Below are 225329 nucleotides of genomic sequence, written 5' to 3'. Positions count from 1 at the left end.
TCGGGTGCGAGACTACCGGCTCCGGCGACATCCCCGGCGTTTTTCAGACCGCGGATCGTCGCCAGTGTCCGGACGCGCGGTGCTCTGCGGCACCGGCCGACAGCAGCTCACCGAGAAATGCCGCGGCTGCGGGTGAGGGTGCGCGTTCACTGGGGGTGATAAGCGCCAGCTCACGGGGGATCGCCGGATCGGTCGTCACCCCGACGATGTGCTCTGATCTGGCCACCAGCGCGGGCGGCAGGAAGGCGATGCCCATGCCGGCGGCGACCAGATCGACCAGATCTCCCGGCGTGTTGGTCTCGGCACAGATGGTCCGCTGGAATCCGAGGTCGGCACAGATGCCGTCAATGTGAAGGCGGGTTCGCAGATCCGCCCGGCGCTCGACGAATTCCCGGTCCTGCAGATCGGTCAGGGCGACGGCCTCATTGCGGGCGAGCGGGTCATCGCGGCGCACCGCCAGCACGAGGAACTCGGTACCGAGTGACAGTTCCGTCACCCGGTTCGGGTCATAGGGGCGGCTGACGAAGGCCAGGTCCAGCCCGCCGTCGGCGGTCGCGTTCACCAAGGCGTCGATGGCGTCCTGCCGCAAGGTGATCTCGATGCGTGGGAAGCTTCGGTGATATCGGGCCAGCAGTGCGGGCAGGTCGATGGTTCCCAGCCCCTGGATCACCCCCACCGTCAACGTTCCGGACAACAGGCCCCGGACGGCATCCACGGCGGCCCGTGCGCGTTCCGCGGCGGCCAGGGCATTCTGCGCGTCCGGCAGCAGTGCGTGGCCGGCGGCGGTGAGGTCGACGCGACGATTGTTGCGGACCAGCAGCGCGGTGCCGAGTTCCTGTTCCAGACCGCTGATCGAGGCGGACAAGGTGGACTGCACCACGTGGACTTTCGCCGCCGCCCGGGTGAAGTGCAGCTCTTCGGCCACGGCGACGAAATGTTTCAGCTGGCGAAGTTCCATAGCGATCAGTGTGCAGCCCGACTGTGATCGGTCAAACCGAAAATTCCGATCCGGCAATAGGATTACTTTGATTCGGCTGAGACTAAACCGAGCGAAAAGCTGACCTTATCCATAAGGTAACTGCCCCAAGGACTTACATCGTCGCCATTACGTGGGTCGATCGATGACGGCGATTCTCTACATTGAAATTAACTGTTGAAATATCCGTTGGCAGGGGTGGTGGCCGCAGCATCGACCCGTTAGCGTCTGACGAGGATGCCGAGGGGGGTTGAATCAGTTTCCTGGGTGTCCGGACATACGTTGCCGCCCAACGCTATTGATGCGTGCATCGGCATCGCGACGCGCGATGCCCGGGCGGAGGGCGGATTGGCGATGTTCATCTATGCCCGGGCGAGTTCAAAGGTGAGCTCATCCCCGGGGACATCGAAGAACGGAAGGAACGCACCGAAATGAATCGACGGATCATATTTTCGGTCGGTGGTGTCACCGCAGGTCTACTCTCGACCACATTCGTGTCCACCGGACTTGCTTTCGCCGACAATGGTGTCGGCACGGCTGGGGAGGTCGGCGGCACCGCCCTGACAAACGGTCTGGGAAGCGGCCCGGACACAAATGCCCTGCTCGGCGAGAGCGGCGCACTCGGCCCGGTCGTGAGCGCCCCCAGCCCGATGCCACTCGGCGACATCGGCACCATCACACCTGACACCAGCACGACACCGGACACCAGCACCACGAATTCGTCGCCGCTCGGCGATACGGGCGGTATCACGCCGACCGACAGCACGCCCGGTGACACGACGCCGGCCGGCAGTGAGGGCTTCACCATCGGCCAGGACACCTTCACCCCGGTGCAGGCCGACGGATCGGAGGGCTTCACCCCGCTCAGTCCGCTGTTCAGCGCACCGCCGTTGTTCCAGGTCGGCGAGGGCGATCAGTCATTCGACGTCACCAGCGGCACCGGATCCGGCGCCACCGACCTCGGCAATGTCACCGCCAGCGAAGACGTCACGAATCTCTTTGGCGGCATCCACAACACGGAGTTCACCATCACCGACGTCGATCCGGCCTCCGGAGCGACGGACTCCGATCTGCCTGCGGTGGGAACGGTGTACGACGTGATGAACTTCGGGAACGGGTTCGAGAACATCTACACCGCCATCCCGGGGGCGGATGGTGCGGCAAGCACCATCACCGACACCCTGTCGACACCGTTCGGCGACTTCAACATTCCGACCGATTTCGACGCGGCCGCGCTGCTCGATCCCGGTGACGCGTTCAGCGGCCTGTCCACGCTGGGCGCAGATGCTGCGGGCGGCGCAGCCGACGCCGCCGCCGGAACCGCAGCCGACGCCGCCGGGACCGCCGCTGACGCCGCCTCCGGCAGCGCCGCGGACATCGCCGGCAGTATCGACCCTTCGGACTTCCTCGGCATTTGAGGCTCTTCAAACACCTGGCCGTCGTCGACGGCAGGTCCGACATCCCAGGTCTCCAGCCCAGGGGGCCTGGGATGTTTGGGCTACAAACGAACCGGGAAACCCGGTCACCGCACGAATCATGGGAATTCTTCGGGGGGCCATGAAGCAGGCAAAACCATGAAGGCACAGCATAGCTTTGGGCTGAATCTGTCCTGGCTGCGTGTGACAACGGTATTCCTCATCGATATCGCGATCTTGCGGATCGCCGGCCATTGGCCCGATCAGCTCGGGACGGCGGCCCGCGCCTGGTGGCCGGGTGTCGGGGTCGCGGCGGTGGTGACGATGGCCGCCTTGATCACCCACCGGAGGGTCCCGCTGACGGCGATATTGCTGGCCCGGCTACTGGATCGTTTCGCCAATCCGGCGTCGTTTCTCAACGAGGGCTGTACGCCCGGGTTCGACCACCGCCGGCGCTACAGCCGCGATGTCGTCGGCCTGCGCGAATACCAGGGCCAGTTGGTCACGGTGATCGCAGTGGAGCCATCGCTGCCGGAGTCGTCCGGTCGCCATAGACGCGGCCACCGGCCGCCGACCGCAATACCGGTCGGAGTTGTTGCCGCCGCCCTGCGGCAGTTCGATGTGCGGCTCGACGGTATCGACATCGTCTCCGTGCTCACGCGTGACGTTGCGGCCGACGGCGATGGCTCCCCCGGCGATGATGAGCGGGCACCGGCTGTGCCCGCTGACTCCGGCCCGCGAGACACCTGGCTGATCCTGCGGATGGACCCGATGCGCAACGCCGAGGCGGTGGCCGTGCGCGACTCCGTGGCAGCAACGCTGGCGGTAGCCACCGAGCGGCTCGCGCATGCCCTGCAGGAGCGACATGTCGTCGCTCGCGTACTGGCGGCCGAAGAGTTCGCCGACGTCGATGCCGCGATACTGGCCGGCCTGTCGCCCAGTCGGATCCGACGGCGGCGGCGCCGGTTGAAGCAGAAACAACCCAAGGGCCCCAAACAGTTCGCGGCCACGTTCTGGATGTCGCCCCGGGACATCTCCACGGAGAATCTGGAACGGCTATGGCTGCCCGCGGCCGACACCACAGCGGTCACCGTCCGGCTGAGCGCACCGAACAACCACACCGAGGTTTCGGTGTTGGTGCGCTACCACAGCGCCGACCGACTGCGCAGAAAGATGTCGGCCGGACTGAACCGCCTCAACGGTCGGCAGTTGACCGCGTTGCGTACCAGCCTGCCCACAGCCATGCGCCGGGCGCTGGCGGTACCCGGGCGGCAGATGGACGAGCAAGAGTCGCTGCAGGTGCCACTCGGCCCTACCGCGCCGCAACCGCTGGCACGGGTCAGGGTACCGGCGTAACCGGAAAGGCCTTGACTACTTGGCCTTTTCGAGGATCTCCACCAGGCGCCAGCGCTTCGTCGCCGACAGCGGACGGGTCTCCATCAGTGACACGCGGTCGCCGATGCCGGCCGTGTTGTTCTCGTCGTGCGCCTTGACCTTCTTGGTGGTCCGGATGATCTTGCCGTAGAGCGGGTGTTTCACCCGGTCCTCCAGCTCGACGACGATGGTCTTCTCCATCTTGTCGCTGACCACGTAGCCGATCTGGGTCTTGCGGCGGCCCCGCGGCTTCTCCGTGCGCGGAGTGTGCTTGGGGCCCTTCTCGGGGGCCTCGGCCTTTGCAGCCTTTGCCATTACGATGCCTCGCCTTCAGAACCATCGGGACCGGACGCCAGGCCCAGTTCCCGTTCGCGCAACACGGTGTAGATGCGCGCGATCTGGTGGCGCACCGTGCGGAGCCTACGGTTGTTGCTGAGCTGCCCGGTCGCCATCTGGAAACGCAGGTTGAAAAGCTCTTCTTTGGACTCGCGCAGCCGCTCGACGAGCTCGTCGGCGTTAAGCTCGCGCAGTTCGCCAGCGGAAACTCCCACTGCCATCAGAACTGCTCCTCTCGGGTGACGATGCGCGCCTTGATCGGCAGCTTGTGGATCGCCCGGGTCAGTGCGGCGCGGGCGATGGCCTCGTTGGGGTAGCTGAGTTCGAACAGCACCCGACCCGGCTTGACGTTGGCGACCCACCACTCCGGCGATCCCTTACCCGAACCCATGCGGGTCTCGGCGGGCTTCTTGGTCAGCGGACGGTCCGGGAAGATGTTGATCCACACCTTGCCGCCACGCTTGATGTGCCGGTTGATGGCGATACGCGCCGACTCGATCTGCCGGTTGGTGACGTAGGCGTGCTCCAGTGCCTGGATGCCGTAGTCACCGAACGTCACCGCGGTGCCGCCGCTGGCGATACCGCGCTGTTTCGGATGGTGCTGTTTGCGGTGCTTGACCTTACGGGGAATCAACATGATTCAGCTCTCCGTGCTCGGCGTTGCTTGCGGCTCCGCGGTCACCGTGCTTCCCTGGCCCTCCGGGCCTGGCTCGGCAGCAGCGGTGTTCTCGGTGCTCTCGGCGGCCCGCCCGGCGTCGGTGCTGGTCGCGGTGGTACCCGAGGCACCGCTGCGGCGCGGGCGAGTGCCCGTCGGCCGCTCCCGGCGGGGACGGTCGGCAGACGGTGCGGCGGCAGCGAGCTCGCGCTTGCCACCGACGATGTCGCCCTTGTAGATCCAGACCTTCACGCCGATCCGGCCGAAGGTGGTCTTGGCCTCGTAGAGCCCGTAGTCGATGTCGGCGCGCAGCGTGTGCAGCGGCACCCGACCCTCACGGTAGAACTCCGAGCGGCTCATCTCGGCGCCGCCGAGACGGCCCGAGCACTGCACCCGGATGCCCTTGACGTTGGGCTGGCGCATCGCCGATTGGATCGCCTTGCGCATCGCCCGGCGGAACGCCACGCGGTTGCTCAGCTGCTCGGCGACGCCCTGGGCCACCAGCTGCGCCTGCGACTCGGGGTTCTTGACCTCGAGGATGTTCAGCTGCACCTGCTTACCGGTCAGCTTCTCCAGGTCGGTACGGATCCGGTCGGCCTCGGTGCCGCGGCGGCCGATGACGATGCCCGGCCGGGCGGTGTGGATGTCCACGCGGACCCGGTCACGGGTGCGCTCGATCTCGACATCGGCGATGCCGGCGCGCTCCAGCCCGGTCGACAGCAGCCGGCGGATCGCCACGTCTTCCTTGACGTAGTCCGCGTACTGCTTGTCGGCGTACCACCGCGACTTCCAGTCGGTGGTGATCCCGAGCCGGAAGCCGTGCGGGTTGATCTTCTGGCCCATTACTCCGAGCCCTCCTTCGCGTCGGACGTCTCAGGCGCCTTCTTGGCTTCAGCCTTTGGTTCGGCCGCCTTCTTGGCGGGCGCCTTCTTCGCCGCCGCTTTCTCGGTTGCCTTGGCCTCCGTGGCCTTCTTGGCCTCCGTGGCCTTCTTGGCCGGAGCCTTCTTGGCGGTGGCCTTCGTGGCCGGCGCCTTCGTGGCGGCGGCCTTGCTGGCCTGCGCACGACGCGCCCGGGCGGCGCCGGCGGACTGCGCCGAACCGCCGCCGGTCACCGGCCGGCTCTCCACCACCACAGTGATGTGGCTGGTGCGCCGGCGGATCCGGTAGGCGCGCCCCTGAGCGCGCGGCTTGATCCGCTTGGCGGTCGGGCCCTCGTCGGCGTAGACGGTCGCCACCACCAGGGTGGACGGGTCCAAGCCGTCGTTGTTCTCGGCATTGGCCGCCGCGCTGGCGATGACCTTGGCCACCGGCAGGCTGGCCTGCTGCGGCGCCCAGCGCAAGATGTCCAGCGCTTCGGCCACGGACTTGCCGCGCACCAGGTCAATTACCCGGCGCGCCTTGCTGGCCGACACCCGCACGAAGCGGGCCTTGGCGACAGCAGACGGAAATTCAGTCGTTACGCTCACCGGCGCTTAGCCTTCCGGTCGTCCTTGATGTGTCCCTTGAAGGTGCGCGTCGGGGCGAATTCGCCGAGCTTGTGCCCGACCATCGACTCGGTGACGAATACCGGGACATGCTTGCGGCCGTCGTGAACGGCGAACGTGTGCCCGATGAAGTCCGGGATGATCGTCGACCGACGCGACCAGGTCTTGATGACCTGCTTGGTGTTCTTCTCGTTCTGAACGTCGACCTTCTTGAGCAGATGGTCGTCGACGAACGGACCCTTCTTGAGGCTGCGTGGCATCGCTTTCCCTCCGCTTCCTAGCGCTTCTTGCCGGTGCGCCGGCGTCGGACGATGAGCTTGTCGCTGGGCTTGTTCGGCCGGCGGGTGCGACCCTCCGGCTTACCCCACGGGCTGACCGGGTGCCGGCCACCGGAGGTCTTGCCCTCACCACCACCGTGCGGGTGGTCCACCGGGTTCATCACCACACCACGGACGGACGGGCGCTTGCCCTTCCACCGCATCCGGCCGGCCTTACCCCAGTTGATGTTGGCCTGTTCGGCGTTACCGACCTCGCCGACGGTGGCGCGGCAGCGCACGTCGACCCGGCGGATCTCACCGGAGGGCATCCGCAGCGAGGCGTAGCTGCCCTCCTTACCCAGCAGCTGGATGCTGGACCCGGCCGAGCGGGCCATCTTGGCGCCGCCGCCCGGCCGCAGCTCGACGGCGTGCACCAGGGTGCCCGCCGGGATGTTGCGCAGCGGCAGGTTGTTACCCGGCTTGATGTCGGCGTTGGCGCCCGACTCCACCACGTCGCCCTGCGAGAGGCCCTGCGGGGCGATGATGTAGCGCTTCTCGCCGTCCAGGTAGTGCAGCAGCGCGATCCGTGCGGTGCGGTTCGGGTCGTACTCGATGTGTGCGACCTTGGCGTTGACGCCGTCCTTGTCGTGGCGACGGAAGTCGATCACCCGGTAGGCGCGCTTGTGGCCACCACCCTTGTGCCGGGTGGTGATCCGGCCGTGGGCGTTACGCCCGCCGCGGCCGTGCAGCGGCCGAACCAGCGACTTCTCCGGGTGAGAGCGGGTGAGCTCGGCGAAATCGGAGACGCTGGCACCGCGACGACCGGGGGTCGTCGGCTTGTACTTGCGGATTCCCATGTCAGTTAGGTCTCTCTCTCACTCCGGTCAGGCCGGTGCGGCGAACAGGTCGATCGGCTTGCTGCCGGGCGCCAGGGTCACGATGGCGCGCTTGGTGTCCTTGCGCTTGCCGTAGCCGGCCCGGGAACGCTTGCGCTTACCCGGCCGGTTCGCGGTATTCACCGATGCGACCTTGACGGCGAAGATCTTCTCGATCGCGATCTTGATCTGCGTCTTGTTCGAATCGGGGTGCACCACGAACGTGTACACGTTGTCCTCGATCAGCCCGTAGGACTTCTCGGAGATGACCGGCGCGAGGATGATGTCGCGGGGGTCGGTGACGGTCGCCATCAGGCCGAAACCTCCTCGGTTTTGGCGGTCTGCGTCTCGATGTAGGCGTTCAGCGCCTCGACACTGAAAACCACGTCGTCGGCACGCAGCACATCGTGGGTGTTGAGCTGGTCCGGCGAGAGGATGTGCACACCCGGCAGGTTGCGCACGCTCTTGGCGCCCGTCTCATCGGTCCGGCCGATGACCAGCAGCACCTGCTTGCGGTCGGTGATCGAACCCAGGAAGGCCTTGGCGCTCTTGGTCGACGGGGTCTGCCCGCTCACCACCTCGGTGATCGCGTGGATCCGGCCGTTGCGCGCCCGGTCCGACAGCGCACCGCGCAGCGCTGCGGCGATCATCTTCTTCGGGGTGCGCTGGCTGTAGTCACGCGGCTTCGGGCCGTGCACCACGCCACCACCGGTGAACTGCGGCGCCCGGGTCGAGCCCTGACGAGCGCGGCCGGTTCCCTTCTGCCGGTAGGGCTTACGGCCACCGCCTCTGACCTCACCGCGGGTCTTGGTCGAGTGCGTACCCTGCCGGGCTGCGGCCAACTGAGCGATGACCACCTGGTGCATCAGCGCGATGTTGGCGGGAGCGTCGAACAGCTCGGCGGGCAGCTCGACCGAGCCGCTCTTCTTGCCGTCCGGTGTCTTGACGTCAATCTTCAGTGCCGTTTGCTCTTTGGCGGCCATTACTTCTCACCCTTTTTGATCGCGCTGCGGACCAGAACCAGCCCACCGTTGCGTCCCGGAATGGCGCCCTTGATCAACAGCACGCCGTTCTCGGCGTCCACCTTGTGCACCACCAGGTTCTGGGTGGTGACGCGGTCGTTGCCCATCCGGCCCGACATCCGGGTGCCCTTGAACACCCGGCCCGGGGTCGAGCAACCGCCGATCGAACCCGGCCGGCGGTGCACTGCCTGGGCACCGTGACCGGCGCCCTGACCGCGGAAGCCGTGCCGCTTCATGGTGCCGGCGAAGCCCTTCCCCTTGGAGGTGCCGGTCACGTCGACGTAGGCACCGTCGGCGAAGATCTCGGCGGTCAGCTCCTGGCCGACCTCATAGGCCGCCGCGGCCTCCTCGTCGGCCAGGCGCAGCTCGGCCAGGTGCCGGCGCGGGTTGACCCCGGCCGCCGCGTACTGACCGGTCAGTGGCTTGTTGACCTTGCGCGGGCTGATCTCGCCGTAAGCGAGCTGCACGGCGCTGTAGCCGTCGCGCTCGGGGGTGCGGATGCGGGTCACCACGTTGGGCCCGGCCTTGACGACCGTGACCGGCACGACCTTGTTGTTCTCGTCGAACACCTGCGTCATGCCCAGTTTGGTACCCAAAAGACCTTTACGTGCCATGGTTTCTCGTGGCTCCTACTGGATGTTGACGTCGACGCTGGCCGGCAGATCGATGCGCATCAGGGCGTCAACGGTCTTCGGCGTGGGATCGAGAATGTCGATCAGCCTCTTGTGGGTGCGCATCTCGAAGTGCTCCCGCGAGTCCTTGTACTTGTGCGGGGACCGGATGACGCAATACACGTTCTTCTCGGTCGGCAGCGGCACCGGGCCCACCACGGACGCACCGGTGCGAGTGACGGTCTCGACGATTTTGCGCGCCGAGGCGTCAATAGCCTCATGGTCGTAGGCCTTGAGCCTGATGCGGATCTTTTGTCCCGCCACGCTTCTGCTACCTCACTCTGCAAGGGGGTCCGGTCTCCGGCCCCGCTGGTCTACTCCGTGCCCCCGCGCACTTTCGTCCGTTCGGCCCTCCGGGCCGGCATGGACATTGCGCTGGGCGCTGCCGCCGCTGTTTACCTGTCCTGGTCCACCGGTCCCCGCGGTCGGGCGTGTCGCCCGCACACGGCCTCGTTCACGGTGAAAAAACTCCGTGCTGCGAGAGTGGGACCGGACGCGCCCGGGTGGGCGCTGGTCGTATGCCCGGCCAGGGGCAAACCCGGCTCAGGCGAACCTGAACAGTATGCCCCAGATCGGGTCATCGGCCAAATCCCCGGTCGTATCGCTGCCGGCGCCCCGAACCGGTCGCCACGGAGCCGGTCGGCCGGTAATCTTACTTGTCAGTAAGATAGCTCGGCATGACCGGATCTACCAGTACATATCGGGCATGGCGACGTCTCGCGGGCATCCCCGGCGGCACCCGGCTGTTCTCGGCCGCGGCAATGGCGCGGGTCCCCTACTTCGCGTCGGTACTGCCGCACGTGGTCCGGATGGAGCCCGGGCTGGCCGAGGTGCTGGTGCCCAAGTGGCCGTTCGTCTACAACCATCTGCACACGGTGCACGCGATCGCCTCCTGCAACGCAGCCGAGGTCGCGATGGGGATGTTGATGGAGGCCACCGTGCCGTCCAGCCACCGCTGGATCCCCAAGGCGATGAACGTCGCCTACCTGACCAAGGCGACGACGTCGCTGCGGGCCACCGCCCGACTGGACCCGCCGGACTTCAGCTCGATCACCGAAGGCTCCGAGGTAGTCGTGCCGGTCAGCGTCACCGATCGCGACGGCGTCGAGGTGGTGCACGCCGACATCACCACCTGGGTGACGCCGGTGTGACCGTCGGCAGAGGTTCTTCCCCGCCGAACGTGCATCCACCGCGAGTTTTCACGCCGATTTTCGCACTGAGGACACGCTCGGCGAGGGGCACTACCTGATGCTCGCCCAGAAGTCGCACTGGTGCTCGGCGGCGTAGTCGGTGAACAACCGGCTGCCGTCCGGCCGCAGCGACATCCACCGGCGGTCGGCGCCGGTCACGATCTGGGGCCAGTCCGGCTGGCCGACACCGATCGGTGCGCCGGTGACCACGAAACCGGTCCAATACTCGATCATCTGGTCGGACAGCCGGCGCTGCGCAGGGTCCAAGGGTGGAGCGCCGCCGATGTCGAACAGGTAGCGCATCTCCAGCGAGTGCGTGGCGCCGATCGGAAACGGCACATTGTCGTAGAGCTCGGGCGCCGGGGCATGCGGGTCGGCGAACTCGTAGCCGTACACCGGCGCGCCGGCGGCCAGTCCGCGGGCCATCCGGTCGGTCTGGCAGGCGAAGATGTCGTCGGTCGCCGCGGCCGCGTACGCCAGCGAGGTGCTGCCGCCGAACCGGGCCGGCGGATAGTGGTCGGCCACCGCGGCGCCTTCATCGGAGCCGAAGGTGTCCTTCAGCTCGTCGAGGTACTCCGCGGCGGCGATCTCGCGGCCCACGCGCAGATAGCGCAGCGCGACGAACATGGTGAACTCGTCGCGGTTGACGCCCAGCAGCACCGGCACCCGAGCCGCGCGGCCGTCTCGGCCGTCGCGAAACACCCGCACCGGGTCCTCGGGCAGCAGCGGGGTGCCGACCGCCGGGCCGCTGAGCTGGTCGGTGCCGAACCGGGCGTACCACAGCGGTTTGGTCAGCCGGTCGGCCGGCAGCCCGCGCAGACAGGACGCGACCTCCGGGTCCTCCGGCGCGGCCGCCTTGCTCCGGTCGGCACATCCCAAGGATTGGGTGTAGTCCCGGCTGATCCGCTGGGCCTCGGGGGCCTCGACCTGCGCCTGACACGGTCCGCTCTGGATGATCGCGGCCCGGAACAGGCCGGCCGACTCCGGTGCGGCAAGGTGATCGCAGACCGACATGCCACCGGCCGATTCGCCGGCGATGGTCACCTTGGCCGGGTCGCCGCCGAACGCGCCGATGTTGTCGCGAACCCAGCGCAGCGCCGCCTGCTGATCGGCCAACCCGTAGTTGCCGACCTCGCCCAGTGCGGGATCGGCCAGGAACCCCAGGGCGCCCAACCGGTAGTTGATGGTGACGACGACGATGCGGCCCCGCACCGACAGCCGCTGCGCGTCGTAGATGTCCCCGGCGCCCCGCATGAAACTGCCGCCATGGATCCAGACCATGACCGGCAGCGGCTCGCCGGCCGAACCGGTCGGCGTCCACACGTTGAGCGACAGGCAGTCCTCGCTGGTCGGGTCCACCTCCGCCGTGTCCGGCTGAATGCACCACGGGCCGCGTTTCACCGCCTCGCGCACGCCCTGCCACGCCGGCATGGGCGCCGGTGGCTGCCAACGCAGCGGCCCGACCGGCGCCGCCGCGTACGGGATCCCCTGGAACAGGCGGTGATCCGGCCCGACCGTCCCGCGTAGCAGCCCGGCGGCGGTCCGCACCACGTCGGCGTTGAGCGCTACCGCTCGGGGCCCGATGCCCGGTTGCGACGAGGCGCCGTCGGAGCGGGCGCACCCGCCGGCCAATGCCGCGAGCAGCGCCAGCACGACGGCACCCGCCCGCAGGCCGCGGCGGCTATCAGATCCGGTCGACATGACCGATGAGCCTAATCCGGCGGTGAGCGAGGCTCGACGCAGGAGAGCCGAAGCTGGACCGCCGAATTAAACCCGCCGGATCCCCGTAAAGCGCCACCATGGCGGCGAATATCGCCGACACTGGACCAAAGCTGACACGTGTCAAGAAAATGGGCTAAGGAGCCGCCGTGAGTGCACCGATAATCGACAATGCCGCCCGGGTGTTCGCCGACCCGACCGCCTACGCCGACGAGCCGCGGCTGCACGCGGCCCTGACCCACCTGCGGGCGCACGCGCCGGTGTCGTTGGTGGACAAGCCGCCCTACCGGCCGTTCTGGGCGATCACCCGGCATGCCGACATCATGGACATCGAACGCGACAACGTGCTGTGGATCAACGAGCCGCGGCCGGTGCTGGCCACCGCCGAGGCCGATGATCTGGGGCGCTCCCTGCTGGAGTCCGGAATGGGACTGCGCACGCTCATCCACATGGACGACCCGCTTCACCACAAGATGCGCAGCATCGTCTCGGACTGGTTTCGGCCCAAGGCGATGCGGGCGATGAAGGCGCGCATCGACGAACTCGCCAAACGCTACGTCGACGAGATGCTGCGGATCGGCCCCGAGTGCGACTTCGTCCAGGATATCGCGCTGAATTACCCGCTGTACGTGATCATGTCGCTGTTGGGCCTGCCGGAATCGGATTTCCCGCGGATGCTGCGGTTGACCCAGGAACTGTTCGGCGGCGACGACGACGAATACCGGCGCGGCATCACCCCCGAGGAACAGCTGCCGGTGCTGCTGGACTTCTTCTCCTACTTCAACGCCCTGACCGCAGACCGACGGGCCCACCCCACCGAAGATCTCGGGTCGACCATCGCCAACGCCCGCATCGACGGAGAGCCGCTCTCCGACCTCGACACCGCCTCCTACTACGTCATCATCGCCACCGCCGGCCACGACACCACCAGCGCGGCGATCGGCGGTGGGTTGCGGGCACTCATCGAACACCCCGAACAGCGGGAGCGCTTGCGGGCCGACCCCGGCCTGATGCCCACCGCGGTCGAGGAGATCATCCGGTGGGTGACTCCGGTCAAGGAGTTCATGCGCACCGCCACCGCCGACACCGAGGTGCGTGGTGTGCCGATCGCCAAGGGCGAATCGGTCTACCTGTCCTACGTATCGGCCAACCACGATGAGGAAGTGTTCGACGACCCATTCACCTTCGACGTCGGCCGTGACCCGAACAAGCATCTCTCGTTCGGCTACGGCGTGCACTTCTGTGTGGCGTCCGCGCTGGCCCGGATGGAGATCGACAGCTTCTTCCGTGAACTCATTCCCCGGCTGGACGCCATCGAGATGACCGCTGAGCCGCAGCTGATTTCGACGACGTTCGTCGGCGGGGTCAAGCACCTGCCGGTGCGCTACCGGCTGCGCTCCTGAGCGCGCACGAACTCCGCCGCCCGATGCGCCAGCATCGCGATCGTCGCGTGCGGTCCCCGGCTGGGAATCCGGGGTAGCACCGCTCCGTCGATCACCCACAGGCCCTCGATGCCGCGCACTCGGCACTGTTCGTCGACCACCGCGACTTCGTCGGCGTCCGAGCCCATCGGTGCACTGCCACACAAGTGTTGGGACGTCGACCAACGCGGCGCCGCGGCGTCGGCTCGTAAGCCCAGCATCTCGGCAACCAGGGCGACTCCCCTGCGCAGCACCGCCAGATCGTCGGGTTCGGTGTCGTAACGGTGCTCGATCCGCGGCGAGACCCGCGGATCGCCCGAGACCAGCGTCAACCGGCCGCGGGCCAGCGGCGCCATCAGCGCCACTCCGATCTCAGGTGGTCCGGCCGGCCCGCCACCGTCGACCATCGTGGCGAAACCAGCGGAATAGGGCCGGATTTCCAGATCACCGTCGCACAGCACGGCCTCGAGGACAGGGCGGTCCGGTGTGCCCGGCCAGTCGGCCGCGACCAGCCACTCCGGGTGGTCAGCGCAGTGTCTCCCGACCGGGAGCTCCGCCAGCACCCCGATGCCCGCCTGCCGCAACATCGCCTCCGGGCCGACCCCGGACAGCATCAGCAGATGCGCCGACTCGATCGCCCCGGCACACAACACGATTCGGTCCGCTGTCAGCCGAACCGGCCCGGACGGTCCGATTGCGTGCACCGCACGGGCACGGTCGCGTCCGATCTCAACCCGGAGGGCTGACGTCTCGGTGAGCACAGTCAGATTCGGCCGCTGAAGCGCAGGCACCAGATACGCCGCGCCCGGCCCGGCGCGCACGCCGTCGACGATGTTGAGCGGGACCGCACCCACACCGGGCAGCGACGTCATCGTCGCGTCGTTCAGGTCGGAAATCCATCCAAATCCGCATCGCTGTACCGCATCGATGAAATATTTTGTGCCATCACACATTTCATGGGTACGTTGAACCGGTATGGGTCCACTGTCGCCGTGCTGGTCACCGCGGAAGTCAAGGTCGGTCTCGATAGATCTGAAGGACTCCAGTACGTCGGGCCACGACCAGCCCGCCGGCCAGGCGTTGAAGTCGGCCGGTAGCCCCCGGCAGAAATAACCGCCGTTGACGGCTCCGGAACCACCGATGGTCGCGCCGCGCACGATCGTCGTCAACTGGCCGACCCGACCGATCAGCGCCGCCTCGTAGCGCCGCACCAGTCGGCTTGCGGGGCCGATCGGCAGTCGCCTGCCGTTCGCCGTCTGCATCGCCAGAGCCGGATCGGCCAGCCCGAACCCAGCTTCCAACACCGTCACCATGCAGGCGGGATCGGTCGACAGCCGTTCTGCCACAATCGCTCCCGCGCTGCCCGCCCCTACTACCAGGACATCGCTGTGCACCACCGAACCCGTCAAAGCGACCTAGCTGCGGATCTGCGGTTTGAGTGCGGCAAGGTTGCGCTCCCGCACCACGCCGCCCCACAGACCGGCCCCGTAGGCCAGGTCGTCGACCCGCTTGAGCAGCAGGTAAGCCGGCAACCCGAGGGGACGCGCGTCGTCGCCGTCGCTGCGCGCGTGCCGCAGCCAGTCCACTACTCCGTCGCTGATCGCCGCCAACAACACCGCCCGGCGGCAGCGCTGCGACACGCACGCGGCCAGCAGTGCGATCGGCCAGTAGTGCCGGCACAGCGCCGAGGCGATCTGCAGGCCGGCGGACGCCAGACCACGCAGGGTCACCGCCAGCACGTCGGCGGGTGCGGTATCCGGCCCCCGCATGGACCTGGCCACCCGATGGCCGGTCAGCGCCGTGATCGCCAGCGATACCAGGTAGCCCAGCGCCGAGCCGAGCGCCATCAGCGCCCAGCCCACCAGCGCCCATCCGGAGATCACCATCGGTGCGGCCTTGTCCGGGTGGCGGGCCGACAACGGTGCAGCTGATCCGCCGTAAAAGACTTTGCGCGCAACCCAATCCCGCAGTGCAACCCGGTGATCGTGGGCAACCAGCGCGATCGGCTCATAACGTAACCGTTTGCCTGCGTCGACCAGCCGCCAGCACAGGTCGACGTCCTCACCAGAGCGCAGCGCCTCGTCGAAGCCGCCCAGTTCACGCAGCACCGAACTGCGGCAGATGATCGCCGCACTCGGGACGTAGGCGACCTTGCCGTAGGGGACCACGGGTGCTTCGCAAACACCGAGGTCCAGTGATGATCGGATGGCTTCGTACCGCGCGACCAGGTGGTCACTGTCGACCATCCCGACGATGCGAGGTGCGACCAGGGCAACGGTGGGATCGCAGAAGTGACCCAGCAGCGCCTCGAGCCAGCCACGGCGCGGCACCACGTCGGAGTCCAGGAAGGCGACGAACTCCGTCGTACAGGCGGCCAGCCCGGTGTTGCGCGCTGCCGCCGGCCCCCGGCTCTCCGGGTGGCGCAGCACCTCGACCTCGCAGCAGCGGACCTCGGTCAGATGCTCCGGGCCGACCGGCACCTGCGACCCGTCGTCCACCACGACGACACGCAGGCCGCGCAGCGACGCGATCAGCCGATTGAGTCCGACAACGTTGTCCCGCACCGGGATAACCACAGTTACATCCCTATGTGACGGTCCGCCCGCCGGGCGTGGGTGGGCAACTGTGGCATCCAGCAGGGTGCGGGCCAGTTGTGCGCTGACGGCGTCGCGCACTTCCAGGCGACCGTCGGACAGCATCCCCTGGGCCGCAGGCGCCAGCCGCAGCAACCGGGTGGGTGAACCCCCCAACAGCGTCGAGCCACTGCCCAGCACCCGAACCTTTCGGTCGACCTGTACGGCGAAACCGTCAGGCAGGCGGGGCGGGGTCATCGCAGCATTCCGTCCGGCCCGGGAGCCCAGGCTTCGATCGCCGCGACGCTGGTGTCGACCATCTCGGCGAAGAGGCGGCTCCCCTCGTCGGCGGTGGCGGTGGTCGGATCGCCGAGCACTCCGACCGCGCTCACCGCAGCGACACCGCCACTGCGCAGCGCGGGGAGCAGTTGAGCCAACGGGGCGCTGTTACCCGGATGCGCCTGGTCGAACCTCACCTCGTCGGGCGAAAGATACAGCAACAGTGAAGTTTCGGCGTGCCCGGCATGGGCGTCGGCATCCGCGGCGGCACAGGGCAACCAGGCGACGTCGCGCGCCTCGAAGCGAAGCAGGCCTACCGCCTCGGCCAGAGCCTGGACGTTGCCACCGTGGCCGTTGACGAAGACCACCCGCTGCGCCCAGCAGCAGGCCGACCGGCCGTACTCCACCAGCAGCCGGCTCAACGCCTCGGTGCCGATCGAGATGGTTCCGGCGAAGCTCTGATGCTCCCCGCTGGCGCCGTAGGCCACCGCCGGCGCCACCGGCCAACCGTGCCCGACGGAGCCCGCCGAGGACCCTGCCAACCGCTCCGACACCGCCCGGGCCAGCGCCTGCGCGATCCGGGTGTCGGTGTCCAGGGGCAGGTGCGGACCGTGCTGCTCTGTCGCCCCGACCGGTACCAGCACCGTCACCGGCTGCCCCGGCAGCTGGCTCGACGTCGAGCTACCGAGGTCGCCGCGAACCGCCATCGGACGATGGTAAGCGAATTCACCTGCCGTACACCAGTTGTTGGCGATCACGGCAAAGAAATTTCTTACCGCCCATACCGGGGGGCGAGCCCGGATTTGCCACGCCCGTCCCGTCCGCCACGGCAGCACCAGTGGCTGACCCTGAGTTCGCAGGTGGGCGGCCTGGCCGGGCTAGCGGCCCCCGTCGGACGGCACGCCGAGCGGCCGGGTGAAACCGGCCGGAATCAACACGTCGTCTGCCGACAGATCGTGCACCGAGGCCCGCCCGAGGCCCATCAGAGCCGAGTCGATACCGCCGCGCAGGATGTCGAGGACGTTTTCCACCCCCGGCTGCCCGGCCGCGGCCAGCCCCCACAGGTAGGCGCGGCCGATCATCACCGCCCGGGCGCCCAGCGCCAGCGCCTTGACGACGTCGCTGCCCCGCCGGATGCCGCCGTCGAGCAGCACCTCCACCTGGTCGCCCACCGCTTCGGCGACGGCCGGCAGTGCCCGGATCGCGGCCGGCGTGCCGTCCAGATTATTGCCGCCGTGGTTCGACACGGAGATCGCCGAAACTCCGGCATCCACAGCCTTTTTCGCGTCATCGACGCGCATCACGCCCTTGAGCATGAACGGCCCGCCCCAAAGCTCCCGCAGCCAGGCGATGTCCGCCCAGGTCGGCGGCGGGGTACCCATCCACTCACCGTAGGCCTGGAAGAACGGCGGCCCCGGTTCACCGCGCCGGCCCTGATTGGGCACCCGCAGGCTCGGCGGGCGCATGGTCTTGGCCCACTGCAGGAACCACCGCGGCCGGGTCAGGGCCTCCGGCATCATCTTGACCATGGTCTTGAGGTCCATCCGCTCCGGGATCTTCGGGCTGCCCCAGTCCCGGCCGTGCGAGAAGGACCAGTCGGTGGTGGCGATCAGGCCGACCGCACCGGCGGCCCGCGCGCGCTCGACCCGTTCGGCGATCGCGTCCCGGCCCCCCAGCCAGTAGATCTGGAAGAAGGTCTTGGGATTGGCCGCGATGACCTCTTCCATCGGTTTGCTGGCGAACGAAGACAGCCCCATCGCGGTGCCGCGCGCGGCGGCAGCCCGCGCGACGGCCACCTCGCCGTCGGGGTGGACGGCCTGCACGCCCGTCGGCGAGATCATCACCGGAAATGGAAGATCCTGGCCCATAACGGTTGTCGACAGATCACGTTTCTCCAGCGCACCGACGACGTGGGGGGCGAAGCCCAGCTCACTGAAGGCCTCGACGTTGTCGGAGACGGTGAGGCCCTTCTCGCTGGCCGAGATCAGGGACGAGTATGCGGATTTCGGGAGACGTTTGCGCGCCCTTTCCTGGGCGATGGCGACGGTCTCGAACCAGATGTCACGGGCCATGAGTCAGATCGGACTTTCATCGCAGAGCCGCTTGGGGGCCTTCGCCGGGCCCGCCGGGGCGAGCACCGTCAGAGACCGCGGCGCGCTGCTGCGCTTTCCACGCGAGTGGTCGCTGCTCGGGCGGGGCTTCTGTCGCTCGCCGGCCAGCGCCTGCTCACCGAAGCCGCGGACGCATTCCGGGTCGGGCCCGTCCATCGGCAGACCGGTGAAGAACTTGGCGGCCATGCAGCCGCCCCGGCAGGTGTCATACAGCGGACAGCTGGCACAGGCACCGCCCGCCTTGGGGCTGCGCAGCTCGTTGAAAAGCTCGGAATGCCTCCAGACCTGAGCGAATCCGCCATCGGCCAACACATTTCCGGCCAGGAACTCGTCGTGGATGGCGAACGGGCAGGCATAGACGTCGCCGACCGGGTCGATCAGGCAGACCACCCGACCGGCACCGCACATGTTCAGTCCGGCCAGCGCACCGGATTCACCCAGCGGCGCCAGGTGGAAGAACGAGTCTCCGGTCAGCACGCCCTCGCCCTTGGCGACCAGCCAGTCGTACAGCTGGCGCTGTTGGTCGGCGGTCGGGTGCAGGTCATCCCAGACGTCCACACCCCGGCCGGACGGACGCAGTCGGGTGATGCGCAGCGTGGCGCCGTATCGCGCCGCCAGCGCGGCGAAGTCGTCGAGCTGGTCGATGTTGTGACGGGTTGCCACGACCGAGATCTTGGTGTCGGCGAATCCGGCCGCCGACAGGTTCTCCAATGCGCGGATCGCCATGTCGAAGGAGCCCTTGCCGCGAATCGGGTCGTTGACCTCGGCGGTGGCGCCGTCCAAGGAGATCTGGACGTCGACATAGTCGCTGGCCGCCAGCTTGGCCGCCACCTCCGGCGTGATCCGCAGGCCGTTGGTGGAGAATTTCACCCCGACGTGGTGGGCGGTGGCATAGTCCACCAGTTCCCAGAAGTCTTCTCGCACAGTGGGTTCCCCACCACCGATGTTGACGTAGAACACTTGCATGCGTTCCAGCTCGTCGATGATGTCCTTGCACGCCCTCGTGGACAGCTCCCGCGGGTCACGCCGGCCCGACGCGGACAGGCAGTGCACACAGGCCAGGTTGCAGGCGTAGGTGAGCTCCCAGGTCAGGCAGATCGGCGCATCCAGGCCGTGCTCGAAATGCTCGACCAGGCTCGGGGCTGCGGCGGGTGCGGTCACGGTGTCTCCTCGGGGTACGCGGCGATCAGGATGTCGGACGCCGCCAGGACGCCCAGGGCACGCAGGTAGGCCGGTTCGGCGGCGGCGTCGATCCCCGCGGCGCGACAAGCCGACCGGGCGTCGGGGTGCTCGGCCAGCGAGTTGACCAGCGTGACCATGGTGAGGTTCTTCAGGAACGACAGCTTGCGCGTCCCGAAGTGATACAGCAGCGCGCCGAAAGTCTCGGGCCGCACCGACACCTGTGGATGCAGGCGCCAGCCCAGATCCGGGTTGAAGGTGTCGGTGACGCGCGCCGCCCCGGCGGCGGCGGACACGGTCAGTAGACCCCGCACATACCGTCGATGGATACTTCCTCGACCAGGTTCTCAACGACGAGATCGGTCTGGGTGCTGGCTTCGGTCTGCTGCTGGGCGTCCATGGTTCCGGTATTTCCTCGCGGTTCGGTCGACAGCGCACTGTCGGATCGGTCACAATCCCGGTCAGGATATGGCATCGAGTGTCAGAACGGAAGATGGGTCGGGAGAAAAGTGGGTGGCACCGGATCGCAGGCGCAGACCAGGGTCGGCCGTCGCCGCTCGACCACCCGGGAGCACATCACCGCCGTGGCGATCGACCTGTTCGCCACCCGGGGGTTCGGTGAGGTCAGTGTCGACGACGTCGCCCATGCCGCCGGAATCGCCCGTCGCACGCTGTTTCGGTACTACGCCTCGAAGAACGCCATCCCCTGGGGTGACTTCGATGCACATCTGCGGCAGCTGCGCGAGCTGCTGGACGGTATCGATCCCGACGCCCCGCTCGGCGACGCGCTACGCGCGGCTCTGTTGACGTTCAACACCTTCGACGACGGTGAGACCGCTCGGCATCGGCGGCGAATGCGGGTGATCCTGCAAACCGACGAACTGCAGGCCTACTCGATGACGATGTACGCGGGGTGGCGCAGCGTGATCGCCGAATTCGTGGCACGCCGCGACGGGGTGGCCCCGACCGACCTGCGGCCGCAGACGGTGGCGTGGATGATGCTGGGCGTCGCACTGAGCGCCTACGAACACTGGCTGCGCGACACGTCCCTGGCACTGCCACAGGCTCTCGGCGACGCATTCGACGCCATCCGCGGCGGCCTGGACTGACGCCGCCCCACCCCGCCGAGCGTGAACATTCGCGACTCGAGCGTGAGCCAACGTCACTCTCGGCGGTCGGCGAGGTCGCGATAGGCGGTGACCACCGGCTCCAACTCGTCGGGCGTGGCGCCGTGCATGATCACTGCGTCGGCCCCGTAGCCGAACTCCGCCCGGACACGCTCCGCGCACTGCCGCGCCGTACCGGTGGCCGCCGGTTCCAGCCAGTCGTCGGGGATCAGGGTGGCAATATGCTCGATCTGATCAGCGCTGGCCTTGTGGTCGATGCCGCCGGCGATAGAAGTCACCACCGGATCCTCCCGGAAGCGTTGCAGTACAGCGGGATCCCAGTTGTTGGTACGCACCATCAGATCGCCGTAGCCCTGCAGGTAGGTCGCGAGCCTCGCGACCGTCTTCTTCAGCCGCAACTCCTCTGGCAGGTGATCGCCGACGGTGGCAAAACACGACCACACCCGCACGCTGGCCGGATCGCGACCGACCCGTTCCGCGGCATTCTTGACTGTCTTCACGCTGCGCTGCAACGTTTCCGGAGTGAAGTAGGTGTGCAGGATGACGTCATCGAACAGCGCGCCGCCCAGCTCGAGCGTTTTCGGTCCGAACGCCACCAGCGCCAGCCGGATGTCCTCGTCGAAGTCCGGATCCAGAAACAGCACCTGATATCGACCGATCGGCCCGTCGTGATTGAAGATCACCTCGCCCTGCCAAAGCCGCCGCATCACCTGCGCGAAGTCGGCCATCTGCGCAGTGGTGACACTGGGGATGCCGAACGCGGCATACATGGCCGCCACGCCGCGGCCGATGCCCAGGGTGAACCGGCCGCCGGATAGCCGGTGCATGGTGGTCGCCCACGACGCCGTGATCAGCGGATGACGGGTGTTGTGATTGGTGGCGGCGGTGGCGATCTGCATCCTGTCGGTGACCGCGCAAGCCGCCCCAACCAGCGATGACGCCTCCTTGACGTTCCAGCGCTCGGAGATGAACGCGGTACCGAAGCCGAGCTGCTCGCCACGGCGGGCCTCGTCCATCAGCGCGGCCGGCCCTTCGCCACCGGCGCCGGCCAGAAGGTAGTAGCCCAGTTCGTCGAGTACGCGGTCGGTCATGCCCAAACCCCTTGCTTGTATCCGCAGTTCCACACCTCGGTGATCTTCCCGTCGACCACGCGGAACACCTCCATACTGCTGACGGTCATTTCAGTCCCGTCGCTCAGGGTCATCGGTGATTGGTAGACGATGGCGACGTGTTCGCCGTCGTCGCCGGCGACGACGAGGTTCAGCTCGAAACGCAGCGTGTCGAACAGCTTCCAGTGATCCACCACCCGCGCAACAGCCTGGTCATGTGTCAGCGTGTGCGCTTCGCCCACCTCGTGTCGCACCACGACGTCACCGATCAATTCGTCGGCGAGCGCGAAATCGCGCTCGTTCCACACCACCAGGTTGTACAGCTCCACCACCTCACGGGCACCGCGGACCCTGCCGCTCACGCAAACACCCCGATCGCATCGACGTCGTCGATGGTCGCCACCGCCCGGTCGGTCAGCGTCAGGCACAGGTCGCGGGAGCGCTGCGGCATCGTGTCCCAGCCGATCAGGGCGAGGACGGGAAACAACAGCAGATACGCCACCGCCATCCGGTAGTGCCGCCACGCCTCGTCGAAGCCGTAGTCGGTGACGCCCTGCGCGGCGAGCTCGACCAGGTAGTCGCGCACCAGCTCCTCGTCGTGGCCGCGGCGAGCCTGCACCGGCAGCCCCTGGCTGACCAGATATCCGATGTCGGCGACGCCGCACCCCAGCGAAGCGAACTGGTAGTCGACGACCTTCAGCGCGTCGCCGTCGAAGAACATGTTGTCAGCACGGATATCGCCGTGCAGCAGCATCCGGCGTTCTGTCAACGCCGCCAATGCCTGCGGGGCGAACTCGGTGAACCGCTCGGTGTATCGAGCGACCGCAGCGGGCACCGGAGCCGCGGACTTGTCGCGGTAGACCTGCCATCCGATTCCGAAGGCCGCAACCAGCAGCTCACGAACAACCGGCGTGTCAAGACTGGGAAAGACCGCAAGCGCATCGGAGTCGGCGGCGGTGACCGACCAGGCATGCAAACCGGCCAACTGCTGGATCGCCACGCGGGCTTGTCGCATCGAGAGCCCGGCGAGATGGTCGGCATTGACCCAGTCCGCCAGGTCCTCCATCACCAGCACGAAATCCACGCCGTCGATCAGGGCGGCGTAGACCCGGGGCGTCGGCAGCGGCGCCCTGCCCGCCACCGATTGGTAGAACGACAGTTCACGTTGGTAGCCGCCCAGCATCTCCATGGCCCCTCTGGCCTCGGACTGGGCGGGCAGCTTGACGATCAAACTCGGTGGCAGCCCCTGGCTTCCGGTGATCCGCAGCCGATACAGCAACGCCGAGAACCCGGTGTCCTCGGCGATCCGCTCAGCCGAGACCCCGGTGACTGCAGCGGTGTCGGCGATGGTGCCGCAGGAACACAGCGCCGTGGTCAGCCATTGCGGTGTCACAGCGTCGATGCCGGAGGGAATCGCCAACGCGGTCATCGGCCAGCTCCGATCTGCGACAGAAACGGTTCGGTCTCCGCCTGCACCCGCCGCGAGAAGATATGTCCGGCGTGGCCGCCGTCGTGCCAGAACAACCGGCCGCCCCACCGGTCATGCAGCGCCACCGCGGGTTCGGGATAGGCCATCTGGTCGTGGCGCGCGGCCACGATCAGCCGGCGATCGGCAGCCGGTCTCGGATTGGTGGCCAACAGATCGACCACCGACATCAATGCCGCGGCCGTCTCCGAGCGCAACGCGTCGGCGACGGAGAGCCCCGCCGGCCCCCATCGCCACAGATGGTGCGCGATCATCGAGTTGAGCCCGGCGATCGGGGTGTAGACCGCAACGGCGTCGACGCCGGACTCCAGGTGCGACACCAGCCCGGCGACCGGGCTGCCCAACGACACACCCGCCACCGTCACGGCGGTAGCCTGCGGCGTCGCCCAGCGCACCACCGCACGGACTTCGGAGATCGCGCGCATCATCCCGGCGACATTGGCCAGCGGATCATGTCCGGGGTAGGCGGGCCAGGCGCGGCGACGCACGCCGTGGCCGGGCTGGACCGGCAGCGCGATGTTGAAACCCAGCCGGTGCAGCCGCTGCACGCGCGCTACCAGCAGATCCGACCAGTTGCCCTGACCGGCTCCGTGCACCCAGACCAGCCAGGGGCGCGGGCCGCCGCGGTGGCGGCACACCACGACTGCCGCGGTCGCCGGGCCGGCGAACTCCGCCAGCGACGGCGGCAGCCCGGGGTCGTGCCGGAACCTCAGCTGCTCGACGGTCAGCCCTGCCACCCGGCGCCGACGAATCGTCGCCACCCGCAGTGGATCCGGCGCGGTGTGCGCCCCGTCGATACCCAGCCCGGACAGCTCGTCGGCGGCCGCCAGACACTCGGACAACGGGCGAGCCAGCACCGGGGCCGGAGCAAGCAGCGTCATGCCGGTCAGCGTCAGCTCGTCGAACAGCACCTCCGCCAGTTGACGCATCCCGCGGGGCGAGGCCGCCGTCCAGTCCGCTGAGGTCTGCAGTGCTCGGACCGATCGGGGCAGCACCCCACCCAGTCCCCGGATGATCTGCGGTACCCGTTGCGTCGACCCCATCGTCGTCACCCGAGTTTGAAACCGCTGTAACCGGCGGCGGCGATTTCGTCGCAGTGGCGGCGGTACTCCGGAATCCCTCCGGTGTATCCCATATACATCCGCTTCTTGCCGGGGACGTTTCCGCCGTTGTACCAGGAATTGCAGCTCGGGTGAACCAGCACGGTCGGCGCGACCAACGAGGTGGTGTGGTCGATCCACTCGGTCTGAGCGGCCGGTAACGCCTCGATGGTGCGGTACCCGTTGGCCCGCAGGTAGGCGATGCAGTCACCGATCCACTCCACGTGCTGCTCCAGAGCGGCGACGAAATTGGTTGCCGCGCTGGGACTGCCGGGGCCCTGGACGGTGAACAGGTTCGGGAATCCGGCGACCTGCAGTCCCAGATAAGACACCGGCCCCTCGTTTGCCCAGACGTCACGGAGCAACACCCCGTCACGGCCACGGATATCGATGCGACTCAGCGCACCGGTCATGGCGTCGAAACCGGTGGCGTAGATGATCACGTCGAGGTCGTAGTGGTCCCGCTCGGTCCGTATCCCGGTCGGCGTCACGGTGTCGACCGGCTCGGCACGCAGGTCCACCAGAGTCACGTTGTCACGGTTGAACGTCTCGTAGTAGCCCTGATCGATGATCGGGCGCTTACAGGCGAACGGGTGGCTCGGCACCAGCGCGGCCGCCGTGGCCGGGTCGCGCACGATGCGGGCGATCGCTTCGCCGTACAGTTGTGCGGCCATCCGGTTGGCGTCGATGTCGAAGAACACGTCGCCCCAGTTCAACGCGCCCATCACCCCGTGCTCCTCGATCGCGCGGAGCTGCTCGTCGCGCGAGGCCGACTTCACCGGCGGGCGCCCCAGCATGTCCAGCAGCACCGAGAAGGCCGACAGTCGCGCCGCACCGACCGGATGCTCTCGCTGCGCGGCGCGGATCTGGGCGTAGTCGGCCTTGAGTGCATCCAATTCGCCGGGACCGAACGGACGGACCTTCCAGGGCAGGGTGTAGGCCGGCGAACGCTGAAAGACATAGAGCTGATCGACTTCTCGGGCAATAACCGGGATCAGCTGGACCCCGGTGGATCCGGTGCCCACGACACCCACCCGCTTGCCGGCCAGGTCGACCCCACCGGCCGGCCAACGGCTGGTGTAGAGCGAGGTGCCACCGAAGTCGCCCATCCCGGCGATGTCGGGCTCCAGCGGCACCGACAGGATCCCGGATGCGGCGACCACGAATGGCGCGGTGAAACGCTCCCCCGCCTCGGTGGTGACCGTCCACTCCGCGGCGTCGTCGTCGAAGCTCATCGCAACGACCTTGGTGTGGAACGCGATATCGCGACGCAGGTCGAGCCGATCGGCGACAAAGTTGAGGTATGCCTCGATCTCCGGCTGGGCCGGCATGGTTTCGGTCCAGACCCACTCCTGCTGGAGGTCCTCGGAAAAGCTGTAGGAGTATTCGATGCTCTCGATGTCGCAGCGCGCACCGGGATACCGGTTGACCAGCCAGGTCCCGCCGACCGCGTGGGCCATCTCCAATACCAGGGTGCGCACACCCAGTTCGCGCAGCCTGTGCAGGGCGTAGAGCCCGGAGAACCCGGCACCGATAACCAGCGCGTCGTAGCGCTTTTCGGCACCGCTCGGGGACGACCCGGCGGCCGCAACGGACTCGGCCATGTTGTGGCAGCCTCCATGCTTTCGGGTTCCTCTACTGAGAGGTTTACGGTACGGTATTCAGTTATGCGCGCGCTGGAGAATCCGGAATGAAGGTCCCGTTCACCTGGAAAGTCACCGGCTGGTTCATGATCGGCTGGTCACCCGAGTTCGAGGTCGGCAAGACCCGCGCGCTGCACTATTTCGGTGAGGATCTGGTCGCCTACCGGGGCGAGTCCGGGGAGCTGCACGTGATGGAGGCGCACTGCAAGCATCTCGGCGCCCACCTCGGCCACGGCGGCAAGGTCGTCGAAGACCGGGTGGAATGCCCGTTCCACGGCTGGCAGTGGGGACCCGACGGCTGCAACAAGTTCATCCCGTACCAGCCGGACCGGCCCAACAAGGCGTTGCGCCTTCGCGTTTATCCGGTGATGGAGCAGTACGGCTGCGCGTTTGTCTGGCATCATCCCGACGGAGCTGAGCCCGGGTGGGAGATGCCGGACATCTTCGGCAAGTTCCCGCAGTTCACCACCGGGCCCGAGGGTTACTACCGGGCGTATCCGGAGTTCTCCCGCCGACTGGCCGACGAGCCGGTTCATCCGCAGATCGTCGCCGAGAACGCCGCCGACAGCGCGCATTTCCAGTACGTGCACCACGCCACGGTGACACCGAGGCTGCTGGACTGGCAGATGACCGACCGGGAGTGGCACTTCGTCGCCGGCTTCCCCGATGTGAACAGCGACGACCCCGATCAGATGGCGCTGCGTTTCCACTCCCATCTGTTCGGCCTCGGCGGAGCGATCAGCATCTTCGAAGGCGTGCAGCAACATCGGCTGATCTTCACCTGCACCCCGGTCGACGAGGGCTGCTCGGACCTGTTCTATTCGATCTGGTGGCCACGGATTCCCGGCGATGACTCCGAGGCCCCGCCGGAGGACATCCGCGCTCGCGTCGAGCAGCAGTTCCTGTCCACCGTCGAGGACGACCTGGGTATCTGGCGTTACCAGCGCTACGTCGAGCATCCGGCGTTGTCCAAGGTCGACGCGAAACCCTTTATGACGCTGCGGAAATGGGCGACGCAGTTCTACGATGTGGCGCCGGAGTCCGCGGCGGCAGCCTTGCCGTGACGGCCGCCCTGGCGGAGCTGGTGGCGCCCGGCCACACCGCGCTGGTGACTCAGGAGCTGCAGGGCGCAGTCGTCGGGCCCGATGCCGGACTGCCGGTACTCGCCGAGGAGGCCCGCCGCGAAGCGTGTCCGAACATCGCACGGCTGCTGCCGGTGGCCAGAGCAGCCGGAGTGCAGGTGGTGCACTGCCTGGTGCACCGACGGCCGGACGGACGGGGATCCAACCACAACGCGCGGCTGTTCGCCGCGGGGCGTGACGCCGTCAGCATCGATCCGGGTAGCCCCGGCGCCAGCCTGCTGCCCGAATTCGGGCCGGAGCCATCGGATCTGGTTCTGAGCCGTTGCCACGGCGTGGGGCCGATGGGCGGGACCGATCTGGATGCGGTGCTGCGCAACTTGGGGATTTCGACCATCGTGGTGGTCGGCGTCTCGCTGAACGTGGCCATTCCGAATCTGGTGATGGACGCGGTTAACGCCGCCTACCGGGTGGTGCTGCCCCGCGATGCGGTGGCCGGTGTGCCGGCCGAGTACGGGGCTGCGATGATCAAGAACACCCTGTCCCTGCTGGCGACAATCACCACCACCGAGGAGCTGATGCGCACGTGGCGCCGTTGACCCAATTCACCGTTCCGGAGGTCATCGAGGCGGTGGCCGCGGCGATTCCCGACCGCGACCTGGTGGTCCAAGGCGATCGGCGCTTCAGCTACGCCCAGATCGTCGAGCGGTCCAACCGGTTGGCGGCGTACCTGCATGCGCAAGGGCTGGGCTGCCACACGCCGCGGTCAGACCTGCTCGGACACCAGACCGGCCAGGACCTGTTGGGGATCTACGCCTACAACGGCAACGAGTTCATTGAGACCCTGCTGGGCAGTTTCCGGGCGCGGGTCGCGCCGTTCAACGTCAACTACCGTTACGTGCGCAACGAACTGGCCTACCTGTTGGCCGATTCCGGCGCCACCGCGTTGGTGTATCACGCCAGGTTCGCTCCCACGCTCGCCGAGGTGCTGCCCGAGCTGCCGCAACTGAAGGTGCTGATCCAGATCGCCGACGACTCCGGCAACGCCCTGCTCGACGGCGCCGTGGACTATGAGACCGTCCTGGCGGACAGCTCGCCGCAACCGCCGCGGGTGCAGCCGGACCCCGATGACCTCTACGTGCTCTACACCGGTGGCACCACAGGGATGCCCAAGGGCGTGCTGTGGCGACAGCACGACATCTTCATGGGCTCGTTCGGTGGCCGCAACCTGATGACCGGCGACGAGGTCGGCTCCATCGACGACATCGTGGGGCCGGTCGCCGAGAATCCCGGCGTCAAGCTGATGATCCTGCCGCCGCTGATCCACGGCGCCGCGCAGTGGGCGGTGATGACCGCGATCAACACCGGCCAAACCCTGGTCTTCCCTTCGGTCGTCGACCATTTCGACGCCGACGACGTGGTGCGCACCATCGAGCGGGAAAAGGTGCTGTCGGTCACCGTGGTCGGTGACGCGATGGCGCGACCGCTGATCGCGGCTATCCAGCGGGGCGGGGCCGACGTGTCGTCGCTGATGGTGGTGGCCAACGGCGGCGCGCTGTTGACCCCGTACGTCAAGCAGCAGATCGTCGAGGCGCTGCCCGGGGCGATGGTCATCGACGGGGTCGGCTCGTCGGAGACCGGCGCCCAGATGCGCCACATGTCGACGTCGGGCGCGGTCTCGACCGGGACCTTCGGCGCCGGGCCGGACACTTGCGTGGTGGCCGAGGATCTCGGTTCGGTGCTGGCACCCGGCCACGACGGTCTGGGCTGGCTGGGTCAGCGCGGCTACGTCCCGTTGGGTTACAAGGGCGACGCGGCCAAGACCGCGGCGACGTTCCCGGTGATCGACGGGGTGCGCTACGCCGTTCCCGGTGACCGGGCCCGTCATCTGGGCGACGGCTCGGTCGAGTTGCTCGGCCGGGATTCGGTGACGATCAACTCCGGCGGGGAGAAGATCTTCGCCGAGGAGGTCGAGACGGCGATCGCCTCGCACCCGGCCGTGGTCGACGTGGTGGTCGCCGGCCGGCCCAGCGAACGCTGGGGGCAGGAGGTAGTGGCCGTGGTCGCTCTGGCCGACCAGGCGTCCGCCACCTCGGCCGAGATCATCGAGCACGCCGGCGGATCGCTGGCCCGCTACAAGCTGCCCAAGGCGATCGTCTTCCGGCCGCAGATCGTGCGCAGCCCGGCCGGCAAGGCCGACTACCGGTGGGCCCGCGAGCAGGCCGAACAGGGCTAGCCGCGCTTGAGTCGCCGGTGCGTTCGGTTGCGCGCCCTGCGCAGCATCGCATCGGCGTAGAACCGCATCCCGGGTGTGAACGGCGGCGCCGCGGACCCGGTCAGGCTGAACGGCAGGTCTGAGCCGACCACCGTTCGGTAGTGACTGAAGGCGTCGAAGCCGGCCTTGCCGTGATAGGCGCCCATCCCGCTGCGCCCCACACCGCCGAACGGGGCAGCCGACGGGATCATCTGCGCGGCGAAGTCGTTGCGGGCCACACCACCGCTTCGGGTGCGCCGCACGAAATCCCGGAAGCTGCCGTCGTCGGGGCCGTACCAGTAGGCGACCAGCGGCGCGGGACGCGCGTTGATCTGATCGATCGCGTCATCGACGGTCCGGTATCCCTGCACCATCAACACCGGCCCGAAGATCTCCTCCTCGGCGATCCGCATCGTGTCGTCGACGTCGCGAACGATGGTCGGGGCGATCTTGCGGGAGGCGCGATCCGGCAGCGACTCCCCTTCCGGTGCAATGGTTTCCACCCTGGCTCCGCGTTCGCGGGCGTCGTCGATCAGGGCCAGCACCCGGTCGAAATTGGCATCGTTAACCGACGAGCAATAGTCACCGTTGGCCACGACGGTCGGGAACATCTCCTGCAGCGTCTGCCGGGCGACCTCGACGAACGAGTCGATGTCGCGCTCGGGCACCAGCACATAATCCGGGCATACGCAGACCTGACCGCCGTTGACCATCCGGGCCGACGCGATCCGTTTCGCCGATCGCCCGATATCGGCGTTCGGGGCGACCACGACCGGGTTCTTGCCACCCAGCTCCAGTGTCACCGGGACCAGGTTCTCGGCCGCCGCGCGTTGCACCAGCGCACCCACCGCAGGCGACCCGGTGAAGAACAGGTGGTCGAACGGCAGCCCCGCGAACGCGGCCGCCACGTCGGCGCCGCCGGTGACGACGGCGAGTTCCTCGGCATCGAAGTATCCCGGCGTCAGGCCTTTCATCAACTCGGCGGTGCGCGAGGTGATTTCGGACATCTTGATCATCACCCGGTTGCCCGCGGCGAACGCCGCCGCCGCCGGCAGTACCACCAGTTGCAGCGGGAAGTTCCACGGGCCGATGATCCCGACCACGCCCAGCGGGCTGGGCTGCACTTCGGCCCGCAGCCCGCCCAGCCGTGCGGCCCGCATCAGCTTTCCGGCCCGCATCCACTGCTTGACATGCGATCTGGTGTGCTCGATCACCGGCATCATGCCGACCAGCTCGGTGGAGAGCGACGCCGCCCGCGACCGGGTCCCGAAATCTGCGGCCATCGCGTCGACGAAGGCGTCGGTGTTGTCCAGCACCAGGGCCAGCAACCGGTCGATGCGGCCATGCCGGACGTCCACATCGGGCGGCCCGTCGGCGACGAACGATTGCCGCTGCGTTGCCAGCAGGTTCTGCAGGTCGGCGATCTCGCCGGCCGCCGGCTCGGTCACGACAGATCCAGCGGCCCGGTTTCGGCCACGGTACGCAGCTGCCCCAGCTCGACACCGCGGTCCGCGGCGGCCTCGATGCACGCGGCCACGTCTTTGCGCATAAAGGGCGCAACGATTTTGCCGAAGTCCTCGACTCCCCCGGCCGACTGCACGTACCCGGCCGCCCGGCTGCCGCCGCTGCAGTGCTCCAGCGCTGCGAACAGGCTGGCTTCGGGCACCCCGAGGTTCTTCGCCAATTCGACGGCAGCCGCGACGAGTTGCGCGTTGGACGCGAACAGCACGTTGTTGATCAGTTTGAGGTTCAAGGCGGTGCCCAACTCCCCGGTGGTGATCACCGGGTCGGCGTAGGCGGCCAGCACCGGCTGGGCGCAGGCCACCGCGTCGCCCGGGCCGCCGAGCAGGACCGTCAGCTTCCCCGCGGCGATGTCGTGGGCGCCGCCGCTGACCGGTGCGTCCACCAGCACCGGCCCGGCGGGGAACTGCTCGAGCAGTCCGGTCAGAGTGCTCACCGTGCCGGTGGTGTGCGACACCACCACGGTGCCGGGCTTGACGTTGGCCAGCAGCCCGTCGGGACCGGTGGCGACCTCGAGCAGCTGGGCGTCGGAGAACAGGCAGCTGATCACGAGGTCGGATTCGCGGCCGACCGCGGCGACCGATTCCACCGGCACCGCACCGGCGGCCGCCAGGCGCTCGCGCACCTCGGGCCGGCGTGCATACACCTGCACGCGGTGGCCGGCATCGAGCAGACGCAGCACCATCGGCTCGCCCATCTTGCCTGCGCCGATGAACCCGATGGTGTCGGTCATGCTCGGCTCCTCCTGCGTCGTGCGCCGCCCCTGCCGGGAGTTCAGCGGGTGGTCCGGAGGGCCAACCGTAGCATTGTCGGGAGCCCCCGAGTTCGTTACAGTCGAGCTTACTGTCGACATTTCGGGTTCACCAGAAAGCTGGCGAGGATGAGCAACGCTCAGCGCAGGGTGGTGGTCGTCGGCGCCGGATCGGGGATCGGCGCGGCGACGGCCGCGCACTTTCACCAGCGCGGCGATTTCGTGCTCGCCGTCGACGTGCGCCCACAGCAGACCCCGGCGTCGCAGCACGTCTGCTGCGACTTACGCGACGCCGGTGCCATCGCCGAGTTCACCGGCGGGATCGGCGACGACTGGGATCTGCTGGCCCACGTCGCCGGGGTACCCGGAACCGCACCGGCCGCCGACGTGTTGACCATCAATTACTTGGGCATGCGCCTGATGACCGAGGGCATGCTGCCGCGACTGCGCCCCGGCGGCGCGGTGGTCGCGGTGGCCTCGACGGCCGCGCTGGGCTGGGAGCAGCGCATCGAGACGCTCAACGGGCTGCTCGACGCGACCGATGCCGAGTCGGTGCTGCGCTGGCAGGCCGGCCAGGACCCGGCGTTCCCGGTGTACACCTCCTCCAAGCAGGCGATGATCCTGTACGCCAAGCGATTGGCCGCGACCGCGCACGCCAAGTACGGGGTGCGGATCAACACCGTCAGCCCGGGCCCGGTCGAGACCCCGATCCTGGCCGACTTCGAGCAGTCGATGGGCAAGGAAGTGCTCGACACCGTGCGTAACACCGTCGGCCGGCACGGCGTCGTCGACGACATCGTGCCGCTGATCGACTTCCTCGGTTCGCCGCAGGCCGGCTGGATAACCGGTCAGGACATCGCCGTCGACGGCGGCTTCATCACCTCGATCACCGCCGGCACCCCGATCACCGTCTGAGCCGAGAGGACGACATGACCCTGAGTTCACCTGCCAGCCCGCCCACTTCGCCGCGCCCCTACCACCGGCTCGACATCTCGGATCCAGCCTTCTGGGGCAATGACTTTCGCTCCCGCGACGAGAGCTTCGCGACGTTGCGCGGCGAACCGGGGCTGAGCTGGCACCGGCCGATACCGGCCGTATTCCCCCACGAAGAGACCGGCTACTGGGCGGCTACCCGCCACGCCGACGTCAAGTTCGTCAGCCAGCACGAGGAGCTGTTCTGTTCCAGCGAAGGCGTCAGCGTCGATCCGATGCCGGCCGAGATCCAGCGCAACATGACCTTCTTCCTGGCGATGGACCCCCCGGAGCACACCCGCTACCGCAAGCTGATCAGCTCGGGCTTCACCCCGCGCCAGGTCCGGCGCATCGAGGAGCAGATCAAGACCAACGCCCGCAGCATCGTCGACGACCTGCTCGAGCAGCTGCACACCGGCAACCAGATCGACTTCGTCGCAAGCTGTTCGGGCCAGCTGCCGATGCGCACCATCTCCGACATGATCGGCATCGATCCCGCCGACCAGCAGAAGGTGGCCTACGCCGCCGAATGTCTGTTCAGCGGCAGCGACGACGAGTACGCCTCGCTGGAGGAGCGGGCCGTGCATGTCATGACGCAGCTGGGTGTGCTGGCCGGTTCCGGCGTCGAGTTGGCGCAGCGCCGTCGCGCCGAACCGCACGATGATCTGATGACCGAACTGGTCAACGCCGAGGTCGACGGCCACCGGCTCAGCGACGAAGAGCTCGGCTCCTTCATGGTGCTGCTGGGATCGGCCGGCAACGACACCACCAAACAGACCACCACGCACGCGTTCAAGGCGCTGATTGATCACCCCGAACAGCGCGCCTGGCTGTTGGCCGACTTCGACAACCGGATCGGTGGGGCGGTCGAGGAATTCGTGCGCTGGTCGACACCGGTGCTCGCGTTCGCCCGCCACGCCGTGGTGGACACCGAAGTCGCCGGGACCGAGATCAAGGCCGGCGAGAAGATCGCACTGTTTTACTGCTCGGCCAACCGCGATGAGACGGTGTTCGACCGGCCGCACGAGTTCGACATCACCCGTGACCCCAACCCGCACCTGGGGTTCGGCGGGGGCGGCGCGCACTACTGTCTGGGCACCCACGTCGCCCGGATGCAGTTGCGCCACTTGTTCTACGAGCTGCTGACCCGGCTGCCCGAGGTCACGCTCGGCGAGCCGCAGTACCTGCAGAGCACCTTCGTGCACGGCATCAAGCGGATGCCGATCAGCCTGGCCTGAGATGGCGCAGTGCAGGTGTAATCATTTACTGTAATGTTTACAGTATTCTACTCAGCCAGACGGGAGGCCAGTCGTGGAGAGCCAGGTTGACGGCGCCGCCACCACACTCGACAAGCCGGCCGGCTTCATCCGGGACCCGTACCCGTACTTCGAGGTCAAGCGCCGCGAGGCGGGCATCTTCCCCGGAACGGTCATGGACTACTCCAAGACCCCGGACTCCCTGCGACCGAAGACGTCGTTCGCCGCTGTCTCTTTTGAAGCAGTCAACCAGGTGTTCCGCGAGGCGGATTCCTTCAACTCGCGCATCTACGACATGACGATCGGGCTGTTCCTGGGGCCCACCATCCTGGCGATGGAGGGTGAGCCGCACCGCAAACACCGCAACCTGGTGTCCTCGGCCTTCAAGCGGAAATCGTTGGTGCACTGGGAACCGGACGTGGTGCGGCCCGTCTGTAACGCCCTGATCGATGAGTTCATCGACGCCGGAACCGCGGATCTGGTGGCCGGGTTCACCTTCGAGTTCCCCACCCGCGTCATCTCCAAGTTGCTGGGCCTTCCCGAAGAGGACCTACCGTGGTTTCGGCAGCGAGCGATCGAGCTGATCAGCTACACCGTCAATTACGAGCGTGCGTTCAGCGCGTCCGCGGCGTTGAAGGACTACTTTCTCGACCAGATGGACAGACGCAAATCGCACCCGACCGCAGATATCATCGGCGATCTGGTCACTGCCGAGATCGACGGCGAGAAGTTGAGCGACGAGGCGATCTACTCGTTCCTGCGGCTGCTGCTGCCGGCCGGGCTGGAGACCACCTATCGGGCCACCAGCAACCTGCTCTATCTGCTGCTGACCCATCCCGACCAGTTCGCCGCCGTACGGGCCGACCACGACCTGATCGGCCCCGCCATCGAGGAGGGGCTGCGCTACGAAACCCCGCTGACCACCGTGCAGCGCACCGCGATCCGCGACACCGAGGTCGCCGGTGTGCCGATTCCGGCCGGCGCCGTCGTCGATGTGTGCATCGGGTCGGCCAACCGGGACGAGACCCGGTGGGAGCGTTCGGAGCAGTTCGACATCTCCCGCAAATGGATTCCGCACATCACGTTCGCCGCCGGCGAGCACACCTGCATGGGCCTGCATCTGGCCCGCATGGAGATGCGCGTTGCGATGGAGCGCCTGCTGGGCCGGCTCGGCGACATCACTCTGGTGACCGACGACAACACGCACATCTACGGCCAACCGTTCCGCTCGCCGCGGTCGCTGCCGGTGATGTTCACCAGCAAGTGAGCTGCGGACGGTAAGACGTTTGACCGCCTCATAGCGACAATTTGCGCCGAACCTCGCCCGCGGCAGGAATTGTCGCTACAAGCCGGGCACAAACGCCTATGGTCGAAACTCGCCAGACGCCCGAACCGGAGCCCGACGCGGGGTACACGGCGCGGCGGGGGACTCAGGCCCCCCGCGGTTTGCGGTAGCCGATGGTCTTGGTCTCCAGGTACTGCGAGAACCCCTCGACCCCGCACTGCCTACCCCAGCCGCTGCTCTTGTAGCCGCCGAACGGCGCGTCGGCGCCGTAGTACATGCCACCGTTGACGCCGATGGCCCCGGTCCGCACCCGGCGGGCCACGGCCATGGCCCGCTCGCGTGACGCCGACACCACCGCGCCGGCCAGGCCGTAGGCGCTGTCGTTAGCGATCCGCACCGCCTCGTCGTCATCACCGAACGGCAGGATCACCAGCACCGGGCCGAACACCTCCTGTTGGGCAATGGCCGCGCTGTTGTCGACGCCGACGATCACCGTCGGCTGCACGTAGTACCCACCCGCCAGCTCGCCCGGCAGATCCGTGACTTCCCCACCACCGGTGGTGATCTCAGCGCCGTCGCGGCGGGCTTGTGCAATCGCATCGAGCACCCGCTGCTGCTGCGCGGCGCTGATCAGCGGACCCACCAGGGTCTGCGGCAGCACGGGGTCACCGACCGTTACCCCCGCGAACGCCGCGGTGACCGCGGCGACCACCCCGTCGTAGAGCGAGGTGTGCACCAGCATCCGGGTGGTGGCCGCGCAGGCCTGCCCGGCATGCACGCACACTCCGACCGCACCCGGGATCACCTTGGCCGGGTCGGCGTCGTCGAGCACGATCAGCGCCGACTTCCCGCCCAGTTCAAGGAAAGTGCGCTTCATGGTGTCGGCGCTCTGGCGTGCCAGCAGCTTGCCCACGGCGGTGGATCCGGTGAAGGAGATCATGTCGACGCGGGGATCGGTGCCGAGCAAACCGGCCACCTCGTTGGATCCCGTGGGCACCACGTTGAGCACGCCGGCGGGGATGTCGGTGTGCTCGGCGACCAGCCGGCCGAGCCGGGTGGCGTTCCACGGCGTGTTCGGGTCGGGCTTGAGCACGACGGTGTTGCCGGCCGCCAATGCCGGCCCCAGCTTGTTGAGGATCACCTCGATCGGGAAGTTGGACGGGGTGATGGCCGCCACCACTCCGACCGGCTCCTTGACCACCGTGCGCATATTGCGCTCACCGAACAGCCCGCCGCCCTGCAACGGCCGCTCCCACTCGAACTCATCGATCAGCCGTGCCGGGTACCGCAGCGCGTCGGCCAGCGGCCAATCCAGCTGTGCCAGTTGGGTCGTCATCACTGGACAGCCCACTTCGGCGATCAGCTCGGTGCGCAACTCCTGCTGTTCGCCCTCCAGTGCGGACTGCAACTGCTGGAGGCATCGCTTGCGCAGTTCCCGGTTGGTCGCCCAGTCGGTGTCGTCGAACGCTCGCCGGGCGGCGCCGACGGCCCGTTCCATGTCGGCGGCATCGGCGGCCGCGGTGGCGCCCAGCACCCGCCCGGTCGCCGGCGCGATGTTGTCGAACTGCGCACCCGATGCCGCGTCGACCAGTTTGCCGTCGATCAGCATCCGCGGCTCGGCGGCCGCCGCGGCCCGTTCGCCGATCTCGACACTGGTGGCCGTAACGTCGCCGGCGTCTTTCGGATGCCCAACCGTAACCATTACAGTAGAATACTCCAATTGGTCGGATGTCAGGAGCGTGCCGAGTTGACCAAGGTCATGGACGGCTTCCGAGTACTGGAGGTCGCGCAGTTCACGTTCGTCCCGGCAGCCGGGGCGATCCTGGCCGACTGGGGCGCCGACGTCATCAAGGTCGAGCACCCGGTGCGCGGCGACACCCAGCGCGGATTCATCCGGATGGGCGGTTTCGAACTCGACCCCGACCGGCATCCGCTGATCGAGCATCCCAACCGCGGCAAGCGCAGCGTCGGCATCGATGTCTCGACCCCCGACGGGCAGCAGGTGCTCTACGAACTCGCCGCGACCGCGGACGTCTTCCTGACCAACTACCTTCCGCGGGCACGGCAGAAGAACCGGTTCGACGTCGAGCACATTCGTGCCGCGAACCCGAACATCATCTACGCGCGCGGCAGCGCGTACGGCGACAAGGGCCCGGAGCGCGACATCGGCGGTTTCGACGGCACCGCGTTCTGGACCCGCAGCGGCGTGGGCCACGCGCTGAGCCCAGAAGAACTGGGAGCGCCGCTGTCCCAGGGGATTCCCGCGTTCGGCGACTCGGTCGGCGGCATGAACATCGCCGGCGGTATAGCCGCGGCGCTGCTGCATCGGGAACGCACCGGGGAGGCGCTCGAGGTCGATGTATCGCTGCTGTCCACCGCGTGGTGGGCGGCCGGCGCCAGCGTGACGCAGGGGATGGAGACCGGCGAGGCCATGCGCTCGCTGATGCCGCAATCCGGTGGTTCCCCGGCGAATCCGTTCCTGGGCAACTACACCACCTCTGATGGCGGCACCATCAACCTGTGCATCGTTAGCCCAACCGGGTACATCCGGGACACCTTCGAGCACCTCGGTATTCCCGAGGCCGCCGACGACCCCCGTTTCTCCGACGTGCTGCCGTTGATGGAGAACGCCGATGCGGCCAGTGAGTTGATCGTCGCCGCGATCGGCGCCAAGCCGTTCGAATACTGGCGTCAGCACCTCAAGACCATGAAGGGTCAGTGGGCGCCGTTCCAGAGCCTGGTCGATCTCGGCTCCGACGAGCAGGCCATCGCCAACGACATGATCGTGGAGGTCGAGGCCGGCGATGGCGGGCCGGCGTTCAAGGTGGTCCGAGGTCCGGTGCAGTTCAACCACGAGCCGCTGGAAACCACCCGCGCTCCGCAGGCGTCCGAGCACACCGAGACGGTGTTGATGGAACTCGGAATCGACTGGGACCGCATCGAAAAGCTGAAGGAGTCCGGCGCTATCGCCTAGCCTGCCGCAGATTTCTCTCTGCTCGGATCGAAGTTGAAGTTCGCGATGGCAGTCGATACACCGTTGCCGATCGGGCCGGACGTGTCGAACAGCGCGGCGCTGCCAGTCGCCACGCCCGCGTCGCTGTAGTGGGTCAGCGACGCCAGCCCGATATAGGGGCCGACCGGCAGCCTGCTCAGTGTCAGGGTGTAGTCGGCGTTGATGAACGCCAGTCCCTTGGTGCTGAAGTTCGTCAGCGAGGCGGTGACGTCGACGGCCATCGCGGCCCGCACGAACGGCGTGAGTTCTTCGCCGTCGACCAGATCACGGATCTCGCGCAGCCACGCGTAGCGCGGACCGGCGTGCTGCCACGGGAAACGGCCACCGTCGTCGCTGCCGTAGGTCTGGATGAACATCGGCACGGATTCGTCGAAACTCGCAGGCTCCACCGGCGCCGAGGGCATCGTGACATCGGTGGTGTAGAACTCACCGTCGGGCTGGGTGCCACGCCGCAGATACAGTGCCGATGCGCGGGCCACCAGTTCGCCGTCCTGCGTCATCGCGGCGTCTATCGCGCGCATCCGCGACCCGGCGCGGACCACCGACGCGGTGACTCGCAGCGGCTCGGTGGCCACCCGGCGCAGGATCTCGACGGTGAGTCGCGCGGGCTGCAGGTCGTTTTCGGGCACGTGTTGCTCGACGGCGCGGGCCAACAGGCCACCGACCACCTGTCCCCCCAGTGTCGGCCCCCACCCGCCGTGGGCGATGGGATTGGGCACCAGGTCGTTGTCGCGGCGAACCGTGAACGGGATCATGTCTTGCTGCGCTCCAGGTAGAACTTGGCGGCGCGCCGGATCGCGTCCTCGGTCGGTTCCGGATGCCAGCCCAGTTCGCGGGTGGCCTTGCTGTGGTCGGCCGGCGACGTCAACGCCATGAGCCGGGCACCCGTTGCGGTGAACGCGAAGTCTCGGCGCAACAGCGCCCCCAGCGCCCCGACGAGATGCCCGGCGATATGCAACACCGCCATCGGTACGCCGAAGCGGGGCGGCGTTGCCCCGACCTCGTGAGCGGCGATGGTGAGCATCTCGCGCTGACTCATGTACCGCTCGGAGATGATGTAGCGCTGGCCGATCCGCCCCCGTTCGGCGGCCAGGATCATGCCTCGGGCGGCATCGTCGATGCCCACCACCTCCGATCCCACACCACGCGCGTAGGCCGGCATCCTCCCCTGCGCCGCCAGCTGGACGAGCATGCCCTGGCGCGGCTGCCAGTCCGGCGGACCGTACGGATTCGACACGTTCGTGACGACTGCCGGCACGCCGCGGTCGGCCGTGTAGGACAGCACCAGCCGCTCCGCCTCACGACGGGAGGCGATGTAGGCCCCACCTTGGTCGGCCCAGTTGAACGGCGTTTCCTCGTCCACGGTTTCGCCGTTGCGCCCCACCGCGATAGTGCCGATGGTGCTCAGGAAGACGAACTTGTCGAGGTCGGCATCCGCGGCCACCTCCAAGACATTGCGCAGCCCCTCGACGTTGGTGCGAAACAGCGGTGCGGGATCACGGAGTTCCGCGCGGGTGTCGACGACGCAGTAGTACACCACGTCACGGTCTGCCATGGCCGCGGCGACGGCCGCGGTGTCGAAGATGTCGCCGTAGCACCGCTGCACGTCAAGTCCGTCGATGCCCTTGGTGGAACTCGAACGGCGCAACAGCACGCGCACGTCGTCGCCGCGGGCGACCAACTGCCGGGTGACACAGGCGCCGACGTTGCCGCTGGCGCCCATGACGAGGCCCCGGCGTCGCCCGGCCGATTCGTTGTTCGCTGTCATCGCCTCAAACCCCGCTGTTCAACCTGCGCTAGCGTACATTACTGTAAGCATTACAGTTAATAGACCCGTTGCGCGGAGGTTCCATGCAGAAGGCGCTAGCTCCCGATATCTCGACCTGGCCGGCGGATAGTCCGCAGCTGGTCGGCAGTCGCTGCGCGGACTGCGAGGCCACGGTGTTTCCAGCGCAGCCGCGCTGCCCGAGCTGCAGCGGTGACCAGATGGCACAGCAGCTGCTCCCGCGCACCGGAACCCTGGTGGCCTGGACCACCCAGGGTTTCCCGCCCGGCCCACCGTATCTGGGCCCGACGGGGAAGGACTTCGTCCCGTTCGGAGTGGGCCTGGTGCAGCTCGGCGATGCCGTGCGGGTGGAAGGCCGGCTCACCGAGAACGACCCTGAGAAGCTGGAGTTCGGTATGCCGGTGGAGCTGACCATGGTGCCGTTCGCCACTGACGCCGACGGCACCGAGATCATCACGTTCGCGTTCCGGCCGATGGAGCAGGGCGCATGAACGATGTCGCCATCATCGGGGTGGGATTGCACCCGTTCGGCCGCTTCGAGGGCAAGTCTGCGATGCAGATGGGGGTGGATGCCATCTTCGCCGCGGTCGCCGACGCCGGCGTGGACTGGAAAGACATCGGCGCCGCGACCGGCGGCAGCTGGACGGTGGCCAACCCGGATGCGATCGTCGGCATGGTCGGGCTGTCGGGCATCCCGTTCACCAATGTGTTCAACGCCTGCGCGACGGCGGCCAGCGCCGCCAAGGTCTGCGCGGACGGTATCCGGCTGGGCGACTACGACATCGGTATCGCCGTCGGCCTCGACAAGCATCCCCGCGGGGCGTTCACCGAGGATCCAGCGCTGGTCGGGATGCCTCGCTGGTACGCCGAGAACGGCCAGTACCTGACCACCCAGTTCTTCGGCATGAAGGCCAACCGGTATCTGCACGATCACGGTATCTCCCAACAGACATTGGCCAAGGTCGCCGCCAAGAACTTCCGCAACGGGGCGCTGAACCCGAATGCGTTTCGGCGCAAGCCGATCTCCGAGGAGGAGATCCTGGGCTCGACGATGCTGAACTACCCGCTGACGCAGTACATGTTCTGCGCACCCGATGAGGGGGCGGCAGCGGTGGTGATGTGCCGCGCGGACATCGCGCACCGCTACACCGACAAGCCGGTGTACCTGCGCGCGGTGGAAGTCCGTACTCGCCGCTACGGCGCCTACGAGGTCAACACCACCTTCGCGCCGGTCACCGAGGACGTGGCGCCCACCGTCTACGCCGCTCGCGCCGCGTTCGAGAAGGCCGGCGTGGCACCGCAAGACGTCGACGTCATCCAGCTGCAGGACACCGACGCCGGCGCGGAGATCATCCACATGGCCGAGTGCGGCTTCTGCGCCGACGGCGACCAGGAGAAGCTGCTCGCCGAGGGCGCGACCGAGATCTCCGGGTCGCTTCCGGTCAACACCGACGGCGGGCTGATCGCCAACGGCGAGCCGATCGGCGCCTCGGGCCTGCGTCAGCTGCACGAGCTGGTGCGCCAACTGCGCGGCGAGGCCGGTGACCGCCAGGTGCCGGGCGAGCCCAAAGTGGGGTTCGCCCAGCTCTACGGGGCGCCGGGCACCGCTGCGGCCACCATCCTGACCCGCTAGTGACCGGGAGGCACCTATGAGCGGCAGCCAGTTCCGCGACGCACCGATCTTCGATGCCGACCAGCACATGTACGAAACCCCCGAGGCGCTGACCAAGTACCTGCCGGAGAAATACTCCCGCGCAGTTCAATTCGCGCAGATCGGCCGCCAGACCCGGATCATCATCAACAACCGCGTCAGCGACTTCATCCCCAACCCGACGTTCGAGCGGGTCGCCGCCCCCGGCGCCCACGAGAAGTTCTTCGCCGGCGAGAACACCGAGGGACTGACCCTGCGCGAGATGCAGGGACCCGCCATCGCGGCGCCGGCAGCCACCCGCAACCCCGCCGACCGGGTCGCCGAACTCGACCGCCAGGGTGTGGTGGAGGCGCTCAACTATCCGACGCTGGCCAGTCTGGTGGAGCACTCCAGCGCTGATGACCCGGAGCTCACGCCGGCCATCATTCACGCGCTGAATCAGTGGATGGCCGAGCACTGGACCTACAACTACGACGGCCGGGTCTTCTCCACGCCGATCATCAACCTCTCCGAGGTCGACGGCGCCCAGCGCGAACTGGAGTACATCCTCGATCACGGCGCCGCTGTGGCGCTCATCAAACCCGGGCCGGTCAACGGCGTCCACGGCTGGCGCTCGCCGGCGCTGCCGGAGTTCGACCCGTTCTGGCGGGATGTGGAAGCGGCCGGCCTGCCGATAGTCCTGCACGCCAGCTTCCCGCCGCTCGACGATTACGTCGGCAAGTGGGAGCCGCCCTATACCCAGAATTTCATGGCGCAAAGCGCATTCCGCTGGATGGTGCTGGGCCATCGGGAGATCGCCGACATGATCACCGCGCTGATCTGTCACGGCACCCTGACCCGCTTCCCCAGGTTACGTATCGCCAGCGTCGAGAACGGCAGCTCCTGGATCGCCCCGTTGTTCCACGACTTCGGCGATCTGTACAAGAAGATGCCGCAGAACTTCCCCGAGCACCCGCACGAGGTGTTCCGGCGCAACATCTGGGTCAGCCCGTTCTGGGAGGGCGCCGTCTCCGATGTCGTGGATACCGTCGGCTGGGACAAGGTGCTGTTCGGATCCGACTATCCACACCCCGAAGGCCTGGCCGAGCCGAAAGGCTTCTGGAAGTATGCCGAGGGCATGGAGGTGCGGCGCACCTATGACTTCATGGGTGACAACGCCCGGCGATTCATGGGCCTGCCGATCGCCAACCCGGACCCGGCGGCCACCAAGCCGCCAGCGCTGGCCGGTGCCTGACCGTCCTTGACTCTGCAGTCAGGGCTGCGGCACAACGTGGTTCAGCAACCCTGACCGCAAAATCAACGCAACGTCACTTCGGCGCGAAGCGCTGGCCGCCGTCCAGGCGGATGCACTGGCCGTTGAGCATCGGGTTCTCCACGATCGCCGCTGCCAGCTTGGCGTACTCCTCCGGGCGGCCGAGCCGTTTGGGGAACGCCGCGTCCTTGGTCAGCACCGCGGCGAACTCGTCCGGGATCCCCTGGGTCAGGCCGGTGGCGAACAGGCTGGGAGCGATCGCCAGCACCCGGATGCCCACGCCCCCGAGATCGCGGGCCATCGTCAGGCACATCCCCGCGATGGCGGCCTTGGATGCGGTGTAGGCGATTTGGCCGATCTGGCCCTCGAACGCCGCGATCGAGGACGTATTGATGATCACGCCGCGCTCGTCGTCCTCCGGCTCATTGGTGCTCATGTGCCAGGCGGCGAGTCGACTGACGTTAAAAGTGCCGACTACGTTGAGATCCTGGGTGCTGCGGAACGTCTCCAGATCGTGCGGCCCGTCTCGTTTGATCGTGCGTTCACCGATACCGCCGCCCGCGGTGGTGCCGCCGGCGGTGGTGACGACGATGTGCACGCCGCCCAGAGCCTTGACCGCCTCGTTCAGCACCTGCTCGATCCCGGCGAAATCGGTGACGTCGGCGTCGAAGAAGTGGCCGTCGATCGATTCGGCGACCTCCTTGCCCTTGGACTGCGGCCGGTCCAGGATCGCCACCTTGGCCCCGCGGTTGGCCAGCAGCTCTGCTGTCGCTTTGCCGAAGCCCGATGCTCCGCCGACGATGATCGCGCCTTTGCCTTCGATCTCCACGAACGTTCCCCTTTTCGGATACGACAACCCGGGACCCGGCCCGGCGCCTATACTATAGGCCTTCCCGTAATGCATTCGGGACACCGGCTCAGCGCATCACCCGCCCGGCGACTGGGCCCAGCACCGCGCGGATGCGCGGCGAGAGGTAGACGGCGAACAACCCGTTGAACACGTCCTCGCGCAGCCGGGTCAGCGTCGAGGTCTTGATCCGCCACTGACCGTCGGTCTTCTCGTAGGTCTCGGTGTAGTGACCGTAACCACGCAGGTTCACGCCGGGTCCGAACCGCACCACGTCTTCCAGTGCCCATACCCCGCCGGCGGTGGTCGGCGAGGTCAACTCGATGTCGGGTGCATGAACCTGGTGGACAGTGGGTTGATCTCGCAGACTTTTGCGGGTGAAGGCGACGAATTCGTCGGCGCCGCTGATGAGTTTGCCGCCGGCGCGGGAGGTGTCGCTGACGAAGTCGTCGGTGAACAGGGCACGCCAGGCGGCCCAGTCCTTGGTGTCGAGGTAGCGGCAGTAGCGGGACTTCAGGCGTTTGATCGCCTCGATCTCGGTGGCCGCGTCGTCAGTCATGGTTCGCCACCGGTTCGTAGCGCAACATCGTGACGTCATGCTCCGGGTAATCGCAGAACACCGGCCGCACCCGCATACCGACGACCAGGTCCGCGGGATCGACGTTGACCAGCTCGGTGGAGAACCGTGGCCCTTCATCCCACTCGACGATCGCGAGCAATTGCGGCACGGCGTCGGCGAAGTGGATGCCGACCGGCCGGCGGGCAACCGTAAAGGAGTACAGCGTGCCCATCCCGGAGATCTCGCGCCATTCCAGGTCGTCGGCCAGGGTGCGCGGCGCCCGGACCCGCGGGTAGAACACATAGCTGTCAGTCGACGGCGAGTACTGGATGACGATGCGGTGCTGCGCCAGCGCGTCCCAGAACGGTGCGGTGGTGGGTGTCTTCACCGGCATCGGGCGTTCGAAGGTGGTCATCGGTGCTCAGTCTCCTTCCAGGATAAGAGCGGTCTGTTCGCTCAGAATGCCGCCGTTGCCCGAGACGAAGGCCCGGTTGCAGTCGGCCACCTGGGCGGCACCGGCCCGGCCCATGACCTGGCGCGTGGCGTCACAGACATGGTGCATGCCACCGGCCAGGCCGGCCTGCCCGAATCCGAGTTGGCCGCCGGCGGTGTTGAGCGGGAAATCGCCGCGGAAGGTCAAGTCGTGGTCGGTGATGAACTGCATCCCTTTGCCCTTCTCGCAGAAGCCGGCGTCCTCCAGCGACAGCAGCACGGTGATGGTGTAGCAGTCGTAGATGGAGACCATGTCCATGTCCGCGCGGGTCAGGTCAGTCATCGCAAAGGCGGTGTCGGCGGCCTCGGCGATCGGAGTGGCCAGCAGGTCCGCGGCGTAGGTCGGGGTCTTGAACGGCACATGCTCACCGAAGCCTTTGACCCACACCGGACGGTTTCGGGCTCGCCGGGCGACCTCGGCGTTCGCGATCACCACGGCGGCACCGCCGACGCAGGGCATCACGATCTCCAGCATGTGCAGGGGATCGGCGATGATCGGGCTGGCCAGCACGTCCTCGACGGTCAGCGGCGTGTCACGCCAGATGGCGCCGTCGGTGTGGTTGGCGTTGATTCGCTGGTCGACGACGAGCTTGGCCATGGCCCGCTCGTCGTAGCCGTATGTCGCACCGTAGCGGGTCGCCACCTGTCCGTAGGGGCCGTTCTGGCCGAGGTTTCCGTAGGGGATCTCAAATTCGGCCTGCGGCGACCCGTATTGGTTGCTCGACGAACCGAAGAACATCGCGTCGACCAAGGGCTTGGGTTTTTTCTCCGACATCGGGGTGATGTAGCGGGCCGGCAACGCGCACAGCACCACATCACAGATGCCGAGTTCGATTGCGGCCGCCGCACGCCACACCATGGCGGCCGCACTGGCACCGCCCAGGTCCACGATCTCGGCGAAGCGGGCCGACACGCCCAGGTATTCGGCGATGGTCGAGGGGACGAAGATCTCCGACTCGCCCAGGTGCGAGGTGACGATGCCGTTGACGAGTTCACCTGATAGCCCTGCGTCGGCGAGCGCATCCGCGCTCAGCTCGGCCCATTGTTCGAGCGTGAACGGGGCCGGGCCGGCTTTGTTCATCCGCTCGGGCGGCAGCTCGACGTACCCGACGATCGCGGCCTCTCCTCGTAATCCCATGTGTTGTCCTCTATCTGAGTGCGGTCACTTGCGGGGCAGGCCGAGGATCATCTGGGCGATGACGTTCAGCTGGATCTCGTTGGTGCCGCCGCCGATCAGCTCGGCCGGCGACAGCAGGTACGGTTCGACGACGGCCGGGTCGGAGTCGGTTGTCATCGCCAGCCGCCCGGCAATGGCCAAAGTGGCCCGGAAGGTGCTGCGCAGCAGGACGTTCATCGCCACTTTGGCGATGCTTGATGCCGCCCCCAGGCCCTGCCCGTCCAGCAGTCTGATGGTCTCGCGTACGCCGAGCGCCTTGATGGCATTGGTGTAGGCGTCGAGCTCGCCCAGCGCCCGAGCCGCGTCGTCGCGCTGCTCGCCCGGGGCGGCTGCCAGCCGCCGCAATGCGACAGCCCGGTCGAAGTGGACGTATCCGCTGATGGCGGAGCGTTCTTCGGCCATGGTGGCAAGTGCCAGCTGCCAGCCCCCGGTGGGCTCGCCGAGCAGCATGTCGTCGGGGACGAAGACGTCGGTGAGGAAGACCTCGTTGAACTCGGAGTCACCGGTGGCCTGCACGATCGGCTGGATCTCGATACCCTCCGAGCGCATGTCCACGATGAAGTAGCCGATGCCGCGGTGTTTGGCCGCGTCGGGATCAGTTCGGGCCAGCAGTGCGCCGTAGTCGGCGCGCTGCGCACACGACGTCCAGATCTTGTGTCCGTTGACGCGCCAGCCGCCGTCGACCTTGACCGCCCGGGTGGTCAGGGACGCCAGGTCCGAACCGGCCCCGGGTTCGCTGAAGAGCTGGCACCAAGCCAGATCGCCGCGCTGCGTAGGCGGAATCAGCCGCTGGCGCAAGGCATCCGGCGCTGCCCGCAGGAGCGACGGTAGGATCCATTCGGCGATGCCCAGCGACGGCCGCACCAGCGCAGGGCGGTTGGCGAATTCCTCGACGATGATGAGCTGCTGCAACGGGGTGGCGTCGATACCCCACGGCGCCGGCCAGTGCGGCGCGATGAGTCCGGCTTCGGCGATCAGGGTTCGCTGCGGACCTGTCTCGAAGTGCGGGTAGTCGCCTTGCCGTCCGGGTCCGTCGTTGCGCAGGAAACTCGCAGCATCGAGCGTCGCGGCGATCTCCGCCCGGAACTCGGCTTCGGCGCCGCCGAGATCGACAGTGAAATCCCGCTGCTGCGTGGTGGTGAGCTCACCGAGGCGCCGTGCCCAACCGGTGACAGTGCCGATCGATGCGGCGATGCTGGTGGCCCGGCGCCAGTACAGGTGCAGGTCGTGTTCCCAGGTGAAGCCGATGGCGCCGAACATCGTCAGCGTGTCCAGGACGGCATCCGGGCACGGCGCGATGGCAATCAACGCGGCAGCCGCGGCCGCCATCTCGTGCTGGTCGGGTTCGTCGGAGGCCGCGCGAACGGCGTCCCAGGCGGCAGCACTGGCCAGTTCGCTGTTCACCAGCAGCATGGCCGCTTGGTGTTGCAGCGCCTGGAAAGTCCCGATCAGCTTGCCGAACTGTTCGCGGGTGCGCAGATGTTGGGTAGCCGCCTCGACACACCAACCGGCGATACCTGCAGATACCGCCGCGGCGAGCCCGACGGTGAGCCATTCGGCACGGCCGGGGTCGATACCGGTCATGGCGTCTGCCGCCGCCGCGGGGTAGCCGGTAAACGTGATCGTTCCCACGTCGGTGAGCAGATCGGTGCCCGCGGCCGGCCGGACCGCCACTTCCGGCCGGGACATGTCCACGGGCAGCCAGATCGCCGCACCGTCGGTGAGCTCGGCGCAGACCAGCGCGAGCCGCGCCGAGCAGACAGCCGAGATCAGTTCGGCGGCACCGTCGATGAGCCATCCATCGCCGGTCGGATGTGCGGTGAGCTTCGCGTGTTGCGGCAGGACCACGGTCGCCGGCGCACCCGATGACAAGGCGCCCAGAAACGCCTCGCGGGCGGGTGTCGCATCGGCGAGCAGCCCGACCGCTCCCGCGGTGACCGTCGCCAGCAGCGGCCCCGGCAGGGACGCTTTTCCGGCGGCCTCCAGGACACCGGCGGCGTCCAGCAGGCCTCCGCCCTGTCCGCCGCACGACTCGGGCAGGTGGACGGCGTGAAACCCGTTGGTCACCAGCTCCGGCCACCAGCCGGGCAGTTCGCCGGCCGCCAGCGAGTCGAAAGCCTTACGGGTGTCGGCGGTCGGCGCGTGCCGGGCGGCGAAGCGCCGCAGTGATTCACCGAGTTCCCGCTGCTCGACGGTGAGTGCCACGCTCACGAGCCCTCCTGATTCTTGGTGCGCCGCCTGCTGCGGAAGAAGCCGGCGGCTTCGGCCAATGCATCGGTGGTGGGCCTAGGGGTCCAGCCCAGTTCCCGGACAGCCTTGTCGTGATTCATCGGCGACATGATGTGCATCAGTCGTATCGACAGCGGGGTGAGTGCGGTGTCGCGCCGCCGCAGCCGGGCCGCGAACTGGGCGAAGTGTCCCAGTGCCGACATCACCGCGAACGGCACCCCCAGCCTCGGGGGCTCGACATCGACCGCGGCGCACGCCGCCCGGTAGATGTCACGAGCACTCATGAACCGTTCGGAGACGATGTAGCGTTGGCCCGGCCTACCGCGTTGCCCGGCCAAAATCAGGGCGCGCGCCGCATCATCGACGCCGACGACCTCGGCTTGCGCGCCGGAGATGTAGAAGGGCAGCTTCCCGCGGACGGCAGCGGCGACCAGCCCGCCGTGCGGGGTGGGCTGCCAATCGCCGGAGCCGTAGGTGTTGGCGACACACATCGCCACCGCCGGCAGGCCCTTCTCCCGGTGGTAATCCAGCACCAGGTTCTCCGCCTGCACCCGGCTGCGGATGTAGTCCCCGCCGCTGTCGAGCCAGTTGTGCGCGGTGCGCTCATCGGCCAGACCGTGATCGACCCGCCCGATGGTTCCGATCGAACTGGTGAACACGAACCGGTCCAGTTCCGCACCGGCCGCAACATCGAGGACATGGCGCAGGCCCTCGACGTTGGTGCGGTACAACGGTTCCGATTCGCGCAACCAGGCGCGGGTATCGACCACGCAGTAGTAGACGACATCGCATCCGCTCATCGCCGAGCGCACGGCGTCCTGGTCGAAGATGTCGCCGCGCCGGATCTCGACATCGAGGCCGTCGATCGCGCGTGTCGAGCTGGTGGCGCGGATCAGGACCCGAACGTCTTCGCCGGCGCCGACGAGTTGTCGGGTGACGTGGGAGCCGAGAAACCCGCTTGCCCCGATCACCAACTTCTTTCTCACCATGTGTCTCGCTGCTGGCCGATGATGTGGCCGCCGCAGATGGCGCAGGACAGCGTCGGCAGCAGCCGGTGCCCTTCGCCGGGCACGGGGTCGGTGGTCTCGCGGACAGTCAGTTCGCCCTCGTTGAGCACCACAGCGCGCATCGTCATTCTCCTGTGTCGACGGTTAACTCGGTTGCGCAGCCGCAATATCGAAGCTGGTGAGCATGCGCGTCAAGGTGAAACGACGGCGCGCGATCCGCCAGCCCTCGCTCGTCGACACCAAATCGTCGCGGTATTGGCCGACCGCATCCACCCACTGCTTGGGGTCGGCGGCGAGCGCCTGCACGGTGTGCACATAGGTCACGGCGGTGGCGTGGTGGTCGTCGACGAGGTCGATGACCATGTTGTGCAGCATGTGCTTGGTGTCGCTCGTCGGCTCGTGTGTCACCGCCATGAACTCGGTGAGGGACGTCGCGTCGGACCACCGGCCGATCTCGCCGTAGTCGGCGTCGACGTCGTCGGTGAAGCAGGTCCGAAACAGCTCCCAATCCTTGGTGTCGATCGCGGTCGCATACTGCAGCAGGACATCGGTGATGTCGGCTTTCGCAGCGGCGTCCTCGGTCATGGCCCTACCCCTTCAATGGTTGGATCGGCCTTTGCGGCCCACAGTGATTCGATGCGTGCCGCGGTCTCCCGCACAGCGGCACCGAGGTCACTGACCTCGGATGGCGTCATGGTCGCGAACGGGGACGCCCCCACCGACATGGTGACCGTGCCATCCGCGTCGTGGATCGGTGCGGCCACGTTGGCGACCCGGTGCTCAGTGCTGTCGAGCTCACCGGGCAGGTAGTCCACCACCGTCAGGTCGGCGAAGGCGCTGGCCAGCCGGGCGGTGATCTCGTCGGGCTCGCCCTCGGCGGCCAGCGCCTGCAGCGCCGAATAGACCCGGACATATTCGCGGCTCATCCGCTCGATCGCGTACCCGCGGCTGCGCACTTCGTCGAGCACCGCGCTCAGCCGCCGGCGCAGGCGCGGTGAGGGGGCGCCCAATCCTCCTAGCCACTCCCGTCTGACCTGCTCGCCGGCCTCGGCGACGAACTCCCGGCAGAACGGGGCCACTATCGGCATCCGAAACCCGACACTGACCAGCGGTGCCGCGAGTGATTCGCCGACGGTGTCGGTCACCACCACCGTCGGCCCCTGCCGGGCGCCCAGCACGACCTGCATGCCGACGGTGTCGGAGAGCCGCTGCAGTTCCGGGCGAAACGCCGCCTTGTTGACCGGCCGGGTCAGCGCGGCCAGCGCGGGCCCCCATGAGTAACCGCCGGAGTGCCGGTCACGCACGATCCACTGCCGAGCCGCCAACGTGGTGACGATCGCGTGGCAGGTCCCGTGACTGATATGGAGAATCCGGGCGATCTCCGACAGCGAGAAGCTGCGTTCGGGGTCAGAGGCCAACAGTTCCAGAATCCTGATCACCCGCTCGGTCGGCGGCGACGACACCGCCCGGCCGGCCTCGCCGATATTCGCGGTCATATCAGGTGTTTTCGGCGGCTACACGCGCGCGCTCGCGCACCGAGGCGACCACTCCACCGTCGTTGAGGATATCGGTGCCGGTGAGGTAACCCGCCTTGGCGCTGGCGCAGAACGCCAGCAGTTCCGCCATCTCTTCGGGCTTGCCCCAGCGCGGGACCGCAGCGTCGGCGACCAGCGCACCCGCTCCGGCCTGCTCCTCCAGCCGGCCCATCTCGGTGTCGATCGAGCCCGGCGAGACGGAGACGATGCGTAGTCCGCGGCCATTGAACCGTTCCGCCTGCGAACTGCTGTACCAGCGCACGAACGCCTTGCTCACGGCATAGGCGATACCCGAGCGCACCTCCGCCGGCATCGGCTCGCAGACCGCCGCCATATCGGCCAGGAAGGAGTCGGCGTCGCGCAGCGCCACCGGGAATTCGCCGACCGGGACCAGTTCCTCCGGCAACAGATGCGCGGCCATCGACGCCACGTTGACGATCGCAGCCCCTTCGGGCGCAACACCGTAGAACGCCTCATTGACGTTCAGCGTGCCGATCGCGTTGGTCCGCATGACGTAATCGGCCTCACCCATGCTCGGGCTGACCCCGGCGGCGTGGATCACCGAGGCGATCGGCCCGACGGCGGCTGCGGTGTCGAAGAGCCGTGCGACGGCGTCGGGGTCGGTGACGTCACCGTTGATGACCGTGACATCAAGGTATTTCAGCGCGGCGGCCGCGGCGTCCAGCCGGTCCTGCCGGACATCGCAGAGCACCACCGCATGATCGCGTCCGACGACCTTCGCGGTGGCCACTCCCATGCCTCCTGCACCGCCGGTGATCACCGATACCTTCGGCATGACTCCCTCACTTCCCCATGGCGGCGCTGATCGCCTGGGCCATGAACGCGACCGACTCGTTGCGGCCCATCGAAGCGAATAACTGCGCCGCGCCGGTGATCTCGTCGCCGACGTACACTGTGGGCCCGTTGCTGAGGTTGTTCAGTGCCGTGGCCACCGCTCGCTCGACGGGCGCGGCGCCGGGCGGCACCTGTTCTGTCGACCCGATCTGGCCGCGTTCGTGCTCGAGCCGCCGCAGCGCCGGGGTATCGGTCTTGCCCAGGATCAGGCCGATCACGTCGACGCCGGTGTCACGCAACTCGCACCAGAGTGCCTCGGCGAACACCATGTCAAAGGCTTTGGACGCACCGTAGGCCACCATGTTGGGGCCGCCGACGAAGCCGGCACCCGAGCCCAGGATCACGATGGCGCCCGCCCCGCGCTGAACCATGGCCGGGGCAAGGGCATGGCAGAGCTGCATCGGCACGACGCAGTTGCGCTGCACCATCGCCTCGGCCGCCGTAATCGAGTTGTCGAGAAAGGGTTTGAAGTCGGGGTCGGCGCCGGCGCAATACACCAGGAACCCGATGTCCAAGTCGCTCGCCGTGTCGATCACGGTGTTCGCCGCGCCGGGTTCGGTGAGATCGACCGCCACGGTTCGGGTTTGGACGCCATGACGTTGCGCGATCCCGGTAGCGACCTCGGCGAGCAGCTGCCGGCGGCGCGCCACGAGCAACACGTTGAGCCCACCTTGGGCCAGCGCCTCGGCGAAGGCCGCGCCGACGCCGTCAGAGGCGCCGACGATCAGCGCCCATGGCCCGTACTTGCCGACATCGACCGTCACATTTTCGAACGATACGTCGAATAGTCGACGCAAGCAAGATCAGCAGCCCGCAGCGAACCGGTGGGCCCGGCAGACTTCGGCCAGGCGCTCATTCCGCCTATGCCTTGGCCAGCTGCTTCTGGGCATACCGGCGCGCCCACTCGGCACGCGGCCGGATCGAGACGTCGACATCGGTGGCCTTCGCGCGCAGCGCACCCACCGTCGCCTGCTCGCGCGGGGTGTGGGCGAACGGATCCCAGCTGAAGAACCGCGCGGAGTTCTGCCAGGTGATTTTGTTGATGTCGGAGTCGTCGGCGCCGGCGGCCTCCAACTCGGCGAGCACCTGTTCGGGGGCGTCCGGCCAGAAGCAGTCCGAGTGTGGGTAGTCGCACTCCCAGGCGATGATGTCGATACCGATCTCGTGGCGCAGCTTCAGCGAGGTCTTGTCGGTGACGTAGCAGGCCAGCGAGTGCTCACGGAACACCTCCGAGGGCAGCTTGTCGCCGAAGTCGCGTCGCAGCCACTTCTGGTTGGTGTAGTGCCGGTCGCTGCGGTCGAGGTAGAACGGGATCCAGCCGATGCCGCCCTCAGAGAACGCGAACTTCAGATTCGGATAGTTGCGCATCGCCGGGCCCCACAGCAGGTCCTGGGCGCACATCGCCGAGATCTGGGTGGCCAGGATGATCATGTTGTCGATCGGGGCGTTGGGGGCCATGCTGATTGCCCCGAAGCCGGTGCCGATGTGCAGGCACATCACCACGTCTTCCTCCGACAGCGTGCGGAACACCGGCCCCCAGTAATCCTCGTCGTGATAGCTGGGCAGGCCCTCCAGGTGCGGCAGTTCGGGCATGGTGACCGCCCGGCAGCCCTTGGCCGCCACCCGGCGGATCTCCGCGCACATCGCTTCGGGATTCCAGGTCGGCAGGATCGCGATCGGGATGAACCGGCCCGGCGCCGAGCCCGCCCACTCGTCGATGTGCCAGTCGTTGTAGGCCGACACCATCACCAGCGTGACGTTCTCCCGGGTCATGTTGAGGTGGCGCGCGGAGAACCCGGTGAAGGTCGGGAAGCACATCGAGGCGAGGATGCCGTTGCGGTTCATGTCGCGGACGCGCTCGTGCACGTCGTAGACGCCGGGGCGCATCTCGGCGAACCCGGCGGGGTCTCGGCCCCACTCCTCGGCCGGCCACGACACCACCGCGTTGAGCCCGCTGACCCCTTGCGGGCGGCCCTGGTACATCCACTGGTCGACGCCCTTGTCGTCGGTGACGACGATGGGTGCCTCGTCCTTGTATTTGGCGGGCACGTGGCGCAGGAACATGTCCGGCGGCTCCACCACGTGATCGTCGATGCTGACCAGGATCAAGTCGTCGATGTTCATGCCTCTACTAGTACCCTGGAAAACCGTGACCGTCTCCGCGCGTTCGGCCATAGACTTTGCAGAACCGGCCAACATCGATCTGCGTCGGGGCGGCCGTGCCCGGGCCGGCAGCTACCTCTACGAAGGCCGGCATCTGATCACCGGGTGGCACTCCCACGACATGCACCAGATCGAGTACGCCGTCGGCGGCGTGGTGGAAGTCGAAACCGCCGCGGCGCACTACCTGCTGCCCCCGCAGCAGGCGGCCTGGATTCCGGCCGGGCTGGAGCATCAGGCCGTCATGCGCCCGGAGGTGCGCACCGTGGCGGTGATGTTCGACCCGGAACTGGTGGCGCATGCCGGTGATCGCGCCCGCATTCTGACCGTCTCGCCGCTGATCCGGGAGATGATGCTGCATTCGCTGCGCTGGCCGATCGAGCGACCCGATGGCGACACGGTCTCCGACGACTTCTTCCGCACGCTGGGTCATCTGGTCTCCGCAGCACTCGACCACGAGGCCCCGCTGAGCCTACCGGTCTCCGATCACCCGATCGTGGGCCCGGCGATGGTCTACACCAAGGCGCGTCTCGCCTCGGCGACCGCGGCCGAGGTGAGCCGCGCTGTCGCGGTCTCCGAGCGCACGCTGCGCCGGCAATTCGAAGCGGTGACCGGGATGTCGTGGCGGACGTATCTGCTGCACGCCCGGATGCTGCAGGCGATGGCGCTGTTGGCGGCGCCCGATCAGGGGGTGCAGCAGACGGCTACGGCCGTCGGATTCGACAGCCTGTCCGCGTTCACTCGGGCGTTCACCAGGTTCGCCGGCGAAGCGCCGTCGCGCTACCACCGCCGGATCACGGCGGTTTAGCGAGGCTCGACGCAGGAGAGCCGAAGCTGGGACCGCCGCATGGGCACGGCGGTTTAGCGAGGCTCGACGCAGGAGAGCCGAAGCTAGAAGCGCCGCATCCCGCAACCAAACTGATCCACATCTAGCCCAAAGGATGAGCGTATGACGGACTGGCGTGCCGAAGGTCTTCGAGTTTTCCGGGAGATGCTGCCGGGGGTGCTGCCCGACGGCGACGTCGACTTCCACCACGGATTCGCGCCGGAACTGATGGATATCGGCGTCGAAGGTGTCTTCGGCCGGCTGTGGTCACGTGAAGGGCTCGCCCGCCGAGACCGCAGCCTGCTCACACTGGGCATGCTGATAGCGCTGGCCGCCGAGGAGGAGCTCGAGTCGCACTTCCGGATCGCCGAGCGCAACGGACTGAGCCGTGACGAATTGGCCGAAGTGTGCTGCCACGCCACCGGTTACGTCGGCTTCCCAGCTGCCAACGCAGCGAAGAAGGCGGCCGTACGGGCCTTCGCCTGGCCGGCCGACAACGGCGACACCGCCGTCACTTGACCAGTGGCGGCGAATAATTCGGCTTGCCCAGCCCGAGCACGTACTGGGCGATCATGTTGCGGAACACCTCCAGGGTGCCGCCGTAGATGCCGACCAGCGGAGCGAACCGGTAGACGTAGTCCGACGCACCGTCGTCGATGGCGCCGTCGGTGCCGATCGGCAGCGCCGATGCGCTACCCAGCAGGTCCATCAGATCCGGTGACACGTCGCGCATCGTCTGCGCGAGCGCGACCCGGCCGAAGATCGACGGGGCCGACAGTGACGCCTCCACCCGGGCGGCTGCCTTACCCAGCCGATACGCCACTGAACGATCCTCGATACTGCCGGTACTCCCGACTACGGCACCCGCCTTGTCGACGGCCTCGGCCATGAAATTGGCCTGATGCATCATGATCGAAACGTCTGCCAGCCCATCCACAGCCGCGTCCACCGCGCCGTGCTCGACGTTGAGCGGCTCGCGCAGCACCGTCCAGCCGCCGTTGACCTCCCCCAGCCGGTATTTGTCGTCGACGCGGACATCGCTGTAGTAGACGATGTTGGTGCGGTCACCGTCGACGGTGCGCAGTCCCTGGATCTCGATGCCCGGAGAGTTCAGCGGCACCAGGAACATGGTGAGGCTCTTGTGCTTTCGTGCCGCCGGGTCGGTGTTGGTGATCAAGAAGACGTACTGGCAGTTGTGCGCGCCGGTGGTGAACATCTTGGATCCGTTGATCACCCAGCTGTCGCCATCCCGCACCGCGCGGGTCTTGCAGGTCGCGATATCCGAGCCGCCTTCGGGTTCGGTGTAGCCCAAGCAGAGCCGGATATGTCCGCTGAAGACACCCGGAAGAACCTCCTCGCACAGTTCCGGCGTGCCGAACGACACCACCGAGCGCGCCACCATGGCCGTGGTCCCCCAGGTGACCCACGGCACGTGGGCGCGCCGCTTCTCCAGCTCCCAGATGCGCCGGCGAACCCGAGAGAAACCGCCGTCGGCCTCGGTCTTCCATTCCTTTTCCAGGTACCCCGCGGCGCCCAGCGCCAGGTGCACACCCTCGTCGAAGTTGTCCCCGGTCTCGCGGTCCCGGCGTTTGACGTCCTCGGTCACGTGGGTGGCCAGGAAGGCGCGCACCTCATCCAGGAATTCCTGGTCGTCGTCGGTCAGTACGGGTCGTGAGAAGTCCATGATGTTCGGTGTCCTTAGATGGCTGCGCGGTAAGCGGTTTCACGGGCGGCGACGATCTCGGCGATCCGGCAGGCACTGGCGCCGGGGTCGCCGCCGGCCAGCGGCCAGCCCCGGGCTCGCACCAGATACGCCGTGGCCGCCGCCTCCGTTGAGACCCCCAGGCCACCTTGAATGTGCACCGCCATGGTGGCGGCCTTGGCGGCTTCCTCGGCCATGAACACGAACGCCGAGGCGGCCAGCTCCGGGCGCTCATCGGGCTCGTTGTCCAGAAACCAGCCGGCGCGGTAGGCCAGATTGCGACCGCTGGCAACGGTGATGGCCATGTTGGCCAGCGGGTGTGAGATCGCCTGCAGGGTCCCGATCGGAACCCCGAGCGTGTAGCGGGTCTTGGCGAACTCCGCGGCGATCGTCATGGTCTGCTCCACCATCCCGACCAGCGCGGCGGCGGTCAGCAGCCGCCATTCATCCAGCGCCCGCTGGTATTCCGCGACGGCGTCGGCACCTTCGGCCAGCACGGTCCGGGCGTCGGCGGTGTCGGGGTCGATCCAGGCCATCGGCAGCCGGCCGATGTTGTCGACGGTCGCCGGCCGGGTATCGAAGACCAGGCGGGCGATCTGGTCACCGTCGCGGACGATGATATCGTCGGCGATCGAACCGGTGGGAAGCAGCCGCGGGCCCACAGCGCTGTCCTGATGCGGGTCGAACGCGACCAAGCGTGTCCCGGTGACGATGTCGCCGTTCGACAGTGCGCCGAGCCGTTCCAGTAGCCGTGCGGCGCAGACATGGTCGATCCAGGGCACCGGCGCCAGCGCCCGGCCGATCTCCTCGGCGACCAGGGTGAGGTCTACCAGGGTGGCGCCGTCGCCGCCGGCCGACTCCGGCAGCGCCATCGTGGTGGCGCCCATCGCGCACAGCCGCTCCCACAGATTCTTGTCGAAGCCGGATTCCTCGGCGGCACGTACGGTTTCGATATCGCAATGGGTGGTGAAGAACTGCCTGTAGGCGGCCTGCAGCGCCTGGTGATCCTCGGTCAGGCTGTAGTCCAGCCTGCGCAACTCGAAACGGTCCATATCAGCTCTCCTGTTCGGGGACACGCGGGTCGGTGAAGAAGAAGTCGTTGGCGTTGCGGTACAGGTACTTGTCCATCACCTCGTCAGGCAGGTCCAGCGCGCACGCTTCGGGCACCACGCGGTTCATCCGCAGCACCGGCCAGTCGGAGGCGAAGATGATCTTGTCGGCGCCGCGGGTGCGCATGTAGTGCAGCAGCGCCCCCGGCAACCGCTTCGGCGACCATGCCGACGTCATCAGTCGCAGGTTGCGGTATTTGATCAGCATGCGGATGGCAACGTCCCACCAGGGGTCGGCGCCGTGGATCATGCACAGCCGCAATTCCGGGAAGCGCACGCAGACCCGATCCAGGTGAATCGGATGCTGCACTTCGCCGGGGATCGGCGGGCCGGGAATACCGGTGTTGACGCATAGCGGCAGATCCAGTTCTGCGCACTTGGCGTACAGCGGATAGTAGACAGCGTCACTGGGCGGGTATTGGCCATCGCCCCAGAAGCTGGGCCCCACCACGGCGTAGGCGACCGGCAGATCCTTGACCACGGCACTGAGTTCGCGCAGCGACGGTACCGGCCGCAACAGGTTCGCCCCGCCCATCGCCAGGGCGAAACGATCCGGCCTGTCCGCCACGAACTTTCGCGCGGTCACCGATGGCTTGGTGAGGTTGTCCATCAAGATGGCCTTGGCCACACCGTTGGCGTCCATCTCGTCGAGCAGCGCCGACATGTCGACCGGATCGAACATCGACGCCGGCCCCTTGAAGTACTCGTCGCGCGTCTTGCGCATCCAGGCCGGCTGTTCGCTTTCGCCGAAGTGCACATTGACGAGGCAGTCGATTGCTCTCATGTTGGCTCTCTCATGACGGGGTGGACGCCTTCTGATTCACCCGGCGTTTCGCCCACCGGTAGTCGGCCTTGCCGTTACCCAGTCGGCGCACCTGCGCGACGACGATGAACTCCTTGGGCACCTTGAATCCGGCCAGAACCGACCTGCACCGTGCGGCCAGCAGGTCATCGCTGATATCGGCGTCCGGCTGCAGTGCCACCAGCGCAACGAGTTCTTCGCCCCACCGGTCGCTGGGACGTCCCACCACCAGCGCGTCCGCGACCCCGGGGTGGGCGCGTAGCACTTCTTCGACCTCCTCGACGAAGACCTTCTCCCCGCCGGTGTTGACCACCAGTGCATCGCGGCCGAGGAAACGCAGGGTTCCGTCTTTCTCGATCGATGCCCGGTCTCCGGAGATCACCACCCGTTGACCGTCGAGCTCACAGAACGTGCGTCGGGTCGCGTCGGGGTCGTCGAAGTAGCCGAGCGGGATCCGGCCGGTCCGCACCACCCAGCCGATTTCGGGATCACCGGGCTGCAGGAACCGGGTACGGTCCTGCGAAACCACCGATCCCCCGGTCCGCAGCTCGAAGGTGTCGCGCCGAGCGTCGCGCTGACTGCGCCCGAATCCCATGTTCCCGGTCTCCGAGGACCCGTACCCATTGATCAGGATGATCTGCGGAAGGTATTCCAACAGTGCCGCCTGGTATTTCGGATTCGTTGCCGCGCCACCGGTTCCGATCGAGTGCAGCGACGACAGGTCGTGGTTCGAGCGTCCCAGTTCGGCGACAAGTGGTGCGGCGTAGGCGTCGCCGACCATGGTCATCAAGCCGACCTTCTCACGCTCGATGGTTTCCAATACCGCACGGGGGTCGAACTTGGTGCGGGTGTCGTTGAGGATCACCGTCTGCCCGCTCAAAATCGCCGAGAACGCCGTCCACAGGCCCGCGGCGTGCATCAGCGGTGACAGCGCGAACCACGGCGGGCCGGCGTACTGCACTTTCTGGTGGATTTCCGCGGCCGACGCATGGTCGTCGCCGACCATCGACGAGACGTAGATGTCGCTTTGGCGCCACAGCACACCTTTCGGGCGGCCGGTGGTCCCCCCGGTACAGATCATCAACACGTCGTCCGGGGACGGAACAAGCTGCTGATCAGTATCGCCCTGCGCCAGCGCATCATCGAGCGATGTCGCGTCCAGGATCGGCGCGTCGGCAGCACCGTCGTCGATCCGGATCAGCAGGTCGGCCCCGCAATCCCGCAGCGTGTCGGCGAATTTCGGCTCCAGGCTCGCGTGGAAGATGACCGCACGGGGCCGCACGTAGTCCAGCAGCTCGCCCGCTTCGACCGGGGTGTAGTAGTGATTGACGTTGACCGGAACGGTCCGCGCCTTGAGGCAGCCGACCACCATGTCTGGGTACAGGTCGTTCTGCATGAGCAGGGCGACTCGGTCCTGGCCACACTCCCAGTTCGCCAGCTCTGCACGCTCTCGCCGGACGCCCAGCCCGCGGCCGGCCAGAAAATTGGCCAGCCGGCGGGTGCGATCGGCACTCTGTGCAAACGTGCTACGCCGGGTGCCGCATACCGTCATCTCACGATCGGGCACGACCTCGGCGATCGCATCGACGACGCCGCCGATCGTCCATTCGCCCACCGTCAGACCGAAGCGGCCAGGTGGGCGGCGGCGCCTGGTGCAACACGGTTCGGATCACCCAGCAGCGTCAATGCGTTGTCCCGCATTACCATCCGGGTATCTTCCGCGCTGAACTCAGGGAACTGCGGGATGTCGGCGGTGAAGGTGGTCGGGTCGGCCAAGCCCTCACCGTGCGGCCAGTCCGAACCGAACAGGATCTTGTCGACTCCGATGGTGTCGGCTAGCAACTTCACGTCGTCCTCGTAGTAGGGGGCAATCCAGACGTTGTTGCACAGCTGCTCGATCGGATCTTCCTTGTAGTGGTAGGACGCATTGTTGGCCGACTTCTTCAACCGCTTGATCAACCGGTAAACGAAATACGAGCCGTTCTCGATGCTGGCCACCTTGAGCTTGGGGTGACGAGTGAAGACCTGGTGCACGATCATCGAGGCGATGGTGTCGTGGATCGCGCGATCATCCATGATCACCATGTCCAGCGGGTCGCGCTTGCCGAATCCCTTGAACACACCGCTGCCGCCCCACAACCCGGGGATCGCCATGTAGCCGGAGTCGGACAGGTGGAAGACGACTACGACGCCCGCCTCGGCAAGGCGCGCCCACACCGGGTCGTGCACCGGGTCACCGAGGGACCGGGGCCGGACCTCGCCGGGGACCGGCGCCGGACGCACACACACCAGCTTGGCGCCACGACTGATCACGAATTCGACTTCCTCGACGGCCTTCTCGGGGTCGGCCAGCGAGATGATCGGTGCCGATACCACGCGGCCGTCGGGACGGTCGAAGCCCCAGTCCTCGTCGAGCCAAAGGTTGAACGCGTGCACCGACGCCATGGTGGCGGGGATATCGTGCTTGAGTCCCTCTTCCACACCACAGGCGAACGTCGGCAGCATGAACACCGTCTCCAGCCGCTGCCGGTCGAGCACCTGCACGCGGGCGTCGCGGTTCTGGTATTCGGGATGCTCGGAGAGCCGATCGAGCTTCATCAACGACGCCGGATCCACGCCTTCGGGGATCTCGCCGCGGAACAGCACATCCAGGCAGCCGGGTTCGATGATCGGATCGAAGCTCGGATTCGGGATGAAGTGGTTGACGACCCCGCCGAACACTGCCAGGGTGCGATTGCCGTCCTGCACCATCTGGACACCGCGACTGCGGAATTCCTTGGGCAGGTGCCGAGTGAAGGCGTCCAGCGGCTCGTAGTAGTGGTTGTCGACGTCGACGGCCAAGTACGGGAGCCGTTGCGGTGTGGCAGTCATGTGCTCAACCTTTCTCCGTGAGAGGAGGGAAGTTTGGCGGGCGTTTTTCGAAGAAACTCGTGATCCCCTCGATGAGGTCGGGCCGCTGCAGCGACTCGTACATCAGCGTCTCGGCGCGCGCGCTCACCGCCGCGACGTCGTCGAGCGCGTCGCGGTAGGCCTGCGCCTTGATCACCGCCAGCGACGCCGGCGAACAGTTGGCGGCGATGTCGGTGGCGTAGGCCATGGCGCGCTCCACCAGGTGTTCCGGCGGGACGACGTGGTTGACCAGGCCGAGTTCGCGGGCCTCCTCGGCGAGGAAGGTCCGGCCACTGAGCAGCAGATCCATCGCCGCCCCCCAGCCGGCCAGTCGAGGCAGGATCCAGGTGATCCCGTGTTCGGCGATCAGGCCGCGGCGGGTGAACGCGGTGGCGAACTTGGCTCCGGCAGCGGCGAATCGGACATCGCACATCAGGGCGTGGGTGAGCCCGATACCGACGCAGGCGCCGTTGATCGCCGCGATAACGGGCTTCCGGAGTTCGGTCAGAAAATAGGCCGGACGGTCCCCGACCAGCTGGGCGACATCGGTCTCCGACCTGTCGCCCTCCGCTTCGAGGCTGGAGGTGGGACCCAGGCTCGCGCCGGCACAGAACCCGCGGCCGGTGCCGGTCAACACGATCGCCCGCACGTCGGGGTCCGCCTCGGCGCGGTCGATCGCCGCGTACAGGCCCGCTGCGGTGTCTGTGCCCCAGGAGTTGAGCCGCTGCGGCCGGTTGAAGGTGAGCACCGCGACACCGTCTCGCGCCTCGTAGAGAACCGCGGCGCCGGCGTCAACGAGCGTGCCGTCGTCGGCAGCGGCCATCGATCCCGCACCTCCGCACCTTGGGAATCCTTCGGAATGATTCTTACTGTATACCTTTCGGTAGCGCATTCCGCAACCCACGCCGATCCCGACGAGGACTGGCATGTCAGCAGGTCAGAGCTGGATTCTGGCGCTTCGATCAGAGAAAATCCGAGCCCCCGTCGACGTTGACGTTGGCGCCGGTCATGTAGGAGTTGCGGCGCGAGGCCAAAAAGGCCGCCACCGCGCCCACTTCGTCCGGCAGGCCGGCCCGCGGCAGGTGCGCCGGATGACCGAAATGCTCGGTGATGGCGTCCATCAGCCGGTAGGGGTCATCACCGTCCACCCCGATCGAGCGGGCCCAGCCGGTCAGCGCCTCGGAGGCGACGCTGCCCGGGGAGACCACGTTGACCAGGATCTCATCGGGGGCCAGCAGCAGCGACAGGTTCTTCGAGACACTGTTGACCATCGCCTTGGCCGCGGTGTAGGCGGCCAGCACGGTGCTCTGGCGCTGCGTGGAATGCGCCGAGAAATTCACGATCCGGGCCCATTCGGCGTTGCGCAGCAACGGCAATGCCGCCCGCACGGTGTGCACCATCCCCATCACGCCCTGGTCGATCGCCCGGCGCCACTGCTCGTCGGTGAGCTCGTCGAAGCTGCCCTGCACGTCTGGTCCGGCGGTGTTGATCAGGATGTTGAGTTCGTTGCCCCAACGCTCACTCAGCTCGGCGAAGACCTGCTCAATGCGCTGCTCGTCGCCGACGTCGGCGACCAATCCGAGCGCGTCCGGGCTGCCGCGCCGGGTCAGATCGTCGGTCGCGCGCTCGAGGTCGGCGGCCGTGCGTGCCACGATTGCGACCCGCGCGCCGTCGTCGGCCAGGCAGCGCGCGGTGGCCAAACCCATCCCGCGGCTACCGCCGACGACGACTGCCCGCGCGTCGCGCAAGCCCAGATCCACAGTTACGCGCCGGGGTCACGCACCGGTCCAGTTGGGGGCGCGCTTCTCGGCGAACGCGATGGCGCCTTCTTTGGCGTCCTTGGAGGCGAACACCGGCGCGATCAGCTCGCCCTGCTTGGCCCACATCTCGTCGGAGGACCAGTCCACGGAGCGAACCATGATGTCCTTGGTCACGGCCACCGCCAGCGGCCCATTGGCCGTGATCCGCTCGGCCAGCTCGATCGCCCCGGCCAGTGCTTGACCCGGTTCGGTCAGCACGTTGACGAAGCCCCATGTCTCACCCTGTTCCGCGGTGAAACTCTCACCGGTCAGCGCCAATTCGAGTGCCTTCTGATAGGGGATCCGGTGCGGCAGCCGCAACAGACCACCGCCGGCCGCAGCCAGGCCTCGTTTGACCTCGGGAATACCGAACTTGGCGCCCTTGGCGGCCACCACCAGGTCGGTGGCCAGCACCAGCTCGGTGCCGCCGGCGACCGCGTGACCCTCGACCGCGGAGATGATCGGCTTGCGCGGCGGGCGCTCGGTGAAGCCGAGTCCGCGCCCCGGGACGTATGCCAGCTCTCCGGCGGCAAATGCCTTGAGATCCATTCCCGCGCAAAAGTTTCCACCCGCTCCGGTCAGCACCGCCACCGACAGTTCCGGGGTGTCATCGAGCTCGTCGCAGGCGGCGGCCAAACCTTCGGCAACCGCCTTGTTGGCCGCGTTGCGGGCCTCCGGACGGTTGATCGTGATGATGAGGGTTCGTCCACGACGTTCGGTGAGCACTTCTTCTGACACGGGCAACCCTTCAGGCGTGGTGACAAGTTATACCAAAATGCTTACCATATGCTTTACGGTAAGAGAAGCTCAATCCCGGTGACTACGACGGGCACAGGTAGGTTTGACGGCGACAACCGGCCGTGCGACCAGAACTGGAGGTACCCGCAGTGGCAAAGCAGCCTGTCGCCGAGAAGCGTCAGCGGCGCGAACGCGGATCCATCAATCCCGATGACATCATCGACGGCGCGTTCGAACTCGCTGAACGGATCGGGGTCGACAATCTGAGCATGCCGTTGCTCGGCAAACACCTCGGTGTCGGAGTCACCAGCATCTACTGGTATTTCCGCAAGAAGGATGACCTTCTCAACGCGATGACCACCCGAGCCCTGCGCCAGTACGTATTCGCCACCCCCTACGTCGAGGCCAAGGACTGGCGCCAGACGTTGCACAACCACGCCCAGACCATGCGTACGACGTTCCTGGGCAACCCTATTCTGTGCGATCTCATTCTGATTCGGGCCGCGCTGAGTCCCCGTGCCGCGCAGCTGGGGGTCCAGGAGGTGGAGCGGGCGATCGCCAGCCTGGTGGAAGCGGGGCTGTCGCCGCAGGACGCCTTCGACACCTACTCGACGATCTCGGTTCATATCCGTGGATCGGTGGTGCTGCGTCGCCTCTACGAGAAGAACCGGGCGTCGGACGCCGAGGGCCCCTCGGACTTCGAGGAGGCGCTCGTCATCGATCCGGAGGTGACCCCGCTGCTGGCACAGATCACCCAGCAGGGCCATCGCATCGGTGCGGCCGATGACGCCAACTTCGAGTACGGGCTCAACTGCATCCTCGACCACGCGGAACGGCTGATCGAGAAGAACAGCAAGCCGGCGCGGCGCAGTAGCACCTCGCCGACCCCGAGCAAAGCCGCCAGGGCCCGCTAGGCATGATGGCGGCGTCCCGCCGCGCCCGGCTCCGCCGCGCTCGCGAACGCCGCTAGACCTCGATCACCACGGCGCCGCCCTGGCCGCCGCCGGCACACATCGCCGCCACGCCGATACCGCCGCCGCGCCGCCGCAACTCATAGGCCAGGGTGGTCACCATCCGTGCCCCGGATGCGGCGATCGGGTGTCCGAGGCTGCAACCGCTGCCGGAGAAGTTCACCAGTTCCTCGTCGAGGCCGTACTCGCGGCACGCCGCGATCGGGACCGAGGCGAACGCCTCGTTGATCTCCCACAGCGCGACGTCCTCAGGCCGCAGCCCGGCCCGCTGCAGCACCTTGCCGATCACCTTGACCCCGCCGAGACCGGTGTCACGGGGGGCGACGCCGACAGAGGCCCAGGCCCTGACCGTCGCCATCACGTTGAGGCCCTGGGCTTGCGCGAAGTCGGAGTCGACGAGCGCAACTGCGGCGGCGGCGTCATTGGTGCCACTGCTGTTGCCGGCGGTGATCGAGAATCCCTCGATCTCGGGGTGCAGTACCTTGAGGCCCGCCAGCTTCTCCGCCGTGGTGTCGCGGCGCGGAAACTCGTCAACGCTGAACTCGGTCACGGTGCCGTCGGGTAGTTGGACCTTCAGCGGGACGATCTCGTCGACGAACTTGCCGGCGTCGATCGCGGCGATGGCACGCTGATGCGACCTGGCCGCCCACGCGTCCATCTCCTCGCGGGTGATGCCGACGGCCTGGGCGGTGTTCCAGCCCACGGTGATCGACATATCGCGGGTCGGTGCATCCACGGTCTCCGGGTGGGTCGGCGGGATCCACGGCTCGGCGAACTGGAGCTCCGGGCCGGGGATGCGCATCTTCATCACCGGCAGCATCGACAGCGTCTGCACACCGCCGGCGATCAGCACCCGCTCCATCCCGGAACCGATCTGCGCGGCGGCGTTGCCGATCGCGGTCAGGCTGCCGGCGCAGTGCCGGTTGACCGCCTGGCCGGGCACCGACTCCATTCCGCAGGCGGCGGCCGCGAAGCGCGCCATGTCGCCACCGCCGTAGTGGGATTCGGCGAAGATCATGTCGTCGATATCCGCGGGCGCGATGCCGGCCCGACGAATCACTTCTGGCACCACCGTGGTGATCAGCGTCTCCGCGGAGGTGTTGACCAGGGTTCCCTTGAACGAGCGTCCGATGGCCGTGCGGACGGCACCGACGATGACAGGTGTAGGCATTTTTCCGACCTTACATTATTCGTTGTTTTTGTAAAGATACCGGTTGGTCGCGGACGTGCTCCGCGCTCACGGCTCCGGCACGTGGAAATGTTCATCGCGCAGCCGGAACGCCTCCTTGGTGCCGTGTTGCGCGCGGGTTTTGACGAAGTTGAACTCCCCCGGTGAGAACTGCAGGTTGGTGCCGTAAGCGTGGAACAGATAGCTGGCCACCTCTTCGCCCTGATAGGCCTGACTCTGCTCGACGAGCCGGAACGCCTCCTTAGCGATGACCACCCCGTCGGCGGGCATCTTGGCGGCCTTGGCCGCCCAGTACCGCGCCCGTGCCGTCACTGCCGCCGGATCGCATGTCTCGGTGAACACACCCAGGTGTTCGACAGCTGCGGCTTCGATGATGTCACCGGTCAACAACAGTCGCCGCGCCAACACCGGCCCGAGGCGATGGAAGAACATGTGCAGACTGCCTAAGGCGGGGCCCAGGAATCGGGTCGCCGGCATACCGATCTTGGTGTTGCGGGCGATCACCGAGATGTCGGTCATCAGCGCCATCTCGAAGCCGCCTCCGAGCGCATAGCCGCTGATCTCGCCCACGGTGACCTTCGGAAAACCCATCAGGTTGTGGTAGAAGCCGAACGACTTGCGGTCCACGGTGAGCCGGCGGCGCTGACTCGGCCGGCCCTTGGCCGCCGGACCGGCGGGATCGCCACGCTCGCCGTACCAGCCATAGGCGTTGTTCATGTCGGCGCCGGTGCTGAACACTCCCTCGGCGCCCCGCAGCAGCACCACCACCACGTCATCGTCCTCGGCCACCCGGTCCAAACAGCGGGCGATCGCGTCCCGCATCGCGGCATCGTAGGAATTGCGCTGGCCGGGATTGTTCAAAGTTATGGTGGCGATCCGTCCGTCGGGATCGACGTCGAAGAGCACCCGACCGTCGGTGGCATCGCTCATCGTTTGGACTCCTCACTTGGGCTGTCTGCGGCCGAATCTGTTGGCGCTCACCTGCTCCGGTGGCATCGCGGCGGTGGTGACCTCGCCGATGCACAGCACCTCGCCGCCATGGAGAAGTCGGGCGGTGGAAGCGATCCCCCGCTCGAACTCGGTTCGCGCGATATCGAAGTCCAACTCGGTGAGAATGGGCGTCGGGCGGCGGTAGGTGACCAACAGCGAGCGGGTACGGCCGGCCAAGCCCGCCGCGCAGCTTTGATGCTGGATCACGCAATCGAAGAACACCCCGAGGAAACCGCCGTGCACCAGCCCCGGGGGCCCTTCGTACACCAGCGGGAAAGTGACTCGCCCGGAAGCTGTTTCGGCATCCAGGTGATCGAACCGGTATTCCGGAAAACAGGGGTTGAACGCCCCGACGTCGAACGCATGATTGAGGTAGACCCGACCGCCGCTATCCGGTTCGAGGCGCGGCGTCGGTTCAGCAGGGGCGACGGCAGCCAACTGCCGCTCCCAGTCGGCGAACCGTTCCAGCATGTCGTCCACCACCGGGTGCGGGTGCTCCAGCGCGAGCAGCATGCCCGCCACGCGCCGGATGGCGCCGGCCGCCGCAACGGTCTGCTCCAGAGGCGACTCCCCGAAGCGGTCGCCGCCGGCAGAAACCGCCGAGATGCCTGAACCGTCCGCCATGGGCCCTTCCCCGTCGCATACCCGTCGAATCGCGCAATCGTATCGCCTACTGTAGACATCACGATATAGCGTTGAAGGGTGGACACCACAGTGGCCGACTCGCCCGATTCCGGGTCTGGCTCCGCCGACCCCCCAGTTGATGGCTGGGTGACGGCGTCGCGCGACGGTGCGCTGCTCCGGCTCACCCTGGTTCGCCCGGATCGCCGCAACTCGCTCAGCCCACCGATGACCGAGGCCCTGATCAGCGCCCTGACCGCTGCGGCCAGCGACAACGCCCTGCGGGCCATCCAAATCCAAGGCTTCGGCGACGACTTCTGCGCGGGCTCGGACTGGGTCGCCACCAACTCCAGCGACCAGAGGCCCCGTACCGGTGATCTGGTTCGCCGCATCCCGCACGCCGCGCATCGGGTGATCGAACTGCTGCACACCATCCAGCTCCCGGTGGTGAGCAGCGTGCGGGGTTGGGCGGTCGGATTGGGTTGCAATCTGGCGCTGGCTGCCGATTTCACCGTCGCCGCGACCGACGCCGTGTTCTGGGAGCCGTTCCTGGCACGCGGATTCAGCCCCGACTCGGGAGCCAGCTGGTTGCTGCCGCGCTTGGTCGGACTGGCCCGGGCCAAACGCATGTTGCTGCTCGGCGAGAAGGTCAGCGGGGCTTCGGCCCAGGACTGGGGGCTGATACATCAGGCAGTGGAACCGGCGGAGGTGGACGCCGCCACCGAGGAGCTGCTGGAACGCTTGGTCAGCGGGCCCACCATCGCGATCGGCCTGACCAAGCAGGGCCTGCATTATGCGCAGCACTCCACGCTGCCGCAAGCCATGACCCAGGAGCTGTTCAATCTCGAACTCAGCTGCCGCACCGCGGATTTCAAAGAAGGACTGGCCGCATTCACCCAACGGCGCCCGCCGGGCTTCACCGGCCGCTGAGAGGAAGGGAACCGGCTATGCCGACGTTCGACACCATCACCTACGAGCTCGACGGGCACACCGCGACGATCACGCTGAACCGCCCCGAGGCGCTCAACGCCCTGAGCCCGCACATGATCACCGAGTTGCGGGCCGCCTACGCCGAGGCCGAGAACGACGACCGGGTGTGGCTGCTCATCGTGACCGGAGCCGGTCGGGCATTCTGCACCGGCGCCGACGTGAAGGCGATCCCCGGTGACGGCAAGGTGATCAACGAGCGGCCGTACCTCTCCACCTACGAGCAGTGGGAGGCCCCGCAGGAAGGCACCCCGCCGTTCCGGACGATGGCCAAGCCGGTCCTGGCCGCGATCAACGGAATATGTTGCGGCGCAGGCCTGGACTGGGTGACCACCGCCGACATCGTCATCGCTTCGGACCGTGCCACCTTCTTCGACCCACACGTCTCGATCGGGCTGGTCGCCGGCCGCGAGGTGGTGCGATTGGCCCGGGTGCTGCCCCGCTCGATCGCGCTGCGAATGGCGATGATGGGCCGCCACGAACGGATGGACGCCCAGCGGGCCTATGACCTCGGAATGATCAGCGAGGTGGTCGACCACGACCGCCTGCTGACGCGGGCACACGAGATCGCCGGCATCCTCAACTCCAATGCGCCACTGGCGGTGCGCGGAACCCGGCTGGCGATCCTCAAGGGACTCGACCTGCCGCTGCACGAGGGCGAGATGCTCGCCGAAGCGTTCCGGGAACGCAACCTGCACACCGAGGACTCCCTGGAGGGCCCCAAAGCGTTCGTCGAGAAGCGGACACCGGAGTGGCAGTGCCGATGAAACCGATGAAGCCGATGACTTTCGAAACCATCCTCCTCGACGTCGACCGCACCGATCGGGTCGCCACCATCACGTTGAACCGGCCGGATCAACTCAACGCCTTCAACCGCACCATGTGCGAGGAGATGACCGCCGCGTGGCGCATCGTCAAACTCGATACGGCCGTCAACGCGGTGGTGCTACGAGCCGCCGGCGACCGGGCCTTCAGCGCCGGACTCGACATCAAGGCCTCCTACGGCCAGCCCGAAAACGTCTGGAATCACGAGGATCCCGGCGAGTCGCTGAGCCCCAAGTGGCAGAAGATGTTCAAACCGGTGGTCTGCGCGGTGCAGGGCATCTGCACCGCGGGCGCGTTCTACTTCGTCAACGAGTCCGACGTGGTGATCTGCTCACAGAACGCGACCTTCTTCGACTCCCACGTCTCGGCCGGAATGGTCTGCGCCCTGGAGCCGATCGGGCTGATGCGCCGCATCGGGCTGGGCGAGTCGCTGCGGATGGCGCTGATGGGAAACGACGAGCGGGTCAGCGCCGACACCGCGCTGCGGATCGGGCTGGTATCGGAAATCGTGGCGCCCGAAGCGCTCTGGGACCGCGCGCATGAGATCGCGGCCGCCATCGCGGCCAAACCGCCGTCCGCGACCCAGGGCACGGTGAAGGCGATCTGGGAATCTCTGGACAAGCCCTACCGCGCTGCCCTGGACCAGGGCCTGATCTACACCCGGCTGGGCAACCCGCTCGGCAAGGCCGAGCTCGACGCGCAGTCGCCCCGCCCCGCGCCCACCCCCCGGATCCGCTGATGGCCCATCCGCTCAGCGAACGTATCGCCGCGGTGCTCGATCTGCAGCCGGAAGCGCCCGCGTTCGAATACGCCGGCCAGTGGTTCACCTGGTCCCAGGTCGCCGTCACGGCCCGGCGTATCGCGGAGTTGACCCGCGGCGCACAGGTCGGGATCCTGCTGCGCAACCGTCCCCCGCAGCTGGCCGCGCTCCTCGGTGTGCTGCTGGCCGGGGGCTGCGTGGTCGTGATCAATCCGTCCCGCGGGGACGACCGCACCCGCGCGGACATCGATGCACTCGGGCTGCCGCTGATCGTCGGCGAACCCGACGATCTCGCCGCACTGGTCACGCCGACACCGCGCACCACCACGGTGGCCCTGGCCGGCCTGGACGCCGCACCCCCGGTGGCCCCTGCGACCCCACCGGGCCTGGGAGCCGACTCGGATGCCGCCCGCCCCGGCGTGGCGGTACGGATGCTGACCAGCGGAACAACCGGTCCTGCCAAACGCGTCGACCTGAGCTACGACATGCTGGCCCACAGTGTGCTCGGCCCCGACCCCGGCCAGGCGCCGGCACCGACCGAACTGCGGCGCGGTGTCGCGATCGTCAACTCACCGCTCGTGCACATCGGCGGGGTCTTTCGGATCCTGCAATGTGTCGCCGAGGCGCGATCCTTCGTGCTCCTGGAACGCTTCGCGCTGGACCGGTGGGCCGATGCGGTCCGCAGGTATCGGCCGGGCGCGGTGTCGCTGGTGCCCGCGGCGCTGCGGATGGTGCTGCACTCGGCGCTGACCCGCGAGGACCTGTCCAGCATCCGCGCGGTCACCTCGGGTACCGCACCGCTGTCGGCCGACGACGCCGACGCGTTCACCGCGAAGTTCGGCATCCCCGTGCTCACCTCTTATGCGGCAACGGAGTTCGGGGGCGGGGTGGCAGGTTGGACGCTCGCCGACTATCAGCGGTTCTGGCAAGACAAGCGCGGCAGCGTCGGCCGGGCCAGCCTCGGCGCGGAACTGCGGGTGATCGGCGACGACGGCGCTCCATTGGGACCCGATGAGCCCGGACTGCTCGAGGTCAAGCCCGGTCAGCTCGGGCCCGACACGGACTGGATGCGCACCACCGACCTGGCGCGCATCGACGCCGACGGCTTCCTGTGGATCCTGGGCCGGGCGGATCAGGCCATCATCCGCGGCGGATTCAAAGTGATACCCGACGACGTCCGTGCCGCCCTGGAGGCCCATCCGGCGGTCCGTGGCGCCGCCGTCGTGGGACTCCCCGATGACCGCCTCGGTCAGACACCCGTCGCCGCGGTCGAACTGCGCACCGGCGCCGCCGCCGACGCCGAGACACTCGTGCATTTCTTGAGCACCCGGCTGGCACGCTATGAGATTCCCACCGACATCGCGATCGTCGACGCGCTGCCGCGCACCCCGTCGGGCAAAGCCGATCTCACCGCAGTGCGGGAGCTCATCGGGGCGCGGGACCGGCATGGCCGCTGACACCCTGCCCGAAAATCTGCGCACCCAGGCCCGTTCGCGCAGCACTCATCCGCTGCTGATCTGCGACGCCGAACGGATCAGCTACGCCGATGCCGAGCACCGCTCTGCGGCCTTGGCCGGCCGGCTCATTGAGCTCGGGGCCGCCAAGGGCACCCACGTCGGGCTGTTGTACCCCAACGGCACCGACTTCGTGGTGGGCATGCTTGCCGCGGCCCGCATCGGAGCGGTGGTGGTTCCGTTTCCAACCCTCGCCCCCGCACCGGAGCTGCGCAGCCAGCTGTCCCACAGCGATGTGCGCATCCTGCTGGCCGCCGAATCCTACCGGTCGCACGACTATCGGCGACGACTCGCCGAAGCGCTTCCCGACGTCGATATCACCGGTGACGAAACGCTTTTCAGCATGCATGCACCGCAACTGCGCCAGGTCATGTTCGACGCGTCTGCGCCGCGCCAGGTGCCGGCCACACTGGAAGCGCTCGAAGCCGACGTCGACGGCAGCGATCCGCTGGCCATCGTCTACACCTCCGGATCGACCGGCGCCCCCAAAGGCGTCATCCACACCCATGCCGGTCTGCTCGGTCATCAGCGCAATCTCAACAAGATCCGCCGGCTGACCGGCGACGACATCATGTTCTGCAACGCCCCGTTCTTCTGGATCGGTGGCTTCGCGTTCGCGCTGCTGGCCACGATGCTGACCGGATCGACACTGCTCTGCTCCAACGCCACCGACCCCGGCGCCACCCTGGATCTGTTGGAAGCCGAGAAACCCACCCTGGCCAACGGCTACCTCAGCAGCATCGGCGACCTGACAGGCCACCCCAGCCTGGGTGGACGCGACCTGTCTACGCTGCGCCGTGGCAACCTGTATCCGCTGCTAGCCCCCGCCGCCCGGCCCGCCGACCCGCAGTTGCGGCACGGCATGTTCGGATTGACCGAGACCGGTGGCCCGGTCCTGCTCAGCGAGGACGACACCGACCAGCCCGAGCACCGCCGTGGCAGCTACGGCAGACCGGCACCCGGGTTCGAATGCCGCATCGTCGACGGTGAGCTGGTGGTGCGCGGACGCTACCTGATGCAGCGCTACCACAAGCGCAGCCGGGAGGAGTGCTTCGACGCCGACGGCTGGTTTCGCACCGGCGACCTGTTCCGCACCGATGCCGAGGGCTTCCACTTCTACCTGGGCCGGCGCGACGCGGTCATCAAGACCGCCGGCGCCACCGTGTCACCGGCCGAGGTGGAACGCGCCATCGCCAAGCTGACCGGAGGCATCACCGCCTACGTGATCGGTATCCCCGACACCGTCCGCGGGCAATCGGTGGCCGCCGTCCTGGTTCAGCCCGGCCCCTGCGACGCCGAACAGCTGCGCCAACGGCTGAAAGAGGAACTGTCGACGTACAAGATCCCGCGCCGATTCACCACCATCGCGCCCGCCGACATTCCGCTGCTGCCCAGCGGCAAAGTGGATCTGCGCGCGCTCGCCAAGGCTTTCGATGCCTGACACCGAAACCATCGACGCGCTGATCCGTTCCCGCGCCGCAGCTTTCGACGACAAGCCAGCGGTGATCGATCCACTCACCCGGATCAGCTATACCCAACTGGACGCCGCATCGCAGCAGCTCGCAGTGGCTTTCGTGCGAGCAGGCGTCGGCAAGGGCAGCCGGGTCGGGCTCATCATGCCCAACGGCGTCGACTGGGTGCGGACGGCGATCGCGCTGACCCGCGTCGGCGCCGTGCTGGTTCCCCTGAGTACCCTGCTCACCCCATCGGAGCTGGCCGCCCAGCTGCGCGTCGCCGCGGTGCAGTTCCTGGTCAGCGTCGAGGAGTTCCGTGGCCGCCGTTACCTCGACGGCCTACGCGCCGGTGGCGTGGAGTTCCCGGCGCTGCAACAGGTCTGGACCCCGGACGAGTTGGCGTCCATCACTCCCACCGCTGGGCCGGCGCGGATCGTCGATGCGCTGGCGGCGGCGGTAACGCCCAGCGATTCCTTGGTGATCATGTTCACCTCCGGCAGCAGCGGACCGCCCAAGGGTGTGCTGCATTCACATGGCAGCGCACTGGGCGCCGTGCAGGCCGGACAGGCCGCCCGCTGCATCGACGCCGACACCCGGCTGTATCTGCCGATGCCGTTCTTCTGGATCGGCGGCTTCGGCGGCGGCGTGCTTTCGGCATTACTGGCCGGCGCGACCCTGGTCACCGAGCCGATCCCGCACCCGGAGACCACCTGTCGACTCCTGGAATCCGAACAGGTCACGTTGTTTCGCGGCTGGCCGGACCAAGCCGAGGCGCTGGCCCGCCGCCGCGGCGAGTCCGACCTGTCGTCGTTACGCCCCGGCAGCCTGGAGGCGCTGCTCGCCCCGGAGTTGCGTTCCGAACCCGGTGCGCGGGCCAACCTGTTCGGGATGACGGAGTCGTTCGGGCCCTACTGCGGCTATCCCGCCGACACCGACATGCCACGCTCGGCGTGGGGAAGCTGTGGAAAACCTTTCGATGGCACCGAGGTTCGGATCGTCGACGTCGACACCGGTGTCCCGGTACCGACCGGGACGGTGGGGATGATCCACCTGCGCGGACCGCACATGCTGCGCGGAATCTGCCGTCGCAGTCGCGAAGAGACCTTCACCGCCGACGGCTTCTACCCCACCGGTGATCTCGGTCGCCTCGATGACGACGGGTTCCTGTTCTACCAAGGAAGATCCGACGACATGTTCAAGGTCAGCGGCGCCACCGTGTACCCGAGTGAAGTCGAGAAGGCGCTGCGGGCCATCGACGGTGTTGAGGCCGTCTTCGTGACCAACGTGCCGGCAGCAGGCCGGGACCGGGTGGGAGCCGCGGTGGCCTGCGAAGCATTGACCATCGAGCAGTTGCGCGACAAGGCCCGCACACTGCTCAGCCCGTTCAAGGTCCCGACGGTCTGGCTGCTGATCGCCGGTACCGGCACCGTTCCGCGCGGGCCGACCGGCAAAATCGACGGCCGGCGGTTACGCGAGATGCTTGCAGCCGAAGGAGAATCCGGCCTCGAATAGAGGTGATTTTCCCAGGCGGCCGGCCTAATGCCGGTCGGTCGGCTCCACCACGCCGCGCTCGACGAGGTGCTCGATCATCGGCACCGCCCCGGCGGCCAGATGCTCGGCCATCGCGGTGCGGGCCAGATCTTCGTCGCGCTTGGCCAGCGCCGCCAGCACGGCGCGGTGGTGCCGGGTCGATTCGGCCGGCCAGCCCGACACGGTGGGAAACACCGATTCCGGTGCGTACCGGGTGATCTGGTACATCAGCTGGGCGAGCTTGGGCGAATCGGCGGCGACATTGATGGCGCGGTGGAACTCGTGGTTGAGCCGCACCGCCAGTTCTTCGTCATCGGCGGTGTAGGCCGCTTCGAGTTGGTGCTGGATCTCGTCGAGTTCGCGCAACTGGTCGTCGGTGATGTTGGCCGCCGCCCGCGCGGCGAGCTCGCCGCCGATGTGCGCCTGGACGTCGGAGACGTCGGTGATATCGCGCCGCGTCACCGGGAGCACGACGAATCCGCGATGCGGCTGCTGGTCGAGCAGCCCCTCGGCGCGCAGCCCGAACAGCGCCTCGCGCACCGGGGTCACGCTGACGCCCAGCTCGGCGGCCAGCTGGTCCAGCCGCACGTACTGCCCAGCCGCATAGTCCCCGTTGAAGATTCGCTTGCGCACAAAGCGGGCCACGTCCTCGGAGAGCTGTGACCGCACCGGGAAGTCGGGGGCGCCCACGTCTCAGATCCGGTAGTCGGCGAGCAGTCGCTTGCTGATGATCTGTTTCTGGATCTCGCTGGTGCCCTCGCCGATCAGCAGGAACGGTGCATCGCGCATCAGCCGTTCGATCTCGTACTCCTTGGAGTAGCCGTAGCCGCCGTGGATCCGGAAACTCTGCTGGGTGACCTCCGAGCAGAACTCGCTGGCCAGGTATTTGGCCATCCCGGCGGCCACGTCGTTGCGCTCGCCGGAGTCCTTGAGCCGGGCGGCATTGACCATCATCAGGTGCGCCGCTTCGACTTTGGTCGCCATCTCGGCGAGCTCGAAGGCGATCGCCTGATGCTCGGCGATAGGTTTGCCGAAGGTCTCGCGCTGCTGGGCGTAGCGCACCGCGAGCTCGAACGCCCGGATGCCCACCCCACAGGCCCGCGCCGACACATTGACCCGGCCCACCTCGATACCGTCCATCATCTGGAAGAAACCCTGGCCGGGCACCCCGCCCAGCACGTCGTCGGCGGCGGCGGCGTACCCGTCGAAGATCAGCTCGGTGGTGTCGATGCCCTTGTAGCCGAGCTTGTCGAGCTTGCCCGGAATCGTCAGGCCGGGAACCACTTCGCCGAAGCCGACGGGCTTTTCCACCAGGAAGGCGGTCAGGTTGCGATGCGGTTTGTCGGCGCCCTCGTCGGTACGCACCAGTACGGCGATCAACGTGGAACTACCACCGTTGGTCAGCCACATCTTCTGTCCGTCGATGACGTATCCGCCGTCGGCCTGGCGGGTGGCGCGAGTACGGATCGCGGCGACGTCGGAGCCCAGTTCGGGCTCGGACATCGAGAACGCGCCGCGGGTCTCACCGGTGGCCATCCGCGGCAGGAAACGCTGTTTCTGCTCGTCGGTGCCGTGCTGACGCAACATGTAGGCGACGATGAAATGGGTGTTCAGCACCCCGGAGACGCTCATCCAGCCGCGGGCCAACTCCTCGACGCACAGCGCGTAGGTGAGCAGGGATTCCCCGAGCCCGCCGTATTCCTCTGGGATCATCAGCCCGAACAGGCCCATCTCCCGCATCGAGTCCACGATGGTCTGCGGATAAGTGTCGGTCCGCTCCAGCTCGCCGGCCGCCGGAATGACTTCCTTGTCCACGAATCGACGCACGGTGTCGAGGATCTCGGTCTGGAACTCGGTGAGCCCCAAGGTTTGTGCGAGTTTGGTCACGGCTCGACCCTTTCGAAGACGGCGGCGAGCCCTTGGCCGCCGCCGATGCACATGGTCTCCAGTCCATAGCGGGCGCCGCGCCGGTTGAGCTCGCGGGCCAGCGTGGCCAGCATCCGCCCACCGGTCGCGCCGACCGGATGCCCCAGCGAGATTCCCGAACCATGCACGTTGGTTCGTTCCCGGTCGGCGGCGCCGAACTCCCAGGCGGCCATCACCGCGAGTGCCTGCGCGGCGAACGCCTCGTTGAGCTCGATGAGGTCGATGTCGGCCAGTCGCAGCCCGGCCTTGCCCAGTGCGACATCAGTGGCGGGTACCGGCCCGATCCCCATGAAGTTGGGCGCGACTCCCGCGACTCCCCACGACACCAGTCGCACCAATGGGGTCAGACCCAGCTGCTCGGCCTTCTCGCGGGTGGTCACCACGCACATCGACGCCGCGTCGTTCTGGCCGCTGGAGTTGCCCGCGGTGACGGTGGCGTCCGGATCGGTTTTGCCCAGCACCGGTTTCAGCTTGGCCAGCGACTCCACCGAGGTGTCGGCCCGGGGATGCTCGTCGGTGTCGATGAACTCCTCGCCGGCACGGGAGCTCACGGTGACGCCGATGATCTCCTCGGCCAGCACCCCGGACTGCTGGGCGGCCACCGCGCGCCGGTGCGAGGTCACCGCCAGCTCATCCTGCTCGGTGCGGGAGATGCCGTACTCCCGGCGCAGGTTCTCGGCGGTCTCCAGCATGCCGCCGGGCACCGGGTAGTGCCGGCCGCCGGCGGAGGTCCGACCGCGCGCCAGGCCGTCGTGTATCCGGACCCCGCCGCGGGCCCCGCCCCAGCGCATGTCGGTGGAGTAGAACGCCACGTTGCTCATGCTCTCCGCGCCGCCGGCGATCACCACGTCGCAATCGCCGCTGCTCACCTGTAGGCAGGCCTGCAGTACCGCCTGCAGCCCGGAGCCGCAGCGGCGGTCGACCTGCATGCCCGGAACCGTCACGGGCAGACCGGAATCCAGCGCGACCACGCGTCCGATGGCCGGTGCCTCACTATTGGGATAGCAGTGGCCGAGCACCACGTCGTCGATCACGTCGGCGGGCAGACCGGTGCGGTCCAGCAGGCCTTTGAGAGCGGCGACGCCGAGCTCGACGGCGGTCAACGACTTGAACATCCCGCCATAGCGGCCGATCGGGGTACGGACTGGCTCGCAGATCACCGCCTCCCGGACGCTCACAGATGCCTGCCGCCAGTTACTTCGAGCACGGTGCCGGTCATGTAGGACGACATCCCGGAGGCCAGGAACAGCGCGACATTGGCCACCTCATCGGGCTCCCCGGCCCGGCCCAGTGGCACCTCGGCCACCTTGGAGTCCCAGATGCGCTGCGGCATCGCCTCGGTCATCGCCGAGCGGATCAGCCCGGGCTGGATTGCGTTCACCCGCACCCCCAGGTACGCCAGCTCCTTGCTGGCCGCCTTGGTCATCCCGACGATGCCGGCCTTGGCCGCCGAGTAATTCGTCTGCCCGACCATGCCGACCTTGCCGGAGATCGAGGACATGTTGACGATCGCGCCGCGCTTCTGCTCCCGCATGATCGCGGCGGCCGCGCGCAGTCCGTTCCAGGTGCCCTTGAGGTGTACCGAGATCACCTGGTCGAACTGCTCCTCGGTCATCTTGCGCATGGTGGCGTCGCGGGTGATGCCGGCGTTGTTCACCATGACGTCCAGGCCGCCGAACATCTCCACCGCGGCGGCGACCAACGCTTCGACCTCGGCGGAACTGGTGACATCACAGCGCACCGCTCGCGCTACCTCGGATCCGCCCAGCTGCGCGGCGGCCTCCTCGGTGGCCGCCAGGTTCACGTCGCCGAGCACCACCCGGGCACCTTCGGCGATGAATCGCTCCGCGATCGCGTAGCCCAGCCCCTGGGCGCCGCCGGTGACGACCGCTGTTTGACCGGTCAGCAAGGACACTCGATCACCCGCCTTCTGTGAGATGTTTACGTCATCATATTTCATATATGATCGTCGTCGGTAACGGGCCGTTCAAGTGTCGAACGTGAGGAGAAGCGGCGTCGATGAGTGAAGTCAGCGACGAGGATTTCGCCGAGATTTTGGCCCAGACCCGCTATTTCGTTCGCAGCTCGGTGGTTCCGCGCGAAGCCGAGATCCTCGCCGAGGACCGCGTTCCCGACGATCTGCGCGAACAGGCCAAGGCGATGGGCCTGTTCGGCTACGCCATCCCGCAGGAGTGGGGCGGGCTGGGCCTGGACCTCGCCCAGGACGTCGAGTTGGCCATGGAGTTGGGCTACACATCGCTGGCGGTGCGCTCGATGTTCGGCACCAACAACGGCATCGCCGGTCAGGTGCTGGTCGGGTTCGGCACGCAGGAACAGAAGAGCCGCTGGCTGGCCCCCATCGCCACCGGTGACGTCGTGGCCTCCTTCGCGCTCACCGAACCGGGTGCGGGTTCCAACCCGGCCGGGCTGCTGACCAAGGCGGTCCGCGACGGTTCGGATTGGCTGATCACCGGCCAGAAGCGGTTCATCACCAACGCGCCCACGGCCGAGCTGTTCATCGTCTTCGCCCGCACCCGCCCGGCCGACGAGCAGGGCGCAGGCATCGCGGTCTTTCTGGTGCCCGCCGAGGCCGACGGGGTCGAGGTGGGCGTCAAGGACGCCAAGATGGGCCAGGAAGGGGCGTGGACGTCCGATGTGAGCTTCACCGGCGTACGCGTCTCCGATGCGGCGCTGGTCGGCGGGAGCGAAGATCTCGGCTATCGGGCGGCATTGACGTCGCTGGCCCGAGGCCGGGTGCACATCGCCGCGCTGGCGGTCGGCGCGGCCCAGCGCGCGCTCGACGAGTCGGTCGGCTATGCGGCCACCGCCACTCAGGGCGGCACCCCGATCGGCAACTTTCAACTGGTGCAGGCGATGCTGGCCGACCAGCAGACCGGCGTTTTGGCCGGCCGCGCCATGGTTCGTGACGCCGCGCGCAAGTGGGTCACCGACGAAGACCGGCGAATCGCGCCGTCGGCGGCGAAGCTGTTCTGCACCGAGATGGCCGGCAAGGTCGCCGATCTCGCGGTACAGGTCCACGGCGGCACCGGTTACATGCGGGGGGTACCGGTCGAACGCATTTACCGCGATGTCCGGCTGCTGCGCCTATATGAGGGCACCAGCGAGATCCAACGGCTGATCATCGGCTCGGGTCTGGTCAAAGCGGCGCAACGCCAATCGTGAATCACCGACGGAGGGAACAGCAATGACGGGACGACTAACCGACAAGGTGGCTTTCATCACGGGCGCGGCGCGCGGGCAGGGCCGCGCGCATGCGGTGCGGATGGCTACCGAGGGCGCCGACATCATCGCGATCGATGTAGCCGGCAAACTCCCGGACTGCGTGCCGTATGACTCGGCGAGCCCGGAGGAGCTCGCCGAGACGGTGCAGCTGGTGAAAGCCACCGGTCGGCGCATCGTGTCCTCGGTTGTCGACACCCGCGACTACGACGGATTGCGTGAAGCCGCCGACGCCGGCGTGGCCGCATTGGGGCGGCTGGACATCATCGTCGCCAACGCCGGTATCACCGCGCCCCAGGTCTGGGATGCCATCACCCCGGAGTCATTTCGCGATGTGATGGACGTCAACGTGACCGGCACCTGGAATACGGTGATGGCCGGCGCGCAGCACATTATCGACGGCGGCCGGGGCGGGTCGATCATCCTGATCAGCTCGGCAGCCGGAATCAAGATGCAGCCGTTCATGATCCACTACACGGCCAGCAAGCACGCGGTCACCGGGATGGCCCGCGGGTTCGCCGCCGAACTGGGTAAGCATTCGATTCGGGTGAACAGCCTGCACCCCGGTGCGGTCAACACGCCGATGGGCACCGGCGAGATGATGGCGGCGTTGCACCGGGCCAACGAGACCAACCCCGGCCTGATGAACATGGTGACGCCGTTCCTGCCCGACTACATTGCCGAGCCGGAAGATATCGCAGACGCTGTCTGCTGGCTGGCCAGCGATGAATCACGCATGGTCACCGCATCACGAATCCCGGTCGATCTGGGGTCCACCCAGTACTGAGGTGGGGAATGGACCGGTTCTGCGCGGCACTGTCCGCGGGTCTGCACAGCTACGGCGCAGCACCGTGCCTCGAATTCGAGCAAAAATGGTTTTCCGGCAACGACATCACCGGCTACATCGCCTCGGTCGAGGGCCAGCTGTCCCGGGCCGGGATAGCGCCGGACGAACCGGTCGGCGTCGTGGTGCGCAATCGGGTCCCGCACGCCGCGGTCATTCTGGGGTTCATCGCCGCCGGGCGTCCGGTCGCGATGATCTACTCCTACCAATCGCCGGAGTCCATTGCCCGCGATATCGGCGCACTGCGGCTACCGGCAATCCTGGCCGACCAGCAGGACTGGACCGGACAGGTGCGCGACGCCGTCACGCACGTCGGATCGGCCGGGATGGCGTTGATTCCCGAGCCGCTCGCTGTCGAAACCATCGCCGTGCGAAGGCAAGTCGGCGTAGCGGCGCCCGACGGTAGGCTCGCACCCGGACTGCACATCTTGACCAGCGGCACCACCGGGGCGCCCAAACGGGTGCCGGTATCGACGTCGGCACTGCAGCACACGGTGCTGACCATGACCGTGGGGCAGCGTTCTTCCCCCGACGATCCTCCCGAACTGGCGTATTGGCCGTTCGGCAGCATCGGCATCTGCCAGCTGCTGGCCGGGCCCTACGCCGGCAGGCGGGTGGTGCTGCTGGAGAAGTTCACCGTCGACGAGTGGGTGCGAGCGGTCAAGACCTACCGGATCAGACGGACCGGCGTTCAGCCGGCGATACTGCGGATGCTGCTCGACGCCGGCGTCGCCAAAGCAGATCTGGCCTCGCTGGAGTACCTGCCCGGCGGGTCCGGCCCGCTGGCCCCGCGGTTGCGCGAGGAATTCGAGAGCCGCTACGGCATACCGCTGCTCTGGGCGTACGGCGCCACGGAATTCGCCGGCTCGGTCTGCGCCTGGACACCGGAGCTGTATCAGCGCTATGGCCGGACAAAGCCGGACAGTTCAGGCAAGCCACTGCCGGGGGTGCAGGTACGCGTCGTCGACGCGGCTACCGGCGCCGCGCTGCCGACGGACGAGCAGGGGCTTTTGGAAGCCCGCGTACAGGTGATCGGACCGGAGTGGATCCGCACCACCGATCTCGCGTCGGTGGATGCCGACGGTTTCGTCACGATTCACGGGCGCGCGGATGGCGCGATCAACCGCGGCGGTTTCAAGATCCTGCCGGAAACGGTGCGCGCGGTGTTGGTGTCACATCCGGCGGTGCGCGACGCGTGTGTGATCGGCATCCCTGATGCCAGGCTGGGCCAGGTTCCAGCGGCCGCAGTCGAACTGCGGCACGGTGGCGCCACCGCCTCGAGCGAGGAGCTGATGACGCTGGTCCGCGACGCATTGCCCAGCCATCATGTGCCGGTGGCGATCGTCGTCGTCGAACAACTGCCGCGCAATGCCGCGCTCAAGGTGCGACCCGCCGATGTCGCCGCGCTGTTCGAGGGGCGACGGTCATGATTGCAACCCGAGCCTGAGCGGCAGCGCGGGCAGCGCGCACGTCGCCGACGGCCAGGTGATCTCAGGTACGAAACCCGGCGCGATCCCGAAATCGGGAATGCGGGCCAACCATTCCGAGACCACGAGCTTGAGCTCCATCCGAGCGAGGTGTGAGCCCAGGCAGCGGTGTGGTCCGCCGCCGAATCCCCAGTGTTTGTGCACCTTTCCGTCGAGGACGAGCTCACCCCCGGAAAACTCGTCGCTGCCGTCTCGATTGATCGCACCGAGGCAGAGGCGGACCTGGGCGCCCGCGGGAATCTCAATACCGGCGACAGTGACCGGGCAGGTGGTCGCTCGCCCGACGACGGGTGCCGCAGGTTCGAGGCGGATCATCTCTTCGACGAAGACCGCGACACCGTCAGGGTCGGCGCGCAATTCCGCGCGCAACCCGGGCCGGCGGGCCAGTTCCAGCATCGTCATGCCGATCATGGCGGTGACGGTGTCCAACCCGGCCAGCACGAACACCAGGGACAGCCCGGTGGCCTCGTCGTCGTCGAGCGGGTCTGCGCCGTGCAACACTTCCGAGAGAATGCCGGGACGCGGTTCCTTACGTTGTCGGGCAACCGCTTCGGTGAGGTAGCCGAACAGCTCCACTGTCGGGGTCAGATCCACGCTGGCGGGGTCGTCGGTCAGACTCAACGCGATGATCGCGTTCTTCCAGGCGACCAGGCGGTCCCGATCCTCCAGGGGCAGACCGAACAGCGTGAGGAACACCTGCGAGGGGTAGGGGGTGGCCAATTCGGCCATCACCTCACACCGATCGTGCTCGGCGATCCCGGCGATGAGCTCGGCGGCCTGCGACTGCAGCGAGGGCAGCAGGGCCATCAGGGTCTGGGGGCTGAAGTAGCGATGCAACAGCTGCCGGTACCGGGTGTGGTCGGGCGGGTCGAACCCCAACGGCACCAGCGGAACCGGGCTGATCATGTCGCCGTAGGGGATCCTCGAGGAGAAGACCTCCCAGTCACGCAGCGCGGCAAGCACATCATCGCGACGGGTGAGGTAGTAGGCGCCCTCGCCGTACACCACCGGCCCGAGATCGCGCAGCGCCGCCCACCCTTCACCACGATCGCGGGCCATCGGCAGGTCGGTGTAAGCGAAGTGCGGCACCGCCGGTGCCACGTGCACGTCAGTCATGACCGCTCAACCGCCCTGCTGTTGTGCGGCTTGCTGTCTGGCCAGCCGGGCCTCGTACCGCTCGACCAGCTCCCGGAAGCCGAGCCGGTCATATTGCGGAACAGGCTGAATCCCCCAGATGTCCTTGGCGGTGTCCTTGCCCTCGGCGCCCTCCGGCGGCCCGAGCGGCGGGTAGGGGTACTTGCACTCGAGGGTGTCGTCGGAGTAGCGCACCTTGAGCAGCTCGCTGCAGATCTGGGTGAGACTCAGCGTCGGGTAACCGTAGTAGATCGCCATGAACGGCAAGGTGAAAGCGCCTTCGATGACCAGTGCGACCAGGCACACCAAGGTGGCGCGCTTGATCCAGGTGTGCATCCGCGCGTAGTAAGGCGTGGTGCCCGGCGGGAGGTCTTCGGCGGCAGTGGTTTCCATTGTTGTGCTCCTTCAGTCGGTGAAGATTTCGCGGTTCACCGTGTGCAGGTACGGGATGGCGAGGAAGGGGGTGATGTAGAAGATGTCGTAGAGCCACCAGCCGATGACCGGAAAGATCACCCCGGCGAACCGCACGTCGGCGAACATCGTCATGTTGAACACGTACAACACCCAGATCAACACACCCATCCAGCAGGTGACGATCATCCATTGGTGGCCCCAGCGCTTCATCTGCAGAAAGCCGATCGCGGCGGCGCAGCGCATCGCGAACACCGTGAGGATCATGCCGAAGACCATGGATTTCTCCCCGGGCCCGGCGGCACCGCCGACCCAGAGTTCGTTGTAGTGCCAGAAATAGCCGGCGTCGAACATGTGGCCCCAGCCGATCATCAGCACCCGGTTGATCAGAGTGTGGTTGGCAAGCAGGTCCAGCGACCAGCCCAGGCTGTTGAGCATGCCGTCGATCAGCACCAGATAACCGATCAGGGTGACGATCATGGGCCGCACCGACAGGCCCGCCCGCTGGGCCTCGCGCTGCAACCACACCCCGCGCATGAAGATCGGGAAACCGATCAAACCGGGTACCCACATACCCATCAGCGCAGCCCCGACGATCATCCATTTGTCGGCCTGCCACTGGGCGAGGCGGGACTGCTCCTGGTGGTCTTCCAGTCCGACCGGTGGCCCGGTGACGGTCACAGGTACCACCAGCCCCGTTCGAACGACATGTACAGCTGGATCAGGAACATCGTGAGCAGGTAGCCGTAGATGACGATCTGGAAGACGATCAGGGCCCTCTTGCGTTTCTGCTCTCGCTGGTCGGCCATTTCGGATGTCCTTTCTAGAGTTTGTCGGCGTCGAGCAGAACTGCGGCCGCGATCTCACGCAGCCCTTCACTGATGGCGCCGTCGGTGCTCAGCGGCGCAAGGACGCACGCTTCGGCCGCTTCCAGTTCGCCGGCACCGGCCGCGATGAGCTGTGCCGCGGTGACCAGCACCCGGGTCGACGGCGGCTCGAAGTGGAACGCCTCGTCGGCGGTGCGGATGGCGATGGCGCACTGCACGAGTCGCTGCGCGGCGGCGAGTTCGATGCCCGTCTCCGCGACGACGGCCTGCGCCTCCCGCTCGGGGGGAAGATAGGTCATCGGCAAGGTGGCGAAGCGCTGCCGGAATGACGGTTTGAGTTCTTTCAACGAACTCCGGTACGCCGGGTTGTAGGAGCACACGAGCATGAAATCGTCTGGCGCCGGGACCACTTCGTCGGCCCGGTCCAGGTACAGCGTGCGCCGATGATCGGTGAGCGAGTGCAGAATCGCCAGTGAGTCATGACGCGCCTCCACCACCTCGTCGAGGTAGCAGATGGCACCGGTTTTGACCGCCCTGGTCAGTGGTCCGTCGGTCCAGGTGACGTCACCGCCGGTCACCATGAAACGTCCGACGAGATCCGCGCTGGTCAGGTCGTCGTGGCAGCTGATGGTGATGACGGGTCGCCCCAGCAGTGATCCCATATGTTCGACGAACCGGGTCTTACCGCAGCCGGTCGGGCCGGTCAGCATCACCGGGATCTTCCGAGTGAAGGCCTGCTCGAAGAGTCGGACCTCGTTTCCGTTCGAGTAATATAAGTCGCTGCTCATGTGGCTCCTCCCCTACGTACTGATCAGTTCGCGGTGCACGCGTGCCAGTACGCGCGGCAGTTCTTCGACCCGGCTGATCCGTTGTGAGCGTTGGGGTCCGAAGACCTCCGGCAACGGGTCGACGCGTGTCGGGCCGACGCCCACGTAGTAGACCGACACACCGGCCTCGTTGGCCTCCGCCACCGCGTGTGCGGCGTCCGACCAGGCGTACCTGCCCTCGTAGCCTTCGTCGGAGATCATCCCGTCGCCGATGATGATGAGTAGTCGGCGCTCTGAGGGCTGGTCGAGCAGTCGGCTGGTCAGATGCCGGATCGGGGCGCCGAGGCGGGTGTAACCACCGGCGGACAACCCCATGCCGCTCGGCGCGACGAAGCGGGCTTCCGGAAAGTCCTTCAGGCAACGGACTTCCACCCGATGCCGGGTGTTGCCGGTGAACACGAAGATCCCGTGCCGTTCACGCGCGTGGGTCATTGCGCGCGACAATGCATCGGCGCAGGCCAGCTCGAGGCGGAACACCCGTCCCCCGTGTACCCCCAGTGAGGAGCTGCCGTCGAGCAGCAGCGCGGTGCTGACATCGCGGTTACTGGGCAACAGGTCGCGGAACAGTCGAGGCTCGCCGGCCTCCCCGGTGCGCAGGTCGACGTAATGGCGGACGTACTGGTCGATGTCGAGATCCGCCCCGTCTTCGAGCCGGTTGACCATCGCGCGATGGGTGTCCTCCTGGAACCACTTGCGCAGATCGGCAGAGGTCGTGGTGGCGGCACCGACTCGTCGGTCACGCGCCAACTCCACAACGGCCACGTGGTCGGGCATCAGGCGTTCGGTCCAGGAGTTCCACTCCGGGTACGGGATTCCCGGACGGTGCTCCGGGGTGACATCGGTGTCGTTGTCCTGCGGTCGGCTCGGGGGCGGCAGGTTCGGATTGCGCACGCCACCGTCACCGCCGACGGGCACCGAGTAGGGGCGCGGCATCCGCTTTTGCGTCGTGGTCCAGGGCATCCTGCCGAACTGCCGCCGCAGCCTGTCGGTCAGCCCGGTGGGCGCTGTGTAGATCGCCGGCAGGCGGCCCAGCAGCGGGTCGAGCTCCATCCGATCCGACCCCCGGGCCATCTCGATGGCCCGACCGATCATGTCCCGCGCCTCGAGCTGCGGGTCTGCCGGTGCGAGTTCGGGTAGCAGACGGTCGAACTCGGGCATCAGGCCCGGCCACCGCGCCGCGACCCAGCCCAGGGCGACGCCGGCTTCCACGACGGTCAGCGCCCGCAGTTCACGCGCCGACAGTTCGTTGATCCGGTACTGGCCCAGCCGGTCCTTCGACGACGCGCATTGCAGGGCGATCCCGCAGGTCAACGATCGCCGGGTCCAGCCGGTCCGCAATACCGGGTAGGGCACGTGCACGTGACTGCGCGATGCGCTGAGTCCGAATCCGCGGTGGTCGCCGGTGACCAGCCGCACGCCGGCGCGGTTCTCCTCGCTCAGGGCGACCGCGGTGACCGAGCAACTGCGTTCCAACGCCATGGCGGCCGTCTGGTCGAGGTCAGTCATGAACCGTCGCCCCGGGGCAGCCGTGCGCCGGGCTCAGAAGGTGCCGATGTTGGAGAACATCCAGTACCAGAACCAGATGACCAGACCGGTACCGCCCCAAGCAGCGACGTAACGCAGAATCTCCCAGACGTAGTCCATGGCCGGACCTCCTTGTTGACGGGTTCAGGCCGCGCGCCGCGGCGGAGGACAGCTTGTTGCGCATGACGTTTCGTTCACCACCGCGAAGCCTCCCGGAGACCGCGGCGACCCGCGTCTGGGGTCGGCGGGTGTCGCTCCGGACCTGGCGCACCTGTGGCTTCATGGTGCACTGTTTCTAACTCATTGACTGACTTCAGTCAATAGAACGGACGCTTGCAGCAGGTTGATCCGGGCCCGGACGCCGCGGCGCGGGGCGTGTTCAGTCGGTGAAGATTTCGCGGTTCACCGTGTGCAGGTACGGGATGGCGAGGAAGGGGGTGATGTAGAAGATGTCGTAGAGCCACCAGCCCACGACCGGGAAGATCACCCCGGCGAACCGCACGTCGGCGAACATCGTCATGTTGAACACGTACAACACCCAGATCAACACACCCATCCAGCAGGTGACGACCATCCACTGGTGGCCCCAGCGCTTCATCTGCAGGAACCCGATCCCGGCCGCGATCCGCATGGTGAACACGGTGAGAATCATGCCCGCTTCCATGGCCTTTTCGCCTGGGCCGGCAGCGCCGCCAACCCAGAGTTCGTTGAAATGCCAGAAGTATCCGGCGTCGAACATGTGGCCCCAGCCGCTGAGCAGCACACGCGCCAGCAACGTGTGACTACCGATCAGGTCGAGGGCCCACCCCACGGTGTTGATCGCCGCGTCGACGATGACCAGGTATCCCAGCAGGGTCACCAACATCGGCCGCACCGACATTCCGTTCTGCTGCGCCTGCCGGAGCAGCCACACACCCCGGAGGAACAACGGCAGGCCGAAAATGCCCAGCGCCGCAGTGCCAATCAGGATGCTTCCGCTGATCAGCCATCTGTCCGCCTGCCGCTGGGCCAGGCGCGACGCTTCCATATGCTCGTCAACCGACAGTGCACCAGACACGCTTACTGACTTTAGTCATTCAATGCCGCCGGCGACAAGGATTGATCAGGCGATCACAGCCATGCTGTGCATGGTGCGTTTCACCAAATCTTCGAGCAACTCGTGACGCATCAGATCGTTGGTGGTGATCGCCAGGGCGTAGAGGCCGAGCAAGAAGAACACCGCACTGTTGAACGGCCGGACCTCCGGATCCACCTCCCCCGCCGACTGGGCCTGCTCGATGCGCTTGCCCAACAGCAGGACCAGTGAGTGATCACTAACGTCCTCGGCGGCCGGGCGGGTCTGGGAGAAGTGCAACGCCAGGAAATCTTTGAACAACAGCTCACCGAGGCGGCGTTCCAGCCCCAACACCAGTCGCACCGCCTCGGTCAAGGCGGATTCCAGGTCATGCCCCTTGTCCAGGAACCGGCCGAACTGCTTTGCCATCCGGTCCTCTTCACGCATTTCGAGTTCTAGCAGCACATGCTCCTTGGTGGGGAAGTGGAAGAAGAACGTGCCGTGCGCGACGCCGGCGGCGGCCACGATGGCGCCGACGTCGGCCTGCGCCATCCCGGTCCGCTTGAACTCGGCCGTCGCCGCACCCAGCAGGCGCTCGCGCGTCTGCAGGCGCTTGGCTTCACGCGCCGTCATCTTGTCTGACTTGTCCGCCACGGCCAAGACAGTATCGCCTCGACGCCGGTACCCGCGCTGGATGACTCAGGTCATCGTCGCGCAGATTGCTGCAAGGTCGCGGCGATCAGCGCCCGAATGTTGCTCTTGCAGCGTCCGCACACCGTGCCCGCACCGGTGCGCTCACCGACCTGCCTGGTGGTCGATGCGCCGTCCTTGACGGCGTCGATCACCTGTTGGCTGGTCACCCCGGCACACAGGCAGACGTACATGACGCCTCATGCCCCGGACTCGGTCCCCAGCCGTGCTTTGTCCACCTTGCCGGTGGCGTTCAGTGGCAGGCTGTCCACGAACGACACGGACCGCGGGACCTTGAAGCCGGCCATCCGGTCCCGGCTCCACGCGATCAGTTCCGATTCCGACGTCTGCGCTCCAGCGGCATCTTTCACCACGAACGCCTTGCCGACCTGGCCGAGCCGCTTGTCGGGCACGCCGATGACAGCGACCTGCGCGACGGCCGGATGCTCCAGCAGAAAGCCCTCGATCTCGGCGGGATAGGCGTTGAAACCGCCGACGATGAACATGTCCTTCTTGCGTCCGACGATCCGCAGGCGACCGGCGGAGTCCATCGTCCCGACGTCCCCGGTGTGCAGCCAGCCCTGCGCGTCGATCGCCTCTGCGGTCGCCTGCGGGTCGTCGAGGTAGCCGGCCATCACGTTGTAGCCTCGCACCAGAACCTCGCCGGCTTCAGCGTTGCCGGCGATGCGTACTTCAATGTCCGCACACGCCAGTCCGGCCGTGGTCGCGATGTCCTCGAATGAGTCACCGCGGCGCGACGCCGTCACCGTACCGGCCTCGGTGAGGCCGTAGCCGGTCATGATGGACCGGAACGGCAATTCGCTGCGGATCCGCCGGACCAGATCCACCGGGATATCCGCGGCGCCGGTGACCGCGGCGCGCAACGATGACAGGTCGCGACCCGAGCACGCGTCCAGCAGTGACTGATACAGCGTCGGAGGCCCCGGAAGCATGGTGATGCGTTCGTTTTCAATGAGTTCCAGCACGACATCGACGTCGAATACCCGGACCGGGAACATGGTTGCTCCCCGGATGCACGCGGCGATACAGCCCGCCTTGTAGCCGAAGGTATGAAAGAAGGGATTAACCATCAGATAGCGGTCACCCTCGCGCAGATCGGCCAGGTCGCACCATTCGGCGTAGAGCCGCAGATTCTGTCGGTGGCTCATCATCACGCCCTTGGGTCGGCCGGTCGTGCCCGAGGTGAAGATGATGTCGGCGATGTCATCACCGTCGACCGGACGCTCTACCGGTGAACCGGCACTCAGGAAGTCCGATTTGAGGTCGATCACCGGAATGCCGGGTGGTGCGGTGAAATCCAATCCCAGGAAACCTTTTTCGGCCAGCACCAGCCTGGCTCCGCTGCGCCGGATGACGTCGCCTGCCTCCCCCGCCTTGAATCGGGTGTTGACCGGGACCAGCACTCCACCGGCGGTCAGCAGCCCGAACGCGGCAATGATCCACTCCGCGGAGTTGGGAGCCCAGATCGCCGCCCGATCACCCTTTTCGATGCCAGCGGCGGCGAAGGCGCCCGCGGCGCAGCGGACCCGGTCAGCCAGCTGAGCAAAGGTGAGTCGTAGCGGGCCGTCGGCGATCGCTTCGGCATCTCCGAAGCGATCGCCGACGCTCAAGACCATCTCGGGAATGGTCTGCCAGCGAGGCACCTCTAAGCGGTGACGAGGCGACTGAGGTTGCCGCCCATGATCTTCGCCTGATCCTCGACGGAAAGATGCGACAGCGCCGTCACGTAGTGCGTCGGCTCGCCCAGCCCCTCCGGGTGCGGCCAGTCCGAGCCGTAGAGCACCTGGTCCACCCCGATCAGCTTGATCAGGTCGTCGATGCCGTCCTCATAGAACGGGCTGACGTAGATCCGTTTCTTGATCTCTTCCATCGGATTGGCCGGGAAGGCCTCGGGGGCCTTCTTGTACACCTCGGCCATCGATTCCAGCAGCGGGGCCATCCACTTCGAGCCCGCCTCGATGATGCCCACCTTGAGCTTCGGGTGGCGGAACAGCGCGCCGTGGATCACCCAGGAGGCCACTGCATCCTGGATCGGGCGCCACTCGTTGAGGATCGCCATGGCATTGGTCTGGAACGGCAGCATCTCCTGGCTGGTGCCGTCCCACTCCGAGGTGTAGCGGGAGTAGCCGCTGTCCGACGAGTGCATTGCGACGAACACGTCGTGCTCGACGCAGCGGGCCCAGAACGGGTCGAATTCGGGCAGGGCGAAGGAGCGCGGGCCGCGGAAGCCCGGCACCGGTGCCGGGCGGATCAGGATGGCGCGGGCGCCGCGCGCGACGACCCAGTCCAACTCCTCGATGGCTTTCTCGACGATCGGCAGGGTGATCACCGGCGTGGTGAAGATGCGGTTCTTGTAGTTGAAGCCCCACACCTCGTCGAGCCACTGGTTGAGCGCGTGGATGATGACGTGGATCGCCACCGGATCGTCGCGCAACCGCTCCTCGATCAGACTGGCCAACGTCGGGATCATCAGCGCCCGGTCGATGCCCAGTTCATCCATCAGGGCCAGGCGCGGCGCGGGTTCGAAGAACGCCGGAATCGACTTCATCGGCTCGCCGAAGAGTTCACGCCTGGTCTTGCCCTCGGGATTGCCGAACTTGAAGTACTCCTCCCAGGCGCCCGGCTTGGCCACCACCGAGAACGTGGGGTTCGGGATGTACTCACTGATCTGACCGCGGATGGCGATCTTGGTGCGCCCCTTGATCTCCACGTACTGGACGATGTCCTTGTACTCCTTGGGCAGGTACTTGGTCAGCGCCTCCGGCGGTTCATAGAGGTGGTTGTCGGCGTCGAACAACGGGAATGGGATCTCGACGCGATGTGACAGTTGACCCATGGAATGCTCCTTTTCGGCTCGAGAGAATCATATTCTCACAACGCGCTCGGTGCAACCTCGTCCGCGAGGTTCTGCCGCACCACGTACTTCTGCACCTTGCCGCTGGCGGTGCGCGGGAAGTCGTCGACTCCGTGGAGTTCCTCCGGCCACTTCTGTGGCGCCAATCCCATACCATCGAAATGCGCCCGCAGCTCCGGCATCGTCGGCAACGCGCATCCGGGCTTGACGCGGACGACCGCCGCCGCCCGCTCCCCCATCCGGGCGTCGGGCACCGCGACCACCACCGCCTCGGCGACCGCAGGCATCGCCAACAAGACCTCTTCGACCTCGACGGCACTGATGTTCTCGCCGCCGCGGATGATCACGTCGGCCTTACGGTCGGTGATGGTCAGATAGCCGTCGGCGTCGAGCACGCCGACGTCGCCGGTGTGATACCAGCCGTCGGCATCGAAGGCCGCCTCGGTCAAGGCCTCGTCGGTATAGCCGAGGCACAGATCGGGGCCACGACTGAGAATCTCCCCGTCGGGAGCCAACCGGATCTCCACACCGGGCCGCACGTCGCCGTCGGTGAACAGTCGCTTGTCCTCCGGGGCGCTCGGCCGCGAACCGGTGATCGAGGGGTGTTCGGTGCTGCCGTAGGACCGGAACACGAAGATGCCCAGATCCGCCAGCCGGCGGGTGACCGCCGCGGGCACCGTCGATCCACCCAGCCCGACGTGGCGGATATGACACAGGTGATCGGCGGTGAAATCCGGGTGATCGAGCAAACTAGTGACGAAATACGGCGGCCCGCCGCCGATCGACACCCCCTCGTCGGCCATCAAGGCCAGCACCTGCGCAGGATCCCAGGTATCGGCGAGGTCGATCGGCGCGCCCTCGAGCACCGGGATCAGAAACGCCGAAACCATCCCGATGAAGTGCCCGACCGGCGTCGCGGTCAGCTGCCGACCGCGGTCCTTGGGGTAGTTGTCGAGCAGCTGACGCGTCTCGAAGCAGAGCGTCTGGTGACTGTGGATGACGCCCTTGGGATTTCGGGTGGTCCCAGAGGTGAACGCGATCAGCGCCGGCGCACCGGGGTCGGTGTCGAGCGTGCCCGCCATCGGCTCGGCGGCCAGTAGGTCTTCGAAGCGCTGTCCGGCAGAGCTTCCGCCGCTGCCGTCCACCACACTCCCGCCGCTCCCGCCCACCACACTCCCGCCGCTCCCGCCCACCACACTCCCGCCGCTCCCGCCCACCACCCCGATGATCGGGACATCGGCGACAAGTCCGGGCGCGAACGTCATCCGCCCGAACTTCTCGGCGGTGATGAACACCCGCGGTTTGCTGGCCGCCAGGATGTAGCCCAGTTCCTTGGGCCCGTAGAAATGCACGATCGGCACCACCACCGCCCCCAGGAATGCCGCGGCCCAGAAGGTCGCCGCGGCCTCCATCCAGTTGGGCAGTTGGAACGCCACCACATCTCCGGGGCCGACGCCCCGGGCAGACAGTCCGGCCGCCAGCCGGCGCGCGGTTTGCTCCACGTCGCCGAAGGTGCCACGCCACGGGCGAACCGCGGAGTGCACCTCGAACCGGCCGTCGGGTGTCTCGGAGAGGCACGCCGTGAGTAGGTCACCGAGGGTCTCTCGGGTCCACCACCCGTTGGCCTCGTAGTGCCGCGCCAGGTCGTCCGGAATCTTTCGCATGACGCCCGCGATGCTATTCTCCTAAACCGAGAATGCCAATATCTTCATTGGAGAGTCATGGTTGATGTCGAGCTGGATGAAGGATTGGCGGTCATCACCATCGATCGTCCGCAAGCGCGCAACGCGATCGCCCCGGAGACGATGGATCAGCTCGATCGTGCGCTCGACGCGGTAGCCGCGGCACGGGCCGTGGTCATCACCGGCGCCGGCGACCGCGCCTTCGTCTCCGGCGGAGATCTCAAGCAACTCGCCGCAATCCGCACCGAACCGGACGCCGCCGCCATGGCCTGGCGGATGCGCACGCTGTGCGATCGGATCGCGGCTTTCCCGGCGCCGGTGATCGCCGCGCTGAACGGCCATGCGCTCGGGGGCGGCGCCGAGGTGGCGGTTGCCGCCGATATCCGGATCGCCGCCGCCGACGTCAAGATCGCCTTCAATCAGGTGTCGCTGGCGATCATGCCGGCCTGGGGCGGCGCCGAGCGCCTGGCCGCACTGGTTGGAAACAGTCAGGCGCTGTTGCTGGCCGGCACCGGCACCATGCTGGACGCCCCGGCGGCCGAACGGATCGGTCTGGTGAACAGGGTGGTGCCCCGGGAGTCGTTCGAGGCCGAATGGCGCGGCCTGGCACGGTCGCTGGCCAATCCGTCAGCGGGCGAGATCAAGCGGGTGCTGGCCGGCGCGACGGCCGACGAGGCGGTTGCGGCGTTCGCCCGGCTCTGGGTCGCCGATGAGCATTGGGCGGCCGCCGATCGCCTGCAGCAAGGCCGGGCGCAACGTTAATGCGCCGCGCGCCCCGACGACACTGTGGCGGCGCCGGCGGCCGGGTCTCCCGGTTCGCCCTCGAGTCGGCGCAGCCATCGCTCGACGAACTCGACGGTCTCGGCGTGGCCCAGTCTCATACCCAGCGCCTCCTGTTCGATGATCAGCATCCGCGACGCACTGGTCATCAACACCATCAACACCGTCGCCGAAAACTCCTCGTCGTCGATCCCATAGCGCGTCAGCAGCCCGGCCACCGTCTCGATCTGTTCGGCGCGAAGCCGTTCCGCGTAGCTGGCGATCTCGGCTCGCAGTCCCTCACGTTCGTTGGCCAGGGCAATGAACTGCATGGTCAACGCAGTCCCCGCCGTGTCGTTATTGAATCGCCACAGCGCCCACAGCGGCTGCGGCGACTCCAGCACCGCGGCCTGCTCTTGCAAACCCTGATCACCACGTCGGCGAAACACCGCCAGGAACAGGTCGTCCATGGTCCGGAAGTAATAGTGCACGAGTTGATGTTTGAGGCCCGCCTGCTCGGCGACCCGGCGCGAACTGACCGCACCGGCGCCGGCGGTCACCAGAAGCTGTTCCGCGGCGTCGAGCAGCAGCGTCCGGTTCTTCGCGTCAGGCGCCCCAATTCTGCGCTGTCCCTTACCCGATTCGGGCATACCGGCCACTCCGCATCGTCGTCATCCACCTTTACACGTCCGGCGGCCAGCGTAATGCCGCGCCAACCCTTGACCCCCGGTCCCACCCATGCTAAGCAGGTGCACAGCACTTGTCAGGCAATTCTTTAGAGAGGCCTCCCTTGACTGACTTCGACACGATCGACTTCTTCACCGATCAGTCCCTGATACCCGATCCGCACCCGTACTTCGATTACCTGCGGAACAAGAGCCCGGTGACGCGGCTCAATGCCTATGACGTGGTGGCCGTGACGGGACACGAAGAGGCGAACGAGGTCTACCGGGACTCCGAGACCTACTCGAACCTGGTCGCGGTGGGCGGGCCATTCCCGCCCCTGCCGTTCACCCCCGAAGGTGATGACATCGGCGAGCAGATCGAGGCGCACCGCCACCTGATGCCGATGAGCGAGCACATGGTGACCATGGACCCGCCGATGCACACCAAAGCCCGGTCGCTGCTGAACCGGCTGCTGACACCGAAACGGCTCAAGGAGAACCAGGACTTCATGTGGCGCCTGGCCGACCGGCAACTCGACTATTTCATCGACGGCGGCACGTGCGAATTCCTCTCCGAGTACGCCAGGCCGTTCGCGTTGCTGGTGATCGCCGACCTGCTCGGCGTGCCCGAAGAGGACCGGCCGACGTTCCAGGAGGTCCTCGGCGCGCCGCAACCGGGTGCCCGGATCGGCGCGCTCGATCACGAGGAATTGGCGCACGACCCGCTGGCCTGGCTGGACGACAAGTTCAGCCGGTACCTGAGCGACCGGCGGGAAAATCCGCGTGGCGACGTGCTGACCGATCTGGCCACCGCCACCTATGAGGACGGTTCGATCCCCGAGATCGCCGACGTGGTCAAAAGTGCCACGTTCCTGTTCGCGGCTGGACAGGAGACCACCACCAAACTGCTCAGCGCGGCGCTGCGGTTCCTGGCCGAGGACCCCGGCCTGGTCGCACAACTGCGTGAGGACCGCAGCAAGATCCCGAACTTCCTCGAGGAGACGCTGCGGATGGAGAGCCCCGTCAAATCCGACCCCCGGCTGGTGCGCAAGACCACCACATTGGGCGGGGTCGAACTGAAAGCCGGCACCGTCGTGGTGATGTTCCCCGGGGCGATCAACCGCGATCCCCGCAAGTTCGAGAATCCGCACGAATTCCGGATCGACCGGCCCAATGTGCGCGAGCACCTGGCGTTCGCCCGCGGCAGCCACACCTGCCCGGGTTCGCCACTGGCGCGCTCGGAGAGCCGAATCTCGCTGGAACGCCTCTTGGACCGGATGACCGACATCCGGCTGGATGAGTCGCAGCACGGCCCGGCTGGTGACCGTCGGTTCAGTTTCGAGCCGACCTTCATCCTGCGGGGCTTGACCGAGCTGCACCTGCAGTTCACACCGGTGGCGGCGCCCGTCCCCGCCGGGCTCTGACGCACTGCGCTGACCCAAGGGACCGACAGCCATGACGGTGACCACCGCCAACACCAGTGAAGTGGACTACGACCCGTACAACATCGAACTCAACCGCGATCCGTACCCGACGTTCCGTCGGCTCCGCGAAGAGAAGCCGCTGTATTACAACGAAGAACAGGACTTCTATGCGCTGAGCCGGTTCGACGATGTGCACGCCGCGTTCTCCGACTACCAGACGTTCAGTTCGGGCAAGGGCGCCGTTCTGGAGATCGTCAAGTCGGGCATGGAGATTCCGCGGGGAATCCTGGTGTTCGAGGATCCGCCGGTCCACGACATCCACCGCAATCTGCTGACCGGGATGTTCACCCCACGCCGGATGAGCGCCCTGGAATCGCAGATCCGGGAGTACTGTGCGCGCTGTTTGGACCCACTGGTGGGCACCGGTCGGTTCGACTTCGTCAACGACCTCGGTGCGGAGATGCCGATGCGCGTGATCGGGATGCTGCTGGGCATTCCCGAAGAGCAGCAGCAAACCGTCACCGATCACGGCGACGCCCCCATCCGCACCGCGCCGGGCGAGAAGATGACCGACAACCCCGACGGTCCGTTCGCCACCGGCGACGTGTTCGCCGACATGATCGACTGGCGCGCCAAGAACCCCTCGGACGACTTGATCACCGAGCTGATGAACGCCGAGTTCGAGGACGAAACCGGCACCCGACGCCGATTGACCGGCGAGCAATTGCACCTGATTCTGATGGTGCTGGCCACCGCCGGCAGTGAGACCACCACCCGGCTGATCAGCTGGACCGGCAAGGTGCTGGCCGAGCACCCCGACCAGCGGGCCGAACTCGCGGCGAAGCCGGCACTGATTCCGCGGGCGGTCGAGGAGCTGCTCAGGTTCGAACCGCCGGCACTGCATGCGGCCCGCTACGTCACCCGTGATGTGGAGTACTACGGCCAGACCGTGCCCGAAGGATCCGCGATGCTGCTGATGATCGGTGCGGCCAACCGGGATCACCGCCGGTTCCCGCCCGACGGAGACGTCTTCGACATCCACCGGGACCGCCGCCCGCACCTGAGCTTCGGTTACGGCACCCACTTCTGCGTCGGCAACGCGCTGGCCCGCTTGGAGACGCGGATCGCCATCGAGGAGATCCTCAAGCGCTTCCCCGAGTGGGAGGTCGACCTGACCCACGCCCAGCTCTCGCCGACGTCGACGGTGCGGGGCTGGGCCTCCATGCCGACGATCATTCCCTGAACCCCGTAGTTTTCCAGAATTTTTCCGCGACAACAGAATTGAGGTTTCCAATGACTGGACGTGTTGAAGGCAAGGTCGCATTCATCACCGGTGCGGCACACGGGCAGGGCCGCAGCCACGCGGTGCGGTTGGCCCAGGAGGGCGCTGACATCATCGCGATCGACGCCTGTAAGCCGGTCGTCAAGGATTCGCCCATCCCGCCGGCCACGCCGGAGGAGCTGGCCGAGACCGCCGACCTGGTCAAGTCGCTGAACCGCCGAATCTTCACCGCAGAGGTCGATGTGCGCGACTATGACGCCCTCAAGGCCGCGGTGGACGCCGGCGTGGAGGAGTTGGGCGGCCTGGACATCATCGTTGCCAACGCCGGCATCGGCAACGGCGGCGACACCCTGGACCAGTGCAGCGAACACGACTGGCAGGAAATGATCGACGTCAACCTGTCGGGCGTGTGGAAGACGGTCAAAGCCGGTGTTCCGCACCTCATTGCCGGCGGCAAGGGCGGCTCGATCGTCCTGACGAGCTCCGTCGGCGGGCTGAAGGCCTACCCGCACTGCGGCAACTACGTCGCCGCCAAACACGGAGTGGTGGGCATCATGCGCTCCTTCGCCGTCGAGTTGGGGCAACACAACATTCGCGTCAACAGCGTGCACCCCACCCATGTCAGCACCGGCATGATCATGAACGAGGGCACCTGGAAGATGTTCCGGCCGGACCTGGAGAACCCGGGCCCCGACGACATGGCGCCGATCTGCCAGCTCTTCCACACCCTGCCGATTCCGTGGGTGGACGCGGTGGACATCAGCAACGCGGTGCTGTTCCTCACCTCAGAGGAGGCCCGCTACATCACCGGCGTCACCTTGCCGATCGACGCGGGAAGCTGCCTGAAATAGCCGCGGACGCAACTCCGGACAGCTGGGAGGCGATCTCACCGGAGTGGATGACCGCTGCCATCAGCGGTCATCACCCCGGTGCGGTGGTGGATGCGGTCTCGGTGGCGAACCGCGACGACGGCACCAACCGTCGAGCACGCTTGGCGCTGCGTTACGCGGCGGGCGATGGACCGGCTACGGTCTTTGTCAAGGCGATCGATCCCGAACACGCCGACCTGGTCGAGCTGACCAGCGGCCTGTACCACGAGCCGCGACTATTTCTCGCGCAAGTTGCGTTGCCCCTTGACCATCCGAGGGTCTATCACGCTGTGATCGATGAGGAGCGCCGGGACTTTCTGCTGCTGATGGAGGACGTGGTGGCCCGCGGGGCCGACCCGCGCGACGCGACCCGGCCACTCAGCGTCGACGAGGCGGCGCGCGGAGTGCGCGGACTGGCCCGGTTGCACGGCGCTTTTTGGGGAGAGCGCATCACCGACAACCCCGCGCTGAGTTGGGTGGAACCGTTCGTGCCGTTCGTCGGCTTGGAGCTGGCGCCGCTGGACATCGCATACCAGCGACTGGGCCACTCCGTTTCCGCGAAGATCACCGCGATGAGCGGTGCGGAACTCTTCGGTGACATCTGGGCCCGCTACATCCGCGGCCTGACCCGGGGCTCACAGACCCTGCTGCACGGCGATCCGCACATCGGCAACACCTACCTGCTTCCCGATGGCGACGTCGGCTTCCTGGACTGGCAGATGGTGCGGCGCGGCAATTTCTCGCTGGACCTGGGCTATTTCCTGCAGGGTGCGCTGAGCATCGACGACCGGCGCGCCAGCGAGCGGGCATTGCTGGAGGAATACCGTGACGCCCTTGGCCTTCCGGCAGCAGAGTTGCCCTCGGCAGAGGAAATCTGGTTGCACTATCGCGCCTCGGCGGCGCACGGCCTGGCGATCTGGATTGCCACGCTGTCCGGCGGCGACAACTGGCAGCGCCCGGACATCAGCCTGGCCTTGGCGCAGCGCTACGGCGCGGCGTTCACCGATCTGGATACCCGCGGGGCGCTGGACGCCCTTACCAGGTGACGGGGAGTTCGTAGACGCCGTAGGCGAGCCGGTCGTTCTTGAACGGGATCTCGTCGATGCCCACCGCCAGTTTCAGCGTGGGTATCCGCCGGAACAGCGTGCGGAAGGCGATCACCATCTCGGCGCGGGCAAGCTGCTGCCCGACGCATTGGTGCGGGCCGAATCCGAACGCCATGTGCTGGCGCGCCGGGCGGGCCAGGTCCAGCACCTCGGGCTCGGGGAACACAGTCGGATCCCAGTTGGCCGGCGCCAGGTCGATGATGATGCCGTCGCCGGCCCGGATGGTCTGGCCGGCGATCTCGATGTCCTCGAGGGCCACCCGGCGCTGGCCGGTGTGGATGATCGACAGGTAGCGCAGCAGTTCCTCGACCGAGTTGGCGATCGCGGCGTCGTCGTCGCCGCGGAACACTGCGGTCTTCTCGGCGATCTTGTCGGGCTCACACAGCAGGGCCACGATGCCCAAGCCGATCATATTGGCGGTGGTCTCATGCCCGGCGATGAGCATCCCGGTGCCCAGCTGGGTGGCCTCACGTACCGACAGCTCACCGTTTTTCACCCGCTTGCCCAGATCGGAGACCATGTCATCGGCCGGCTCGGCCATCCGGGTCTCCAGCAACCGGACCAGGTACTTGGAGAGTTCGGTGGCACCCGCGGCGAGGTCGTCGGAGGTGGCGTTGCGGTCCACGCCCATGGTGGCGTGCTGCTGGAAGAACTCGTGGTCGGAGTAGGGCACGCCGAGCAGCTCGCTGATGACCAGTGAGGGAATAGGCAGCGCGAATCCCTCGATCAGGTCGGCCGGTTGCGGTCCGGCCAGGATCGCGTCGAGGTGTTCGTCGGTGATCCGTTGCGCCACCGGAGTCATCGCGTCGACCCGCTTCATCGTCAACGACGGAGACAGGATTCGCCGGTACCGGATGTGGTCGGCGCCGTCGGTGGTGAAGACCGACTTGGGCCGGTGATTCACGCTGGCACGCATCATCTCGTTCCAGTGCGGAAAGCCGGGCTGATGGTCGTCGACGCTGACCCGGGGATCGGAGAACAGCGCGCGCACGGTCTCGTAGCCGGTGATCAACCACGGCGTGCTGCCGTCCCAGATCCGCACCCGGCTCAGCGGCCGCTGTTCGGCCAGCGCCATGGTTTCCGGCGGCGGCGCGAAGGGGCACCGGCCATCCCGGCTCATCGGGTACTGCGGGGTTGTGGTGGCCGCAAGTGTGGTTGCGTGGGTCACGCTCACTCCTCGACGATCTGAATGGCTCCGGACGGACAGACTCGGACGGCTTGCCGAACGGCGTCGGCCAGCTCTTGCGGGGGGTTGTCGTCGAGCACGACGACGACGCCGTCCTCGTCGCGCTGATCGAACACACGCGGTACCAGACCGACGCACTGGCCCGACGAGGCACAGATGTTCTGGTCGGCGGTCACCCTCATGCCGGACCTTCGCGAAAGGGGGTGACCGGCGCAAGCCACAACCCCACGATTGCGTCGATGAGACCGGAGCCGGCCTCGGCCCAACTGATCGAGGTGGAAGCGCCTGAGGCGAGGGCACGTTCGTGGTCGGCGCAGGTGTGCATCAGCAGATTGCGCGCCATCACGTTGCGAGCCCGACGGACTCGGACCGGCAGGTCCGGCAGGCAACGGTTGATCCCGTCGATGACCTGCACCAGGGACGGTGAACTCAGCGCGTCCTTGACAATGATGTCGTGGTAGGCCGGGTCGGCCATCACTTGGGCGGCAAAGCGCGCGTACCAGGTCGGATTCCCCAGCACAGCAAGGTGTTCGGTGAGCGGGCGGGCCAGACACGACACCCAGTCACGCAATTCGGCGGAGTCCGCGGCACGGGCGACCATCTCCTCGCGCAACCGCTCGACCGGAATCCGGTGCCGGCGTTCGATCTCGCGGACCAGGTCGGTCTTGGTGCCGAAGTGGTAACCGACGGCAGCGTTGTTGCCCTGGCCGGCAGCCTCACTGACCTGGCGGTTGGAGACCGCGAACACCCCGTGCTCGGCGAACAGCCGTTCCGCAGCAGTCAGGATCGACTCCCGCGTGCCGTTGGCCCGTTCTGCCCGCACAGCCCTGTCAGCGGTGGTCACAGCGTCAGTCAACCCCGCCTCAACAATTAAGTCAAGCGCTTGATTTAACGATTTCGGTCGCTGCGGCTAAAGATCGCCTTGCCGGCCACCGTGCCGCCGTCGACCGGCAACACGACGCCGGTCACGTAGCGGGATCGTTCACCCACGAGGTACAGCGCGGCCTCGGCGACATCGGCCGCGGTTCCTTCCCGCTTCAACGGCCGATTGGCGCGCATAGTCTCGCGGATCGTCGTTTCGTAGCGCTGGAGGGCATCCGGGTCCAGGTTCGCCGCGGCCGAGGACGCCACGAACGGCGTCGGGACATTGCCGGGCGCGATGGCGTTGACCCTGATGTCGTAGTGGGCCAATTCGATTGCGGCGGACTTGGTGAACTGGATGACCGCAGCCTTCGACGCGCGGTATGTCATCACCCCGCCACCGGCTTGGATGCCGCCGATCGACGTCAGGTTGAGAATCGACCCACCGCCGGTCTTGGACATCTGGCGGGCGGCGTCTCGGGTGCCGGCCATCACGCCGAGCACATTGACCGCCATGATGCGCTGAAAATCGGCCAGGTCGTCGTCGAAGAACCGGTTGTGCATGGTGCCCGAGACGCCGGCGTTGTTGACCATGATGTCCAGTCCGCCGAACTTCTCGACGGCCAGTTCCACCAGCGCGCCCACCTGGGCCGGGTCGGCGACGTCGGCGACCCGGAAGATGGCCTCGGCGCCGAGCTCACCGGCGAGCGCCTCGCCTCGTTCGGAATCCAGATCGGCGATGAGAACGCGGGCGCCTTCGGCGAGAAAGCGTTCGGCGATCCCCCGCCCGATTCCCGAGGCTGCGCCGGTGACGATCGCCGTCTTGCCCGCCAGCTCGTTGACCATCGACCACCCTTCGCCAGGAACACTCGCAGCGGTTCGACTCAACCCGCTGCGCCCCGATCAGTCAAGCGACTGATTTAATCCAGCGGGAAGGGCGATTCGACGGCGGTCAGGGCGTGAACCGGATGTGCAGTCTGGTCAGCCCGCGCAGGATGAAGGTCGGCAGGTACCGGTACCTACGCCGCCCGGGCGGACCGTGAACATCCTCGTCGATCCAGATCTGCGAGGTGCGGTCGAAGAGCCGCTGAAGGCTGACGACCGCCTCGGTGCGGGCCAGCGGGGCGCCGGGGCAGCTGTGCGGGCCGCGGCCGAAGGCCACGTGATTGCGTGCGTTGCCGCGCTCGGCGTCGAAGACGTCCGGGTGGTCGAACTTGTCCGGGTCCCGGTTCATCGCCGCATTGACCAGCATCACGATCGTGCCTGCCGGGATATCCACGCCGCCCACGGTGACCGGCACCCTGGCCATCCGGAAATCGCCGCGCACCGGGCTCTCATAGCGCAGACATTCCTCGATGAACCGCGGCAGCAGATCGCGGTTATCCCGCAGTCGCCGTTGCAGCGCCTGGTCTTCGGCGATGATCATGACCGCTGTCGACAACAGCCGCACGGTGGTCTCCTGGCCGGCGGCGAACAGGTTGGCCGCCACCCGGACAGCGTCGATCACCTCCGGCGTGCTGCCGTCGGGAAAGGTCGCCGAGGCCACACCGGTCAAGACATCACCGCGCGGGTTGGACCGCCGGTCAGAGATGTACTCGGTGAACTTGCCGTAAAGGTACTCCAGCGGCGTGTGGGTCATCGCATCACCGGAACTGCTCCCGATGGTCCCGGTGGCGCCCTTGAGCAGTGCCGCGCGAAATTCGTCGTGATCGGATTCGGGAACACCGAGCAGATCCGCGATCACCAGCATCGCAAACGGGTTGGCGAAATCACTGATGAATTCGCACGATCCGTCGGTCAACACCTCGTCGTACTGCTGGTCGGCCAACCGCCAGATGAATTCCTGACTCTCCTTGAGTCGTTTGGGCGTGATCATCCGGGCGAGCAACTCCCGGTGCGCGGTGTGCTTCGGGGGGTCGAAGGTGGGTAGCTGGTCGCTGAACGGCAATTCGTCGCGATACTTCTCGATCAGCGGCGAGACGTCGTCTCCCCCCTCCAGCCGAACCGGGAAACCCGGGAACGGACCGGTCACCGACACGCACGCCGAGAACCGTTCGGTGTCGTTGTAGATCACCACGCCTTCGTCGTAGCCGGTCACCATCACTACGCCGTGGTGCGGTTCCCGGCGCAGCGGGCATTCGTCTCGCAGCTGTGCGAGGTAGGCGTACGGGTCATGCAGCACCGCGTTGTCGGTGAAAAAGTCGACCGCGTCGATGTCGGCTCGGCCGGTGATGGTCACTCGGATATCTCCACTGCCTGGTAGCTGTCCAGCATCTCCATGTTCGGCAGTGCCATCTGAAGATAGAGGTCGATGTGGGAAATCTTTCCGTCATCGGCGAACTCGTAGACCGACAGCGAGTTCACCACCGACGTGAAGTCACCGACCTCGCTGCGCTCCTCGAGTTCGAGGAACACCACACCGTCGACCTCGCTGACCCGCTTGAACGACGCCTCCCACTGCGACGACGGCGCCCAGTTCGCCAGAAACCCCAGATACTCAGGCCAATTCATGACCTCCTTGAAATTGCCGACACGCTCGAACTTGCGGGTGTCGACCAGTGCCGCCAGCGGGGCCCAGTCGTCGGCGGTGAAGCCGGGCCGCTTGGCGGCGTCGGCCAGCCGTTTGACCGTCTGGGTGTACAACAGCACGGTGTGCGCCCGCCCGCTATAGCCGTCGATGACCTCGTCAATGTCGTTCATTGCAACTCTTTTCTCGCGGGCGGTGTTCGCGGTCAGAGGGAGACTCCGGCCTTCTCCAGGCAGCGGTGCAGCGCGTCCACATACTCGGTGGTGCCGTGGAACGGGCCGCTGACTCCGATCGCGACCTCCAGGAACGGGCTGTACTCGTCGTTGACGTGGGTCTCCCAGCGCGACACCTCGCCCTTGTCGTTGGTCTCGACGAAGCTGTAGGAGTAGAAGCCCATGGTCTTGCCATCTTTGGTAGTGCCCTGCCACCGGGTCTTCATCACGAATCCATTGTCGGCGGGCCAGTAGTTGAAGCTGGCCGGTTTCCAGTCGGGAAAAGTCAGCGAGTACGCCTTGGCCTCCATCGTGGCGGCCTGCGCGGTGTCGGCGGGAAACTCCTTGAGCAAGAAGACCTGATCGCCGGTGAAGTACGGCGAGACGTACACACCGTCATCGGCGAAGGTCCACGCCTCGTAGGTCTCACCGCCCTGAACCCCTTGGCGCAGATAGGCGTTGCGGTACGCCTCGGCCATCCGGCGGTGGTGCTCGATACGTTCCCGGATATCCATGCTGTTCACCCTTCGCTTCGGTGGTTTGAGTTCCCGGACATGGCCGCGATGCAGTTGTCGACGACCGAGTGGAAGTGCGCGATCACCACTTCCTCCTTGACCAGTGCCATGTAGCTGAGCATGCTGTTGCGCAACCCGGCCTGCTGGCGCGGCATCTGGTCGTAGTCCTGTTGCAGGGCCTCGAAGTACTTGTAGCTTCCGGGCTCGTCGACCACGATGGGTTCTGCGACGAACGACGCTTTGTACTCCTCGGGCAGGTACATGTAGCTGGCCACGTGCCAGACGCAGCGATGGGGATCGCCGTCCGGGTCCGGCAGCGCCATGATGATGTGGGCTTCGCCGGCGCGAATGGTCATGAAGAAGTTGGGGAACAACACCCAGCCATGGCTGTCGCTCATCTGGGCGTCGGTCAGTCCGCTGACGTCGAGCCCCATGCCGGTCAACGTGTCGCGGGTCGCCTGCTGCAGCAGGGTCCGGGCGGTGACCCCCTCGGGGAAGCTCAGTGCACCCTCCGGCGATTCGTACTGCGCCACCAGCTCTTTGAACCGGGGCAGCACGGCGGCCGTCGAGGGGAAGGTGTCGGGCAGCGCCATGGTTCCTTCGACCTGCTCCGCCGGGGTGGCACCCACAACGTCGAATGGGGCGACGGCGACACTGTGCCGGTCGAAGAACCGATACCGGGTGGTTGCCGGGTCGATGTTGATGACCCGCAGGAGTTGCGGGTGGATGCCGTTGATGTGGTAACCCTCCTGAAAGGCGTCCATGACGACCTTCCAGTTGCAGTCGATGCGCTCGGTCACGTCCATCACGGTGACCATCTCGTCGAGGTGGTACGGGGCGAGCATCGTGGCGATCTCGTCACCGATGAACTCCGACAGCGGCGCGGCATCCGGGTCCGGGTTGAGGAAGATGAACCCGGCGAAGGTGTCCACCGGGACTTCGATCAGGCCGTGGGTGTCCTTGTCGATCGGTCCGGCCAGATCTTCGCGCAGCATGCCGGTGAGCTTGCCCTGCAGGTCGTAGGACCACAGGTGGTAGTTGCACAAGAAGTTGCGCTTGGTGTTGCCGCGCGCCTCCGGGCAGAGCAGGTTGCCGCGATGACGGCAGGCATTGACAAAGCCGCGGATCTTGTCGTCCTTGCCGCGCACCACGATGAACGACTGGTCGAGGATCCGGTACTGCTTCCAATCGCCGGTCTTGGCCAGTTCGTCGTCCCGCCCGGCCACCTGCCAGGTCTTCATCCAGACCGATTCACGTTCCACTGCAGCGAATTCCGCGCTGGTGTAGCGCTCGGTCGGGATCTGCATCCGGTACCGGTCGGGGCCGATGTCGTCGAGGGACGTGGCGTTGTCGACCCAAGTCCCTGGGAGCGTTGTCTGCACGGCGTGCCTCCTCATTTGTGACTGGCATCACGACTATACATCGCTGTATATTCAATACAAGAGTGTTTATCGTGGCCTGGCTCACATAGCTGATTCGCGAGAGGTGGCGCATGGTGCGGTCCCGGATGGAGGTCTGGGCAGACGATCCCGCAGGCGCGGTGCTGTGGGCGGGCGGGCTGATCTGCGACCTCGCCATGGCCGGGTGGGACGTCGTCGTGCGGCTGCCGGTCCCGTCGGACGGCCGGTCCCTCGAGATCCTCGGGGCAAGCGTCTGTGGACACGAGGAGCAGTACGTACCACACGAGTCGGCCGGCCCACTGGTGACGTTGAGTGACGCTTCTCCCGACCCGGATCGCGAACGCGAGGCCCTGTCGTACCTGTGCGGACCGGTCGGATCGGACAGGCTGTCATTCGCCGACAACGGCTTTCGGCATCGGCTCAGTGTCGGAGCACGGGCGTTCAAGGCCCATGCACTGAGGGCTTCCGGCCTGCCGGGAGAAGTGGCCACCACCGAGCTGTTCTGGCCGGCGATGCCCCTACCGTTCTCCGTGGAAGGATCGAGCGATGGCCGAACGCTGGACGATGCAACGACGCCTCGAACACACCCGAAACCTGCTGTTAGACGCCGCTGAGGAGGTTTTCGCGCGCCGCGGGTTCGACGGCGCCGCGCTGGAGGACATCGCGGACGTCGCCGGCTACACCCGGGGCGCCATCTACTCGCACTTCGGCAGCAAGGCCGAGTTGTTCCTCGCGGTGATCGAACGGCAGCGCCAGCAGTTTCTCGATGGGTTCGCCGACGTCATCGCCACCTTCCACCGGCTCGACGAACTCGACATCGACGAACTCGCCGAACGCTGGCGCCAGCTCATCACCAAAGAGGGACCCGACCGTTCGGTGCTGGGCTACGAATTCACCCTGTTCCTGCTGCGCAATCCCGATGCCCGCGAACGCGTCACGGCCCAGCGCGAGGAGACCGCACACGCCCTCGCCGACTACATCACCAAAGGCGCCGCGCGGCTCGGCGGCGAACTGGCCATGCCCGCGCTGGAATTGGCCCGCGTCATTCTGGCGGCCAATGACGGCGTCACCTTGAACAGTCTGCTCGACAATCAGGCCGTGTTCCGACCCTTCCTGCGCATGGTGGTCGCCAACATCGTTGCCCCGCGGGGTGACTGAGCACCGCTATTATCAGGGGACGTTCGGTTTGATCTCCTCAGCCACCCACTGCGCATAGTCGAGGTACTCCTCGACTCCGCGCACGGACGGCAGCGGCACGGCACTGACGGTCACGCCCTGCTCGCCGAGCCAGCTCAGCCGGTCGATGATCTCCTGGCCGCTCATCCCCGAGCGGGCGTTCGGGTCGCCGCGGGCGACGTGGCCCTCCCCGACTCGGGTGGTTGCCATGCCGTGCACCACATCGAAGGCGCGCCCGTCGTACTCCGGCTGGGATTTGATGAAGTCCACCCGTTCGGCGATCTGCTCCGGCGGGGTCAGGAAACTCCACCACCCCGAGGCGAACTTCGCGGCCCGGCGTAACGCCGCATCCGCGTCGCCGCCGATCCAGATCGGAGGATGGGGCTTGCGTACCGGCTTGGGCTCGAACGCCACGTCGCTGAACGAGACGTAGCGGCCGTCGAACCGCGGCGACTCGCTGGTCCACAGTTCGATAATCGCCGCCAGGTATTCGTCGGCGATCCGTCCGCGCTCGGTGAAAGGCACGCCGAGCAGTTCGAACTCGCGCTGCAGCCAACCCACGCCAAAGGTGACCATCATGCGGCCGCCACTGAGCCAGTCTGCGGTGGCGAGCGCCTTGGCGAGCACGATCGGCTGGTGCAGCGGCAGCACGGTGACGCAGGAATTGAGCATGATCCGCTCGGTCGCCCCGGCGAGGTAGGCCTGCGCGGCCGTCGACTGAAAGTAGTGCGGGCCGGAGAGTTCGACATGCTCGGCCGGGATGACGATGTGCTCCGGGACGGCGATCATGTCGTAGCCCAACTCATCAGCGCGCTTGGCCATCCGGGTCTGGTCGGCTCCGGTGACAGTGGCCTCCCACGGCTGCATCATCGCTTTCAACCGCAGCATGTGGGGCAGGCTGAACACCAGCTTCATCCGCGCGACTCTACAACAGTAGAGTTGGCTACGGACTAGACTCACCGGAACCATGCGACGAAAGCCCAATCCAGACCAGCGCCGGCGCGAGCTCTGCGACACCGCCATCCGACTGCTCGCCGACGAAGGCGTGAAAGGGGTCAGCCATCTCAAAGTGGACCGGAAGGCTGATGTCCCGGATGGGACCACCTCGTTCTACTTCCGCACCCGATCGGCGCTGCTGCAGGCCGTTGCGATCAGGATCTCCGAGCTGGATCTCAAGGACCTGACCGCGGCGGCCCGAACCCAGTCATCGCCCGCCGCGGCCACCGCGGACCAACCATCCGCGCTGGCCACCCTGGTGATGCGGTCTGCGCGCGGGGCCAGACTGGTACGCACCAAGGCGCGCTACGAACTGGCGCTGCAGGCCGTCCGAGACCCTCTGCTCGACGAGGCATTTCGCAGCTACCGCGATCAGTTCCACGCCCTGATCCGCGACGTGGTAATGCAGTTGCGACCCGCGGAGGACGACCCGGACCAAGCACTGGCGGACCGACAGGCCTACGTCGTGATGATGTTCATCAGCGGCGTGATGCAGGCCTCCGCGAGCGGGGACCGCAGGATCCGGAGCGCCGAGGAACTCGACGCGCTCATTTCGGGCATCGTCGCCGGAGTCGGATCTTCCGCCGCTCTACGGAAATAGAGTAGCGTTACCGCGCAACGAAAGGATCTGCGATGACTGCGGTACAAGGTGATTCGGGCGTGCTGGCCGGCGAGACCCGGATGCTGGTGGACGGCGAGTTGGTGCAGACCAGCAGCGGGGCGACGTTCGACGTCGTGCACCCCGCCAGTGAACAGGTGGTCGGAACCGCCGCCGACGGCACGGCCGACGACATGGAACGTGCGGTCGGAGCGGCCCGGCGGGCGTTCGACGAAGGCGAGTGGGCCCATGATCTGGATTTCCGCCTCCACTGCCTGATGCAGCTGCAGGCCGCGCTGGAGTCCGACAAGGAACGGCTGCGACGCATCCTGATCACCGAAGTGGGATGCCCGGTCACGGTCACCGGCAGCCAGATCGAATCTCCGATCGCCGAGGTGAAGCATTGGGCCGATCACGCCCGCGCTTTCGAATACCTGGTGGACACCGGTCTGCACGACACCCCGCTGGGTCCGGCGCGCCGCAAGCTGCACTACGAGCCGATCGGTGTGGTCGGTGCGATCACCCCGTGGAATGTGCCGCTGTATCTCAACATCGCCGAGACCGTTCCGGCGTTGCTGGCCGGTAATACCGTCGTGCTCAAGCCCGCTCAGCTCACCCCGTGGTCCGGTAGCGAACTGGGCCGGATCGTGGCCGAGCAGACCGATATTCCGGCCGGCGTCTTCAATGTCGTCACCTCGAACGCCAACGAGGTCGGCGCGGCGTTGTCGGCGGACCCGCGGGTCGACATGATCACGTTCACCGGTTCCACGGCTACCGGTCGCGCCATCCTGGCGGCCGGTGCCGCCACGGTGAAGAAGACGCTGCTGGAGCTCGGCGGCAAGTCGGCACACATCGTGCTCGACGACGCGGACTTCAATTCGGCACTGCCGATGGCCGCGATGATGGCCTGTGTGATGTCGGGTCAGAGCTGCGTCTTGCCATCACGGATCCTGTTGCCCCGCAGCCGCTACGACGAAGGCCTAGCGGTGCTGAAGGCTTCGATGGAGAACTTCCCGATGGGAGATCCGTGGGCCCCGGGCAATATGCAGGGCCCGCAGATCAGTGACACGCAGCGGCGCAAGGTGTTGGGGCTGATCGCCTCCGGCCTGGATTCGGGCGCACGATTGGTCACCGGCGGCGGCATCCCGGAGCACCTGCCCGTCGGCTACTACGTGCAGCCGACCCTGCTGGCCGATGTCGACCCGGACAGCCAGATCGCCCAGGAGGAGATCTTCGGCCCGGTGCTGACCGTGACGCCCTACGACAGTGACGACGAGGCGGTCGCGATCGCCAACAACTCGATCTATGGACTCTCCGGTGAGGTCAGCAGCGCCGACGTTGACCGGGCCATGGCGGTGGCGACCCGGATGCGTACCGGCAACGTCAGCATCAACGGCAAGAGCCACTTCGGCATCGACAGCCCGTTCGGCGGCACCAAGCAGAGCGGCCTGGGTTACCGCAACGGCGCGCAGGGATTCACCGAGTACCTGCACATCAAGACCATCGGGATGCCGGAATGACGCTTCCGGTCGGCGACCACCTGGAGATCTCCGCGCTGCTGTACCGCTACGCCCGCGCCGTCGACACCAAGGATTGGGAGCTGTACCGGTCGGTCTTCACCGACGATGCGATCATCGACTACTCGTCGGCGGGTGCCATCTGCGGTACCCGCGACGAAGTCGCCGACTGGCTGGCGACCGGGTTCGCCGCGATACCGATGTCGATGCACTACATCACCAACATCGAGATCCTCGAGCACACCGATGAAACGGCCAGCGTACGAGCCATGTTCTACAACCCGATGCGGCTACCGGCAATGGCCGACTTGAGCTACTGCGGCGGCTATTACCATCACGATCTGGTCAGCACCGGCGACGGCTGGCGCAGCCGCAACCTGCGCGAGGAGAACCTCTGGTTCACCAATCCTCCGGACTCAACACAGGAAGTCCAGCAGTAATACGTTGACCTGCTCGGCCTGTTCGATCTGCGGGCAGTGGCCGGCGGCGTCGACGACAAGCGCATAAGCAACCGGTGCGCATCGACTCGGGCAGTCCTCGTCGAACCCGGGGGCGGAAATATGATTCTCGTATTCTGTCATATCTGACATACTTTTATCGCACATGTATATACGTTATGTTGAAGAGCGTCACTCTTCCCTGGGTATGTCAAGGAGGTTGTGCTGATGACCAGGCTGAAGTCCGACGCTGCCGCCGACACCGCTCCGGGGTCACAGACGCTGGCCAGGGGCCTGGCGGTGTTACAGGCGGTGGCCGCCACGCCGCAGGGGCTGACCATCCAACAGACCGCCGACCGCATCGGCGTGCACCGGACCATCGCCTACCGCCTGCTGAACACACTGACGAGCAATCGGCTGGTGGCCAAGGGAGATGACGGCCGGTTCCGTTCGGCAGCCGCCCTCGCCGTGCTCGGCGCCTCCTTCGACAACAACATGCGCCAGCTGAGCCTGCCGACGCTGCGCGCGCTCGCCGAGGAGCTCGAGACCACCGTGTCGCTGCTGGTCGCCGAGGGTGACCAACAGGTGGCCGTCGCCGTCATCGTGCCCACCCAGGTCGGGTACCAGCTGGCCTTCCACGAGGGCAGTCGTCATCCGCTGAGCCTCGGTGCCGCCGGTATCGCGTTGTTGGCCGCCATGCCGCGGCGCCCAGACGAACGAGACATCGTCCCGCAGACCCGGGAACGCGGCTGGGTGGTCACCCACGACGAGATCGAGCCCGGGACCTTCGGGCTGGCGGTTCCGGTCCGCCGCCGACCTCCCGCACCACCGACCTGCATCAACCTGATCTCGCACCGCGAGGATGTAGTGCTGCGCGGTCGCGACGCCGTGCTGGCGGCGGCCAGTCGGCTGTCCGAGATCCTCAGCTGAAATCCGCGGAGAGGACAACTCCCATGCCGTCCGGCGATGGTCTTCGGCTTCCGCGCCGTACGCGCGGCGACCACCGTGCCCCGAGCGCACTGAGGATGTTTTTCCGCTGCACACCCGGACGGAAATGATATTCTTCCCGGCAAAGAACTTGAGTCTTTGGCAGGGCGTCGCCACCGGGTGTGCGCACAGCAGTGGAGGAGTCCGTGAGAGCCGCTAGGCAGTTCGCCGCCCCCTTGCTGGCGGGCGCCTTGGCGCTCGGAGGCACGCTGGTGGCCGCAACCCCGGCCGGCGCCGATGACGCGCACCGGGTCCGCTACTCGGTCAGCGCGACGGAGACGGCGCAGGCATTGATCTACTACCGGGAGGTCCAGCCGCCCAACTTCGGCGAGTACAGCCACAATCCCTACCAGTACAGCCCGCGTGCCGACGTCACCGTCGGGCCCAATCAGCCCTGGATATTCGAGACGACGCTGGCCGACCCGCAGGACTGGGCAATGGTGGTGGTGTCGCTGCCCGGGCATCGTCAGGAGCTTGCCGCGCCCGGGTTCGTCTGCGAACTGCGCGTCGACGACGTCGTCGTCGCCACCGACGCGGGCACCAGGGGTGCGCTCTGCTCGCTGCGCACCTGGTGAGGCACCCCGGTGCTACCGTTTTGAGTCGGTCATGTGAGCGCCCGTTGGTGAAGGACATGATTGGCACGGGGTGGACAACGGACAGGAGACGGTATGCCGTCGCGTGATTCCGCGGAACCGGACGCCACCAAAGGCGACGCCGCGAAGGACGCCTTGACGCTGGCCGAGGCAGAGGCGAAGGCTGCCGAGGCAGAGGCGGAAGCGGCTCGGGCGCGCGCCCGACTGCTCAAACTGCAACGCGACAGCGAGCAGTCCGCCGCCGGGTCAGGCGACGACGTCACGGACGAGGATACCGACTCCGGCGCAACCGCCGATAACCCCGAGGACACCGGCGAGCCGGCCGAAGCCCCCGTGCGACTCATTCGCCTCCGGAGTCGGCTGCCGTGGGTCGCCGCGACGCTGGCCGTCCTCGCCATCGGTGGGCTTGTCGTGGGCGACGCGCTGATGCTGATCCACCACCGCAGCGTGGTGCAGCGGCAACACCAATCCGCCGAGTATGCCGCTGCCGCCCGGCAGGGCGTGGTGACGCTGATGTCGCTGAACTACGAGACCGTCGACGACGACGTCCAGCGCATCATCGACAACTCGACCGGCGAGTTCAAGAAGGATTTCGAATCCCACAGCGAGGATTTCACCAAGACGGCGCGCACGTCGAAAACCGTCACCGAGGCCACCGCGACCGTCTCCGGCGTGGAATCGATGTCTGACAATGAGGCGGTGGTGCTGGTCGCGGCCAGCACCAAGGTCACCAATACCGCGGGCGCCAAAGAGGAGCCGCGCAACTGGCGGCTTACCGTGCACATGGCCCGCGACGGAGACCAACTCAAGATGTCGAAGGTGGACTTCGCGACATGAGCGAATCCGACGCGAACGAGGTGACGGTCGAAACGTCCGCCGACGAATACGCGGCGCTGGAGCGCGGTCCCGAGACCGAGCCGCAGCAGCCGGCCGTCTCCCGGGCGCGGCGGATGGCGATTGCGCTCACCGCGGCACTGGTGGCTCTCGCCGCGCTGAGTTGCTGGCTCTACTTTGGCGTGTTCCGGATCGATCAACAACTCGGGCCCGAGGCAGAGCAGGCGGTGCTGGCCGCGGCTGCCGACGGCGCGACCGCCGTGCTGACCTACTCTCCGAAGACCCTGGAAAAGGACTTCGCCGCCGCCGAGAGCCACCTCACGGGCGACTTCCTTTCCTACTACACCGATTTCACCCAGAAAGTCGTCACGCCGGCTGCCAGGCAGAAGGACGTGCAGACCGCGGCCTCGGTGGTTCGCAAGGGCATCGTGTCGCTGCGACCGACGACCGCCGAAGTGCTGGTGTTCGTCAATCAGACCACGATCAGCAAAGCGAATCCGGACGGCTCGTTCTCGATGAGCAGTGTCAAGGTCGGCTTGCAGAAGCACGACGGACGCTGGTTGATCTCGTCATTCGACCCCGTGTAGCTACATGCGCACCAAGGCGAACGTCCAAGTGTTCATTCCCGGCGGCCCGTTGAAACAGCCGACATCGAAACGTGATTCGACCACTCCGGACAGTGTGTTCGCATCCCAGGTGTAGGTGTCACGGGTCGGCAGGTACTGTCCCATCGGACAGTGCAGGCCGTCGCCGACGTCGGTGGTGAACGAATACCTGCCGTCCACCAGCCTGGCCGTGCCGCCATAGTAGCTGCGGCCGAAGAAATGGGGCCGGTCCACCGCGCTCACCGTGACGCATCCGGCCGGCATCTCGTCGAACTTGCCCGGAGTCTCGCAGGGGAAGGCCGCCCACACCCAGGTAGCATCGGTCCAGCGATTACTCAGCACCTCGTAGTTACCGAAGTGCATGTCCGCGCCCGCGCTGGGCGCCACCGCCGTGGCGGCGGCCAGCAGGGCGAATGCCGCACCGAAAGTGCTTCGTAACATTGCGAGCTCCCTCGACTCAATCCACTGTGCCGCTACAGGTCACCGCGCCGCCATAACGTCTGGCCGTCGTTCGCGACATCGGCGACACAAGTCAGGAAAAGTCCATCCGGCGCTTGGGCCACCTCGCCGTCATAGGCGTCGCACTTGGCGCCCTCCTCCTTGATGCCGTGCATCTCCGGCGACCGGAACCAGCGCGGCTCGTAGCGGCGCGGCGAACCGCAGAACACCAGCCTGCCCGGCACGGTCGAGGGCCCTGCGACAGCGGACCCGAAGACGAAGTACGTGGTGTTCGAGCACGGCGCACCCAGTACGACATTCGGCATGATCCCCGGGGTGCACGCCGGATAATCGCACTGTTGCACTGGTGAACCCGGATCGGCCGCCGAGGATCCTGCCGCAGCCACGGCGCCGGCTACAAGGGCGGCCGAAAGGATGGCCGTCATCACACGGATGTTCTGCATCGATTCCCCTATCTACAGGCGTCGCACGCTGAGCGGTATCTGAATGACCGTGGGCTGATTGCGTCCGCACGCGCCCGAGACACCGATCGTCCTGACGTAGCCGACCAGCAGATCGACGTTCCGCTTTTCGTTCTGGCCGTTGGCATCGCTGCCCTGGAACTGGTAACGCTGCCGGCCCGGTGCGGTGGTGCCGTCCGGACAGGTTTGCCAGTCCGGGTGATAGCGGTCAACGATCCAGCGCGAGGTGCGGAACTCCAGTGGTGCGGTCCAGCCCTGGTCGCTGGTCACCTGGCCGGAGCATTGGTGGGCATTGGCGCAGCTGGAGTGAAACGTCCAGACCGAGATCTCGGTCTTCTCATCCATGAAGACCTCGTTGGTCTTCGCCCAATCACCGTTCGCGATGACCTGATAGGCACCGTTGAGTTCGAAGTTCACATCCGCCTGGGCGGCCGGCATAGGAGCAGTCGCCAGGATCAGGCTGAACGCCATTGCGGCAAACGCTGTTTCACGCACACGCATGAGTTGTCCTCCAATCAGGCCGGCATCAGATCGGTCCATGACCTGGCGGTAGCGCCGACCGCCAGGTTCGTCTGCTGCTCATACCGGCCGTCGGCGGTCATGTACTTGCCCGTGTTCGGGTCGTAGGGCAGCACCGCGACCGACGCTCCCGCACCGCTGTCCGCGTAACCGGAAGGCGCGGCCCCCGGCGGGGCTTGCGGCTGGGGGGCTTGCGGCGGCGGCGCCGGCACCACCGGTCGGGGGGCATCGGGTGGCGTGCCCGACCGTACGGCGCCCGGCGGCAACGGGGTGCCTTCGGTCGGCGCGAAGAGCCGGTCACTGAAATCCACTCGGTCGTCGACCACAATGCCCTGCTTGAGCAGGTTCGGGTCGATCGGACCCGGGCCGGTCAGATGCTGGCGCATCGCAATCGGGACAAAGCCCCTCGGATCGTCGCAGAGTTCGACCGTCGGCGCGCGCTTGCCCGGGTGCTCGATACACGGGAAGTTGCGCGCTCCGCGCACCGATACCGGCGAGTCTTGCGGCAGTTTGCAGTACAAGCCGTCCGGGGTGTCGATCGTGGTGGTGTCGGCCGGCGAACGCCACGCCGACGGCGGCAGAAACCCCACCGTGCAGGCGTTGGGGTCGCCGAAGGTCAGGGTGAAGTCGCCTTGCGGCATGCCGGTGGCATTGTTCTTCGGCAGGCCGAAAGACTGCTGGACCGCAATGTATCCCGGCAGCAGCACCATCAGCTGTTCGATCGACGGGTTGTAGGTCAGCAGCACCTGCCCGACGGTGTTCATGTTCGCCAGCAGGATCGGCAGGGTCGGCTTGAGATCCTGCAGCAGACCGGACACCTCATCGGCGAAGCCGGGGCCGCGCTGCAGGATGGTGCGCAGTTGCGGGTCATTGACGGCGACCTGCTCGCTGATCCCGGCCATGCTGCGGGCGAACGTCCGGATCGAATCGGTGCTCTTGTCCTGCGAGTCGAGCAGCGGTGCGCCGTCGTCGATCAGCGTGCGCAGTCGATCCGAGACCCGGTTGGCATCACCGCTGATGGTGGCCGCCGAGTCCAGCAATGACTGGAAGTCGTAGCCGGCACCATCGAAAGCCAGGTAGGTCTCGTCGAGCAGATTGCCCAGTCGGTCCTTGGGAATGCTGTCGACCAGCGCGCTGACCTGATCGAGCATCGGGCCGACCTGTTGGGGCACCTCGGTGTCCGATGCCGCGATCACCGAACCGTTCTGCAAGAACGGAGCACCATCGCTGCGCGGCATCAGGTCGACGTACTGTTCGCCGATCGCCGACACGCTGCGCACCGCCGCGGTCAGATCCGCCGGGATCCGCGGCGAGCGATCCAACGACAGGGTCGCGCGAACCCCGTTGCCGGTGAGTGCAACGTCGGTCACCACGCCGATCTGCACCCCGTTGTAGGTGACATTGGAGAACCGGTAGAGCCCCCCGGTCTCCGGCAGCTCCAGTTTGACCGTCAGCCTGCCGATCCCGAACAGCGTCGGCACTTGCATGTAGCCGAACAACATCATCCCCAGCCCGAGCACCGAAGCGATCGTGAAGATGATCAGCTGCATCCGGACGAAACGGGTCAGCATCTACCCACCACCTTCCGGCGCCGGCGGGGCGGTCGGGCCGGGCGGACCGGCCTGTCCCGACGACTGCAGGATCGGCTCCTGCAGCGGATCGTAGGAGTAGTTCAGGTACCACGGGTCACCGGGCGCAGGCACCAGTTTCGCGTTCTCATCACCCCACTGGGTGCCGGCGAACAATGCCCGCTTGAGTCGCGGCTTGGTGAGGTCGAAGATGGCAAACAGATTCAGGAAGTCTCCCCGGACCGCACGCTCGATGGCGTTGGGCCCGTAGGGGAACGCGGTGGCATACGCCACCGCGGCGTTCAGGTCCGGGCCGATGTCGGCCAGCGACTCCAGCGCCGGTTCCAAGTGGACGAGGTCGGCGACCAGTTCGCGCCCGGCGTCGTTGACCATGCCGGCGGACAGGTCGCCGAACTGCCCCAGTTTGGTCAACGCGCTGACGAACTTGGGTCGCTCCTTGATCAGCACATCGATGGCCGGCGGAATCTTGTTCAACGCACGATCGATGGTGTCGCGCTGTCCGGCGAAGAAATGTGCCACCCGGTTCATTTCCTGGATCGACGTCACGATGTTGTCTTGCTGGCGCTCCAGCGCCGCGGTGAACCGATCCAACCGCGCGAGCAGATCGCGGATGTCGCCTTCGCGGCCCGACATGGTGGCGCTGAAGTTGTGGATGATGTCGCCGATCTGGCCCAGTCCCCCCCCATTGACCAGTACCGCCAACGATGACAGCGTCTGCTCGGTGGACGGATAGGTCGAGGAGGCATTCAGCGGAATGGTCGCCCCGGACGCCAGTCGGCCCGAGGGTGCTTGTCCCACCGGTGGATTGAGTGCCAAGTGCATCGATCCGAGCAGGCTGGTCTGCCCGACGGTCGCCACGGCATTGGCGGGGACCTCCACCCCCGGGTTGACCGCGATCTCGACGCGGGCGTGCCAATTGTCGACGGTCATCTTGCCGACGCTGCCGACCACGACGTCGGAGAGCAGCACCGGCGAATTAGATTCCAGCGTCCCGACATTGGCCACCTCGATGGAGAAATGCTGCGCTCCCGCACCGTGCCCCTCGACGCCCGGCAGCGGGATCGAGTTCAGACCGCCGAATGCGCAACCAGTCGCGGTGCCGGCGACCACGCAGGCCAGCGACAGACCGCGCCGAATAGAACGGAGAGCGCTCACGGCGACGGCGTCCCTTCTTCGGCAGGTAGCGGTCCCGGCTGGACGGGTCCAGGCGCCGGGCCGCTGGGCAGCAGCATCCCATCGAAGGTCGTCGGGCTCGGCGGTGGCGCCCCCACGTACACCGGTGGGGTGGCAACGGCGGGAAGGCCATTGGGCACATAGGAACCGGGCGGCTGCAGCGGATCCGTCCATCCCGGTGGCGGCGTAACATCGCCGTGCAGACCGGTGTAGGCCGAAACCGTCGGCTCCTGCTCGGGCAGGGTGGTTGCCGGCTGCTGGTTGCCCGGCATCAGGGCCGGATCGGTGTAGATCAGCTTGTCCGGGCTTGCCGACTTGGCCAGATATGGGTTTGCCGGAAACGGCAACCCGTTGAAGTTCAGCAACCGCGCGGCCGGGCCGAGGTACTGCGAGCACAGCTTGCCGGTCTCGGCCGACGTGGCGTTGCTGATGCCACCGATCATCGCGCAGATCGCCTGGACCGGATTGGAGAAGTTGGTGAACGCGAAGGAACCGACCGGGGTTCCGCTCGACACGTTGTACATGTTGAGCGTGTTGGCGATCGCATTCGGGGTGACGTGCAGGATGTTGCGGATCGCGTTCTTGGCCTCGGCCAACGTCTGGGTGACTTCGACAAGCCCCTTCACGGCCTCGACGGTCTCCGCGCGGCTGCCCGCCACGAAATCTCGCACTTTGTCGATCGCGCTCGAGAAGTCGTTCAGCGCCGCATCCAGGCTGGATCGGCTGTCGTTGACCACGCTGGTCAACGTCGCGAGCCGCGATTCGAACACCACGATCTGCTGATCGCTTTCGCGCAGCGCGGTCACGAAGGTCTGCATGCCCGAGATGATGTCGACGATGTTGCCGCTGCCCTCGGCGAAGATCCTGGCCACCCCGGACAGTTGCGCCAGGGTGTCCCGCAGTTTGGCGCCATTGCCGTCCATGGCGTTGGCGGCGGATTCGATGAACCGTGAGGCCGAGGTCCCCGATATGCCGCTGCGTGGGCCCAATTCGGTTGCCAACCGGTTCAGTTGGGTTTTCACCTCGTCCCACTCGACCGGGACGGCGGTACGCTCCCGCGGGATCACCGCACCGTCGGCCAGGGTGGGTCCGTCACCATGGTGGTACGCCGGCGTCAGCTGAACGAATCGGGCGGCCACCAGGTTGGGTGCCACGATGACAGCCTTGGCGCCGGCCGGGACCGGCACCTTGCGGTCGACCCGCAGTGTGAGCTTGGCCTGGCTGCCATGCGGTTCGATGCGGTCGATGGTGCCGACCTTCACCCCGGCGACCTTTACCTCATCGCCGGCGTAAATCGCGGTGGCACTGGAGAAGTAGGCGGTGACCGTGGTCGGCTTCAGCACGGTCTGGCGGATCAGGATCACCGCGCCCACGAGCAGCAGCACGGCCATGAGCGCGCTGGCTGCGATCTGCAATGGTTTACGCGTTTTCATCGTGGCGGCAGATCTCCTGGTTGCGGAATCCCGTTGATCGGGAACGGAAGTTCGGCGCGAGGTCCGGCATTGTCCGGCGGCTGCCCGGCGTCGACACCGCGCCGGAACCCGAAGATGTAGTCCAGGAACGGCTGGAACAGCTGCGGCAGCAGCAGGTTCGGGATATAAGCGCTGTAAAACGCGCCGTTGGACACGGCTTCGCCTTGGGTGAGTTCGTATTTCGCCAGGCCGGGAAGCGCTTTCGCGAGATTATCGCGATTTTTGATCAGAATCTTGTTCAGCGAGTTGATCTCGTCCAGCGTCGGTTTGAGCTGTTCGTTGTTCTGCGCGACGAGTTCGTTCAGCTGCCGGGACACCGCCGACGTGCTGACGAGCAGGCCCACGATCGCTTCGCGGCGGGAGTTGAGCACCTCGACGAGACTGTCGGCGTCGAGGATCAACGAGTTGATCTGCTGGCTACGCTCGGAGAGCACACCGCTCATGTCGCCCGCCGACTTGAGCAGCTCGGCAAGGCTCTCGTTGCGGTTGTTCAGCGACCGTGACATCCGGCTGAGGCTCTCGAACGTGGGACCCAGCTGCGGAGAGATCTGGTCGATGGTCTCCGAGAGGGTGTCCAGCGACTGGTTGAGGGATTCGGTGTCGGTACCGGCGGTGTTGGAGGTCAGCTCCCCCACCACGTCGGTCAGCGAATACGGCGACGACGTGCGGGTGATGGGGATGACGTCCAGGGGCCGCATCTTGCCGCTGCCCGCCGGCTCCACGGTCAGCACGCGCTCGCCGAGCAGCGAACCGGTGCGGATGTGCGCGGTGCTCTGTGACCCCAGCGGGTGCTTTCCGGCCATCGTGAACGTCACCAGGGCGTCTCCGTTGTCCAGGGCGACGTCGGTGACCGAGCCGACTTTGATCCCCGACAGCGTGACATCGGCGCCGGTGGTCAGCCCGCCGGCCTCGGCGAAGCGTGCCTGGTAGCGCACCGAAGTGGCCCACTGGATCAACTGTTCGGGCTGCAGCCCGATCGCGACGACGAAAGCGGTGAGGATGGCGCCGATGAAGCCCATCCGGAACAAGTGGGTTCCGCGATATTTGAGCATCAGTGCCTACCGCGTCTTCCCGGCCGAGTACCGAGCGGTACGACGGTCATTCGTTGTCGCTGCATCGGCCCTCCTCCGATTTGATCCAGGGGAACACCGCCGTACGGCCCTGGGTGTCGCTGACGCGGATCTGCACGGCGCACAGGTAGTACTGGATGAAGCCGCCGTAGGACCCCAGCCGGATGGCCTTGCGATAGTTCTCCGGCGCTTTCTGCAGCGACATGTCCAAGCCGGCCTGGTCTGCGTTGACGGCCTTCGTCAGCCGATTGACCTGATGGATGGTGTCGGTCAGTGGATCGCGCGCGCTGCCGAGCAGATCCGCCAGTGACGCGGTGCCGCGATCCAGGGCGGTCACGGCGGTCCCGATCGGGTCGCGGTCGGCCGCCAACCCGCTGACCAGCTTGTTCAGCCGGTCGATCGCCCCGGACAACCGTTTGTCGCCGCTGGTCAGGGTGGCCAGCACCGTGCGCAACTCGTCGATCAGTGATTCGATCACCTGGCTGTTGTCTGCCAGCGAGTTCGAGAACGACGACGTCTGCGACATCAGCGAGTCGATGGTGCCGCCCTGGCCCTGCATGATCTGGATGAGCGATGCGGTCAGCGCATTGACGTCCTGGGGGTTCAGTCCGCGGATCACCGGTTTGAGGCCGTTGAGCAACAAGTCCAGATCTAATGCTGGAGCGGTCCGCTCGACCGGTATCTGGGCACCCGCCGGTAACAGCCTGGTCGATCCCGGCGCGTCCACCAGCTCCAGATAGCGGTCGCCGACCAGGTTCAGGTAACGCACCGTGGCCTGGGTGCCGGTGGTGAGTGGGATGGCCCGGTCGGCGTTGAACTTCACCAGCACCGTCCCGTCCTGCCGCAGGGCCACGCCGCCGACGGTTCCGACCCGCACCCCCGCGACTCGAACGCTGTCCCCGGATTTCAGCCGGGAGGCGTCGTTGAACACCGCGCTGTAGCCGACCGTCGGCCCGGTCCGCACCTCCCCGAAGATCGCGAACAGGAATACGGTGGCCAGCAGCATCACCGCGGCGAAAACGCCGAACTTGGCCGGGGTCTGCCATGAGCGGGTCATCCCGGCATCCCCACTTGGGCGCTGTTGCGCGGCGGACCGCCGATCGGCCCGAACAGCGCCTGCTTGAGGCCGTCGGAGTTGAGCAGAATGCCCTGGTTGCCGTATTCGTACGGGTTGGCCCCGGTGTCGGCGACCAACACCGGCGGCCTGAACTCCGGCGGCACGTCGGGCAGCCCGAGATCTGCGCAATAGGAGCGCTCGCCGGTGGCCGCCACCTTAGGCAGGTGGTCGGGATAGCGGTAGCGTTCCTTGCCCAGGGTGAAGCTGGCGGTGATGACGATGCCGGGGACTGGCATGGGCGGTGACTTCGCGAACGGCACCAGGCCGCCGATCGCGCAGCCGAGTTGCTCGTGGTATTTGTCCAGCAATTGGGCAGTCGGCTCCAGCGTCCGGGTCAGATCGACCAGGCTCTGCCGGTTCTCGCCCAGCACCTCGTTGCCGGTGTCAGCAAGGCCGATGGCACTGAGCAGGAAGGTGTCCAGGCTCTCGCGCTCTTGCACGATGCTCTCGCTCATGGTGGTGGTGTTGGCGATGGTGGCGGTCAGGTCCGGGGCCGCATCGGCGTAGGACCGGAACACCGGCGCCATCGTGGCGGCCTCGTGCTCGAGGGTGTCCAGACTGGGCTCGAGTTCGGCCAGCAACTTGTCGAAGTCGGTGAGCGCCTGCCCGATCTTGTGCCCGCGACCGTTGAAGGCCGTCGAGATGGCGCCGAGGGTCTCGTTGAGCTTCATCGGATCGATCTTGTCCAGCACCCGGACCAACTGCTGGAACACCGTGTTGATCTCGACGGTGACATGTTCGCCCGCCAGCACCTGACCGGCATGCAGCCGGGTCGCCTCCGGATCCGGCGGCGCCACCAACTCGACGGACTTGGCCCCGAACACCGTCGTGGAGGCGATCCGGGCGGTGACGTTCGCCGGAATCAACCGCAGTTGGTCGGGTTGCAAGTCCAGCCGCAGCACCGCGGTGCCGTCCGGCCGAGGATCGATGGCCCCGACCTTGCCCACCTGAACACCGCGCAGCTTGACCTTGGCGTCGGGATACATCACCAGACCCGCCCGCTGCGACACCACCGTGACCGCGACCGTGCGGGTGAAGCTGCCCCGGAACAGCGCGATCGGCAGCCCGACCAGAGCTGCGATCGTTACCACGGTCACCAGCCCGATCAGTGGCCGCAGGTAGGCCGGCTGCTCCCGCCGCTGACCGACGGGCCGGTGCTGGCCCGCGGCGGAGCCCCGCTGGTCCCGATCGTCGACTTCCCGTCCCAACGGTGGATCTGCAGTCGCCTCGAGAGCCATTACTCCGCCGAAACCCCGACGTCAGCGTGATCCATCGCTGCCGCCCCCTTCCACGATGGTGACCGCCGACACCGCCGTCGGCCCCCCGATGTTGTGCGCCAAGCCATCCGGGCACCATCGACCTGGTTGACCGCCGTACCGCGCACCTGCTCGAAAGAGTTCTACGCACTGTGCCACACCGGTGGCACCCGGTGGGTGGCCTTTGCACTTCGCGGTCAGCGCAACCTCGTCGTCACCGGCCCGCCGGCGGGGGGTTCCCCAGCACGGCGGGTAGGTGCCGATCGAAGCTACGTGCGGCATCGCGATCCCCGGCTTTCTCAGGTGACCGCGCCGACGGTCTTGAGTTCGATGATCCGGTCCCAGTCCAGCCCGAGGTCGGACAGGATCTCGTCGGTCTGCTCGGCGAAGCCGGGGGCCGGGCCGGTTTCCGCGGCGGTGACGTCGAACTGGACCGGGTTGGCGACCAACTCGAGTTCGCCGGCCTGCACGATGTAGTCGTTGGCGCGGATCTGCGCGTCCTGGGCGGCCTGCAGCGTGTCCTGCACCGGCGCCCACGGGCCGGCCAGGGTGGCGAAGCGCTCACTCCACTCGGGCAGCGTCCGTTTGGCCATCGCCTCGCGCAGGATCTCCACGGCCTCCGGGGTGTGCTCGGCGAACGACTGCGCGGTGGCGAACCGCGGATCGTCGATGTAGGCGTCGAGTTCCATGTGCTTGCACACGTCGGCCCAGAACTTGGTGGGTTGCATCATGACAAACGAGATATAGCGCTCGTCAGCGGTCGCGTAGACCCCGACCAGCGGGTTGATCGGCGAGCCGTGCACACCGGGCGGCTGTTGGACCAGCCGCTCGCCCAGATGACTGGTCAAGGCGACGGTGTGGCCCATGGCCCACAGGCCGCTACCCAGCAGGGAGACGTCGACGACAGAGGGCTCACCGGTGCGCTCACGTTTGAACAGTGCCGCCGCGATACCGCCGGCCAGGTTCGTACCGGAGATGGTGTCGCCGTAGGCGGGCCCCGGCGGGCCGATCATGCCCTCGATACCGGGCGGGGTGATGGTGGCCGCGGTACCGGCGCGACACCAGAAGGCGGTCATGTCGTAGCCGCCCTTTTCCGATTCGATGCCGCGGGGGCCCAGCGCACTGCCGCGGGCGTAGATGATCTTCGGGTTGATCGCACGGATGTCCTCGACGTCCATGGCGAACTTCTTACGGTGTCCGGGCAGAAAACTGGTCAGGAAGACGTCTGCGCGCTTTGCCAGTTCGAGCAACACCTCGCGGCCTTGCGGTATCGACACGTCCAAGCCGATGCTGCGCTTGCCGCGGTTGGCGTGCTCGATGTTGGGGTTGGGGTCGCCCTCGACGCGCAGCATGCCGGTCTGGCGCAACCCGCGCTGCGGGTCTCCGGTGACCGCGTGCTCGACCTTGATGACCTCGGCACCCCATTCGGCCAGCACCGCACCGGCCGACGGGACGAAGCCGTACATCGCGACCTCGAGCACCCGAATGCCCTCCAGCGGCTTCATCCGGGCTGCCCGGCGACCGGCGTGGCGAATGTCTTGGACTCCAGGAACTCCTCTAGACCGGCGACGCCCATCTCGCGGCCGATGCCGGACTGCTTATATCCCCCGAACGGGGCATCCGGACTGAAGTAGTTGCCGCCGTTGATCGAGAACGTTCCGGTGCGGATCCGCCGGGCCATGGCCAGCGCACGGTCCTGGGCGCCGAAGATCGCCCCGGAGAGCCCGTAGATCGAGTTGTTGGCGATCCGCACCGCATCGTCGTCGTCGTCGTAGCCGATCACCGCCAGCACCGGCCCGAAGACCTCCTCCTGGGCGATCTCGCTGTCCGGGTCGACTCCTGTGAGCAGCGTCGGGGTGTAGAAGAAGCCGGGGTCGACCTTCTCGCCGCCGGTCACCAGGGTGGCTCCCGCGGCGACCGCGCGCTGCACCATGCCGTCGACCTTGTCGCGCTGCTTGGCACTGATCAGCGGGCCCATGTAAGTCTTCGGGTCCGTTGGGTCGCCGTAGCGCACGTGGGAGAAGTTGGTCTTGATCAATTCGACGATCTCGTCGTGATGGGTGTTGGGCACCAGCAGTCGCGACGTCAGGGCACAGCCCTGGCCCGCGTGGGTGACCATCGAGAACGAGGCGAACACCGCGGCCATGTTGAAGTCGGCGTCGTCGAGGATGATCGCCGCGGACTTGCCGCCGAGTTCGAGGAATACCCGCTTGAGCGTCCCGCTGGCGGCGGCCATGATCGCCCGCCCGGTGGGGGTGGATCCGGTGAAGGTGACCATGTCGACGTCCGGATCGGTGGTGAGCACCGCGCCGACCTGCGCGTCCGACGAGCTGAGCACATTGACCACCCCGGCCGGGATGTCGGTGTGGTTGGCGATGAGTTCCCCGAGCGCCAACGTCACCAGCGGGGTGTCGGGGGCGGCCTTGAGCACCAGGGTGCAACCGGCGGCCAGCGCGGGGGCCAGCTTCGCCAGCGCCAGCTGGTTGGGGTAGTTGTAGGCGATGATCGCGGCGACGACGCCGGCGGCTTCTTTCTCCACCCAGCGGTGGTGCAGCATCCCGCGACTCTCGACGTTGCCGAGGTCTTCGGTCATCGGATAGTCGCGGAGCAGGTCGGCGTAATAGCGCACGATCGCAATCGGCTGGTCGAGTTGTGCGCCCTGGTTCAGCGCCGCGGTGGCCCCGACCTCGGCGATGGTGAGCGCGGCGAATTCGTCGCGGTGCTCGACCAGAGCCTGATGCAGTTGATCCAGGCAGCGGATCCGCAGCGCAGTGTCGGTGGCCCAGTCGCCGGTGTCGAATGCGCGCCGCGCCGCCGCGACGGCCGCGGTGGCCTGCGCCACCCCGGCGTCCGGCGCGTGGCCCAGGACTTCCCCGGTGGCCGGGTTGAGCGATGCGAAGGTACTCTCCGCGCCCACCAGCTTGCCGTCGATCAGCAGTTGCCGGGCGGCAACCTGCGCAGTGGCCTTCGCACCGTCGGTGGTGGTCGCTGCCGTTTCCTGCGAACCCATGCAAGCCTCCCGCCGGATAACTACATTCTCATGTGCGGCGAATCATACATCTCGACGAGGAGAACTCAAGCGGAGTCGGAACCCGTCAGCCCTATCGCTGGACGGCACGGCAGCGCAGCGTTTCGGCATCATCCCTGCTGGGAGCCGGTGCCACCGAGCCTTGCCAGAAACAGTTGTACGAGAGTACGATTCTCACACCTTGGAAAGGGGATTCTTTGTGACCGAGATGGGCCTCGCGAGAACGGCTGTCGTGACCGGGGGCGCCTCGGGCATCGGCGCGGCGGTGGTGACCCGTCTGCGAGACGCCGGCCACCGGGTGGCGATCATCGACCTCAAACCGGGCGAGCAAGACTTGGCGTTCGCCGCCGACGTCACCGACCGGGGCCAGATCGACGCGGCCTTGACGCAGATCCGCCAACAGCTGGGTCCGGTCACCATCCTCGTCAACGCCGCCGGCAAGGACGGCTTCAAGAAGTTCAGCCACATCAGTTTCGAGGACTGGCAGCAGATCATCGACATCAACCTCAACGGTGTCTTCCACACCGTCCAGGCGGTGCTGCCCGACATGGTCGAGGCCGGCTGGGGGCGCATCGTCAACATCTCCTCGTCGAGCACGCACTCCGGCACCCCCTATATGGCGCACTACGTCGCGGCCAAGTCCGCGGTGAACGGACTCACCAAGACCCTGGCCCTGGAATACGGGCCGAGCGGCATCACGGTCAACGCCGTGCCGCCCGGCTTCATCGACACCCCGATGCTGCGCAACGCCGCAGACCACGGATTCCTCGGCGACATCGACGACAACATCGCCAAGACGCCCGTGCGCCGGATGGGCCGACCCGAAGACATCGCCGCGGCGTGCGCCTTCCTGGTCTCCGAGGAGGCCGGCTACATCACCGGGCAGATCCTGGGCGTCAACGGCGGTCGCAACACCTGACATTGACCGCACCGAGGCATTCGATAACGAAAGGAACAGCTGTGGGACGCGTTGCCGGAAAGGTCGCATTCATCACGGGGGCTGCCCGCGGGCAGGGCCGAAGCCACGCGCTGCGGCTGGCCGAGGAGGGCGCCGACATCATCGCGGTCGACCTGTGCCAGGACATCGAGACGATCGGCTATCCGATGGCACGGCCCGAAGACCTCGAGGAGACCGCCAAGCTGGTCGAGAAGACCGGGCGCGGCATCGTCACCGCGCAGGCCGATGTGCGCGACGCGGCGGCGCTGAAGACCGCGCTGGACGCCGGGATCGCCGAGTTCGGCAAGCTCGACATCGTCGTCGCGCAGGCCGGTGTGGCCGGCATGAAGGGAAACCCGCCGCTGCAGGCCTGGATCGACGTCATCAACACCAACCTGGTCGGCACCATCAACGGCATCCAGGTCGCACTGCCGCATCTGGGCGAGGGCGCATCGATCGTCGCCACCTCCTCGGCGGCGGCGTTGATGGACGCCCACCAGAAGGCCAATCCCGGAAACGACCCGGGCGGCATGGCCTACATGACCTCCAAACGCCTTATCGCCCAGTATGTTCACGACCTGGCGACCGAGCTGGCGGTGCGAGGCATCCGCGCCAACGTCATCCACCCGACCAACTGCAACACCGAGATGCTGCAGAGCGAGCCGATGTACCGCTCGTTCCGGCCGGATCTGGACCACCCGACCCGCGCCGACGCCGAGCCGGCGTTCTATGTGCAGCAGGCGATGAAGGTGCCGTTCATCGAGCCGGTGGACATCTCCAACGCGGTGCTCTGGCTCGCCTCCGACGAGGCCCGCTACGTCACCGGTATGCAGTTGCGGGTCGACGCCGGCGGATACCTCAAGTGGTACGACTACCACGTCTGATCGCGGCGCGACGAAATTCGGCACGTTCGATAGGAGCAGCATGAAAGTTTGGGTTGACCCGGAGCGCTGTCAGGGCCACGGCCTGTGCAAGATGATCGCGCCGGATTCCTTCGACCTCGACGACATCGACGGTCACTCCACGGCGGCACATGAGGTCGTCCCGACCGATCAGCACGACCTGGTACGCGAAGCCGTCCGGTCGTGCCCGGAGCAGGCCATCATCCTCACCGACGACGACAGTTAGTAACAAGGGAGACAATGCCTTGAGCATCAACGAAGCCGTCACCAACAGTGCTCACAAGAAGGAACGGGCCTACCACTTCGACCGGCACACCTCGGAGTACCGGCTGAACTTCGAGTCGATCACCGAAGAGATGCACGCCAAGTGCCCGATGGCGTGGACTGAGGCGTACGACGGCCACTGGGTCGCGGCCGGCGCGCAGGAAGTCTTCGAACTGGCCCGGTGCCCGCACGTCTCCAACGACCACGATGTCAACAACGAACGCAAGGGCTACAAAGGGATCTCCATTCCGCCGGCCAAACGTGCCGTCGGGGTCCGTGGCGGCATGCTGGAAATGGACGGCGACGAACACCGCTTCTACCGCAACGTGGTCAACCCGTACCTGTCGCCGGCCGCCATCAAGCGCTGGGAACCCTTCATCGACGACATCGTGCGCGCCTGCATCAACGAGAGGATCGAGGAAGGCCGCATCGACTTCGTCGATGACCTGGCCAACATTGCGCCTGCGGTCTTCACGCTGGCGATGCTCGGGATTCCGCTGAAGAACTGGACGATCTACTGCGAGCCGGTCCACGCGGCGGTCTACACGCCCGAGCACGACCCCGACTCGGTGCGGGTCGCCGAACTGCACCGGCAAATGGGCATCGACCTCCTCACCAATTACTTTGAGATCAAACAGAACCCGCGTCCGGGGATCGTCAATGCTCTGGCCACCGCGCAGATCGACGGCGAACCGGTTCCCGACATCGACGCTCTGGGCATGGTCGGCCTGGTGATCGGCGGCGGGTTCGACACCACCACCGCCCTGACCGCCCACTCGCTGGAGTGGCTGTCGGAGCACCCCGACGAGCGTGAGCGGCTCAGTCGGGAGCGCGACACCCTGCTGGACCCCGCGACCGAGGAGTTCCTGCGCTACTTCACCCCGGCTGCCGGCGACGGCCGTACCTTCGCCGAGGACACCGAGCTACTGGGCACGCGGTTCAAAGAGGGTGAACGGCTGTGGCTGTCCTGGGCGATGGCCAACCGGGATCCGTCGATCTTCGATGAACCCAACCGGGTGGAACTAGACCGTAAAGGCAACCGGCACTTCAGCTTCGGACTCGGTGTGCACCGCTGCGTGGGTTCGAACGTGGCGCGCACCGTGTTCAAGTCGATGCTGACCGCGGTGCTCGACCGGATGCCCGACTATCGGTGTGACCCGAAGGGAACCGTGCACTACGACACCATCGGCGTCATCCAGGGCATGCGGCACCTGCCCGCGACGTTCACCCCCGGCCCGCGGATCGGCCCCGGGCTGGAGGAGACCATCGAGAATCTGCAGCGGATCTGCGACGAGCAGCAGTGCGCCCTGCCGATCACCGAGCGCAGGGAAGCCGTCGTTCTCGACTGAATCCTCGGTCAATTGCTGACGACACACGAAGGGCGTAGGCGGCGGTGACGACACGGTGCTCCGGGAAGGTGGCTCTGGTCACGGGGTGCAGTCGCGGTCTGGGCAAAGCGATCGCCCAGCGCCTGGCCGAGGAAGGCGCGACGGTGGTGCTCACCGCCCGAACCGCTCAACCCGATCCCAAGTACGACGGTTCGCTGGCACAAACCCAGGCTGAGATCTCCGGCCGCGGCGGCACCGCGATCGCTATCGCCGCAGACTTGTCCAAGGCCGCCGACCGCGAACGGCTGTTCGCCGAGACAGTGGCCCAGGTCGGCCCGCCCGACATCCTGGTCAACAATGCCGCCGTGACGTTTCTGCGCCCGCTGGATACCTTTCCCGAACGGCGAATTCAGCTGATGCTGGACATGCACGTACTGGCCCCACTGCATCTGGCGCAACTGGCGATCCCCGGCATGCGCGAACGCGGCCGAGGCTGGATCCTCAACATCACCTCGGTGGGAGGAGACTTGCCTTCCGGCCCGCCGTTCTCCGAGTTCGACCGCACCGCTGGCTTCGGGATCTACGGTATGGCCAAGGCCGCCCTGAACCGGCTGACGAAAAGCCTTGCGGCCGAGCTGTTCGACGACGGAATCGCGGTCAACGCCGCAGCCCCCACCAACCCGGTGGCCACTCCCGGAGCCGGCAGCCTCGACCTGGCGAAAACGGATACCGAGGACATCGAACTGATCACCCGTACGGCGCTGCTGCTGTGCACCGGCGACCCGGCCACCATGACCGGCCGCATCGCCCACACCCAGTCGTTCCTGCGCGAGATGGGCGCGCTGAGCTGAGTGCCGATGTTCTCGCCGGGCTGCGGCAGCGGCTCGCTCCACACGGGATCTCGGATCTGCGGGCGCTGGCCGGCGGGGCGTCGAGCCTGACGTTCGCCGGTACGCTCACCGGACGCCGCGTCGCGGTCAAAGTCGCCCCACCCGGCCTGCCGCCGATCGCCCACCGTGACGTGTTGCGCCAGGCCAGGATTCTCCGCACGCTCGGGGGCACGGCGGTACCGGTGCCCGAGATCCTCGCCGAAGACCACGGCGACCCACCGGAAATACCGCCGCTGTTCGTGATGTCCTTCATCGATGGTGCGGCGGCCGAGCCGCTCTTCGACGCCGTCGATGCGGGTCCGGTCGAGGTGATCGCGGAACGGGTTCAGCACGCCGCGCAGCTGCTGGCGGCACTGCATCGGCTGGTCCCGGCTGAACTCGGGCTGGACGATGAGCCTGTGGTGGCGCCGGCTGCCGAACTCGACAAGTGGTGCGTCAGCCTGACCACCGTGCCGCAGGAACTGGTGCCGGATTGGCAACGCGTCGCCGCGGCGCTGCGCTCGACGACTCCGGCCCCCGGCCCGCCGGCACTCGTGCACGGCGACTTCCGATTGGGCAATCTGCTGTGTGTCGGCGGGCGCATCACCGCAGTTGTCGACTGGGAGATCTGGTCGGTGGGCGATCCGCGGGTCGATCTGGGCTGGTTCCTGATCAACGCCGACCCGGAGACCTACGGCCGGGCCACCCCCTATCGCGGACGGACTCCCCCGGTGCACGAGCTGGCCGCGCACTACCGGCGCACCATGGGCCGCAGCGTGCCTGATCTGGGCTGGTTTCAGGCACTGGCCTGTTTCAAGTCGACGGCGACCTGGTCGTTGATCGTCAAACACAACCGTCGCCGTACGACACCGGATCCGCAGCTGGAGAGGATGGCCGCGACGCTGCCACGGCTGCTGGGCAGGGCGCTGGACCACCTGGCGTGCTGAGTGAGTGTCCAGCGCAGCGCTATTCGCGCGGGACGCCGGCGAGTTTGTCCGCGAACTTGGCTTCAGCGGCTGCCCGCAGCCGCAGCAAATGCTCGCTGGGGAAGACGTCCGGTGCCGGCGTGGTGTCGGCGAGCAGCAGCCGCGCCAGCGTCACCTTGTGCACCTCGGTGGGCCCGTCGGCCAGACCCAGCACGAAGGACTCGGTCAGATACTGAACGAACGGCATCTCGTGGGAGGTCCCGAGCGAACCGTGGATCTGCAGCGCCCGGGCCGAGACATCATGCAGCACCTTCTGCATCATCGCCTTCACCGCGGAGATATCGGCGCGCACCGCGCGATAATCGTTGTGTTGATCGATCTTCCACGCCGTCTGCAGGGTGAGCAGGCGGAACGCCTCGATCTCCATCCACGAGTCGGCGACCATCTCCTGGACCAGCTGCTTGCGGCTCAGCGATTCGCCTTGGGTGTAACGCGAGACCGCCCGTTCGCACACCATGTCGAAGATCCGCCGGACCAGGCCCACGGTGCGCATCGCGTGGTGGATGCGCCCGCCGCCCAGCCTGGTCTGTGCCACTGCGAACGCTCCCCCGCGCGGGCCGAGCATGTGATCTGCCGGCACCCGGACGTTCTCGTAGCGGACGTAGCCCTCTCTTCCCCCACCGCCGAGCGGCTGGTATCCCAGACCGACATCGCGCAGCACGTTGATTCCCGGTGTTTCGGCCGGCACCACGAACATCGAATGACGTTGGTAGGGCGGTGCGTCCGGGTCCGTCATGGCCATCACGATCAGGAACGACGCCATCGACGCGAACGACGAATACCATTTCTCGCCGTTGATCACCCAGTGGTCCCCGTCGGGAACCGCGGCGGTGGTGAAGACCTTGGGGTCGGCACCGCCCTGGGGTTCGGTCATCGAGAAGCACGAGATGATGCGGTTGTCCAGAAGCGGTTCCAGGTAACGGGCCTTGAGTTCCGGGGTGCCGTAGTGCGCCAAGATCTCGCTGTTGCCCGAATCGGGTGCCTGCGACCCGAATACGATGGGCGCGCATTCCGACCGGCCGAGGATCTCGTTGAGCAGAGCCAACTTGACCTGGCCGTAGCCCGGGCCGCCGAGGTGCGGACCCAGGTGGGTGGCCCACAGCCCGCGCTCCTTGACGATTTCTTGCAACGGCGGAATCAGCGCCTGGCGCACCGGGTCGTTGAGGTCATGGGATTCCTTGACGATCAGGTCGATCGGCTCGCATTCCGCACGGACGAATTCATTCACCCACTCCAGTTGCTCTGCCCACTCCGGGTCCGTGGAGAAATCCCATGCCACTGAATCAATCCTTTCGCTACTGCTGCGTCCATTTGCTGCGACGGGCACTCGCATCCTCGGTGGCGTGGCTGAGGACCTGGTTGCGGTTCTCCAGTTCCAGCGCCGCGCCCAGCCCGCCGGCATCGATATTGACCTGCAGGGCCCGCTTGGTCAGCTGCACTCCCAACGGCGCCAATCCGGCTACGTGCCCGGCGATTTCCAGCGCCCGGTCCATCAACTCCTCCGGGCCGACCAGCTGGCTCACCAGCCCGCGCCGATCGGCCTCCTCCGCCGACACGGTGCGCCCGGTGAGCATCCAATCCGCCGCGACCGAGGCACCGACAATGCGGGGCAGGTGATAGCTCATACCCATCTCCGCACCGGAGAGCCCGAGCAGGATCGCGGCGTTGCCGAACGTCGCGGCGGTGGAACACAGCCGGATATCGGCCGCCAGGCACATCGCCAGGCCGGCTCCCACGCACGGCCCGTTGACCGCGGCGATCACCGGCTGCGGCAGGGCGTGTATCGCGTGCGCCAAGCCGGCCATGGCCTCCTGGAAGCGCAGCCGGTCGATCGCCGGATCATCGGCTTCGAGCATCCCCGGCCCGAAGTCGCGCATATCGATCCCGGAACAGAATCCGCGTCCCGTCCCGGTGATCACCACCGCCTTCACGGCCGCATCGGCGGTGATGTTCGCCAGTGTTGCCGTGATCTCGTCGCGCATGGCCTCGTTGACGGCGTTGAGCCGGCTCGGCCGATTCAAACGCAGTACCAGCACACCGGGAGCCGGAGACTCGATGTCGAGGGTTTCGGGTGCGGGCGTCATCGGATTCGCTCGATGATCGTCGCGGTGCCCATGCCGGCACCGGTGCACATGGTGACCAGACCGGTGGCCAGGTCGCGGCGCTCCAGCTCGTCCAGCAGCGTGCCGATCAGGATGGCGCCGGTCGCGCCGATCGGATGCCCCAGCGCGATGGCGCCGCCGTTGACGTTGACCCGTTCCGGATCCAGGCCCAGATCGCGAATCGTTTTGAGCGGCACCGCGGCGAACGCCTCGTTGATCTCCCACAGATCGATGTCTCCGACATCCATTCCCGCCTTGGCCAGGCATCGCTGTGCCGCGGGGCCCGGCGCGGTGAGCATGATGATCGGCTCACTGCCGATCGCCGCGGTGGCGCGGATCCGGGCGCGCGGGGCAACGCCGTGCGCGTTCACCCAGCTGTGCGAAGCGATCACTGCCACGGCGGCGCCATCGACAACACCCGACGAGTTCCCGGCGTGGTGAACGTGGTCGATCCGGTCGATTCCGGGGTAGCGGTTCACGCAGATCTCGTCGAAGCTCAGCTGCTCGCCGGGGACTCGGGCACTGCCGGCCTGCTCGAATGCCGGCCGCAGCATCGCGAGTTTGTCTGCGGTCGTTCCCGGCCGCGGGTGTTCGTCGACACCGGCGATGATCTCACCGGACTCCGAACGGACGGCGATCAGCGACTTATCGAAGTGTCCTGCCGCGATGGCCTCGGCCGCGCGGTGCTGGCTTGACGCGGCGAAAGCATCCACGTCGTCTCGGGTGAAACCTTCCAGTGACGCGATCAGATCCGCCGAGACCCCCTGGGGAACCGTCGGGTACATCGCGCGAAAGGACGGGTTGGCGCCGTCGATGGTCGGTACACCGACGGTGACATCCCACCGGGACATCGATTCGACGCCGCCCGCCACGACCAGGTCCTGCTGCCCGGCGGCGATCCCGGCGGCGGCCACGGTGATGGCCTGCTGGCCCGATCCGCAGAACCGGTTCAGCGTCATTCCCGGCACGGTTTCCGGCCAGCCGGCCAGCAGCACCGCCAACCTGGCGATGTCGTCCCCGTGGTCGCCGGCCATGATGCCGTTGCCGGCGATCACGTCATCGACATCGGTCGGATCGAAGCCCACCCGGTCGGCCGCCGCGGTGAGGCATTGACCCAGCAGATCCTGGGGATGAACACCGTGCAGCGCGCCGTCGGGACGGCCCCGCCCACGCGGTGTGCGCACCGCGTCAACGATTAGTGCATCCACGCTCTCCGAATCCCTTCTCTGAAACGCAGGCTCGCGCCCTCACAGCGGAAACCTAGTGCGAATACCGTTGAAGCGCTCCCACATCAGTGCGCGGCGCTCGGCCACCGTGACCCGCGCGGCATCGCGGGGCAATACCGCGGCGAGTTCGGCGTGTCTGACCAGCCGGGTTTCCAGCGGCACCGGATGACCGGCCAGCATGTGCCGGTAGGTGAGGTTGCCGCGTTCGAAACCCTGCGTGTCGAGCCAGTTGCGCAGGCCCGGGTCCCGATGCGCCAGCACCAGGCGCACCTTGCCGTCGGTGTCAACCGAGGCGCGGCTCGGGGTGTAGCTCACCGGCCGGTACAAAAAGTCCATGCTGGTGAAGAACACGCCCATGTTCGTCACCATCCACAGTCCTTCGTGGGCGTCGAACTCGACCACCAGCGCCTCGTCCGGCGCCAGCTCCCAGTACATGTTGGCGGCCGCACGACCGCGTTTGCCGTCCGCGTCCGTGGTGGTGATCTCGGGGAATCGGTTCGGGCGGGTCTCGTCGACTCCGCCGTACGTGAAGGGGAACTCGGGCCAGTCGGCCATCGCCCCGGTGATGAACTCCGCCGCCCATCCCATCGCTTCGATCATCGCTTCGGGGCCGGGTATCGGTTTCGGCGCGGTCATGTCCACCCGCTCTATGCGCAGGCGCGCGGGCTGTTCATCCCAGCGATCGAAACCCTGGCGGATGAACAGTTTCCGCGTCGTCGGGGTGGTGGGCAGCCAGTTCGGCCCACGTTCGGATCCACCGATGTAGAGCTCGAAGGTGCCGTCCGGTTCAGCGGTCAGCTGGTGGCCGAAGAGGTTCGCTTCCGGTTCATCGCCGAACGGCTCGTGGAGGACGCCAGGGCCCGGCGTCCGCTGCCCCTGTACGGTGATATTGAAAAACGGTGCGGTGCCGCGGGTTCCGCTGATCCGGTAGGTGGATTCGCCGTCGATCCAGGCTTGCTGGTAGGTGAAGTCGGCGCAGTCGCCGCCCAGTTTGCGGATCGGGTTGCAGAAGGTGTGCAGCGTCGGATAGCGGGTGTCGCGGGTCTCCAGCGCCAGATCGAACGCCTGCCCGAGATTCTGGGTGAGGAATCGGAACGCGTCGGCTCGCTGCACGCCAGCGGTAGCGTTGTAGTCCTTGAAGGCTTGCCGGCCGGCCGCCTTGAGCTGGTCGCAGAACCGGCGCCACGCCGCATCGAGCGCCGCGTCGTCGGGACCGTCGCCGAAAGCCATCGTCAGACTCCTTCCTCAGCAGCCCAGCTCGGCGAGCATCGCGGTGACCGTTGTCCCCGCCCGCTGCGCAGCGGCCAGCGGTCCTTCGCGGTCGATTCGCGGCCCGAGCAGTTCGAGGTCGAACCCGAACGGATAGCCGGCGGCCAATGCCTGCGCCAGCACCGGCCGGATCGGGATCGCGCCGTCGCCGGGGACGGCGCGAGCCGGAAGCGCGCGATCGCCGAGCACGTAGTCGCTCAGTTGGATCAGCCGGGTCCGAGGCAGCGCCCGTGCCAGCAGCTCGCTCAACCCGGCTTCGGCCCAGCAGTGGAACAGGTCCACACAGATGCCCAGGCCCGCCATCTCGGCAAGGGTGATCGTGTCACGCAGGGTGTGTCCCAGATGAAGATCGGCGTACAGGCTGGACGCGTTCTCGATCGCGAGGTCGACGCCGGCTGCCTCTGCGCGCCGCGCACAGGGTTCGATTGCGGCGCTGAAGCGATCGGCGGCCTGCTCCCAGGTGAGCGGGCCGCGGCCGCCGGTGAGCAGGTAGATGCACCGGGCCCGAGCAGCGGCGGCGGCGTCGATCAGCCGCGCCAGCTCTGTTCGGGCGGTGCGGATCTGCTTGGCATCCGCCGGTACCCGGCCGCCGCCGAACAGGTGATAGACCGCCTCGATACGGTAATCGCCGGCCGTGACCAGGCCGGTGAAGCCGCGATCGAGCAGCTGCGTGTCCAGGATGCTCAGCCGCCGCACCCCAAGCGCCTCCCAAAAACGTTGCAGCTCGGCGGGACTCGAGCCCAGAAAGGTGACGTTGTGCACCGACAGCCGCTCGTGCATCGCCAACTCAATCGCGCTTCTCGATGCGGACACCGAAACGTTCCCGGAACGGCGCGAACTCCTCGTGCAACGCGTCGAGGTCCTCCCCGATGTCGGTCAGCACACTGGTCGAGTAGTGGAACTTGCCGTGCCGGTCGCCGCGGTTGTGGGCCAGGTAGTGGCGCATCGCGGTTTCGGCTTCGCCGGTCAGCGGCCGGCCGCAGAACCGGTAGTAGCGTTGCACGGTCGCAACCGGGTCGGCGATGAAGTCGGTGTAGGGGACGTGCAGGATGCGCGGGTCGTCGACCAGGGGGTGCGACATCGTGTTGGCGATGCCGGCCCGAGTCATTTCCAGGTGTTTTTTGGCCTCGACCGCCAGATCGACCGGCCCGACGATGCCGTCGAGGATGTCGGCCATCATCATCGTGCGTGACGCGGCGACCTGTACCGGGTCTCGGTGCAGCCACACCAGGTTCGCATCGGGATAGGTGGCGAACAGCTCGGTGAGCCGGAAACCGTGGAAACCCTTGAGGACCCAGTACTTGTGCGGCCGTGCGTACTGGAATTGCTGCAGCATGGCCTTGTGCAGGCGGTACTGTGCCGCCGCGTCGACGGGCAGACCGCCGACCACAGCCGGCATCGGCACCCGCCACCACGCCGTCGGGGTCATCACCCGGAAGTCGAACGCCCAGGTGCGTTCGTCCTCGGGCAGACCGTCGCCGAGCATGTCGTTGTAGGGGTGGCTGTGCAGCCACTTGGGCAGCCGGGCGTTGATCTCACGCCAGTCCGCGTCGGCGCGAGCACGGCGCGGGTTATCCGGCCCGGCGAGGCCCGGCGGCGGCGAGGGGTACATCACCTCCCAGAAACGCAGTGCGCGAGCGTTCGGATCCACCGACATCAGCGCGTGCATCAACGTGGTGCCCGAGCGCGGTTCACCGGTGACGAACATCGGCCGGTCGATGGCTTCCTCGGCGATCGGGTGCCGGCCGCGGTCGGCGATCAACTCCAGCCGGGAAGTGAGCAGCCAATGACAGACCTGCCGGGCTTGTTCGGCGCCGTCGGCGTCCAGGCCGAAACCGTTCAACTGTGCCACGGCCACCGAGAAGCGCTCCGGCAGCGAAGGATCGCCGTAGTCGTCACATCCGGTCTCGCGCTGGGCCCGGGCGAGCATCGCGGCGGCATCGAGTGTCGTCATGCGGTCCGGCCTTCGCACAGCGATACGAGTTCGTCTTCGGTCTCGCGGACCCGGGCCGCGGACGCGGCAGCGAAGTCCAGTCCGGCCATGGCCGAATAGTCCAGGATCTTGGGGACCCGCAGGCCCGCATCGACGTACGTCTTGATGATCCGGGCGACATCTTTGGGTGTTCCGTGCGGCACGATCGCCAGCAGCGCCTCCGGCTCGAACCGATCGAGGAAGCCCAGAATGCGCTCACGTGTCAGCGATGCCGGGTCGATGTCGTGGAATCCGCCCCAGTCCTCGCCCATCGGATGATCGAACCCGAAGCCCCGCAACACCTTCGCGGACACCTGCAGCAGGAAGGACGCCACCAGCGGTTTCCGGGCGATCTCGGCGAGCGCGTCGTCGTCGCCGATGAGACAGACCTGGACGAAACACGGCGTGATCGCCATCGGGTCGCGGCCCGCGCGTTGGGCCGATTCGCGCACCGCGCCCAGCATCTCGGCGTACTGCTCGGGGGTCCACGCCCCGGCCGGCCACCATCCATCGGCATAGCGTCCGACGATGTCGAGCATCCGCGGGCCGCTGGCACCGATCCAGATCGGCGGGACACGCCCATCGTGTGGCTCGGTGTCCATTCGGGCATGGTCCAGGCGGTAGAAGGCGCCCTGGAAATCCACCGGTCCGTCGCTGTCCCAGAGCAGCCGGATCACCTGCAGCGCTTCCTCGAAACGGCTCACCGGCCGGTCGAAATCGAAGCCGTAGGGCACGATGTTCTCCCGCTCACCGCTGCCCAGTCCCAGGATGAAGCGGCCCTTCGACAAGTGGTCGATGGTCAGCGCACTCTGGGCCAGCGATGCCGGGTGGCGGCGCACGGTGTCCACCACACTGGTGGCCAGGGGCACCCGCTCGGTCAGGACGGCTGCTGCGGCCGCCACCGCCAGGGCGTCGAGATGGCGGTGCGGCGAGGGCGAGACGGTGGCCAGGTCGGTGAATTCCGGTGTCCACAAGGCATCCGGCCAGAAGCTGACCATATGGTCGGGCATCCAGACGGAATGGTATCGGCCGGTGTCGAACTCGGTCAGCGTCGACAGGTCCAGGGGGAGGGTTGTCCGCAGGAACGCGGCCGGCCGAACGCATGACATCGGCGTCCTATCGCGTCAACCGCGCGGCAGGCCCAGCACCTGCTGGGCGATGATGTTGCGGTGGATCTCCGAGGTGCCGCCGGCGATGGTGCCCGAGAAACTCCGGGCGTGCCGTTCGAACCAACTGGCGAAGTAGCTGTCGAGGTTCATCGGCGCATACGGCCCGGAATTGGCCGGATGGATCAGACCCGATGACCCCGCGGCGTCCAGTGCGTAACCGGTGGCGTACATCTCGGCTTCGGAACCGAGCAGCTTGAGCACCGACAGGGCGGGCACGTCCTCCTCGCCGCGGGCGGCCCGGGCCAGCGCCTTGGAGCCCAGCAGGCGCAGCGCCTGATAATCCATGACGGCCGTGGCGAACTGGTCGCGTTCCAACGCGCCGTCGGGGCGAAAATCGGCGATCACGTTGTCGAGCCGGTCGGCGAAGCCCAGCCACATCATGGTGCGTTCGTGGCCCAGCGATCCGTTGGCCACCCGCCAGCCACCGTTGAGCGGGCCGACGAGGTTCTCCCCCGGCACCCGCACATCGGTGAAGAACACCTCGTTGAAGTCCTTGTCGTCGATACCACAGATGGTGGGGAACGGGCGGCACACCACGCCGGGGGTGTCGGTGGGGATCAGCAAAACGCTGATGCCCTTGTGCTTGGGTGCATCGGGATCGGTGCGCACGAACGTCAGCAGCACATCGGCGTCATGCGCGCCGGAGGTCCACACCTTCTGGCCGTTGACGATGAAATCCTCACCGTCGCGGTCCGCCCTGGTCCGCAGGGACGCCAGGTCCGAGCCGGCGCTCGGTTCGCTCATCCCCAGCGATGCGGTGATCTCGGCACGCAGGATCGGCACCGCCCACCGTTGTTTCTGCTCGTCGGTGCCGAACGAAAGCAGTGACGCCGCAATGATGTTCACACCCTGCGGATTGAAGCTGTGATAGATCCGGCGCCGGCACAGTTCGTCGGCGTGGACGAACTGCTGCAGCAGGGTGGCGTTACGGCCGCCGAACTCCGGCGGGTTGCCGGGCAGCAGCCAGCCGTTGTCGAACAGCAACCGCTGCCAGCGACGTGCCCACTCCGGCATGTGCGACACCGACCGGGGCCGCTCCGATGTGTCGGCCTCGGCGGGCAGATTCGCCTCGAGGAAGGCCGCGAACTCGTCGCGGAACTCCTCGACCTCGGGATCAAACGTGAGTTGCAAGGTACTCCTCTGCGATGGCCGCACGGTGCTGCGCGGCGCCACCGAGCATCAGCTCACCCGCTTTGGCCCGCTTGAGCGCGAACTGCAGGTCGTTCTCCCAGGTGAAACCCATCGCGCCGAACAGCTGCAGCCCGTGCCGGAAGACGACCGACTGGCATTCGCCGGCCGCCGCCTTCGCCATCGCCGACGCCATCCGCCGCCGGGGGTCGTCAGCCGCGATCGTCAGCGCCGCGAAATACGCCAGCGCACGGGCACGTTCGATCGCCACGTGCATGTCGGCCGCTTTGTGTTGGACGGCCTGGAACGAACCGATCGGGACGCCGAACTGCTGACGACCGCGCACGTGCTCGAGCGCCAGATCGAGGATCCGCTGGCAGGCGCCGACCATCGTCATCGCCATGCCGGTGAGGGCGACATGACGGGCCCGGTCGACATCGACGCGCACGCGGGCGGTGTCGGGCACCTCGACCCCGGTGAAGGACACATCGGCCACATGCAGCGTCGGGTCGAACACCGAGGCCCTCCGCGTCGTCACCGCGGCGGCGTCGACCACGAACACTCCCGCCTCGGCAACCACCGCCAGCCGGTCGGCCCGGTCGCCGTCCAGCACGTTGAGTGCGGTGCCCTCCAGCACCCAGCCGGCGGCGTTGCGGTGGGCGCTCACTCCGCCGAAAATCGCCGCTCCGGCCGAACCGTCGCCGCGATGGTGCTCGCCGACCAGGGGGGCGAACTGTGTCATGGTCGCCAGAAAGGGCGTGGGGTCAGTGGCGCGTCCCAGTTCTTCGAGGACGATCGCCAGCTCTACCGCGGTCTCCGGCTCGTGCAACTCGGTCCAGCCCAGATCGACATAGACCTTCCACAACGAGTCGATCGCACTGTCCGCGCCGGCGTCATGCGGCGGTCCCAGCTTCGCCTCTCCTTCGTCGAGCCTCGCTGAACCGCCGGTCTCGGCCTCGGCGACACTGCGCACCAGCGAGGGCGTGCACTGCTTGCCCACCACGTCGCGCACTGTGCCCTGCCACAGTCGCTGATCGTCATCGAACTCCAACAGCATTGCGTCACCTCCTCCACGCGTCGGTTGAGAATAACATTCTCGTTAGTGAATGTAATGATCTCAAACTGAGATACTGTGCTGTCGCACCGCATCGCAGGGTCATGGCGACCGCGGCGTCTCCTGCCTGCGCCGGCAGCCCGCACCAGGATGAGAATCCAGTTCTTGCAAGCAAAGAATACAGCTATACAATGGGTGTCGGCTTGCGGTGACCCCCACAGCGCGCCCCGTGGCGGGCGCCGGGGTCCGGCGACACGGCGAAGGGCGGCGTTGATGATCGAACACCCGGACGGCACCCGCACGCCCGTCATCGACGCCAGCGTGCACATCTTCGCGGCGTCCAACTCCGACCTGCGCGGCCACCTGCGGGAGCCCTACCGCAGCCGCGGCTTCCCGGACTACGAGATGGACTGGTACGGGGCGCCGGGCGGCGAGTACGCGCCCGGGACCGAGGGCGCGGAAGGCCAATACCCGGGCTCGGATCCCGATCTGGTCGCTCAGCATCTGTTCGTCGATCGCGGCGTCGACGTGGCGGTGCTGCACCCGATGACGCGCGGCATCATGCCCGATCGGCATCTGGGTTCTGCGATCGCCGCGGCGCACAACGAGATCCTGGTGTCACGCTGGCTGGACCACAGCGAGCACGGCGAGCGTTTCCGCGGCACCATCCGGGTCAACCCCGACGACATCGCCGGTGCGCTGAAAGAGATCGACAGGTGGAAGGACCACCCCAGAGTGGTGCAGATCGGCGTTCCGTTGCAATCCCGCGAGCTGTTCGGCAAACCGCAGTTCTGGCCGCTGTGGGAGGCGGCCATCGATGCCGGCTTGCCGGTGGCCGCGCACATCGAGGTGGGGTCGGGCATCGCCGCCTCTCCGACGCCGTCGGGGGGCACCCGGACCTACGAGCAGTACGTCAGCTTCATGGCGTGCAACTACCTGTACCACCTGATGAACATGATCGCCGAGGGCGTCTTCGAGCGGATGCCGTCGCTGAAGTTCGTCTGGGCCGACGGCGGCGCGGACCTACTGACCCCGTTCATCTGGCGGATGGACACCTTCGGCAGACCGCACCTGGAACAGACGCCGTGGGCGCCCGAGATGCCCAGCGACTACCTGCCCGATCACGTGTACTTCGTGCAGGGCGCCATGGACGGTCCCGGGGACACCGACTTCGCCGGGGAGTGGTTCGGCTTCACCGGCAAGGACGACATGGTGATGTACGGGTCGAGCTATCCGCACTGGCAGTGCAACGAATTGTCCGTACCGAGCGCGTTCAGCACCGAACAACGCGACAAGCTGTGCTGGCGCAATGCCAGTGTCCTCTACGGCATAGAAGTTCCTGCCGTTCCGGCCGCCGCGGGCGCACACTAGAGAACAGTGGGATCAAGGGAGATCACAATGACCGTGACAGCCACAGAGCGCAAGCCGGCGGCCGAGCGCGTCGCCGTGCGATGTGTCGACTCCGACGTCCATCCGGTACCGCGGCGCGGCGAGCTGACCCAGTACATCCCCGAGCCGTGGCGCAGCAAGTACTTCCTGGCCCGCCGGATCGGCGAACAGATCTACTACGACGCCCCCGACTACGCCCACGCCTTCGCCATGCGGGTGGACGCCTTCCCGGCCGACGGTGAGTTCCCCGGCAGCAGTCCTGAATTGGCGTTCAAACAACTGATCATGGAGGCGGGCGCCGACTACGCGATTCTGGAGCCTGCCGCCTACCCGGCGCGGACCCCCGAAGCGCAGCACGCGATGTCGTGTGCGCTCAACGACTGGCAGGCCAACCACTGGCTGGACAGTCACAACAATTGGCATCAGCGGTGGCGCGGGTCGATCTGCGTCGCGATCGAGGACCCGTTCGGCGCGGCCGCCGAGATCGAGCGGTGGGCCGGCCACCCGTACATGGCACAGGTCCTGATCAAGGCCGAGTTGCGGCCGTCGTGGGGTGACCCCAAGTACGACCCGGTCTGGACCGCGGCCACCAAACACGACATCACCGTCAGCTGCCATCTGTCCCGCAGCCACCACGAAGAGCTGCCGATGCCGCCGGTGGGCATGCCCAGCTACAACCACGACTTCATGGTCACCTACTCGCTGCTCGCGGCCAACCAGGTGATGAGTCTGGTGTTCGACGGCGTCTTCGACCGTTTCCCGACGTTGCGCATCGTGCTCGTCGAGCACGCCTTCACCTGGATTCTGCCGCTGATGTGGCGCATGGACGCCATATACGAGGCCCGCAAGCCGTGGCTGGACATCAAGCGCAAACCCAGCGAATACGTCAAGGACCACATCAAATTCACCACCCAGCCGCTGGACTACCCGGAGGACAAGACGGAGCTGACGCGCGCTTTGGAATGGATGGAGTGCGAGAAGATCCTGTTGTACTCCTCCGACTACCCGCATTGGACGTTCGATGACCCGCGCTGGCTGGTCAAGCACCTGCCCAAGGCGGCCCGGGACGCGGTGATGTTCAAGAACGGCCTAGCGACCTACCACCTTCCCGACACGGTTCCGGCCCTCGAGGGCCAGGTTCGGGTGTTTTAGGATGGGTCACGACGACCAGCGGCCCCGGCTGGCCCAGGGCCGCGAGCACATCGTTGCCACTGTTGACGAAATCCCTTCCGGCACCCATAAGCTCGTGCCGATCGGGCATCACGGAGTCGGCGTCTACAACATCAACGGGACGTTCTACGCGATCGCGAACTTCTGTCCGCATCAGGGCGGGCCGTTGTGCGCGGGGCGGCTGCGCGGCCGGACCGTCGTCGATGAAACCGCACCCGGCGACGCCACCATGGTCCGGGATCTGGAGTACATCCACTGCCCTTGGCATCAATGGGGTTTCGAACTCGCCACCGGCACCACCGCGGTCAAACCCGAGTGGAGCATCCGGACTTACCCGGTGCGGGTCGTCGGAAACGACGTCCTGGTCCAGGCCTAGCACACAGGAGTATTCGGTGCCCTCTGTCGAAATCAACGGCGGAAACGTCGTCTACGAGATCCTCGGCGCCACAGGTGATCTGATCGTCCTGACACCCGGTGGCCGGTTCTCAAAGGAGATCCCCGGATTGCGTCCACTGGCCGACAAACTCGTCGAGGGCGGCTACCGGGTGCTGCTGTGGGACCGCCCCAACTGCGGGGCTTCGGACGTGCAGTTCTACGGCCAATCCGAATCGCACATGCGCGCCGAGACACTGCACGGGCTGCTCACCGCCCTGGACACCGGGCCGTGCGTCATCGCCGGCGGCTCGGGCGGAGCGCGGGACTCCATCCTGACCACCATGCTCTACCCCGAGCTGGCCACAAAGCTGGTGCTGTGGAACATCGTCGGCGGCGTGTACGGCACCTTCGTCCTGGGGTCCTACTACGTGGTGCCCAACATTCTGGCGGTCCGAGGAGGCGGCACCCAGGCACTGCTGGGACTGAGCGAATGGCAGGAACGTATCGAGGAGAACCCGGCGAACAAGCAGCGGCTGCTCGACCTGGACCGCGACGACTTCCTCAAAGTGATGCTGCGCTGGCTCAACGCCTTCGTATCCAAGCCGGGACAGACGATTCCCGGTGTGGACGACGAGATGTTCGACCGCATCACGGTTCCCACACTGATCATCCGTGGCGGCGAGAACGACTGGGACCATCCCAAGCGCACCTCGCTGGAGGTGAACTGTCTGATCAAAGGGTCCGAACTGATCGACCCACCGTGGCCGGAGGACGCTTGGGAGCGGGCCGGTGAGGAGCGGGCTGCCGGAAAAGTGAGCCACTTCAACATGTTCGACACCTGGGTGCAGGCCGCCCCGGCCATCCTGAAATTCCTGGGTCGCTGATGAGGTCAGCGGGCGTGGATGTGAACCTCACAGTTCAGCGAGGCCTCCAGCGCGGTGTGGATGCGGCTCTCGCCGACCCGCGCCACGTCCGGTTCGGCCAGCGACACATGGACGACGTCCAGACCGTCGGGTCCCGGTATGCGGTTGATCTCGCCGGTCAGCCCCAGCCCGGCCAGCACCCCGTGCGCGTCGTCGTCGGTGCCCCTGCTCACGTAGGTCAGCACCCCCGGCATCGGCTTCGTGTTGAATGCCTTGGCACACAACTGTGTTCCGGTAGCGATGATGTCCTTCTCGGCTCCGGTGATCAGCAGCCGGATCTGGCGCCGGCCCACCGGCATGGCCGCGACGTCGGTTTCCACCAGCTCGATGCCTGCCTGCCCGGCCAGGTCACGCAGCGTCGCCATTCCGGCCGTCAGCTGCTCGATTGTCAGCCGACCGGTCGGGTCCACATCGACGCGCACCACCGCCGTTCTCACGTCCGCGAGCCTAATCAAACGAGGTGGCAATGACGACCAACGGCACCGCGACCGCTGATATCGGGGCTATCGCCGCCACCACCTGGCCGGGCTGTGCGCCGCGCCTGCTGCGTTCGGGCGCCGAGGACGGCGCGGGCTACGTCGCCGCCGGCGGCTATCGCGGGCTTCCCGACCCCGACGAGTTCCTCGACGAGGTGGAACGCAGCGGCCTGCTCGGGCGCGGTGGTGCGGCGTTCCCGCTGGCCGTCAAGTTGCGGTCGGTGCGCGCCGCCGCCGCCCGTCGCGGCCGGGACGCCGTCGTCGTCGCCAATGGCGAGGAGGGCGAACCCGCCTCGATCAAGGACCGCTGGTTGCTGCGCAACCGCCCGCATCTGGTCCTTGACGGGCTGCGACTGGCGGCGGCCGCGGTGGCCGCTACCCGCGCCTACGTCTACGTCTCCGATCCGGCAGCGGCCCGCAGCGTCGAGAGTGCGCTGGCCGAGATCAACACGGAACCCCTTGGCGCGCCGTCGATCAGCGTGTTCACCGTCGATGCCGGGTACGTGGCCGGTGAGGAGACCGCGGCGGTACGGGCGATCAACGGCGGCCCGGCCAAACCGACCGACAAACCTCCGCGGCCCTACCAACAGGGGGTCGCGCAGCGCCCGACGCTGGTCTCCAATGTCGAGACGCTGGCCAATCTTCCGTATCTGCAACAGCACGGCGCCAAGGCTTTCCGCTCGGCCGGAACCGCGTTGTCCCCGGGAACCTTCCTGGCGACGGTGACCGGCGGCGGCCGGCCGCCGGTGCTCTATGAGCTGCCTCACGGTATCGCGGTCTCCCAACTGCTGGAGTTGCACGGGATTCCGCTCGATCAGGTACGCGGCACGCTGATGGGCGGCTACTTCTCCGGCCTGCTCAACCGCGAGGCGCTGGACGCCACTTTGGATCACGAAACCCTGCGCGCCGGCGGCAGCGGCCTGGGCTGTGGGGCGATGGCGGTGCTCACCGACGACTGCCCGGTCGCGGTGGCGGCCTCGGTGCTGGCCTATTTCGGCCGGGAGAACGCCGGACAGTGCGGTTCGTGTTTCAACGGCACCGCGGCGATGGCGGCGGTGGCCGAGGCGCTGCGGGACGGGTTCGCGACCGCCGAGGAGGTCGAGCGACTGCGCCGATGGGCCGGGGTGCTGCCCGGGCGCGGCGCCTGCGGCACGCTCGACGGCGCCACCAATGTGGCGGCGAGCCTGCTGGTTCGGTTCCCCGAATCGGTGGCCGACCACCTGGCCGACGCCTGCGCAACCTGCCGCGGTGGTGCCTTCCGGGCCGAACGCCCCTACGCGGTCGAGGAGGTGACGGCATGAGGATCCGCCTGGATCGCACCATGTGCGACGGGTTCGGCTTCTGCGCCAAACACGCGCCGAAGTACTTCTCCCTGGACGACTGGGGGTATGCGTCCCTGACCGGCGACGGCACGGTGGACGAGGAAGACCAGCGTGACGTCATGCGTGCCCTGCTGGATTGTCCGGTGCACGCCATTATCGAGATGACCGAGGACGACGACGTATGAGAAGCCCAGCATGAGCGCACCGGGCCGACCACTGCCGGCGATCACCATCGAGAACGAGTTCTTCTGGACGTCAGGCAAAGACGGCGCCTTGCGCTTCCAGGAGTGCACGGCCTGTAGTGCGCTGATTCACCCGCCCGCCCCGGTCTGCCGGTACTGCCGTAGTACCGAGATGGGGGTGCGCGACGTCTCCGGGCGGGCCACCCTGGCCGGGTTCACCATCAACCACCGATTCAGCCTGCCCGGCCTGCCGGCACCGTATGTGGTGGCGCAGGTCGCCGTCAACGAGGATCCCCGGGTTCGGTTGACCACCAACATCATCGACTGCGATCCGGACCGGCTCGAGCTCGGCCAGCAGGTGGAGGTGGTTTTCGAGAACTTCGAGGACGTGTGGCTGCCACTGTTTCGACCGGTGGACCAGGGCGCGGAAGACTCGGCATCCCGGCCGCTGCCCGCCGACGAGATCGCACCCGAGGACTTCGCACAGCACGTGCGCCCGATGATCGGTGCCGACAAATTCGAGGACAAGTCGGCGATCACCGGGATCGGTGCGTCCCGCCTGGGCCGTCGGCTCATGGTTACACCGCTGGCGCTGACAGTGGAGGCCTGCCAGGCGGCCGTCACCGATGCCGGGCTGAGCTTCGCTGACATCGACGGGCTCTCCACCTATCCGGGCCTTGACGTCGCGGGCATGGGCGAAGGCGGCGTCTCGGCGCTGGAGGGCGCGTTGGGACTGCGCCCGACCTGGATCAACGGCGGTATGGACACCTTCGGGCCGGGCGGCTCGGTCATCGCCGCGATGATGGCCGTGGCCACCGGACTGGCACGCCACGTGCTGTGTTTCCGAACCGTCTGGGAATCGACATTCAACGAACTGCTGAAAGCGGGCAGAGCCTCCCCACCGGGCGGAAGGCGAACGAACAGCTGGCAGATTCCGTTCGGCGCCACCTCGGCCGCGCACACGCTGGCGCTCAACGCCCAACGGCACTTCCACCGCTACGGCACCACCCGCGAAACACTCGGCTGGATCGCGCTGAACCAGCGGGCCAACGCCGCACTCAACCCGACAGCGATCTACCGCGACCCGATGACCATGGACGACTACCTGTCCGCCCGGATGATCACCACCCCATTCGGGCTCTATGACTGCGACGTCCCTTGCGACGGCGCGGTGGCGGTGATCGTCTCCGCGGTGGACACCGCCCGAGATCTGGCCAAGCCACCGGTGCTCGTGGAGGCCGTCGGCACCCAGATCATCGAACGCACCGACTGGGACCAGAGCACGCTGACCCACGAGCCCCAGGTCCTGGGCCAGGCCGCGCACCTGTGGTCGCGCACCAGCTTGCGTCCCGCCGACGTCGACGTCGCGCAGCTCTACGACGGATTCAGCTTCAACTGCCTGTCCTGGATCGAGGCCCTGGGCTTCTGCGGCATCGGCGAGGCCAAGAGCTTTCTGGACGGCGGCACCAACATCGCCCGCAACGGCGTACTGCCGCTGAACACCCACGGCGGCCAGCTCTCCCACGGTCGCACCCATGGAATGGGGCTGATCCACGAAGCCGTCACCCAATTGCGCGGCGAGGCCGGCGAACGCCAAGTGGCCGGTGCCCGGGTCGCGGTCGCCAGCAGCGGCGGACTGACACCCAGCGGAGTGCTGCTACTGCGGACCGACACATGAACCCAGCCGTTCGCCCGCGGATGGTGAACGCCGGCGGGGTACCGATGTCGGCCCTGCTGGCCGAGGTCCCCGAGCCGCGCGCCGTGGTGGTCGCTCTGCACGGCGGCGGCACCACGTCGGTGTATTTCGACTGCCCGGGTCAACCCCACCTCTCCCTGCTGAGAACCGGTGCCGCGCTGGGCTACACCGTGATCGGCCTGGACCGGCCCGGCTATGGCAGTTCGGCGTTGTATCCGGAGGCGATGGAGGATCCGGAGCAGCGCGTCCGGCTCGCCTACCTGGCAATCGACCGGATCCTCGGCGACCGGGATCGGGGCGCGGGCCTGTTCGTGCTGGGTCACTCCAACGGGTGTGAGCTGGCGCTGCGGATGGCAGCCGACGAACGGGGCGCCGAGTTGCTCGGACTCGAACTGGCCGGCACCGGGCTGCACTACCAGGCCGCCGCGCAAGATGTCCTGAGCACGGCCCGGCCCGATCAGCGGCCGGTGGGCCTGCGCGAACTGCTCTGGGAGCCGGCATCGTTGTATCCCGACGAGGTGCTGCGCGGGATCACCGGCGCATCTCCGGGCGCGACGTATGAAGCCGCCATGGTGAGCAGTTGGCCGCGCAACGACTTCCCGTCGCTGGCCGGCCGCGTCCTCGTCCCGGTGCGCTTCACCTTCGCCGAATACGAGAGGATCTGGCAGTCCGACCCGGCAGCCCAGCGCGAGATCCGCGACATCTTCACCGCCACGCGGAGTTTCACCAGCAATGAGGAGACCGGGGCCGGACACAATCTCAGCGTCGGTCTCGGCGCGCAGCGATATCACCGGTCGGTGCTGGCATTCGTCGAGGAATGCGCCGCAACCGCCGGCGCCGCAGAGGATTCGGAGGTCAGCTGATGCGGGTCGGTTTCATCGGATTGGGAAGTCAGGGCGCACCGATGGCGCGACGCATCGTCGAGGGCGGCTATCCCACGACGCTGTGGGCCCGCCGGGCCGAGACCCTGGAAGCCTTCGCCGACACCGCGGCCGGCGTCGCCGATACCCCGGTGGACCTGGGCCGGGTCAGTGATCTGGTCTGCCTGTGCGTGGTCGGCGACGCCGACGTCGACGACGTGGTCCGCGGTGAGAACGGCGTGCTGGCCGGAATGGCACCCGGTGGGATCATCGCGATTCACAGCACGGTGCACCCCGACACCTGCCGCCGGTTGGGGAAATACTGCGCAGATCAGGGTGTTTCGGTGATCGACGCACCGGTCAGCGGTGGTGGGCCGGCCGCCGAAGCCGGAACGCTGCTGGTGATGGTCGGCGGCGACGCGGACGTGGTACAGCGGTGCCGCCCGGTGTTCGACACCTACGCCGACCCTGTCGTGCATCTCGGCGGGATCGGATCGGGGCAGGTGACCAAGTTGCTGAACAACCTGCTGTTCACCGCCAATCTGGGCACCGCCGCGACCGCCCTCGCGCTGGGCGCGCAGCTCGGTTTGTCGACGGAGCGACTCGCCGAGGTGGTGTGCCGCGGCAGTTCGAACAGCTTTGCGCTCAACAGCATCCGGGGATCCGGGGGCACCCTGGATCGTCTCGCCGGGATGGCCGGCGCCCTGTTGCAAAAGGACGTCCGCCTGGTCGCCGACCTGGCACAGCGGGCCGCGGCGACCCCCGGGGCGGTGCTCGACGCCGCCGACGCCGCGTTGTCGCTGATGGATCATCCGCGATGATCGCAAGACTTCCGCGAATACCCTTCCGGTATCAACCCGTATGTCTTACAGTTGGCCCTACGGTCTGGCGGCCGGTCACGGTGTTTTTCCAGTCGCTTCTTGCCGCTGAGGAGGATTCATGACCAAACCGAAACTCATCTTCGATCCGTTTTCGGAAGAGTATTTCAACGATCCGTTCGACATCTATCGGCGAATGCGCGTCGAAGCTCCCCTTTACTACAACGAGGAAGAGGATTTCTACGCACTGAGCCGCCACGAAGACGTGGCGGCGGCACTCAAGGACTTCGAGACCTATTCGTCGGCCCGCGGCTGCGACCTGGCGATGGTGCGGTCGGATGAACCCCCACAGAAGTCGATCATCTTCATGGACCCTCCGGATCACCGGCACATGCGCAGCCTGCTCAACAAGGCATTCACTCCCCGCGCGATGCAGGCCCAGCGAACCACGGTCATCGAACAGGTCGAACGGTTCCTCGGCGCCGCCGACCCGGATCACTTCGATGTGGTGCAGGACTTCTCCGGGCCGTTCCCGGTGGAGGTCATCACCAGGATGGTCGGGGTGCCCGACGAGTTCCGGCAGCAGGTGCGGCACTGGATGAACATCTCGCTGCACCACGAACCCGGGCAGATCGAAATCAGCGAAACAAATATGCAGGCCAACATCGAGACTGCGATGTACTACTACGGGTTGGTCCAGGAGCGGCGGGCCAACCCGCAGGACGACATGCTCAGCAGGCTTATCGCCGCCGAGATCCCCGGCGAAGACGGTCAGCCGCGCCGGCTCGACGATATCGAGATCACCGGCTTCGCCGCGCTATTGGGGGGCGCGGGCGCCGAAACCGTCACCAAGCTCGTCGGAAACGCGGCGGTGCTATTCGCCCGATACCCCGAGCAGTGGCAGAAACTGCTCGACGACCGCAGTAAGGTTCCCGCTGCCGTGGAGGAGCTGTTGCGCTACGAGGGCCCGGTGCAGTACAACGTCCGCTACACCCTGAAGGAGGCGCACGTCAGCGGCGGCACCATTCCGGCGGGCAAGCCGGTGTTCCTGCTCAACGCCGCGGCGAACCGCGACCCGGACGCGTTCACCGACGCCGACACGTTCGACATCGACCGGGACCAGACGCAGGCGCAGCACCTCGGCCTCGGCTATGGGATCCACAGCTGCCTCGGAGCGGCCCTGGCCCGGATGGAGAGCACCATCGCGCTGGAGAGGCTGCTGGACTTCATGCCCCGCTACGAGCTGAATTGGGACGGCCTGCAACGGGTTCACATGCAAAACGTCGCCGGCTGGCAGAACGTTCCGGTCCGGGTCTTGCGGTAGGGGTGTCAATGGCCAGACGACGGCAAGTGGTAGTCGATTACGGACTGTGCGAGGCCAACGCGATCTGCATGGGCATCAACCCCGAGGTTTTCGACGTCGACGACGAGGACAACCTGCACATCCTCAAGCCGGACATCACCCCGGAGACCGAAAGCGATGTTCACGAAGCGGTCCGCAGGTGCCCCCGACAGGCACTGTCGATCGTCGAGGAAGACGACTAGCGCGCCGGGAACCCGGAGAGGATGACCGCGTTGCAGTCCGCGGCCGCCTGCCGCAGCTTCGCCGCCTGCTGGTAACCGTCGGAGAAATACCAGGCCCGAGCGGCCTCCACCGATTCGAACTCCAGGACCACGGTCTGGTTGCCGTGCCAGTCGCCCTCAAGCACCTCGGGCTGTGTCTCGACAGCCAGGATGCTCGCACCACCCGAAGCCATCGTCGGCTGAGCCGCTTTGCCGTAGGCGAGCATGCCGTCCGGGTCCTTGATGGCCTCGGTCAGAATGACATATCCCTTGGGGCCGTTGGACATCAGTTCTCCTCTTGCGAATCGGTGACATCATCGATGGCATGTTCGGGGCACTGCCTGATGGCCTCGCGGACCGCGTCCTCGAACTGCGGGGCAACCTCGTCGACGGTGACCTCCGAATATCCGTCGTCGTTGATGGCGAACACCTCGGGGCAGATCGTGGTACAGATACCGTGTCCGGCACAGCGATCCGGGTCGACCCATGCCTTCATCGTGCCGCCTGCCCGGCCGGTGTGAATTCCAGGTTCAGATCGATCAGCCCGCGCAGGATGTAGGTCGGAATGTAGGTGAACCGTCGAGCGTCGACGGGCCCGTGCTGCTCTTCGGAGATCCTGATCTCGGCCGTGCGATCCAGCAGGTGCTCGATCGCGATCCGGGTTTCGGCCCGTGCGAGCGGCGAGCCGGGACAGCTGTGGATGCCGCGCCCGAAGGTGATGTGCTGGCGTGCGTTGGTGCGGGCGGGATCGAAGGTGTCGGGATCGGTGAAGCGGCGCGGATCTCGATTCGCGCCGGCGCTGAGCACCATCAACGTTGTGCCGGCTGGGATCTCGACCCCGCCGACTTCGGTGTCCACCCGGGAGAGCCGGAAGTCACCTTTGACCGGGCTCTCGAATCGCAGCACCTCCTCGATGAAGTTCGAGATCAGGCTGCGGTCATCGCGAAGGCGCTGCTGGACGTCGAGCTGCTCGCCGATGATCTTCAGCGCGGACCCGAGCAGGCGCACCGTGGTCTCCTGCCCCGCGGAATAGACGTTGGCGGCCACCCGGGCCACATCCATCGGGTCCGGGATGGAGCCGTCGGGGAACGTCGCCTGGGCCATGCCGGTGAGCACGTCGTCGCGTGGCGTTCTGCGGCGATCGGCAATGTAGTCGGCGAAGGTGGCGTAAAGAAACTCCAGCGGACTGTGCGCCAGCGCCTTGGCGTCGGTGCTGCCGACCCCACCGCCGACGTTGTGGTGCATGTTCTTGACGAACTCATCGCGGTCTTCGGCCGGGACACCCAGCAGGTCGGCGATGACGAGCAGGGTGAAAGGCGCCGCGAAGCCGCTGATGAATTCACCGGCGCCGGGCGCGAGGAACCCGTCGAGCACCTGGTCGGCGAGCTCCCACATGGCGTCCTCGTTCTCCTTGAGGCGCTTGGGGGTCAGCAGCCGCATCAGCAATGCGCGGTGGTTGGTGTGCGTCGGCGGGTCCAGGGTCGGCAGCTGATCGCTGAATGGCAGTTCGTCGCGGTGCTTGTCGATCAGACCGGCGACGGTCTCACCGCCCAGGTCGCCGTCGAGCGGTACCGGGAAGCCGGGAAACGGGCCGGTCACCGCGATGCACGAGGAGAACACCTCGGCATTGCCGGCCACCGCGCATGCCTCCTCCCAACCGGTCACCATCATCACTCCGTGGTGCGGTTCCCGGGTCACCGGCGAGCGCTCCCGCAGCGCCCGCAGGTAGGGGTACGGGTCGGCCACTACGGCGGGGTCCTGAAAGAAGTCAATCGCGTCTGGATCCATCACCAACCGTCTCGCTCCCTTCAGCAACGATCTCACATTCGAGAATGGCATTCTCGTATGTGCTAAACACCCTTACATACCAGCGGGGGCGCGTCAACGCCCGCGGGGCGAGATCAGCTGTTGGCCCGCGCGGCTTCGGCCAGCGCGTTCGCCTGCCGTTCCCCGTGCTTGTGCTGGCTCAGGGCACGAATCGAGACGTCATGGCCCGCCGCGGCGGCCCGCAGGGCACCGACGGTCGCCTGCTCGCGGGGGATATGAGCGAACGGGTCGAACGAGTACCAATCCATGGCGTTACGGTGGGTGATCTTGTCGATCTCGTCGTCGGGGACGTCGTTGGCGCTCAGCACGTCCCAGAGTTCCTCGGGAGCCCCAGGCCACATCGAATCGCTGTGCGGATAGTCGGCTTCCCAGGCGATGTTGTCCACGCCGATGTCGTGACGCAACTTCACCCCGACCGGGTCGGAGATGAAGCAGGTCAGGAAGTGCTCACGGAAGACCTCCGAGGGGAGCTTGCCGCCGAAGTCCTGACCGGTCCAGACCGAATGCATGTCATAGGTGCGATCCGCCCGCTCCAGGAAATACGGGATCCACCCGGTGCCGCCCTCGGACAGCGCGATCTTGAGATCGGGGTATTCCTTGATCGGCCGGGACCACAGCAAATCCGCCGCGGCCTGGACGATGTTCATCGGCTGCAGGGTGATCATCACGTCCATCGGCGCGTCGGGCGCGGTGATCACCAGCTTGCCCGATGATCCGATGTGCACATTGAGCACCATGTCGGTATCACACAGGGCCTGCCACAACGGGTTCCAGTACTCATTGTGAAAGCTCGGGTACCCCATCGCTGCCGGGTTCTCGGTGAAGGTCAGGGCGTGTACGCCCTTCTTTGCGACCCGCCGCACTTCGGCCGCGCACTTCTCGGCATCCCAGATCACCGGGAGCGCCATCGGGATGAAGCGCCCGGGGTAGGCCCCACACCATTCGTCGATGTGCCAGTCGTTGTAGGCCTGGACCAGTGCGACGGAGAACTCCGGATCCTCGGTGGCGAACAGTCGGCCTGCGAAGCCGGGGAACGACGGGAAGCAGATCGAGCCCAGGATGCCGCCGGCGTTCATGTCCTTGATCCGCTCGTCGACGTTGTAGCAACCGGGCCGGATCTCGTCGAGACCCTGGGGCTCGAGTCCGTATTCCTCCTTGGGACGCCCCGCGACGGCGTTGAGCGCGACATTGGGGATCACCACGTCGCGGAACTGCCAGGTGTCGGAGCCGTCGGGGTTGTGCACCAGTCGCGGTGCGTCGTCGAGGTATTTGCGCGGCAGGTGGTTGGCGAACATCTCCGGCGGCTCAACCGTGTGGTCATCGACGCTGATGAGAATCATGTCGTCCTTGTTCACGGCGATCCTCCGATCCGGGTCCGGCAGTGGTGCCGGACCCTGACGCTTCTGACGTCTTCACTGGAAACTAGCTTCCCCATTTCGGAGAATCAACCTTTGGACAATCCGGCGGTTCGAGACCGCGGCCCCACGCTCCGGCGATACCGACGCCGGCCCCTCCCGCCGTTCGACCTGCGTTGACAGTCCAGTGTTGACCAAACGCGCGAAACGTGGAAATCTATTGGTCAATTATGAGAATGTGATTCTCGCACGAGGAGGAACGGATGCGCCTGACTCCGCTGTCGGAGTCCCAGTGGGACGATGAGGCGGTCCAGCGTGCCCTCGCCCAGATGCTGACCGCGGATCGGCGCAACGCTCGCGACGCCGGCTCGGCGATGACCATGCTGGTGCACCACCCGAAGCTGGCCCGGGCGTTCCTCAAATTCAATGTCGAGCTGCTGTACCGCGCGTCGCTGCCCGGGAATCTCCGCGAGCTCGCGATCCTGCGGACCGCCCACCGCCGCGGCTGCGAATACGAATGGGTGCACCACATCAGGTTCGGTAAGGAAGCCGGCCTCACCGACGAAGACATCGAAGACCTGCAGCACGGCGCGGCGCGCGACGAGCTGAACCAAGCCGTGCTGAACGCAGCCGACGAACTCGACGAGGCCTCCCGGCTCTCCCCTGCCACCGAGGCGGTCCTCACCAAACACCTGGACGAGCAACAACTGATGGAACTCGTCTTCACGGTCGGCTGCTACAGCATGTTGGCCATGGCCTTCAACACTTTTGGCGTTGAACTCGATGAAGAACCCGAATCAGGGAGGTAATTTCCGTGGCACATTTCCCCAAGCCCGCAGCAGGAAGCTGGACGCAGGCCTATCCCGAACTCGGGACCGAGCCGGTCGACTACACCGACTCGTTCGATCCGGCGCATTTCGCAGACGAGCAGGAGGCGATCTTCAAGCGCACCTGGCTACACGTCGGGCGAGTCGAGCGGCTGCCCAAGACCGGCAGCTACTTCACCCGGGAACTGCCCTCGGTATGCAAGGGCACCTCGATCATCATCGTCAAGGGCAAGGACGGCGTGGTCCGGGCCTTCCACAACATCTGTCGGCACCGCGGAAACAAGTTGGTGTGGAACGACTTCCCCAGCGAGGAGACCGAGGGCACCTGCCGCCAGTTCACCTGCAAGTACCACGCCTGGCGCTACAGCCTCGACGGCGACCTCACCTTCATCCAGCAGGAGGGTGAGTTCTTCGACGTCGACAAGAGCCAGTACGGCCTGGTGCCGGTGCGCTGCGAGGTCTGGGAAGGATTCATCTTCGTCAACTTCGACGACAACGCCGGACCGCTCAACGAATACCTCGGATCCCTGGCCAAGGGCCTCGAGGGCTACCCGTTCGGCGAGATGACCGAGGTCTACTCCTACAAGTCCGAAATCGGTAGCAACTGGAAGCTGTTCCTCGACGCGTTCGTGGAGTTCTACCATGCGCCGATCCTGCACCAGGGCCAGTACACCAAGGAAGAAGCCGCCAAGATCCAGAAATTCGGCTACGAAGCGCTGCACTACGAGCTGGCCGGACCACACAGCCTGCAATCAACGTGGGGTGGTCAGTCGCCGCCGGCCGACCTCAACATGGTCAAGCCGTTGGACCGGGCGCTGCGCAGCGGACTCTTCGGCCCCTGGGACAAGCCGGATCTCATTGCCGACCTCAAGGAATTGCCACCGTCGGTGAACATCAAGCGAGTGCCGCAGTGGGGCATCGACTCCTTCGTGTTCTTCCCCAACTTCATGATTCTGATCTGGGAGCCGGGCTGGTACCTGACCTACCAGTACTGGCCGACCGCTGCCGACAAGCACACCTTCGAAGCGAGCCTGTACTTCGTGCCGCCGCGCAATGCCCGAGAGCGGTTGGCCCAGGAACTGGCCGCGGTGACCTTCAAGGAGTACGCGCTGCAGGACGCCAACACCCTGGAAGCAACCCAGACCATGATCGGCACGAAGGTCGTGGACGACTTCTTGTTGTGCGACCAGGAGGTCCTGATTCGACACCTGCACAAGACCGCCCGTGACTACGTATCGGAATACAAGAAGACCAAGGAGCACGCCAATGGCGCTACCGTCTGACTTCGCTGACCTGCAGCCCTACGCCGACTGGGCCCTGGCGACCGAGCCGGAGCGCTACGCCAAACGGCTGGCCTCCACCATGCCGCAGATGCAGGAGTTTTACGACGCGGCGTTCGGGCGACTCGAGGACGCCATCACCTACCTGGACAAGTTCGACCTGCAGGACCTCCCCGAGGACGCCCGCTCACTGATGCACCTCATGCAGTCGCTGGTGATGGTCTCTTTCCCGATCGAGGCCTGGAAGCAGCCGCGAGTGCCGGACAGCGGCGCGGCCTGGATCGACTGCATCAAGGAACCGGTCGTCTAAAGGTGCTGACGCTCAAAGCAGCCGGGCTGCTCGACGTCGACTCCGATGAGATCATCCGGCCCGGGGTCATCCGGGTCGACGGCGACAAGATCGTCGCCGTCGGCGGATCCCCGACGTCCGGTACGGACGACGAGGTGCTGGATCTCGGTGACCTGATCCTGCTGCCCGGGCTGATGGACATGGAGGTCAACCTGCTGATGGGCGGCCGGGGTGAGAACCCCGGCCTGTCCCAGGTGCAGGATGACCCGCCGACCCGGGTGCTGCGTGCGGTCGGCAACGCCCGGCGCACGCTGCGTGCCGGTTTCACCACGGTGCGAAACCTCGGACTGTTCGTCAAGACCGGCGGATACCTGCTCGACGTCGCATTGGGCAAGGCGATCGACGCAGGCTGGATCGAGGGACCGCGGGTGGTGCCGGCCGGTCATGCGATCACCCCGACCGGCGGCCACCTGGATCCGACGATGTTCGCGGCGTTCATGCCGGGCGCGTTGGAGCTGACCGTCGAGGAGGGCATCGCCAACGGCGTCGACGAGATCCGCAAGGCGGTGCGCTACCAGATCAAGCACGGCGCACAGCTGATCAAGGTGTGCTGCTCCGGTGGCGTGATGTCGCTGACCGGGGAGGCCGGCGCACAGCACTACTCGGATGAGGAGCTGCGCGCCATCGTCGACGAGGCGCACCGGCGCGGGCTGCGGGTGGCCGCGCACACCCACGGCGCCGAGGCGGTCAAACACGCGGTGGCGTGCGGAATCGACTGCATCGAACACGGATTCCTGATGGACGACGAGGCGATCGCGCTGCTTGTCGAACACGACCGGTTCCTGGTCACCACCCGCCGACTGGCCGAGGCGATGGACGTGTCGAAAGCCGCGCCCGAACTGCAGGCCAAGGCCGCAGAGATGTTCCCCAAGGCCCGAACCTCGATCAAAGCAGCCTACGAGGCCGGGGTGAAGATCGCCGTCGGCACCGACGCACCCGCGATCCCACACGGCCGCAACGCCGACGAACTGGTCACCCTGGTCGACTGGGGCATGCCGCCGGCCGCGGTGCTCAAGGCGGCGACGGTGACGGCAGCTGAGCTGATCAACGCCGCCGACCGCGGCCGGCTGGCCGAGGGCCTACTCGCAGACATCATCGGGGTGCCGGGAGATCCGTTGTCCGACATCAGCGTTACCCAGAACGTGAAGTTCGTCATGAAAGGCGGCCAGGTGTATGTCAACAAGAACTGACGAGCTCGTCGAGATTCAGCAGCTACTCGCCCGCTACGCGGTGACGATCACCCAGGGCGACATCGACGGGCTGGTGGCGGTGTTCACTCCGGACGGCACCTACAGTGCTTTCGGCGAAACCTATTCGCTGGACCGGTTTCCGGTGCTGGTGGAGGCAGCCCCCAAAGGCTTGTTCATGACCGGAACCCCGGTGATCGAGCTGGACGGCGACACCGCGACCGGCACCCAACCACTGTGCTTCATCGACCACGCCAGCCACGACATGCGGATCGGCTACTACAACGACACCTATGTGCGCACCGCGGACGGCTGGCGGTTGAAGACCCGGGCGATGACGTTCATCCGCCGTAGCGGTGTGCACGACTCGGGCCGTCCACACGCGATCGGTCGCCCTTCATCGAAATGAATGTTTCTGAATTCCACGCGGATCTGCGCGCCTGGCTCGACGCACATGACCTGACCCCCGGGCCGGATCACTCGCTGGAGAGCCACGTCAGGCAGTTCGGCCGGGTCTGCGCCGCGCTGTACGAAGCCGACTGGATGCGCTACGGCTGGCCGGTCGAGGCCGGCGGCCTGGGCGGGCCGGCGATGCTGCGGGCGGTCGTCGGCGAAGAGGTCGTCGGCCGCGGGCTCGCCGAACCCGGTCCGTATTCGATGCTGGAAGTGCTGGCGCCCACCATGATCGACTACGCGCCACCAGAACTCGCCGCGGAGATGGTGCCCCGGCTGCTGTCCGGCCGCGAACTATGGTGCCAGGGCTTCTCCGAGCCGGGCTCCGGCAGCGACCTGGCGTCCCTGTCGACCCGCGCCATCCCTGACGGCGACACCTGGATCATCAACGGCCAGAAGGTGTGGACCAGCTTCGCCCAGTATTCGACACGCTGCGTGCTGTTGACCCGCACCGCTCCCGGCCATGACGGAATCACCGCGTTCTTCGTCGACATGGACGCCCCCGGCATCACCGTGCGTCCGTTACGGACGATGCACGGAGTGGACGAGTTCTGTGAGGTCTACTTCGACGACGTGGCGGTCCCCGCCGGGCGTATGCTCGGCGAGCCCGGTGACGGCTGGCGGCTCGCCATGGATCTGCTGCCGTTCGAGCGCTCCACCTGCTTCTGGCAGCGCATCGCCTACCTGTACTCGCGGCTGGATCGGCTCATCGTCGAGACGACCGAGATCGATGACGCCGAGTTGGGCGATGCCTACCTCGCCCTGCACACGCTGCGCTGTCGGTCCCGCGCCACCCAGCACCGGCTGGCCGGGGGCACCAGGCTGGGCCCGGACACCTCGATCGACAAGGTGCTGCTGGCCACCGCCGAACAGAAGCTCTTCGACACGGTGCGCGACCTGCTGCCGGGAACCATCGAGCTCGACGAGTCATCCTGGCGCACCGAGTATCTCTACTCGCGCGCGGCGACCATCTACGGCGGCACCTCGGAGATCCAACGCAACATCATCGCCCGCCGACTGCTGGACCTCGGCAAGGAGTGACGATGACCACCGGAATCGATGCCACGTCGATCGCTCTGCTGGAAGACACCCTGCGCAAGACCATGGCGTCGCAGTCCGGCGCCGAGCTGGATCGGGCCCTGGCCGAACTCGGTTGGGCAGAAATGCTTTCCGATGATCCGGACCTGGCGATCCCACTGGTGTTCCGGCTGCTCGGAGAGACCGGGGCGCACGCCTCGGTACTCAACGACGTGATACTGGAGACCATCGGCGGCGTGCCCGGCGGCACTCCCCCGATGCCCTATGCCGGCGGCAGCTGGGTGATCTGGGAACGGAGGGAAGGCGAGGGCAATCCCGTTCTTGGCGGGCTTCCGCTGCGCGGAGTACCCGGCGGGGAGCTGATGCGGGTGGGTGATGCTCAGCGCGCGTTGGGGTGGTGGCTGGTCGGTTCGGCGCGGGCGATGCTGGCCCTGGCCCGCCAGCACGCGCTGGACCGGGTGCAGTTCGGTAAACCGATCGCCTCCTTTCAGGCCATTCGGCACCGGCTCGCCGAAACCCTGGTCGCCATCGAGGGCGCCGAGGCCACCCTCACCGTCCCCGTCGTCGAAAGCCCGGACCTGACCTCGATGCTGGCCAAGGCCGCCGCGGGCAAGGCCGCGTTGACCGCGGCCAAGCACTGCCAGCAGGTGCTGGGTGGAGTCGGCTTCACCGCGGAGCACGATCTGCATCGCCATATCGAGCGGGTGCTGGTCCTGGACGGATTGCTGGGCAGTGCGCGCGACTTGACCCGCCGGGTCGGCGGCGGTCTGCGGGCCCGCGGCTCGGCCCCACGACTGGTGCAGTTATAGCCGGCGAGCAGACCAGACCACGCCGTCGTCGCCGCGGCTATCGGGGCAGGCCCAGGACCCGTTGCGCGATGATATTGCGCTGGATCTCCGATGTGCCGCCGGCAATGGTCCCGGAGAAGCTGCGCAGGTAGCGGTCGAACCAGCTCGCGGTGGCGTAGTCGTCGTTCATCGGCGTGTAGGTTCCCGAGCCGGCCGGGTGGGTCAGGCCGCTGCTTCCGGAAGCGTCGAGCGCGTGTTCGGTGGCAGTCTGCACCGCCTCGGAGCCCAGCAGCTTGAGCACCGACAGCGCTGGGACGTCCTGCTCGCCGCGGGCCGCCTGCGCCAACGCCACCGATCCGATCAGTCGCAACGCCTGATCGTCCATCAACAACGTCGCGAAGCGGTCGCGGTCCAGCTCCCCGGCCGGCCGGAAGTCATGGATCAGGTCGCGCAGCCGATCGGCGAAGCTCATCCACAGCAGGGTGCGTTCATGACCGAGCGAGCCGTTGGCGACCCCCCAGCCGCCGTTGAGCGGACCCACCAGATTCTCGGCGGGCACCTTGACATCGGTGAAGAAGACCTCATTGAAATCGACGTCGTCGTGGCCGCATGCCGAGGCAAAGGGCCGCCGCACCACTCCCGGGGAGTCGGTGGGTATCAGCAGCACGCTGATGCCTTTGTGCTTGGGCGCATTCGGGTCGGTGCGTACGAAGGTCAACAACACGTCCGCGTGGTGGGCGCCCGACGTCCACACCTTCTGGCCGTTGACCACGAAGTGGTCGCCGGTGAGCACCGCGCGGGTCTGTAGTCCGGCCAGGTCCGAGCCCGCGCCCGGTTCGCTCATGCCCAGCGAGGCCGTGATCTCGGCACGAAGGATCGGGACCGCCCACTGCCGCTTCTGCTCCTCGGTGCCGAACGACAGCAGGGACGCCGCGATGATGCCGACCCCCTGCGGGTTGAAGCTGGGATAGATCCGCCGGCGGGACAGCTCCTCGGAGTGCACGTACTGCTGCAGGATGTTCGCGTTGCGGCCACCGAATTCAGGAGGATTCCCGGGCAGCAGCCAGCCGTTGTCGAACAGCAGGCGCTGCCAGCGCCGCGCCCACTCCGGGACGTGCGAGCACGACTGTGACCGCTCGAGCGCCTCGGCATCGGTGGGCAGATGCGCATCGAGGAATGCCGAGAACTCGGCTCGGAAACTCTCAACGTCGGAATCAAAGGCGAGTTGCACCGACACTCCTCGGTTCGGGCGTCCCGGGTTCTCCCGTTTCCGGACCTGCTCGGATCTTGCGAGTCCGCTTCCATAGACGCAGCAATGAGAATATCATTCTCGAATGGAGAAGTTGCGATCTCTGAATCGTCATCCCGTTGCCGGTGTCGCGCGCCGCCGTCACGTTACCGTCCAGTACAGTTGCGCTGTGCCTCGCCTACCGCGCACCAGCCCGGAGTGCCGGTGACCAGCCCGAGCGAAGAACCCGCCTGGAAGCAGCGCGCGGTCGAACGCTCCATCAAAACCGCGAAGATACGTGCGGCGCAACGCGTTCAGCGTTTTCTGGATGCGGCGCAGTCGATCATCATCGAGAAGGGCAGCACCGACTTCACCGTCCAGGAGGTTGTCGACCGCTCGCGGCAGTCGCTGCGCAGCTTCTACCTGCAGTTCGACGGCAAACACGAACTGCTGCTGGCGCTCTTCGAGGACGCCCTGAGCCGTGCGGCCGAACAGATCCGCGCCGCGACGGCCAACTACCCCGATCCGCTGGAACGCCTCAAGGTCGCCGTCGAGTTGCTGTTCGAGTCCTCGCGCCCCGACCCGGCCGCAAAACGGCCGCTGTTCACCGATTTCGCCCCGAGCCTGCTGTTGACCCACCCCGCCGAGGTGAAGGTCGCCCACACCCCGCTGCTGGCGTTGCTCGCCGAGCTGACCGAACAGGCGGCGGCCGCCGGACAGTTGCGCGCCGGACCCAACCCCAGGCGGGTGGCCGCGATGATCATGCAGACGGTCATGTTCAACGCTCAATCCAGCCCGGCCTCAACCGATCCGGCGGTCAACCCGCTGACCGCTGACGAGGTCTGGGACTTCTGCGCCCACGGCTTCGCCCGCAGCTGACCGACCCCCCGCAGCCCACTCCCCACCGCCGCAGCTGATGTACCCCGGCGCCGCGGACGCGATCCCCACCGGCGCCGATCCGCGCCCTTGCCGAGGCCGGCGATCCGGCCGGCTGCGCGGCGTTGCGCTCCCACCGCACCTGCCGCTGCGCTGATTCTCCGACTGCCACCGAACGCGTATCCGTGCCCGTGGCGCGAACCCTGGACTTCCCATGACGAAGCGCATAGCCTCATCCTGCGAACGTAATTATCGGTATGCGAGAAGAGGATTATCGATGTCGGTGCGCACGGTGTTGGACGACATCCGGAAAGTCCCCGGTACCGGTGACGTGATCCCGGTCATCGATCCCGCCACCGAAGAGCAGCTCACCGAATTCACCGACTGCGGGCCCGAAGCCGTCAACGACGCCGTCGCCCGGGCCAAAGCCACCGCCGAGTCCGGGGTGTGGTCGCAGATGGCCGACTACGACCGGGCCCGGGTGCTGTGGAAGGTCGCCGACCTGATCGATGAGAACGCCGAGGTCCTGGCCGAACTGGAGTCGCTCAACGCCGGCATCCCCGCCTCCCAGGCCGGAATCATCACCAAGGTCGGCTCGGAGTGGTTCCGTTACTACGCCGGGTGGTGTACCAAGATCGACGGCATCGCCCGCGACGTCAACACCGGTGGCCTGACCGGCATCGAGTCACATCAGCACGTCTACACGCTGCGCGAGCCCTATGGCGTGGTGGGGCTGATCTTCCCGTGGAACGGTCCGGTCTTCAACTTCTGCGCCAAGCTGGCGCCGTCGCTGGCCGCTGGCTGCAGCAGCGTCGTCAAGCCGGCCGAGGAGACCCCGCTCTCAGCGCTGGTACTGGACCGCATCCTGTCCGAGGCCGGCGTGCCCGACGGTGTGGTCAACATGGTGCTCGGCTACGGCCACACCGCCGGCGCGGCGATCACCGCGCATCCCGACGTCGAGAAGGTCGCGTTCACCGGATCGACCGAAGTCGGACGTGAGATCGTGCGAGCCTCGGCCGCAAGCAATCTCAACAAGGTGACCTTGGAGCTCGGCGGAAAGTCGCCGGTGCTGATCTACGACGATGCCGACCTCGACATGGCCATCACCATGGCGGCGTTCGGCACCTTCGTGCACTCGGGTCAGGCATGTGTCTGCGGATCGCGTATCTTCGCCCAGCGCGGCGTCTACGAGCGGGTCGTGGAGGGCATCGCCAACATGGCCAACATGATGCAGCTCGGCGGCCCCAAGGACGACGGCGTCATGGTCGGGCCACTGATCAGCCAGAAACAGCTCACCCGGGTGCTCGGCTATCTGGAGCAGGGCAGATCCGACGGCGCCGAGCTCGTCACCGGTGGGCACCGGCTGGACCGCAAGGGCTACTTCGTGCACCCCACCGTGGTCACCAATGTCGACCCCGATTCCAGCCGGCTGTTCCAGGAGGAGATCTTCGGGCCGGTGGTCACGATCCTGCCGTTCGACGACGACGACGAGGCGATCGCCCTGGCCAACAACAGCAGCTACGGTCTGGCCGCCACCGCGTGGACGTCCAACCTGGGGCGGGCACATCGACTGGCCAAGCGGCTCAAGGCCGGAACCGTGGGGCTGAACTGCCAGATGCAGTTCGACCACTCGATGCCGTTCGGCGGCTACAAGCAGTCCGGCTGGGGCTACGAGTCCGGCAAGGCCGGCATCGAAACCTACCTCCAGACGAAGATCGTCTGGGCGCAGATGTGACCGGGGCCGAGAACACTGAGGTGATGCGCATGCCGACCGTCCCATACCGGATCGTTCAGTGGACGACCGGCAACGTCGGGAAAAGTTCCGCCCGGGCGATCACCGCCAATCCGGACTATCAACTCGTCGGACTCTTCGCGTGGTCGGACGACAAGGTCGGCCGCGACGTCGGCGAGCTGGTCGGCATCGGCCCGCTCGGCGTCTCGGCCACCAACGACACCGCGGCGCTGCTGGCGCTGAAACCCGACTGTGTCGTCTACAACCCGATGTGGATCAACGTCGACGAGCTGGTGGAGATCCTGTCGGCGGGCGTCAACGTCGTGACCTCGGCATCGTTCATCACCGGCGGCAATCTCGGCGCGGATCGGGCCCGGCTCGACGAAGCGTGCCGCAGGGGCGGTTCCACCCTGTTCGGCTCCGGGGTCAGTCCGGGCTTCGCGGAGCTGCTGGCCATCGTGGCGGCGACGGCGTGCGACCGGATCGACAAGATCACCATCACCGAATCGGCCGACACCACGCTCTACGACTCCCCCGACACCGAGCGCCCGGTGGGTTTCGGGTCCGCGATCGACGACCCGGACCTGGCGCCGATGGCCGCCAAGGGCACCGCGATATTCGCCGAAGCGGTGCAGCTGGTCGCCGACGCGATCGGCGTCGAGCTCGACGAGATCACCTGCGTCTCCGAATATGCCCAGACCACCGCGGATCTGCCGATGGCGTCGTGGACCATCCCGGCGGGCCATGTGGCGGGTGTATTCGCCAGCTGGCGGGGAATGGTCAACGGCGAGACCGTGATCGACATCAATGTGCGGTGGCGCAAAGGCCAGACGCTGGAGCCGGATTGGCAGCTGGACGGCGACGGCTGGAAGATCACCATCGACGGCCGCCCGACGGTGAACATGCAAGTCGGCTTCACCCCGCCACCGGACATGATCGCCTCGGCCACATCCATCGACGACTTCTTCGAGCTCGGCCACATCATGACCGCGATGCCGCCGATCAACGCCATTCCGGCCGTGGTGGCCGCCGAGCCCGGCATCGCCACCTACAACGACCTGCCGCTTCCGCTGCCGCGCTGGTCGGCTCGCAACCGGTCCTAGAAACGGTTCGAGAACTACTCGCCGCCGGGTGACAGCAACCGCTGCGCAGCCGAGTACGGATCACCGCCTCCGTCGACAACCAGCTCGGCGAGCCCGTTGAGCGCCGGGTGGGTCCGCAGCCGGGTCTGTGCCAGCGACAGGATCTGCGAGCGTGCCCGCGCCAACCGGCGCTCCCGGCTGTCGGTTCGGTGGTGCCCCTCGATGGTGTCCACCAATTCGCCGAGACCCTCGCCCCGCGCGGCGATCAGGGTGAGAATCGGTGCGCCGGTGTGCTTCAGCTCGACCCGCAGGTCACGTACGGTCTGCTGGGCGCCCTCGCGGTCGGCTTTGTTGACCACCACGATGTCGGCCACCTCCAGCAACCCGGCCTTGGCGGCCTGCACCGCGTCGCCGGCACCGGGATTGAGCACGACGACCGTCGGGTCGGCGATCGCGGCGATCTCGATCTCGGATTGGCCCACCCCGACCGTCTCCAGCAGCAGCACGTCGTAACCGAGCCCGGCCAGCAACTGGAGGGCCGCGGGCACCGCTTCGGCCAACCCGCCGAGGTGGCCGCGGGAGGCCACCGACCGGATCAGCACCGCCGGATCGTTGATGTGCGCGGCCATCCGGATGCGATCGCCGAGCAGTGCGCCGCCGCTGTACGGCGACGACGGGTCGACGGCGAGCACCCCGACTCGCAGCCCCCGTTCCCGATACGCCCCTACCAGTGCGGCGATCGTGGTGGACTTGCCCGCGCCCGGCGGCCCGGTCACCCCGATGACCCGGGTGGTGGCCGGCCCGACGGCCGACAGCACCTCGACCCGCCGGCCGCTTTCGACCAGGCTGAGCAGCCGCCCCGTCGCCCGGACGGATCCATCACGCGCGGCGGCGAGCAACTCGGGGATCGTCATCGCAGGGATCAGTTCTTATTCGCGGTGAGCCGATCGATGATGTTGTTGAAGTCCTCGGTCTTGAACGACTGGTCTTCGGCCATGTTCGCAAAATCCAGGGTGGCCAGCACCGAGCGCTCCAAATGGATGTTGAGCAGCCGCTTGGTGCTCTCGACCGCCTGACGCGGCAGCTCAGCGATGCGTTTGGCGCACGAGATCGCTTCGGCCAGTGGGTCTTCCACGACGTGGTTGGCCAAGCCGAGCTCCACCGCCCGCGTCGCGGGGATCCGCGCTCCGGTCAGCGCGTACTCCTTGGCCAGCAGCAGGCTCATCTGCAGCGGCCAGGTCAGCGGACCCCCGTCGGCGGCGACCAGGCCCACCTGCACGTGCGGATCGGCGAGATAGGCGGATTCGGCCATGTAGACGATGTCGCTGAGCGCCACCAGGCTGCAACCCAACCCGACCGCGGGCCCGTTGACCGCGGCGACGACCGGGGTGCGGCAACGCGCCATACCCAACACGATCTCACGGCCGTGCAGAATCGTCTTGGCCCGCAGCTTCTCATTGCGGCGCAGCTCGTCGAGGTAGGCGAAGTCGCCACCGGCCGAAAATGCCCGCCCGCTCCCGGTCAGCACCGCCGCCCGGGCATCGCGATCCTCCTCCAGCTGCGGCCACAGTTTCGCCAAACCGGTGTGCAGGGCGTCGTTGACCGCATTGAGCGCGTCCGGTCGATTGAGCGTGATGATCCGCAGCGGACCATCGGCGCGCACGTCGATCTCAGCAGGTATGTCGTACATGTCAGACTCCCAATCCCAGGATTCGGCCGGCAATGATGTTCTTCTGAATCTGCGAGGTCCCGCCCATCACACTCTGGGCGCGGCTGTAGAGGTAGGCGCTGAGCAGGTCGGGGTCGTCGACACCGCCGGCGGCCAGCGCGGCGTGGCCCACCGACTGCTCCACCCAGGTCATCAGCAACTTGTCCAGCGAACCCTCCGGACCGTGCGAGAGCCCGTCGAGCTGCTCGGAGAGCCGCCGACGCACATGCAACCGCAGCATCTCGGTTTCCACTGCCGCCCAAGCCAATTCCTCCGGAACGTCGGCACCCGCCCGGTCGACACGCCCCGCCATCTGGCGGACCAACTTGCCGTAGCGGGCGGAGTACCCCAGGGTCGACGGCTCGCGCTCATGTCCGACGACCGTCATCGCCAGCGCCCAGCCCTCCCCCGGCGCGCCGACCATCTGACTCGCCGGAACCGTCGCACCGTCGAACAGCACCTGCCCGAATTCGGTGGTGACACCGTTGATCATCTGCAGCGGCCGCTGGGAGATGCCGGGCTGGTGCATGGAGATGATGAACGCCGAGATACCGCGGTGCCTCGGGGCGTCCTTGTCGGTACGGGCCAGCAGCAGACACCAGTCCGCGACGTCGGAGTAGCTGGTCCAGATCTTGTGCCCGTGAATGACATAGTCGTCGCCGTCACGGGTCGCGGTCGTGGTCAGCGACGCCAGGTCCGATCCGGCACCGGGCTCGGAGAAACCCTGACACCAGCGCTGCGTGCCGTCGATCATCCCGGGCAGGAATCGTTGCTGCAGTTCTTTGCCGGCGTGGCGGCCCAGACCCACGACCAGATAGCCCAGGCTCGGCCGCGGCGGGGCACCGGCGGCCGCCAGCTCCTCGTCGACGATCACGTCATAAACCGGCGGCAGCTCTTGGCCGCCGTATTCGCGCGGCCAGGACACCCCGAAGAATCCGGCGCCGTAGAGGGCCTGATGCCATTCCCCCTGCTTCGCCCAGTACTCGTCGCCGCCGGCGGCGGGGAAGCTGCCGGCCCGCTCGGTCAGCCAGGCCCGAAGCCGGCCGCGGAAGTCGGCTTCGGCGGGTGAATCACGAAAGTCCATCAGCGATCTCCCTGATCGTCACGGGCCACAGGCCGGTCGAGGTCAGTGCACGGCGCAGGTACACGTGCGCCAGGCATTCCCAGGTGTTGCCGATACCGCCGTGCACTTGGATCGCGGTCTCGCAGACCGTGCGGGCGGTGCGGGCGCAATAGATCTTGGCGATGCGAGCGGCGCGCACCGCGTCGGCCGCCCCGGCTTCGTCCACCGCCCAGGCGGAGTGCCGCAACACGCTCACCGAGCCCTCGATCAGCGCCAATCCCTCGGCGAGCAGATGGGCGATGGCCTGATGGCTGCCGATGGGTTTGCCGTACTGCTCCCGGATCTTGGCGTAGTCGCACGCCAATGCGTGTGCCCCGCGTGCGGTGCCGACCAGATCGGCGGAGGTCGCCGCCAGCGTCAACGCCTGCCAGCGCTGAGCGCTCTCGGCGCCGAGCTCGCCGGCCTGCTGCAGCGCGCCGGCCAGCTCGGCTCCGGTTCGGGTCAGGTCGGCGCCGTCGCGCACCGCCCCGACCGGGGCGGTCAGCACCGCGCCTTCGCGCACCGTCGCGGCCAGCGCGGCGCCGCGGGCGTCGATCGCGATCTCGTTGAACGCGACCGTGGCCGGTCCAGCGCCAAGCGCCACGTGCCGGCCCAGATCGTCGGCGAGCACCGGCCCCAGGAATGGCACGTCGACCAGGCCGCGCCCGAACTCCTCGGCAACGATCGCCACCTCCACCCCCGACGCCCCGTCCGAGCGCAGCGAGCGCCAACCGGTTTGGGCGACAGTCTTTTCCAGGCGGGCCACCCGATCGGCATCGTCGAGTTCGGCGACCGAGCCCGGCCCCAGGTCGTCGGCGAGCTTGGCTGCGGCATCCCGCAGTTGTCGCTGCTCGGCATTCAGCCGGACATCCATAGGCGCTCCTTCAGTAGTCGACGCAACAGCTTTCCGGACGGCAGCCGGGGAATCTCGGGGACGACCACCACCCGGCTGAGTCGCTTGTAGGACGCGAGCCGATCACCCACCAGCGCCGTGAGCTCGGCCTCCTCGACCGGTGCGCGCAATGCGACGGCCGCGACGACGGCCTCCCCGTCGTTGGCGTCGGGTACCCCGAACACTCCGCAGTCCGCGACGGCCGGATGCTCGTGCAGTACCGCCTCGATCTCGGCGGGGGCGACCTGGAAGCCGCGCACCTTGATCATCTCCTTGCAGCGGTCGGTGATCCGTAGCCGCCCGTCGGCATCGAGGACGCCGACGTCGCCGGTGTGAAACCATCCGTCGCGCAGCACTTCTGACGTCGCCTCAGCCGGCAGGTAGCCGGCCATCAGCGAGTCGGAACGGGCGCGGATCTCACCGGGAACGCCGGGCGGCAGCGGCGCGCCGGTCTCCATGTCGACCACCTGCAGCTCGACCCCGGGCACCGGCCGCCCGACGGTGTGCAGAACCGAGCCGTCCAGGCCGGCACGGTCGGTCGGACTGCAGGCGAGCACCGGAAGTTCGCTGGTGCCGTAGGCCGGTACCCATCGGATTCCGGTGCGCCGGGTGACCTCCGCGGCGACGGCTGCGGTGACGGGCGTCGCGCCCCACATGATGAAACGCAGCGACGACAGATCGAACGACTCCAGGTCCGGATGCCCGGCGATGGCCAGCGCGATCGGCGCCACCGCCATCTCCACGGTGATCCGGTCCTCGGCGATCGTTGCCAGCATCACCTCGATGTCGAACCGACGATGCAGGCGCACCCGCGCCCCGACGCTCAGCGCGGTCAGGATGTTGAGCAGGCCGAGGATGTGTGACGGCGGGGTCACGACCTGGATCCGGTCGTCGGCGGTCAAACCCAGCGCATCCCGCCAGTGCCGCACCCCGGCGGCCAGCGAGGCGTGCGTGTGCCGCACCGCCTTGGGCAAGCCGGTGGTGCCGGAGCTGAACACCAGCAGTGCGTCGGCTTCGACAGCTGCCGCTCCGGCCGGCGGGGCACCGACCGGCGCGCCGGGGGGTACCGGCTCATCCAGGTGCCGCATCGGCATCAGCTCGGCCAGCACCGGATGGTCGCCGAGCGCGTATCGGGGTGCGGACAGCGCCAGCGCGTGCGCCACCTCATCGCGCTTCCAGGCCGGGCTGAGCAGGGCGACCACGGCCCCGAGTCGCCATATGGCGTACACCGCGACAACGAACTCCGGCCGGTTCGACGCCATCAGCGCCACCCGATCGCCGGCAGTCACACCGTCGGCGGCCAGGGCGGCTGCCAGCGCGTCCGCCCGCTCGGCGAGTTCCGGCAGCGGCAACTGCCGGTCCTCGAACGCGAGCACCGCGGTGGATGACCCAGGCGATCCAGAGAACATTTGAGAAGATCCTATCGGTTTGAGAGAATAGTATTCTCTGTAACGAAGAACGCAAACCGGAAGGGGTGGTCGTGGCGGTCACTCACGTATTCCAGCGGGCGACCGTGACCCGCATCGTCAAGGAGACTGCCGACGCGTACACATTCGTGCTCGCGCCGCATGAGGGAGCCTTTCCCTACCGGGCCGGTCAGTACTCGACGTTCCAGGTGACGGTGGACGGCGAGGAGCTGTACCGGTCCTACTCCATGTCGAGCGCCCCGGAGACCGACACCGAGCTGATGACCACGGTCAAGCGTGTTCCCGGCGGGAAGGTGTCGAATTGGTTGCTGGACAACCTCGCCGAAGGCGATGAGTTGACCATGACCCGCGCGGCGGGGACCTTCTGCCTGGACGCTTCGGACGCACCGCTGCTGGGCTTCTCCGGCGGCAGTGGGATCACGCCCATCCTGTCGCTGGCCAAGAGCGCGCTGGCCACCACCGACCGCACCGTGCGACTGCTCTGCGCCGACCGGGACGCCGCGGCGGCGATCTTCGACGACGCGCTGGCCGACCTCGCCGCCCGGTATCCCGGCCGGCTGTCGGTGCAGCGGCATCGCGATGCCACCGACGGCCTCCTCGACGCGGCCGCCGTCACCGCGTTCGTCGGCGCGGACACCGGGGCCGACTGCTACCTGTGCGGTCCGGTGGGATTCATGGCGGTCGTTCGCACGGCCTGGCCCGGCCCGGGCCGGCTGTTCGTCGAGGACTTCGACGCGGCGGGCACCGCTGCCGAGACACCGAAACCCCAGCCGGCTGCGGCCGCCACGGCCGAGGTGAGCGGGACGGTCACGATTCACCTCGGGCGCAAGAAGGCGGCGGTGCCGCGGGTCGCCGGGGAGACCCTGCTGGACAGCGCCCGCCGGGCCGGATTGGCACCGCCGTTCTCCTGCGAGGCCGGCAACTGCGGAACCTGCATCGCGCACGTCAGCGAGGGTTGCGCGACGATGATCGTCAACAAGGCCCTGGAGGACGACGAGGTCGCCGACGGCTACATCCTGACCTGCCAGGCTGTGCCGGAAGGCGGTTCGATCACCGTGCACTATGAATAGTCACGCGTAATCGGGCATGACCACCCCACCCCGCCCTCAGCCGGCGGCCCCGTACCCCAACGTGCTCTTGGTCTCGAGGTACTCGTGGAATCCCGCGTCGCTCCACTCACGCCCGTTGCCGCTGCGCTTGTAACCGCCGAACGGTGCGTTCATGTCGAAGGCGTGGTTGATCGCCACCCAGCCGGCCCGGATACGGCGGGCGATTCCCCGCGCGACGTCCAGGTCGGCGCCCGAGACATAACCGGCCAGACCGTAATCGGTGTCGTTGGCGATCTCGACGGCCTCGTCGAGGTCGTCGTAGCCCAGGATGCACAGCACCGGGCCGAAGATCTCCTCCCGCGCGATCGTCATCTTGTTGTCGACGCGGGCGAAGACCGTCGGCTTGACGTAGTACCCGGTGTCCAGCCCGGCCGGCCGGCCGGCGCCGCCGGCCGCGACCGTCGCGCCCTCGGCGATGCCCTGCTCGATCAGGCCCTGCACCTTGGTGAACTGCGCCCCCGACGCCACCGGGCCGATGGCTTTCGCATCGGTGGTGTCACCCACCTTGACCTGCTCGGCTACCGCATGCGCGATGGCGATGGCCTCGTCCATCCGCGAGTTCGGCACCAGCATCCGTGACGGCGCGTTACAGCTCTGCCCGGAGTTGACCATCATGGTCGACACCCCGGCGGTGACACTGTCGACGAACGCGTCGTCGTCGAGCACGATGTTGGCGCTCTTGCCGCCGAGTTCCTGGGTCACCCGCTTCACGGTCGGAGCGGCGTTCTCGGCTACCGCGACGCCGGCGCGGGTGGAACCGGTGAACGACACCATGTCGACGCCCGCATGCTGGGACAGCGCCACCCCCACCCCGGGGCCGTCGCCGTTGACCATGTTGTAGACGCCGGCCGGAACGCCTGCGGCAGCCATGATCTCGGTGAAGATGTAGGCCGAGAAAGGCGCGACCTCGGATGGTTTCAAGACCATGGTGCAGCCGGTCGCCAACGCCGGGTAGACCTTCACCGCGATCTGGTTCAGCGGCCAGTTCCACGGCGTGATCAGACCGCAGACCCCGATCGGCTCGCGCACCACCAGGGTGTCGCCGCGTTGCTCTTCGAACGGGAAGTTCTTCAGTGCGTCGATCGCAGTCAGCATATGGCCGATGCCCAGCTGCACCTGCGCCCCGGCAGCCAGCGCCGGCGGAGCTCCGATCTCGTCGCTGACCGCGTCAGCCAGATCGCCACTACGCCGCTGGTATTCGGCGAGAATCGACTGCAGCAGATCCAGCCGTTCGGCGCGGCTGCTCTGCGACCAGCCGGCGAACGCTCGCCGGGCCGCGGCGACGGCGTGATCGACATCAGCCGCCGAGCCGAGCGCGATTTTCCCGGCGACCTGCTCGGTGGCCGGGTTCTCGACGTCAAGTGTCCTGAGCTCAACGGGATCCACCCATCGGCCGTCGATGTAGAACTGGGTGTATTCGCGCATCACAACACTCCTTGGACTAGGTGGGGACTACTGGGTTCTGTCTGTCTGGGTCATCCCGAAGCTGTATCGGATGTGGTCGGCATGACCGTCCGGCACCACCGAGAAGACCACCGGTGCCCGGATATCCCGGATCTCCCCGATCCGTTCGCCGACCTCGTCGATGGTCCACGACGGCTGGTAGACGCCGGGGCTTTCGGCCACCACCGCCCGGGCCACCCGGCCCGCCAGCGCGATCAGCACATCGCCGGTGACCGAACAGGATTCGTGCGCCAGCCAACCCACCACGGGCGCTACAAGTTCCGGTTCCATCGGCGGATAGCCCGAGGTGTCGATACCCTCGGCCATCCTGGTCACCGCGGCAGGCACGACGACATTGCACATCACACCGGCAGGTGCGCCCTCCAGTGCCGCGACGTTGCTCAGCCCGATCACGCCCGCCTTGGCAGCCGCATAGTTGGCCACACCGGAGTTGCCGTACAGGCCGCCGATCGACGAGGTCAACACAATGCGACCGTAGCCCGCATCGCACATGACCGGGAAGGCAGCCCGCACGACATGGAAAGCTCCGCGCAGGTGTACGTCCAGCACCGCATCGAAATCCGCCGGAGTCATGTCCCGCAGCGAGGCGCGCCGGACGTTTCCGGCGTTGTGGATCACGATGTCGAGCCGGCCGTAGCGCTCGAGCGCGGCGGCGATGATGTCCTGCCCGCCCTGCGGTGTCGCGACCGACGCGGTGCAGGCGACCGCGTCGCCGCCGGCCGCCCGGATCGCCTCGGCCACCTGCTCGGCCGCCTCGACCCGCACGCCGTCGCCGGTGAGGTCGGCCCCGGTGTCGTTGACCACGACGCTGGCCCCCCGCGCCGCGAGCAGGTGCGCATAGGCGCGCCCCAATCCGCGCCCGGCACCGGTCACGACGGCGACCCGGCCGTCGAACCTGAGCTCGCGAGGTCTGCTCAAGCGAAGGGTTCCTCACCGGCGAGCTTGGTCCGGTGGAGCATCCGGCCGGAAGCCGGATCGTACGGGCGGGCCCGGTGCATCGTGCCGGTGTTGTCCCACATCACCAGGTCACCGACGGACCACTGGTGCCGGTAGACGAACTGCGGTTGGGTGGCCCAGTCGCGCAGTCGCACCAGGGTTTCGGTGCTCTGGGAGTATTCCATCCCGAGAATGTGGCTGGCGGTGCAGCCGAGGATCAGCGATTTGCGCCCGGAACGGTGCGTCCAGACCAGCGGCAGCTCGCACTGGCCGATCGCCATCATCTGTTGCAGCGTAGCCGCTTCCGGCTCCGGGTCGTAGTACAACAGCGAGTTCCACGCCGAGTGCATCGCCCGCAGCGAATCCAGCTGCTGCTTGTCGTGTTCGGACAGCTCGTCGTAGGCGGCATAGGTGTTGCAGAACTCGGTGTCACCGCCGCCGCCGGCCGGCAGCACCTTGCTGGACAGCAGCGACGCGAGGATCGGCACCTGGTTCATCGTGCCGTCCAGGTGCCAGTAGAAGGAGCCTTTGAGGTAATCGGCCTGCTTGTTGACGCTGGTGTCCAGTGTGACGTCATAGACGGCAGCGCCGTCACGCTCGGGCGCCAGCGTGCCCAGCGTTTCGGTGAAGGCGACCTGTTCGGCCTCGGTGAACCCTATCTGCGGGAACACCAGAACCCCGCGCTGCTCCAGCAGCCCCCTGATGGCGCCGGCGTGGGCACCGGACAGCAGCGCCCCCTTATCGGCGAGGATCTCGGTTCCGATGCGCTCGGTGAGGTCCCGGGTCGGCAACGTGACTCTCGTCGTCGATGTCACTGCAGCTCCATACCTTTGAGGTCGCCCGCCTCGCGCCACTGCTTCAACAGATCATCGAAGGCGTAGAAGCCCGGGGAGTACACCTCGCCCAGGAACGAGCGGCTGGCGTCGCCGAATCCACGGCCCTCGTTGTTGTAATAGCCGGGTGTGCAAGACAAGTCGAACGCCGAATTGTCGAATGCCAACTCCCGGATGGTGTTGACCCAGGCGTCCTGACCCTCCTGACTGGGCTCGACGACCGATGCTCCCCGTTTGAGAGCCTCGGCGATGATGTAGGCGATGTGCTCGGCCTGCTGCTCGAACATCGCGGTGGTGTTGGCAGACACGCCGCCCTGGATGAAACCGGTGTGGAACTGGTTGGGGAACCCGCGGCTGGTCATCCCATGCAGGGTTTGGAACCCGTCGCGCCAGTGGTCGAACAGCGATACCCCGTCGCGTCCCTCGATGACATCGATCGCGTACCGACGGCTGATCTCCGTGGAGATCTCGAAACCACTGGCGAAGATCACGCAGTCGACCTCGTACTCGACGCCGCCCGCGACAACGCCTTTCGCGGTGAGCTTTTCAACACCCTTGGATTCGGCCACATCGACCAGGGTGACGTTGGGCCGATTGAATGCGGGCAGGTAGGTGTCGCTGGAGGTCGGGCGCTTGCACATGAACCGGTAGTACGGCTTGAGCGCCTCGGCGGTCTGCGGATCCTCGACGATGTCGTCGATGCGGCGGCGCAGCCGCTCCATGATCTTGTAGTCCTCTTCCTCCCGCATCGCCATGATCTCCTCGACGCCCAGGGCCGTCGGGTCGGGACTGGCGCCGATGCGGGCGGTCAGGTTGCGACCCAACTCGGTCCAGAAGTCGCACACCATGTCGGGGGCGTCGAAGACCACGCCTTCGAACGGTGACCAGCGATGAAAGTTGCGCTTGCGTTCGGCCTGCCACCCCGGCTGCAGCGACGCGGCCCATTGCGGGTCGGTGGGCTCGTTGCCGCGGAAGTCCACCGAGGACGGCGTGCGCTGGAAAACGTAGAGCGCCTCGGCATCCCGACCCAGGTGCGGGACCAGCTGCACACCGGTCGCCCCGGTGCCGACCAGCGCCACGCGCTTGTCGGCCAGCTTGTCCAAGCCACCGTTGGCGTCGCCGCCGGTGTAGTCGTAATCCCAGCGGGCCGAGTGGAAGACGTGGCCGCCCGCGTTCATGAAGTCCTTGATGCCCGCGATGCCGGGCAGCTTGGGCCGGTTGTAGGAGCCCTGCGCCATCACCACGAAACGCGCCCGCAAGTCGTCGCCCCGGTTCGTCGTCAGCCGCCAGCGGTTGATCTCCTCGTCCCAGCGGACACTGCGCACCTGGGTCGAGAAGATCGCCCCGTCGTAAAGACCGAAGTGCTTCCCAATGTTCTGGCAATGCTGGAATATCTCGGCGCCGTCGGCGAACTTCTTGGACGGGATGAAATCGAGCTCTTCGAGCATCGGGATATAGCAGTAGGCGTCGTTGTCGCACTGGATTCCGGGGAAGCGGTTCCAGTACCAGACGCCGCCGAAGTCGCCGGCCATCTCGATGACCCGCACATCGGCCACGCCGGCCTTCTTCAGGTAGGCGCCGGCCAGCAGACCGGCGATGCCTCCGCCGAGGACCACGACTTCGATGTCGGCGTCGATGGGTTCCCGCGGAGTCACCGCGGTCTGCGGGTCAACCTCGGCGAACTCCACGAAGTCATCCTTGAGTTCGAGGTACTGCCCGGAGCCGTCGGCGCGGACGCGTTTGGCCCGCTCGGCGGCGTACTTCTCCCGCAGCGCTTCGATGTCAAAGTCGTCGGGGGTCTGGGTGGGCAGGCAGTCCGTCATCGCTCGCTTCCTGTCGGGATCTGCTCGGGTGCGCCGTCGCCCATGTACTTCGCCAGCTGGTTGTGCAGGTTGACGATGGCTCGCTCCCGGTAGGGGTTGGGCCTTGCGCCTTGGTAGCCAAGGGATTTCATCCCCTGCTGGACCGCGGCCATGTTGGAGAAATCCTGCGGCAGAACCGAGCGCCAACCCGGATCGCCCACCGGGGTGTACTCCCACTGCGTCTGCGGCTCTTCGCCTTTTCCGAAGAGCTCGAACACCGAGACCTCGAAGATGCACTTGTCGGGGTTGTAGCTGGGATGCGGCCGGGCGCTGTAGCACAGCGCACTGGTCAGCCCCTGGCCGATCTGGAAGTTCGGGAAGATCTGCCATGCGGTGCCGGCCTGGCCGAGCACGTCGGCCGGGATCGTCGGCCAGATGACGCCGCGGGCTTCGTCGTCGCGGCGCGCCGAGGCCAGCCAGTGTTCGAGGACCTTGTCGGCCGGGGTGCCCTCGGGAAGCTCGTCGACCAGCCGCTTGGCGGCGTTCACCAGGGTCATCGTGGTGGTGGCGTTGGTCTCCTCCATGGTGTAGATCTGCATCTCCGCGGTCGACACCCGGGGGTCGTCGCCGATTCCCAGCCGGATCTTGGACTTGGTCGTCTCCAGATCCTCGGGAGCGTCGTAGCCGATGTTGCTGTGTTTGCCCTGGACTTTGGCCCAGCCCTTGAATTCACCGAACTTGTTGAACTCCGGGTGGGTCGTATAGACGTGGTAGGTCTCGTTGAAGGCCTCCATGGCGACCTTCCAGTTGCAGTCGAATTCCAGCCACCGGCGCCACTTGTAGCGCATGTTCTCCAGGCCGAACGGTTCGAGGATCTTGGCTGCGGGAAACAGGTAGTCGGCCAGCGGTTCGCAGTCCGGGTCCATGTTGATCCAGACCCAGCCGCCCCAGGTGTCGACGCGCACCGGCCGCAGGTGGGTGTTCTCGGGTGTCAGCGCGCCCTGCCAGTCGTCCTGTTCGCGAATGTGGGTGCAGGCCCCGTCCAACCCGTAGGTCCAGCCGTGGAAGCCGCAGACGAACGACTTGCGGGTGCGCGCGCAGGCGTTCTTCGCCCCGGCGGGTGTGTCGACCAGTCGGCGGCCGCGGTGCATGCAGACGTTGTGGTGGGCATGAAAGGCGTCCGGTCCGGTGCGGACGACGATGATCGAGTCGTCGAGGATGTCGTAGGTGAGGTAACTGCCCACCTCCGGCAGGTCCTCGACCCGGCCGGCCTGCTGCCACACCTTGCGCCACAGCTTGTCTCGTTCGGCACGGGCGTACTCCGGGCAGGTGTAGGCCTCGACGCCGATCGTCATCGGCTGCGACAGTTCTTCGGCCGTATCCGCGTTCTGGACCGGATCGGTCATCACATCCTCCTGATTGCCGCGCGGAAGGTTTCGTCCTTGAGGAACAGTGAGGTGTTGTCGTCGGCGAGGTGGCTCCACTTCAGGTTGAGCCCGCCGTCGACCAGCAGTGTCTGGCCGGTGATGTAGCTGGAGAGATCGGACAGCAGAAACAGGATCGGCCCGGCCTGCTCCTCGGGCCGTCCCCGGCGCCCCATCGCGATCGCCCGCCGGTCGCGATCGGGGTCCGCCTCGACGTAGGCGCCGGACGCCGCCGTCTCGGTGACGCCCGGGGCCACCGCGTTGACCCGGATCCCGACCGCCGCCAACTCGAGCGCCATGGTGCGGGTCATCGCGACGACGGCGCCCTTGGCGGTGCCGTAGGCGATGTGGAACGGCGCGGTGTTGATCCCACTGATCGAGGAGATCGACACGATCGAGCCCGGGCGCTGCTGGGTCACCAGTTCGGCGGCGACCGCTCGGCTCATGAAGAACGCGGTCTCCAGGTTGTGCGCGAAGATCTCCCGCCAGTCGGAGCGGGCCACCCGGGTAGCGGGCATCCATGTCGACGGCGCGGCTCCGCCGGCGACATTGACCAGCCCGTAGAGCTGTCCGTCGGCGTGGCGCGCCGCATCGAGCACGGCGGCTACGCCCTCGTCGGTGGCGGCGTCGGCGACCACCGGCAACACCGACAGGCCCTCGGCGGCCAGTGGCGCGATGTGCTCATCGAGGTTCTGGACCGAGCGGCTCACCGCGATCACGGTGGCTCCGGCGCGTGCGGCCATCGCGGTGATCGTCGTACCGATACCGCCACCGCCGGCGCCCGACACCACGATGACACGGCCTTCAAGGCCCAAGAGGTCCACGTGGCTCAGGAGGCTGGAGTGATCCGCCATGACCCGCTTTCTCCTGGCACAGGCAGCAGATCCGCAGCTCCCAGGAAGCCTTCGACACCGGGTATGCGGATTTGTCCGGACAACATACGGCATTCTTCGTTCTGAAGAACACTATTCCGCAGCACGGTGGACCCAGTCAAGGGCACGACCCGCCGGCCCGGCGGTTTTATTGTCTGGACTAACCCGTCGAGCCGTCCCCGTGCCGGGCCCCGCAGGTCGCCCCGGCTGCGGCACCAGGCGGGCACCCGCAGGTCGTCAGGCCCGGCAGCGGCGGCAACACCGCGCACCGGGAGGTGGACCGGCGTTACGATCGGTGTCAAATTGGACCCTTAGGAGATTGAAGTGCCGTCCGGTCAACGCCGGGGCCGTTGGTCCGGGGTCCCACTGGAAGATCGTCAGGCCCTGCGTCGAGACGAATTCATCGCCGCCGGCGTACAACTGCTCGGCGACGAAAACGGACCCACGCTGACCATCCGGTCGGTCTGCCGCGCGGCTGCGCTGACGGAACGCTATTTCTACGAAAGCTTCACCGACCGTGACGAATTCGTGCGCGCCGTATATGACGACGTGTGCACGCGCGCCATGGCGGCACTGCTGTCGGCCCATACGCCGCGAGAAGCCGTGGAAGGCTTCGTCGCTTTGATGGTCGACGACCCGGTGCGCGGGCGGGTGCTGCTGCTGGCCCCGGGGACCGAGCCGGTCCTGACCCACTCCGGTGCGCAATGGATGCCGAACTTCATCGAGATGCTCCAGCGCAAGCTGACCCGAATCGGCGACCCGGTGCTCCAGAACATGGTGGCAACCGGGTTGATCGGGGCGCTCACCGCCCTGTTCAGCGCCTATCTCAACGGGCGGCTCGCGGCCAGCCGGACGCAATTTATCGACTTCTGCGTCGACATGCTGCTCAACACCGGCCGGGCCGAAAAGATGTAGCACAACACGGCCCGGCTAACTTGCTGCTACCGACATACACAGATATATTGCCTGCAACTAGCGGACACAGATACCCAGGAGCTGTTATGACGCGTGAGTGGACCGACCTGGAGTTGCTGCACGAACTCGAGCCGGTCGTCGAGAACGCGGTCAACCGCCACTTCTCCATGACCAAGGACTGGAATCCCCACGACTACGTCCCGTGGTCGGAGGGCAAGAACTACTACGCCCTCGGCGGCCAGGACTGGGACCCCGAGCAGTCAAAGCTGTCCGAGGTCGCCCGCACCGCGATGATCCAGAACCTGCTGACCGAGGACAACCTGCCCTCGTATCACCGCGAGATCGCGATGAACTTCACCATGGACGCCCCCTGGGGCACCTGGGTGAACCGGTGGACCGCCGAGGAGAACCGGCACGGCATCGCCCTGCGCGACTACCTCGTCGTCACCCGCAACTGCGACCCGATCGAGCTGGAGACCCTGCGGATGGAGACCGTCAACCGCGGCTTCAGCCCCGGGCAGAATCACCAGGTCTCCGGCGACTTGTTCGCCCAGAGCCTGTTCGACTCGGTCGTCTACGTGACCTTCCAAGAGCTGGCCACCCGGATCTCACACCGCAACACCGGCCGCGCCTGCAACGACCCGGTCGCCGATCAGCTGCTGGCCCGCGTCTCGGCCGACGAGAACCTGCACATGATCTTCTACCGCGACATCAGCGCGGCCGGGTTCGACATCGCGCCGGAACAGGCGATGTACTCCCTGCACCGGGTGTTGGCCAACTTCCAGATGCCCGGCTACGTGGTGCCCGAATTCCGCCGCAAGGCGGTGATCATCGCCGTCGGCGGCGTCTACGACCCGCGCATCCACCTCGACGACGTGGTGATGCCGGTGCTGAAGAAGTGGCGCATCCTCGAACGGGACTTCAGCGGCGAAGCGGCCCGCTACCAGGAAGAGGTCGGCAAGATCGTCGCCGACCTGGAAGAGACGTGCGAGAAGTTCGAGGTGGCCAAGCAGCGCCGGCTCGAGCGGGAGGCCAAGGTGGCCGAGAAGCGCGCCGCCAAGAAGGTGCTGGAGCCATCGGCGCCGTAGGCCACGGCGGCAGCCTGCTGGCCGCCGGCACCGACGTTCAGCGCGCATTGCGCATCGGTTCACTGCCGCTCGCCAGCCCTGTGGTGCTGGCCCCGATGGCAGGTGTGACCAACGTCGCATTCCGCACGCTCTGTCGCGAGCTGGAACGGTCTCGGACCGGAACGGTCAGCGGGCTCTACGTGTGCGAGATGGTGACCGCCCGCGCGCTCGTCGAGCGCCACCCGGCCACCCTGCACATGACGACGTTCGCCCCGGACGAGTCCCCGCGCTCGCTGCAGCTCTACACCGTCGACCCCGACACCACCTACACCGCGGCCAAGATGATCGCCGACGAAGGCCTGGCCGATCACATCGACATGAACTTCGGCTGCCCGGTGCCCAAGGTGACCCGCCTCGGCGGCGGATCGGCGCTGCCCTACAAGCGCCGGCTGTTCGGCAACATTGTCGCGGCGGCGGTAAGAGGAGCTGGCAACTCGGGTATCCCGGTGACCGTGAAATTCCGGATCGGGATCGACGAGGCCACCCACACCCACCTCGACGCCGGGCGTATCGCCGAGTCCGAGGGCGCCGCCGCGGTGGCCCTGCACGCCCGAACCGCGGCACAGCGCTACTCCGGCACAGCCGATTGGGAGCAGATCGCCCAGCTCAAAGCCCAGGTGCGCTCGATTCCGGTACTCGGCAACGGTGACATCTTCGAAGCCGGTGACGCCCTGGCCATGATGGCTGCCACCGGCTGCGATGGCGTCGTCATCGGCCGGGGCTGCCTGGGGCGCCCCTGGCTGTTCGCCGAGTTGTCGGCGGCCTTCGCCGGCCGCCCGGCGCCCACCCCGCCCACCCTGGGCGAAGTCGCCGACATCATCCGCCGCCACGGCGAGCTGCTGGCGTCGCATTTCGGTGAGGAAAAGGGCATGCGGGAGATCCGCAAGCATGTCGCCTGGTACCTGCATGGTTTCCCCGCCGGTTCGCAGTTGCGGCGGGAGCTGGCCATGGTCACGACGCTGTCCGAACTCGACACGCTGCTGGAGCAGCTCGACGGGTCGATCCCGTTCCCGGCGGCCGCGACCGGGCCGCGCGGCCGGCAGGGCTCACCGGCCAAGGTCACTCTCCCGGAGGGGTGGCTGGCCGATCCGGATGACTGTGCGGTGCCGGTCGGGGCTGACATTATGCACTCGGGTGGCTGAAATGAGACGTTCTCGACATCGCGTGTCTGGAAACTTCTCAGTAGACTAAGTAACTTATTGCCCCAGGTGGGGTTGTCCCTGCGGGGGCGGAACAGGTACGGAGCATCAACGGTGATCATCCGTGCCGCGCTGACCGGCGATCGACGCCCGTCAGTCCCGAAGACTCGGAGGCCCGTGAGGACATGAGTGACGGCGACAACGCCACTCCTGGCCGCTGGCCCGGACAGGGCCGGGATGACGGTGACCATCAGTTGATGACGATGACGCCGCCCGGACCCGCGCCATGGGAGCGTTGGCAGACCCCCGCTCCGACTCCCCGCCGTTCGGCTCCGTCTCGCCGCCGCAACGGCGGTGACGGTTCGGTGACCGTCGCCGACCTGATCGCCAAGGTCAACGGCGGCGTTCCCCCCTCCGGCGGCCGCAGGCGGCGCCGCGCCGCCCCGGAGCCCGTAGGTGCCCCGGAGCCCGTAGGTGCCCCGGAGGCGGCCGCCGAAACCATAGCGGCGATAGAGCCCGTACCCACGCCCGAGCCACAGGCCGAATCCTCGCCGGACTTCGAAGTCGTGGACCCACCGGCCTTCGAAGCCTTCGAGGCCACCGACGCGGCGGGCTTCAGCGCCGACATAGCGGAGGTGGCCTACCCGTCGGAACTGCCCGACCTCGACCTGATTCACGGCACGCAGCCCACCCGCGCCGACGAGCCCGACTGGGCCGACTGGGTCGGGTTCGAGCCCACCACCGAACTTCCGGACGTGGCGCGCGAGATACCGCCGGTACGCATCGACCCCCCGGGGCAGACCGACGACGCAACCCACGAGCCGCACCCGCACAGGAGCCACCGCGGGGCGATGGTGGCCGGCCGGATGGTGGCGGCCATGATGGCCGTCCTGGCCCTGGTGCTGACCGGTTCGGCCTGGCAGTGGAGCGCGACGAAGAACCGTAGCCTCAACCATGTCAGCGCGCTGGACCCCGACTCGCACGACATCCTCGACGCGGCCGGCCAGTACGGCGATGAGAACTTCCTGATCGTGGGCGCGGACACCCGCGCCGGGGCCAACAGCCAGATCGGCGCCGGAAGCACCGAGGACGCCGAGGGCGCTCGATCCGACACCATCATGCTGGTCAACATCCCGGCCAACCGTAAACGCGTGGTGGTGGTGTCGTTCCCGCGCGATCTGGCGATCACGCCGATTCAGTGTGAGGTCTGGAATGCCGCGACCGGCGCCTACGGCCCGATCTACGACGCGGACTCCGGCAGCTACAGCGATGAGACCGTCTACACCGAGACGAAGCTGAACTCGACGTATGCCTTCGGCGGGCCGAAGTGTCTGGTCAAGGAGATCCAGAAGCTCTCCGGGCTGGCGGTCAACCGGTTCATGGCCGTCGACTTCGTCGGTTTCGGCAAGATGGTTGACGCCCTGGGCGGCGTCGAGGTGTGCACCACCAGCCCGCTCTACGACCTCGAACTGGGCAGCGTGCTGGCCAACAGCGGCCGGCAGCGGGTCAACGGTGCGACCGCGTTGAACTATGTGCGGGCCCGCAATGTCACCACCGAGGACAACGGCGACTACGGCCGGATCAAACGCCAGCAGTTGTTCCTGTCGTCCCTGTTGCGCTCGCTGATCTCCACGAACACCTTCTTCTCGCCGACCAAGCTCAACAACGTGGTCAACATGTTCATCGGCGACAGCTACGTGGACAACGTCAAGACCAAGGATCTGGTGAACCTCGGGCAGTCGCTGCAGAAGGTGGCCGCCGGACACATCACCTTCGTGACCGTTCCGACCAGTGAGACCGACGAGAACGGCGACGAGGTCCCGCGGATGGATGACATGCGGGCACTGTTCGACGCCATCATCAACGACGATCCGCTGCCCGGCGAGAACGACCACAACGCCACGTCGGTCTCGACCACCAGCCCCACCACCCAGCCCGCCCAGGCGTCGGCGACTCCGGTCGGCCCGGCCCCCAAGCCGAGCATCGAGCAGGTGCGGGCGGTCACCACCTCCCCCGTCGACGTCAACGTGCGGGTCTCGAATGCCACCGAGGTGTCCGGTCTGGCCGCCTCCACCTCCGAAGAGCTGCAGCACTGGGGCTTCGACGTCGACAGCGCCGACGACTATCCGGGTACGGTCAAGGCCACCAAGGTGCTGTTCTCCCCCGGCAACGAGCAGGCCGCCGCCACCGTGTCCTCGGCACTGTCGGGCGCGCCGATCGAGCGGGTCACCGGGTTGGGCAGCATCGTGCGCGTCGTGCTGGGCTCCGATTTCCGAAGCGTCACCAGGCCGGCCGCCAGCGGCTCCCAGGTCAACGTCCAGCTCAACCGCGGCGCCAGCGTCGAGCCGACCGAGCTGCCCGCCGACCTGACGGTCACCAACGCGGCCGACACCACCTGCGAGTAATCGCCGGGGCAGTCGCCGTCGCGCGGTCATCGAGCACCCCCCGGGTTAGTCTTGAGGGCATGCGAACCGCCTATCACGAGCAACTCTCGGACTTGGCCGAACAGCTCGGCACGATGTGCGGCCTGGCCGGGATCGCCATGGAACGTGCCACTCAGGCCCTGCTGCAGGCCGACCTGGTGGTGGCCGAGCGGGTGATCACCGACCACGAGAAGATCGCCTCGATGAGCGCCCGCGCCGAGGAGAGCGCCTTCGTGCTGCTGGCGTTGCAGGCGCCGGTCGCCGGGGACCTGCGGGCCATCGTCAGCTCCATCCAGATGGTCGCCGACATCGACCGGATGGGCGCGCTGGCGCTGCACGTCGCCAAGATCGCCCGCCGCAGGCATCCGCAACACGCACTCCCCGAAGAGGTCAATGGATACTTCGCCGAGATGGGCCGGGTGGCTGTTGATCTGGGCAACAGCGCGCAGGAGGTGCTGCTGTCGCGCGACCCGGAGAAGGCCGCCCGGATTCGCGAGGAAGACGACGCGATGGACGACCTGCACCGGCATCTGTTCTCGGTGATGATGGACAAGGAATGGCGGCACGGAGTCGCGGCGGCCGTCGACGTCACGTTGCTCGGCCGGTTCTACGAGCGGTTCGCCGACCACGCCGTGGAGGTGGCGCGTCGGGTGATCTTCCAGGCCACCGGCAAGTTCCCGGACGAGAACACGCTGCCTCCGCCCGGATAGGGTGCGCCCACTGTGACGACCGGCTAGCCGAAGCGCCCGGAGATGTAGTCCTCGGTCTCCTTGCGGCTCGGGTTGGAGAAGATCTTCTCGGTGCCGTCGATCTCGATCAGCCGGCCCGGCTTGCCGACGTCGGCCAGGTTGAAGAACGCCGTCTGATCACTGACCCGCGCCGCCTGCTGCATGTTATGGGTGACGATGACGATGGTGTATTCCTGCTTGAGCTGAGCTATCAGCTCTTCGATGGCCATCGTCGAGATCGGGTCCAGAGCCGAACACGGCTCGTCCATCAACAGCACGTCGGGTTGCACCGCGATGGCGCGGGCGATGCACAGTCGCTGCTGCTGGCCGCCGGACAGGCCGCCGCCGGGCCTGTCCAGCCGGTCTTTGACCTCGTTCCACAGGTTGGCGCCGCGCAGCGAGAACTCGGCGGTCTCGTCGAGCGTCCGGCGGTTGCGGATGCCCTGAAGTTTCAGCCCGGCCACCACGTTGTCGCGAATCGACATGGTGGGGAACGGATTCGGACGCTGAAACACCATACCGACGGCCTTTCGCACGCCCACCGGGTCGATTCCGGGCCGGTAGATGTTCTCACCGTCGAGCAGCACCGAACCCTCGATGCGGGCCCCCGGGGTGATCTCGTGCATCCGGTTGAGGGTGCGCAGCACCGTCGACTTGCCGCATCCGGACGGACCGATGAAGGCGGTCACACTGCGCGGCGCGACCGAGAGCGTCACGTCGGCAACAGCGTGGAACGACCCGTAATAGATGTTGAGGTCGGTCAGGTCCAACCTTTTCGCCACCGTGCAGCTCTCCTAAATCTCATTGAAACCTCACGCCCACCGCTCGCGCGCCGGTGTGCCGACAGACTAGAACTTCTTGGGCGCGAAGAGGCGCGCTCCGAACCTGGCCGCGATGTTGAGCACCGCGATCAGGATGATGAGCGTCAGCGCGGCACCCCAGAGCCGGTCGGTGGGAACGGCGCTGGTGCCCGCGCCCGCCGATGTCTGGTCGTACATCATTCCCGGCAACGACCCCATGAAGCCGTGGAACATGTCGAAGTTCATCGCCTGCGAATAGCCGACCAGGATCAGCAGCGGCGCCGTCTCGCCCATCACCCGCGCCAGCGCCAGCAGAATCCCGGTGACGATCCCCGACAGCGCGGTCGGGATCACGATGCTGGTGATGGTCTTCCACTTCGGCGCGCCCAGCGCGTAGCTGGCCTCACGCAGGTCCACCGGAATGATCCGGAGCATCTCCTCGGTCGCCCGCACGATCACCGGCACCATCAGCAGTACCAACGACAACGACACCGCAAAACCGGAGCGGTGAAATCCGAGGGTGGCCACCCACAGGGCGTAGATGAACAACGCTGCCACGATCGACGGCACCCCGGTCAAGATGTCGACCATGAAGGTCGCGAGCTTGCCGAGCCGGGTCCCGGCACCGTATTCGACGAGGTAGATCGCCACGAAGATGCCGAGCGGGATCGAGAGCGCCGCGCACACCAGCCCCTGCAGCAGCGTCCCGACGATCGCGTGGTAGGCCCCGCCCCCGGCGGCGAACGCCGTCATGCCGGCCTGCGAGTGCGTCCACCACCCGCTGGAGCTGATCGCGGCGAACCCGTGTTCGATCACCGAGTACATCACCCACACCAGCGGGACCAGCGCCACTCCCATCGCGACGGTGACCAGCACCGTCGCGATGGCGTTGGCCACCCGGCGCCGCAGGCCGACCGTCGCGAACGTGCGCTCCTTGACCGGTCGGTCCAGCAGGGCGGTCATCAGTGCACCTTCTTCGTGATGGCCGCGCGCGCCAGCGCGTTGACCACCAGCGTCAGCACGAACAGCACCAGCCCGGCCGCGATGTAGGCGCCGGCCTTGTACTGGTCGTTGAACTCCGATGCGGTGGCAGCGATTTTGGTGGCGAACGTGGACCCGCCGTCGAACAATGACCAGTTGAACGCCTTCTGGGTGGCCCGCAGGATGATCAGCAACGCCACCGTCTCACCGAGTGCACGCCCCAGGCCCAGCATCGCCGCGCTGATGTATCCGGACCGCCCGAACGGCAGCATCACTGTCTTGACCACTTCCCACCGGGTCGCTCCCAGCGCCAGCGCTGCCTCGATCTGGCCGCGCGGCGTCTGGGCCAGCACCTCGCGCGTGACCGCGGTGATGATCGGCAGGATCATCACCGCCAGCACGATCCCGCCGGTGAAGATGGTGCCGCCGCCGGCTACCGATGCGTTGCCGGTCGCGAACAGGAAGAACCCGCCGAGATTCTCGTTGAGCCACTCCGCGGCGGTCCGCAGCTGCGGAGCCAGCACGTACAACCCCCACGCCCCGTAGATGATCGACGGCACGGCGGCAAGGAGTTCGACCATGTAGGCGAGAGGTCCGACGAGCCGTCGGGGGGCGTATTCGGCGAGGTAGACGGCGACCCCCAGTGCCACCGGCATGGCGATCAGCAGGGCGAACACCGAGACGAACACCGTCACCCGCAGCATCTCGGCGATGCCGAAGTGCATGGCCGAGGTGTCAGTGGTGACCCAGTTACCGGCGTAGGTGAAGAAGTTCTCCCGATTGCGCCGCAACGCCGGTATCGCCCGCAGCAGCAGGAATCCGCCGACGGCCGTGATCAACGCGATGATCAACACACCGGAGCCCTGGGCGACCAAGCGGAACACCTGGTCGGGGATGCGACTTCCGGCGGAACGCGTCGCCGCCGGGATCACCGGTTGTCCGGATGAGCCGGAAGGCTTGGCCGACCCCGACGACGTGGTAGGAAACGGTTCGGCGACGCTAGACACCTCCCCTCGAGTGCGGCACGGCGGCTACTGAATCGCGTCGATCGCAGCGCTCAGACGCCGCTGGAACTGATCCGGCAGCCGAACGTATCCCGCACCGGACAAGTCGTCCTGGCCGCTGGTCGACGCCGTCTTCAGGAAGGATTTCACGGCCGCCGACGTGTCCGGGTCGTAGCCTTTGGAGCAGACGATCTCATAGGTCACCAAGACTAGCGGGTAGGCGGCCGGTTGCCTGGTGCCGTAGAGGGACTTCAGGTCCAGCCGCATATCGTTGCCCTCTTCGGAGACGAAGCCGGCCGATTGGATGGCGACACCGGCCGCCTCGTCGGTCGCGGCGACCACTCCGGCGCCGGAGTCGATCATCGCGGACCGAAGGTTCGCCTGGTCGGCGAAGCCCTTCTCGACGTAGCCGATCGCGCCGGGTGTGCTCTGTACCGCCTGTACCACCCCGGCGGACTTCTGCGCGCCCTCACCGACACCGCCCTGGAATTCGCTGCCCTCGCCCTTGGTCCAGCTCTGCGGGGCGGCGGCACTGAGGTACTTCTGGAAGTTGTCGGTGGTGCCTGAGGAGTCCGACCGGTAGATCGGCGTGATGGCCGTCGCCGGCAGTTCCACTCCCGGGTTCAGAGCGACCAGGGCGGGGTCGTTCCAGCTGGTGATCGTTCCGGTGAAGATCCGCGCCAGTACGTCGGCGTTGAGCACCAGGTGCTCGACTCCGTCGAGGTGGTAGGCCATGCTGACCGGGCCGAAGACCAGCGGCAGGTGCCACGCCGGGTTGCCGCCGCCGCACCGGTCCGCCGCCTGGGCGACCTGGGCCTCGCTCAGCGGCGAATCGGATCCGGCGAAATCGACGTGTCCGGCGATGAACTGTTCGCGGCCCGCACCGGATCCGGTCGGGTTGTAGGACAGGTTCTTGCCCGGGCACTGGTTGCCCCACACCTGGTTGAACACCGCGATCGCGTTCTGCTGCGCCGTGGACCCCTCGGCGGTCAGGGTGTTCTTCCCGGCGCACTCGGCGGACCCTGCAGGCCCCGCGGCGGCGCCGGTCGATCCGCCGGTGTTGTCGTCGCTACCGCACCCGCTCAGCGCCAGACCCAAGGTCGTCGCCAGCAGTGCAATGCCCGCCGTTCTGGGCTTCATTGTTTCTCGCTTTCCGCTCACGTTCGGTTCGAATCCCCCGGAACGTATGTGGCGCTCATGGATGGCAACCGCATGGCAGGTGAACGCGCGGTGAATAGATCGAGCGACGGTCAACCACGGTCTACCGCGGCGTAGGCGGTGTCGACGCTGTGCACCGTGAAACCCAGCTGTTCATAGGTCCGCAACGCCGCGGTGTTGTCCGCTTCGACGTAGAGCAGCACGGTCGGCGAGTCGACATCGGCGAGCCGATCGGCCAGGTGGGCCAGGCCCACTTCGGTCAGCGCCCGGCCCAGGCCACGTCCCTGGGCGGCGGGATCGACCCCGACGACATACACCTCCCCGGCGAGCTCGGCGCCGGGCTTGTCGCGGTGGATCTTGGTCCAGTGGAATCCCAACAGGGTCTGCTCGTCGGTCGCGTCGAACGCCAGGAACAGCCCGCGCGGATCGAACCATCCCTCGGCACGTCGTTCGGCCACGTCCGCCGCCGTCCAGCCGCTCTGCTCCGGATGCCAGGCGAAGGCCGCGTTGTTGACACGCAACAACTCGGCGTCGTCGGCCTCCCCCGCATAGCTGCGAATCGACACCCCGACCGGCAGCGACGGCTTCGGCACCCCGCGCAACGACCGGCGCATCTGCAGCAGCTCGCGCACCGCGGCCAGATCCAGCGCCGCGGCGGTGGCCCGGGCTCCGGGCAGCGTGCCGTGCGCCCAGAACCGGTTGCGTCCTTGGCTTTTCGTCAACGCGGCGCGGGCCATCGCGGATCCGATGCCGCGCCGCCGGGCCGGTGGCGCTACCACCAGTTCGGCCATAGGCGCGGCGTCATCCGACGGCGCGCTCAGATTCAGATAGCCCACTACCGCGCCGCCGTCATCGGCGACCAGGTGTCCGGCACGGTCGCCGGCGAGCTCGCGCAGCACCTGTTCACCGACCGGGGCGACGCCGTCGTGGTCTCCGGCGGCGGCGATCAGCTCCCGAACCTGCCGCTGCTCGTCGTCGGTGAGCGCGGCGCGCCATTGCGGAAGGATCACTGACTGGCCAGCGACTCGGGCGCACCGCCGTCCGCGCCGTCGAGGTCGTCGACCGCCTCATCCCCCTCGTCCTCGTCGTCGGACGCGCCCGCGGGTTTGCCCCGAACCGGCCGGACCGCCTTGTAGCCGACGTTGCGGACCGTGCCGATCAGCGACTCGTATTCCGGGCCGAGCTTGGCCCGAAGCCGCCGGACGTGCACGTCGACGGTGCGGGTGCCGCCGAAGAAGTCGTATCCCCACACCTCCTGCAGCAACTGCGCGCGGGTGAAGACCCGGCCGACGTGCTGGGTGAGATATTTGAGGAGCTCGAATTCCTTGTACGTCAGGTCCAGCGGCCGGCCACGCAGCCGCGCCGTGTAGGTGCCTTCGTCGATCACCAGCTCGCCCAGCTTGGTCTGGCCCGAGGTCTGTTCGGCGGTCGGGGCGCCCCGGCGGCCGGTCAACAGCCGCAACCGGGCGTCGGTCTCGGCCGGCCCGGTCCCCGGCAGCAGGATCTCGTCGACTCCCCACTCGGCATTGACGGCGACCAACCCGCCCTCCGTCACCACCGCTACCACTGGCACCGAGCCCGCGGTCGTGCTGAGCAGCCGGCACAGCCCACGGGCCCCGGCCAGATCGGTGCGCGCGTCGACGATCACCACCTCCGCCGAACCGGCCTCGAGCAGCGCAGAAACCTCCGGCGGCGCTGTCCGCACGGTGTGTGCCAGCAGCGACAGCGACGGCAGCACCGCATCGGGGTGCAAGTCAGCAGTCAACAGCAGTAGCTCCAACGAGGTCCTCCAGCGTCCCAGGTGATCTAACGATAGCGTGCGACCTGCCAGAATGGCCGGGTGCGCAGGGTGCTTATCGGGATGTCGGCCGTGATCGCGGCTCTGGTCGTCGCAGTCGGCGGGGTCGATTTCGGGATCAGCGTCTACGCCGAATACCAACTGTCGCGGGCGGTTCGGCGGGCCACCGACCTCGGATCGGACCCCTTCGTGGCGATTCTCGGGTTCCCGTTCATCCCGCAGGCGCGGCGGGATCACTACGACGAAGTGGAGATCAAGGCCCCTGCCGTCGAGCAGCCGATGATCGGCAAGGCGATGCTAGAGGCCACCATGCATTCGGTCGACCTGAGCGAGGCGACCTGGCGGTTCCGCCCCGGCGCGCAGATCCCGGTCGCCAAGCTGGAGAGCCGGATCATCATCGGTTCGGTGTATCTGGGCCGCTACCTGGGGATCCGCGACCTGATGGTGGAGGCCCCACCGAGTGAGACGAACGACGCCACCGGCGGCACCACCGAGTCGGGGATCTCCAGCAGTCACGGCCTGGTGTTCACCGGCACGCCGGCCGGGTACGGCAAGCGGGTCAGCGTTGCGGTGGACCTGTCGATCGCCGGCGCCGACCACACCACCCTGGTGATCACCCCGACCGGGGTCCTCACCGGCCCGGACACCGCCAACCAGCACGTTCCCGACGAGCAGCGGGCCGCGGTCCTGGCGGCCTTCCGCGGCAGCCTGCCGCAGCAACGGTTGCCGTTCGGGCTGGTGCCCACCAGCCAGGGCGCCCGCGGCTCCGATGTGATCATCGAGGGCATCGCCGCGGACATGACCGTCACCCTGCCGGAGTTCCGCCAGCGATGAGCGTGATCGCGATCGTGGCCGGCCTGGCGCTCGCAGGCGTGATCGGCTGGTGGGTGAACCGTCGGGCCGGGGTGATCAGGCCGGTAGAGGTCACCGACTCCGGGTCCGGCGCCGACGATGACGGCGCGGCCGCGTTTCTGGGGCTGGAGCGCGGCGGCCCAACGGTGGTGCACTTCTCCGCACCGTGGTGTGGACCTTGCGCCGGGGTGCGCCGGGTGGTCGAAAAAGTCTGCGACGATCTCGGCGGCCCGGAGAAGGTGATGCACCGCGAGATCGACATCGACGCAGATCCCGCTGCGGCACGCAGGTTTTCGGTGCTGTCACTGCCCACCACCCTGATCTTCGACGCCGACGGCCGGCAGCGCTACCGGGCGGCCGGCGTCCCGACGGCCGCTGCACTGCGGTCCGCGCTGGAGCCTTTATTGGCTTGAACGCCCCCGCATTGGGTAGGCTGTCTGGCGTGTTCGCCCGCATTGAGCTTGTGCTCACCAAGCGCCGCACAGTCGACCTGTGCCGCACCGCGGGCTGCTGCTGTTGTCGCTGTCGCTGAGTCGCCGCGTTATCGCGTCGCTCTCGGAGCAGCCCGCGATTCCGTGGCATGTCTCCACCAGCCATTCGCCACGACAGCCAGGGAGCAGCAAAGATGCCGAACACCGAACCCGATACCAGCCAGGTAGACGTTCGGGGTCCCCGGTTCACCGCCTGGGTCACCTCGGCGGTCCTGGTGGCCGTCCTGCTCATCTTCGAGTTCAGTCCGGCCGCCGCCACCGTCGTGCTGGCCGGCCAGGCAGTCGTGTTCGCGATCGGCGCGGCGTCTGGTCCCCGCCGCCACCCCTACGGGGTGCTCTATGCGCGTCTGGTGGCGCCGCGGCTGGGTCCGGTGACCGAGCGTGAGCCGGTGGCGCCGCTGCGCTTCGCTCAGCTCGTCGGCCTGGTGTTCGCCGTGCTCGGAATCGCCGGTTTCACCGTCGCGCCGGCGGTGGGCCTGACCGCGACGGCCTTCGCGCTGGCGGCGGCCTTCCTCAACGCGGCCTTCGGCATCTGCCTGGGCTGTCAGCTCTACCCGCTCGTTGTGCGCCTGCGCCCGACACCGGTGTGACCGCCGGGTTCCCCACGAACTCGTCCGCCCCGAAGTAACCGAAAGGACCCCCGCCATGGCCCGCTCCGACGTCCTGGTCTCCACTGACTGGGCCCAGAGCAATCTCGACGCACCCGACACCGTCTTCGTCGAAGTCGACGAGGACACCAGCGTCTATGACACCAATCACATTCCGGGCGCGATCCGGTTGGACTGGCGCAAGGACCTGCAGGACTCGGTTCGGCGCGACGTCATCGACGCCGCCGCGTTCTCCAAGCTGCTCTCTGAGCGCGGTATCGCCAACGACGACACCGTGATCCTCTACGGCGGCAACAACAACTGGTTCGCCGCGTTCGCCTACTGGTACTTCAAGCTCTACGGACACCAGAACGTCAAGCTGCTCGACGGCGGTCGCAAGAAGTGGGAGCTCGACGGTCGCCCGTTGACCGGCGAGACGGTCACCCGGCCGGCCACCTCGTACTCCGCCAAGCCGCTGGACGAGTCGCTGCGGGCACGGCGCGACGAGGTGATCGCCGCGATCAACACCAAGAACCTCGTCGACGTGCGCTCTCCCGAGGAGTTCTCCGGCAAGATCCTGGCGCCGGCGCACCTGCCCCAGGAGCAGAGCCAGCAGCGCGGACACGTGCCCAGCGCGATCAACGTGCCCTGGAGCCGCGCCGCCAACGAGGACGGCACCTTCAAGTCCGACGAGGAACTGGCCGAGCTGTACGCCGGCGCCGGCCTGGACGGGGAGAAGGAGACCATCGCGTACTGCCGGATCGGTGAGCGCTCGTCGCACACCTGGTTCGTGCTTCGCGAGCTGCTCGGACACCGCAACGTCAAGAACTACGACGGCAGTTGGATGGAATACGGCTCCCTGGTGGGTGCCCCGATCGAATTGGGAAGCTGATATGTGCTCTGGACCGAAACAAGGACTCGCCTTGCCGGCCAACGTCGACCTGGAGAAGGAGACGGTGATCACCGGCCGCGTGGTGGACAGCTCCGGCCAGACCGTCGGCGGCGCGTTCGTGCGGCTGCTGGACTCCTCCGAGGAGTTCACCGCGGAGGTCGTCGCCTCGGCAACCGGTGACTTCCGGTTCTTCGCCGCGCCGGGCGCGTGGACGGTGCGGGCATTGTCCACGGCCGGCAACGGTGATGCCGTGGTGACGCCGTCGGGGGCGGGCCTCCACGAGGTCGACATCAAAGTCGCCTGACAGCTCGGGATAGACTGCCCCCGTGGTGCTTTTCTTCGAGTTGATGCTGGTGGCGGCTACGGGCCTGATCACCTGGTTCGCGCTGTACACGCTGTATCGGCTGATCACCGACGAGATGTGAGTGCCTCCGACGCCGGCGCGCAGGACGGCGGCGACCGTCCGGTCGTCCCGGGCTCCGGTGACCGCGCGGTAGCCGCGGCCGCGGAGCGGGCCAAGCAGACCGCGGCGCGCAACATCCCGGTGTTCCCGGTCTCAGCGGACCTGCCGGTCCGCGACACGGCCAACCTGCGCGAAGGCCCGAACCTGCACGACGCCCTGTTGGCGCTGCTGCCGTTGGTCGGGGTGTGGCGAGGTGAAGGGGTGGGCCACCGCGCACACGGCGATTACCGGTTCGGCCAGCAGATCGTGGTGTCCCACGACGGCGGCGACTACCTGAACTGGGAAGCCCGCTCCTGGCCGCTCGACGCGGCCGCCGAGCCCACCGGCCCCGCTCTGCGGGAAACCGGCTTCTGGCGGTTCGTCAGTGATCCTGGCGACCCCGACGAATCACAGGCCATCGAGCTGCTGCTGTCGCACGCGAGCGGCTACGTGGAGCTGTTCTACGGGCGCCCACACGGCCCGGCATCCTGGGAGCTGGTCACCGACGCCCTGGCGCGCAGCAAGTCGGTGGGCTCGATCGGCCTGATGGGCGCCGCCAAGCGGCTGTACGGGATCGTCGAGGACGGCGACCTGGCCTACGTGGAGGAGCGGGTGGACGCCGACGGCGAACTGGTGCCGCACCTCTCGGCCCGGTTGACCCGCTTCGTCGGCTGACCCCCTTGCATTGACTCTGCGCTGAGGGCGCAGGCTACTCGCACTTTTGCGCCATAGCCGCAGAGTCAACGCCTTCGGTGGGCCATCGGTGGGACTTCAGTGGCCGATGGCCGCGTCCACCAGGGCGGCGACCTCGGCGGCGGGCACCCGCGGGTTGAGCACCCGGCCGTCCAGAGTGTGCACCCGTGCGGCCAGGGTGATACTGGAGACCAACCAGATATCTTGCGCAGCAAGAAGATCCGCCTGGCGCAGCGGCGCATACTCGCACCGGTAGCCGGCGCCGCGAGCCACCTCGAACAGTGCCTCGGCGGTGGTGCCGCGCAGGATCGGCTGCGACGACGGCGGTGTGACCATGCGCCCCGGCTCCACCAGGACCACCGTGGAGCGCGGGCCCTCCAGGACATAGCCGTCGGAGCTGATGAAGATCACGTCGTCCGCGCCCTGCTTGGCGGCGTGGCGCAGCGCCGCCATGTTGACCGCATACGACAGGGTCTTGGCCCCGGCCAGCAGCCACGGCATCGCCGGCCCCTGCGCCGGCACGCCGCGGTCCAGGCTCACCACCGCCACGCCCCGCCGGCGTGCTTCGGCGATGCGACCCGACAGCGGTGTGATCATCACGTATGCCGTTGGACCGGAACCGCATTCCCGGCCGCGGCTGTAGATCATCCGCAGTGCGCCCTCAACGGACGCCGGCCAGCGGCGCACCGCGGTGTCCACGGCGCGCCGCCACCCGTCCAGATCGGGGGCCGGCAGATCCATCAGCTCGGCCGAGCGGGCCAGTCGCTGCAGGTGGGCGTCGAGCAGACAGGCCGCACCGTCGCGCACCAGCAGGGTTTCGAAGATGCCGTCGCCGCGCAATACCGCCAGGTCATCTGCGTGCAGCAGCGGGGAATCGTCGACAAGCCCGCCGCCCAGGGTGACGATCGTCACGGCGTGATCGGCGGGCATGGACCCTGAGCGTAGCGGCTCCGTAGAGTTGACATGTGTCCGCCGTACCCGCCCCCGATCCCGGTCCCGACGCCGGCGCCATCTGGCACTACGGCGATCCGTTCGGCGAACAGCGAAGCGCGCAAACCGAAGCCGTGCTGATCGACCGATCCCATCGGGCGGTGCTCGCCGTGGGCGGCCCGGAACGCAAGACGTGGCTGCACACCCTGTGCACCCAGCACGTGGCCGAACTGCCCACCGGCGCCAGCACCGAGAACCTGATCCTGGACGCCCACGGTCACATCACCGATCACTGGGTCCAGACCGAACTGGACGACACCACCTATCTCGACACCGAGCCATGGCGCGGCGATCACTTGACCGAGCATCTCCGCAAGATGGTGTTCTGGGCCGATGTGACGATCCAGCCGGCCGATCTCGCGGTGCTTTCGCTGCTGGGTCCCCGCCTCGACGATCCGGCGGTGCGCGACGCGCTGGGCGTGACCGCGCTGCCCGGCGCCGATGCGGTGGTGATCGGCGAGTCGGGCGCGTTCGTGCGGCGGGGCCCGGACCAGCACGCGCTGGAGCTGCTGGTGCCGCGCGCCGAGAAGGGCGACTGGCAGCGCCGGCTGGCGCATGCCGGGGTAAAGCCGGCCGGGATCTGGGCCTACGAGGCCGAGCGGGTGGCGGCGCGACGGCCGCGGCTGGGTCTGGACACCGATGAGCGCAGCATCCCCCACGAGTTGGACTGGATCGGCGAACCGGGCGTGGGTGCGGTGCACCTGGACAAGGGGTGCTACAGCGGGCAGGAGACCGTGGCCCGGGTGCACAACCTGGGAAAGCCGCCCCGGATGCTGGTGCTGCTGCACCTGGACGGATCGGTCGACCGGCCCTCGACCGGCGATCCGATCACCTCCGGCGGGCGCCCGGTGGGCCGGCTGGGCACCGTGGTCGACCACTTCGAACTGGGCCCGATCGCACTGGCGCTGCTCAAACGCGGGCTGCCGGCCGATACCCCCCTGTCGACCGGCCCCGGTGGGGAGGTCAGCGCGGTGATCGACGCCGAATCGATTCCGGCGCCGGACGTGCGGGGTGCCGGGCGGGTCGCCATCGACCGGCTGCGCGGCCGGGTTTGATCTCGCACCGGCACAGGCCAGCTCGGCACCCGCGCGAGCGGCACGGTAAGCTGTCGGCAGGACAATACACACACTCAGATCGGAGCCGCCTGCTCGTGGGGCCGCTCCGTTATTGCGCGAGGGGGTCCCCCCATGGGCCGCGGCCGGGCTAAGGCGAAGCAGACCAAGGTTGCTCGAGAGCTCAAGTACAGCTCACCGTCGACCGATTTCACTCAGCTCCAACGTGAGCTGGCTGGTGCTGAGGTCAACGACTCCGACGGTGACGACTCGTGGAACGGCGACGACGATTGGCGTCGCTGAGCGCTGAGGCCTGACGCGCCGGTTCACGCGGCGGCTCCGACTTCGCCTCCGGTGTCAGAACCTCGGGTGCTGCCCGACGAGCTTGGCGCCCGCGCCGGCAGTGCCTTCCCGGACGTTCTTCCCGGCCTTGGCCACCGTGCCGAGCGGCCAGCAGTCGACATGGCGGGCGGTGAGGATCGCCAGTGCACGGTCGGTGTCCTCCGGCGCGACAACCGCGACCATCCCGACACCGAGGTTGAACGTCTTCTCCATCTCGGCCCGACTCACCCGTCCGCGCTGTGCGATCATCGCGAACACCGGAGCCGGAGTCCAGGTACCGCGGTCCACCTCGGCGACCAACCCGTCCGGGATGACCCGGGCCAGGTTGCCGGCCAGGCCACCGCCGGTGACATGGCAGAAGGTCCGCACCTGCGTTTCGGCGGCCAGCGCCAGGCAGTCCTTGGAGTAGATGCGGGTCGGCTCCAGCAGCTCCTCCCCCAGCGTGCGGCCGAACTCCTCGACGTGGCCGGCCAGGTTCATCCGGTCGATGTCGAGCAGCACCGCCCGGGCCAGCGAGTAGCCGTTGGAGTGCAGGCCCGAGGAGCCCATCGCGATCAGTACGTCGCCGGGGCGAACGCGGTCGGGCCCCAGCACATCGTCGGCTTCCACCACGCCGACGCCGGTCGCGGAGATGTCGTAGTGGTCCGGTTCCATCAGGCCCGGGTGTTCGGCGGTCTCCCCGCCGAGCAGCGCACAGCCGGCCTGCACGCACCCCTCGGCGATGCCGGAGACGATCGCGCTGACCCGTTCGGGCACCGTGCGGCCGACGGCGATGTAGTCCTGCAGGAACAACGGCTCGGCGCCGCACACCACCAGGTCGTCGACCACCATCGCGACCAGGTCGATACCCACGGTGTCGTGCTTGTCCATCGCCTGGGCGATCGCCAGCTTGGTGCCCACCCCGTCGGTGGAGGACGCCAGCAACGGCTCGCGATAGTCGTTGCGCAGGGCGAACAGCCCGGCGAACCCGCCCAGGCCGCCCCGCACCTCCGGCCGCGTGGCCCTGGCGGCCAGCGGTTTGATCAGTTCGACGGCCCGGTCACCGGCGTCGATGTCCACACCTGCAGAAGCGTAGGTAACGCCGTGGGCGCTCGAGTGTGCTACGGGATCCGTCATCGCGGTAAAGGCTACCGTGCTCAAGGCCGACGCGGTCAGGCCCTGTTGTGTCGGACCTGGTTGAACGGGACACCCCGGTCGGCGGCGTACTCGCGGGGCAGGCCGAGGACGCGCTCAGCGATGACGTTGCGGGCCATCTCGTTGCTGCCGCCCCCGAGTGCCACCGTCTGGCGGGACAGATACCGTTTGCCGACTTTGAGCAGCTGCTCCTCGCTGTCGACGACGCCGAGCGGCCCGGCGACCTCGGTGGCGGTGTCGACCTCCAGGAAGGTCACGTCGGAATGGAACAGCCGGATGAGTGAGCCGGCGGCCGGCGGCAGCGCCCCGCTGCGCATGGCGCGCCCGACATGGTCGACGAGACAATCGCGCACCATCCGGCGGGCGAGCACCCTGCCGATCTTGTCCTGGGTCAACGGGTCCTCGGCGGTGCCGGCGGCGACGGCCAGGGCGAGGAAGTCCCCGGCGGCCATTTCGGTGCGCTCGGGGCCGCGCCCGCTGGCGAACTCCGAGCCCTGACCGACGGCGCGGCGCTCGTGGAACAGCAGCCGGGAAGCGATGTCCCAGCCCTTGTTCACCTCGCCGACGACCGCGTCGTCGCCGAGGCGCAGGCCGTCGAAGAACTCCTCGCAGAACTCGTTGGAGCCGTCAACTTGCTCGATACGCCGCAGCGTCACCCCGGGCGCGTCGATCGGCATCAGAAACATCGTCAGGCCGTCGTGTTTGGGCACCGTCGAGTCGGTGCGGGCCAGCAGCAGCCCGTAGTCGGCGGCGAAGGCACTGGTGCTCCAGGTCTTGGCCCCACTGATCACCCAGCTGTCCCCGTCACGGTCGGCACGGGTGATCAGCCCGGCCAGGTCGGATCCCCCGCTGGGCTCCGAGAGCAGCTGGACGAGCACCTCCTCACCGCGCAGCGCGGCATGGATGTGCCGGCGCTTCTGCTCCTCACTTCCGGTGTCGAGCAGCGTCGCGCAGCAGATGGTGAAGGTCGGGGTGTTGAGGATCAACGGCATCTCGTAGCCGTCGGTTTCGACGTCGAAGGCCTTCTGATAGCGGATGTCCAGGCCGAGGCCACCGTATTCGCGGGGGAAGCAGATTCCGGCGAATCCGCCGTCGTAGAGGCGCCGCTGCAGTTCACGAGCGCGCTGCCAGGCGCCCTCGTCGTCGCGCCCGTTGCGGGGCGGGTGCTGCGGGTCGAGTCGCGGCATGTTGGCGGTCAGCCAGCTGCGTGCCCGGGCGGCGAACTCCTCGACGGTGAACTCGGTGGCGACGGTCTGGCTCATGCGGCCGGCTCCGTTGCGTTCGCGGCCCGGACGATGGCCTGATGGTGTTCGGCGGATGTGCCGAACAGGCCGGCATACAAGGTGATCCGCCGCAGGTATACGTGCAGGTCGTGCTCCCAGGTGACGCCGATTCCGCCGTGCAGCTGGACGCACTCCTGGACCAGCAGTCCGGCGTGTTCGGACAGATAGGCTTTGGCGGCGCTGACCCACATCGCGGCGTCCGGGGTGCGGGCGGCCACCTTGTCGACGGCGGCGGCGGCGGCGGCACGACCGGCGTGCAGCCACATGGTCATGTCGGCGAGCCGGTGTTTGAGCGCCTGGTAGGACGCCAGCGGCCGGCCGAAGCTGTACCGGTCCCGGCTCCACTCGAGCGTCATGGCCAGCACCGCGTCCAGGATTCCCACGGTTTCGGCGCACGTCACGGCGATGGCGACCTGGGTCTGGCGGTCGATGAGTTGCGGTGTCTGTGCGGAGCCGCCCACGACCGCCGCCGGATCGACCTCGACGTCGTCGAGCTCGATTCGCGCGTACTGCTTCACCAGGTCGATGCAGGCCTGCGGATGCACCGTCACGCCCGGGGCATCGGCGCGGATCAGGAATTGTCGCAGCGTGCCGTCGTCGGCGCGGGCGCCGACGAGTACCAGGTCTGCCTGCGCACCGGCCTCGACCCGATCCTTGACGCCGTTGAGCCGGTAACCGGCACCGTCGGTCTTGGCGGTGACGCCCGGCTGGTGCGGCCGAAAGGCCCGGCCCGGTTCGTCCGCCGCCCAGGTCGCCACCTGCTCGCCGGCGACCAGCGCCGCGATGGTCGCGGCGTGATCAGCACGATTGTCCGCGTCGATCAGACCGGCCAGCACGGTGCTCACCGGGTACAGCGGTCCCGGCCCGACCGTGCGGCCGATCGCTTCGGCGATCGCCGCGAGGTCGTGCAGACCACTGTCGGAGACGCTGCCCCCGCCGAGTTCCTCGGGCACCAGCAGGCCGGCCCAGCCGAGCTCGGCCGCCTGTCGCCACCACTTCGGTTCATAGGACCGACCCTGGGCGTGTAACGCACGTTGCCCGCCCAGCGTCGCTGTCTTGTCGAGGAATGCGCGCGCCGTGGCGACGAACAGCTCGCTCTCCGTGGACAAGTCGCTCATGTGGTCTCCTTCTGGACGCCAAAGGCGTTGACCGCCATGGCCAGTAGGCAGTAGCCGCCGATGGTGAACACCAGGTCCATGCGTTGCTCTTCGGTGAAGTGTTGTCCCAGCTCGTCCCAGACTGCAGCAGAGATGGTGCGACTGTCGACCAGTTCGTCGGCGGCGTGCACCACGGCGGCATCGGATTTCCCGGCCGGCTGCCCAGAGCGGACGGTGTCGATCTCTTCGGCCGTCAGGCCCGCTCGCTCGGCGATCGGAAGGTGATGTGACCACAGATAGTCGCAATCGCTTTTCAGCACCGCCCGCAGCAACGCGATCTCGCGGTCTCGCGGCGAGAGTGTGGAGCCGGTGAGCAGATAGGCGTTGAACGGCAGATAGGCACGGGTCAGCGCGGGATGACGGACCATGGTGGCCAGCACGTTGCCGGCGTCACGCGGGTTGGCCCGTTCCGCGGGCAGCAGCGAACGCAACGCGTCGCGCACCGTGTCGTCCCAACTGTCCGCCGGCAGCGGCTCCAGGCGGGTCACCGGATGGGCTCGTCACCGAGCACCGTGGTGCGCAGCATTTCCCGGGGGGAGTTGGGATCGTAGGGGGCGGCGCGGTGCAGCACGCCCCGGTTGTCCCAGATAACGGTGTCGCCCACCGCCCAGTTGTGGCGATAGACCTTGTCGGGCACCGTGGCGCGCGCGAGCAGCTCGGCCAGCAGCGCGCGGCCCTCGTCGAGATCCATGCCGACGACGTGGTCGGTGGAGGCGCCCAGCACCAGTGACTTTCGGCCGGTGCGATGCGTCCACACCAGGGGATGTTCGTGGGTGGGTCGTGCCCGCCACCTCGCCAGCTCTTCCGGAGTCGGGTCGGGCGTGACCCGGCGCTGGGAGGCTTCCAGCGAGTGCACCACCCGCAGGGAACCGAAGCGCCGCTTCTCGTCGTCGGTGAGCGCGTCGTAGGCGGCGTAGGCGCTGACGAACTCGGTCTCGCCGCCACGCTCGGCCACGTGCACCGCGGAGAGCACAGTGGCCTTCTGCGGGCACTCGTCGCCCATCGGCGTGCAACCGTCGATATGCCAGTCGAAGGTGGCGCGCAGGTAGCTCGCGGCGGAGTTCTTCGCGGTGTTCAAGGTGATCGGATAGATGCCGGCGACCTCGTGGTGGCCGTCCGAGGAGAAGTCGACGCTACCCAGCCGCCCGCAGAACGCAACCTGATCCCGGGGCTCGAGCTGCAGATCGCGGAAGACCAACACCCCGTTGTCCTCCAACGCCTCGAGCACCGCAGCGCCGAGATGATCGTCGTCGACCAGCCGTTCCGGCTCGACGCCGCGGACCTCGGCGCCAACCGAGGAGGTGAGCTTGTTGATGGTGAGCAGACTCATCGGCTGCGTCCTTTCGGGCAATGGGCTTCCGGCCGTCACGGAACCGGCCAGCCGGTGCGGATCATGACGGCGTCGGCGGCGTCGACGGGCGCGGGCTGTCCCATGACCTCCACCGCCATCGCCACCATGACCAGCGAATAGATCAGATGCAGCAGGTTGAGCGCGTCCTCGGGGAGCTCGTCGAGCGCGAACTTGTCGCAGTAGTCGATCGCCTCCTCCAACCGCGGGAAGAACGCGTCGTAGAAGGCCCGCAGTTCCGGGATGGTGCTGGCCAGTCTCTGGTTGAAGCGTTCGGTTTCGGTTGGTAGGCACCAGGTTTCGGCGAACCTCTCCAGTTCGGCGAAGGCGCTCGGCAGCCGCGCGGCGGTCATCGGATTGATCCCGCACCGGTGTGCTCGCGCCGGTAGTCCTCCACCCAGTCACCGACCACCTTGTGCAGGTGTCGGACCAGGATCTCCTGATCGTTGAGGGGAAAGTCGTCGACGATGCCGTACTCCAGCGCGGCTTGGGTCCCGCCGAGCATCCCGGCGTCCTGCAGCGCGAACTCCTTGAGCACCACCGCCGCGACTTCGTGCTCGATGCGCTCGCGCACGCTGCGGGCCGGATGAAAGTAGGTGTGGGCCTCGAACCGGTGGGTGTTATGCGAGGTGGGCCAGTACCGGTACAGCAGATACCAGCCGCCGTAGATGAGGATCTCGGTGTTGGGGAAGATCTGGAAGTTGCTGATCCCCCACGGCTCGATGCCACCCGGGTTCACACCGTCCGGGATGTCGCCGATGTCGGGGGTCCGCCAGGGGCCGACCAGCCCGCTGCGGGTCGCGCGCTCGATCGGGTACATGTATTCCGGGGGCAGCAGCCACCGGCGCCGGCCGGCGGTGGACACCAAGCGGTGCGGGCCGTCGAGCTGGAAATGACCACAGGTGAAGCCGGCGTCGGGAACCCGCACCGCAGCGGGAACCTGCTGCGAATGCAGTGCCGGCACGTGGTAGTACTCCTGGAATGCGTCGGCGAAGATCTTCCAGTTGCTGTTGTTGTGCGCCACCCAGTCGTAGCGTTCGGTGAGTTTCCCGAACGGGTAGTCGTCGAGGGCGGTGATCATCGGGCCGAGGAATTCGCGCAGGGCTTGGCGCGGTTCGGTATCGAAGTTGATGAAGATGAAACCGTTCCAGTCCTCGCAGTGCACTCCGATCAGATCCGGATCTGTGCCGTCGAATCCGTGGCTGCGGCGGCAGCGTTTGCAGGTGAGCTCCTGACTTTGCCCGGCGGTCTCCCGATCCGGGAAGTCGTGCCAGACCAGCTTCGTCCCGCAGCGGGGGCAGACGTTGTGGAAGGCGCGAATCCCCCGGTCCGCGTGGACCAGAATGACCGACGCCGAAGCCGCTTCGATCTCCTTGGTGGCGTAGCTGCCGTGGGCGGGCACTTCCTCGACGCGGCCCACGTTGAGCCAGGCGCGTTTGAACACCGCCTCGCGCTCGTCGGCGTAGAACTCCCGTGACGTGGAATCGGCGAACGAGACCGGGCCGGTGCCGAGCTCCGGGTAGTGCTCGGTCCACGAACCTTCCGCGGGCCTACCGGATCGCGCTGAAATATGCTCTGTCACAACACCGCTCCTCCATTGACTCCGAGCACCTGACCGGTGATGAAGCCGGCTTCCTCCGAACACAGGAACCCGACCGCCGCGGCGATGTCGGCCCCGGTGCCCAGCCGGCCCAGCGGGATGTTGGCGGCTATCTGCTCGTTGGGCGGCAGGTAGCCGGCCGCTTGCGACTGGTGCTGCATGGGTGTCTCGATGCCCGAGGGCGGGATGTTGTTGACCGTGATGCCGTGCACGGCGTACTCGCGCGCCAGCGATTTGGTCAAGGTGATGACCGCGCCTTTGGATGCCGCGTAATGGGCGGCGAACGGCGATCCGCGCTGGGCGCTGGACGAGGAGATCATCACGATGCGGCCCCAACCGGCGTCGACCATGTCCGGCAGCGCGGCCTGACAGCAGTGGAAGGTACCGGTGAGGTTGACGTCGATGATCCGCGCCCAGTCCTGCGGAGTGATCTCGGCGAAGGCGGAGTAGCCGAAGATGCCCGCGCTGGTGACCAGGGCGGCGACCGGCCCCATCTCGCTGCGCACTTTGGCGAAGGCGTCGTCGACGGTGGCCCGATCGGTGACGTCGACGCCGATGCCCAGCGCGGTCGCTCCCTGGCCGCGCAGGTCGTCGGCAACCCGCTGTGCGGCTTGGTCATTGATGTCGAGGACGGCGACCTGATAGCCCCGCCGGCCCAGTTCGTGGCAGGTGGCCTCTCCCATCCCGGATGCGCCACCGGTCACTGCGGCAACCCGGGTCATGACGTCGACTCCGTCACGCTCATCACCAATGTTTCACCCTCACTCGTCGACTGCTCGCCGTGCGCGGCTGGCGGGTAGCGATGAACGGTCCAGTTCTCCGCCGTGTTGCCGTCTGCCGCGCCGCGCCGCCGCAACGCCGGTGGGGCGAAGCCGGAGCGCGGGCTGCATCACGAGCACAATATCAAGTACTTGTCATTACCTCAAGTAGTCGGGGCCGGGGAGGTGGCTGTGATGCTTGGCCGCCGGCCGCGCTGTCGCGGTCAGGGCAGCTTGATGGCTGAAACGTACATCTCCACGACCGGCCGGTAGAGGTCGACATCGTCGAGTTGACTGCCCAGCACGACGGAGTCGCTGGTGGCGATGAGCACCTGGGCGAACGTCAGCGGCGGGATGAGCAGTGTTGCGCCCAGCCGGTCGATGCCTTCCACGATGAACCTGGCCAGCGCTTCGACGACCTCGGACCGCTTGTCGGCCACTCGCTCTCGCGCTTCCGGGTTTCTCAACAGATAGAGGGCGAACTCATGCCCCAGCGCGGCGTGCTCGGCGCCCCGGTCGCAACTCAGCTGGCGCCACCGCTCGGCGATCTCGTCGAGTTCGCGGGCGCCGACCTGCGGTGCGGTCGACATTATCTCGGCGAAATTGTCGAAATAGCGTCGCCAGTACCGGTCGCTCACGGCCAGGAACAGGTCTTCCTTGGTGGCGAAATGCTTGTAGATGGCACCCTTGGTGTATCCGGCAGCATAGGCGATGTCGTCGAGAGTCGCTGTGGTGAAACCTTTTTCGGCGAACACGTCCTCGGCAGCGTCGAGCAGAAGCGACCGGGTGTGCGCCAGGCGTCGCTCTCGTGTCCACCGCTCCGCCATGCCGAGTATTGTGCCATAGGGATCTGAGAATCCTCTTGGTTACTCAGATACTAACTGGTATGTTCGCCGAGTCTCGATGAGTGCTGCACTACGACGATTGAGTAAGGGGACAACGTCATGAGCGGACCGCCGGGCAACAAGAACGCGCCCTCCGTCACGCAGTCGCTGGCCGGAACGGCAACCCTCGGCGCCCAGGTTCAGCCCGCGTCCAAGCCCGTCCGGGTCTGGGCCACCGTGGGCGGTGCGATCCTGGCCTTTCAGCTGTACGTGTGGATCCGGTGGATCACCGGGCCGAATTTCGAGCGGGTCCCGGCGGGGCCCAGCGATCCACCGCTGGCGATGAAGGCGGTCCTGATCACCTGGACCGTCGTGATCATGGCCGGCTTTCCAATCGGCGTCTACTACTTCATCATTCGGCCCTGGCGCCGCGAGCGGCGCATCACGCTGGACGGCATGATGCTGGTGGGCTGCGGTCTGATCTTCTTCCAGGACCCGCTGCTGAACTACTTCAACACCTGGTGCACCTACAACACCTGGATGTGGAACCGCGGCTCGTGGGTGCAGGACGTTCCCGGTTGGGTGGCGTTCGGCGAACCGGGCCGGACGATGGCCGAGCCGCTCCTGATGAACGCGCCGGGCTACGCGACCGGGGTGCTGATGTGCACCATCCTCGGCTGCTGGGTGATGCGCAAGGCCAAGTCGCGCTGGCCGGGCATCAGCAACCGCGGGCTGATCGGCGTGTTGATCGTCTGGACCTTCATCTTCGACTTCTTCATCGAAGGCATGTTCCTGATGCCGATGGGGTTGTTCACCTACCCCGGTGCGATCAAGTCCTGGTCGATCAATGCCGGCACGTACTACCAGTGGCCGCTCTACGAGGGAATCATGTGGGGAGGTGTGCAGGCCGGGTTGTGCGCGCTGCGCTACTTCACCGACGACCGGGGCCGGTCAGTCGTCGAGCGGGGACTCGACCAGATCAAGGGCGGCTTCGCCAAGCAGCAGTTCATCCGGTTCCTGGCGATCTTTGCGGCACTGAGTGCGTCCTTCTTCGTGTTCTACACCATTCCCTCGCAGTGGTTCGCCCTGCACACCGAGTCCTGGCCGGACGACGTCCTGAAGCGTTCGTACTTCATGATGGGCGGCATCTGCGGTTACGGGACCGACCGGCCGTGCCCGGATCCCGCTCTGCCGATGCCGGGCAAGTACTCCGGCTACATCAACACCGACGGCGTACTCGTCCTGCCGCCCGGCGTCGAATTCCCGAAGATAGTCCCCTACGAGCAAGGTAAGTGAATTGCTGACCCACCAGTTAGGAGGCGGACACCATGAGTGATCTGTCGAGCAGGAAGAAGGATCCCGTCGTCACCGAATCAGTGGGCGGCGCAGCCGGACTCGGCACGCAGGCTCAGCTGGCGGTGAAGCCGATCCAGATCTGGGCCGCCATCGGCGCCGTCATCTTGGCTGTCCAGCTGTACGTGTGGTTCCGGTGGGTCACCGGGCCCTTTTTCGAGCGGGTACCCGTCGGGCCGAACGACCCGCCGATGTACATGAAGATCCCCCTCATCGCGAACGCGGCGATTCTCTGGATCACGCTGCCATTGGCCGTGTGGTGGTTCTTCATCAGGCCGTGGCGCCGCGAGCGGCGCATCACGCTGGACGGCATGCTCGTGCTCGCGATGGGCCTGATGTTCTTCCAGGATCCGCTGCTGAATTACCTCAACACCTGGTGCACCTACAACACCTGGCTGTGGAACCGGGGTTCTTGGACGCCGTACATTCCTGGCTGGTTGTCGCCCGAGGAACCAGGCCGCCAGGTCGCCGAGCCGCTGCTGACGAACGCGCCGGGGTACGCCTACGGGGTGCTGGCGATCACCATGGTCGGATGTTGGGTCATGCGAAAGATCAAGGCGCGCTGGCCCAATATCACCAACCTTCGGTTGATCCTGGTGACCTATGCGATCTCCTTCGTCTTCGACTTCGTGATGGAAGGCCTGGTCCTGTTGCCGACCGGGTTGTACACCTACCCCGGTGCCATCCAGTCCGTTTCGATCAATGCCGGCACGTACTACCAGTGGCCCATCTACGAAGGAATCATGTGGGGAGCTGTGCAGGCAGCGCTGTGCTGTCTGCGCTACTTCACCGACGACCGCGGCCGCACGATCGTTGAGCGTGGACTGGACCAGGTTCGGGGCGGGTTCGCCCGGCAGCAGTTCACCCGGTTCCTGGCAATCTTCGCCGGAGTGAGCGCGTGCTTCTTCTTCTTCTACATGGGCCCCGCGCAATGGCTCGGCATGCACGCCGACCCGTGGCCCGAGGATGTCCAGAAGCGCTCCTATTTCAACGGCGGAATCTGCGGGCACGGCACCGACAAGCCATGCCCGAATCCGGTGCTGCCGATGCCGACCAAGCACTCCGGCTACATCAACACCGACGGTGAACTCGTCCTGCCGCCGGGTGCAGAACTTCCCAAGGTCATCCCGTTTGAGGGAGAGGAACCCAGTGCTGGCAAATAGTCACCCCACCATTGCCCCGACCGTGCCGGAATCGCCGTTCTACCGAGGCGTCGGCGATGAAGTGGAGGTCTTCTCCGCGGCGGCCGGTCGCGGGCTGCCGGTGTTGTTGAAGGGCCCCACCGGATGTGGAAAGACCCGCTTCGTCGAAGCGATGGCTCACGCGCTCGGTCGAGATCTGATTACCGTCGCGGGCCACGAGGACATGACATCGGCGGATCTGGTGGGCCGATTCCTGCTCAAAGGTGGCGAAACGGTCTGGGTGGACGGGCCGTTGACTCGCGCCGTACGCGAAGGTGCCATCTTCTATCTCGACGAGGTGGTCGAGGCGCGTCAGGACACCACCGTTGTCATCCATCCGCTCGCTGATCACCGCCGTGAGCTTCCGGTCGATCGACTCGGCATGACATTGCCTGCGGCGCCCGGGTTTCAGCTGGTGATCTCCTACAATCCCGGCTACCAAAGCGTGCTGAAGAATCTCAAGGAGTCGACCCGTCAGCGATTCGTGGCCATCGAACTCGGTTTCCCGCCCGCCGAGATCGAAACGGAGGTGGTTGCTCACGAGGCCGGCATCGATGCGCAGACGGCGAGTGTTCTGGTCAAGCTCGGCAACACCATCCGGAACATCGACAACTCGCCGTTACGCGAAGTGTCCTCGACTCGGATGCTGATCCTGGCCGGCGGCCTCGTCGCCGAAGGGCTCAACCTGCGCAGTGCCGTCCAGTCCGCCATCGTCCAGGCCCTCTCCGACGACGCCGATGTCATCCGCGCACTCGGTGAGCTCGTCGACGCGGTGCTGCCCCGGACGTGACCGCTTCGGATCCCGAGACCCCCGACCGGTTCCGGTACCTCGCCAGCTATCTGGCCGGCAGGTCGGTCGACGTCTTCGAGGCGCCGGCGGGCGAGGCCGCGCATACGAACGGTCACGCCATCTTCGTGTCGGCGGGCACTGGCGTCGACGAGCAGCGCCGCGAGGTGCTGGTCCAAAGCGCTCTGCTCGGTGCGGGAAGCCTCGATCCGCGACTGGTGAAGGCGTTACGGGCACGTCCATCGGTGGCGCGCCGCTACCTGGCACTGGAGGGGCGGCGAGTTCTTGCCGGACTCGCCGATCAGATCTCACTCGCCGCCACGCTGCGCCTCGACGGGGAACCCAGCACCGCCACCGCCGAGGAGTCACTCGAGATAGCCAGGAGCCGAAGAGAAGTCGCCGATGCCCCGGTGTGGTTCGGTGTCATCAGACCCTCCCGGCTGCTGGCGTCGCCAGCCGGGCCCGGCACCCCGGCCACGGACAAGGACCTGCGGCTGGAGTTCGACGTCATCGATCTGCCCGAGGCCGACGAGGACGAGGACGACGAAGAGGCCGACAGCCGGTCCGAAGAAAGCAAGATTCTCAAACTGTTCGAGAATCCACTGTTCAATTCGCGGGCGCTCTCGGACTTCCTCCGCAAGATGCTCGGCAATTCACGGTCGCAGGGCGACGACGCCGCCGGCGGAGAGTTGCAAGTCCGGTCCATCCGGCGAGCATCCGCGGTCGGGCCGAACGCCCGGCCGCTTCCGACACCGATCCGTTTCACCGGTGACGACAAGCCCGGCGCCGCTCTGGGCGTAGGCGGCTCGCTGCATCCGGAGTGGGACGTCTTCAACAATCGCTATCGGCCCGACTGGTGCCGGGTCATCGATTTTCCGCTGACGGCTGCTGCCGACGTCGCCGAGGCCGGCGTTGTGCACGACGACGTGCTTCGGCGACGCTTGTCGCGTGTCGGCCTGGGACCCAAGGTGTTACGCGGTCGCGCCGATGGTGATGAGCTCGACATCGAGTCGCTCATCGACTTGTTCGTCGACTTGCGCTCCGGCTACTCGCCACCCGAACACGTCTACACCGAACGCCGCAAATTGGCGCGCAATCTCGGCGTTCTCATCTTGCTGGATGCGTCCGGCTCCGCCATCGATGCCGATCCCGAGGGCCTGGCCGTACACGACCATCAGCGGCGGGCGGCGGCCACGCTGGCGGTCACGCTCGAAGAGCTCGGTGACCGGGTGGCCGTCTATGCATTCCGCTCTCAGGGCCGACACTCGGTTCAGCTGCCGGCGATCAAAACGTTCGGACAACGTTTCAGCGCCGTCGGGCGAGCCCGGCTCAACGGACTCGCGCCGTCGAGCTACACGCGGCTGGGTGCCGGCATCCGTGGCGCAGGCGAGATTCTCAAGACCGAGGCGGGCACACCCAATCGGTTGCTGATCGTCCTTTCCGACGGCTTCCCCTACGACGAAGGCTACGAAGGCCGTTACGCCGAAGCCGACGCCGCCAAGGCCCTCGAGGAACTGCGGGCAGACGGCGTCGCGTGTCTGTGCCTTTCCATCGGTGCCAACGCCGAGCCCGATCGGCTCGCACGCGTCTTCGGCTCCGCCAGCCATGCCGGCGCCAAGACACTGGCCGAGTTGAGCCCGCAGATGGACGAGTTGTTCGTGGCGGCGCTGGCCGAATTGGCCGCGCCGAAGCCGGCCCGCGGGTGAGCGCTTGCCGGTCAGGGGTCGATGTGGTCGGCGAACAGGGTGTGCCCGGTCCCCTGCTCGACCACGCGGGTCAGCAGCGAGCGCAGCGTCTCCTGCTCGTCCGGGGTCAGTACGCCGAACACCCGGTCGTGCGCGGCGATCGCGTCGGCGACAACCTCCGAGGCAACCGAACGACCCTCGTCGGTGAGGTAGGACCGCAGGATCCGCCCGTGCCGCGGATCCGGCTTACGCTCTACCAGGCCGCGGCCCTCGAGCGCACTCAGCGCCAGCTGCACGCCCTGCGGGGTGATCAGCAGCCGGCGGGCCAACTCGGCGCCGGACAGCCCGGGTTCGCCGGCGAGCTGGCGTAACAACCCGATCTGCGCGGTGCTCACACCGTAATCGCTGATCGCCTCGTTCACGGTTGTCAGGGAATAGTAGAAGGCCTGTTTGAGCAGCCACAGGGTGTTGCGGGTGGGATCCATGTCCTCACTTTTCGGTCAGCTGCGCTTGTAGACTTGGCCGTCTTTCATGACAAACCGCACGTCGCCCGTGGTGCCGATGTCCCGGGTCGGGTCACCCGGCACCGCGATGATATCGGCGCAGTAGCCAGGCGCCAGCCGGCCCAGTTCGTGCTCGGCGTCGATGAGCTCGGCGCTGGTGGTGGTGGCCGCGCGCAGTGCCTGCACCGGCGTCATGCCGCGCTGCACCAGAGCGGCCAGTTCCTTGGCGTTCTGACCGTGCGGGATGGCCGGTGCGTCGGTGCCGCAGGCGATGCGCACGCCGGCCTCAATCGCCCGGGGCAACATGGCTTTGGCCCGCGGGAACACCTCGGCGGCCTTCTTGCGCAGTTCGGGAGCGATCCGCTCGACGGCCATGGCGTCGGTCAGGTAGGTGGTGGAGACCAGGAAGGTACCGTGCTCCACCATCATCTTCAAAGTGGCGTCGGTGGCCAGGAAGCCGTGCTCGATGCAGTCGATGCCGGCGCGGATGCAGGCCCGGATCGCGCTGTCGCCGATGGCGTGCGCGGCTACCCGCCTCCCGGCCCGGTGCGCCTCGTCGGCGATCGCCGCGAGTTCGGCATCGGAGTACTGCTGGGCTCCCGGGGACGTGCTGTGTGACATCACCCCGCCGGAGGCCGACACCTTGATCAGCTTGGCGCCGTGGCGGATCTGGTAGCGCACGCAGGCGGTCACGTCGGGTACGCCGTTGGCGATGCCCTCGGCGACCGAAAGTGGCATGACGCCCGGCGCGAGCCGTTGGAAGACGGTCGGATCCAGATGGCCGCCGTAGGGCGTGACGGCGTGGCCGGCCGGATATATTCGGGGACCGACGTGCCAGCCCTGGTCGATGGCGCGCTGCAGGGCGACATCGAGGAGATAGCCACCCGTCTTGACCATCAGCCCGAGGTTGCGCACCGTGGTGAACCCGGCTTCCAAGGTGGTTCGTGCGTTGACCGCGGCCCGCAGGGTGCGGTAGGCCGGATCATCCTGCACGCCGTGCATCGGCGTGGGAAGTCCTTCCGGGCTGCCCGGCCCGCCGATGAGCAGGTTGAGCTCCATGTCCATCAGGCCCGGCAGTAGCGTGACATCGCCGAGGTCGATCTCCTGGTTGATTTCGGAGGCGGAATCCGCAACCGGCGCTTCGGGATTGATCGCCGTGATGCGGCCGTCCTCGATCACCACGACCGCCGGGGAACGCGCCACCCCGGCATCGATGTCGAGCCATCGGGCAGCCCGCAGGACCGTGGTCCCGGCCGTCGGATGGCTCACGGGAAAGGCTCTGAGACGCACTCGATGACGGCGGCGCCCGAGTCGGGAACTCGTGGCTGTTTCCAGGATTCGGCCGGGAACGCCACCGTGATCATGGAATACAGCAGATGCATCAGGTTCAGCACATCCTCGGGCATGTCATCGAGGCTGAACTTGTCGCAGTAGGCCAGCGCGTCTTCGGCGCGCGCGGTGATGGCGTCGTAGAACGCCTGCATGTCCGCCATGGAACTGTCCATCCGCTTGGCGTAGCGTTCGGGTTCGGAGCCAAGGCACCAGTCGTTGAACGGCTCGAGGTCGGCGAACTCCGTCGGCAGCATAGTGGTCATCGGCACTCAGACCTTCGCGCTCGATTGCTCGTATTCGGCTATCCACGAGGCAGTTTCGTGGTGGAAATGCCGGATCAGCACCTCCTGGTCATTGAGCAGAAAGCGGTCCACCGCGCCCGTGCCGAGCATGGTGTGCGTCGCCTCCAAGGTGCTGGCGTCCTGCAACCCGTACTCCTTGAACGACACCGCCGCGAGTTCCTGGGCGACCCGCTCGCGGGGGGTGCGCGGCTGCGGAAAATACAGGGTGCCTTCGAAAATGTGCGAATCGTGCGACGTCGGCCAGTAGTGGTAGGTCAGATACCAGCCCTGGCCCCAGAACAGGATCGTGAAGTTGGGGAAGATCTGGAATGAATCCAGGCCCCACGGATCGCATTTCGCCGGGTTGAGGCCCTCGGGGACCGGGCCGATGTCCGGCGGATCCCAGGGGCCGAACAATCCGCTCTGGCAGATGTCCTCGATGGGCTTGCGCATCTCTTCCGACATCTCCCAGGCCCGAACTCCCGAGGTGCTCACCAACCGGTGCGGCCCTTCGAGGCGGTAGTGGGGCGCTTCGAATCCGGCCTCTTCGGCCGCCACCCGGTAGGCCGTGGGCGTCTGGTTTCCGTGCAGTATCGGCGCGTGGTAGAACTCCTGAAACGCGTCCAGGAACAGCTTCCAGTTGGAATTGACGGCCGAACGGTATTGCCACCGCGACGTCATCTTGCCGAAGGGGTAACCGTCCAACGCCGTCACCATCGGTCCGAGGAATTCGCGCAGCGATTGCTCGGGGATCGGGGCGAAGTTGACGAAGATGAAGCCCTCCCAGACTTCGCAGTGCACGCCGACCAGGCCGTAGCGGCTCTTGTCCAGGTCGAAGAACTCCTCCTCCTGCTGCACATGGGTCAGATCGCCGTCGAGGTTGTAGCGCCAGCCGTGGTATTTGCAGGTGAACTGGCGGCAGTTCCCGCTGGTCTCCTCCAACGGCATGGTGTCCCACACCAGCTTGTTGCCGCGGTGCCGGCAGACGTTGTGATAAGCCTTGACCTCGTCAGATGTCGTGCGCACCACGATGATCGAGGTGTTGACGACCTTGAGCTCCTTGGTGTAGTAGCTTCCCTTTCGCGGAAGCTGTTCCACCCGGCCGACATTCAGCCAGGCGCGCTTGAAGATCGCCGCCCGCTCCTTCTCGTAGACCTCCGGAGTGATGGAATCCCGGTACGACACCGGTTCGGTACCGAGTTCGGGATAGTGCTGGGTCCAACTGCCCTCGGGCGGCTTGGGGAAACGCGCCACAACCACTCCTGTCCTAGCCGTCTCAGGTCACGAGCCTCGATGGCGCCGACGCTATCGAGTGCCAGATCTAATGTCAAGTAGTTGATACTTAAGTGAGGCGTCGCCGCGAGGGGCTGCGGGAGACCGGTTTTGGTTAGGGCTGGATCAGCGCCGGGTCGTTGCCGCTCTCGGCCTGCAACGCGGTGGTGGCCAGCATCTGCTCGACGACGTTCTTGCCCAGCGCGCTGTCGCTGGGCAGCTCGATGGGATAGTTGCCGTCGAAGCAGGCGCTGCACAGCCGCGACCTGGGCTGCTCGGTCGCGGCGATCATCTCCTCCAGCCCGACGTAGCCCAGGCTGTCCGCACCGATGGTGCGCCGCACCGCCTCGAGCATCTCGTCCTCGTCCTCGACGACGTTGGCGATCAACTCGGCGGGAGAGGCGAAGTCGATGCCGTAGAAGCACGGCCACTTCACCGGCGGAGAGGCGATCCGCACGTGCACCTCGACGGCGCCGGCCTCCCGGAGCATCCGCACCAGAGCCCGTTGGGTGTTGCCCCGCACGATCGAGTCGTCGACGACGATGAGCCGCTTACCGCGGATGATCTCGCGCAGCGGGTTGAGCTTGAGCCGGATGCCGAGCTGGCGGATGGTCTGCGACGGTTGGATGAAGGTCCGCCCGACGTACGCGTTCTTGGTCAGGCCCTGCCCGTAGTCGATACCCGACTCCTGGGCGTAGCCGACCGCCGCGGGGATGCCCGATTCCGGCACCCCGATGACCAGATCGGCGTCGACCGGATGCGCGCGGGCCAGCCGGCGGCCGATCTCGACCCGCGTGGCGTGCACCGACCGGCCGGCGATGGTGCTGTCGGGACGGGCCAGGTAGACGTACTCGAACACACAGCCCTTCGGGGTGGGGTTCGCGAACCGGGTGGAGCGCACCCCGTCGGCGTCGATGGCCAGCAGCTCCCCCGGCTCGATGTCCCGGACGAACGAGGCGCCGACGATATCCAGCGCGGCGGTTTCGGAGGCCACCACCCAGCCGCGGTCGAGCCGGCCCAGCGACAGCGGCCGCACCCCCCACGGATCGCGGGCCGCGTACAGGGTGTTCTCGTCCATGAACGTCAGACAGAAGGCGCCGCGCGCGGTCGGCAGCAGCTCCAGCGCCGACTGCTCCAGGGTGGTGTCGGCGGCCCCGTGCGCCAGCAGCGCTCCCAGGATGTCGGAGTCGGTGGTGGCGACGCCGGGACGACGGGTGTCGATCAGGCCCAGCCGCCGGGCGCGGCCGGCCAGTTCGGTGGTGTTGACCAGGTTGCCGTTGTGGCCCAGTGCCACCCCGGTTCCCGCCGCGGTGTTGCGGAACACCGGCTGCGCGTTCTCCCAGGTGGTGTCGCCGGTGGTGGAGTAGCGGCAGTGTCCGATCGCCACGTGACCCGACATCGCCGCCAGCGTCTGCTCCTCGAACACCTGGCTGACCAGGCCGAGGTCCTTGAACACCAATACCTGGGAGCCGTCGCCGACCGCGATGCCGGCGGCTTCCTGACCGCGGTGCTGCAACGCATACAGGCCGAAATAAGTGAGTTTCGCTACTTCTTCGCCGGGGGCCCATACACCGAATACGCCGCACTCTTCGCGGGGTGCGTTCTCAAGGTCTACTGCCTGCTGGTCCGGCACGTTATAGCTGCTCCAGGGGGACGGGCCTGAGTGACGATGACCAGTCTACGGTCAACACGCGTCAAGTTTCACCAACGGCAGCCATTCGGCGATCTCCGCGGCCCGCGAGCCCGACAACCGCAGCTTCGCGCTGACCGTCGCCTCGGCCGTAGAGAGCAGCCCGGCGGCCAGCAGCAGCCAGCTGCGCGGATCGGTCTCGACGACGTTGGGCGGGGTGCCGCGGGTGTGTCGCGGCCCGGCGATGCACTGCACGGCCACGAACGGCGGCACCCGCAGCTCGACGCTGGCGCCCGGGGCAAGCTCGGCCAGGGTGCGCGCGGTCAGGCGGACCGCGGCGGCCAGCTCGGCGCGGTCCGGGGCGGGCAGGCTCTCATCGCGCAGCCACTCGGCCAGCTCCAGGACGGCGGCGCGGGTCTGCGCCGGGTCGAGGCGTTGACGGGTGGACACGTGTCGAGGGTATCCGCGGGCGCGCAGCGGCCTCAGGACACCGGCCCGTCGGTCCCTCGGGACTCACGCAGCGCGGTCCGCAGCCGCTCGGTGTCGGCCGGCTCCCACCCCTCCGGCGGCAACACCGCCACCCAGCCGTCCAGGATGGTGTCCGCGTAGTTGTGGCCGTGCCCGGTCGGCATCGATTCACCGTGCGCCAGGTCGGCGCTGACCTGCCAGAACGTCACCACGGGATACCAGCGCATGGACGCGGTGCGATCGGGTCCGGGCGGCTCGGTCAGCCAGTCCGGCCGGGCGAACAGCAGATCCGGGGACCACCAGACCACCGGGTCGGAGGCGTGCTGCAGGAACAGCACCCGGGGGCCGAGCCACGGCGGAGCGGCGATCGCCGCGATCTCGGCCGGCTTTGTGCCCTGGGCGAAGCGCACGGTTCGGCCGTTGTCGTAGCGCGGCAGCGCCGCCGGGGTACCCGGGTCGCGCCGCACCAGCAGCGCGTGCCACAGCGGGCTGGCCTGCGGGGGGCCCACCCACAGCACCGCGTCGAACCCGAGCTCGGCGATGTCGGGCAGCCAGTCGAAGGCAGCCTGACCGGCCATCGCCCCCAGACTTTCGCCGTAGAGCACCAGCTTGGGCCGCCGGTCGGCCGGCAGGCGTTGCCAGCGGTCGGCGATGGTGTGCACCAGCAGCCGGCCGGAGTCCATTGATTTGCGCTGGTCGGCCAGGAACGAGATCCAGCTCGGCAGGTAGGAGTACTGCACGGCGACGATCGCGGTGTCGCCGTTGTAGAGCAACTCCAGCGCGTCGGCCGCGGCCGGATTGACCCAGCCGGTGCCGGTGGTCGGTACCACGACCAGCAGCTGACGGTCGAAGGCGTGCGTGCGTTCCAGTTCGTCGACCAGCAGCTCCATCCGGGCCTGGTCGTCTCCGGCGCTGTGCAGGCCGGCGTAGACGCGGATGGGTTCGCGGGCGGTCCGGCCGTTGATCCGGCTCAGCTCGGCGGCGTGCGCTCCGCCGGCGACGAAGCTGCGCCCCTGGCTGCCCAGGGTGTCCCAGGGCGCCAAAGACGCCGGGCTGCCGGAGCGCTCCGGTTGCTGGGGCTGCACGGCCCAGGGTTTGGTGGCGCTGTTCTCGGGCTGGAACACCGCGCTGGCGCCGGCGAAGAACCCGCGGATCAGCACCCCGTTGATCAAGGTGACCAGCACGACGACGACGATCGCGGTGCCGATGAACAGGGCGACTTCACTGTTCAGGTGCCAGCGCCGGATCAACGCCCGCGCCACCAGCCGAGTGGTGTCGATCAGCGTCCGCACCGTCGCCACCAGCGCGGCGGCCACACCGATCGCGACGGCGAGGGTGCGCAGGTAGCCCAGCGTCGCCGGGCCTTCGATGCCCAACAGCTCCGAGACCTGTCGTTGCCAGCCGGCGGCCGGGATCAACATCAGCACGCACGCGGCCGGCGCCGCCACCACCACGGCCGCCTTCAGCCCGAGCAGCACCCGTTGCGACGGCGGCCACCAACGGGCACCGCGCAGCACGAACCGGTCGGCCGCCGCGCCGATCAGCACGCCCAGGCCGTAGCCGAAGGCGGCGTTGATGCCGCCGATCAGCCCTTGGAACAGCCAATCGCGCGGCAACAGCGAAGGGGTCAGCGACAGGCAGAAGAACAGCGCGCCGAACGCCACTCCGACGAACTTCAGCCGTAGCAGCCCCCACGCCCACAGCAGCAGCGGGTGTCTGACCCGCGCTGCGACCGTGGTCCCCATGCCGGTGCGGCTATCCGAAGATCCCCGGCAGCACCGCCTCGGATGTACTGCGCAGTTCCGCCAGCGACACACGGAACTGGTCCTGAACCTCCACCTCCGCCTCGCCGCCCAGGGCGTGGTCCACCACGCCGACGCGGGTGACCGGCAGCCCGCGCGCCTCGCACATGGACTTGAACCGGCTCTCCTCGGTGCGCGGCACCGCGACCAGCGCCCGGCCCGCCGACTCGGAGAACAGGAAGACGAACGGGTCGGCATCTTCGGGAACAAGTATGCGGCAACCGGTTTCGCCGGCGATGGCCGATTCGACCACGGCCTGGATCAGGCCGCCCTCGCTCAGGTCGTGTGCCCCGGAGACCAGGCCGTCGCGCGATGCCGCGCACAGCACCTCGGCGAGCAGCTGCTCACGCTCCAGGTCGACTTTCGGGGGCAGCCCGCCCAGATGGTCGCCGGTCACCTGCGCCCAGATGGAGCCGTCGAATTCATCGCGGGTGTCGCCGAGCAACATCAGCGTCTCGCCCGGTTCGACGCCGAACGCCGACGGCAGCCGGCGCTCCACATCGTCGATGACGCCGAGCACCCCGACCACCGGGGTGGGGTGGATCGGCGTCGCACCGGTCTGGTTGTAGAAGCTCACATTGCCACCGGTGACCGGAATCCCCAGTGCCGCACAGCCATCCGCCAATCCGCGCACCGCCTCGGCGAACTGCCACATCACGCCGGGGTCTTCCGGGGACCCGAAATTCAGGCAGTTGGTGACGGCGATCGGCGTGGCGCCGGTGACGGCCACGTTGCGGTACGCCTCGGCCAGCGCCAGCTGAGCACCGGTGTAGGGGTCCAGCTTGGTGTAGCGGCCGGAGGCGTCGGTGGAGATGGCGATCCCACGGCGGGAAGCCTCATCGATGCGCAGCATGCCGCCGTCGGCGTGCTCGGCCAGCACGGTGTTGCCGCGCACGTAGCGGTCGTACTGCTCGGTGATGAACGCCCGGCTGCACAGGTGCGGGCTGCCCAGCAGCGCGAGCAGAGTTTCGCGCAGCTCCTCGCCGGTTGCCGGTCGCGGAAGACGATCAGAGCGGTCGGCGTTCAGTGCGTCCTGGGTGTCCGGGCGCTGCACCGGACGGTGGTAGATCGGGCCCTCGTGGGCCACCGTGCGCGGCGGGACGTCGACGACGGTCTGCCCGTGCCAGGTGATCCGCAGCCGGTCGCCTTCGGTGACCTCACCGATCACGGTGGCCAGCACGTCCCACTTGTCGCACACCGCCATGAAGGCGTCCACGTTCTGCGGGGTCACCACGGCGCACATGCGCTCCTGCGACTCGCTGGAGAGCACTTCGGCCGGGGTCATGTTCGCCGCGCGCAGCGGCACCTTCTCCAGCTCGATTGCCATACCGCCGTCACCAGCGGACGCCAGTTCCGAAGTGGCACAGGATAATCCGGCACCGCCGAGGTCCTGAATGCCGACCACCAGCCCGGCGGCGTAGAGCTCCAGGCAGCACTCGATGAGCACCTTCTCGGTGAACGGGTCGCCGACCTGAACCGATGGCAGCTTCTTGCGGCCTCCCGAAGATCCTGAGCCGCTCTCGTCTCCGCCGAAGGTGTCCGATGCCAGCACCGAGACACCACCGATGCCGTCCAGGCCGGTGCGCGCCCCGAACAGGATGATCTTGTTGCCGGCGCCCGACGCGAACGCCAGATGCAGGTCTTCCTTCTTGAGCACCCCGACGCAGAGTGCGTTGACCAGCGGGTTGCCGGCGTAGCAGGGGTCGAAGACGGTCTCACCGCCGATATTGGGCAGCCCGAGGGAGTTGCCGTAGCCGCCGATGCCGCGCACCACCCCGTCGAGCACCCGGCGGGTGTCGGGGGCATCGGCGGCACCGAAGCGCAGCTGGTCCATCACCGCGATCGGACGGGCGCCCATCGCCATGATGTCGCGCACGATCCCGCCGACCCCGGTGGCCGCACCCTGATAAGGCTCGACGTAGGACGGGTGGTTGTGCGACTCCACCTTGAAGGTGACCGCCCAGCCGTCACCGATGTCGACGACGCCGGCGTTTTCGCCGATGCCGGCCAGCATGGCTTTGCGCATCTCGTCGGTGGTGGTCTCGCCGAAGTAGCGCAGGTGCACCTTGGAGGATTTGTAGGAGCAGTGCTCACTCCACATCACCGAGTACATGGCCAGCTCGGCGTCGGTGGGCCGGCGGCCCAGGATGTCACGGATGCGCTGGTACTCGTCGTCTTTGAGGCCCAGCTCGGCGAACGGTTGCGGGTGGTCGGGGGTAGCGGCGGCGTCTTCGACGGTATCTACGGCAGGCCCGGGCGTCACGGCCATAGTCTATGGCACGGATTTGGCTCAGTCCGGCGCCAGGAACGCCGCCAGGGCTGCCGCGTAAGAGGCGACGTCGCGCGCACCCATCAGTTCACGCGCCGAATGCATGGCCAGCTGCGGTGCGCCCACGTCGACGGTGGGGATCCCGGTGCGCGCGGCGCTCATCGGACCGATGGTCGACCCGCATGGCAGGTCGGCGCGATGCTCATAGCGCTGCAGCGGCACTCCCGCCTGGTCGCAGGCCAGGGCGAACGTCGCGGCGGTGCGGCCGTCGGTGGCGTAGCGCAGGTTGGGTTGCACCTTGAGCACCGGCCCGGCGTTGACCGCGATCTGGTGGCCCGGTTCGTGGCGGTCGGGGTAGTTGGGGTGGGTGGCGTGCGCCATGTCCGCCGAGGCCAGCGCGGAGCCGGCCAGCCGCCGCAGGAAGTCCTCCCGGTCCCCGCCGGCGGCCAGCGTGATCCGCTCCAGGACGCCTCGCAGCAGATCGGACTGGGCGCCGTGATCCGAGGTCGACCCGACCTCCTCGTGGTCGAACAGCGCCAGCACCGGCAGGAAAGGCCCCGGCTCGCCGGCCAGCAGGGCTTCCAGCCCGGCGTAGCAGCTGGCCTGGTTGTCCAGCCGCGGCGCGCTGACGAACTCCTGCCCCGCCCCGGTCACCCCCGACGGCACCAGGTCGTGGGTCATCAGGTCGAAACCCAGCACGCCGCGCGGTTCCACGCCGGCGCGTTCGGCCACATAGCTCAGGAAATCCCGGGTCTCGCCGCCGGCGGCCCACACCGCGTTGAGGTGACGCTGCGGGTCCAGCGTGACCGCCTTGCGGTCCTCGGCCAGGTGGATGGCCAATTGCGGCACCCGAAGGATCGGCTCGTCGATGCGGACCAGGTGGTGGCTGATTCCGGTACCGGCCTGCACCGAGAGCCGCCCGCTGACACCCAGGTCACGGTCCAGCCAGGAGTTCAGCCAGGCGCCACCGTACGGCGCCAGCGCCACCAGCTGCCAGCCGGCCACCTCCCGGGCGGGATGCTGCTTGACCCGCAGGTTCGGGCTGTCGGTGTGGGCGCCGATGATCCGGAACGGCTGGGCGCTCTCGGCGCGCTCGGGACTGTGCCAAGCCACCAGTGAGCCGGCCCGGACGGTGAAGTACCGGCCGGGCGTCTCCGGCCAGCGGTCGATCTCCGCGACCTCGGTGTAGCCGGCGGCCCGCAGCCGCGCGGCCACGGTCGCGCAGGCGTGAAACGGCGACGGTGAGGCGTCGATGAACTCGCATAATCCGGTCGCGGTGGCCGCCATGGCTCAAGTCTTTCGCATCCGCAGCCTGGCGGGGACGTTAGGGTCGATACCGTGCCGTCCGTTCAGCCCGTCACCGCTCCGTTGACCTGTGCGGCCATCTTCCTGGTCGCCACCATCGATGAGGGTGGTGAGGCGACAGTGCACGAGGCGTTGCCGGAGCTGGCCGGTTACGCCCGGGCAATCGGCTTCCGCGACCCGACCAAACGGCTGTCGCTGGTGACCTCGATCGGCTCGGACGCCTGGGACCGGTTGTTCGCCGGGCCCCGCCCGGCGCAGCTGCATCCGTTCGTCGAGTTGGTCGGTCCGCGTCACACCGCGCCGGCCACCCCGGGGGATCTGCTGTTCCACGTCAAGGGCGAGACCATGGATGTCTGCTTCGAGCTCGCCGGGCGCATCGTCAAGGCGATGGCCGGTGCGATCACCGTGGTCGACGAGGTGCATGGCTTCCGGTTCTTCGACAATCGCGACCTGCTCGGCTTCGTCGACGGCACCGAGAACCCGGTCGGCGACGAGGCCGTGGATGCCACCGCCGTCGGGGACGAGGACCCGGATTTCGCCGGCGGGTCTTATGTGCACGTCCAGAAGTACCTGCACGACATGGCCGCCTGGGAGGCGCTGCCGGTCACCGAGCAGGAGCGCGTGATCGGCCGCACCAAGGCCGACGACATCGAGTACGACGATGCGGTGAAGCCGGCCAACTCGCATATCGCGCTGAACGTGATCACCGACGAGGACGGCAACGAGCTCGACATCGTGCGGCACAACATGCCGTTCGGCTCGGTGGGCGCCGGCGAGTCCGGCACGTACTACATCGCCTACGTCCGCGACCCGGAGATCACCGAGCAGATGCTACGCAACATGTTCTTCGGTGACCCGCCGGGCAACACCGACCGCATCCTGGACTTCTCCACCGCGGTCACGGGCGGACTGTTCTTCACCCCGAGCGCCGACTTCCTCGACGATCCGCCGCCGCTGCCGGGCCTGGCGGCGGCCCTGACCCCCGCTGAGCCCGTCGAACCCGCCGGCGTTGATGGCTCACTGAATATCGGCAGCTTGAAAGGAAATTCGTCATGAACAACCTGTATCGCGATCTGGCCCCGGTCACCGAGGCGGCCTGGGCCGACATCGAGCAGGAGGCGGCCCGAACATTCAAGCGGCACATCGCCGGACGCCGGGTCGTCGATGTGAGCGAGCCAGCCGGCCCGACGGCGGCAGCGGTGGGCACCGGCCGGCTGACCGGGATCGGCGCCCCGGCCGACGGCGTGGTCGCCGACCTGCGCGACAGCAAACCGCTGGTGCGCCTGCGGGTTCCGTTCACCCTGTCGCGTGCGGAGATCGACGATGTCGAGCGCGGTTCGCAGGATGCCGACTGGGATCCGGTGAAGGCCGCTGCCAAGAAGCTGGCGTTCGCCGAGGACCGGATCATCTTCGATGGCTACCCGGCCGCCTCGGTGGAGGGCATCCGCAGCGCGAGTTCCAATTCCGAGTTGACGTTGCCGGACGACCCGCGCGGCATCCCGGATGTGGTCAGCCAGGCGCTGTCGGCGCTGCGGCTGGCCGGGGTGGACGGCCCCTACTCGGTGCTGCTGTCCGCCGATGCCTACACCAAGGTCGCCGAGACCTCCGATCACGGCTACCCCATCCTGGAGCACCTGCGCCGGCTGGTCACCGGCGACATCATCTGGGCGCCGGCGATCGACGGCGCGTTCGTACTGACCACCCGGGGCGGCGACTTCGACCTGCGGCTGGGCACCGACGTGTCGATCGGTTATGAGTCCCATGACGCCGAGAACGTGCAGCTCTACCTGCAGGAGACGCTGACCTTCCTGTGCTACACCGCAGAGGCCGCGGTCGCGCTGACCTGCTAGGCGTCGGTGCGGTCAGTCGGCCCACTGCGCGGTGAATGCGGCGACCGAGCGCGCGGCCCGCTCCCGGACGGCATCGGGATCGGGCAGCGCGGCGGCAAGGCCCTCGACAGCTCGCTCGGCGCGGGGGCGCCAGCCTTCGATCCAGCCCTCGATGACCGCGCGGTTGGTCGAATCGGCGCTCAGCGCGTAGCGGGCCAGGGCGGCGTGCCAGGCTTGGTTTCGGGTGGTGTCCACCCGCGATTCGGACAACAGCGCTGCTGTCAGCCCGTCGCCGTGGTCACCGGCCAGCTCGACGAAAGACTCGTTGAACAGCGCGTCGAGTGCCGGTTTGACCACCAGGTTCAGTGCGGTGAAAGCCTCCCCCCAGTCGTAGGCCAAAAGCAGTCGTTCCAGCGTCTCGCGGGCGGGCTGCCAGGCCTCGTCGGTCTCCCAGATTCGCCGTGCCGCTTCGGAATTCGCCAACTGGATATCGTGATTGAGTGACAGTGATTTGGCGCGATAGGCGATCCACTGCAGTGCCCGCAGTTCGTCGGCGGCTTGGAAGAACGCCGCGTTGGTGATGTAGGCGCTCGGTGCGAGTTGTCCGACGTAGAGACTGGTTATCTGAAGGACATGCAGCAGGTAGCGGGCAGGGGCGTAGATGCGGGACAGTGTCTCGATCCAGCCGGGATCGAGTTTGTCGTCGCCGCCGAGCGTCTCGTAGTGGTCGACCACGCCCTCGGCGTAGACCTCGCGGTCGTGTTGCAGTGCGATGTAGCGGCGGTAGTTCAGTGCGGCGGGATCACGGAACCCTTCCCAGTCCTCGGCCTGCAGGGGTGAGCCTTCGCGGTGTTTGAGGTACCAACGGTTGATGGGGCTGCCGGGGTCGAGGTCGAAGGGCGCCGGCCGGCGGTTGAAGTGGTAGTGGAACCGGCCGGTGACGGCTTCGTACTCGGTGGGTTTGCGCCGGGTGTCGCCGGCGATGCTCCAGGTCTTGAGCGGCCGGGTTTTCGCGGTGGTCATGTGTCAGTCCTCTCGGTCCAGGTACCAATGCAGTTCGTCGTCGCCGACATAGCGGATTCGCCCGGCGAACGCCACCAATGCCGGTTCCAGGGTCGCCAATGGGAACGCCTGGCCCGCAGCTGATTCCAGGCTCGATCGGGTTACCCGCAGGAATCGCGGTGCGTGGATACGCACATAGCCGGCGTGGTCCTCGATGGTGATGGCGGCTTCGGGGTTGTCGGCGAGGATGGCCTCGGTCAGGGCGGCGACGACGTCGGGGTCGAAGCCGCGGACAACCGGGCCGACAAGTTTGTCCTGTTCCGCGGCGGTGGTCATCGGGCTTCCCCTTCGGTGAGCAATATGGTGATCTGGTCGCCTTCGAGGCGTACCGGATGGCTGCGTAGCCGGCAGTTGGCCGGATTCACCCCGGCGCCGGTGGTCAGGTCGAACTCCCAGCTGTGCGCGCCGCAGGTCAATATGTCGTCTTCGACGTCGCCGTCGGCCAGCGGGAATCCGGCGTGTGGGCACAAGCCGTCGTAGGCGCGGATTGCTCCGCCGCGCAGGTGGGCGATCAGGATCGGCCGATCATCCACTTCGAATTCGGCCACCTCGCCCTCCCACAGGTCGTCGAGGCTGGCCACCGGAGTCCAGGTGCTAACGCTGGTCATAGAAGACCTCGACGTGGTCCAGTGGGCCGACTCCCGACGCACCGATGCCCGCCTCGGGGTCCAGCACGGTGCCGTTGTGGCGCAGCCGGATCGGGGCATCGCGTTTAGCGACGCGGTGTCCGACCACGTGATGGGCGATCGCCGCGCTGACGGCTTCGACGCTGTCGGCGTCATCGACCGGGACGAGCAGTTCCAGCACGTCGCCCTCGAACAGGGCGGTCAGGGGAAGCAGTGCCATGGTTTTCAGCCTCTCGATCCGGGGCGTGCACC

Annotated in this window: 233 protein-coding genes and 4 pseudogenes (1 of these 237 cut by a window edge); 89 read left to right on the top strand and 148 right to left on the bottom strand. The window is 67.2% G+C overall.

The window, feature by feature from the left end; translation table 11 throughout:
* Positions 1 to 43 precede the first annotated feature (43 nt).
* Complete coding sequence (locus tag G6N23_RS03645; protein ID WP_085261815.1) at positions 44 to 958, bottom strand: LysR family transcriptional regulator; 915 nt, start codon at positions 956 to 958, stop codon at positions 44 to 46.
* Positions 959 to 1470: 512 nt separating this feature from the next.
* On the opposite strand from G6N23_RS03645, the gene G6N23_RS03640 reads away from it, so the two are divergent.
* The gene (locus tag G6N23_RS03640; protein ID WP_157997543.1) at positions 1471 to 2394 is read left to right on the top strand and encodes a hypothetical protein; all 924 of its coding nucleotides are present in this window, start codon (positions 1471 to 1473) and stop codon (positions 2392 to 2394) included.
* A 156-nt stretch (positions 2395 to 2550) separates the two neighbouring features.
* On the top strand, positions 2551 to 3747 hold the full coding sequence (eccE, locus tag G6N23_RS03635) for a type VII secretion protein EccE (RefSeq protein WP_085261812.1): 1197 nt from the start codon (positions 2551 to 2553) through the stop codon (positions 3745 to 3747).
* Positions 3748 to 3762: 15 nt separating this feature from the next.
* On the opposite strand, the gene rpsQ is transcribed toward eccE, so the two are convergent.
* From rpsQ to rpsJ, 11 genes are read right to left on the bottom strand one after another with little or no spacing between them, the layout of a single operon-like run.
* Positions 3763 to 4080 carry a 30S ribosomal protein S17 gene (gene rpsQ / locus G6N23_RS03630; RefSeq protein WP_085261811.1) on the bottom strand — a complete coding sequence of 106 codons (318 nt, stop codon included), beginning with the start codon at positions 4078 to 4080 and terminating at the stop codon, positions 3763 to 3765.
* A complete protein-coding gene (gene rpmC, locus G6N23_RS03625; RefSeq protein WP_065023309.1) occupies positions 4080 to 4322 on the bottom strand; it encodes a 50S ribosomal protein L29 in 243 nt (80 codons plus the stop codon). The genes rpsQ and rpmC overlap by 1 nt, the downstream gene beginning before the upstream one ends.
* Positions 4322 to 4738 carry a 50S ribosomal protein L16 gene (gene rplP, locus G6N23_RS03620; RefSeq protein ID WP_019737223.1) on the bottom strand — a complete coding sequence of 139 codons (417 nt, stop codon included), beginning with the start codon at positions 4736 to 4738 and terminating at the stop codon, positions 4322 to 4324. The genes rpmC and rplP overlap by 1 nt, the downstream gene beginning before the upstream one ends.
* Positions 4739 to 4741: 3 nt before the next feature.
* The gene (gene rpsC / locus G6N23_RS03615; protein ID WP_085261810.1) at positions 4742 to 5599 is read right to left on the bottom strand and encodes a 30S ribosomal protein S3; all 858 of its coding nucleotides are present in this window, start codon (positions 5597 to 5599) and stop codon (positions 4742 to 4744) included.
* Complete coding sequence (rplV, locus tag G6N23_RS03610) at positions 5599 to 6222, bottom strand: 50S ribosomal protein L22 (protein ID WP_085261809.1); 624 nt, start codon at positions 6220 to 6222, stop codon at positions 5599 to 5601. The genes rpsC and rplV overlap by 1 nt, the downstream gene beginning before the upstream one ends.
* A complete protein-coding gene (rpsS, locus tag G6N23_RS03605) occupies positions 6219 to 6500 on the bottom strand; it encodes a 30S ribosomal protein S19 (protein ID WP_006245110.1) in 282 nt (93 codons plus the stop codon). The genes rplV and rpsS overlap by 4 nt, the downstream gene beginning before the upstream one ends.
* Positions 6501 to 6517: 17 nt before the next feature.
* On the bottom strand, positions 6518 to 7354 hold the full coding sequence (rplB, locus tag G6N23_RS03600; RefSeq protein ID WP_085261808.1) for a 50S ribosomal protein L2: 837 nt from the start codon (positions 7352 to 7354) through the stop codon (positions 6518 to 6520).
* Between the two features lie 27 nt (positions 7355 to 7381).
* On the bottom strand, positions 7382 to 7684 hold the full coding sequence (gene rplW / locus G6N23_RS03595) for a 50S ribosomal protein L23 (protein ID WP_064920825.1): 303 nt from the start codon (positions 7682 to 7684) through the stop codon (positions 7382 to 7384).
* Complete coding sequence (rplD, locus tag G6N23_RS03590; RefSeq protein ID WP_085261807.1) at positions 7684 to 8355, bottom strand: 50S ribosomal protein L4; 672 nt, start codon at positions 8353 to 8355, stop codon at positions 7684 to 7686. The genes rplW and rplD overlap by 1 nt, the downstream gene beginning before the upstream one ends.
* Positions 8355 to 9008, bottom strand: a complete 654-nt coding sequence (gene rplC / locus G6N23_RS03585; RefSeq protein WP_085261806.1) for a 50S ribosomal protein L3 — start codon at positions 9006 to 9008, stop codon at positions 8355 to 8357. Before rplC ends, rplD begins: the two co-directional genes overlap by 1 nt.
* A 15-nt stretch (positions 9009 to 9023) precedes the next feature.
* Entirely contained in the window at positions 9024 to 9329 is a 306-nt protein-coding gene (rpsJ, locus tag G6N23_RS03580) for a 30S ribosomal protein S10 (RefSeq protein WP_003883485.1), read from the bottom strand.
* A 413-nt stretch (positions 9330 to 9742) separates the two neighbouring features.
* Between rpsJ and G6N23_RS03575 the strand changes: the two genes are divergently transcribed.
* The gene (locus G6N23_RS03575) at positions 9743 to 10216 is read left to right on the top strand and encodes a hotdog fold domain-containing protein (RefSeq protein WP_085261805.1); all 474 of its coding nucleotides are present in this window, start codon (positions 9743 to 9745) and stop codon (positions 10214 to 10216) included.
* Positions 10217 to 10306: 90 nt separating this feature from the next.
* Here G6N23_RS03575 and G6N23_RS03570 read toward each other — a convergent pair whose 3' ends face one another.
* Positions 10307 to 11956, bottom strand: coding sequence for a carboxylesterase/lipase family protein (locus G6N23_RS03570; protein ID WP_085261804.1), 1650 nt, complete (start codon positions 11954 to 11956; stop codon positions 10307 to 10309).
* Between the two features lie 167 nt (positions 11957 to 12123).
* On the opposite strand from G6N23_RS03570, the gene G6N23_RS03565 reads away from it, so the two are divergent.
* Positions 12124 to 13377, top strand: coding sequence for a cytochrome P450 (locus G6N23_RS03565; RefSeq protein WP_085261803.1), 1254 nt, complete (start codon positions 12124 to 12126; stop codon positions 13375 to 13377).
* Here the strand turns inward: G6N23_RS03565 and mftG are convergent.
* The 7 genes from mftG to mftA all read right to left on the bottom strand — a co-directional run bounded on the left by mftG (position 13359) and on the right by mftA (position 19937).
* Positions 13359 to 14804, bottom strand: coding sequence for a mycofactocin dehydrogenase MftG (gene mftG, locus G6N23_RS03560; RefSeq protein ID WP_085261802.1), 1446 nt, complete (start codon positions 14802 to 14804; stop codon positions 13359 to 13361). The genes G6N23_RS03565 and mftG overlap by 19 nt on opposite strands.
* A gap of 6 nt (positions 14805 to 14810) precedes the next feature.
* Positions 14811 to 16226 carry a mycofactocin biosynthesis glycosyltransferase MftF gene (mftF, locus tag G6N23_RS03555; RefSeq protein ID WP_085261801.1) on the bottom strand — a complete coding sequence of 472 codons (1416 nt, stop codon included), beginning with the start codon at positions 16224 to 16226 and terminating at the stop codon, positions 14811 to 14813.
* Positions 16223 to 16954: a mycofactocin biosynthesis peptidyl-dipeptidase MftE gene (mftE, locus tag G6N23_RS03550; protein ID WP_085261800.1), complete on the bottom strand. Its 732-nt coding sequence runs from the start codon at positions 16952 to 16954 to the stop codon at positions 16223 to 16225. Before mftE ends, mftF begins: the two co-directional genes overlap by 4 nt.
* Positions 16955 to 17125: 171 nt before the next feature.
* Positions 17126 to 18319 carry a pre-mycofactocin synthase MftD gene (gene mftD, locus G6N23_RS03545; protein ID WP_085261799.1) on the bottom strand — a complete coding sequence of 398 codons (1194 nt, stop codon included), beginning with the start codon at positions 18317 to 18319 and terminating at the stop codon, positions 17126 to 17128.
* A gap of 3 nt (positions 18320 to 18322) precedes the next feature.
* Positions 18323 to 19519, bottom strand: coding sequence for a mycofactocin radical SAM maturase (gene mftC, locus G6N23_RS03540; RefSeq protein ID WP_085261798.1), 1197 nt, complete (start codon positions 19517 to 19519; stop codon positions 18323 to 18325).
* The gene (gene mftB, locus G6N23_RS03535) at positions 19516 to 19833 is read right to left on the bottom strand and encodes a mycofactocin biosynthesis chaperone MftB (protein WP_085261797.1); all 318 of its coding nucleotides are present in this window, start codon (positions 19831 to 19833) and stop codon (positions 19516 to 19518) included. Before mftB ends, mftC begins: the two co-directional genes overlap by 4 nt.
* A gap of 2 nt (positions 19834 to 19835) precedes the next feature.
* The gene (gene mftA, locus G6N23_RS03530) at positions 19836 to 19937 is read right to left on the bottom strand and encodes a mycofactocin precursor MftA (protein WP_085261796.1); all 102 of its coding nucleotides are present in this window, start codon (positions 19935 to 19937) and stop codon (positions 19836 to 19838) included.
* A gap of 109 nt (positions 19938 to 20046) precedes the next feature.
* On the opposite strand from mftA, the gene mftR reads away from it, so the two are divergent.
* Complete coding sequence (mftR, locus tag G6N23_RS03525; protein ID WP_085261795.1) at positions 20047 to 20646, top strand: mycofactocin system transcriptional regulator MftR; 600 nt, start codon at positions 20047 to 20049, stop codon at positions 20644 to 20646.
* 53 nt (positions 20647 to 20699) lie between these two features.
* Here the strand turns inward: mftR and G6N23_RS03520 are convergent, their stop codons facing one another.
* The 5 genes from G6N23_RS03520 to G6N23_RS03500 are packed head-to-tail and all read right to left on the bottom strand — an operon-like array spanning position 20700 to position 25963.
* Positions 20700 to 21755 carry a TIGR03857 family LLM class F420-dependent oxidoreductase gene (locus G6N23_RS03520; protein WP_085261873.1) on the bottom strand — a complete coding sequence of 352 codons (1056 nt, stop codon included), beginning with the start codon at positions 21753 to 21755 and terminating at the stop codon, positions 20700 to 20702.
* Complete coding sequence (locus tag G6N23_RS03515; RefSeq protein WP_085261794.1) at positions 21752 to 22135, bottom strand: nuclear transport factor 2 family protein; 384 nt, start codon at positions 22133 to 22135, stop codon at positions 21752 to 21754. Before G6N23_RS03515 ends, G6N23_RS03520 begins: the two co-directional genes overlap by 4 nt.
* On the bottom strand, positions 22132 to 23202 hold the full coding sequence (locus G6N23_RS03510; RefSeq protein WP_173675041.1) for a phosphotransferase: 1071 nt from the start codon (positions 23200 to 23202) through the stop codon (positions 22132 to 22134). The genes G6N23_RS03515 and G6N23_RS03510 overlap by 4 nt, the downstream gene beginning before the upstream one ends.
* Complete coding sequence (locus G6N23_RS03505; protein ID WP_085261872.1) at positions 23199 to 24302, bottom strand: alpha/beta hydrolase family protein; 1104 nt, start codon at positions 24300 to 24302, stop codon at positions 23199 to 23201. The genes G6N23_RS03510 and G6N23_RS03505 overlap by 4 nt, the downstream gene beginning before the upstream one ends.
* 5 nt (positions 24303 to 24307) lie before the next feature.
* A complete protein-coding gene (locus G6N23_RS03500) occupies positions 24308 to 25963 on the bottom strand; it encodes a flavin-containing monooxygenase (protein WP_085261793.1) in 1656 nt (551 codons plus the stop codon).
* Between the two features lie 86 nt (positions 25964 to 26049).
* Here G6N23_RS03500 and G6N23_RS03495 point away from each other — a divergent pair, with 86 nt between their 5' ends.
* Genes G6N23_RS03495 through G6N23_RS03485 form a run of 3 tightly spaced genes read left to right on the top strand, consistent with a single transcriptional unit; the run spans position 26050 to position 29317 of the window.
* Complete coding sequence (locus G6N23_RS03495) at positions 26050 to 27066, top strand: aromatic ring-hydroxylating oxygenase subunit alpha (protein WP_085261792.1); 1017 nt, start codon at positions 26050 to 26052, stop codon at positions 27064 to 27066.
* A complete protein-coding gene (locus G6N23_RS03490; RefSeq protein ID WP_085261791.1) occupies positions 27063 to 27680 on the top strand; it encodes a cysteine hydrolase family protein in 618 nt (205 codons plus the stop codon). The genes G6N23_RS03495 and G6N23_RS03490 overlap by 4 nt, the downstream gene beginning before the upstream one ends.
* A complete protein-coding gene (locus tag G6N23_RS03485) occupies positions 27668 to 29317 on the top strand; it encodes a medium-chain acyl-CoA ligase Mig (protein ID WP_085261790.1) in 1650 nt (549 codons plus the stop codon). The genes G6N23_RS03490 and G6N23_RS03485 overlap by 13 nt, the downstream gene beginning before the upstream one ends.
* Here G6N23_RS03485 and G6N23_RS03480 read toward each other — a convergent pair.
* Together G6N23_RS03480 and G6N23_RS03475 are read right to left on the bottom strand one after the other, a co-directional pair.
* The gene (locus G6N23_RS03480; protein ID WP_234808674.1) at positions 29314 to 30759 is read right to left on the bottom strand and encodes an aldehyde dehydrogenase family protein; all 1446 of its coding nucleotides are present in this window, start codon (positions 30757 to 30759) and stop codon (positions 29314 to 29316) included. The two genes, G6N23_RS03485 and G6N23_RS03480, sit on opposite strands and share 4 nt — an antisense overlap.
* A 20-nt stretch (positions 30760 to 30779) precedes the next feature.
* Positions 30780 to 31589 (bottom strand): NAD(P)-dependent oxidoreductase, encoded by an 810-nt coding sequence (locus G6N23_RS03475; RefSeq protein ID WP_085261788.1) that lies wholly within the window; start codon positions 31587 to 31589, stop codon positions 30780 to 30782.
* 147 nt (positions 31590 to 31736) lie between these two features.
* Between G6N23_RS03475 and G6N23_RS03470 the strand changes: the two genes are divergently transcribed.
* The 3 genes from G6N23_RS03470 (at position 31737) to G6N23_RS03460 (ending at position 35102) form a co-directional block, all read left to right on the top strand.
* The gene (locus tag G6N23_RS03470) at positions 31737 to 32522 is read left to right on the top strand and encodes an SDR family oxidoreductase (protein ID WP_085261787.1); all 786 of its coding nucleotides are present in this window, start codon (positions 31737 to 31739) and stop codon (positions 32520 to 32522) included.
* Positions 32523 to 32536: 14 nt separating this feature from the next.
* A complete protein-coding gene (locus G6N23_RS03465) occupies positions 32537 to 33817 on the top strand; it encodes a cytochrome P450 (RefSeq protein ID WP_085261786.1) in 1281 nt (426 codons plus the stop codon).
* A 73-nt stretch (positions 33818 to 33890) separates the two neighbouring features.
* Complete coding sequence (locus G6N23_RS03460) at positions 33891 to 35102, top strand: cytochrome P450 (RefSeq protein ID WP_085261785.1); 1212 nt, start codon at positions 33891 to 33893, stop codon at positions 35100 to 35102.
* A 163-nt stretch (positions 35103 to 35265) separates the two neighbouring features.
* Here the strand turns inward: G6N23_RS03460 and G6N23_RS03455 are convergent, their stop codons facing one another.
* Entirely contained in the window at positions 35266 to 36822 is a 1557-nt protein-coding gene (locus G6N23_RS03455) for an aldehyde dehydrogenase family protein (RefSeq protein ID WP_085261784.1), read from the bottom strand.
* Between the two features lie 57 nt (positions 36823 to 36879).
* Between G6N23_RS03455 and G6N23_RS03450 the strand changes: the two genes are divergently transcribed.
* Complete coding sequence (locus tag G6N23_RS03450) at positions 36880 to 38094, top strand: CaiB/BaiF CoA transferase family protein (protein WP_085261870.1); 1215 nt, start codon at positions 36880 to 36882, stop codon at positions 38092 to 38094.
* Here the strand turns inward: G6N23_RS03450 and G6N23_RS03445 are convergent.
* Entirely contained in the window at positions 38091 to 38888 is a 798-nt protein-coding gene (locus G6N23_RS03445; protein WP_085261783.1) for a thioesterase family protein, read from the bottom strand. The two genes, G6N23_RS03450 and G6N23_RS03445, sit on opposite strands and share 4 nt — an antisense overlap.
* Complete coding sequence (locus tag G6N23_RS03440; RefSeq protein WP_085261782.1) at positions 38885 to 39901, bottom strand: NAD-dependent epimerase/dehydratase family protein; 1017 nt, start codon at positions 39899 to 39901, stop codon at positions 38885 to 38887. The genes G6N23_RS03445 and G6N23_RS03440 overlap by 4 nt, the downstream gene beginning before the upstream one ends.
* A gap of 83 nt (positions 39902 to 39984) precedes the next feature.
* Between G6N23_RS03440 and G6N23_RS03435 the strand changes: the two genes are divergently transcribed.
* The 3 genes from G6N23_RS03435 to G6N23_RS03425 are packed head-to-tail and all read left to right on the top strand — an operon-like array spanning position 39985 to position 42804.
* Complete coding sequence (locus tag G6N23_RS03435) at positions 39985 to 40410, top strand: Zn-ribbon domain-containing OB-fold protein (protein ID WP_085261781.1); 426 nt, start codon at positions 39985 to 39987, stop codon at positions 40408 to 40410.
* The gene (locus tag G6N23_RS03430) at positions 40407 to 41552 is read left to right on the top strand and encodes a thiolase family protein (protein WP_085261780.1); all 1146 of its coding nucleotides are present in this window, start codon (positions 40407 to 40409) and stop codon (positions 41550 to 41552) included. Before G6N23_RS03435 ends, G6N23_RS03430 begins: the two co-directional genes overlap by 4 nt.
* A gap of 16 nt (positions 41553 to 41568) precedes the next feature.
* Positions 41569 to 42804: an amidohydrolase family protein gene (locus G6N23_RS03425; protein ID WP_085261779.1), complete on the top strand. Its 1236-nt coding sequence runs from the start codon at positions 41569 to 41571 to the stop codon at positions 42802 to 42804.
* Positions 42805 to 42877: 73 nt separating this feature from the next.
* On the opposite strand, the gene G6N23_RS03420 is transcribed toward G6N23_RS03425, so the two are convergent.
* From G6N23_RS03420 to G6N23_RS03365, 12 genes are all read right to left on the bottom strand, one after another.
* On the bottom strand, positions 42878 to 43651 hold the full coding sequence (locus G6N23_RS03420) for an SDR family NAD(P)-dependent oxidoreductase (RefSeq protein ID WP_085261778.1): 774 nt from the start codon (positions 43649 to 43651) through the stop codon (positions 42878 to 42880).
* An 88-nt stretch (positions 43652 to 43739) separates the two neighbouring features.
* Complete coding sequence (locus G6N23_RS03415) at positions 43740 to 44228, bottom strand: nuclear transport factor 2 family protein (RefSeq protein WP_085261777.1); 489 nt, start codon at positions 44226 to 44228, stop codon at positions 43740 to 43742.
* Complete coding sequence (locus tag G6N23_RS03410) at positions 44221 to 44643, bottom strand: Zn-ribbon domain-containing OB-fold protein (protein ID WP_085261776.1); 423 nt, start codon at positions 44641 to 44643, stop codon at positions 44221 to 44223. The genes G6N23_RS03415 and G6N23_RS03410 overlap by 8 nt, the downstream gene beginning before the upstream one ends.
* 6 nt (positions 44644 to 44649) lie before the next feature.
* Positions 44650 to 45858 carry a thiolase family protein gene (locus tag G6N23_RS03405; protein ID WP_085261775.1) on the bottom strand — a complete coding sequence of 403 codons (1209 nt, stop codon included), beginning with the start codon at positions 45856 to 45858 and terminating at the stop codon, positions 44650 to 44652.
* Positions 45859 to 45882: 24 nt separating this feature from the next.
* Positions 45883 to 48108 (bottom strand): acyl-CoA dehydrogenase family protein, encoded by a 2226-nt coding sequence (locus tag G6N23_RS03400; protein ID WP_085261774.1) that lies wholly within the window; start codon positions 48106 to 48108, stop codon positions 45883 to 45885.
* Positions 48105 to 49115, bottom strand: coding sequence for an NAD-dependent epimerase/dehydratase family protein (locus tag G6N23_RS03395; protein ID WP_085261773.1), 1011 nt, complete (start codon positions 49113 to 49115; stop codon positions 48105 to 48107). The genes G6N23_RS03400 and G6N23_RS03395 overlap by 4 nt, the downstream gene beginning before the upstream one ends.
* Positions 49109 to 49261, bottom strand: a complete 153-nt coding sequence (locus tag G6N23_RS03390) for a hypothetical protein (RefSeq protein ID WP_179961152.1) — start codon at positions 49259 to 49261, stop codon at positions 49109 to 49111. Before G6N23_RS03390 ends, G6N23_RS03395 begins: the two co-directional genes overlap by 7 nt.
* 16 nt (positions 49262 to 49277) lie before the next feature.
* Positions 49278 to 49718, bottom strand: coding sequence for a nuclear transport factor 2 family protein (locus G6N23_RS03385; protein ID WP_085261772.1), 441 nt, complete (start codon positions 49716 to 49718; stop codon positions 49278 to 49280).
* A complete protein-coding gene (locus G6N23_RS03380; protein ID WP_085261771.1) occupies positions 49715 to 50629 on the bottom strand; it encodes an IclR family transcriptional regulator in 915 nt (304 codons plus the stop codon). Before G6N23_RS03380 ends, G6N23_RS03385 begins: the two co-directional genes overlap by 4 nt.
* A 1-nt stretch (position 50630) precedes the next feature.
* Complete coding sequence (locus tag G6N23_RS03375; RefSeq protein WP_085261770.1) at positions 50631 to 51464, bottom strand: SDR family oxidoreductase; 834 nt, start codon at positions 51462 to 51464, stop codon at positions 50631 to 50633.
* A 7-nt stretch (positions 51465 to 51471) separates the two neighbouring features.
* A complete protein-coding gene (locus tag G6N23_RS03370) occupies positions 51472 to 52287 on the bottom strand; it encodes an SDR family NAD(P)-dependent oxidoreductase (RefSeq protein WP_085261769.1) in 816 nt (271 codons plus the stop codon).
* A 97-nt stretch (positions 52288 to 52384) separates the two neighbouring features.
* Entirely contained in the window at positions 52385 to 53647 is a 1263-nt protein-coding gene (locus tag G6N23_RS03365) for an amidohydrolase family protein (RefSeq protein ID WP_085261768.1), read from the bottom strand.
* 25 nt (positions 53648 to 53672) lie between these two features.
* Here G6N23_RS03365 and G6N23_RS03360 point away from each other — a divergent pair, with 25 nt between their 5' ends.
* Both G6N23_RS03360 and G6N23_RS03355 read left to right on the top strand, forming a co-directional pair.
* Complete coding sequence (locus tag G6N23_RS03360) at positions 53673 to 54491, top strand: AraC family transcriptional regulator (RefSeq protein WP_085261767.1); 819 nt, start codon at positions 53673 to 53675, stop codon at positions 54489 to 54491.
* A 141-nt stretch (positions 54492 to 54632) separates the two neighbouring features.
* On the top strand, positions 54633 to 55028 hold the full coding sequence (locus tag G6N23_RS03355) for a carboxymuconolactone decarboxylase family protein (protein ID WP_165758712.1): 396 nt from the start codon (positions 54633 to 54635) through the stop codon (positions 55026 to 55028).
* Here the strand turns inward: G6N23_RS03355 and G6N23_RS03350 are convergent.
* The 8 genes from G6N23_RS03350 to G6N23_RS03315 all read right to left on the bottom strand — a co-directional run bounded on the left by G6N23_RS03350 (position 55021) and on the right by G6N23_RS03315 (position 63548).
* A complete protein-coding gene (locus G6N23_RS03350; RefSeq protein ID WP_085261765.1) occupies positions 55021 to 56193 on the bottom strand; it encodes an acyl-CoA dehydrogenase family protein in 1173 nt (390 codons plus the stop codon). The two genes, G6N23_RS03355 and G6N23_RS03350, sit on opposite strands and share 8 nt — an antisense overlap.
* A gap of 14 nt (positions 56194 to 56207) precedes the next feature.
* Complete coding sequence (locus tag G6N23_RS03345; RefSeq protein ID WP_085261764.1) at positions 56208 to 57263, bottom strand: acyl-CoA dehydrogenase family protein; 1056 nt, start codon at positions 57261 to 57263, stop codon at positions 56208 to 56210.
* 1 nt (position 57264) lies between these two features.
* The gene (locus tag G6N23_RS03340; RefSeq protein WP_085261763.1) at positions 57265 to 58104 is read right to left on the bottom strand and encodes an amidohydrolase family protein; all 840 of its coding nucleotides are present in this window, start codon (positions 58102 to 58104) and stop codon (positions 57265 to 57267) included.
* A 10-nt stretch (positions 58105 to 58114) separates the two neighbouring features.
* Positions 58115 to 59737: an acyl-CoA synthetase gene (locus G6N23_RS03335; protein ID WP_085261762.1), complete on the bottom strand. Its 1623-nt coding sequence runs from the start codon at positions 59735 to 59737 to the stop codon at positions 58115 to 58117.
* A 2-nt stretch (positions 59738 to 59739) separates the two neighbouring features.
* Positions 59740 to 60993: an amidohydrolase family protein gene (locus G6N23_RS03330; RefSeq protein WP_085261761.1), complete on the bottom strand. Its 1254-nt coding sequence runs from the start codon at positions 60991 to 60993 to the stop codon at positions 59740 to 59742.
* A gap of 4 nt (positions 60994 to 60997) precedes the next feature.
* Positions 60998 to 61834: an enoyl-CoA hydratase gene (locus tag G6N23_RS03325; RefSeq protein ID WP_085261760.1), complete on the bottom strand. Its 837-nt coding sequence runs from the start codon at positions 61832 to 61834 to the stop codon at positions 60998 to 61000.
* Positions 61835 to 61973: 139 nt separating this feature from the next.
* The gene (locus tag G6N23_RS03320; RefSeq protein ID WP_085261759.1) at positions 61974 to 62771 is read right to left on the bottom strand and encodes an SDR family NAD(P)-dependent oxidoreductase; all 798 of its coding nucleotides are present in this window, start codon (positions 62769 to 62771) and stop codon (positions 61974 to 61976) included.
* Positions 62772 to 62786: 15 nt separating this feature from the next.
* Complete coding sequence (locus tag G6N23_RS03315; protein ID WP_085261758.1) at positions 62787 to 63548, bottom strand: crotonase/enoyl-CoA hydratase family protein; 762 nt, start codon at positions 63546 to 63548, stop codon at positions 62787 to 62789.
* Positions 63549 to 63697: 149 nt separating this feature from the next.
* Here G6N23_RS03315 and G6N23_RS03310 point away from each other — a divergent pair, with 149 nt between their 5' ends.
* Positions 63698 to 64462, top strand: coding sequence for a TetR/AcrR family transcriptional regulator (locus tag G6N23_RS03310; protein WP_085261757.1), 765 nt, complete (start codon positions 63698 to 63700; stop codon positions 64460 to 64462).
* Positions 64463 to 64514: 52 nt separating this feature from the next.
* On the opposite strand, the gene G6N23_RS03305 is transcribed toward G6N23_RS03310, so the two are convergent.
* The 3 genes from G6N23_RS03305 to G6N23_RS03295 all read right to left on the bottom strand — a co-directional run bounded on the left by G6N23_RS03305 (position 64515) and on the right by G6N23_RS03295 (position 67322).
* The gene (locus G6N23_RS03305) at positions 64515 to 65690 is read right to left on the bottom strand and encodes a thiolase family protein (RefSeq protein ID WP_085261756.1); all 1176 of its coding nucleotides are present in this window, start codon (positions 65688 to 65690) and stop codon (positions 64515 to 64517) included.
* Positions 65691 to 65756: 66 nt separating this feature from the next.
* Complete coding sequence (locus G6N23_RS03300; protein ID WP_085261755.1) at positions 65757 to 66638, bottom strand: enoyl-CoA hydratase/isomerase family protein; 882 nt, start codon at positions 66636 to 66638, stop codon at positions 65757 to 65759.
* Between the two features lie 12 nt (positions 66639 to 66650).
* A complete protein-coding gene (locus tag G6N23_RS03295) occupies positions 66651 to 67322 on the bottom strand; it encodes a hotdog family protein (RefSeq protein WP_085261754.1) in 672 nt (223 codons plus the stop codon).
* 78 nt (positions 67323 to 67400) lie between these two features.
* Here G6N23_RS03295 and G6N23_RS03290 point away from each other — a divergent pair, with 78 nt between their 5' ends.
* From G6N23_RS03290 to G6N23_RS03265, 6 genes are read left to right on the top strand one after another with little or no spacing between them, the layout of a single operon-like run.
* Positions 67401 to 68249: an enoyl-CoA hydratase/isomerase family protein gene (locus G6N23_RS03290; RefSeq protein ID WP_085261753.1), complete on the top strand. Its 849-nt coding sequence runs from the start codon at positions 67401 to 67403 to the stop codon at positions 68247 to 68249.
* A gap of 17 nt (positions 68250 to 68266) precedes the next feature.
* On the top strand, positions 68267 to 69073 hold the full coding sequence (locus G6N23_RS03285) for an enoyl-CoA hydratase/isomerase family protein (RefSeq protein WP_085261752.1): 807 nt from the start codon (positions 68267 to 68269) through the stop codon (positions 69071 to 69073).
* Positions 69074 to 69087: 14 nt separating this feature from the next.
* Positions 69088 to 69870 (top strand): enoyl-CoA hydratase/isomerase family protein, encoded by a 783-nt coding sequence (locus tag G6N23_RS03280; protein WP_085261869.1) that lies wholly within the window; start codon positions 69088 to 69090, stop codon positions 69868 to 69870.
* Positions 69870 to 71348, top strand: a complete 1479-nt coding sequence (locus G6N23_RS03275; RefSeq protein ID WP_085261751.1) for a class I adenylate-forming enzyme family protein — start codon at positions 69870 to 69872, stop codon at positions 71346 to 71348. The genes G6N23_RS03280 and G6N23_RS03275 overlap by 1 nt, the downstream gene beginning before the upstream one ends.
* The gene (locus G6N23_RS03270; RefSeq protein WP_085261750.1) at positions 71338 to 72846 is read left to right on the top strand and encodes a class I adenylate-forming enzyme family protein; all 1509 of its coding nucleotides are present in this window, start codon (positions 71338 to 71340) and stop codon (positions 72844 to 72846) included. Before G6N23_RS03275 ends, G6N23_RS03270 begins: the two co-directional genes overlap by 11 nt.
* The gene (locus G6N23_RS03265) at positions 72839 to 74371 is read left to right on the top strand and encodes a class I adenylate-forming enzyme family protein (RefSeq protein ID WP_085261749.1); all 1533 of its coding nucleotides are present in this window, start codon (positions 72839 to 72841) and stop codon (positions 74369 to 74371) included. The genes G6N23_RS03270 and G6N23_RS03265 overlap by 8 nt, the downstream gene beginning before the upstream one ends.
* Positions 74372 to 74395: 24 nt before the next feature.
* On the opposite strand, the gene G6N23_RS03260 is transcribed toward G6N23_RS03265, so the two are convergent.
* Genes G6N23_RS03260 through fabG form a run of 4 tightly spaced genes read right to left on the bottom strand, consistent with a single transcriptional unit; the run spans position 74396 to position 78230 of the window.
* Complete coding sequence (locus G6N23_RS03260) at positions 74396 to 75079, bottom strand: GntR family transcriptional regulator (protein WP_085261748.1); 684 nt, start codon at positions 75077 to 75079, stop codon at positions 74396 to 74398.
* Positions 75080 to 75082: 3 nt separating this feature from the next.
* Positions 75083 to 76276 (bottom strand): acyl-CoA dehydrogenase family protein, encoded by a 1194-nt coding sequence (locus G6N23_RS03255; RefSeq protein ID WP_085261747.1) that lies wholly within the window; start codon positions 76274 to 76276, stop codon positions 75083 to 75085.
* A complete protein-coding gene (locus G6N23_RS03250) occupies positions 76273 to 77430 on the bottom strand; it encodes an acetyl-CoA C-acetyltransferase (protein WP_234808673.1) in 1158 nt (385 codons plus the stop codon). Before G6N23_RS03250 ends, G6N23_RS03255 begins: the two co-directional genes overlap by 4 nt.
* 59 nt (positions 77431 to 77489) lie before the next feature.
* Entirely contained in the window at positions 77490 to 78230 is a 741-nt protein-coding gene (gene fabG / locus G6N23_RS03245; RefSeq protein WP_234808667.1) for a 3-oxoacyl-ACP reductase FabG, read from the bottom strand.
* 104 nt (positions 78231 to 78334) lie between these two features.
* Between fabG and G6N23_RS03240 the strand changes: the two genes are divergently transcribed.
* The 3 genes from G6N23_RS03240 to G6N23_RS03230 are packed head-to-tail and all read left to right on the top strand — an operon-like array spanning position 78335 to position 81829.
* Complete coding sequence (locus G6N23_RS03240; protein ID WP_085261744.1) at positions 78335 to 79498, top strand: acyl-CoA dehydrogenase family protein; 1164 nt, start codon at positions 78335 to 78337, stop codon at positions 79496 to 79498.
* A 22-nt stretch (positions 79499 to 79520) separates the two neighbouring features.
* Positions 79521 to 80342: a mycofactocin-coupled SDR family oxidoreductase gene (locus tag G6N23_RS03235; protein ID WP_085261743.1), complete on the top strand. Its 822-nt coding sequence runs from the start codon at positions 79521 to 79523 to the stop codon at positions 80340 to 80342.
* Between the two features lie 8 nt (positions 80343 to 80350).
* Positions 80351 to 81829, top strand: coding sequence for a class I adenylate-forming enzyme family protein (locus G6N23_RS03230; protein ID WP_085261742.1), 1479 nt, complete (start codon positions 80351 to 80353; stop codon positions 81827 to 81829).
* Here the strand turns inward: G6N23_RS03230 and G6N23_RS03225 are convergent.
* The 12 genes from G6N23_RS03225 to G6N23_RS03175 form a co-directional block, all read right to left on the bottom strand.
* On the bottom strand, positions 81824 to 83002 hold the full coding sequence (locus tag G6N23_RS03225) for a cytochrome P450 (RefSeq protein ID WP_085261741.1): 1179 nt from the start codon (positions 83000 to 83002) through the stop codon (positions 81824 to 81826). The two genes, G6N23_RS03230 and G6N23_RS03225, sit on opposite strands and share 6 nt — an antisense overlap.
* Positions 83003 to 83008: 6 nt before the next feature.
* Positions 83009 to 83413, bottom strand: a complete 405-nt coding sequence (locus tag G6N23_RS03220; protein ID WP_085261740.1) for a hypothetical protein — start codon at positions 83411 to 83413, stop codon at positions 83009 to 83011.
* A gap of 12 nt (positions 83414 to 83425) precedes the next feature.
* Positions 83426 to 84112: a hypothetical protein gene (locus tag G6N23_RS03215; protein ID WP_085261739.1), complete on the bottom strand. Its 687-nt coding sequence runs from the start codon at positions 84110 to 84112 to the stop codon at positions 83426 to 83428.
* Positions 84109 to 84240 carry a hypothetical protein gene (locus tag G6N23_RS22350; RefSeq protein WP_019736260.1) on the bottom strand — a complete coding sequence of 44 codons (132 nt, stop codon included), beginning with the start codon at positions 84238 to 84240 and terminating at the stop codon, positions 84109 to 84111. The genes G6N23_RS03215 and G6N23_RS22350 overlap by 4 nt, the downstream gene beginning before the upstream one ends.
* Before the next feature lie 14 nt (positions 84241 to 84254).
* On the bottom strand, positions 84255 to 85046 hold the full coding sequence (locus tag G6N23_RS03210; protein ID WP_085261738.1) for a CbbQ/NirQ/NorQ/GpvN family protein: 792 nt from the start codon (positions 85044 to 85046) through the stop codon (positions 84255 to 84257).
* Between the two features lie 12 nt (positions 85047 to 85058).
* On the bottom strand, positions 85059 to 86591 hold the full coding sequence (locus G6N23_RS03205) for a nitric oxide reductase activation protein NorD (protein WP_085261737.1): 1533 nt from the start codon (positions 86589 to 86591) through the stop codon (positions 85059 to 85061).
* A 397-nt stretch (positions 86592 to 86988) separates the two neighbouring features.
* Complete coding sequence (locus G6N23_RS03200; RefSeq protein ID WP_095174021.1) at positions 86989 to 87636, bottom strand: hypothetical protein; 648 nt, start codon at positions 87634 to 87636, stop codon at positions 86989 to 86991.
* Positions 87637 to 87711: 75 nt separating this feature from the next.
* Positions 87712 to 88296: a TetR/AcrR family transcriptional regulator gene (locus G6N23_RS03195; protein ID WP_095174255.1), complete on the bottom strand. Its 585-nt coding sequence runs from the start codon at positions 88294 to 88296 to the stop codon at positions 87712 to 87714.
* A gap of 71 nt (positions 88297 to 88367) precedes the next feature.
* Positions 88368 to 88547: a (2Fe-2S)-binding protein gene (locus tag G6N23_RS03190; protein WP_085261734.1), complete on the bottom strand. Its 180-nt coding sequence runs from the start codon at positions 88545 to 88547 to the stop codon at positions 88368 to 88370.
* Positions 88548 to 88553: 6 nt separating this feature from the next.
* The gene (locus G6N23_RS03185; RefSeq protein ID WP_234808666.1) at positions 88554 to 89990 is read right to left on the bottom strand and encodes a FadD3 family acyl-CoA ligase; all 1437 of its coding nucleotides are present in this window, start codon (positions 89988 to 89990) and stop codon (positions 88554 to 88556) included.
* 29 nt (positions 89991 to 90019) lie between these two features.
* Positions 90020 to 91210 carry an amidohydrolase family protein gene (locus tag G6N23_RS03180; protein WP_085261732.1) on the bottom strand — a complete coding sequence of 397 codons (1191 nt, stop codon included), beginning with the start codon at positions 91208 to 91210 and terminating at the stop codon, positions 90020 to 90022.
* Between the two features lie 35 nt (positions 91211 to 91245).
* A complete protein-coding gene (locus G6N23_RS03175; RefSeq protein WP_095174023.1) occupies positions 91246 to 92892 on the bottom strand; it encodes an AMP-binding protein in 1647 nt (548 codons plus the stop codon).
* 57 nt (positions 92893 to 92949) lie between these two features.
* Here G6N23_RS03175 and G6N23_RS03170 point away from each other — a divergent pair, with 57 nt between their 5' ends.
* On the top strand, positions 92950 to 93672 hold the full coding sequence (locus tag G6N23_RS03170; RefSeq protein WP_085261730.1) for an enoyl-CoA hydratase/isomerase family protein: 723 nt from the start codon (positions 92950 to 92952) through the stop codon (positions 93670 to 93672).
* On the opposite strand, the gene G6N23_RS03165 is transcribed toward G6N23_RS03170, so the two are convergent.
* The gene (locus G6N23_RS03165) at positions 93669 to 94319 is read right to left on the bottom strand and encodes a TetR/AcrR family transcriptional regulator (protein ID WP_085261729.1); all 651 of its coding nucleotides are present in this window, start codon (positions 94317 to 94319) and stop codon (positions 93669 to 93671) included. The two genes, G6N23_RS03170 and G6N23_RS03165, sit on opposite strands and share 4 nt — an antisense overlap.
* A 140-nt stretch (positions 94320 to 94459) precedes the next feature.
* Between G6N23_RS03165 and G6N23_RS03160 the strand changes: the two genes are divergently transcribed.
* From G6N23_RS03160 to G6N23_RS03145, 4 genes are read left to right on the top strand one after another with little or no spacing between them, the layout of a single operon-like run.
* Complete coding sequence (locus G6N23_RS03160) at positions 94460 to 95758, top strand: cytochrome P450 (RefSeq protein WP_085261728.1); 1299 nt, start codon at positions 94460 to 94462, stop codon at positions 95756 to 95758.
* A 31-nt stretch (positions 95759 to 95789) separates the two neighbouring features.
* Entirely contained in the window at positions 95790 to 97001 is a 1212-nt protein-coding gene (locus G6N23_RS03155; protein ID WP_085261727.1) for a cytochrome P450, read from the top strand.
* A gap of 50 nt (positions 97002 to 97051) precedes the next feature.
* Positions 97052 to 97891: a mycofactocin-coupled SDR family oxidoreductase gene (locus G6N23_RS03150; RefSeq protein WP_085261726.1), complete on the top strand. Its 840-nt coding sequence runs from the start codon at positions 97052 to 97054 to the stop codon at positions 97889 to 97891.
* A gap of 47 nt (positions 97892 to 97938) precedes the next feature.
* Positions 97939 to 98955, top strand: a complete 1017-nt coding sequence (locus tag G6N23_RS03145) for a phosphotransferase (protein ID WP_085261725.1) — start codon at positions 97939 to 97941, stop codon at positions 98953 to 98955.
* Here the strand turns inward: G6N23_RS03145 and G6N23_RS03140 are convergent.
* From G6N23_RS03140 to G6N23_RS03105, 8 genes are all read right to left on the bottom strand, one after another.
* Positions 98945 to 100135, bottom strand: a complete 1191-nt coding sequence (locus tag G6N23_RS03140) for a cytochrome P450 (protein ID WP_085261868.1) — start codon at positions 100133 to 100135, stop codon at positions 98945 to 98947. The two genes, G6N23_RS03145 and G6N23_RS03140, sit on opposite strands and share 11 nt — an antisense overlap.
* Before the next feature lie 50 nt (positions 100136 to 100185).
* Positions 100186 to 100383, bottom strand: coding sequence for a ferredoxin (locus G6N23_RS03135; RefSeq protein ID WP_085261724.1), 198 nt, complete (start codon positions 100381 to 100383; stop codon positions 100186 to 100188).
* Entirely contained in the window at positions 100380 to 101045 is a 666-nt protein-coding gene (locus G6N23_RS03130; RefSeq protein ID WP_085261723.1) for a TetR/AcrR family transcriptional regulator, read from the bottom strand. Before G6N23_RS03130 ends, G6N23_RS03135 begins: the two co-directional genes overlap by 4 nt.
* Before the next feature lie 44 nt (positions 101046 to 101089).
* Positions 101090 to 101908 carry an SDR family NAD(P)-dependent oxidoreductase gene (locus G6N23_RS03125; protein ID WP_085261722.1) on the bottom strand — a complete coding sequence of 273 codons (819 nt, stop codon included), beginning with the start codon at positions 101906 to 101908 and terminating at the stop codon, positions 101090 to 101092.
* A 106-nt stretch (positions 101909 to 102014) separates the two neighbouring features.
* Complete coding sequence (locus G6N23_RS03120; protein WP_085261721.1) at positions 102015 to 103301, bottom strand: cytochrome P450; 1287 nt, start codon at positions 103299 to 103301, stop codon at positions 102015 to 102017.
* Positions 103298 to 103762 carry a hypothetical protein gene (locus tag G6N23_RS03115; protein ID WP_085261720.1) on the bottom strand — a complete coding sequence of 155 codons (465 nt, stop codon included), beginning with the start codon at positions 103760 to 103762 and terminating at the stop codon, positions 103298 to 103300. The genes G6N23_RS03120 and G6N23_RS03115 overlap by 4 nt, the downstream gene beginning before the upstream one ends.
* Before the next feature lie 32 nt (positions 103763 to 103794).
* Positions 103795 to 104316 carry a hypothetical protein gene (locus G6N23_RS03110; RefSeq protein WP_085261867.1) on the bottom strand — a complete coding sequence of 174 codons (522 nt, stop codon included), beginning with the start codon at positions 104314 to 104316 and terminating at the stop codon, positions 103795 to 103797.
* A gap of 5 nt (positions 104317 to 104321) precedes the next feature.
* A complete protein-coding gene (locus G6N23_RS03105; protein WP_372509027.1) occupies positions 104322 to 105698 on the bottom strand; it encodes an aromatic ring-hydroxylating oxygenase subunit alpha in 1377 nt (458 codons plus the stop codon).
* 125 nt (positions 105699 to 105823) lie between these two features.
* Here G6N23_RS03105 and G6N23_RS03100 point away from each other — a divergent pair, with 125 nt between their 5' ends.
* Positions 105824 to 106330, top strand: coding sequence for a hypothetical protein (locus G6N23_RS03100; protein WP_133055494.1), 507 nt, complete (start codon positions 105824 to 105826; stop codon positions 106328 to 106330).
* A complete protein-coding gene (locus G6N23_RS03095) occupies positions 106263 to 106874 on the top strand; it encodes a TetR/AcrR family transcriptional regulator (RefSeq protein WP_085261718.1) in 612 nt (203 codons plus the stop codon). The genes G6N23_RS03100 and G6N23_RS03095 overlap by 68 nt, the downstream gene beginning before the upstream one ends.
* Positions 106875 to 106886: 12 nt before the next feature.
* On the opposite strand, the gene G6N23_RS03090 is transcribed toward G6N23_RS03095, so the two are convergent.
* Positions 106887 to 107807, bottom strand: coding sequence for a TIGR03619 family F420-dependent LLM class oxidoreductase (locus G6N23_RS03090; RefSeq protein WP_085261717.1), 921 nt, complete (start codon positions 107805 to 107807; stop codon positions 106887 to 106889).
* Between the two features lie 52 nt (positions 107808 to 107859).
* On the opposite strand from G6N23_RS03090, the gene G6N23_RS03085 reads away from it, so the two are divergent.
* Genes G6N23_RS03085 through G6N23_RS03075 form a run of 3 tightly spaced genes read left to right on the top strand, consistent with a single transcriptional unit; the run spans position 107860 to position 110443 of the window.
* Positions 107860 to 108489: a TetR/AcrR family transcriptional regulator gene (locus tag G6N23_RS03085; RefSeq protein ID WP_085261716.1), complete on the top strand. Its 630-nt coding sequence runs from the start codon at positions 107860 to 107862 to the stop codon at positions 108487 to 108489.
* A 32-nt stretch (positions 108490 to 108521) separates the two neighbouring features.
* Positions 108522 to 110006 carry an aldehyde dehydrogenase family protein gene (locus G6N23_RS03080; protein WP_085261715.1) on the top strand — a complete coding sequence of 495 codons (1485 nt, stop codon included), beginning with the start codon at positions 108522 to 108524 and terminating at the stop codon, positions 110004 to 110006.
* Positions 110003 to 110443, top strand: coding sequence for a nuclear transport factor 2 family protein (locus G6N23_RS03075; protein WP_085261714.1), 441 nt, complete (start codon positions 110003 to 110005; stop codon positions 110441 to 110443). Before G6N23_RS03080 ends, G6N23_RS03075 begins: the two co-directional genes overlap by 4 nt.
* On the opposite strand, the pseudogene G6N23_RS22545 reads toward G6N23_RS03075, so the two are convergent.
* A pseudogene (locus tag G6N23_RS22545) lies at positions 110420 to 110512 on the bottom strand (alpha/beta fold hydrolase); the annotation flags it as partial. The gene G6N23_RS03075 and the pseudogene G6N23_RS22545 overlap by 24 nt on opposite strands.
* A gap of 156 nt (positions 110513 to 110668) precedes the next feature.
* On the opposite strand from G6N23_RS22545, the gene G6N23_RS03065 reads away from it, so the two are divergent.
* The 4 genes from G6N23_RS03065 (at position 110669) to G6N23_RS03050 (ending at position 113441) form a co-directional block, all read left to right on the top strand.
* A complete protein-coding gene (locus G6N23_RS03065) occupies positions 110669 to 111370 on the top strand; it encodes an IclR family transcriptional regulator domain-containing protein (protein WP_085261866.1) in 702 nt (233 codons plus the stop codon).
* Between the two features lie 203 nt (positions 111371 to 111573).
* Positions 111574 to 112002, top strand: coding sequence for an Rv2576c family protein (locus tag G6N23_RS03060; protein ID WP_095174257.1), 429 nt, complete (start codon positions 111574 to 111576; stop codon positions 112000 to 112002).
* Positions 112003 to 112095: 93 nt separating this feature from the next.
* A complete protein-coding gene (locus G6N23_RS03055; protein ID WP_085261712.1) occupies positions 112096 to 112857 on the top strand; it encodes an Rv1363c family protein in 762 nt (253 codons plus the stop codon).
* Entirely contained in the window at positions 112854 to 113441 is a 588-nt protein-coding gene (locus G6N23_RS03050) for a twin-arginine translocation pathway signal (RefSeq protein ID WP_085261711.1), read from the top strand. Before G6N23_RS03055 ends, G6N23_RS03050 begins: the two co-directional genes overlap by 4 nt.
* Here the strand turns inward: G6N23_RS03050 and G6N23_RS03045 are convergent, their stop codons facing one another.
* The 12 genes and pseudogenes from G6N23_RS03045 to G6N23_RS02990 form a co-directional block, all read right to left on the bottom strand.
* A complete protein-coding gene (locus G6N23_RS03045; RefSeq protein ID WP_085261710.1) occupies positions 113442 to 113900 on the bottom strand; it encodes a hypothetical protein in 459 nt (152 codons plus the stop codon). It abuts the gene before it with no gap.
* Between the two features lie 32 nt (positions 113901 to 113932).
* Complete coding sequence (locus tag G6N23_RS03040; RefSeq protein WP_085261709.1) at positions 113933 to 114361, bottom strand: hypothetical protein; 429 nt, start codon at positions 114359 to 114361, stop codon at positions 113933 to 113935.
* Between the two features lie 12 nt (positions 114362 to 114373).
* Entirely contained in the window at positions 114374 to 114850 is a 477-nt protein-coding gene (locus tag G6N23_RS03035) for an Rv2253/PknI dimerization domain-containing protein (RefSeq protein ID WP_234808663.1), read from the bottom strand.
* A gap of 44 nt (positions 114851 to 114894) precedes the next feature.
* Complete coding sequence (locus G6N23_RS03030) at positions 114895 to 116469, bottom strand: MCE family protein (RefSeq protein ID WP_085261707.1); 1575 nt, start codon at positions 116467 to 116469, stop codon at positions 114895 to 114897.
* On the bottom strand, positions 116470 to 117642 hold the full coding sequence (locus tag G6N23_RS03025; protein ID WP_173675043.1) for an MCE family protein: 1173 nt from the start codon (positions 117640 to 117642) through the stop codon (positions 116470 to 116472).
* Positions 117639 to 119093: an MCE family protein gene (locus G6N23_RS03020; protein ID WP_085261706.1), complete on the bottom strand. Its 1455-nt coding sequence runs from the start codon at positions 119091 to 119093 to the stop codon at positions 117639 to 117641. Before G6N23_RS03020 ends, G6N23_RS03025 begins: the two co-directional genes overlap by 4 nt.
* Positions 119090 to 120184, bottom strand: a complete 1095-nt coding sequence (locus tag G6N23_RS03015; RefSeq protein WP_085261705.1) for an MCE family protein — start codon at positions 120182 to 120184, stop codon at positions 119090 to 119092. The genes G6N23_RS03020 and G6N23_RS03015 overlap by 4 nt, the downstream gene beginning before the upstream one ends.
* A gap of 46 nt (positions 120185 to 120230) precedes the next feature.
* The gene (locus G6N23_RS03010) at positions 120231 to 121259 is read right to left on the bottom strand and encodes an MCE family protein (RefSeq protein ID WP_085261704.1); all 1029 of its coding nucleotides are present in this window, start codon (positions 121257 to 121259) and stop codon (positions 120231 to 120233) included.
* Positions 121256 to 122557, bottom strand: a complete 1302-nt coding sequence (locus G6N23_RS03005) for an MCE family protein (RefSeq protein ID WP_085261703.1) — start codon at positions 122555 to 122557, stop codon at positions 121256 to 121258. Before G6N23_RS03005 ends, G6N23_RS03010 begins: the two co-directional genes overlap by 4 nt.
* A gap of 21 nt (positions 122558 to 122578) precedes the next feature.
* Positions 122579 to 122767, bottom strand: a pseudogene (locus tag G6N23_RS21810) (thiolase C-terminal domain-containing protein); the annotation flags it as partial.
* Positions 122768 to 122874: 107 nt separating this feature from the next.
* Entirely contained in the window at positions 122875 to 124080 is a 1206-nt protein-coding gene (locus G6N23_RS02995) for a CaiB/BaiF CoA transferase family protein (RefSeq protein WP_085261702.1), read from the bottom strand.
* The gene (locus G6N23_RS02990) at positions 124077 to 125585 is read right to left on the bottom strand and encodes an aldehyde dehydrogenase family protein (protein WP_085261701.1); all 1509 of its coding nucleotides are present in this window, start codon (positions 125583 to 125585) and stop codon (positions 124077 to 124079) included. Before G6N23_RS02990 ends, G6N23_RS02995 begins: the two co-directional genes overlap by 4 nt.
* 226 nt (positions 125586 to 125811) lie before the next feature.
* Between G6N23_RS02990 and G6N23_RS02985 the strand changes: the two genes are divergently transcribed.
* The 6 genes from G6N23_RS02985 to G6N23_RS02960 are packed head-to-tail and all read left to right on the top strand — an operon-like array spanning position 125812 to position 130850.
* Entirely contained in the window at positions 125812 to 126522 is a 711-nt protein-coding gene (locus G6N23_RS02985) for an SDR family NAD(P)-dependent oxidoreductase (RefSeq protein ID WP_085261864.1), read from the top strand.
* A 41-nt stretch (positions 126523 to 126563) separates the two neighbouring features.
* Positions 126564 to 127424: a mycofactocin-coupled SDR family oxidoreductase gene (locus tag G6N23_RS02980; protein ID WP_085261700.1), complete on the top strand. Its 861-nt coding sequence runs from the start codon at positions 126564 to 126566 to the stop codon at positions 127422 to 127424.
* Between the two features lie 40 nt (positions 127425 to 127464).
* Positions 127465 to 127668: a ferredoxin gene (locus G6N23_RS02975; protein WP_085261699.1), complete on the top strand. Its 204-nt coding sequence runs from the start codon at positions 127465 to 127467 to the stop codon at positions 127666 to 127668.
* Positions 127669 to 127687: 19 nt separating this feature from the next.
* Positions 127688 to 129055: a cytochrome P450 gene (locus G6N23_RS02970; RefSeq protein ID WP_165758711.1), complete on the top strand. Its 1368-nt coding sequence runs from the start codon at positions 127688 to 127690 to the stop codon at positions 129053 to 129055.
* Positions 129056 to 129099: 44 nt separating this feature from the next.
* Positions 129100 to 129885 (top strand): SDR family NAD(P)-dependent oxidoreductase, encoded by a 786-nt coding sequence (locus tag G6N23_RS02965; protein WP_085261697.1) that lies wholly within the window; start codon positions 129100 to 129102, stop codon positions 129883 to 129885.
* Positions 129882 to 130850 carry a phosphotransferase family protein gene (locus G6N23_RS02960; RefSeq protein ID WP_085261863.1) on the top strand — a complete coding sequence of 323 codons (969 nt, stop codon included), beginning with the start codon at positions 129882 to 129884 and terminating at the stop codon, positions 130848 to 130850. The genes G6N23_RS02965 and G6N23_RS02960 overlap by 4 nt, the downstream gene beginning before the upstream one ends.
* Positions 130851 to 130869: 19 nt before the next feature.
* Here the strand turns inward: G6N23_RS02960 and G6N23_RS02955 are convergent, their stop codons facing one another.
* From G6N23_RS02955 to G6N23_RS02915, 9 genes are all read right to left on the bottom strand, one after another.
* The gene (locus tag G6N23_RS02955; RefSeq protein WP_085261696.1) at positions 130870 to 132168 is read right to left on the bottom strand and encodes an acyl-CoA dehydrogenase family protein; all 1299 of its coding nucleotides are present in this window, start codon (positions 132166 to 132168) and stop codon (positions 130870 to 130872) included.
* 16 nt (positions 132169 to 132184) lie between these two features.
* Positions 132185 to 132973 (bottom strand): enoyl-CoA hydratase/isomerase family protein, encoded by a 789-nt coding sequence (locus G6N23_RS02950; protein ID WP_085261695.1) that lies wholly within the window; start codon positions 132971 to 132973, stop codon positions 132185 to 132187.
* Positions 132970 to 134175, bottom strand: coding sequence for an acetyl-CoA C-acetyltransferase (locus G6N23_RS02945; RefSeq protein WP_234808670.1), 1206 nt, complete (start codon positions 134173 to 134175; stop codon positions 132970 to 132972). The genes G6N23_RS02950 and G6N23_RS02945 overlap by 4 nt, the downstream gene beginning before the upstream one ends.
* Before the next feature lie 63 nt (positions 134176 to 134238).
* Positions 134239 to 135447, bottom strand: a complete 1209-nt coding sequence (locus G6N23_RS02940) for a DUF1214 domain-containing protein (protein WP_085261693.1) — start codon at positions 135445 to 135447, stop codon at positions 134239 to 134241.
* 15 nt (positions 135448 to 135462) lie between these two features.
* Positions 135463 to 136266 (bottom strand): sugar phosphate isomerase/epimerase family protein, encoded by an 804-nt coding sequence (locus G6N23_RS02935; RefSeq protein ID WP_085261692.1) that lies wholly within the window; start codon positions 136264 to 136266, stop codon positions 135463 to 135465.
* Between the two features lie 7 nt (positions 136267 to 136273).
* On the bottom strand, positions 136274 to 137440 hold the full coding sequence (locus G6N23_RS02930) for a sulfotransferase family protein (protein ID WP_085261691.1): 1167 nt from the start codon (positions 137438 to 137440) through the stop codon (positions 136274 to 136276).
* Positions 137437 to 138567 (bottom strand): LLM class flavin-dependent oxidoreductase, encoded by a 1131-nt coding sequence (locus G6N23_RS02925; protein WP_085261690.1) that lies wholly within the window; start codon positions 138565 to 138567, stop codon positions 137437 to 137439. Before G6N23_RS02925 ends, G6N23_RS02930 begins: the two co-directional genes overlap by 4 nt.
* Before the next feature lie 15 nt (positions 138568 to 138582).
* Positions 138583 to 139758, bottom strand: a complete 1176-nt coding sequence (locus tag G6N23_RS02920) for an acyl-CoA dehydrogenase family protein (protein ID WP_085261689.1) — start codon at positions 139756 to 139758, stop codon at positions 138583 to 138585.
* The gene (locus tag G6N23_RS02915) at positions 139742 to 140812 is read right to left on the bottom strand and encodes an acyl-CoA dehydrogenase family protein (RefSeq protein WP_085261688.1); all 1071 of its coding nucleotides are present in this window, start codon (positions 140810 to 140812) and stop codon (positions 139742 to 139744) included. The genes G6N23_RS02920 and G6N23_RS02915 overlap by 17 nt, the downstream gene beginning before the upstream one ends.
* Before the next feature lie 270 nt (positions 140813 to 141082).
* On the opposite strand from G6N23_RS02915, the gene G6N23_RS02910 reads away from it, so the two are divergent.
* From G6N23_RS02910 to G6N23_RS02895, 4 genes are read left to right on the top strand one after another with little or no spacing between them, the layout of a single operon-like run.
* Positions 141083 to 142180, top strand: a complete 1098-nt coding sequence (locus tag G6N23_RS02910) for an amidohydrolase family protein (RefSeq protein WP_173675044.1) — start codon at positions 141083 to 141085, stop codon at positions 142178 to 142180.
* A gap of 27 nt (positions 142181 to 142207) precedes the next feature.
* Complete coding sequence (locus G6N23_RS02905) at positions 142208 to 143350, top strand: amidohydrolase family protein (RefSeq protein ID WP_085261686.1); 1143 nt, start codon at positions 142208 to 142210, stop codon at positions 143348 to 143350.
* 1 nt (position 143351) lies between these two features.
* Entirely contained in the window at positions 143352 to 143744 is a 393-nt protein-coding gene (locus G6N23_RS02900) for a Rieske (2Fe-2S) protein (protein ID WP_085261685.1), read from the top strand.
* Positions 143745 to 143760: 16 nt separating this feature from the next.
* Positions 143761 to 144627, top strand: a complete 867-nt coding sequence (locus G6N23_RS02895; protein WP_085261684.1) for an alpha/beta fold hydrolase — start codon at positions 143761 to 143763, stop codon at positions 144625 to 144627.
* 5 nt (positions 144628 to 144632) lie between these two features.
* Here the strand turns inward: G6N23_RS02895 and G6N23_RS02890 are convergent, their stop codons facing one another.
* On the bottom strand, positions 144633 to 145103 hold the full coding sequence (locus tag G6N23_RS02890) for a hypothetical protein (RefSeq protein WP_173675045.1): 471 nt from the start codon (positions 145101 to 145103) through the stop codon (positions 144633 to 144635).
* 29 nt (positions 145104 to 145132) lie between these two features.
* Here G6N23_RS02890 and G6N23_RS02885 point away from each other — a divergent pair, with 29 nt between their 5' ends.
* The 7 genes and pseudogenes from G6N23_RS02885 to G6N23_RS02855 all read left to right on the top strand — a co-directional run bounded on the left by G6N23_RS02885 (position 145133) and on the right by G6N23_RS02855 (position 151565).
* Complete coding sequence (locus tag G6N23_RS02885) at positions 145133 to 146443, top strand: NADH-ubiquinone oxidoreductase-F iron-sulfur binding region domain-containing protein (protein WP_085261682.1); 1311 nt, start codon at positions 145133 to 145135, stop codon at positions 146441 to 146443.
* Positions 146440 to 146634: pseudogene (locus tag G6N23_RS02880) on the top strand (ferredoxin); the annotation flags it as partial. The gene G6N23_RS02885 and the pseudogene G6N23_RS02880, both read left to right, overlap by 4 nt.
* A gap of 25 nt (positions 146635 to 146659) precedes the next feature.
* Entirely contained in the window at positions 146660 to 148324 is a 1665-nt protein-coding gene (locus tag G6N23_RS02875) for a thiolase C-terminal domain-containing protein (protein ID WP_085261680.1), read from the top strand.
* Positions 148321 to 149205 carry an alpha/beta hydrolase gene (locus tag G6N23_RS02870; RefSeq protein ID WP_085261679.1) on the top strand — a complete coding sequence of 295 codons (885 nt, stop codon included), beginning with the start codon at positions 148321 to 148323 and terminating at the stop codon, positions 149203 to 149205. The genes G6N23_RS02875 and G6N23_RS02870 overlap by 4 nt, the downstream gene beginning before the upstream one ends.
* Positions 149205 to 150023 (top strand): NAD(P)-dependent oxidoreductase, encoded by an 819-nt coding sequence (locus tag G6N23_RS02865; RefSeq protein ID WP_085261862.1) that lies wholly within the window; start codon positions 149205 to 149207, stop codon positions 150021 to 150023. Before G6N23_RS02870 ends, G6N23_RS02865 begins: the two co-directional genes overlap by 1 nt.
* A gap of 118 nt (positions 150024 to 150141) precedes the next feature.
* Complete coding sequence (locus G6N23_RS02860) at positions 150142 to 151344, top strand: cytochrome P450 (protein WP_085261678.1); 1203 nt, start codon at positions 150142 to 150144, stop codon at positions 151342 to 151344.
* Positions 151345 to 151352: 8 nt separating this feature from the next.
* Complete coding sequence (locus G6N23_RS02855) at positions 151353 to 151565, top strand: ferredoxin (protein WP_085261677.1); 213 nt, start codon at positions 151353 to 151355, stop codon at positions 151563 to 151565.
* Here the strand turns inward: G6N23_RS02855 and G6N23_RS02850 are convergent.
* From G6N23_RS02850 to G6N23_RS02835, 4 genes are all read right to left on the bottom strand, one after another.
* The gene (locus G6N23_RS02850) at positions 151562 to 151870 is read right to left on the bottom strand and encodes a DUF1330 domain-containing protein (RefSeq protein WP_085261676.1); all 309 of its coding nucleotides are present in this window, start codon (positions 151868 to 151870) and stop codon (positions 151562 to 151564) included. The two genes, G6N23_RS02855 and G6N23_RS02850, sit on opposite strands and share 4 nt — an antisense overlap.
* Positions 151870 to 152079 (bottom strand): ferredoxin, encoded by a 210-nt coding sequence (locus G6N23_RS02845; RefSeq protein WP_085261675.1) that lies wholly within the window; start codon positions 152077 to 152079, stop codon positions 151870 to 151872. Before G6N23_RS02845 ends, G6N23_RS02850 begins: the two co-directional genes overlap by 1 nt.
* Positions 152076 to 153371, bottom strand: a complete 1296-nt coding sequence (locus tag G6N23_RS02840) for a cytochrome P450 (protein WP_085261674.1) — start codon at positions 153369 to 153371, stop codon at positions 152076 to 152078. The genes G6N23_RS02845 and G6N23_RS02840 overlap by 4 nt, the downstream gene beginning before the upstream one ends.
* Positions 153372 to 153484: 113 nt before the next feature.
* Positions 153485 to 154765: an amidohydrolase family protein gene (locus G6N23_RS02835; RefSeq protein ID WP_085261673.1), complete on the bottom strand. Its 1281-nt coding sequence runs from the start codon at positions 154763 to 154765 to the stop codon at positions 153485 to 153487.
* 263 nt (positions 154766 to 155028) lie between these two features.
* On the opposite strand from G6N23_RS02835, the gene G6N23_RS02830 reads away from it, so the two are divergent.
* The 7 genes from G6N23_RS02830 to G6N23_RS02800 are packed head-to-tail and all read left to right on the top strand — an operon-like array spanning position 155029 to position 160708.
* Positions 155029 to 155574, top strand: a complete 546-nt coding sequence (locus G6N23_RS02830) for a carboxymuconolactone decarboxylase family protein (protein WP_085261672.1) — start codon at positions 155029 to 155031, stop codon at positions 155572 to 155574.
* A gap of 5 nt (positions 155575 to 155579) precedes the next feature.
* A complete protein-coding gene (locus G6N23_RS02825; RefSeq protein ID WP_085261671.1) occupies positions 155580 to 156875 on the top strand; it encodes an aromatic ring-hydroxylating oxygenase subunit alpha in 1296 nt (431 codons plus the stop codon).
* Entirely contained in the window at positions 156859 to 157182 is a 324-nt protein-coding gene (locus G6N23_RS02820; RefSeq protein WP_085261670.1) for a hypothetical protein, read from the top strand. The genes G6N23_RS02825 and G6N23_RS02820 overlap by 17 nt, the downstream gene beginning before the upstream one ends.
* 2 nt (positions 157183 to 157184) lie before the next feature.
* Positions 157185 to 158411, top strand: a complete 1227-nt coding sequence (locus tag G6N23_RS02815; protein ID WP_085261669.1) for a metal-dependent hydrolase family protein — start codon at positions 157185 to 157187, stop codon at positions 158409 to 158411.
* The gene (locus G6N23_RS02810; protein WP_085261668.1) at positions 158395 to 158817 is read left to right on the top strand and encodes a nuclear transport factor 2 family protein; all 423 of its coding nucleotides are present in this window, start codon (positions 158395 to 158397) and stop codon (positions 158815 to 158817) included. Before G6N23_RS02815 ends, G6N23_RS02810 begins: the two co-directional genes overlap by 17 nt.
* Positions 158814 to 159902, top strand: coding sequence for an acyl-CoA dehydrogenase family protein (locus tag G6N23_RS02805; protein ID WP_085261667.1), 1089 nt, complete (start codon positions 158814 to 158816; stop codon positions 159900 to 159902). Before G6N23_RS02810 ends, G6N23_RS02805 begins: the two co-directional genes overlap by 4 nt.
* A 2-nt stretch (positions 159903 to 159904) precedes the next feature.
* Positions 159905 to 160708: an acyl-CoA dehydrogenase family protein gene (locus G6N23_RS02800; protein ID WP_085261666.1), complete on the top strand. Its 804-nt coding sequence runs from the start codon at positions 159905 to 159907 to the stop codon at positions 160706 to 160708.
* Between the two features lie 37 nt (positions 160709 to 160745).
* Here the strand turns inward: G6N23_RS02800 and G6N23_RS02795 are convergent, their stop codons facing one another.
* Positions 160746 to 161918: an acyl-CoA dehydrogenase family protein gene (locus G6N23_RS02795; protein WP_085261861.1), complete on the bottom strand. Its 1173-nt coding sequence runs from the start codon at positions 161916 to 161918 to the stop codon at positions 160746 to 160748.
* A gap of 222 nt (positions 161919 to 162140) precedes the next feature.
* Between G6N23_RS02795 and G6N23_RS02790 the strand changes: the two genes are divergently transcribed.
* From G6N23_RS02790 to G6N23_RS02780, 3 genes are all read left to right on the top strand, one after another.
* The gene (locus G6N23_RS02790) at positions 162141 to 162794 is read left to right on the top strand and encodes a TetR/AcrR family transcriptional regulator (RefSeq protein ID WP_173675046.1); all 654 of its coding nucleotides are present in this window, start codon (positions 162141 to 162143) and stop codon (positions 162792 to 162794) included.
* 274 nt (positions 162795 to 163068) lie between these two features.
* Positions 163069 to 164526 carry an aldehyde dehydrogenase family protein gene (locus G6N23_RS02785; protein ID WP_085261664.1) on the top strand — a complete coding sequence of 486 codons (1458 nt, stop codon included), beginning with the start codon at positions 163069 to 163071 and terminating at the stop codon, positions 164524 to 164526.
* Positions 164527 to 164555: 29 nt separating this feature from the next.
* Positions 164556 to 165626 (top strand): NAD(P)H-dependent amine dehydrogenase family protein, encoded by a 1071-nt coding sequence (locus tag G6N23_RS02780; RefSeq protein WP_085261860.1) that lies wholly within the window; start codon positions 164556 to 164558, stop codon positions 165624 to 165626.
* 14 nt (positions 165627 to 165640) lie between these two features.
* Here the strand turns inward: G6N23_RS02780 and meaB are convergent, their stop codons facing one another.
* From meaB to G6N23_RS02755, 5 genes and pseudogenes are all read right to left on the bottom strand, one after another.
* Positions 165641 to 166519: a methylmalonyl Co-A mutase-associated GTPase MeaB gene (meaB, locus tag G6N23_RS02775; protein ID WP_085261663.1), complete on the bottom strand. Its 879-nt coding sequence runs from the start codon at positions 166517 to 166519 to the stop codon at positions 165641 to 165643.
* An 8-nt stretch (positions 166520 to 166527) separates the two neighbouring features.
* The gene (locus tag G6N23_RS02770) at positions 166528 to 167295 is read right to left on the bottom strand and encodes an enoyl-CoA hydratase/isomerase family protein (protein ID WP_085261662.1); all 768 of its coding nucleotides are present in this window, start codon (positions 167293 to 167295) and stop codon (positions 166528 to 166530) included.
* Position 167296: 1 nt separating this feature from the next.
* A complete protein-coding gene (locus G6N23_RS02765; protein ID WP_085261661.1) occupies positions 167297 to 168397 on the bottom strand; it encodes an acyl-CoA dehydrogenase family protein in 1101 nt (366 codons plus the stop codon).
* A complete protein-coding gene (locus G6N23_RS02760; protein ID WP_085261660.1) occupies positions 168384 to 169289 on the bottom strand; it encodes an acyl-CoA dehydrogenase family protein in 906 nt (301 codons plus the stop codon). The genes G6N23_RS02765 and G6N23_RS02760 overlap by 14 nt, the downstream gene beginning before the upstream one ends.
* Positions 169273 to 170716 (bottom strand): annotated as a pseudogene (locus tag G6N23_RS02755) (class I adenylate-forming enzyme family protein); the annotation flags it as partial. The gene G6N23_RS02760 and the pseudogene G6N23_RS02755, both read right to left, overlap by 17 nt.
* A 71-nt stretch (positions 170717 to 170787) precedes the next feature.
* On the opposite strand from G6N23_RS02755, the gene G6N23_RS02750 reads away from it, so the two are divergent.
* Positions 170788 to 171804, top strand: a complete 1017-nt coding sequence (locus G6N23_RS02750) for a flavin reductase family protein (RefSeq protein WP_085261859.1) — start codon at positions 170788 to 170790, stop codon at positions 171802 to 171804.
* 36 nt (positions 171805 to 171840) lie between these two features.
* On the opposite strand, the gene G6N23_RS02745 is transcribed toward G6N23_RS02750, so the two are convergent.
* From G6N23_RS02745 to G6N23_RS02720, 6 genes are read right to left on the bottom strand one after another with little or no spacing between them, the layout of a single operon-like run.
* Complete coding sequence (locus G6N23_RS02745) at positions 171841 to 173268, bottom strand: aldehyde dehydrogenase family protein (RefSeq protein WP_085261658.1); 1428 nt, start codon at positions 173266 to 173268, stop codon at positions 171841 to 171843.
* 27 nt (positions 173269 to 173295) lie between these two features.
* Positions 173296 to 174225 (bottom strand): SDR family NAD(P)-dependent oxidoreductase, encoded by a 930-nt coding sequence (locus G6N23_RS02740; RefSeq protein ID WP_085261657.1) that lies wholly within the window; start codon positions 174223 to 174225, stop codon positions 173296 to 173298.
* Complete coding sequence (locus tag G6N23_RS02735) at positions 174222 to 175058, bottom strand: TauD/TfdA dioxygenase family protein (protein WP_085261656.1); 837 nt, start codon at positions 175056 to 175058, stop codon at positions 174222 to 174224. The genes G6N23_RS02740 and G6N23_RS02735 overlap by 4 nt, the downstream gene beginning before the upstream one ends.
* On the bottom strand, positions 175055 to 176899 hold the full coding sequence (locus G6N23_RS02730) for a flavin-containing monooxygenase (protein ID WP_085261655.1): 1845 nt from the start codon (positions 176897 to 176899) through the stop codon (positions 175055 to 175057). Before G6N23_RS02730 ends, G6N23_RS02735 begins: the two co-directional genes overlap by 4 nt.
* Positions 176896 to 178284, bottom strand: a complete 1389-nt coding sequence (locus tag G6N23_RS02725; protein ID WP_085261654.1) for an aromatic ring-hydroxylating oxygenase subunit alpha — start codon at positions 178282 to 178284, stop codon at positions 176896 to 176898. The genes G6N23_RS02730 and G6N23_RS02725 overlap by 4 nt, the downstream gene beginning before the upstream one ends.
* Positions 178284 to 179156, bottom strand: a complete 873-nt coding sequence (locus tag G6N23_RS02720; RefSeq protein ID WP_085261653.1) for an SDR family NAD(P)-dependent oxidoreductase — start codon at positions 179154 to 179156, stop codon at positions 178284 to 178286. The genes G6N23_RS02725 and G6N23_RS02720 overlap by 1 nt, the downstream gene beginning before the upstream one ends.
* 342 nt (positions 179157 to 179498) lie before the next feature.
* On the opposite strand from G6N23_RS02720, the gene G6N23_RS02715 reads away from it, so the two are divergent.
* The 5 genes from G6N23_RS02715 (at position 179499) to phoU (ending at position 185488) form a co-directional block, all read left to right on the top strand.
* Complete coding sequence (locus tag G6N23_RS02715) at positions 179499 to 180089, top strand: TetR/AcrR family transcriptional regulator (RefSeq protein ID WP_085261652.1); 591 nt, start codon at positions 179499 to 179501, stop codon at positions 180087 to 180089.
* Positions 180090 to 180175: 86 nt separating this feature from the next.
* Entirely contained in the window at positions 180176 to 181177 is a 1002-nt protein-coding gene (locus G6N23_RS02710) for an acyl-ACP desaturase (protein ID WP_085261651.1), read from the top strand.
* A gap of 14 nt (positions 181178 to 181191) precedes the next feature.
* Positions 181192 to 182358, top strand: a complete 1167-nt coding sequence (dusB, locus tag G6N23_RS02705) for a tRNA dihydrouridine synthase DusB (protein ID WP_264070939.1) — start codon at positions 181192 to 181194, stop codon at positions 182356 to 182358.
* A gap of 182 nt (positions 182359 to 182540) precedes the next feature.
* Positions 182541 to 184760 (top strand): LCP family protein, encoded by a 2220-nt coding sequence (locus tag G6N23_RS02700; protein ID WP_085261649.1) that lies wholly within the window; start codon positions 182541 to 182543, stop codon positions 184758 to 184760.
* A gap of 59 nt (positions 184761 to 184819) precedes the next feature.
* Complete coding sequence (phoU, locus tag G6N23_RS02695) at positions 184820 to 185488, top strand: phosphate signaling complex protein PhoU (protein ID WP_085261648.1); 669 nt, start codon at positions 184820 to 184822, stop codon at positions 185486 to 185488.
* Between the two features lie 23 nt (positions 185489 to 185511).
* Here phoU and pstB read toward each other — a convergent pair whose 3' ends face one another.
* The 6 genes from pstB to G6N23_RS02665 all read right to left on the bottom strand — a co-directional run bounded on the left by pstB (position 185512) and on the right by G6N23_RS02665 (position 191229).
* Positions 185512 to 186288, bottom strand: coding sequence for a phosphate ABC transporter ATP-binding protein PstB (gene pstB, locus G6N23_RS02690; RefSeq protein WP_085261647.1), 777 nt, complete (start codon positions 186286 to 186288; stop codon positions 185512 to 185514).
* A gap of 66 nt (positions 186289 to 186354) precedes the next feature.
* Positions 186355 to 187269, bottom strand: coding sequence for a phosphate ABC transporter permease PstA (gene pstA, locus G6N23_RS02685; RefSeq protein WP_085261646.1), 915 nt, complete (start codon positions 187267 to 187269; stop codon positions 186355 to 186357).
* Complete coding sequence (gene pstC / locus G6N23_RS02680; protein WP_179961151.1) at positions 187269 to 188294, bottom strand: phosphate ABC transporter permease subunit PstC; 1026 nt, start codon at positions 188292 to 188294, stop codon at positions 187269 to 187271. The genes pstA and pstC overlap by 1 nt, the downstream gene beginning before the upstream one ends.
* A gap of 24 nt (positions 188295 to 188318) precedes the next feature.
* The gene (pstS, locus tag G6N23_RS02675; RefSeq protein WP_085261645.1) at positions 188319 to 189431 is read right to left on the bottom strand and encodes a phosphate ABC transporter substrate-binding protein PstS; all 1113 of its coding nucleotides are present in this window, start codon (positions 189429 to 189431) and stop codon (positions 188319 to 188321) included.
* 110 nt (positions 189432 to 189541) lie between these two features.
* Positions 189542 to 190459 (bottom strand): mycothiol synthase, encoded by a 918-nt coding sequence (gene mshD / locus G6N23_RS02670; protein WP_085261644.1) that lies wholly within the window; start codon positions 190457 to 190459, stop codon positions 189542 to 189544.
* A complete protein-coding gene (locus G6N23_RS02665; protein WP_085261643.1) occupies positions 190456 to 191229 on the bottom strand; it encodes a winged helix-turn-helix transcriptional regulator in 774 nt (257 codons plus the stop codon). The genes mshD and G6N23_RS02665 overlap by 4 nt, the downstream gene beginning before the upstream one ends.
* An 81-nt stretch (positions 191230 to 191310) precedes the next feature.
* Here G6N23_RS02665 and lmeA point away from each other — a divergent pair, with 81 nt between their 5' ends.
* The 7 genes from lmeA (at position 191311) to G6N23_RS02635 (ending at position 195186) form a co-directional block, all read left to right on the top strand.
* Positions 191311 to 192081: a mannan chain length control protein LmeA gene (gene lmeA / locus G6N23_RS02660; protein WP_085261642.1), complete on the top strand. Its 771-nt coding sequence runs from the start codon at positions 191311 to 191313 to the stop codon at positions 192079 to 192081.
* Positions 192078 to 192512 (top strand): thioredoxin family protein, encoded by a 435-nt coding sequence (locus G6N23_RS02655; RefSeq protein ID WP_085261641.1) that lies wholly within the window; start codon positions 192078 to 192080, stop codon positions 192510 to 192512. Before lmeA ends, G6N23_RS02655 begins: the two co-directional genes overlap by 4 nt.
* Positions 192513 to 192541: 29 nt before the next feature.
* Positions 192542 to 192631, top strand: coding sequence for a putative leader peptide (locus G6N23_RS22670; protein ID WP_372509022.1), 90 nt, complete (start codon positions 192542 to 192544; stop codon positions 192629 to 192631).
* 93 nt (positions 192632 to 192724) lie between these two features.
* The gene (locus G6N23_RS02650) at positions 192725 to 193180 is read left to right on the top strand and encodes a DUF4395 domain-containing protein (protein ID WP_085261640.1); all 456 of its coding nucleotides are present in this window, start codon (positions 192725 to 192727) and stop codon (positions 193178 to 193180) included.
* A gap of 55 nt (positions 193181 to 193235) precedes the next feature.
* The gene (locus G6N23_RS02645; RefSeq protein ID WP_085261639.1) at positions 193236 to 194069 is read left to right on the top strand and encodes a sulfurtransferase; all 834 of its coding nucleotides are present in this window, start codon (positions 193236 to 193238) and stop codon (positions 194067 to 194069) included.
* Position 194070: 1 nt separating this feature from the next.
* A complete protein-coding gene (locus G6N23_RS02640; RefSeq protein WP_085261638.1) occupies positions 194071 to 194373 on the top strand; it encodes a DUF1416 domain-containing protein in 303 nt (100 codons plus the stop codon).
* Between the two features lie 117 nt (positions 194374 to 194490).
* On the top strand, positions 194491 to 195186 hold the full coding sequence (locus tag G6N23_RS02635) for a heme-binding beta-barrel domain-containing protein (protein ID WP_085261637.1): 696 nt from the start codon (positions 194491 to 194493) through the stop codon (positions 195184 to 195186).
* Between the two features lie 96 nt (positions 195187 to 195282).
* Here G6N23_RS02635 and G6N23_RS02630 read toward each other — a convergent pair whose 3' ends face one another.
* Complete coding sequence (locus G6N23_RS02630; protein ID WP_085261636.1) at positions 195283 to 196134, bottom strand: aminodeoxychorismate lyase; 852 nt, start codon at positions 196132 to 196134, stop codon at positions 195283 to 195285.
* 35 nt (positions 196135 to 196169) lie between these two features.
* Between G6N23_RS02630 and ygfZ the strand changes: the two genes are divergently transcribed.
* Together ygfZ and G6N23_RS02620 are read left to right on the top strand one after the other, a co-directional pair.
* A complete protein-coding gene (gene ygfZ / locus G6N23_RS02625) occupies positions 196170 to 197249 on the top strand; it encodes a CAF17-like 4Fe-4S cluster assembly/insertion protein YgfZ (protein ID WP_085261635.1) in 1080 nt (359 codons plus the stop codon).
* Between the two features lie 132 nt (positions 197250 to 197381).
* A complete protein-coding gene (locus G6N23_RS02620) occupies positions 197382 to 197549 on the top strand; it encodes a DUF3073 domain-containing protein (RefSeq protein ID WP_082133971.1) in 168 nt (55 codons plus the stop codon).
* A gap of 54 nt (positions 197550 to 197603) precedes the next feature.
* Here the strand turns inward: G6N23_RS02620 and purM are convergent, their stop codons facing one another.
* The 9 genes from purM to G6N23_RS02575 all read right to left on the bottom strand — a co-directional run bounded on the left by purM (position 197604) and on the right by G6N23_RS02575 (position 205695).
* Positions 197604 to 198704, bottom strand: a complete 1101-nt coding sequence (gene purM / locus G6N23_RS02615) for a phosphoribosylformylglycinamidine cyclo-ligase (protein WP_085261634.1) — start codon at positions 198702 to 198704, stop codon at positions 197604 to 197606.
* Positions 198705 to 198739: 35 nt separating this feature from the next.
* Positions 198740 to 199984 carry an acyl-CoA dehydrogenase family protein gene (locus tag G6N23_RS02610; RefSeq protein ID WP_085261633.1) on the bottom strand — a complete coding sequence of 415 codons (1245 nt, stop codon included), beginning with the start codon at positions 199982 to 199984 and terminating at the stop codon, positions 198740 to 198742.
* The gene (locus tag G6N23_RS02605) at positions 199981 to 201123 is read right to left on the bottom strand and encodes an acyl-CoA dehydrogenase family protein (protein ID WP_085261632.1); all 1143 of its coding nucleotides are present in this window, start codon (positions 201121 to 201123) and stop codon (positions 199981 to 199983) included. Before G6N23_RS02605 ends, G6N23_RS02610 begins: the two co-directional genes overlap by 4 nt.
* Positions 201120 to 201650 carry a carboxymuconolactone decarboxylase family protein gene (locus G6N23_RS02600; RefSeq protein WP_085261631.1) on the bottom strand — a complete coding sequence of 177 codons (531 nt, stop codon included), beginning with the start codon at positions 201648 to 201650 and terminating at the stop codon, positions 201120 to 201122. The genes G6N23_RS02605 and G6N23_RS02600 overlap by 4 nt, the downstream gene beginning before the upstream one ends.
* On the bottom strand, positions 201647 to 202492 hold the full coding sequence (locus G6N23_RS02595) for a TauD/TfdA dioxygenase family protein (RefSeq protein WP_085261630.1): 846 nt from the start codon (positions 202490 to 202492) through the stop codon (positions 201647 to 201649). Before G6N23_RS02595 ends, G6N23_RS02600 begins: the two co-directional genes overlap by 4 nt.
* Before the next feature lie 35 nt (positions 202493 to 202527).
* Complete coding sequence (locus tag G6N23_RS02590) at positions 202528 to 202863, bottom strand: hypothetical protein (RefSeq protein ID WP_085261629.1); 336 nt, start codon at positions 202861 to 202863, stop codon at positions 202528 to 202530.
* Complete coding sequence (locus tag G6N23_RS02585) at positions 202860 to 204080, bottom strand: aromatic ring-hydroxylating dioxygenase subunit alpha (RefSeq protein ID WP_085261857.1); 1221 nt, start codon at positions 204078 to 204080, stop codon at positions 202860 to 202862. The genes G6N23_RS02590 and G6N23_RS02585 overlap by 4 nt, the downstream gene beginning before the upstream one ends.
* Before the next feature lie 8 nt (positions 204081 to 204088).
* Entirely contained in the window at positions 204089 to 204832 is a 744-nt protein-coding gene (locus G6N23_RS02580) for an SDR family NAD(P)-dependent oxidoreductase (protein WP_085261628.1), read from the bottom strand.
* Between the two features lie 260 nt (positions 204833 to 205092).
* A complete protein-coding gene (locus G6N23_RS02575) occupies positions 205093 to 205695 on the bottom strand; it encodes a TetR/AcrR family transcriptional regulator (protein WP_085261627.1) in 603 nt (200 codons plus the stop codon).
* 117 nt (positions 205696 to 205812) lie between these two features.
* Between G6N23_RS02575 and G6N23_RS02570 the strand changes: the two genes are divergently transcribed.
* The 4 genes from G6N23_RS02570 to G6N23_RS02555 are packed head-to-tail and all read left to right on the top strand — an operon-like array spanning position 205813 to position 210719.
* Complete coding sequence (locus G6N23_RS02570) at positions 205813 to 206988, top strand: spirocyclase AveC family protein (protein ID WP_085261626.1); 1176 nt, start codon at positions 205813 to 205815, stop codon at positions 206986 to 206988.
* Positions 206989 to 207020: 32 nt separating this feature from the next.
* Positions 207021 to 208208: a spirocyclase AveC family protein gene (locus G6N23_RS02565; protein ID WP_085261625.1), complete on the top strand. Its 1188-nt coding sequence runs from the start codon at positions 207021 to 207023 to the stop codon at positions 208206 to 208208.
* Positions 208195 to 209016 carry a CbbQ/NirQ/NorQ/GpvN family protein gene (locus tag G6N23_RS02560; RefSeq protein WP_085261624.1) on the top strand — a complete coding sequence of 274 codons (822 nt, stop codon included), beginning with the start codon at positions 208195 to 208197 and terminating at the stop codon, positions 209014 to 209016. Before G6N23_RS02565 ends, G6N23_RS02560 begins: the two co-directional genes overlap by 14 nt.
* A complete protein-coding gene (locus G6N23_RS02555) occupies positions 209013 to 210719 on the top strand; it encodes a nitric oxide reductase activation protein NorD (protein WP_085261623.1) in 1707 nt (568 codons plus the stop codon). The genes G6N23_RS02560 and G6N23_RS02555 overlap by 4 nt, the downstream gene beginning before the upstream one ends.
* 11 nt (positions 210720 to 210730) lie before the next feature.
* On the opposite strand, the gene G6N23_RS02550 is transcribed toward G6N23_RS02555, so the two are convergent.
* The 9 genes from G6N23_RS02550 to G6N23_RS02510 form a co-directional block, all read right to left on the bottom strand.
* On the bottom strand, positions 210731 to 211183 hold the full coding sequence (locus tag G6N23_RS02550) for a MarR family winged helix-turn-helix transcriptional regulator (protein ID WP_085261622.1): 453 nt from the start codon (positions 211181 to 211183) through the stop codon (positions 210731 to 210733).
* 15 nt (positions 211184 to 211198) lie between these two features.
* Positions 211199 to 212470: a metal-dependent hydrolase family protein gene (locus G6N23_RS02545; protein ID WP_085261621.1), complete on the bottom strand. Its 1272-nt coding sequence runs from the start codon at positions 212468 to 212470 to the stop codon at positions 211199 to 211201.
* Positions 212467 to 212796: a hypothetical protein gene (locus G6N23_RS02540; RefSeq protein ID WP_085261856.1), complete on the bottom strand. Its 330-nt coding sequence runs from the start codon at positions 212794 to 212796 to the stop codon at positions 212467 to 212469. The genes G6N23_RS02545 and G6N23_RS02540 overlap by 4 nt, the downstream gene beginning before the upstream one ends.
* Before the next feature lie 6 nt (positions 212797 to 212802).
* The gene (locus G6N23_RS02535; RefSeq protein WP_085261855.1) at positions 212803 to 214068 is read right to left on the bottom strand and encodes an aromatic ring-hydroxylating oxygenase subunit alpha; all 1266 of its coding nucleotides are present in this window, start codon (positions 214066 to 214068) and stop codon (positions 212803 to 212805) included.
* A gap of 133 nt (positions 214069 to 214201) precedes the next feature.
* Positions 214202 to 215719, bottom strand: coding sequence for an amidophosphoribosyltransferase (gene purF, locus G6N23_RS02530; protein ID WP_085261620.1), 1518 nt, complete (start codon positions 215717 to 215719; stop codon positions 214202 to 214204).
* Between the two features lie 51 nt (positions 215720 to 215770).
* A complete protein-coding gene (locus tag G6N23_RS02525) occupies positions 215771 to 216166 on the bottom strand; it encodes a sterol carrier family protein (RefSeq protein WP_085261619.1) in 396 nt (131 codons plus the stop codon).
* Between the two features lie 32 nt (positions 216167 to 216198).
* Positions 216199 to 217929 carry an alpha/beta hydrolase gene (locus G6N23_RS02520; RefSeq protein WP_085261618.1) on the bottom strand — a complete coding sequence of 577 codons (1731 nt, stop codon included), beginning with the start codon at positions 217927 to 217929 and terminating at the stop codon, positions 216199 to 216201.
* Positions 217930 to 217939: 10 nt separating this feature from the next.
* Positions 217940 to 220255, bottom strand: a complete 2316-nt coding sequence (purL, locus tag G6N23_RS02515; protein ID WP_085261617.1) for a phosphoribosylformylglycinamidine synthase subunit PurL — start codon at positions 220253 to 220255, stop codon at positions 217940 to 217942.
* Between the two features lie 21 nt (positions 220256 to 220276).
* Positions 220277 to 221542, bottom strand: a complete 1266-nt coding sequence (locus G6N23_RS02510; RefSeq protein ID WP_085261616.1) for a M18 family aminopeptidase — start codon at positions 221540 to 221542, stop codon at positions 220277 to 220279.
* A 51-nt stretch (positions 221543 to 221593) separates the two neighbouring features.
* Between G6N23_RS02510 and G6N23_RS02505 the strand changes: the two genes are divergently transcribed.
* On the top strand, positions 221594 to 222616 hold the full coding sequence (locus G6N23_RS02505) for a Dyp-type peroxidase (protein ID WP_085261615.1): 1023 nt from the start codon (positions 221594 to 221596) through the stop codon (positions 222614 to 222616).
* Entirely contained in the window at positions 222613 to 223410 is a 798-nt protein-coding gene (locus G6N23_RS02500; protein ID WP_085261614.1) for a family 1 encapsulin nanocompartment shell protein, read from the top strand. The genes G6N23_RS02505 and G6N23_RS02500 overlap by 4 nt, the downstream gene beginning before the upstream one ends.
* 12 nt (positions 223411 to 223422) lie before the next feature.
* Here G6N23_RS02500 and G6N23_RS02495 read toward each other — a convergent pair whose 3' ends face one another.
* The 5 genes in view from G6N23_RS02495 to G6N23_RS02475 are tightly spaced (at most 5 nt apart) and all read right to left on the bottom strand, a layout consistent with a single transcriptional unit that may run on beyond the window.
* Positions 223423 to 224412: an aromatic/alkene monooxygenase hydroxylase subunit beta gene (locus tag G6N23_RS02495; protein ID WP_085261613.1), complete on the bottom strand. Its 990-nt coding sequence runs from the start codon at positions 224410 to 224412 to the stop codon at positions 223423 to 223425.
* A gap of 3 nt (positions 224413 to 224415) precedes the next feature.
* Positions 224416 to 224727 carry an MmoB/DmpM family protein gene (locus tag G6N23_RS02490; protein WP_085261612.1) on the bottom strand — a complete coding sequence of 104 codons (312 nt, stop codon included), beginning with the start codon at positions 224725 to 224727 and terminating at the stop codon, positions 224416 to 224418.
* A complete protein-coding gene (locus G6N23_RS02485; RefSeq protein ID WP_085261611.1) occupies positions 224724 to 225059 on the bottom strand; it encodes a Rieske 2Fe-2S domain-containing protein in 336 nt (111 codons plus the stop codon). Before G6N23_RS02485 ends, G6N23_RS02490 begins: the two co-directional genes overlap by 4 nt.
* A complete protein-coding gene (locus tag G6N23_RS02480; protein ID WP_085261610.1) occupies positions 225046 to 225297 on the bottom strand; it encodes a toluene-4-monooxygenase system B family protein in 252 nt (83 codons plus the stop codon). Before G6N23_RS02480 ends, G6N23_RS02485 begins: the two co-directional genes overlap by 14 nt.
* A gap of 5 nt (positions 225298 to 225302) precedes the next feature.
* A protein-coding gene (locus G6N23_RS02475; protein ID WP_085261609.1) for an aromatic/alkene/methane monooxygenase hydroxylase/oxygenase subunit alpha crosses the window boundary here: on the bottom strand, positions 225303 to 225329 show its final stretch. Its footprint extends 1482 nt past the window's final position; only the last 27 of its 1509 coding nucleotides appear in the window; the start codon falls outside the window, past its right edge; its stop codon occupies positions 225303 to 225305.

Source organism: Mycolicibacter terrae (assembly GCF_010727125.1).
GTDB lineage: Bacteria > Actinomycetota > Actinomycetes > Mycobacteriales > Mycobacteriaceae > Mycobacterium > Mycobacterium terrae.
Note: the sequence above shows the minus strand (reverse complement) of the source record. Positions and strands in the feature narration are given on the sequence as shown.

Coding starts and splice junctions, on each gene's coding strand:
- G6N23_RS03340 (WP_085261763.1), bottom strand. CDS start 58,104: ATGAGAGCAATCGACTGCCTCGTCAATGTGCACTTCGGCGAAAGCGAA.
- G6N23_RS03200 (WP_095174021.1), bottom strand. CDS start 87,636: ATGGAAGCGTCGCGCCTGGCCCAGCGGCAGGCGGACAGATGGCTGATC.
- G6N23_RS03050 (WP_085261711.1), top strand. CDS start 112,854: ATGAGCGAATCCGACGCGAACGAGGTGACGGTCGAAACGTCCGCCGAC.
- G6N23_RS03385 (WP_085261772.1), bottom strand. CDS start 49,718: ATGACCGAGGACGCCGCTGCGAAAGCCGACATCACCGATGTCCTGCTG.
- G6N23_RS03500 (WP_085261793.1), bottom strand. CDS start 25,963: ATGGCCGAGTCCGTTGCGGCCGCCGGGTCGTCCCCGAGCGGTGCCGAA.
- G6N23_RS02785 (WP_085261664.1), top strand. CDS start 163,069: ATGTCGGTGCGCACGGTGTTGGACGACATCCGGAAAGTCCCCGGTACC.
- G6N23_RS03430 (WP_085261780.1), top strand. CDS start 40,407: ATGAACGATGTCGCCATCATCGGGGTGGGATTGCACCCGTTCGGCCGC.
- G6N23_RS03520 (WP_085261873.1), bottom strand. CDS start 21,755: ATGACCGACCGCGTACTCGACGAACTGGGCTACTACCTTCTGGCCGGC.
- G6N23_RS03450 (WP_085261870.1), top strand. CDS start 36,880: ATGGACGGCTTCCGAGTACTGGAGGTCGCGCAGTTCACGTTCGTCCCG.
- pstA (WP_085261646.1), bottom strand. CDS start 187,269: ATGACCGCCCTGCTGGACCGACCGGTCAAGGAGCGCACGTTCGCGACG.
- G6N23_RS02850 (WP_085261676.1), bottom strand. CDS start 151,870: ATGTCCAACGGCCCCAAGGGATATGTCATTCTGACCGAGGCCATCAAG.
- G6N23_RS03230 (WP_085261742.1), top strand. CDS start 80,351: ATGGACCGGTTCTGCGCGGCACTGTCCGCGGGTCTGCACAGCTACGGC.
- G6N23_RS02520 (WP_085261618.1), bottom strand. CDS start 217,929: ATGGGGACCACGGTCGCAGCGCGGGTCAGACACCCGCTGCTGCTGTGG.
- G6N23_RS02605 (WP_085261632.1), bottom strand. CDS start 201,123: ATGAGCGACTTGTCCACGGAGAGCGAGCTGTTCGTCGCCACGGCGCGC.
- G6N23_RS02865 (WP_085261862.1), top strand. CDS start 149,205: ATGCGGGTCGGTTTCATCGGATTGGGAAGTCAGGGCGCACCGATGGCG.
- G6N23_RS03235 (WP_085261743.1), top strand. CDS start 79,521: ATGACGGGACGACTAACCGACAAGGTGGCTTTCATCACGGGCGCGGCG.
- G6N23_RS02855 (WP_085261677.1), top strand. CDS start 151,353: ATGGCCAGACGACGGCAAGTGGTAGTCGATTACGGACTGTGCGAGGCC.
- G6N23_RS03445 (WP_085261783.1), bottom strand. CDS start 38,888: ATGATCCCGTTCACGGTTCGCCGCGACAACGACCTGGTGCCCAATCCC.
- G6N23_RS03465 (WP_085261786.1), top strand. CDS start 32,537: ATGACCCTGAGTTCACCTGCCAGCCCGCCCACTTCGCCGCGCCCCTAC.
- G6N23_RS03035 (WP_234808663.1), bottom strand. CDS start 114,850: ATGGCGTTCAGCCTGATCCTGGCGACTGCTCCTATGCCGGCCGCCCAG.
- G6N23_RS02510 (WP_085261616.1), bottom strand. CDS start 221,542: ATGGCGGCCACCGCGACCGGATTATGCGAGTTCATCGACGCCTCACCG.
- G6N23_RS03140 (WP_085261868.1), bottom strand. CDS start 100,135: ATGAGCCGGGATGGCCGGTGCCCCTTCGCGCCGCCGCCGGAAACCATG.
- G6N23_RS02780 (WP_085261860.1), top strand. CDS start 164,556: ATGCCGACCGTCCCATACCGGATCGTTCAGTGGACGACCGGCAACGTC.
- G6N23_RS02590 (WP_085261629.1), bottom strand. CDS start 202,863: ATGACCGCCGCGCGGCTGCCGAGCGCCTTCGCCGAACTGGAGAGGTTC.
- G6N23_RS03155 (WP_085261727.1), top strand. CDS start 95,790: ATGACGGTGACCACCGCCAACACCAGTGAAGTGGACTACGACCCGTAC.
- G6N23_RS02950 (WP_085261695.1), bottom strand. CDS start 132,973: ATGACGCCCGCACCCGAAACCCTCGACATCGAGTCTCCGGCTCCCGGT.
- G6N23_RS03090 (WP_085261717.1), bottom strand. CDS start 107,807: ATGAAGCTGGTGTTCAGCCTGCCCCACATGCTGCGGTTGAAAGCGATG.
- G6N23_RS02630 (WP_085261636.1), bottom strand. CDS start 196,134: ATGCCCGCCGATCACGCCGTGACGATCGTCACCCTGGGCGGCGGGCTT.
- G6N23_RS02720 (WP_085261653.1), bottom strand. CDS start 179,156: ATGGCGGATCACTCCAGCCTCCTGAGCCACGTGGACCTCTTGGGCCTT.
- G6N23_RS03170 (WP_085261730.1), top strand. CDS start 92,950: ATGGTTGATGTCGAGCTGGATGAAGGATTGGCGGTCATCACCATCGAT.
- G6N23_RS02820 (WP_085261670.1), top strand. CDS start 156,859: ATGGCGCTACCGTCTGACTTCGCTGACCTGCAGCCCTACGCCGACTGG.
- G6N23_RS02810 (WP_085261668.1), top strand. CDS start 158,395: ATGTCAACAAGAACTGACGAGCTCGTCGAGATTCAGCAGCTACTCGCC.
- G6N23_RS02725 (WP_085261654.1), bottom strand. CDS start 178,284: ATGACCGATCCGGTCCAGAACGCGGATACGGCCGAAGAACTGTCGCAG.
- G6N23_RS02650 (WP_085261640.1), top strand. CDS start 192,725: ATGCCGAACACCGAACCCGATACCAGCCAGGTAGACGTTCGGGGTCCC.
- mftE (WP_085261800.1), bottom strand. CDS start 16,954: ATGGCGGTTCGCGGCGACCTCGGTAGCTCGACGTCGAGCCAGCTGCCG.
- G6N23_RS22350 (WP_019736260.1), bottom strand. CDS start 84,240: ATGGCCGACCAGCGAGAGCAGAAACGCAAGAGGGCCCTGATCGTCTTC.
- G6N23_RS02500 (WP_085261614.1), top strand. CDS start 222,613: ATGAACAACCTGTATCGCGATCTGGCCCCGGTCACCGAGGCGGCCTGG.
- G6N23_RS03575 (WP_085261805.1), top strand. CDS start 9,743: ATGACCGGATCTACCAGTACATATCGGGCATGGCGACGTCTCGCGGGC.
- G6N23_RS02900 (WP_085261685.1), top strand. CDS start 143,352: ATGGGTCACGACGACCAGCGGCCCCGGCTGGCCCAGGGCCGCGAGCAC.
- G6N23_RS03250 (WP_234808673.1), bottom strand. CDS start 77,430: ATGTTCAAGTCGTTGACCGCCGTCGAGCTCGGCGTCGCCGCTCTCAAA.
- G6N23_RS02730 (WP_085261655.1), bottom strand. CDS start 176,899: ATGACGGACTGCCTGCCCACCCAGACCCCCGACGACTTTGACATCGAA.
- G6N23_RS02940 (WP_085261693.1), bottom strand. CDS start 135,447: ATGGCTTTCGGCGACGGTCCCGACGACGCGGCGCTCGATGCGGCGTGG.
- G6N23_RS03280 (WP_085261869.1), top strand. CDS start 69,088: ATGACTTTCGAAACCATCCTCCTCGACGTCGACCGCACCGATCGGGTC.
- G6N23_RS02550 (WP_085261622.1), bottom strand. CDS start 211,183: ATGGATCCCACCCGCAACACCCTGTGGCTGCTCAAACAGGCCTTCTAC.
- G6N23_RS03015 (WP_085261705.1), bottom strand. CDS start 120,184: ATGCTCAAATATCGCGGAACCCACTTGTTCCGGATGGGCTTCATCGGC.
- G6N23_RS03645 (WP_085261815.1), bottom strand. CDS start 958: ATGGAACTTCGCCAGCTGAAACATTTCGTCGCCGTGGCCGAAGAGCTG.
- G6N23_RS03405 (WP_085261775.1), bottom strand. CDS start 45,858: ATGGGATTACGAGGAGAGGCCGCGATCGTCGGGTACGTCGAGCTGCCG.
- G6N23_RS02930 (WP_085261691.1), bottom strand. CDS start 137,440: ATGACGACACTCGATGCCGCCGCGATGCTCGCCCGGGCCCAGCGCGAG.
- rplW (WP_064920825.1), bottom strand. CDS start 7,684: ATGGCGACCGTCACCGACCCCCGCGACATCATCCTCGCGCCGGTCATC.
- G6N23_RS03115 (WP_085261720.1), bottom strand. CDS start 103,762: ATGAACGACATTGACGAGGTCATCGACGGCTATAGCGGGCGGGCGCAC.
- G6N23_RS03205 (WP_085261737.1), bottom strand. CDS start 86,591: ATGACTGACCTCGACCAGACGGCCGCCATGGCGTTGGAACGCAGTTGC.
- G6N23_RS02765 (WP_085261661.1), bottom strand. CDS start 168,397: ATGGACTTTCGTGATTCACCCGCCGAAGCCGACTTCCGCGGCCGGCTT.
- G6N23_RS03425 (WP_085261779.1), top strand. CDS start 41,569: ATGAGCGGCAGCCAGTTCCGCGACGCACCGATCTTCGATGCCGACCAG.
- G6N23_RS02995 (WP_085261702.1), bottom strand. CDS start 124,080: ATGAAGCCGCTGGAGGGCATTCGGGTGCTCGAGGTCGCGATGTACGGC.
- G6N23_RS03075 (WP_085261714.1), top strand. CDS start 110,003: ATGACGCTTCCGGTCGGCGACCACCTGGAGATCTCCGCGCTGCTGTAC.
- G6N23_RS03125 (WP_085261722.1), bottom strand. CDS start 101,908: ATGGTCAACGAGCTGGCGGGCAAGACGGCGATCGTCACCGGCGCAGCC.
- G6N23_RS02805 (WP_085261667.1), top strand. CDS start 158,814: ATGAATGTTTCTGAATTCCACGCGGATCTGCGCGCCTGGCTCGACGCA.
- G6N23_RS03220 (WP_085261740.1), bottom strand. CDS start 83,413: ATGGAAACCACTGCCGCCGAAGACCTCCCGCCGGGCACCACGCCTTAC.
- G6N23_RS03225 (WP_085261741.1), bottom strand. CDS start 83,002: ATGACTGACGTGCACGTGGCACCGGCGGTGCCGCACTTCGCTTACACC.
- G6N23_RS03475 (WP_085261788.1), bottom strand. CDS start 31,589: ATGACCGACACCATCGGGTTCATCGGCGCAGGCAAGATGGGCGAGCCG.
- G6N23_RS03345 (WP_085261764.1), bottom strand. CDS start 57,263: ATGGACCGTTTCGAGTTGCGCAGGCTGGACTACAGCCTGACCGAGGAT.
- G6N23_RS02490 (WP_085261612.1), bottom strand. CDS start 224,727: ATGACCACCGCCGCGGAACAGGACAAACTTGTCGGCCCGGTTGTCCGC.
- G6N23_RS03100 (WP_133055494.1), top strand. CDS start 105,824: ATGGAGGTCTGGGCAGACGATCCCGCAGGCGCGGTGCTGTGGGCGGGC.
- G6N23_RS03240 (WP_085261744.1), top strand. CDS start 78,335: ATGAGTGAAGTCAGCGACGAGGATTTCGCCGAGATTTTGGCCCAGACC.
- G6N23_RS03275 (WP_085261751.1), top strand. CDS start 69,870: ATGGCCCATCCGCTCAGCGAACGTATCGCCGCGGTGCTCGATCTGCAG.
- G6N23_RS03210 (WP_085261738.1), bottom strand. CDS start 85,046: ATGAGCAGCGACTTATATTACTCGAACGGAAACGAGGTCCGACTCTTC.
- G6N23_RS02975 (WP_085261699.1), top strand. CDS start 127,465: ATGAAAGTTTGGGTTGACCCGGAGCGCTGTCAGGGCCACGGCCTGTGC.
- G6N23_RS03330 (WP_085261761.1), bottom strand. CDS start 60,993: ATGACTGCCACACCGCAACGGCTCCCGTACTTGGCCGTCGACGTCGAC.
- G6N23_RS03435 (WP_085261781.1), top strand. CDS start 39,985: ATGCAGAAGGCGCTAGCTCCCGATATCTCGACCTGGCCGGCGGATAGT.
- G6N23_RS02575 (WP_085261627.1), bottom strand. CDS start 205,695: ATGGCGGAGCGGTGGACACGAGAGCGACGCCTGGCGCACACCCGGTCG.
- G6N23_RS03390 (WP_179961152.1), bottom strand. CDS start 49,261: ATGACGATGCGCGCTGTGGTGCTCAACGAGGGCGAACTGACTGTCCGC.
- G6N23_RS03175 (WP_095174023.1), bottom strand. CDS start 92,892: ATGCGAAAGATTCCGGACGACCTGGCGCGGCACTACGAGGCCAACGGG.
- G6N23_RS02925 (WP_085261690.1), bottom strand. CDS start 138,567: ATGTCATGCGTTCGGCCGGCCGCGTTCCTGCGGACAACCCTCCCCCTG.
- G6N23_RS03055 (WP_085261712.1), top strand. CDS start 112,096: ATGCCGTCGCGTGATTCCGCGGAACCGGACGCCACCAAAGGCGACGCC.
- G6N23_RS02700 (WP_085261649.1), top strand. CDS start 182,541: ATGAGTGACGGCGACAACGCCACTCCTGGCCGCTGGCCCGGACAGGGC.
- G6N23_RS02580 (WP_085261628.1), bottom strand. CDS start 204,832: ATGACCCGGGTTGCCGCAGTGACCGGTGGCGCATCCGGGATGGGAGAG.
- G6N23_RS03040 (WP_085261709.1), bottom strand. CDS start 114,361: ATGCAGAACATCCGTGTGATGACGGCCATCCTTTCGGCCGCCCTTGTA.
- rpmC (WP_065023309.1), bottom strand. CDS start 4,322: ATGGCAGTGGGAGTTTCCGCTGGCGAACTGCGCGAGCTTAACGCCGAC.
- G6N23_RS02645 (WP_085261639.1), top strand. CDS start 193,236: ATGGCCCGCTCCGACGTCCTGGTCTCCACTGACTGGGCCCAGAGCAAT.
- G6N23_RS03305 (WP_085261756.1), bottom strand. CDS start 65,690: ATGCCTACACCTGTCATCGTCGGTGCCGTCCGCACGGCCATCGGACGC.
- G6N23_RS02565 (WP_085261625.1), top strand. CDS start 207,021: ATGAGTGATCTGTCGAGCAGGAAGAAGGATCCCGTCGTCACCGAATCA.
- mftA (WP_085261796.1), bottom strand. CDS start 19,937: ATGGACGCCCAGCAGCAGACCGAAGCCAGCACCCAGACCGATCTCGTC.
- G6N23_RS03045 (WP_085261710.1), bottom strand. CDS start 113,900: ATGTTACGAAGCACTTTCGGTGCGGCATTCGCCCTGCTGGCCGCCGCC.
- G6N23_RS02910 (WP_173675044.1), top strand. CDS start 141,083: ATGATCGAACACCCGGACGGCACCCGCACGCCCGTCATCGACGCCAGC.
- rplC (WP_085261806.1), bottom strand. CDS start 9,008: ATGGCACGTAAAGGTCTTTTGGGTACCAAACTGGGCATGACGCAGGTG.
- G6N23_RS03350 (WP_085261765.1), bottom strand. CDS start 56,193: ATGGACTTCTCACGACCCGTACTGACCGACGACGACCAGGAATTCCTG.
- purL (WP_085261617.1), bottom strand. CDS start 220,255: ATGGCCGTGACGCCCGGGCCTGCCGTAGATACCGTCGAAGACGCCGCC.
- G6N23_RS03375 (WP_085261770.1), bottom strand. CDS start 51,464: ATGCCGAAGGTATCGGTGATCACCGGCGGTGCAGGAGGCATGGGAGTG.
- rpsC (WP_085261810.1), bottom strand. CDS start 5,599: ATGGGCCAGAAGATCAACCCGCACGGCTTCCGGCTCGGGATCACCACC.
- G6N23_RS02985 (WP_085261864.1), top strand. CDS start 125,812: ATGGGCCTCGCGAGAACGGCTGTCGTGACCGGGGGCGCCTCGGGCATC.
- G6N23_RS03395 (WP_085261773.1), bottom strand. CDS start 49,115: ATGGTGAGAAAGAAGTTGGTGATCGGGGCAAGCGGGTTTCTCGGCTCC.
- phoU (WP_085261648.1), top strand. CDS start 184,820: ATGCGAACCGCCTATCACGAGCAACTCTCGGACTTGGCCGAACAGCTC.
- G6N23_RS03020 (WP_085261706.1), bottom strand. CDS start 119,093: ATGAAAACGCGTAAACCATTGCAGATCGCAGCCAGCGCGCTCATGGCC.
- G6N23_RS02745 (WP_085261658.1), bottom strand. CDS start 173,268: ATGCGCGAATACACCCAGTTCTACATCGACGGCCGATGGGTGGATCCC.
- G6N23_RS02870 (WP_085261679.1), top strand. CDS start 148,321: ATGAACCCAGCCGTTCGCCCGCGGATGGTGAACGCCGGCGGGGTACCG.
- G6N23_RS02885 (WP_085261682.1), top strand. CDS start 145,133: ATGACGACCAACGGCACCGCGACCGCTGATATCGGGGCTATCGCCGCC.
- G6N23_RS02990 (WP_085261701.1), bottom strand. CDS start 125,585: ATGGGTTCGCAGGAAACGGCAGCGACCACCACCGACGGTGCGAAGGCC.
- G6N23_RS03080 (WP_085261715.1), top strand. CDS start 108,522: ATGACTGCGGTACAAGGTGATTCGGGCGTGCTGGCCGGCGAGACCCGG.
- pstS (WP_085261645.1), bottom strand. CDS start 189,431: ATGAAGCCCAGAACGGCGGGCATTGCACTGCTGGCGACGACCTTGGGT.
- G6N23_RS02845 (WP_085261675.1), bottom strand. CDS start 152,079: ATGAAGGCATGGGTCGACCCGGATCGCTGTGCCGGACACGGTATCTGT.
- G6N23_RS03195 (WP_095174255.1), bottom strand. CDS start 88,296: ATGACGGCGCGTGAAGCCAAGCGCCTGCAGACGCGCGAGCGCCTGCTG.
- G6N23_RS03415 (WP_085261777.1), bottom strand. CDS start 44,228: ATGACTGACGACGCGGCCACCGAGATCGAGGCGATCAAACGCCTGAAG.
- G6N23_RS03270 (WP_085261750.1), top strand. CDS start 71,338: ATGGCCGCTGACACCCTGCCCGAAAATCTGCGCACCCAGGCCCGTTCG.
- G6N23_RS02840 (WP_085261674.1), bottom strand. CDS start 153,371: ATGGATCCAGACGCGATTGACTTCTTTCAGGACCCCGCCGTAGTGGCC.
- G6N23_RS03145 (WP_085261725.1), top strand. CDS start 97,939: ATGACCGCTGCCATCAGCGGTCATCACCCCGGTGCGGTGGTGGATGCG.
- G6N23_RS03110 (WP_085261867.1), bottom strand. CDS start 104,316: ATGGATATCCGGGAACGTATCGAGCACCACCGCCGGATGGCCGAGGCG.
- mftF (WP_085261801.1), bottom strand. CDS start 16,226: ATGACCCCGCCCCGCCTGCCTGACGGTTTCGCCGTACAGGTCGACCGA.
- G6N23_RS03510 (WP_173675041.1), bottom strand. CDS start 23,202: ATGACCGCGTTGGCGATTCCCTCCGGCATCGACGCTGTGACACCGCAA.
- G6N23_RS03065 (WP_085261866.1), top strand. CDS start 110,669: ATGACCAGGCTGAAGTCCGACGCTGCCGCCGACACCGCTCCGGGGTCA.
- G6N23_RS03265 (WP_085261749.1), top strand. CDS start 72,839: ATGCCTGACACCGAAACCATCGACGCGCTGATCCGTTCCCGCGCCGCA.
- G6N23_RS03380 (WP_085261771.1), bottom strand. CDS start 50,629: ATGACCGCGAATATCGGCGAGGCCGGCCGGGCGGTGTCGTCGCCGCCG.
- G6N23_RS03005 (WP_085261703.1), bottom strand. CDS start 122,557: ATGGCTCTCGAGGCGACTGCAGATCCACCGTTGGGACGGGAAGTCGAC.
- G6N23_RS03325 (WP_085261760.1), bottom strand. CDS start 61,834: ATGGCCGCTGCCGACGACGGCACGCTCGTTGACGCCGGCGCCGCGGTT.
- G6N23_RS03410 (WP_085261776.1), bottom strand. CDS start 44,643: ATGACCACCTTCGAACGCCCGATGCCGGTGAAGACACCCACCACCGCA.
- G6N23_RS02620 (WP_082133971.1), top strand. CDS start 197,382: ATGGGCCGCGGCCGGGCTAAGGCGAAGCAGACCAAGGTTGCTCGAGAG.
- G6N23_RS02905 (WP_085261686.1), top strand. CDS start 142,208: ATGACCGTGACAGCCACAGAGCGCAAGCCGGCGGCCGAGCGCGTCGCC.
- G6N23_RS02480 (WP_085261610.1), bottom strand. CDS start 225,297: ATGGCACTGCTTCCCCTGACCGCCCTGTTCGAGGGCGACGTGCTGGAA.
- G6N23_RS02495 (WP_085261613.1), bottom strand. CDS start 224,412: ATGACCACCGCGAAAACCCGGCCGCTCAAGACCTGGAGCATCGCCGGC.
- G6N23_RS02655 (WP_085261641.1), top strand. CDS start 192,078: ATGAGCGTGATCGCGATCGTGGCCGGCCTGGCGCTCGCAGGCGTGATC.
- G6N23_RS03505 (WP_085261872.1), bottom strand. CDS start 24,302: ATGGGGTCGACGCAACGGGTACCGCAGATCATCCGGGGACTGGGTGGG.
- G6N23_RS03165 (WP_085261729.1), bottom strand. CDS start 94,319: ATGCCCGAATCGGGTAAGGGACAGCGCAGAATTGGGGCGCCTGACGCG.
- rplD (WP_085261807.1), bottom strand. CDS start 8,355: ATGGCCGCCAAAGAGCAAACGGCACTGAAGATTGACGTCAAGACACCG.
- G6N23_RS03355 (WP_165758712.1), top strand. CDS start 54,633: ATGACGGACTGGCGTGCCGAAGGTCTTCGAGTTTTCCGGGAGATGCTG.
- G6N23_RS03190 (WP_085261734.1), bottom strand. CDS start 88,547: ATGTACGTCTGCCTGTGTGCCGGGGTGACCAGCCAACAGGTGATCGAC.
- G6N23_RS02875 (WP_085261680.1), top strand. CDS start 146,660: ATGAGCGCACCGGGCCGACCACTGCCGGCGATCACCATCGAGAACGAG.
- G6N23_RS02860 (WP_085261678.1), top strand. CDS start 150,142: ATGACCAAACCGAAACTCATCTTCGATCCGTTTTCGGAAGAGTATTTC.
- G6N23_RS02540 (WP_085261856.1), bottom strand. CDS start 212,796: ATGACCACTATGCTGCCGACGGAGTTCGCCGACCTCGAGCCGTTCAAC.
- meaB (WP_085261663.1), bottom strand. CDS start 166,519: ATGACGATCCCCGAGTTGCTCGCCGCCGCGCGTGATGGATCCGTCCGG.
- G6N23_RS03495 (WP_085261792.1), top strand. CDS start 26,050: ATGAAGGTCCCGTTCACCTGGAAAGTCACCGGCTGGTTCATGATCGGC.
- mftD (WP_085261799.1), bottom strand. CDS start 18,319: ATGGCCCGTGACATCTGGTTCGAGACCGTCGCCATCGCCCAGGAAAGG.
- G6N23_RS03135 (WP_085261724.1), bottom strand. CDS start 100,383: ATGAGGGTGACCGCCGACCAGAACATCTGTGCCTCGTCGGGCCAGTGC.
- G6N23_RS02830 (WP_085261672.1), top strand. CDS start 155,029: ATGCGCCTGACTCCGCTGTCGGAGTCCCAGTGGGACGATGAGGCGGTC.
- purM (WP_085261634.1), bottom strand. CDS start 198,704: ATGACGGATCCCGTAGCACACTCGAGCGCCCACGGCGTTACCTACGCT.
- G6N23_RS02710 (WP_085261651.1), top strand. CDS start 180,176: ATGACGCGTGAGTGGACCGACCTGGAGTTGCTGCACGAACTCGAGCCG.
- G6N23_RS02935 (WP_085261692.1), bottom strand. CDS start 136,266: ATGCACGAGCGGCTGTCGGTGCACAACGTCACCTTTCTGGGCTCGAGT.
- G6N23_RS02595 (WP_085261630.1), bottom strand. CDS start 202,492: ATGAGTCTGCTCACCATCAACAAGCTCACCTCCTCGGTTGGCGCCGAG.
- G6N23_RS03030 (WP_085261707.1), bottom strand. CDS start 116,469: ATGCTGACCCGTTTCGTCCGGATGCAGCTGATCATCTTCACGATCGCT.
- rplP (WP_019737223.1), bottom strand. CDS start 4,738: ATGTTGATTCCCCGTAAGGTCAAGCACCGCAAACAGCACCATCCGAAA.
- G6N23_RS02640 (WP_085261638.1), top strand. CDS start 194,071: ATGTGCTCTGGACCGAAACAAGGACTCGCCTTGCCGGCCAACGTCGAC.
- G6N23_RS03570 (WP_085261804.1), bottom strand. CDS start 11,956: ATGTCGACCGGATCTGATAGCCGCCGCGGCCTGCGGGCGGGTGCCGTC.
- G6N23_RS03150 (WP_085261726.1), top strand. CDS start 97,052: ATGACTGGACGTGTTGAAGGCAAGGTCGCATTCATCACCGGTGCGGCA.
- G6N23_RS03095 (WP_085261718.1), top strand. CDS start 106,263: ATGGCCGAACGCTGGACGATGCAACGACGCCTCGAACACACCCGAAAC.
- lmeA (WP_085261642.1), top strand. CDS start 191,311: ATGTCGGCCGTGATCGCGGCTCTGGTCGTCGCAGTCGGCGGGGTCGAT.
- rplB (WP_085261808.1), bottom strand. CDS start 7,354: ATGGGAATCCGCAAGTACAAGCCGACGACCCCCGGTCGTCGCGGTGCC.
- rpsS (WP_006245110.1), bottom strand. CDS start 6,500: ATGCCACGCAGCCTCAAGAAGGGTCCGTTCGTCGACGACCATCTGCTC.
- G6N23_RS03010 (WP_085261704.1), bottom strand. CDS start 121,259: ATGACCCGCTCATGGCAGACCCCGGCCAAGTTCGGCGTTTTCGCCGCG.
- G6N23_RS02485 (WP_085261611.1), bottom strand. CDS start 225,059: ATGACCAGCGTTAGCACCTGGACTCCGGTGGCCAGCCTCGACGACCTG.
- G6N23_RS03365 (WP_085261768.1), bottom strand. CDS start 53,647: ATGAACATCGACGACTTGATCCTGGTCAGCATCGACGATCACGTGGTG.
- G6N23_RS02610 (WP_085261633.1), bottom strand. CDS start 199,984: ATGAGCCAGACCGTCGCCACCGAGTTCACCGTCGAGGAGTTCGCCGCC.
- G6N23_RS03085 (WP_085261716.1), top strand. CDS start 107,860: ATGCGACGAAAGCCCAATCCAGACCAGCGCCGGCGCGAGCTCTGCGAC.
- G6N23_RS03470 (WP_085261787.1), top strand. CDS start 31,737: ATGAGCAACGCTCAGCGCAGGGTGGTGGTCGTCGGCGCCGGATCGGGG.
- rpsQ (WP_085261811.1), bottom strand. CDS start 4,080: ATGGCAAAGGCTGCAAAGGCCGAGGCCCCCGAGAAGGGCCCCAAGCAC.
- G6N23_RS02770 (WP_085261662.1), bottom strand. CDS start 167,295: ATGTACGACATACCTGCTGAGATCGACGTGCGCGCCGATGGTCCGCTG.
- G6N23_RS03300 (WP_085261755.1), bottom strand. CDS start 66,638: ATGAGCGATGCCACCGACGGTCGGGTGCTCTTCGACGTCGATCCCGAC.
- eccE (WP_085261812.1), top strand. CDS start 2,551: ATGAAGGCACAGCATAGCTTTGGGCTGAATCTGTCCTGGCTGCGTGTG.
- G6N23_RS02800 (WP_085261666.1), top strand. CDS start 159,905: ATGACCACCGGAATCGATGCCACGTCGATCGCTCTGCTGGAAGACACC.
- G6N23_RS03180 (WP_085261732.1), bottom strand. CDS start 91,210: ATGGGTCAACTGTCACATCGCGTCGAGATCCCATTCCCGTTGTTCGAC.
- G6N23_RS03455 (WP_085261784.1), bottom strand. CDS start 36,822: ATGGTTACGGTTGGGCATCCGAAAGACGCCGGCGACGTTACGGCCACC.
- G6N23_RS03185 (WP_234808666.1), bottom strand. CDS start 89,990: ATGGTCTTGAGCGTCGGCGATCGCTTCGGAGATGCCGAAGCGATCGCC.
- G6N23_RS02915 (WP_085261688.1), bottom strand. CDS start 140,812: ATGCTGTTGGAGTTCGATGACGATCAGCGACTGTGGCAGGGCACAGTG.
- G6N23_RS03295 (WP_085261754.1), bottom strand. CDS start 67,322: ATGGCGGACGGTTCAGGCATCTCGGCGGTTTCTGCCGGCGGCGACCGC.
- G6N23_RS03285 (WP_085261752.1), top strand. CDS start 68,267: ATGCCGACGTTCGACACCATCACCTACGAGCTCGACGGGCACACCGCG.
- G6N23_RS02570 (WP_085261626.1), top strand. CDS start 205,813: ATGAGCGGACCGCCGGGCAACAAGAACGCGCCCTCCGTCACGCAGTCG.
- G6N23_RS02760 (WP_085261660.1), bottom strand. CDS start 169,289: ATGGATGTCCGGCTGAATGCCGAGCAGCGACAACTGCGGGATGCCGCA.
- G6N23_RS03440 (WP_085261782.1), bottom strand. CDS start 39,901: ATGACAGCGAACAACGAATCGGCCGGGCGACGCCGGGGCCTCGTCATG.